The sequence below is a fragment of the Bacillus paralicheniformis genome (assembly GCF_001042485.2).
Taxonomy (GTDB): domain Bacteria; phylum Bacillota; class Bacilli; order Bacillales; family Bacillaceae; genus Bacillus; species Bacillus paralicheniformis.
On record NZ_LBMN02000004.1, the window covers coordinates 1 to 230,686 of the forward strand.

204 protein-coding genes, 4 tRNA genes, 5 pseudogenes and 4 riboswitches are annotated in these 230,686 nt (G+C 45.0%); of the genes and pseudogenes, 137 read left to right on the forward strand and 76 right to left on the reverse strand.

Annotated elements, in window-relative coordinates; all coding sequences use genetic code 11:
• Nucleotides 1-273: 273 nt before the first annotated feature.
• The 7 genes from gyrA to dnaA all read right to left on the reverse strand — a co-directional run bounded on the left by gyrA (nt 274) and on the right by dnaA (nt 9,338).
• On the reverse strand, nt 274-2,748 hold the full coding sequence (gene gyrA, locus ACH97_RS02410) for a DNA gyrase subunit A (protein WP_020449767.1): 2,475 nt from the start codon (nt 2,746-2,748) through the stop codon (nt 274-276).
• Nucleotides 2,749-2,937: 189 nt separating this feature from the next.
• Entirely contained in the window at nt 2,938-4,851 is a 1,914-nt protein-coding gene (gene gyrB / locus ACH97_RS02415) for a DNA topoisomerase (ATP-hydrolyzing) subunit B (protein WP_020449766.1), read from the reverse strand.
• Between the two features lie 60 nt (nt 4,852-4,911).
• Nucleotides 4,912-5,154, reverse strand: a complete 243-nt coding sequence (gene remB, locus ACH97_RS02420; RefSeq protein ID WP_020449765.1) for an extracellular matrix regulator RemB — start codon at nt 5,152-5,154, stop codon at nt 4,912-4,914.
• A gap of 17 nt (nt 5,155-5,171) precedes the next feature.
• Nucleotides 5,172-6,284: a DNA replication/repair protein RecF gene (gene recF / locus ACH97_RS02425; protein WP_003178089.1), complete on the reverse strand. Its 1,113-nt coding sequence runs from the start codon at nt 6,282-6,284 to the stop codon at nt 5,172-5,174.
• 16 nt (nt 6,285-6,300) lie between these two features.
• Nucleotides 6,301-6,516 carry a S4 domain-containing protein YaaA gene (gene yaaA, locus ACH97_RS02430; protein ID WP_003178084.1) on the reverse strand — a complete coding sequence of 72 codons (216 nt, stop codon included), beginning with the start codon at nt 6,514-6,516 and terminating at the stop codon, nt 6,301-6,303.
• 167 nt (nt 6,517-6,683) lie between these two features.
• On the reverse strand, nt 6,684-7,820 hold the full coding sequence (dnaN, locus tag ACH97_RS02435; protein ID WP_020449764.1) for a DNA polymerase III subunit beta: 1,137 nt from the start codon (nt 7,818-7,820) through the stop codon (nt 6,684-6,686).
• Nucleotides 7,821-7,997: 177 nt separating this feature from the next.
• Nucleotides 7,998-9,338 (reverse strand): chromosomal replication initiator protein DnaA, encoded by a 1,341-nt coding sequence (gene dnaA, locus ACH97_RS02440; protein ID WP_009330034.1) that lies wholly within the window; start codon nt 9,336-9,338, stop codon nt 7,998-8,000.
• A 639-nt stretch (nt 9,339-9,977) separates the two neighbouring features.
• Between dnaA and rpmH the strand changes: the two genes are divergently transcribed.
• The 12 genes from rpmH (at nt 9,978) to ACH97_RS02495 (ending at nt 20,710) form a co-directional block, all read left to right on the forward strand.
• Nucleotides 9,978-10,112: a 50S ribosomal protein L34 gene (rpmH, locus tag ACH97_RS22660; RefSeq protein WP_003178075.1), complete on the forward strand. Its 135-nt coding sequence runs from the start codon at nt 9,978-9,980 to the stop codon at nt 10,110-10,112.
• An 84-nt stretch (nt 10,113-10,196) separates the two neighbouring features.
• Entirely contained in the window at nt 10,197-10,556 is a 360-nt protein-coding gene (rnpA, locus tag ACH97_RS02445; protein ID WP_020453656.1) for a ribonuclease P protein component, read from the forward strand.
• 165 nt (nt 10,557-10,721) lie between these two features.
• Nucleotides 10,722-11,522: a YidC family membrane integrase SpoIIIJ gene (gene spoIIIJ / locus ACH97_RS02450; protein WP_095291183.1), complete on the forward strand. Its 801-nt coding sequence runs from the start codon at nt 10,722-10,724 to the stop codon at nt 11,520-11,522.
• On the forward strand, nt 11,519-12,142 hold the full coding sequence (gene jag / locus ACH97_RS02455) for an RNA-binding cell elongation regulator Jag/EloR (protein ID WP_020453654.1): 624 nt from the start codon (nt 11,519-11,521) through the stop codon (nt 12,140-12,142). The genes spoIIIJ and jag overlap by 4 nt, the downstream gene beginning before the upstream one ends.
• Nucleotides 12,143-12,477: 335 nt before the next feature.
• Nucleotides 12,478-13,857 (forward strand): tRNA uridine-5-carboxymethylaminomethyl(34) synthesis GTPase MnmE, encoded by a 1,380-nt coding sequence (gene mnmE / locus ACH97_RS02460; protein WP_020453653.1) that lies wholly within the window; start codon nt 12,478-12,480, stop codon nt 13,855-13,857.
• 16 nt (nt 13,858-13,873) lie between these two features.
• Nucleotides 13,874-15,760, forward strand: a complete 1,887-nt coding sequence (gene mnmG, locus ACH97_RS02465) for a tRNA uridine-5-carboxymethylaminomethyl(34) synthesis enzyme MnmG (RefSeq protein ID WP_020453652.1) — start codon at nt 13,874-13,876, stop codon at nt 15,758-15,760.
• 13 nt (nt 15,761-15,773) lie between these two features.
• Nucleotides 15,774-16,493 carry a 16S rRNA (guanine(527)-N(7))-methyltransferase RsmG gene (rsmG, locus tag ACH97_RS02470; RefSeq protein WP_048350265.1) on the forward strand — a complete coding sequence of 240 codons (720 nt, stop codon included), beginning with the start codon at nt 15,774-15,776 and terminating at the stop codon, nt 16,491-16,493.
• Nucleotides 16,494-16,590: 97 nt separating this feature from the next.
• Complete coding sequence (gene noc / locus ACH97_RS02475) at nt 16,591-17,442, forward strand: nucleoid occlusion protein (protein WP_020453650.1); 852 nt, start codon at nt 16,591-16,593, stop codon at nt 17,440-17,442.
• 55 nt (nt 17,443-17,497) lie between these two features.
• Nucleotides 17,498-18,355 (forward strand): RNA polymerase sigma-70 factor, encoded by an 858-nt coding sequence (locus ACH97_RS02480; protein WP_020453649.1) that lies wholly within the window; start codon nt 17,498-17,500, stop codon nt 18,353-18,355.
• A gap of 66 nt (nt 18,356-18,421) precedes the next feature.
• Entirely contained in the window at nt 18,422-18,865 is a 444-nt protein-coding gene (locus ACH97_RS02485; RefSeq protein ID WP_020453648.1) for a carboxymuconolactone decarboxylase family protein, read from the forward strand.
• A 242-nt stretch (nt 18,866-19,107) separates the two neighbouring features.
• Entirely contained in the window at nt 19,108-19,869 is a 762-nt protein-coding gene (gene soj / locus ACH97_RS02490; protein WP_020453647.1) for a sporulation initiation inhibitor protein Soj, read from the forward strand.
• Nucleotides 19,862-20,710, forward strand: a complete 849-nt coding sequence (locus tag ACH97_RS02495; protein WP_020453646.1) for a ParB/RepB/Spo0J family partition protein — start codon at nt 19,862-19,864, stop codon at nt 20,708-20,710. The genes soj and ACH97_RS02495 overlap by 8 nt, the downstream gene beginning before the upstream one ends.
• A 36-nt stretch (nt 20,711-20,746) precedes the next feature.
• Here ACH97_RS02495 and yyaC read toward each other — a convergent pair whose 3' ends face one another.
• Nucleotides 20,747-21,364, reverse strand: a complete 618-nt coding sequence (gene yyaC, locus ACH97_RS02500) for a spore protease YyaC (protein ID WP_020453645.1) — start codon at nt 21,362-21,364, stop codon at nt 20,747-20,749.
• A gap of 303 nt (nt 21,365-21,667) precedes the next feature.
• Between yyaC and ACH97_RS02505 the strand changes: the two genes are divergently transcribed.
• The 6 genes from ACH97_RS02505 to rpsR all read left to right on the forward strand — a co-directional run bounded on the left by ACH97_RS02505 (nt 21,668) and on the right by rpsR (nt 25,508).
• A complete protein-coding gene (locus ACH97_RS02505; RefSeq protein ID WP_023856802.1) occupies nt 21,668-22,681 on the forward strand; it encodes a YkvI family membrane protein in 1,014 nt (337 codons plus the stop codon).
• An 87-nt stretch (nt 22,682-22,768) separates the two neighbouring features.
• Nucleotides 22,769-22,975 (forward strand): DUF951 domain-containing protein, encoded by a 207-nt coding sequence (locus ACH97_RS02510; protein WP_011201785.1) that lies wholly within the window; start codon nt 22,769-22,771, stop codon nt 22,973-22,975.
• 181 nt (nt 22,976-23,156) lie between these two features.
• On the forward strand, nt 23,157-24,257 hold the full coding sequence (gene ychF / locus ACH97_RS02520; protein WP_020453643.1) for a redox-regulated ATPase YchF: 1,101 nt from the start codon (nt 23,157-23,159) through the stop codon (nt 24,255-24,257).
• 113 nt (nt 24,258-24,370) lie between these two features.
• Nucleotides 24,371-24,658, forward strand: coding sequence for a 30S ribosomal protein S6 (gene rpsF, locus ACH97_RS02525; protein WP_020453642.1), 288 nt, complete (start codon nt 24,371-24,373; stop codon nt 24,656-24,658).
• Nucleotides 24,659-24,704: 46 nt separating this feature from the next.
• A complete protein-coding gene (gene ssbA / locus ACH97_RS02530) occupies nt 24,705-25,217 on the forward strand; it encodes a single-stranded DNA-binding protein SsbA (protein ID WP_003178024.1) in 513 nt (170 codons plus the stop codon).
• Between the two features lie 51 nt (nt 25,218-25,268).
• On the forward strand, nt 25,269-25,508 hold the full coding sequence (gene rpsR, locus ACH97_RS02535; protein WP_003178022.1) for a 30S ribosomal protein S18: 240 nt from the start codon (nt 25,269-25,271) through the stop codon (nt 25,506-25,508).
• Between the two features lie 77 nt (nt 25,509-25,585).
• Here the strand turns inward: rpsR and ACH97_RS02540 are convergent, their stop codons facing one another.
• Entirely contained in the window at nt 25,586-26,887 is a 1,302-nt protein-coding gene (locus ACH97_RS02540; protein WP_023856804.1) for an MFS transporter, read from the reverse strand.
• A 214-nt stretch (nt 26,888-27,101) separates the two neighbouring features.
• Between ACH97_RS02540 and ACH97_RS02545 the strand changes: the two genes are divergently transcribed.
• Together ACH97_RS02545 and ACH97_RS02550 are read left to right on the forward strand one after the other, a co-directional pair.
• Nucleotides 27,102-28,568, forward strand: a complete 1,467-nt coding sequence (locus ACH97_RS02545) for a SulP family inorganic anion transporter (RefSeq protein WP_020453639.1) — start codon at nt 27,102-27,104, stop codon at nt 28,566-28,568.
• Between the two features lie 17 nt (nt 28,569-28,585).
• Nucleotides 28,586-29,005: a universal stress protein gene (locus ACH97_RS02550; RefSeq protein WP_020453638.1), complete on the forward strand. Its 420-nt coding sequence runs from the start codon at nt 28,586-28,588 to the stop codon at nt 29,003-29,005.
• A gap of 42 nt (nt 29,006-29,047) precedes the next feature.
• Here the strand turns inward: ACH97_RS02550 and ACH97_RS02555 are convergent, their stop codons facing one another.
• Nucleotides 29,048-29,524: a spore coat protein gene (locus tag ACH97_RS02555; protein WP_020453637.1), complete on the reverse strand. Its 477-nt coding sequence runs from the start codon at nt 29,522-29,524 to the stop codon at nt 29,048-29,050.
• Between the two features lie 159 nt (nt 29,525-29,683).
• Here ACH97_RS02555 and ACH97_RS23595 point away from each other — a divergent pair, with 159 nt between their 5' ends.
• The 4 genes from ACH97_RS23595 (at nt 29,684) to rplI (ending at nt 33,434) form a co-directional block, all read left to right on the forward strand.
• Complete coding sequence (locus ACH97_RS23595) at nt 29,684-29,824, forward strand: hypothetical protein (protein WP_020453636.1); 141 nt, start codon at nt 29,684-29,686, stop codon at nt 29,822-29,824.
• 216 nt (nt 29,825-30,040) lie between these two features.
• Nucleotides 30,041-30,970 (forward strand): YybS family protein, encoded by a 930-nt coding sequence (locus ACH97_RS02560; protein ID WP_020453635.1) that lies wholly within the window; start codon nt 30,041-30,043, stop codon nt 30,968-30,970.
• A 35-nt stretch (nt 30,971-31,005) separates the two neighbouring features.
• A complete protein-coding gene (locus tag ACH97_RS02565; RefSeq protein WP_020453634.1) occupies nt 31,006-32,988 on the forward strand; it encodes a DHH family phosphoesterase in 1,983 nt (660 codons plus the stop codon).
• Nucleotides 32,985-33,434 (forward strand): 50S ribosomal protein L9, encoded by a 450-nt coding sequence (gene rplI, locus ACH97_RS02570; RefSeq protein ID WP_020453633.1) that lies wholly within the window; start codon nt 32,985-32,987, stop codon nt 33,432-33,434. The genes ACH97_RS02565 and rplI overlap by 4 nt, the downstream gene beginning before the upstream one ends.
• 44 nt (nt 33,435-33,478) lie before the next feature.
• Here the strand turns inward: rplI and nagE are convergent, their stop codons facing one another.
• The 7 genes from nagE to ACH97_RS22665 form a co-directional block, all read right to left on the reverse strand.
• On the reverse strand, nt 33,479-34,852 hold the full coding sequence (gene nagE, locus ACH97_RS02575; RefSeq protein ID WP_020453632.1) for an N-acetylglucosamine-specific PTS transporter subunit IIBC: 1,374 nt from the start codon (nt 34,850-34,852) through the stop codon (nt 33,479-33,481).
• 2 nt (nt 34,853-34,854) lie between these two features.
• The gene (gene murQ, locus ACH97_RS02580) at nt 34,855-35,751 is read right to left on the reverse strand and encodes an N-acetylmuramic acid 6-phosphate etherase (protein ID WP_020453631.1); all 897 of its coding nucleotides are present in this window, start codon (nt 35,749-35,751) and stop codon (nt 34,855-34,857) included.
• Nucleotides 35,748-36,479: a GntR family transcriptional regulator gene (locus ACH97_RS02585; RefSeq protein ID WP_048350725.1), complete on the reverse strand. Its 732-nt coding sequence runs from the start codon at nt 36,477-36,479 to the stop codon at nt 35,748-35,750. Before ACH97_RS02585 ends, murQ begins: the two co-directional genes overlap by 4 nt.
• Nucleotides 36,476-37,222 carry a glucosamine-6-phosphate deaminase gene (nagB, locus tag ACH97_RS02590; protein ID WP_020453629.1) on the reverse strand — a complete coding sequence of 249 codons (747 nt, stop codon included), beginning with the start codon at nt 37,220-37,222 and terminating at the stop codon, nt 36,476-36,478. Before nagB ends, ACH97_RS02585 begins: the two co-directional genes overlap by 4 nt.
• Complete coding sequence (gene nagA, locus ACH97_RS02595) at nt 37,219-38,469, reverse strand: N-acetylglucosamine-6-phosphate deacetylase (protein ID WP_025810496.1); 1,251 nt, start codon at nt 38,467-38,469, stop codon at nt 37,219-37,221. The genes nagB and nagA overlap by 4 nt, the downstream gene beginning before the upstream one ends.
• 131 nt (nt 38,470-38,600) lie before the next feature.
• Nucleotides 38,601-39,806, reverse strand: a complete 1,206-nt coding sequence (locus tag ACH97_RS02600) for a CynX/NimT family MFS transporter (RefSeq protein ID WP_020453627.1) — start codon at nt 39,804-39,806, stop codon at nt 38,601-38,603.
• A 57-nt stretch (nt 39,807-39,863) separates the two neighbouring features.
• The gene (locus tag ACH97_RS22665) at nt 39,864-40,016 is read right to left on the reverse strand and encodes a YycC family protein (RefSeq protein ID WP_020453626.1); all 153 of its coding nucleotides are present in this window, start codon (nt 40,014-40,016) and stop codon (nt 39,864-39,866) included.
• Nucleotides 40,017-40,149: 133 nt separating this feature from the next.
• Here ACH97_RS22665 and ACH97_RS02605 point away from each other — a divergent pair, with 133 nt between their 5' ends.
• A complete protein-coding gene (locus ACH97_RS02605) occupies nt 40,150-40,377 on the forward strand; it encodes a hypothetical protein (protein ID WP_371268723.1) in 228 nt (75 codons plus the stop codon).
• A gap of 33 nt (nt 40,378-40,410) precedes the next feature.
• On the opposite strand, the gene ACH97_RS02610 is transcribed toward ACH97_RS02605, so the two are convergent.
• Entirely contained in the window at nt 40,411-40,608 is a 198-nt protein-coding gene (locus ACH97_RS02610; RefSeq protein ID WP_020453624.1) for a DUF2188 domain-containing protein, read from the reverse strand.
• Between the two features lie 183 nt (nt 40,609-40,791).
• Here ACH97_RS02610 and dnaB point away from each other — a divergent pair, with 183 nt between their 5' ends.
• Complete coding sequence (gene dnaB, locus ACH97_RS02615; protein ID WP_020453623.1) at nt 40,792-42,156, forward strand: replicative DNA helicase; 1,365 nt, start codon at nt 40,792-40,794, stop codon at nt 42,154-42,156.
• Nucleotides 42,157-42,173: 17 nt separating this feature from the next.
• On the opposite strand, the gene ACH97_RS02620 is transcribed toward dnaB, so the two are convergent.
• Nucleotides 42,174-42,440 (reverse strand): holin, encoded by a 267-nt coding sequence (locus ACH97_RS02620; RefSeq protein ID WP_020453622.1) that lies wholly within the window; start codon nt 42,438-42,440, stop codon nt 42,174-42,176.
• Between the two features lie 265 nt (nt 42,441-42,705).
• Between ACH97_RS02620 and ACH97_RS02625 the strand changes: the two genes are divergently transcribed.
• From ACH97_RS02625 to ACH97_RS02715, 20 genes are all read left to right on the forward strand, one after another.
• Nucleotides 42,706-43,998 carry an adenylosuccinate synthase gene (locus ACH97_RS02625; protein ID WP_020453621.1) on the forward strand — a complete coding sequence of 431 codons (1,293 nt, stop codon included), beginning with the start codon at nt 42,706-42,708 and terminating at the stop codon, nt 43,996-43,998.
• 63 nt (nt 43,999-44,061) lie between these two features.
• Nucleotides 44,062-44,475, forward strand: a complete 414-nt coding sequence (locus tag ACH97_RS02630) for an NUDIX hydrolase (protein ID WP_020453620.1) — start codon at nt 44,062-44,064, stop codon at nt 44,473-44,475.
• A gap of 226 nt (nt 44,476-44,701) precedes the next feature.
• Nucleotides 44,702-44,777: transfer RNA gene (locus ACH97_RS02635), tRNA-Lys, on the forward strand.
• Nucleotides 44,778-44,784: 7 nt separating this feature from the next.
• A tRNA-Glu gene (locus tag ACH97_RS02640) sits at nt 44,785-44,856 on the forward strand.
• Between the two features lie 88 nt (nt 44,857-44,944).
• Nucleotides 44,945-45,021, forward strand: a tRNA-Asp gene (locus ACH97_RS02645).
• 21 nt (nt 45,022-45,042) lie between these two features.
• Nucleotides 45,043-45,115: transfer RNA gene (locus tag ACH97_RS02650), tRNA-Phe, on the forward strand.
• 415 nt (nt 45,116-45,530) lie between these two features.
• Nucleotides 45,531-46,238 (forward strand): cell wall metabolism DNA-binding response regulator WalR, encoded by a 708-nt coding sequence (walR, locus tag ACH97_RS02655; protein ID WP_003177967.1) that lies wholly within the window; start codon nt 45,531-45,533, stop codon nt 46,236-46,238.
• A 7-nt stretch (nt 46,239-46,245) separates the two neighbouring features.
• Nucleotides 46,246-48,090, forward strand: coding sequence for a cell wall metabolism sensor histidine kinase WalK (gene walK / locus ACH97_RS02660; protein ID WP_020453619.1), 1,845 nt, complete (start codon nt 46,246-46,248; stop codon nt 48,088-48,090).
• Nucleotides 48,080-49,444 (forward strand): YycH family regulatory protein, encoded by a 1,365-nt coding sequence (locus ACH97_RS02665; RefSeq protein ID WP_020453618.1) that lies wholly within the window; start codon nt 48,080-48,082, stop codon nt 49,442-49,444. The genes walK and ACH97_RS02665 overlap by 11 nt, the downstream gene beginning before the upstream one ends.
• A complete protein-coding gene (locus tag ACH97_RS02670) occupies nt 49,431-50,279 on the forward strand; it encodes a two-component system regulatory protein YycI (protein ID WP_020453617.1) in 849 nt (282 codons plus the stop codon). Before ACH97_RS02665 ends, ACH97_RS02670 begins: the two co-directional genes overlap by 14 nt.
• 14 nt (nt 50,280-50,293) lie before the next feature.
• The gene (locus ACH97_RS02675; protein WP_003177960.1) at nt 50,294-51,088 is read left to right on the forward strand and encodes an MBL fold metallo-hydrolase; all 795 of its coding nucleotides are present in this window, start codon (nt 50,294-50,296) and stop codon (nt 51,086-51,088) included.
• 82 nt (nt 51,089-51,170) lie between these two features.
• Complete coding sequence (locus ACH97_RS02680; RefSeq protein ID WP_026580409.1) at nt 51,171-52,382, forward strand: S1C family serine protease; 1,212 nt, start codon at nt 51,171-51,173, stop codon at nt 52,380-52,382.
• Between the two features lie 285 nt (nt 52,383-52,667).
• On the forward strand, nt 52,668-53,519 hold the full coding sequence (locus tag ACH97_RS02685) for an SAM hydrolase/SAM-dependent halogenase family protein (RefSeq protein WP_020453615.1): 852 nt from the start codon (nt 52,668-52,670) through the stop codon (nt 53,517-53,519).
• A 252-nt stretch (nt 53,520-53,771) separates the two neighbouring features.
• A complete protein-coding gene (locus tag ACH97_RS02690; RefSeq protein ID WP_020453614.1) occupies nt 53,772-54,242 on the forward strand; it encodes a hypothetical protein in 471 nt (156 codons plus the stop codon).
• A 30-nt stretch (nt 54,243-54,272) separates the two neighbouring features.
• On the forward strand, nt 54,273-54,791 hold the full coding sequence (locus tag ACH97_RS02695; RefSeq protein WP_020453613.1) for a GNAT family N-acetyltransferase: 519 nt from the start codon (nt 54,273-54,275) through the stop codon (nt 54,789-54,791).
• Nucleotides 54,792-55,220: 429 nt separating this feature from the next.
• On the forward strand, nt 55,221-55,703 hold the full coding sequence (locus ACH97_RS02700) for a DUF4234 domain-containing protein (protein ID WP_041817394.1): 483 nt from the start codon (nt 55,221-55,223) through the stop codon (nt 55,701-55,703).
• A gap of 198 nt (nt 55,704-55,901) precedes the next feature.
• Nucleotides 55,902-56,060, forward strand: coding sequence for a CxxH/CxxC protein (locus ACH97_RS22670; protein WP_003177948.1), 159 nt, complete (start codon nt 55,902-55,904; stop codon nt 56,058-56,060).
• Nucleotides 56,061-56,140: 80 nt separating this feature from the next.
• Nucleotides 56,141-56,620 carry a 23S rRNA (pseudouridine(1915)-N(3))-methyltransferase RlmH gene (rlmH, locus tag ACH97_RS02705; RefSeq protein WP_020453611.1) on the forward strand — a complete coding sequence of 160 codons (480 nt, stop codon included), beginning with the start codon at nt 56,141-56,143 and terminating at the stop codon, nt 56,618-56,620.
• 305 nt (nt 56,621-56,925) lie between these two features.
• On the forward strand, nt 56,926-58,218 hold the full coding sequence (locus ACH97_RS02710) for an AbiJ-related protein (RefSeq protein WP_048350183.1): 1,293 nt from the start codon (nt 56,926-56,928) through the stop codon (nt 58,216-58,218).
• A gap of 244 nt (nt 58,219-58,462) precedes the next feature.
• Nucleotides 58,463-61,165 carry an ATP-dependent DNA helicase gene (locus ACH97_RS02715; protein WP_020453609.1) on the forward strand — a complete coding sequence of 901 codons (2,703 nt, stop codon included), beginning with the start codon at nt 58,463-58,465 and terminating at the stop codon, nt 61,163-61,165.
• Between the two features lie 447 nt (nt 61,166-61,612).
• On the opposite strand, the gene ACH97_RS02720 is transcribed toward ACH97_RS02715, so the two are convergent.
• The 9 genes from ACH97_RS02720 to ACH97_RS02760 form a co-directional block, all read right to left on the reverse strand.
• On the reverse strand, nt 61,613-62,215 hold the full coding sequence (locus ACH97_RS02720; RefSeq protein WP_020453608.1) for a response regulator transcription factor: 603 nt from the start codon (nt 62,213-62,215) through the stop codon (nt 61,613-61,615).
• Nucleotides 62,212-63,351 carry a sensor histidine kinase gene (locus ACH97_RS02725; protein WP_020453607.1) on the reverse strand — a complete coding sequence of 380 codons (1,140 nt, stop codon included), beginning with the start codon at nt 63,349-63,351 and terminating at the stop codon, nt 62,212-62,214. The genes ACH97_RS02720 and ACH97_RS02725 overlap by 4 nt, the downstream gene beginning before the upstream one ends.
• Before the next feature lie 6 nt (nt 63,352-63,357).
• Nucleotides 63,358-64,095: an ABC transporter permease gene (locus ACH97_RS02730; protein ID WP_020453606.1), complete on the reverse strand. Its 738-nt coding sequence runs from the start codon at nt 64,093-64,095 to the stop codon at nt 63,358-63,360.
• Entirely contained in the window at nt 64,092-64,994 is a 903-nt protein-coding gene (locus ACH97_RS02735) for an ABC transporter ATP-binding protein (RefSeq protein ID WP_048350184.1), read from the reverse strand. Before ACH97_RS02735 ends, ACH97_RS02730 begins: the two co-directional genes overlap by 4 nt.
• A gap of 265 nt (nt 64,995-65,259) precedes the next feature.
• A complete protein-coding gene (locus ACH97_RS02740) occupies nt 65,260-65,571 on the reverse strand; it encodes a nucleotide pyrophosphohydrolase (protein WP_020453604.1) in 312 nt (103 codons plus the stop codon).
• Nucleotides 65,568-67,211 (reverse strand): DUF2075 domain-containing protein, encoded by a 1,644-nt coding sequence (locus ACH97_RS02745; RefSeq protein WP_020453603.1) that lies wholly within the window; start codon nt 67,209-67,211, stop codon nt 65,568-65,570. Before ACH97_RS02745 ends, ACH97_RS02740 begins: the two co-directional genes overlap by 4 nt.
• 504 nt (nt 67,212-67,715) lie before the next feature.
• Nucleotides 67,716-68,720 (reverse strand): FecCD family ABC transporter permease, encoded by a 1,005-nt coding sequence (locus ACH97_RS02750; RefSeq protein WP_020453602.1) that lies wholly within the window; start codon nt 68,718-68,720, stop codon nt 67,716-67,718.
• A complete protein-coding gene (locus ACH97_RS02755) occupies nt 68,717-69,727 on the reverse strand; it encodes a FecCD family ABC transporter permease (protein WP_041817480.1) in 1,011 nt (336 codons plus the stop codon). Before ACH97_RS02755 ends, ACH97_RS02750 begins: the two co-directional genes overlap by 4 nt.
• Nucleotides 69,728-69,811: 84 nt before the next feature.
• Nucleotides 69,812-70,732: an iron-hydroxamate ABC transporter substrate-binding protein gene (locus ACH97_RS02760; RefSeq protein WP_041817479.1), complete on the reverse strand. Its 921-nt coding sequence runs from the start codon at nt 70,730-70,732 to the stop codon at nt 69,812-69,814.
• Between the two features lie 555 nt (nt 70,733-71,287).
• Between ACH97_RS02760 and ACH97_RS24400 the strand changes: the two are divergent.
• From ACH97_RS24400 to ACH97_RS23600, 3 pseudogenes are all read left to right on the forward strand, one after another.
• Nucleotides 71,288-71,494: pseudogene (locus ACH97_RS24400) on the forward strand (thioredoxin reductase); the annotation flags it as partial.
• Nucleotides 71,493-71,636, forward strand: a pseudogene (locus ACH97_RS23910) (NAD(P)H-dependent oxidoreductase); the annotation flags it as partial. The pseudogenes ACH97_RS24400 and ACH97_RS23910, both read left to right, overlap by 2 nt.
• Nucleotides 71,627-71,938: pseudogene (locus tag ACH97_RS23600) on the forward strand (sensor histidine kinase); the annotation flags it as partial. The pseudogenes ACH97_RS23910 and ACH97_RS23600, both read left to right, overlap by 10 nt.
• A gap of 27 nt (nt 71,939-71,965) precedes the next feature.
• Here ACH97_RS23600 and ACH97_RS22685 read toward each other — a convergent pair.
• The 5 genes and pseudogenes from ACH97_RS22685 to ACH97_RS02785 form a co-directional block, all read right to left on the reverse strand.
• A pseudogene (locus tag ACH97_RS22685) lies at nt 71,966-72,411 on the reverse strand (FAD-dependent oxidoreductase); the annotation flags it as partial.
• A gap of 109 nt (nt 72,412-72,520) precedes the next feature.
• A complete protein-coding gene (gene fbp, locus ACH97_RS02775; protein WP_023856838.1) occupies nt 72,521-74,446 on the reverse strand; it encodes a fructose-1,6-bisphosphatase in 1,926 nt (641 codons plus the stop codon).
• Between the two features lie 509 nt (nt 74,447-74,955).
• Nucleotides 74,956-75,045, reverse strand: a pseudogene (locus ACH97_RS24405) (hypothetical protein); the annotation flags it as partial.
• A gap of 213 nt (nt 75,046-75,258) precedes the next feature.
• Entirely contained in the window at nt 75,259-75,723 is a 465-nt protein-coding gene (locus ACH97_RS02780; RefSeq protein ID WP_020453596.1) for a hypothetical protein, read from the reverse strand.
• A gap of 21 nt (nt 75,724-75,744) precedes the next feature.
• Complete coding sequence (locus ACH97_RS02785; protein WP_020453595.1) at nt 75,745-76,230, reverse strand: GyrI-like domain-containing protein; 486 nt, start codon at nt 76,228-76,230, stop codon at nt 75,745-75,747.
• 109 nt (nt 76,231-76,339) lie between these two features.
• Here ACH97_RS02785 and ACH97_RS02790 point away from each other — a divergent pair, with 109 nt between their 5' ends.
• Both ACH97_RS02790 and ACH97_RS02795 read left to right on the forward strand, forming a co-directional pair.
• On the forward strand, nt 76,340-77,302 hold the full coding sequence (locus tag ACH97_RS02790; protein ID WP_020453594.1) for a helix-turn-helix transcriptional regulator: 963 nt from the start codon (nt 76,340-76,342) through the stop codon (nt 77,300-77,302).
• 237 nt (nt 77,303-77,539) lie between these two features.
• A riboswitch (glycine riboswitch) is annotated at nt 77,540-77,619 on the forward strand.
• 147 nt (nt 77,620-77,766) lie between these two features.
• On the forward strand, nt 77,767-79,119 hold the full coding sequence (locus tag ACH97_RS02795) for an amino acid permease (RefSeq protein WP_043054522.1): 1,353 nt from the start codon (nt 77,767-77,769) through the stop codon (nt 79,117-79,119).
• A 298-nt stretch (nt 79,120-79,417) separates the two neighbouring features.
• Here the strand turns inward: ACH97_RS02795 and ahpF are convergent, their stop codons facing one another.
• The 10 genes from ahpF to ACH97_RS02845 all read right to left on the reverse strand — a co-directional run bounded on the left by ahpF (nt 79,418) and on the right by ACH97_RS02845 (nt 91,182).
• On the reverse strand, nt 79,418-80,947 hold the full coding sequence (gene ahpF, locus ACH97_RS02800; protein WP_020453591.1) for an alkyl hydroperoxide reductase subunit F: 1,530 nt from the start codon (nt 80,945-80,947) through the stop codon (nt 79,418-79,420).
• 13 nt (nt 80,948-80,960) lie between these two features.
• The gene (gene ahpC / locus ACH97_RS02805) at nt 80,961-81,524 is read right to left on the reverse strand and encodes an alkyl hydroperoxide reductase subunit C (protein ID WP_020453590.1); all 564 of its coding nucleotides are present in this window, start codon (nt 81,522-81,524) and stop codon (nt 80,961-80,963) included.
• Nucleotides 81,525-81,791: 267 nt separating this feature from the next.
• Complete coding sequence (adhE, locus tag ACH97_RS02810; protein ID WP_020453589.1) at nt 81,792-84,395, reverse strand: bifunctional acetaldehyde-CoA/alcohol dehydrogenase; 2,604 nt, start codon at nt 84,393-84,395, stop codon at nt 81,792-81,794.
• A gap of 274 nt (nt 84,396-84,669) precedes the next feature.
• Nucleotides 84,670-86,073: a decarboxylating NADP(+)-dependent phosphogluconate dehydrogenase gene (gene gnd, locus ACH97_RS02815; protein ID WP_020453588.1), complete on the reverse strand. Its 1,404-nt coding sequence runs from the start codon at nt 86,071-86,073 to the stop codon at nt 84,670-84,672.
• 30 nt (nt 86,074-86,103) lie between these two features.
• Nucleotides 86,104-87,450, reverse strand: a complete 1,347-nt coding sequence (locus tag ACH97_RS02820; RefSeq protein ID WP_023856844.1) for a GntP family permease — start codon at nt 87,448-87,450, stop codon at nt 86,104-86,106.
• A gap of 21 nt (nt 87,451-87,471) precedes the next feature.
• Nucleotides 87,472-89,013 (reverse strand): gluconokinase, encoded by a 1,542-nt coding sequence (gene gntK, locus ACH97_RS02825; protein WP_020453586.1) that lies wholly within the window; start codon nt 89,011-89,013, stop codon nt 87,472-87,474.
• Nucleotides 89,006-89,737, reverse strand: a complete 732-nt coding sequence (locus ACH97_RS02830; RefSeq protein WP_020453585.1) for a GntR family transcriptional regulator — start codon at nt 89,735-89,737, stop codon at nt 89,006-89,008. The genes gntK and ACH97_RS02830 overlap by 8 nt, the downstream gene beginning before the upstream one ends.
• Nucleotides 89,738-89,923: 186 nt before the next feature.
• Nucleotides 89,924-90,358 (reverse strand): EVE domain-containing protein, encoded by a 435-nt coding sequence (locus tag ACH97_RS02835; protein WP_020453584.1) that lies wholly within the window; start codon nt 90,356-90,358, stop codon nt 89,924-89,926.
• Nucleotides 90,352-90,744 carry a rhodanese-like domain-containing protein gene (locus tag ACH97_RS02840; protein WP_020453583.1) on the reverse strand — a complete coding sequence of 131 codons (393 nt, stop codon included), beginning with the start codon at nt 90,742-90,744 and terminating at the stop codon, nt 90,352-90,354. Before ACH97_RS02840 ends, ACH97_RS02835 begins: the two co-directional genes overlap by 7 nt.
• Nucleotides 90,745-90,756: 12 nt before the next feature.
• The gene (locus ACH97_RS02845) at nt 90,757-91,182 is read right to left on the reverse strand and encodes a MarR family winged helix-turn-helix transcriptional regulator (RefSeq protein WP_020453582.1); all 426 of its coding nucleotides are present in this window, start codon (nt 91,180-91,182) and stop codon (nt 90,757-90,759) included.
• A gap of 152 nt (nt 91,183-91,334) precedes the next feature.
• On the opposite strand from ACH97_RS02845, the gene ACH97_RS02850 reads away from it, so the two are divergent.
• The gene (locus tag ACH97_RS02850) at nt 91,335-92,507 is read left to right on the forward strand and encodes an ROK family transcriptional regulator (protein WP_020453581.1); all 1,173 of its coding nucleotides are present in this window, start codon (nt 91,335-91,337) and stop codon (nt 92,505-92,507) included.
• A gap of 35 nt (nt 92,508-92,542) precedes the next feature.
• On the opposite strand, the gene galT is transcribed toward ACH97_RS02850, so the two are convergent.
• From galT to ACH97_RS02865, 3 genes are read right to left on the reverse strand one after another with little or no spacing between them, the layout of a single operon-like run.
• Complete coding sequence (gene galT, locus ACH97_RS02855) at nt 92,543-94,030, reverse strand: UDP-glucose--hexose-1-phosphate uridylyltransferase (protein ID WP_020453580.1); 1,488 nt, start codon at nt 94,028-94,030, stop codon at nt 92,543-92,545.
• The gene (gene galE, locus ACH97_RS02860) at nt 94,027-95,028 is read right to left on the reverse strand and encodes a UDP-glucose 4-epimerase GalE (protein ID WP_020453579.1); all 1,002 of its coding nucleotides are present in this window, start codon (nt 95,026-95,028) and stop codon (nt 94,027-94,029) included. Before galE (ACH97_RS02860) ends, galT begins: the two co-directional genes overlap by 4 nt.
• 14 nt (nt 95,029-95,042) lie before the next feature.
• Complete coding sequence (locus tag ACH97_RS02865; RefSeq protein ID WP_020453578.1) at nt 95,043-96,212, reverse strand: galactokinase; 1,170 nt, start codon at nt 96,210-96,212, stop codon at nt 95,043-95,045.
• A gap of 241 nt (nt 96,213-96,453) precedes the next feature.
• Between ACH97_RS02865 and ACH97_RS02870 the strand changes: the two genes are divergently transcribed.
• The 6 genes from ACH97_RS02870 to ganB all read left to right on the forward strand — a co-directional run bounded on the left by ACH97_RS02870 (nt 96,454) and on the right by ganB (nt 104,504).
• Nucleotides 96,454-97,446, forward strand: coding sequence for a LacI family DNA-binding transcriptional regulator (locus ACH97_RS02870; RefSeq protein WP_020453577.1), 993 nt, complete (start codon nt 96,454-96,456; stop codon nt 97,444-97,446).
• A gap of 143 nt (nt 97,447-97,589) precedes the next feature.
• Nucleotides 97,590-98,858: a galactooligosaccharide ABC transporter substrate-binding protein GanS gene (gene ganS / locus ACH97_RS02875; RefSeq protein ID WP_020453576.1), complete on the forward strand. Its 1,269-nt coding sequence runs from the start codon at nt 97,590-97,592 to the stop codon at nt 98,856-98,858.
• Between the two features lie 81 nt (nt 98,859-98,939).
• A complete protein-coding gene (ganP, locus tag ACH97_RS02880; protein ID WP_020453575.1) occupies nt 98,940-100,196 on the forward strand; it encodes a galactooligosaccharide ABC transporter permease GanP in 1,257 nt (418 codons plus the stop codon).
• Nucleotides 100,197-100,199: 3 nt separating this feature from the next.
• A complete protein-coding gene (ganQ, locus tag ACH97_RS02885) occupies nt 100,200-101,039 on the forward strand; it encodes a galactooligosaccharide ABC transporter permease GanQ (protein WP_020453574.1) in 840 nt (279 codons plus the stop codon).
• 35 nt (nt 101,040-101,074) lie between these two features.
• Complete coding sequence (locus ACH97_RS02890; protein WP_020453573.1) at nt 101,075-103,129, forward strand: beta-galactosidase; 2,055 nt, start codon at nt 101,075-101,077, stop codon at nt 103,127-103,129.
• Between the two features lie 100 nt (nt 103,130-103,229).
• The gene (gene ganB, locus ACH97_RS02895) at nt 103,230-104,504 is read left to right on the forward strand and encodes an arabinogalactan endo-beta-1,4-galactanase (protein ID WP_025810526.1); all 1,275 of its coding nucleotides are present in this window, start codon (nt 103,230-103,232) and stop codon (nt 104,502-104,504) included.
• 162 nt (nt 104,505-104,666) lie between these two features.
• Here the strand turns inward: ganB and ald are convergent, their stop codons facing one another.
• Nucleotides 104,667-105,797: an alanine dehydrogenase gene (gene ald, locus ACH97_RS02900; RefSeq protein WP_020453571.1), complete on the reverse strand. Its 1,131-nt coding sequence runs from the start codon at nt 105,795-105,797 to the stop codon at nt 104,667-104,669.
• Between the two features lie 313 nt (nt 105,798-106,110).
• Here ald and ACH97_RS02905 point away from each other — a divergent pair, with 313 nt between their 5' ends.
• Entirely contained in the window at nt 106,111-107,535 is a 1,425-nt protein-coding gene (locus ACH97_RS02905; RefSeq protein WP_020453570.1) for an alanine/glycine:cation symporter family protein, read from the forward strand.
• Nucleotides 107,536-107,697: 162 nt separating this feature from the next.
• Entirely contained in the window at nt 107,698-109,383 is a 1,686-nt protein-coding gene (locus tag ACH97_RS02910) for a methyl-accepting chemotaxis protein (RefSeq protein WP_020453569.1), read from the forward strand.
• 28 nt (nt 109,384-109,411) lie between these two features.
• Here ACH97_RS02910 and ACH97_RS02915 read toward each other — a convergent pair whose 3' ends face one another.
• Entirely contained in the window at nt 109,412-109,798 is a 387-nt protein-coding gene (locus ACH97_RS02915) for a YxeA family protein (protein WP_020453568.1), read from the reverse strand.
• Nucleotides 109,799-109,979: 181 nt separating this feature from the next.
• On the opposite strand from ACH97_RS02915, the gene ACH97_RS02920 reads away from it, so the two are divergent.
• From ACH97_RS02920 to ACH97_RS02955, 8 genes are all read left to right on the forward strand, one after another.
• Entirely contained in the window at nt 109,980-110,687 is a 708-nt protein-coding gene (locus ACH97_RS02920; RefSeq protein WP_020453567.1) for a response regulator transcription factor, read from the forward strand.
• On the forward strand, nt 110,684-111,691 hold the full coding sequence (locus tag ACH97_RS02925) for a sensor histidine kinase (RefSeq protein ID WP_020453566.1): 1,008 nt from the start codon (nt 110,684-110,686) through the stop codon (nt 111,689-111,691). The genes ACH97_RS02920 and ACH97_RS02925 overlap by 4 nt, the downstream gene beginning before the upstream one ends.
• Nucleotides 111,692-111,782: 91 nt before the next feature.
• A complete protein-coding gene (locus ACH97_RS02930) occupies nt 111,783-112,547 on the forward strand; it encodes an ABC transporter ATP-binding protein (RefSeq protein ID WP_020453565.1) in 765 nt (254 codons plus the stop codon).
• Nucleotides 112,522-114,408 carry an FtsX-like permease family protein gene (locus ACH97_RS02935; RefSeq protein WP_020453564.1) on the forward strand — a complete coding sequence of 629 codons (1,887 nt, stop codon included), beginning with the start codon at nt 112,522-112,524 and terminating at the stop codon, nt 114,406-114,408. Before ACH97_RS02930 ends, ACH97_RS02935 begins: the two co-directional genes overlap by 26 nt.
• A gap of 179 nt (nt 114,409-114,587) precedes the next feature.
• Entirely contained in the window at nt 114,588-115,676 is a 1,089-nt protein-coding gene (locus tag ACH97_RS02940) for an acyltransferase family protein (protein WP_020453563.1), read from the forward strand.
• A 183-nt stretch (nt 115,677-115,859) separates the two neighbouring features.
• Entirely contained in the window at nt 115,860-116,087 is a 228-nt protein-coding gene (locus tag ACH97_RS02945; protein WP_020453562.1) for a FeoA family protein, read from the forward strand.
• Nucleotides 116,084-118,096, forward strand: coding sequence for a ferrous iron transport protein B (gene feoB, locus ACH97_RS02950; RefSeq protein WP_020453561.1), 2,013 nt, complete (start codon nt 116,084-116,086; stop codon nt 118,094-118,096). The genes ACH97_RS02945 and feoB overlap by 4 nt, the downstream gene beginning before the upstream one ends.
• A gap of 15 nt (nt 118,097-118,111) precedes the next feature.
• Nucleotides 118,112-118,264 carry a FeoB-associated Cys-rich membrane protein gene (locus tag ACH97_RS02955; RefSeq protein ID WP_026580385.1) on the forward strand — a complete coding sequence of 51 codons (153 nt, stop codon included), beginning with the start codon at nt 118,112-118,114 and terminating at the stop codon, nt 118,262-118,264.
• A 24-nt stretch (nt 118,265-118,288) separates the two neighbouring features.
• On the opposite strand, the gene ACH97_RS02960 is transcribed toward ACH97_RS02955, so the two are convergent.
• On the reverse strand, nt 118,289-118,657 hold the full coding sequence (locus tag ACH97_RS02960) for a VOC family protein (protein ID WP_023856866.1): 369 nt from the start codon (nt 118,655-118,657) through the stop codon (nt 118,289-118,291).
• 189 nt (nt 118,658-118,846) lie between these two features.
• Here ACH97_RS02960 and ACH97_RS02965 point away from each other — a divergent pair, with 189 nt between their 5' ends.
• Nucleotides 118,847-119,248, forward strand: a complete 402-nt coding sequence (locus tag ACH97_RS02965; RefSeq protein WP_020453559.1) for a hypothetical protein — start codon at nt 118,847-118,849, stop codon at nt 119,246-119,248.
• Between the two features lie 24 nt (nt 119,249-119,272).
• Here the strand turns inward: ACH97_RS02965 and ACH97_RS02970 are convergent, their stop codons facing one another.
• Entirely contained in the window at nt 119,273-120,226 is a 954-nt protein-coding gene (locus ACH97_RS02970; protein WP_048350185.1) for an iron-hydroxamate ABC transporter substrate-binding protein, read from the reverse strand.
• Nucleotides 120,227-120,399: 173 nt separating this feature from the next.
• Here ACH97_RS02970 and ACH97_RS02975 point away from each other — a divergent pair, with 173 nt between their 5' ends.
• The 4 genes from ACH97_RS02975 to yidA all read left to right on the forward strand — a co-directional run bounded on the left by ACH97_RS02975 (nt 120,400) and on the right by yidA (nt 123,676).
• Nucleotides 120,400-120,861: a hypothetical protein gene (locus ACH97_RS02975; protein WP_020453557.1), complete on the forward strand. Its 462-nt coding sequence runs from the start codon at nt 120,400-120,402 to the stop codon at nt 120,859-120,861.
• Nucleotides 120,862-121,008: 147 nt separating this feature from the next.
• Nucleotides 121,009-121,659 carry an MtnX-like HAD-IB family phosphatase gene (locus tag ACH97_RS02980; protein WP_020453556.1) on the forward strand — a complete coding sequence of 217 codons (651 nt, stop codon included), beginning with the start codon at nt 121,009-121,011 and terminating at the stop codon, nt 121,657-121,659.
• A complete protein-coding gene (locus ACH97_RS02985) occupies nt 121,659-122,708 on the forward strand; it encodes an iron-containing alcohol dehydrogenase family protein (protein WP_020453555.1) in 1,050 nt (349 codons plus the stop codon). The genes ACH97_RS02980 and ACH97_RS02985 overlap by 1 nt, the downstream gene beginning before the upstream one ends.
• A 155-nt stretch (nt 122,709-122,863) precedes the next feature.
• Nucleotides 122,864-123,676, forward strand: coding sequence for a sugar-phosphatase (gene yidA, locus ACH97_RS02990; protein WP_020453554.1), 813 nt, complete (start codon nt 122,864-122,866; stop codon nt 123,674-123,676).
• Between the two features lie 32 nt (nt 123,677-123,708).
• On the opposite strand, the gene ACH97_RS02995 is transcribed toward yidA, so the two are convergent.
• Complete coding sequence (locus ACH97_RS02995; protein ID WP_048350186.1) at nt 123,709-125,130, reverse strand: ABC-F family ATP-binding cassette domain-containing protein; 1,422 nt, start codon at nt 125,128-125,130, stop codon at nt 123,709-123,711.
• A gap of 430 nt (nt 125,131-125,560) precedes the next feature.
• Here ACH97_RS02995 and htpG point away from each other — a divergent pair, with 430 nt between their 5' ends.
• On the forward strand, nt 125,561-127,441 hold the full coding sequence (gene htpG / locus ACH97_RS03000; RefSeq protein ID WP_020453552.1) for a molecular chaperone HtpG: 1,881 nt from the start codon (nt 125,561-125,563) through the stop codon (nt 127,439-127,441).
• 51 nt (nt 127,442-127,492) lie between these two features.
• On the opposite strand, the gene glpT is transcribed toward htpG, so the two are convergent.
• From glpT to ACH97_RS03020, 4 genes are all read right to left on the reverse strand, one after another.
• Nucleotides 127,493-128,851, reverse strand: a complete 1,359-nt coding sequence (glpT, locus tag ACH97_RS03005) for a glycerol-3-phosphate transporter (protein ID WP_020453551.1) — start codon at nt 128,849-128,851, stop codon at nt 127,493-127,495.
• A gap of 22 nt (nt 128,852-128,873) precedes the next feature.
• Nucleotides 128,874-129,767: a glycerophosphodiester phosphodiesterase gene (locus ACH97_RS03010; RefSeq protein ID WP_020453550.1), complete on the reverse strand. Its 894-nt coding sequence runs from the start codon at nt 129,765-129,767 to the stop codon at nt 128,874-128,876.
• A 244-nt stretch (nt 129,768-130,011) separates the two neighbouring features.
• On the reverse strand, nt 130,012-130,947 hold the full coding sequence (locus ACH97_RS03015) for an aldo/keto reductase (RefSeq protein ID WP_020453549.1): 936 nt from the start codon (nt 130,945-130,947) through the stop codon (nt 130,012-130,014).
• Between the two features lie 83 nt (nt 130,948-131,030).
• On the reverse strand, nt 131,031-131,795 hold the full coding sequence (locus tag ACH97_RS03020; protein WP_020453548.1) for a DeoR/GlpR family DNA-binding transcription regulator: 765 nt from the start codon (nt 131,793-131,795) through the stop codon (nt 131,031-131,033).
• Between the two features lie 469 nt (nt 131,796-132,264).
• Here ACH97_RS03020 and iolA point away from each other — a divergent pair, with 469 nt between their 5' ends.
• The 15 genes from iolA (at nt 132,265) to ACH97_RS03095 (ending at nt 149,020) form a co-directional block, all read left to right on the forward strand.
• Nucleotides 132,265-133,728: a methylmalonate-semialdehyde dehydrogenase gene (gene iolA, locus ACH97_RS03025; RefSeq protein ID WP_020453547.1), complete on the forward strand. Its 1,464-nt coding sequence runs from the start codon at nt 132,265-132,267 to the stop codon at nt 133,726-133,728.
• Between the two features lie 74 nt (nt 133,729-133,802).
• Nucleotides 133,803-134,618, forward strand: coding sequence for a 5-deoxy-glucuronate isomerase (gene iolB, locus ACH97_RS03030; protein ID WP_020453546.1), 816 nt, complete (start codon nt 133,803-133,805; stop codon nt 134,616-134,618).
• A 27-nt stretch (nt 134,619-134,645) separates the two neighbouring features.
• Nucleotides 134,646-135,623 (forward strand): 5-dehydro-2-deoxygluconokinase, encoded by a 978-nt coding sequence (gene iolC / locus ACH97_RS03035; protein ID WP_020453545.1) that lies wholly within the window; start codon nt 134,646-134,648, stop codon nt 135,621-135,623.
• A gap of 31 nt (nt 135,624-135,654) precedes the next feature.
• Nucleotides 135,655-137,568 (forward strand): 3D-(3,5/4)-trihydroxycyclohexane-1,2-dione acylhydrolase (decyclizing), encoded by a 1,914-nt coding sequence (iolD, locus tag ACH97_RS03040; RefSeq protein ID WP_020453544.1) that lies wholly within the window; start codon nt 135,655-135,657, stop codon nt 137,566-137,568.
• Between the two features lie 13 nt (nt 137,569-137,581).
• Nucleotides 137,582-138,484: a myo-inosose-2 dehydratase gene (gene iolE, locus ACH97_RS03045; RefSeq protein ID WP_020453543.1), complete on the forward strand. Its 903-nt coding sequence runs from the start codon at nt 137,582-137,584 to the stop codon at nt 138,482-138,484.
• 12 nt (nt 138,485-138,496) lie between these two features.
• Complete coding sequence (locus ACH97_RS03050; protein WP_020453542.1) at nt 138,497-139,801, forward strand: MFS transporter; 1,305 nt, start codon at nt 138,497-138,499, stop codon at nt 139,799-139,801.
• 23 nt (nt 139,802-139,824) lie between these two features.
• A complete protein-coding gene (gene iolG, locus ACH97_RS03055) occupies nt 139,825-140,859 on the forward strand; it encodes a bifunctional inositol 2-dehydrogenase/D-chiro-inositol 1-dehydrogenase (protein WP_020453541.1) in 1,035 nt (344 codons plus the stop codon).
• A gap of 23 nt (nt 140,860-140,882) precedes the next feature.
• A complete protein-coding gene (locus ACH97_RS03060; RefSeq protein ID WP_020453540.1) occupies nt 140,883-141,749 on the forward strand; it encodes a sugar phosphate isomerase/epimerase family protein in 867 nt (288 codons plus the stop codon).
• Nucleotides 141,750-141,815: 66 nt separating this feature from the next.
• Nucleotides 141,816-142,652 carry a 2-keto-myo-inositol isomerase gene (gene iolI / locus ACH97_RS03065; RefSeq protein WP_020453539.1) on the forward strand — a complete coding sequence of 279 codons (837 nt, stop codon included), beginning with the start codon at nt 141,816-141,818 and terminating at the stop codon, nt 142,650-142,652.
• Between the two features lie 21 nt (nt 142,653-142,673).
• Nucleotides 142,674-143,552, forward strand: a complete 879-nt coding sequence (gene fba / locus ACH97_RS03070; protein ID WP_023856876.1) for a class II fructose-1,6-bisphosphate aldolase — start codon at nt 142,674-142,676, stop codon at nt 143,550-143,552.
• Nucleotides 143,553-143,758: 206 nt separating this feature from the next.
• Entirely contained in the window at nt 143,759-144,697 is a 939-nt protein-coding gene (locus ACH97_RS03075; protein ID WP_020453537.1) for a DMT family transporter, read from the forward strand.
• On the forward strand, nt 144,654-145,931 hold the full coding sequence (locus ACH97_RS03080; RefSeq protein WP_020453536.1) for an ATP-grasp domain-containing protein: 1,278 nt from the start codon (nt 144,654-144,656) through the stop codon (nt 145,929-145,931). The genes ACH97_RS03075 and ACH97_RS03080 overlap by 44 nt, the downstream gene beginning before the upstream one ends.
• Nucleotide 145,932: 1 nt before the next feature.
• Nucleotides 145,933-146,499, forward strand: coding sequence for a prephenate dehydratase domain-containing protein (locus tag ACH97_RS03085; RefSeq protein WP_020453535.1), 567 nt, complete (start codon nt 145,933-145,935; stop codon nt 146,497-146,499).
• Nucleotides 146,496-147,734, forward strand: coding sequence for a DUF6421 family protein (locus ACH97_RS03090; RefSeq protein ID WP_020453534.1), 1,239 nt, complete (start codon nt 146,496-146,498; stop codon nt 147,732-147,734). Before ACH97_RS03085 ends, ACH97_RS03090 begins: the two co-directional genes overlap by 4 nt.
• Nucleotides 147,731-149,020, forward strand: coding sequence for a valine--pyruvate transaminase (locus ACH97_RS03095; RefSeq protein ID WP_020453533.1), 1,290 nt, complete (start codon nt 147,731-147,733; stop codon nt 149,018-149,020). Before ACH97_RS03090 ends, ACH97_RS03095 begins: the two co-directional genes overlap by 4 nt.
• Nucleotides 149,021-149,050: 30 nt before the next feature.
• Here the strand turns inward: ACH97_RS03095 and ACH97_RS03100 are convergent, their stop codons facing one another.
• From ACH97_RS03100 to ACH97_RS03120, 5 genes are read right to left on the reverse strand one after another with little or no spacing between them, the layout of a single operon-like run.
• The gene (locus tag ACH97_RS03100; protein ID WP_020453532.1) at nt 149,051-151,177 is read right to left on the reverse strand and encodes a cellulose biosynthesis cyclic di-GMP-binding regulatory protein BcsB; all 2,127 of its coding nucleotides are present in this window, start codon (nt 151,175-151,177) and stop codon (nt 149,051-149,053) included.
• 5 nt (nt 151,178-151,182) lie between these two features.
• Entirely contained in the window at nt 151,183-152,445 is a 1,263-nt protein-coding gene (locus ACH97_RS03105) for a glycosyltransferase family 2 protein (RefSeq protein ID WP_020453531.1), read from the reverse strand.
• A complete protein-coding gene (locus ACH97_RS03110) occupies nt 152,438-154,168 on the reverse strand; it encodes a DUF2334 domain-containing protein (protein ID WP_020453530.1) in 1,731 nt (576 codons plus the stop codon). The genes ACH97_RS03105 and ACH97_RS03110 overlap by 8 nt, the downstream gene beginning before the upstream one ends.
• Nucleotides 154,158-154,997 carry a diguanylate cyclase domain-containing protein gene (locus ACH97_RS03115; RefSeq protein WP_020453529.1) on the reverse strand — a complete coding sequence of 280 codons (840 nt, stop codon included), beginning with the start codon at nt 154,995-154,997 and terminating at the stop codon, nt 154,158-154,160. Before ACH97_RS03115 ends, ACH97_RS03110 begins: the two co-directional genes overlap by 11 nt.
• On the reverse strand, nt 154,978-156,039 hold the full coding sequence (locus tag ACH97_RS03120; RefSeq protein WP_206761232.1) for a lipoprotein YdaJ: 1,062 nt from the start codon (nt 156,037-156,039) through the stop codon (nt 154,978-154,980). The genes ACH97_RS03115 and ACH97_RS03120 overlap by 20 nt, the downstream gene beginning before the upstream one ends.
• A 513-nt stretch (nt 156,040-156,552) precedes the next feature.
• On the opposite strand from ACH97_RS03120, the gene ACH97_RS03125 reads away from it, so the two are divergent.
• From ACH97_RS03125 to ACH97_RS03230, 21 genes are all read left to right on the forward strand, one after another.
• Nucleotides 156,553-157,491 carry a sugar-binding transcriptional regulator gene (locus tag ACH97_RS03125; protein ID WP_020453527.1) on the forward strand — a complete coding sequence of 313 codons (939 nt, stop codon included), beginning with the start codon at nt 156,553-156,555 and terminating at the stop codon, nt 157,489-157,491.
• 125 nt (nt 157,492-157,616) lie between these two features.
• Complete coding sequence (gene deoC / locus ACH97_RS03130) at nt 157,617-158,288, forward strand: deoxyribose-phosphate aldolase (protein ID WP_020453526.1); 672 nt, start codon at nt 157,617-157,619, stop codon at nt 158,286-158,288.
• An 81-nt stretch (nt 158,289-158,369) separates the two neighbouring features.
• Nucleotides 158,370-159,551, forward strand: coding sequence for a NupC/NupG family nucleoside CNT transporter (locus tag ACH97_RS03135; RefSeq protein WP_020453525.1), 1,182 nt, complete (start codon nt 158,370-158,372; stop codon nt 159,549-159,551).
• A 30-nt stretch (nt 159,552-159,581) separates the two neighbouring features.
• On the forward strand, nt 159,582-160,883 hold the full coding sequence (locus tag ACH97_RS03140; protein WP_020453524.1) for a pyrimidine-nucleoside phosphorylase: 1,302 nt from the start codon (nt 159,582-159,584) through the stop codon (nt 160,881-160,883).
• Nucleotides 160,884-161,044: 161 nt separating this feature from the next.
• Entirely contained in the window at nt 161,045-161,311 is a 267-nt protein-coding gene (locus tag ACH97_RS23340) for a hypothetical protein (RefSeq protein WP_026580364.1), read from the forward strand.
• Nucleotides 161,312-161,665: 354 nt separating this feature from the next.
• On the forward strand, nt 161,666-162,058 hold the full coding sequence (locus tag ACH97_RS03150; protein ID WP_020453523.1) for a DUF5082 domain-containing protein: 393 nt from the start codon (nt 161,666-161,668) through the stop codon (nt 162,056-162,058).
• Nucleotides 162,059-162,067: 9 nt separating this feature from the next.
• Nucleotides 162,068-162,337 carry a YwqI/YxiC family protein gene (locus ACH97_RS03155; protein ID WP_020453522.1) on the forward strand — a complete coding sequence of 90 codons (270 nt, stop codon included), beginning with the start codon at nt 162,068-162,070 and terminating at the stop codon, nt 162,335-162,337.
• 17 nt (nt 162,338-162,354) lie between these two features.
• Entirely contained in the window at nt 162,355-163,947 is a 1,593-nt protein-coding gene (locus ACH97_RS03160) for a ribonuclease YeeF family protein (RefSeq protein ID WP_020453521.1), read from the forward strand.
• A 14-nt stretch (nt 163,948-163,961) separates the two neighbouring features.
• Nucleotides 163,962-164,741 carry a hypothetical protein gene (locus ACH97_RS03165; protein ID WP_020453520.1) on the forward strand — a complete coding sequence of 260 codons (780 nt, stop codon included), beginning with the start codon at nt 163,962-163,964 and terminating at the stop codon, nt 164,739-164,741.
• Between the two features lie 18 nt (nt 164,742-164,759).
• On the forward strand, nt 164,760-165,365 hold the full coding sequence (locus tag ACH97_RS03170) for a hypothetical protein (protein ID WP_020453519.1): 606 nt from the start codon (nt 164,760-164,762) through the stop codon (nt 165,363-165,365).
• A 70-nt stretch (nt 165,366-165,435) separates the two neighbouring features.
• The gene (locus tag ACH97_RS03175) at nt 165,436-166,041 is read left to right on the forward strand and encodes a hypothetical protein (RefSeq protein WP_020453518.1); all 606 of its coding nucleotides are present in this window, start codon (nt 165,436-165,438) and stop codon (nt 166,039-166,041) included.
• An 816-nt stretch (nt 166,042-166,857) separates the two neighbouring features.
• Complete coding sequence (locus ACH97_RS03185) at nt 166,858-168,303, forward strand: DEAD/DEAH box helicase (protein ID WP_020453516.1); 1,446 nt, start codon at nt 166,858-166,860, stop codon at nt 168,301-168,303.
• A 110-nt stretch (nt 168,304-168,413) separates the two neighbouring features.
• Nucleotides 168,414-169,823, forward strand: a complete 1,410-nt coding sequence (abnB, locus tag ACH97_RS03190; RefSeq protein WP_020453515.1) for an arabinan endo-1,5-alpha-L-arabinosidase AbnB — start codon at nt 168,414-168,416, stop codon at nt 169,821-169,823.
• A gap of 133 nt (nt 169,824-169,956) precedes the next feature.
• Nucleotides 169,957-170,946, forward strand: coding sequence for a choloylglycine hydrolase family protein (locus tag ACH97_RS03195; protein ID WP_020453514.1), 990 nt, complete (start codon nt 169,957-169,959; stop codon nt 170,944-170,946).
• Between the two features lie 81 nt (nt 170,947-171,027).
• The gene (locus ACH97_RS03200; protein ID WP_241494238.1) at nt 171,028-171,507 is read left to right on the forward strand and encodes a hypothetical protein; all 480 of its coding nucleotides are present in this window, start codon (nt 171,028-171,030) and stop codon (nt 171,505-171,507) included.
• Nucleotides 171,508-171,836: 329 nt separating this feature from the next.
• The gene (locus tag ACH97_RS03205; RefSeq protein WP_020453512.1) at nt 171,837-173,681 is read left to right on the forward strand and encodes a beta-glucoside-specific PTS transporter subunit IIABC; all 1,845 of its coding nucleotides are present in this window, start codon (nt 171,837-171,839) and stop codon (nt 173,679-173,681) included.
• Nucleotides 173,682-173,721: 40 nt separating this feature from the next.
• Nucleotides 173,722-175,131: an aryl-phospho-beta-d-glucosidase gene (gene bglH / locus ACH97_RS03210; RefSeq protein WP_020453511.1), complete on the forward strand. Its 1,410-nt coding sequence runs from the start codon at nt 173,722-173,724 to the stop codon at nt 175,129-175,131.
• A gap of 107 nt (nt 175,132-175,238) precedes the next feature.
• Nucleotides 175,239-175,925, forward strand: coding sequence for a response regulator transcription factor (locus ACH97_RS03215; RefSeq protein ID WP_020453510.1), 687 nt, complete (start codon nt 175,239-175,241; stop codon nt 175,923-175,925).
• 5 nt (nt 175,926-175,930) lie between these two features.
• Entirely contained in the window at nt 175,931-176,935 is a 1,005-nt protein-coding gene (locus ACH97_RS03220) for a sensor histidine kinase (protein WP_020453509.1), read from the forward strand.
• A 101-nt stretch (nt 176,936-177,036) separates the two neighbouring features.
• On the forward strand, nt 177,037-177,798 hold the full coding sequence (locus tag ACH97_RS03225; RefSeq protein ID WP_020453508.1) for an ABC transporter ATP-binding protein: 762 nt from the start codon (nt 177,037-177,039) through the stop codon (nt 177,796-177,798).
• The gene (locus ACH97_RS03230; RefSeq protein WP_020453507.1) at nt 177,788-179,728 is read left to right on the forward strand and encodes an ABC transporter permease; all 1,941 of its coding nucleotides are present in this window, start codon (nt 177,788-177,790) and stop codon (nt 179,726-179,728) included. Before ACH97_RS03225 ends, ACH97_RS03230 begins: the two co-directional genes overlap by 11 nt.
• A 154-nt stretch (nt 179,729-179,882) precedes the next feature.
• On the opposite strand, the gene ACH97_RS03235 is transcribed toward ACH97_RS03230, so the two are convergent.
• Nucleotides 179,883-182,063 (reverse strand): ArnT family glycosyltransferase, encoded by a 2,181-nt coding sequence (locus tag ACH97_RS03235; RefSeq protein WP_162264441.1) that lies wholly within the window; start codon nt 182,061-182,063, stop codon nt 179,883-179,885.
• 214 nt (nt 182,064-182,277) lie between these two features.
• Between ACH97_RS03235 and yhfH the strand changes: the two genes are divergently transcribed.
• From yhfH to aceA, 3 genes are read left to right on the forward strand one after another with little or no spacing between them, the layout of a single operon-like run.
• On the forward strand, nt 182,278-182,415 hold the full coding sequence (gene yhfH / locus ACH97_RS22690; RefSeq protein ID WP_023856901.1) for a protein YhfH: 138 nt from the start codon (nt 182,278-182,280) through the stop codon (nt 182,413-182,415).
• 42 nt (nt 182,416-182,457) lie between these two features.
• Nucleotides 182,458-184,047, forward strand: coding sequence for a malate synthase A (aceB, locus tag ACH97_RS03240; protein ID WP_048350093.1), 1,590 nt, complete (start codon nt 182,458-182,460; stop codon nt 184,045-184,047).
• 14 nt (nt 184,048-184,061) lie between these two features.
• The gene (gene aceA, locus ACH97_RS03245) at nt 184,062-185,333 is read left to right on the forward strand and encodes an isocitrate lyase (protein ID WP_048350094.1); all 1,272 of its coding nucleotides are present in this window, start codon (nt 184,062-184,064) and stop codon (nt 185,331-185,333) included.
• 50 nt (nt 185,334-185,383) lie between these two features.
• On the opposite strand, the gene ACH97_RS23690 is transcribed toward aceA, so the two are convergent.
• Nucleotides 185,384-185,542: a hypothetical protein gene (locus tag ACH97_RS23690; protein ID WP_020453503.1), complete on the reverse strand. Its 159-nt coding sequence runs from the start codon at nt 185,540-185,542 to the stop codon at nt 185,384-185,386.
• A 204-nt stretch (nt 185,543-185,746) separates the two neighbouring features.
• Nucleotides 185,747-185,851: riboswitch (TPP riboswitch) on the forward strand.
• Nucleotides 185,852-185,965: 114 nt separating this feature from the next.
• Between ACH97_RS23690 and tenA the strand changes: the two genes are divergently transcribed.
• From tenA to ACH97_RS03290, 9 genes are all read left to right on the forward strand, one after another.
• Nucleotides 185,966-186,652 carry a thiaminase II gene (gene tenA, locus ACH97_RS03250; protein ID WP_020453502.1) on the forward strand — a complete coding sequence of 229 codons (687 nt, stop codon included), beginning with the start codon at nt 185,966-185,968 and terminating at the stop codon, nt 186,650-186,652.
• Nucleotides 186,649-187,248 (forward strand): ECF transporter S component, encoded by a 600-nt coding sequence (locus tag ACH97_RS03255; protein ID WP_020453501.1) that lies wholly within the window; start codon nt 186,649-186,651, stop codon nt 187,246-187,248. Before tenA ends, ACH97_RS03255 begins: the two co-directional genes overlap by 4 nt.
• The gene (locus ACH97_RS03260; RefSeq protein ID WP_020453500.1) at nt 187,223-188,815 is read left to right on the forward strand and encodes an ABC transporter ATP-binding protein; all 1,593 of its coding nucleotides are present in this window, start codon (nt 187,223-187,225) and stop codon (nt 188,813-188,815) included. The genes ACH97_RS03255 and ACH97_RS03260 overlap by 26 nt, the downstream gene beginning before the upstream one ends.
• Complete coding sequence (locus ACH97_RS03265; RefSeq protein ID WP_020453499.1) at nt 188,812-189,546, forward strand: energy-coupling factor transporter transmembrane component T family protein; 735 nt, start codon at nt 188,812-188,814, stop codon at nt 189,544-189,546. The genes ACH97_RS03260 and ACH97_RS03265 overlap by 4 nt, the downstream gene beginning before the upstream one ends.
• Nucleotides 189,547-189,728: 182 nt before the next feature.
• A complete protein-coding gene (gene licT / locus ACH97_RS03270; protein ID WP_020453498.1) occupies nt 189,729-190,562 on the forward strand; it encodes a BglG family transcription antiterminator LicT in 834 nt (277 codons plus the stop codon).
• Between the two features lie 311 nt (nt 190,563-190,873).
• Nucleotides 190,874-192,733, forward strand: coding sequence for a PTS beta-glucoside transporter subunit IIBCA (locus ACH97_RS03275; RefSeq protein WP_020453497.1), 1,860 nt, complete (start codon nt 190,874-190,876; stop codon nt 192,731-192,733).
• Entirely contained in the window at nt 192,723-194,141 is a 1,419-nt protein-coding gene (locus ACH97_RS03280) for a glycoside hydrolase family 1 protein (protein ID WP_020453496.1), read from the forward strand. Before ACH97_RS03275 ends, ACH97_RS03280 begins: the two co-directional genes overlap by 11 nt.
• 166 nt (nt 194,142-194,307) lie before the next feature.
• Nucleotides 194,308-194,760: an AraC family transcriptional regulator gene (locus tag ACH97_RS03285; RefSeq protein WP_020453495.1), complete on the forward strand. Its 453-nt coding sequence runs from the start codon at nt 194,308-194,310 to the stop codon at nt 194,758-194,760.
• A 146-nt stretch (nt 194,761-194,906) separates the two neighbouring features.
• Nucleotides 194,907-196,991, forward strand: coding sequence for a catalase (locus ACH97_RS03290; protein ID WP_020453494.1), 2,085 nt, complete (start codon nt 194,907-194,909; stop codon nt 196,989-196,991).
• A 61-nt stretch (nt 196,992-197,052) separates the two neighbouring features.
• Here the strand turns inward: ACH97_RS03290 and ACH97_RS03295 are convergent, their stop codons facing one another.
• Both ACH97_RS03295 and ACH97_RS03300 read right to left on the reverse strand, forming a co-directional pair.
• Nucleotides 197,053-197,427, reverse strand: a complete 375-nt coding sequence (locus ACH97_RS03295; protein WP_020453493.1) for a DUF2178 domain-containing protein — start codon at nt 197,425-197,427, stop codon at nt 197,053-197,055.
• A gap of 176 nt (nt 197,428-197,603) precedes the next feature.
• Nucleotides 197,604-198,797, reverse strand: coding sequence for a nucleoside transporter C-terminal domain-containing protein (locus ACH97_RS03300; RefSeq protein ID WP_020453492.1), 1,194 nt, complete (start codon nt 198,795-198,797; stop codon nt 197,604-197,606).
• Nucleotides 198,798-198,931: 134 nt separating this feature from the next.
• A riboswitch (purine riboswitch) is annotated at nt 198,932-199,033 on the reverse strand.
• Between the two features lie 528 nt (nt 199,034-199,561).
• Here ACH97_RS03300 and ACH97_RS03310 point away from each other — a divergent pair.
• The 4 genes from ACH97_RS03310 to ACH97_RS03325 are packed head-to-tail and all read left to right on the forward strand — an operon-like array spanning nt 199,562 to nt 203,080.
• A complete protein-coding gene (locus ACH97_RS03310; RefSeq protein ID WP_020453491.1) occupies nt 199,562-199,858 on the forward strand; it encodes a DUF4176 domain-containing protein in 297 nt (98 codons plus the stop codon).
• A 2-nt stretch (nt 199,859-199,860) separates the two neighbouring features.
• Complete coding sequence (locus ACH97_RS03315; RefSeq protein ID WP_048350095.1) at nt 199,861-200,499, forward strand: hypothetical protein; 639 nt, start codon at nt 199,861-199,863, stop codon at nt 200,497-200,499.
• Between the two features lie 18 nt (nt 200,500-200,517).
• Nucleotides 200,518-201,945: an alpha/beta fold hydrolase gene (locus ACH97_RS03320; protein ID WP_020453489.1), complete on the forward strand. Its 1,428-nt coding sequence runs from the start codon at nt 200,518-200,520 to the stop codon at nt 201,943-201,945.
• A gap of 10 nt (nt 201,946-201,955) precedes the next feature.
• The gene (locus tag ACH97_RS03325) at nt 201,956-203,080 is read left to right on the forward strand and encodes a hypothetical protein (RefSeq protein ID WP_020453488.1); all 1,125 of its coding nucleotides are present in this window, start codon (nt 201,956-201,958) and stop codon (nt 203,078-203,080) included.
• Between the two features lie 448 nt (nt 203,081-203,528).
• Here ACH97_RS03325 and galE (ACH97_RS03330) read toward each other — a convergent pair whose 3' ends face one another.
• The 4 genes from galE (ACH97_RS03330) to ACH97_RS03345 form a co-directional block, all read right to left on the reverse strand.
• Nucleotides 203,529-204,524 (reverse strand): UDP-glucose 4-epimerase GalE, encoded by a 996-nt coding sequence (gene galE / locus ACH97_RS03330; RefSeq protein WP_020453487.1) that lies wholly within the window; start codon nt 204,522-204,524, stop codon nt 203,529-203,531.
• A 30-nt stretch (nt 204,525-204,554) separates the two neighbouring features.
• Entirely contained in the window at nt 204,555-205,553 is a 999-nt protein-coding gene (locus ACH97_RS03335; protein ID WP_020453486.1) for a glycosyltransferase family 2 protein, read from the reverse strand.
• Nucleotides 205,553-207,793, reverse strand: a complete 2,241-nt coding sequence (locus ACH97_RS03340) for a glycosyltransferase family 39 protein (RefSeq protein WP_020453485.1) — start codon at nt 207,791-207,793, stop codon at nt 205,553-205,555. The genes ACH97_RS03335 and ACH97_RS03340 overlap by 1 nt, the downstream gene beginning before the upstream one ends.
• Before the next feature lie 139 nt (nt 207,794-207,932).
• Nucleotides 207,933-209,063 carry a 5-methyltetrahydropteroyltriglutamate--homocysteine S-methyltransferase gene (locus ACH97_RS03345; RefSeq protein ID WP_023856917.1) on the reverse strand — a complete coding sequence of 377 codons (1,131 nt, stop codon included), beginning with the start codon at nt 209,061-209,063 and terminating at the stop codon, nt 207,933-207,935.
• 73 nt (nt 209,064-209,136) lie between these two features.
• Nucleotides 209,137-209,246, reverse strand: a riboswitch (SAM riboswitch).
• A 318-nt stretch (nt 209,247-209,564) separates the two neighbouring features.
• Between ACH97_RS03345 and ACH97_RS03350 the strand changes: the two genes are divergently transcribed.
• Nucleotides 209,565-210,248: a DUF3298 and DUF4163 domain-containing protein gene (locus ACH97_RS03350; RefSeq protein WP_023856918.1), complete on the forward strand. Its 684-nt coding sequence runs from the start codon at nt 209,565-209,567 to the stop codon at nt 210,246-210,248.
• 98 nt (nt 210,249-210,346) lie between these two features.
• Here the strand turns inward: ACH97_RS03350 and ACH97_RS03355 are convergent, their stop codons facing one another.
• Nucleotides 210,347-210,877 carry a chorismate--pyruvate lyase family protein gene (locus ACH97_RS03355; protein ID WP_023856919.1) on the reverse strand — a complete coding sequence of 177 codons (531 nt, stop codon included), beginning with the start codon at nt 210,875-210,877 and terminating at the stop codon, nt 210,347-210,349.
• A gap of 196 nt (nt 210,878-211,073) precedes the next feature.
• The gene (locus ACH97_RS03360; RefSeq protein ID WP_023856920.1) at nt 211,074-212,048 is read right to left on the reverse strand and encodes a LacI family DNA-binding transcriptional regulator; all 975 of its coding nucleotides are present in this window, start codon (nt 212,046-212,048) and stop codon (nt 211,074-211,076) included.
• Between the two features lie 233 nt (nt 212,049-212,281).
• On the opposite strand from ACH97_RS03360, the gene ACH97_RS03365 reads away from it, so the two are divergent.
• Genes ACH97_RS03365 through ACH97_RS03385 form a run of 5 tightly spaced genes read left to right on the forward strand, consistent with a single transcriptional unit; the run spans nt 212,282 to nt 218,138 of the window.
• Complete coding sequence (locus tag ACH97_RS03365) at nt 212,282-213,580, forward strand: ABC transporter substrate-binding protein (RefSeq protein ID WP_048350096.1); 1,299 nt, start codon at nt 212,282-212,284, stop codon at nt 213,578-213,580.
• Nucleotides 213,581-213,591: 11 nt separating this feature from the next.
• The gene (locus tag ACH97_RS03370; protein WP_035338025.1) at nt 213,592-214,530 is read left to right on the forward strand and encodes a carbohydrate ABC transporter permease; all 939 of its coding nucleotides are present in this window, start codon (nt 213,592-213,594) and stop codon (nt 214,528-214,530) included.
• Nucleotides 214,527-215,375, forward strand: coding sequence for a carbohydrate ABC transporter permease (locus ACH97_RS03375; protein ID WP_035338023.1), 849 nt, complete (start codon nt 214,527-214,529; stop codon nt 215,373-215,375). Before ACH97_RS03370 ends, ACH97_RS03375 begins: the two co-directional genes overlap by 4 nt.
• Nucleotides 215,376-215,409: 34 nt before the next feature.
• A complete protein-coding gene (locus ACH97_RS03380) occupies nt 215,410-216,645 on the forward strand; it encodes an MFS transporter (protein WP_026580335.1) in 1,236 nt (411 codons plus the stop codon).
• A gap of 14 nt (nt 216,646-216,659) precedes the next feature.
• Nucleotides 216,660-218,138: a glycoside hydrolase family 32 protein gene (locus tag ACH97_RS03385; protein ID WP_020453475.1), complete on the forward strand. Its 1,479-nt coding sequence runs from the start codon at nt 216,660-216,662 to the stop codon at nt 218,136-218,138.
• Between the two features lie 137 nt (nt 218,139-218,275).
• On the opposite strand, the gene pepT is transcribed toward ACH97_RS03385, so the two are convergent.
• The gene (gene pepT / locus ACH97_RS03390; RefSeq protein ID WP_020453474.1) at nt 218,276-219,508 is read right to left on the reverse strand and encodes a peptidase T; all 1,233 of its coding nucleotides are present in this window, start codon (nt 219,506-219,508) and stop codon (nt 218,276-218,278) included.
• Nucleotides 219,509-219,647: 139 nt separating this feature from the next.
• Between pepT and ACH97_RS03395 the strand changes: the two genes are divergently transcribed.
• From ACH97_RS03395 to ACH97_RS03415, 5 genes are all read left to right on the forward strand, one after another.
• Nucleotides 219,648-220,061 (forward strand): hypothetical protein, encoded by a 414-nt coding sequence (locus ACH97_RS03395; RefSeq protein ID WP_020453473.1) that lies wholly within the window; start codon nt 219,648-219,650, stop codon nt 220,059-220,061.
• Nucleotides 220,062-220,156: 95 nt separating this feature from the next.
• Nucleotides 220,157-220,726 (forward strand): sigma-70 family RNA polymerase sigma factor, encoded by a 570-nt coding sequence (locus tag ACH97_RS03400; protein ID WP_041817382.1) that lies wholly within the window; start codon nt 220,157-220,159, stop codon nt 220,724-220,726.
• Complete coding sequence (locus tag ACH97_RS03405; RefSeq protein ID WP_020453471.1) at nt 220,696-222,087, forward strand: DUF4179 domain-containing protein; 1,392 nt, start codon at nt 220,696-220,698, stop codon at nt 222,085-222,087. The genes ACH97_RS03400 and ACH97_RS03405 overlap by 31 nt, the downstream gene beginning before the upstream one ends.
• 157 nt (nt 222,088-222,244) lie before the next feature.
• Nucleotides 222,245-223,564, forward strand: coding sequence for a PTS sugar transporter subunit IIC (locus ACH97_RS03410; RefSeq protein ID WP_048350097.1), 1,320 nt, complete (start codon nt 222,245-222,247; stop codon nt 223,562-223,564).
• 23 nt (nt 223,565-223,587) lie between these two features.
• Nucleotides 223,588-225,024: a glycoside hydrolase family 1 protein gene (locus tag ACH97_RS03415; RefSeq protein ID WP_020453469.1), complete on the forward strand. Its 1,437-nt coding sequence runs from the start codon at nt 223,588-223,590 to the stop codon at nt 225,022-225,024.
• 54 nt (nt 225,025-225,078) lie between these two features.
• On the opposite strand, the gene ACH97_RS03420 is transcribed toward ACH97_RS03415, so the two are convergent.
• The 5 genes from ACH97_RS03420 to arcA all read right to left on the reverse strand — a co-directional run bounded on the left by ACH97_RS03420 (nt 225,079) and on the right by arcA (nt 230,570).
• Nucleotides 225,079-225,756, reverse strand: coding sequence for a Crp/Fnr family transcriptional regulator (locus ACH97_RS03420; RefSeq protein ID WP_020453468.1), 678 nt, complete (start codon nt 225,754-225,756; stop codon nt 225,079-225,081).
• A 109-nt stretch (nt 225,757-225,865) separates the two neighbouring features.
• Nucleotides 225,866-226,816, reverse strand: coding sequence for a carbamate kinase (gene arcC, locus ACH97_RS03425; RefSeq protein ID WP_020453467.1), 951 nt, complete (start codon nt 226,814-226,816; stop codon nt 225,866-225,868).
• 21 nt (nt 226,817-226,837) lie between these two features.
• A complete protein-coding gene (arcD, locus tag ACH97_RS03430; RefSeq protein WP_057957810.1) occupies nt 226,838-228,244 on the reverse strand; it encodes an arginine-ornithine antiporter in 1,407 nt (468 codons plus the stop codon).
• 53 nt (nt 228,245-228,297) lie between these two features.
• On the reverse strand, nt 228,298-229,305 hold the full coding sequence (gene argF / locus ACH97_RS03435; protein WP_020453465.1) for an ornithine carbamoyltransferase: 1,008 nt from the start codon (nt 229,303-229,305) through the stop codon (nt 228,298-228,300).
• 29 nt (nt 229,306-229,334) lie between these two features.
• Nucleotides 229,335-230,570, reverse strand: coding sequence for an arginine deiminase (gene arcA / locus ACH97_RS03440; RefSeq protein ID WP_023856930.1), 1,236 nt, complete (start codon nt 230,568-230,570; stop codon nt 229,335-229,337).
• Between the last annotated feature and the right edge of the window lie 116 nt (nt 230,571-230,686).

Consider the following 230,686-nt stretch of genomic DNA (forward strand, 5'->3'; position numbering starts at 1 on the left):
TTGATAATGACTACGCACAAAATGTGCGATTTATTTAATGAATTAACAGGTACGTTTTGTCTTGTTTAGTTTTCAAAGAACTTCGTTGCCGCTCTCAAAGCGACCACTTAAATATAACATTTATGAGACAAGCGGTCAATACTTTTTTTGAAAAAGTTTTTGTTGTTACTTTTATAAGCGACCAAAAGAAATTATAGCACATGATCTTTCTGATGAAAAGATAATATTTGAAAGTTTGAATAGAAAAACATGCAGCCAAATGGCTGCATGTTTTTATGATTCGTCTGCTTCCTGATCCTGTTCTTCTGCATCGTTCTCTTCATCTTTTTCAACTAAAGCGACAGTCGCGACATGCTCTTGTTCACCTAAGCGGATAAGACGCACACCCTGAGTGACGCGGCCGGTCGTGGAAATATCTTTAATATCCATCCGAATGATCACGCCGCTGGCTGTGATGATCATTAAATCTTCTTCTCCTGTTGTTGCTTTCACAGTCACAAGAGATCCGTTATTTTCTGTGATTTTGCAGGTTTTCAGCCCTTTTCCTCCACGGCTTTGAACCCTGTATTCTGAAGCCGGCGTCAGTTTTCCGTAGCCTTTTTCAGTTACGATTAGCACATGATAATCCTCTTCCAAAATCTCCATGCCGACGACAACATCATCATCTGTCAGAGTGATGCCTTTAACGCCGGCTGCTGTTCTTCCCATTTGCCTTACATCTGTTTCAGGGAAACGGATCAGCAGACCGTTCTTCGTGCCGATAATCATTTGTTTATTTCCGTCCGTCAAGCGGACGGCCATCAATTCATCCTCATCGCGGAGGCTTAAGGCGATCAATCCATTATTGCGGATATTCGCGAATTGGGAAAGCGGCGTGCGTTTTGATATTCCGTGTTTTGTCGTGAAGAACAAATAAGACTCGTCATCAAATTCGCTTACCGGGATAATCGCGTTGATCCATTCTCCTTTTTCCACTTCAAGCAGGTTAATAATCGGAATTCCCTTTGCTGTCCGTCCGTATTCAGGGATCTCATATCCTTTCGCACGGTACACTTTCCCTTTATTTGAGAAGAAGAGAATGGTGTCATGGGTGGATGTTGAAATCAGGTGTTCAACGAAGTCGTCTTCATTTGTCCCCATGCCCTGAATGCCTTTCCCGCCCCGTTTTTGGCTGCGGTAAGTGGAAGAAGGCAGACGTTTGATATATCCGTTATGGGTTAAAGTCACAACGATATTCTCGCGCGTGATGAGATCCTCGTCCTCAATCGTCTCAAGGCCTGATGTCACGATTTCTGTACGGCGCTCATCATTAAAGCGCTCTTTAACTTCCGTAAGCTCTTCCCGAATGATTTCAAGAACCTTTTCTTCGTCTGCTAAGATGGCTTTTAGCTCAGCAATCAACTCAACAAGACCTTGATATTCCTCTTCGATTTTTTCGCGTTCCAGTCCTGTTAAACGCTGAAGACGCATGTCCAAAATCGCTTGGGCCTGTTTTTCGGTCAAAGAAAACTTCTCAATCAATCCGTTTTTTGCGATTTCAGCCGTTTGCGAATTTCTAATTAGGGAAATAACTTCATCAAGATGATCAAGCGCCACTCTCAAGCCCTCAAGAATATGGGCCCGCGCTTCCGCTTTGCGAAGCTCGAATGCCGTGCGCCTTCTGATCACGACTTTTTGATGGTCAAGATAATGCTCCAGACACTGCTTCAGGCTCAATACTTTCGGCTGTCCGTCAACAAGCGCCAAAAGATTAATGCCGAATGATGTTTGAAGAGCGGTCTGCTTGTACAAGTTATTTAACAGTACATTAGCGTTTGCGTCCCTTCTCAGTTCAATGACGATGCGCATTCCGTTTCGGTCTGATTCATCGCGGAGATCCGTAATGCCGTCGATTTTCTTGTCGCGCACTAGATCCGCGATTTTTTCGATCAGCCTAGCTTTATTCACCTGGTACGGTATTTCCGTAATAATGATTACCGGTTTGCCGGAAGATGTTTCTTCGATTTGAGCTTTGGCTCGAAGCGTAATGGATCCCCGGCCTGTTTCATAGGCTTTCCGGATGCCGCTTCTTCCCAAAATCAGCCCTGCTGTAGGGAAATCAGGTCCAGGAATGATTTCCATCAATTCCGGCAGCGTAATATCAGGGTTCTTGCTGACCGCCAAGACTCCGTCAATGACTTCACCAAGCTGATGCGGCGGAATGTTCGTGGCCATACCTACAGCAATACCGGCCGCTCCGTTGACAAGCAGGTTCGGAAATCTCGCGGGCATGACAACAGGCTCTTTTTCCGATCCGTCATAGTTGTCCTGGTAATCGATTGTGTCTTTATTGATGTCGCGCAGAATTTCCATTGATATTTTAGACATTCTCGCTTCTGTGTAACGCATGGCCGCAGCCGAGTCGCCGTCGACAGAACCGAAGTTTCCGTGGCCTTGAACGAGCATGTACCGATAGTTAAAATCCTGCGCCATTCTGACCATAGCTTCGTAAACAGCAGAATCACCATGCGGGTGGTACTTACCGATAACTTCGCCGACAATACGCGCGGATTTTTTATACGGCTTATCACTTGTCATCCCAAGGTCGTTCATCGCATACAATATTCTTCTGTGCACCGGCTTCAGACCGTCTCTTACGTCCGGAAGAGCGCGGGAAACAATAACACTCATTGCGTAATCTAAAAAAGATGTGCGCATTTCCTGACTGATATTGACTTCCTGAACTTGGGGCTTATGTTGTTCACTCATTAAAAAACCTCCCTGGAGAATCTACATGAGTTGTGTGGGAGTAGATTTGTATTTATACTCTTCAACGAATTAGGCTATTCTCCATTATATCAATAATCTTGATTTTATACACATCAAATGATAGAGCGCCAAAGGCTCATTCTAGAAAAGACCTTATTTCAATTAAGCGAAAATAAGGTCTTACAATCATTAAATATCCAAATTCTTCACATATCGGGCATTCTCTTCGATAAAGTTGCGGCGCGGCTCAACCTTGTCGCCCATCAGCATTTCAAAGGTTTCATCCGCATCGATCGCATCTTTGAGCGTTACTTGAAGCAATGTCCGCGTTTCAGGATCCATCGTCGTTTCCCAAAGCTGTGTTGCATTCATCTCACCCAAACCTTTATAGCGTTGCAGGCCTGGCTTCGGATTTTGCGGAAGCTCTTTTAAAATTTCTTCGAGCTGCTGGTCATTGTACGCATACTCAACGCGTTTCCCCTGCTGTATTTTGTAAAGCGGCGGCTGAGCGATGTAGACATATCCTTGTTCGATGATCTGCCTCATGTAGCGGTAGAAAAAGGTCAGCAGCAACGTTCTGATGTGGGCACCGTCGACGTCGGCATCCGTCATAATCACGACTTTGTGGTAGCGGGCTTTTTCAAGGTTGAAATCTTCCCCGATTCCGGTGCCGAGTGCGGTGATCATAGAACGAACCTCATTGTTGGACAAAATTTTGTCCAGGCGTGCTTTTTCGACGTTCAAGATTTTCCCTCTCAAAGGCAAAATGGCTTGGAAATGACGATCGCGGCCCTGTTTTGCCGATCCGCCCGCAGAGTCACCCTCAACGATGTAAAGTTCGGAAATCGTCGGATCTTTAGAAGAACAGTCAGCCAGTTTCCCTGGCAGATTTGACACTTCAAGGGCGCTTTTTCTGCGCGTCAATTCGCGCGCTTTCTTTGCCGCCATTCGTGCTCTGGCAGCCATAACCCCTTTTTCAACGATTTTTTTCGCTGAATCCGGGTTTTCAAGCAGAAACTTTTCGAGCGCTTCTGAAAATAGCGCATCTGTTATCGTACGCGCTTCTGAGTTGCCAAGCTTTGTTTTCGTCTGTCCTTCAAATTGAGGATCCGGGTGCTTGATTGAAATGATCGCTGTCAACCCTTCCCGGACATCTTCCCCGCTTAAGTTTGGATCGCTTTCTTTGAATACGCCGTTCCTTCTCGCGTAATCATTGATAACCCGTGTCAAACCTGTCTTAAAGCCGGCTTCATGCGTTCCGCCTTCATACGTATGAATGTTGTTGGCAAACGAATAAATGTTGCTCGTATAGCTGTCGTTGTATTGGAGCGCCACCTCGACGGTAATGCCGTCTTTGGATCCTTCAATGTAGACCGGCTCTTCATGAACAACTTCCCGCGAACGGTTCAAGTGTTCAACATAGCTTTTAATACCGCCTTCATAGCAGTATTCATTCTTGCGTTCTTTTCCATCTCGCTTGTCTTCAATCGTGATTTTGACGCCTTTTGTCAAGAAAGCGAGCTCCCGGACACGAGTGGCGAGCGTATCATAGTCGTATTCAGTCGTTTCCGTGAATATTTCCGGATCAGGCTTGAAGTGAGTGGTCGTTCCCGTCACTTCCGTCTCTCCGATGACTTTCAAATCAGCTTTCGGAACGCCCCGTTCAAATTCCTGATAATGGACTTTTCCATCTCTGTAAACCGTTACATCGAGCTCGGTTGAAAGGGCGTTAACAACAGAAGCACCGACGCCGTGCAGACCGCCTGAAACTTTATATCCGCTTCCGTCAAACTTTCCTCCGGCGTGCAGGACAGTCATGATGACTTCCACAGCGGGACGGCCCATCTTCTCATGAATACCGACAGGAATCCCCCGTCCGTTGTCTTTTACAGTGATGCTGTTGTCTTTTTCAATTTCGACATTGATTTCAGTGCAGTAACCGGCCAATGCTTCATCGATGCTGTTATCGACAATTTCCCATACTAAATGGTGCAGACCTTTGCCGCTTGTCGACCCGATGTACATTCCGGGTCTTTTCCGCACGGCTTCCAATCCCTCTAGAACCTGTATCTGATTTTCATCGTAATTATTTTGCTGTTCCATTGCCACGCACATTCACCTACACTTTTCTTCAAACATAATAAATTTATAGTTAAGATTCTTTTATGAATCGATTTCCGGCTTGGATTGCGCCCGTTTTTTCAACGTGCCTGAGGCTAAAGGAGAAAAATAAATCGATTGTAATGTGACAACAATTGACTTCGGCGTGCTGTTAGAAGAGACAATCAGCTGTTTTTGCTTGTTTAAAAACTCTTCAACAATCGGCGATGTCTTTGCCTTGTAATCAAAAATAGCCACAATTTCACGCGTTGAGACGACAAAATCGTCACCTAAGTGGATATACAATCCCTCACCCCATTTTCTCAGTCCGATAGCGTGCCATTTTCAACTCGAAAGATTTCCGCTTCGTTTAAGGTTTTATGATCAATTCCATCAACGCTTGTCGTTGTTACGAAAGTTTGAACACGGCCTTGAATGGTGTGGAGCAAGTGAGACTGCCGATAGTCGTCCAGCTCTGATAAAACATCATCCAAAAGCAAAATCGGGTATTCTCCTATCTCTTCCTGAATCAAATCGATTTCAGCCAATTTAAGCGACAATGCAGTCGTTCGCTGCTGACCCTGCGATCCGTAAGTCTGCACATCACGGCCATTGACGTAGAAGAGAACATCATCCCTGTGGGGACCTGACAGAGATACCCCCCGTTCTATTTCTTTATCTCTTAATTTAGAAAACGTTTCTTGATAACTATTGATCATTTTCGACAAATCGGGCGAATCTGATACGTGAAGAGACGTATGATACTTTAGCGTCAGCTCTTCCAGACCTCTTGAAATTCCGGAATGAATGGGCTGAGCCCATTTTTCAAGCTGATCGACAAACTGAAGCCGTTTCATCACAACCTTTGCTGCGAATTCCGTAAGCTGTTCCGTCAGCACGTCAAGCATCGTTTGATCGGTTTGCTTTCTCGTTTGAAGCTGTTTCAGGAAATGATTCCGTTGTGAAAGGATTTTTTGGTAAAGAGAAAGGTCATGAAGATAGACAGGTGATACTTGGCCGATTTCCATATCGAGAAACCTTCTTCTGACCTGAGGACTTCCTTTTACAAGATTTAAATCCTCCGGCGCGAACATAATCGTGTTGACAGCCCCGACATACTGGCTCAGCTTCTGCTGTTCAATATGATTAACTTTACCTTTTTTTCCTTTTTTGGAAATCACGAGCTGAATGGGAACAGAACCGTTTTTTTTAATGACCCTGCCTTCTATTTTAGCATAGTCTTCATCCCATCGTATGAGTTCTTTATCATTTGACGTCCGATGGGATTTGGCCATCGCAAGCACATAGATCGCTTCCATCAAATTCGTTTTTCCTTGAGCGTTCTCTCCGATAATCACGTTCACTTTGTTCTCAAATTGAAGGTCAAGGCGTTCATAATTACGGTAAGACGATAATGTTAGATTTTGGATATACAATCAATACCACCTGCTTTTAGCCGACGACTTGAAATGAACCGAATCCTTCAATCGTCACCACATCTCCGACATACAGTTTTCGTCCGCGGCGGTTATCCGGCTCGTCATTGACGAGTACTTCATATTCCGATAAAAACCATTTTGCCATTCCTCCGGACTGAATGACATCCGCCAATTTCAAAAACTGGCCGAGGGTAATCATCTCTGTATCAATAGCCACCGTCTTTGTCATTATATCGACCTCTTTCAATATCACTAATATCTAATTGTACTAAAAAACAGGGAAAGAAGGAAAGGGGAAACTTGCGGTATGAACAACCAAGGCAGGGCGAGAGCGCTTTTCTCCCGAAAAAATAAGAGAAGCTGCCGGACCAGCCGGCAACTTTCTATTCCAACAAATTAATACGTCCGGACAGGAAGAATTAATTGGACGATCGAATCGTCATTCGGCGTACGGATCAGAAAAGGCCTCATAGCGCCCGTGAAACTCACGTGAATGTCCTCTCCTTCAAGAACTTTAAGGGCATCCAGCATATATTTCGGACTAAAGGATATCTTTAAGTCTTCCCCTTCAATCTGCTCGGCATTCACCGTTTCGACAACCTTTCCGATTTCCGGAGAGTTTGAAGAAATTTCGATCGACTCATTGGCGGCTGCGGAAAGTTTCACCACGTTGTTTCGTCCTTCTCTCGCCAAAAGTGAAGCCCTGTCAATCGCCTGAAGAAATTCCTTTGTATTGACGATCAGGTTCGTTTTGCTTTCCTGAGGAATCAGGCGGTTTGTATCCGGGTAGTTTCCGTCAAGCAGTCTGGAGAAAAACAGCACGTTTTTTGTTTTAAACAACACTTGTGTTTCGGTAATTACAATATCGACAAGCTCCTGGTGGTCATCAAGGATCTTGCTCAGCTCGGTTAAGCTTTTTCCTGGGATGACGACATTGTAAGAACTGTCTTCGTGAATGTCGAGCTTAGCTTTTCTTAGCGCTAGACGGTGACTATCCGTCGCAGTGCATATTAATTCACCGCTCGCGACATTCCAGTTTACACCTGTCAAGATTGGGCGTGTTTCTGAGGTGGACACTGCGAAAACGGTTTGGCGGATCAGGTTTTTTAGCAGATCGGTCGGAATTTGAAAAGCGTGATGCTCTTCAATTTGCGGCAAAAGCGGATATTCGCTCGCATCTAAACCGTTTAAGTTAAACTCTGCTTTGCCGGAGCGGATAATCGTTAAGTATTGATTTTGAACCTCGATTTCCACCGTTGACATCGGCAGCTTTTTGACAATTTCACTGAAAAAACGGGCTTGAAGCACAATGCTGCCGGGCTGTTCAATTGTCACGACCTCTAAATCGCCGTCTTCTTTCGGGATAAACGATTCGATCGAAATATCGGAATCGCTTCCTGTCAGAGAGACACCTTCATCAGAGGCCACAATTTTAATACCGGTTAAGATCGGTATCGTCGTTCTTGAAGAAACAGCTTTTAACACATCTTGGACACCTTCGACTAGGCGGTCTTTTTGAATTGTAAACTTCATAATCATCCTCCTTGCGGGAATCTATTAATTATTATGTTTTATAAAAATAGCAGAAGTACTAGTAGGGGCTGTGGATTTGTGGATAAGTGTAAAAAACGAACGGAAATACAGCCTATCCACATGTGGACAGACTGTGTAAGACTATGTTCAAGTTATTCACACTTTCCCGCTCACCACTTATCTCAGCTGCTCTTTAATTTCTTTAATCTGCTGCTGGAGCTGTTCATCATCGCTCAGCAGTTTTGATATTTTCTCATGGGCATGGATGACAGTCGTGTGGTCGCGTCCGCCAAACTCTTCGCCGATCTTCGGAAGAGAAGAATCTGTCATTTCTCTTGATAGATACATAGCGATCTGCCTCGGAAAAGCTACCGATTTTGTCCGTTTCTTCGCTTTGAAATCTTCCAGCTTGATATTGAACTGCTGGCCGACGATTCTTTGGATGTCTTTGATCGTAATGACTTTCGGCTTTGAAGACGGAATGATATCTTTCAAAGCTTCGGCAGCCAGATCGGCGTTGATGTCTTTATTGATCAGGGAAGAATATGCGACAACCCTGATTAATGCCCCTTCCAGCTCCCTGATATTGCTGTCGATCTGATTGGCAATATAAAGCATGACTTCATTCGGGATATCAAGTCCTTCTGCTTTTGCTTTCTTTCTTAAAATCGCAATTCTTGTTTCCAGATCAGGAGGCGTGATGTCTGTGATCAATCCCCATTCAAAACGGGAGCGCAAACGGTCTTCAAGCGTTGGGATCTCTTTTGGAGGCCGGTCGCTGGAAATGACGATCTGCTTTGTTTCTTCATGCAGCGTATTAAACGTATGGAAAAATTCCTCTTGCGTTTGTTCTTTTCCGGCTAAAAATTGAATATCATCTATCAAAAGAACGTCAACATTTCGATAGCGATTGCGAAAATCGACAGCTTTATTGTCTCGGATCGAGTTAATGAATTCATTTGTAAATTTCTCAGATGACAAATAAACCACTTTTGCAGATGGATTGTGATCGATGACATAGTGCCCGATCGCATGCATTAAGTGAGTCTTTCCAAGTCCGACTCCCCCATAAATAAACAGCGGATTGTAAGCTTTCGCCGGGGCTTCGGCCACTGCCAAAGACGCCGCATGGGCGAATCGGTTTCCTGAACCGATAACGAACGTATCGAATGTATATTTGGGATTCAGCATGTTTTGCGGAAAATCAGCCGGTTCTTCTTTCGACATTTTTTTGATTGGAGACTTAGGCATAAAATCTTCTTCATTTTGATTCTGAGGAATGACAAATTTAATGCTCAATTCTTCTCCTGTCAGATCGTAGATCGTATCGGCGATCAGGTGCAGGTATCTTGATTCAAGCCAGTCTCTGGCGAACTCGTTCGGTGCGGTGATGATCAGCGTATCGCCCTGCAATGAATGAGCCTTTGTCGATTTCATCCATGTTTCAAAGCTGGGCTTGCTCAATTTTTTTTCGATCTGCCCCAAAGCTTGATTCCAAAGATCCGATATGTTTTTCATAATGGCGGTTCGTCCCTCCTTTACCAGCAATATTTGCTTGTCCAACCTGTTATAGAACACAAAAAAAGAGCAAATGGATGAGTCCATTCGTTAATGAAATGTTGAAAACATATAATATAGTAGAAAAACGTCTTTTCGACATTCTTCACAAGATGTGGACAAATTACTGCACACCCTGTGAAAAAACTTTCCACAACTTATCCACAGTTTGTGGATAATGGATTGGCAGCCAATTTGTTATCAAGAGTTAAAACACAAATATAATATCAGAATAAGCGAGTGGTTGCAATGGTTGCGAGGAACTTATCCACACACTATACAAACTGTTGAAGAAATATTGTCCACAGCAGTTAGTTTTGTGAAAATGTTGTCGATAATGATTGTGGATAGAAAAAACGAGGCGAAAGATATCCACATTGGCTTTTTTTCGCTGCGCTCATTCCATTTTCCCGCTTCCAAAAAAATCTTTTAAGCTAAAATTGAGGAAAAATGAAATTAGGCTTTCGAAGAAAATTGATATGTGTTATCCTATTATGGTGCAAAAAAGAAATGTGTGAGCGAAGTTGACAATGAACTGCTCATCCCAATATAATAAATTAGACTGTCTTTAACAGCTATTCCTCGAGGGAGGTGTCATACATGAAAAGAACATTTCAACCAAATAACCGTAAGCGCAGCAAAGTTCATGGCTTTCGCAGCCGTATGAGTTCTAAAAATGGACGTCTTGTATTAGCACGTCGTCGCCGCAAAGGAAGAAAAGTATTATCAGCTTAGGCCACTGAATAATGTCAGTGGTCTTTTTTACATAGAGGAATGACCAGGCCCATTTGCCAGCTTGTTATCGGAGTGAAAGAAGATATGAAAAAGCGAAATCGATTAAAGAAAAATGAAGATTTTCAAAAAGTATTTAAAAAAGGCAAATCGATGGCAAACCGGCAATATGTTTTATATGTGCTTCACCAGCCTGAGGCGAAAGAGTTTCGGGTGGGACTGTCGGTCAGCAAGAAAATCGGAAACGCAGTCGTGCGCAACCGGGTAAAGCGGCTGATTCGCCAGGTCATCCAGGAAGAGCGGGATCTATTAAAACAAGAAAATGACTACATTATCATCGCAAGAAAGCCTGCAGCTGAATTGTCATATGAAGAGACGAAAAAAAGTTTGCAGCACCTTTTCAGAAAGTCGTTTGTCTACCGGAAAAAACCGAATCAGCCATCATAGTCCGGGTTAAAAAGATGTTATGGCCCTCATTTTTAAGCGCTTCCTTTAGCTCCTGAAAAATGTCGTCGCCCATTCGGGGAGAAAGATGATAAAATACGAGAAAGTATGTCTTTTTAATGGTCATAACCGAATAACACCGGTTGAAGAATGAAGATTTAGGAGGAAATATTGTTGAAGAGGCGAATTTTATTATTGTTCAGTATGATCGGCGTTATCGTGCTGTTAGCTGGATGTACGGAAATCAACCAGCCGATCACTGCAGAAAGCGAAGGGTTTTGGAACACGTATATCGTATACCCGCTGTCACAGCTGATCACGTATGTAGCAAATTTAACGAATGAAAACTTCGGACTCGCGATTATCATCGTCACGATCTTAATCAGACTTTTAATTTTGCCGCTGATGATCAAGCAGACGAAGAGTTCGAAAGCGATGCAGGCTCTCCAGCCTGAAATGCAAAAACTTCGCGAAAAATACAGTTCTAAAGATCAAAAAACGCAGCAGAAGCTTCAACAGGAAACGATGGCTCTCATGCAGAAGCACGGGGTTAACCCGCTTGCCGGATGTTTCCCGATCTTAATTCAAATGCCGATTTTAATCGGATTCTATCATGCCATTATGAGAACGCGGGAAATCGCAGAACACAGCTTTTTATGGTTTGACCTTGGGGAGCGTGATCCGTATTTCATTTTGCCGATTCTCGCCGGTGTGTTCACATTCATTCAGCAAAAGCTGATGATGGCGGGAACAGCGCAACAAAATCCGCAGATGGCGATGATGCTTTGGCTGATGCCGATCATGATCGTTGTATTTGCGGTCAGTTTCCCGGCGGCTCTTTCCCTGTACTGGGTAGTCGGTAACTTATTCATGATTGCTCAAACCTTCTTTATCAAAGGGCCTGATTTAAAGGCAGAGAGGCAGGAAGCGGCAGCCGGAGGAAAAAAATCCGGAGGTAAGAAAAAGTGAAGGAACTGACTGCTACTGGACGTACCGTCGATGAAGCAGTGCAATCCGGGCTTGAACAGCTGGGCCTTCATGCAGATGATGTCGAAGTCGACGTAGTTGATGAAGGAAAAAAGGGATTATTCGGCATTTTCGGTCATCGGTCTGCAGTCGTGAACATTCGGGAAAAAATAGACCCGGTTAAAGAAGCAAAACAGTATTTGGAAAATGTGATTTCGAATATGGGAATACAAGCCCAGGTAACGGCAGAAGAGGAGTCAAAACGAGTGATTTTTCAGTTAAAAGGCGATAAAACAGCCCTTTTAATTGGAAAAAGAGGACAAACTTTAAATGCCCTTGAAACGCTGACGCAGCTCGTGCTCAATCGTCATTCCGACAGATATATCCAAGCGGTGGTTGACGCCGAGGGATACCGCGCAAAGCGGAAGGAAACACTCGCTCAGCTTGCATTGAAGCTTGCTGACCAGGCGGCCAGGCAGAAAAAAGACATTCATCTGGAGCCGATGCCTTCCAGTGAGCGCAAAGTCATCCATGATACGCTTGCGGGCTACTCGCAGCATATCGAAACTTATTCTACCGGAGAAGACCATAACCGGCACCTTGTCATCTCATATAAAAAATAACATGAAAACCGAAGTTCCCAAAATTGGGGCTTCGGTTTTTTGCCGTTGCAAAATCGATAAATGCAGACCAAATCGGTTTAAGCTTTAGTTTTTTCGGTGTAAGCTGTTGATGAAAATGAAATTTAATTGTTATTCACATGTGGATAAGTTAAAGTAAGTAATGATGGCTTAGAACGGTTGTGGATAACGGTTCAAGTCACTTCCACTTCAATTGAAACTATGATATCTTTAAATTTTGATTACAATAAAAGTTTTTCATCCATATACGATGTTTGGAAGATGACCCGGACAAATGGGGATAATAGATAGAGGAATGAAAAAGAGAGGTGAAAGCCATGGATACCATCGCTGCGATTTCAACGCCGATGGGAGAAGGGGCGATTGCGATCGTCCGGATGAGCGGCCCTGAGGCTCTTGCGATCGCCGATAAAGTATATAAAGGACCTCGCGGGAAAAGGCTGAGTTCCGTCGATTCACATACGATTAACTACGGTCATATCGTTGATCCTGAAACGGAAAAAGTCGTGGAAGAAGTCATGGTTTCGGTACTGAAAGCGCCGAAAACTTTTACGCGGGAAGATATTGTAGAAATCAACTGCCACGGCGGAATTGTAACCGTCAACCAGGTGCTTCAGCTCGTTTTGAGAGAGGGAGCGCGCCTTGCGGAACCGGGGGAATTTACGAAAAGAGCCTTTTTGAACGGAAGAATCGATCTTTCCCAGGCTGAAGCTGTCATGGATCTCATCAGGGCCAAAACAGACCGCGCTATGAATGTGGCCATGAATCAGATGGAAGGAAGGCTGTCTTCACTGATCAAACGGTTGAGAGCCGAGATTCTTGAAACGTTGGCCCATGTTGAAGTGAATATAGACTATCCGGAATACGATGATGTCGAAGAAATGACCCATAAGATGCTGATTGAAAAGGCGACAAAGGTCAAAAAGGAAATCGAGGCGCTGCTGACGACTTCAGAGCAGGGTAAAATATTAAGAGAAGGCATCTCGACGGTTATCATCGGGCGGCCAAATGTCGGCAAGTCCTCGCTTTTAAACAGTCTCGTCCATGAGACAAAAGCGATTGTAACGGACATTCCGGGTACGACGCGGGATGTCATTGAAGAATATGTGAATGTCAGAGGCGTGCCGCTGCGTCTTGTCGATACAGCCGGGATCCGCGAGACCGAAGACATCGTCGAGCGAATCGGCGTTGAACGTTCAAGACAGGTATTAAAAGAAGCTGACTTGATTTTGCTTGTCCTCAATTACAGTGAGACCCTTTCGGAAGAAGACATCAAGCTCTTTGAAGCAACGAAGGGCATGGACATCATCGTCATCGTCAATAAGACCGATCTTGAGCAAAGACTTGATCTTGATCGCGTTCGGGAATTGGCGGGGAACCAGCCTGTCGTCACGACATCCTTATTGAAAGAGGAAGGGATTGATGAGCTGGAGGAAGCCATTCAATCGCTATTTTTCACAGGAACGATCGAGAGCGGCGACTTGACATATGTCAGCAATACAAGGCACATCTCACTGCTGCATGAGGCGAAGCGCGCCATTACTGACGCATTGGAGGGCATCGAAAACGATGTCCCGATCGATATGGTTCAAATTGATTTAACAAGATGCTGGGAAGTTCTCGGAGAGATCATTGGCGATGCTGTACACGAAAGCCTGATCGACCAGCTCTTCTCTCAATTTTGCTTAGGAAAATAAAGGAGGAACAAAGCATATGGGCTATGAAGCAGGCCAATATGACGTCGTTGTCGTCGGCGCCGGACACGCCGGTGTTGAAGCGGCGCTGGCGTCAGCCAGACAAGGCGCAAAAACGCTTGTCTTAACGATTAACCTTGATATGGTTGCTTTCATGCCATGTAACCCGTCTGTCGGCGGACCTGCAAAAGGAATCGTCGTCCGCGAAATCGATGCGCTCGGCGGGGAAATGGCTAAAAATATCGATAAAACTCATATCCAAATGAGGCTTTTAAATACTGGAAAAGGACCTGCCGTCCGGGCGCTGCGGGCTCAGGCTGACAAATTCCAATATCAGCACGAGATGAAAAAGACACTTGAGAATGAACCGAATTTGACCATGCTGCAAGGAATGGTCGAACGCCTTCTTATTGAAGACGGGGAATGCCGGGGCGTTGTAACCCAAACAGGGGCGGAGTACCGTTCTAAGACTGTGGTTCTGACGACGGGGACATTTTTGAGAGGAAAAATTATTCTTGGCGATCTGTCATACTCCAGCGGGCCGAACAATCAGCAGCCGTCCATCAAGCTGTCTGAGCATCTTGATGAGCTCGGCTTTGATCTCGTCCGTTTTAAAACAGGGACGCCGCCGCGGGTCAACAGCCACTCAATTGACTACAGCAAAACGGAAATTCAGCCCGGCGATGAAGTGCCGCGGGCCTTTTCGTATGAGACAGTGGAATATATTACAGATCAGCTTCCGTGCTGGCTCACATATACAAGCCCGGAAACGCATGAAATCATTGACAACAATCTGCATCGCTCACCGATGTATTCCGGTATGATTAAAGGAACGGGGCCAAGATATTGTCCTTCAATTGAAGACAAGGTTGTCCGCTTTAACGACAAACCGAGACACCAGATCTTTCTTGAACCTGAAGGGCGCAACACCCAGGAAGTCTATGTCCAGGGATTGTCGACAAGCCTTCCTGAAGATGTGCAGCGAAAAATGCTTTCAACTATTCCCGGTCTTGAAAATGTGCAAATGATGCGGGCAGGATACGCGATTGAATATGATGCGATCGTACCGACACAGCTGTGGCCGACACTGGAAACGAAAAAAATTCCGGGACTCTTCACAGCCGGACAGATTAACGGAACATCAGGCTATGAAGAAGCGGCCGGACAGGGAATTATGGCCGGCATCAATGCGGGCCGGAAAGCGCTTGGCAAAGAAGAGGTCATTCTCAGCCGTTCTGACGCTTATATCGGCGTATTGATCGACGACCTTGTAACGAAAGGAACAAACGAACCGTACCGCCTGCTGACTTCACGTGCGGAGTACAGGCTCCTTCTGCGTCACGACAATGCAGACTTGCGCCTGACCGAGATCGGCTATCAGATCGGTTTGATTTCTGAAGAACGATATCAAAAGTTCCAAGAGAAAAAAGCGGCCATTGAAGCAGAGAAAAAACGCCTTCATTCTGTTATTATCAAACCGACAAAGGAAAATCAGGAATATATCCGTTCATTGGGCGGCAGTGAGCTCAAAGACGGCATACGCGCGACCGACCTGATGAAGCGGCCGGAAATGAATTATGAAACCGTTACTGCTCTTGCGCCGCCTGAACAAAAAGTCGCCGGCGACGTTGCTGAACAAGTTGAAATTCAAATTAAATATGAAGGATATATTGAAAAGTCCTTGCAGCAGGTCGAAAAACTAAAGAAAATGGAAAACAAAAAGATTCCTGACAGAATCGACTATGACGCGATCAAAGGCATTGCAACGGAAGCGCGCCAAAAATTGAAAGAGGTCAGACCGCTGTCGGTCGCACAGGCCTCACGGATTTCCGGCGTCAATCCTGCTGATATTTCCATTCTGCTCGTTTACTTAGAGCAGGGACGGATTGCCAAGGTTGCGGAATAGAAAGGGTGACGGCATGAACATTGAGCAATTTACAGCCGGTTTGGAGGAGAAAGGCATCTCCCTCTCTTCCTTCCAGCTGGAGCAATTTGAGACCTATTACGAATGGCTTGTTGAATGGAACGAAAAAATGAATTTAACCTCGATTACCGAGAAAAAAGAAGTGTATTTAAAACATTTTTACGACTCCATTGCCGCTTCTTTTTATGTTGATTTCAAAAAGATGAACAGTCTCTGTGATGTTGGAGCGGGCGCCGGATTTCCAAGCCTTCCGATAAAAATCTGTTTTCCTCACCTTCACGTCACAATCGTTGACTCGCTGAACAAACGGATTCACTTTTTGAATCAGCTGTCAGATGCTTTGAAGCTGGAAAACACAGCTTTTTACCATGATCGCGCGGAAACATTCGGAAGATCGAAAGACCACAGGGAAAGCTATGACGTCGTGACGGCACGCGCTGTCGCCCGCCTTTCGGTTCTCAGCGAGCTCTGCCTTCCGCTTGTGAAAAAAGACGGTTTCTTCGTAGCATTAAAAGCAGCTTCGGCTGATGAAGAAATTGAAACGGGCAAAAAAGCCATCAAAATGCTTGGAGGCAAAATTGAAACCGTACATTCTTTTCAGCTGCCAATTGAAGAAAGCGACAGAAACATCATTGTCATCAAAAAACAATCGCAGACACCGAAGAAATTTCCAAGAAAGCCTGGAACACCTAATAAATCTCCTATAGAAGGTTAAATTATTCGTTTTCTTCAAATTTCGTAATGTCACAGAAGGAAAATTCATGAGAAAATAGAATTATAAAAATGGCAGTGTTTAAAGGTGGTGTAGGTACATGAAGCATTCATTCTCTCGTCTCTTCGGACTTGGCGACAAGGAAGAAGAAGCAGAGATTGCTGAACATGATACGAATAAAGAAGAAATTCAAGAGATTCCAGTAGGCGATATAATTCCTAACCGTTTTCAGCCGCGCACCATTTTCTCAGAAGAAAAAATTAAAGAATTAGCTGCAACCATTCATACACACGGCATTATCCAGCCGATTGTCGTCAGAAAAACAGAGCGGGAAGGCCAATATGAACTCATAGCCGGAGAGCGGCGCTGGCGGGCGGTTCAAACGCTCGATTGGGAGAAGGTTCCCGCTATTATTAAGGATTTTTCAGATACGGAGACCGCTTCCGTCGCTCTTATCGAAAACCTTCAGAGGGAAGAATTATCTTCGATTGAAGAAGCGCATGCTTATGCAAGGCTTTTAGAGCTTCACGATTTGACGCAGGAAGCCCTTGCACAAAGGCTTGGAAAGGGCCAGTCAACAATCGCCAATAAGCTCAGACTGTTGAAGCTTCCGGAAGAGGTGCAGGAAGCGATCTTGAAAAAAGAAATTTCAGAGCGCCACGCAAGAGCGGTCATACCGTTGAAACAGCCCGACCTTCAGGTCAAGCTGTTACATGAAGTCATTGAAAAGAATTTAAATGTAAAGCAAACCGAAGACCGTGTCGTCAAAATGCTTGAGCAGGATAAACGCAAGCCGAAACCAAAGAGAAAAGCGTACAGCAGAGACGCAAGAATCGCGATGAATACGATTCGCCAGTCCTTATCAATGGTGGAAGACAGCGGCGTCAAACTGAATACGGAAGAAGAGGAATTTGAAGAATATATTCAGTTTACGATCAAGATACCGAAATAAAAGCTCCCTATAGAGCTTTTATTTTTTTAGGCAAAATATCTATGGGGGAGCATCTATGGAATATTATCGACAATATCATTCATTGCTTTTTTCAATTGCTTACCGTATGCTCGGTTCTTTGCAAGATGCAGAGGACATCGTCCAGGAATTGTTCGCAGACCTTCAGGAAAAAGATATCAGTCAAATTGACCATATTCAAGCATATTTGACGAAATCTATCACAAACCGCTGCATAAATGAACTGCAGTCTGCCCGCAAGAAGCGAGAGGTATATATCGGGGAATGGCTTCCGGAACCGCAGGTGGCACTTTCAGCTCAAAGTCCGGCGGAATACGTTGAAGAAAAAGAAAAGGTTTCCTACGCTTTTCTGGTAGTTATGAGCCGATTAAATCCTGTGGAAAGAGCCGTTTTGTTGTTTAGAGAAGTATTTGGATATCACTATAAGGAAATATCGTCCATAATCGGGAAGTCTGAAGCGAACTGCCGTAAAATCCACAGCCGGCTGAAACAGAAGCTAAATGGGGATATTTCGGTATTATCACAGCCGGTTGAAGAACAGCAACTGGCCCGGCTTTTTATCGAATCAGCGAAAACCGGTGACTTTGAGGAGTTTTCCAAAACATTGATTGAAGATGCCGTATTGTATACAGATGGCGGCGGAAAAGTACGCAGCGCGTTGAGACCGATCTATGGAAAGAGCCGCATTTATGCTTTTTTTACGGGAGTTGTTTCAAAGGGAAGCTTTTCCGGTCGCTTTATGCCTGTCGATATCAATGGCCAAAAGGGCGTTTTGATCATGAAAAACAACCGCCCGGCTTACGCTGTTTGCTTTGCTTGGAACCCGGAAGGCGATTCCGTCAAAAATGTGTTTATCGTGTCAAACCCCGATAAACTGAAGAACATTAAAATATAACGTTTTCTGTCACAAACGTCGTTCCTCACTTGTTATATAAGTGAAACACTTAAAGGAGGAATAGACATGGAAACGAGATTTCAAATGGAAAAAGTAAACCCTAAGGGCTACAGAGGAATGCTGGAGCTTGAAAAAGCGCAGGCTTCCTCAAACATTGATCCCATTTTAAAGGAACTGATCAAAATCCGGGCTTCACAGCTGAACGGATGTGCTTTCTGCTTAAATATGCATACGAAAGATGCAAGGCAGAACGGTGAGACGGAACAGCGGATATATGCGCTCAATGCATGGCGGGAAGCGCCTTTTTTCACGGAAAAAGAGCGGGCGGTATTGGCGCTGACTGAAGCCGTTACGCGAATCGGCGAGCACGGGCTGCCGGATGAAGTATACAACGAAGTCAGGACCCATTTTACAGAAGCTGAAACAGCCGAACTGATCATGGCAGCCATCACAATAAATGCCTGGAACAGAATTGCCATCGCTACCCGGAAAATGCCCGCAGCAGATTGATTGAAATCCCCCTAAGACAGGGGGATTTTTTTATATTAATATAATAATAAAACTATCTTTCATTTCACTTGAATATCTCTTCTCTTTTTTCTGAGATAAAAAAATGGTTTCTTTATGTCGAAAAATAGAAAAAACGGATCTCTTTGAAAAAACAAAAATTCAAAAAAAGCAAACGGCCGATTCTTTTTTTGTTAAAATAGAGAAATGAGAGAAACTTGTTCAATGTGAAAGTAGGTGACATTGTGGGGAAAATTATTGCGATCACAAACCAAAAAGGTGGCGTTGGTAAAACGACAACCTCTGTTAACCTGGGAGCTTGTTTAGCTTACATCGGGAAAAGGGTTTTGTTAGTCGACATAGACCCGCAAGGAAACGCAACAAGCGGTATCGGCGTTGAAAAGGCTGATGTTGATCAATGTGTGTACGATATATTAGTAGATGATGCAGATGTAAAAGATGTCATCAAAACAACATCCGTAGAAAACTTGGATGTCATTCCTGCAACGATTCAGCTTGCGGGGGCGGAAATTGAACTCGTTCCGACCATTTCCCGTGAAGTCCGGCTGAAAAGGGCTTTGGAATCTGTTAAACAAAACTATGATTTCATGATTATTGACTGTCCGCCGTCATTAGGGCTGCTTACAATCAATGCGCTTACGGCGTCCGATTCCGTCGTGATTCCGGTTCAGTGCGAATATTATGCGCTGGAAGGGCTGAGCCAGCTGCTCAACTCTGTCCGGCTCGTACAAAAACATTTAAATACGGATCTGATGATAGACGGTGTATTGCTGACAATGCTTGATGCAAGAACGAATTTAGGCATACAGGTCATCGAAGAAGTGAAAAAGTACTTCCGCGATAAAGTATACCAAACCGTTATCCCACGGAATGTCCGGCTCAGTGAAGCGCCGAGCCATGGAAAGCCGATCATTTTATATGATCCGCGTTCCAGAGGAGCGGAAGTCTATTTAGAATTAGCAAAGGAAGTGGCTGCGAATGCCTAAAGGTCTCGGAAAAGGGATTAATGCATTGTTTTCAAATGTTGATTTATCCGAAGAAACGGTTGAGGAAATTAAGCTGCAAGACTTGCGGCCCAACCCTTATCAGCCAAGAAAAACGTTTGATGACCAATCGTTAAAAGATTTGAAGGAGTCCATTTTGCAACACGGTGTTTTGCAGCCCATCATCGTCAGAAAGTCAATTAAAGGCTATGATATTGTAGCCGGAGAACGCCGCTACCGGGCTGCTGAAAAAGCCGGATTGGAAACCATTCCTGCGATTGTGCGCGAGCTGTCGGAATCCCTGATGATGGAGATTGCCCTATTGGAAAATCTTCAACGAGAAGACCTGTCTCCGCTTGAAGAAGCAAAAGCCTATGAATCTTTGCTCAAACATCTCGATATGACCCAGGAACAGCTGGCAAAAAGGCTTGGAAAAAGCAGGCCTCACATCGCCAACCACTTACGGCTGCTGACACTACCTGAAGACGTTCAAAAGTTAATCGACAACGGCACGTTATCGATGGGCCATGGCCGAACATTGCTTGGATTGAAAAACAAGAAAAAGCTTGAGCCGCTTGTTCAAAAGGTCGTGTCCGAACAGCTGAACGTTCGCCAGCTTGAAAAGTTAATTCAACAGTTGAATGCTGATGTTCCACGTGAAACAAAGAAGCCGAAACAAGTAAAAGATGCAGTAATCAAAGAACGAGAGTCGTACTTGCGAAACTATTTTGGAACACCGGTGACCATTAAAAAGCAAAAGAAAAAAGGCAGAATCGAAATCGAATTTTACTCAAATGAAGACTTGGAGCGTATTCTCGAATTGCTGGCCCAAGAAGACGCATAAGCTTAAAAACCATCTGATCATGTACAGATGGTTTTTTTATGACATCCTTCCGGTCATTTTTTGAATTGGTGACACATGGCGTCGCTGCCACCCGGCTTTCTCCAGATGCGACAACCCGTCAGCAAGCACATTTGCCATGCTCATGACAAGGTTGAGCCTTGTATTTTGCAGGACAAAATACTCCATAAAGCCGCTGACATTGACAATTCCGTTAATATGCACGTGGCCGACTTCAGGCAAGCTTTTCTGAACGCCTGCTCCCGGCTTCAAAGGTCCTTTGCCGATTTGAAAAGATCCCACGCTTTTGGTTCGTCCAAGACAGGCATCGATCGCGATTATAAATGGATTTTGATGCTGCTGATGAATATGATCAATCTTTTCATTTAAGTTTACGGCGTGAACCGGGTCGGCAAGTGTTCCATAGACATGAAAACGTGTCAGCTGTTTTGCGGAGAGTTTCATTCCTACGAGGGGACCGAGCGAATCTCCGGTGGAGCGGTCTGTACCGATGCAAACGATCACGATGGGCCGGTCTTCGGCTTCCTTTAAATAGACGGAAAGAACTTTCTCTATTTGTTTCACAGCTAGCGGATCCGAATGAGAAATATATTCATTTATTGGTTCTTGAGAAAAAATTCCGCCTTTTCGATTCATAGGCTTCACATCCTTGTCATCATGGTAACAGCAGTGCCTTGGTGTATTTTTCGAGTATGAATGGTTGTTTACAGTATATCCAGCTGTCTCTTTTTTTATGCTTTGGATGAAACGATTTGGTCAGCCGAAAAAAATACTTTACTAAAAGAAGATATGATAATTTACTTTATTATATTGATATAATTTATTCATTTGAATGAGAAAAGTCGAAAGGAGTTTCATGAATTTTTATAGAGGACCGGCAATATAGTGTCATGAGCGGAGAAACAAGCTTAAAAACTATATTGCTGGGGTGAGCAAATCGTGTGGAGAGCCGGGATGAAGTGGATGCTTCTTATTTTAGGAAGCTTAATAGGTGCGGGATATGCGTCCGGCCAGGAAATATGGCAGTTTTTTGGTGATGAAAGCGGACTGGCTATCCTGTTGTTTACGATCATGTTCAGCCTGTCAACCTATATTGTGATGAAGATCAGCTACGAACAAAAATCAGAGCATTTTCTGCCTGTGCTCGAAACATTAATCGGTCCGCTGCTGGCTAAAGTATACGATGTGTTGATTATCCTGTATTTGTTTACGACGACGATTGTGATGATTGCAGGAGGCGGGGTAACGCTGCAAATCTTCCATATCCCGTTTTGGACGGGCGTCATCTTATTTTGTTTATGCACAGGGTTGTTGTTTTTCTGGGGGCTTAATGGCATATTGTCCGTTAACAGCTACTTAATCCCGATTTTGGTGGCTGGGCTGTTGTATGCGCTGATTTCTTTTCAAACCGCTCATCATCAGCCGTGGCTGCTCAATTTGACTCATCAATACAACTGGCCTGCCGGGATCGCATTCACTTCGCTGAACATATTATCTGTTGTCGCTGTATTGTCTGCGGTCGGCAAAGAGATGAAGGGAGTCGGAGAAGCGAAGATTGCCAGCATATTAAGCGGCCTGGTGTTTGGCGCTATTTCATACATGTACAATGAGACCCTTGTAGAGCTTGCCGGTGAACTGGCCCATTATGAAATTCCTTTATTCGCGGTTTTGGAGGGCGCGCCTTTTCCGATTTTTATTTTTATGACGGCTGTTCTTTGCGTCGCGATCTACACAACGACGATCTCAAGCATTCTCGGGCTGTCCAGCCGCTTTCTGTCACTTGTGAACTGGCCGAGATGGGTAATCGTCCTCCTGCTCCTGTCGATCATGGTGCCTTTTACATCAATCGGCTTTTCAAATTTAATCGCTTTTTTATATCCAATTTACGGGTTATTAAATTTGTATTTATTGGTAAATATTTTACTTTATCCAATTTTAAGTAAATGGAAATAAATATATTTATGGTTATGAAGAATTGCTCTTTCGCTGTAGTTTTTTGTACAATAAGATCACAACAAGGAAGCAAAGAGGTGAAAGATGTTGGCCGATAAAGAATTTGGCCTGAATGACGTGGTCGAAATGAAAAAGCCGCATCCTTGCGGGACGAACCGCTGGAAGATCATTCGGATGGGAATGGATATCCGGATTAAGTGCGAAGGCTGTTCACACAGTGTCATGATCCCGCGTAAAGAGTTTCAAAGAAAGCTGAAAAAGATATTAGTTAAGCATGAGGAGTCCGAATCTTAATCTTAGCGGACCCCCCTCATGCTTTTTTTTTCGATCTCAACGAAAAATGAATTTTCACCTAGTTTGTATGAGTGAAAAGCAAGTTTTGTCAGCTTGTCTTTTACTGTAATCATCCTTATAATTGTTGCAGGTTTAACATTTACGACTACACATGGATGTTCATTATAGAGGAGATGAAACAATGGCTTTAACAGCTGGGATTGTTGGTTTGCCTAACGTTGGGAAATCAACCTTATTTAATGCAATTACTCAGGCCGGGGCAGAATCGGCCAACTACCCGTTTTGTACGATTGATCCAAACGTCGGAATCGTAGAGGTTCCTGATGAGCGTCTGCAAAAGCTGACAGAACTCGTCAATCCGAAGAAGACGGTCCCTACCGCATTTGAATTCACCGATATCGCCGGCATTGTAAAAGGAGCATCAAAAGGAGAAGGGCTCGGAAACAAGTTCCTGTCCCACATCCGCCAAGTGGACGCAATCTGCCATGTTGTCCGCTGTTTTGCCGACGACAATATCACGCACGTGTCCGGGAAAGTAGACCCGATTTCGGATATCGAGACGATCAACCTTGAGCTGATACTGGCTGACCTTGAAACCGTTGAGAAGCGGATCGGCCGGGTCGGAAAGATGGCCAAGCAAAAAGACAAAGAAGCCGTGTTTGAATTTGAGATTTTGACAAAGTTAAAAGAGGCATTTGAAGAGGAAAAGCCGGCCCGTTCTGTCGAGTTCTCGGAAGAGCAGCAAAAGGTGTTGAAGCAGCTTCATCTGCTGACGACAAAACCTGTCTTATATGTAGCGAATGTCAGCGAGGATGAAGTGGCTGATCCTTCAGGAAACGAGTACGTCCAGAAGGTCCGGGAATTTGCTGCTGCTGAAAACGCGGAAGTCATCGTCGTCTGCGCCAAAATTGAGTCCGAAATCGCAGAGCTTGAAGGCGAAGAGAAGGCGATGTTCCTTGAAGAACTCGGCATCGAAGAATCCGGTCTGGATCAGCTGATTAAAGCGTCTTACTCCCTCCTTGGACTAGCCACTTATTTTACAGCGGGAGAACAGGAAGTCAGAGCCTGGACATTTAAAAAAGGAATGAAAGCCCCTGAATGTGCGGGCATCATCCATACAGACTTTGAACGCGGATTTATCCGTGCGGAAACGGTTGCTTACGACGATCTGCTGGAGGCGGGAAGCATGGCCTCAGCAAAAGAGGCCGGAAAAGTCCGCCTTGAAGGGAAAGAATACATTGTGAAAGACGGCGATGTCATTCATTTCCGTTTTAATGTATAACGCGGTTGAAATAGGACAAGAGCTTTGATATAATATAAAATTGTGAGTAATAGGATTATTGCTCCTTGCCCAATATAATGGGCCGCTTAGTCCAAAAGGAGGTGCAAATACAAATGAGAAAGTACGAAATCATGTACATCATCCGCCCAGACGTTGATGAAGAGTCTAAAAAGGCTGTTGTTGAGCGTTTTAACAACATTTTAACAACTAACGGTGCGGAGGTCACTGAAACAAAAGATTGGGGAAAACGCCGTCTTGCGTACGAAATCAACGATTTCCGCGACGGATTCTACCAAATCTTAAACGTTCAAGCTGGAGCTGAAGCAGTTCAAGAATTTGACCGTTTAGCTAAAATCAGTGATGACATCATTCGCCACATCGTGGTTAAAGAAGAAGAATAAACAGAATTGAATTATATACTCTAAAGCAAAAGGATGGTCTCTCAATATGCTTAACCGAGTTGTTTTAGTCGGCAGACTGACAAAGGACCCAGAGCTTCGTTATACTCCAAGCGGTGCAGCTGTTGCCACCTTTACGCTTGCTGTCAATCGTACGTTTACGAATCAGCAGGGTGAACGTGAAGCTGATTTCATCAACTGTGTTGTCTGGAGAAGACAAGCCGAAAACGTTGCGAATTTCCTTAAAAAGGGAAGTCTTGCGGGTGTAGATGGACGTTTGCAAACGCGCAGCTATGAAAATCAGCAAGGACAGCGTGTATACGTTACGGAAGTTCAAGCTGAAAGTGTTCAATTTCTGGAGCCTAAAGGCGGCGGTTCTGGTTCAGGCGGTTACAGCGGAGGCCAGGGAGGCCAACACTTTGGCGGCGGACAGAATGAACCGGCTCCATTCGGCGGCAGTCAAAACAATCAGAATCGCAATCAAGGCAACAGCTTCAATGACGATCCATTCGCAAACGATGGAAAGCCGATTGACATCTCTGATGACGACTTGCCATTTTAATGGATGACGGACGAATAAAACAAAACCAGAATAGAAAGGAGGGAAATAACGATGGCAGGAGGACGCAGAGGCGGTCGTGCGAAACGCCGTAAAGTGTGTTATTTCACTTCTAACGGCATTACGCACATCGACTACAAAGATGTAGATCTTCTTAGAAAATTTATCTCTGAGCGCGGTAAAATCTTACCACGCCGTGTAACAGGAACAAGCGCGAAATACCAACGTAAATTGACTGTTGCAATCAAACGCGCTCGTCAAATGGCTTTACTTCCATACGTAGCAGGCGAGTAAGCCGATAAAAGGAACAAGACCCAATACGGTCTTGTTCTTTTTTTATTCATCAAAAACCGGGTCGTTTCCTGCAGCATTCAGGTTTCCTGCTTGTCAATCTGTATCCGTTTGATGTCGCCGAGGACTGCAAGGTAGAACACGAGTCCAAGCAGTAAAACAAACCCGGCTACTAGAAAGCTGAGCGTAAATGAACCGGTCACATCGACCAGATAACCCGTTAAAGAAACCGCGATAATCCCTCCGAATAAGTTATTTGCCAAATTGACCATTGAGCTAAGCAGAGAGATGGAACCAGCCGGTGCAATATCAGCTGATATCGACCAGCCAACGGGCGCAGTCGCAGATATTCCGGCTAAGCCGACGGAAATGCAGATGATCGCGATCGTGATGTTGTGCGTGAAGACAGCTCCCAAAAAGGCAAATCCAAGGCTCATGCCGATTGCGATGATGGTCTGGTATACTTTTGTATTCGAATGCCCCTTTTGAATTAAAAAATCGACGAGCCATCCGCCCACAACGATTCCGGAAATCGTCGATATCAGCCAGGGAACCGCAGTAAACAGCCCCGATGACATAATATCCATTCCGTATGTTTCTTTAAAGAAAGTCGGGAGCCAGGTTAAGAGCAGGTTGAATGTATAGCCATAACCCGTGAATCCGATCATCAGCCCCCATGCTTTGCGGTTTGCAAGCATTGCTTTTAAAGCAATGAGCGTCCGTTCCGAGATGTCTTCCTCTGATACGGCATTATGCTTTTGAATGTAATGGAGCTCCTCTTTTGAGATTCGTTTGTGCCGATCGGGTTGTTCATAGTACATCCAGAAAAATACGGTAAATAGTACATTGATGATTCCAATCGTTAAAAAAGCGGCTCGCCAGTCAAATGTCGTGACTAAAAAGGCAACGAGAGGCGCACCGATGACATTTGCGAACTTGGCCGCTGAGTCGAACAGGGAATTGGCAAGACCGCGCTCATTTTGCGGAAACCATAAGGCCGTGGCTTTGGAAGCGGCAGGAAATGCTGAAGCACTCGTCAGCCCGATTAAAAATCTGACAATATAAAGAAGCAATTTCCCCTGTAAAAAAGCCAATATAATGGTTAGAAAACTCCATACGGTCATTCCGACCCTTGTTACCCAGGCAACGCCGTACTTGTCCAAGAGACTCCCGACCGGAATCTGCATCAGCGTGTATGAATAGGTATAGATAGAAAAGACAATGCCTAATTGGGTTGCCGTCAATTGAAAGGAATCCTGTATCGCAGGAGCCGCGACTGAAATAGCAACACGGTCAAAGTAATTTAAAATGATCATGCTGCTTAATAAAGAAGAAATATACCATCTTGTATGCCCCGGTCGTTTTTCCAGCTCTTGCGCCATATTGAAACCTCCTCTAATGATTAGATTGGACTCTTTTCAAAATTACATTCTTAATTTCTTCGTGTTCATTTCCACGGGATTGCGGGGAGTAAACGGCCGCGGAAAAAAAACCATATAGACATTTTGATACAGGTCTGCTAAAGTGAAACATGTTAAAAACAGATGGCTTCTATGAGAGTTAGAAGCAAATGATTACGAACGAGGTGTTGAATCTTTGAATGTTAAACAATTAAATAGCGAATGGTTTTCTAATGTACGGGGGGATATCCTTTCGGGTATCGTCGTAGCGCTTGCTCTCATTCCTGAAGCCATAGCGTTTTCCATCATTGCGGGTGTAGACCCGATGGTCGGTTTGTACGCATCTTTTTGTATTGCTGTTGTCATTTCCTTTACGGGCGGCCGTCCGGCGATGATATCAGCCGCGACCGGGGCGATGGCTCTTTTGATGGGATCTTTGGTCAGGGATCACGGGCTTGATTATTTATTTGCTGCTACGATTTTAACGGGAATCATCCAATTGATATTTGGGGTGCTGAAGATTGCGCGCTTTATGAAATTTATTCCGCGGTCGGTTATGGTAGGTTTCGTAAATGCGCTCGCCATTTTAATCTTTATGGCGCAGGTTCCTCATTTTGTTGGAGTTTCGAATATGACGTATGTTGTGGTCGGGATTACGTTGTTGATTATCTATGTTCTTCCCCGCTTTACAAAAGCCGTTCCATCTGCACTTGTTGCTATTATTGCGATGACTGCATTTGCTATTTTTGGCCATTTTGATTTGCGCACTGTCGGTGATTTGGGAGAAATAAAGCAATCATTGCCTGCTTTTATGATCCCCAATATTCCTTTCAATTTTGAGACGTTGGCCATTATTTTTCCAACAGCATTTGCGCTTTCCATCGTCGGCTTGCTTGAGTCATTATTAACCTCTTCTATTGTTGATGATATGACGGATACGGAAAGCGATAAAAACAAGGAAAGCCGCGGACAGGGCATCGCCAACATTGTCGCCGGGTTTTTCGGAGGCATGGCGGGATGCGCGATGATCGGCCAGTCTGTGATCAATGTGAAATCAGGAGGAAGAGGCCGCTTGTCCACTTTGGTTGCCGGCGTTTTCTTAATGTTTTTGATCATGGTGCTGGGCGACTGGGTCGTACAGATTCCGATGGCGGCCTTAGCCGGTGTGATGATTATGGTATCGATCGGTACGTTTGACTGGTCTTCGTTCAGCATGTTAAGAAAGGTGCCGCTAACGGATTCCATTGTCATGCTTGTGACCGTTATTACCGTTGTGGCGACCCACGATTTATCAAAAGGGGTTTTCGCCGGTGTTATTTTGAGCGCGATCTTCTTCGTGGCGAAAATTTCTAAATTGAAGATTGAAGAAACGTCAGAAGAACATGCGATCAAGTACATCATCAAAGGACAAGTTTTCTTTGCATCTGTTCAAGATTTCGTAAAGTCTTTTAAAACGGATGAGCAAACGAAAAAGGTCATTCTTGATTTTTCAGAGGCCCATATATGGGATGATTCCGCTGTGGCGGCTATCGATAAAGTCGTTTTGAAAATGAAAGATCAGGGAATAGACGTTGACTTGATTGGTTTAAATGAGTCCAGCTGGAAGCTGGTCGAAAAACTGGCAACTTATGATCAGCCTCATCGTTCAGTGTCAAATCACTAAGAAACGGGTGATGAAGGGTGTATAGAAATATATTGCTGGCTGCTGACGGCTCAAAGCATTCTGAAAGAGCGGCCGATCATGCGATTCATTTGGCTTCCATGTCAAAGCAGGCGGTCGTTGACGTTATTTATGTATTGGATTATGCGAAAGCAAAACATGAAGTTCTGCATAGCGAAAACCGTGCAGAACTCGAACGTGAACGGCGCAGCAGGCTGCTGTCGATAGAAAATAAATTAAAACAATCGGCCGTTCCCTATCAAATGACGATGCAGCACGGGGAGCCGGGCCCGACGATAGTATCGTACGCCAACCATCATGATGTTGATATCGTGATTATCGGAAGCAGGGGGCTGAACACTTTGCAGGAAATGGTGCTGGGAAGTGTCAGCCATAAAGTGGCGAAAAGAGTGAAGTGTCCGGTTTTAATTGTAAAATAGCCTAAAACAGAGCCAGAAAGGATCCTATCCTTGCTGGCTTTTTTATCTCATCGATATCGCTTTTTGCGCGTGCATGGCGTCGCCTTTTAGCAGGTCAACGAGATTATAGGCGGGATATAAGCCTTTTTGGTACATAAAATAAAAAATTTGCTCATGCAATTTAATAGCCGCATTGATTTGTTTAACAAACACTCTCCTGAGTTCAGGCGTCGCCGTTTCCGTGATCGCAATCGCATAGTTTCGAACGGTCGTTTTCGCCAATACCAACAGATCACCCGCATCAAAATACAGGTCGGCCCGTTCTTCCTCCCGATGAAATGCCGGGGCTTTTGGCAAAAAGGGAAGAAGCTCCCTTAAATTTTGCTCCAATGCCTTCGCTGAAACACTGTAAAGCTGTCTTAACTGAGGATCGCTGATTTTTTTTATGCTTTTTTTGATCTTGACCAATCCGACAAACTGGGCCGCGATCAGTTCATGCAACTCCATCGTTTCATGCCAAGCCAATGTTTTTGTTGTCATGCAGATTCTCCTTTATTGCTTTTTCTTAGTCAGCATATGCCCATTGCCGTCAAAAGGTTAATAGAAGAATCGGAGGGACGTTTTAGACCGTTTTGGAAAGGGGAAATCAAATAATACGGGATTTTTGCATCTAAGTGACAACAATGAGAGGTGATCAATGTGTTGGATGTGTTGAAGGACTTTTTTCTATTCTTGAGTGGCGGGCTTCGCGTGACGCTTCTGATCGCAATTTTGATTATATTGTTGTTGATCAGAAAAGCGAGAAAGAAAAATAAAGAGAAGTCGGGGTTTCTCGACTGACAGTGTTTCACATGGAACATTTACTCGTTTTCTCAAGCCTTATGATCGTTTTACTTGCGATTTGACCTTATGTTAGAATAAAGAAACAATGAGAGAAGGCCGAGACCTGCTCATCTCATCGTCTTTATTTGAAAATGAAATTTTCGGCGTTAGAAAAGAGCAGTCGTCTATGCTGCTCTTTTTGATTCATGACATTTAAACATACGAGGTGAACAAGTGAAACAAACAAGAGCTTTAGTAGAAGGCGCTATCATGGTCAGTATTTTTGCCGTTTTGCTGATGATCAGCCTCTATATGCCTTTTATCGGAACCATTCTTTTATTGACGCTGCCGCTGCCTGCCATGGTTCAAACAATCAGGCACGGTCCAAAGCCCGGGATTTCGGTAGGGTTGGTCAGTTTACCCGTTTCGTTGATTGCCGGTTCCTTAGGCGGGCTGATGTTTGCTATTCCAGTAAGTGCTGCGGGTGTGATCATGGGCTTTTTCTACAGAAGAAAAGAGCCAGCCCAAGCGATTGCTGCATCAGCTGTTACATACATGATTTCGATCGTGCTGCTGCTTTTCATCAGCATTCAGTTTCTCGGGTTAAACTTAATAGAGACGGCCAATCAAGCATATAATGAAACAATCAAAACCTTTGAATCAAGTATCAAACAGTTTGGAAATGATAAAGAAGCGGCTAAACAGATCGAATTGCTGAATGAACAATTCAAACAGGCGCAATATTTATATCCGACAGCCATTGTGATATTTTCCGGAATCACCGCGTTTTTGAATCACCTGCTCGCCAAGCCGGTGCTTCGGCGCATCATCCAAATACCGTCTTTGAAACCGTTCAGGGATATGAGGCTTCCGCAAAGCATGATTTGGATCTATTTATTGACGATTCTTCTGTCGCTGGCTCCCGTTGAAGAGGGCAGCATATATTACTCCATTCTGCTAAATGCGAGTCTCATCATGGGCTTTGTCTTGATCATTCAAGGGTTTTCATTTGTGTTTTACTTTTGCCATGCCAAGAAACTGCCAACTGTCCTGCCGGTTCTTTTTTTAATTATCGGGTTGTTTTCGCCCCTGATGTACCTTGTTCGCATCTTAGGTATAATTGACATAGGCTTTAACTTGAGAGAAAGAGTAAAAAAATCGTAGCCACGATGTTCTCCAATGGTGAGGAGTTGATTTGAGTGCCAAGTTTTTATGAAAAACCGTTATTTCGATACCCCATATATTCTTTAATCGTCGTCACAATCATTTCTGTCCTCATCAACATTTATTTTAATTGGGTGGCAGGAGCGGCCGGCGTTCTGATTCTGGGTGTCATATTGTACTTTTTGAGACGGGCGGACTCCCAAATCAGAAAAGAGCTGGACGATTATATATCGACGCTGTCTTACCGTCTGAAAAAAGTCGGGGAAGAGGCGCTGCTCGAAATGCCGATCGGGATCATGCTGTTTAACGATCAGTACTATATCGAGTGGGCCAATCCTTTTATGGCGTCATGCTTTAATGAAAATACGCTCGTCGGCCGGTCGCTTTATGATACTTGTGAATCTGTCGTCCCTTTGATTAAGCAGGAAGTGGACACAGAAACGATTACGCTGAATGAGCGGAAATTTAATGTGGTTATCAAACGGGAAGAAAAGCTGCTTTATTTCTTCGATGTCACAGAGCAGACGCAGATTGAGAGACAATACGAAAATGAAAGAACGGTCCTTGCCTACATCTTTCTCGATAATTACGACGATGTGACACAAGGGCTTGATGACCAGACAAGAAGCTCGATAAACAGTGAAGTGACATCGCTTTTGAACCAGTGGGCCCAAGAGTACGGCATTTTCTTAAAACGTGTTTCCTCTGAGCGGTTTATCGGTGTATTAAACGAACACATATTAAGCGAGCTTGAAGCATCGAAGTTTTCGATCCTTGATGAAGTTCGGGAGAAGACATCCGTTCATACGATCTCCTTGACGTTAAGCATCGGAATCGGTGCATCTGTTGCATCATTGAAAGAGCTTGGCGACTTGGCGCAATCCAGCCTTGACCTGGCGCTGGGACGCGGAGGAGATCAGGTGGCAATCAAGCAGCCGAACGGGAAAGTGAAGTTTTACGGCGGCAAGACGAATCCGATGGAAAAACGGACGCGCGTCAGAGCCCGGGTCATTTCACACGCTCTCAAGGAGATTGTCTCTGAAAGCAGCAATGTGATTATCATGGGTCATAAGTTTCCCGATATGGATTCGATTGGATCAGCCATCGGGATTTTGAAGGTCGCACAAGCAAACGGCAAAGACGGTTTTGTCGTGATCGACTCCAATCAGATCGGTTCAAGCGTTCAAAGACTGATCGGGGAAATTAAAAAATACGAAGAACTGTGGTCCAGGTTTATTACGCCGGAAGAGGCGCTTGAGATTGCGAAAGACGACACGCTGCTCGTGATCGTTGATACACATAAGCCTTCCTTTGTCATTGAAGAAAGGCTGGTCAATAAAATTGAAAATATCGTCGTTATCGATCATCATAGAAGAGGGGAAGAGTTTATTAAAGACCCGCTGCTCGTCTATATGGAGCCGTACGCTTCATCTACAGCGGAGCTTGTGACAGAGCTGCTCGAGTACCAGCCGAAGCGCTTAAAAATTAACATGATCGAAGCAACAGCCCTTTTGGCCGGGATTATTGTCGATACGAAGAGCTTCTCGCTGCGCACCGGTTCCCGTACGTTCGATGCGGCGTCATATTTGCGCGCAAAAGGCGCTGACACCGTATTGGTGCAAAAGTTTTTAAAAGAAACAGCCGATCATTATATTAAAAGGGCGAAGCTGATTCAGCATACCGTTTTCTATCAAAACGGCATCGCCATCGCATCGCTGCCGGACGATGAGGCGGACGAATATTTTGACCAGGTTATCATTGCGCAAGCCGCGGATTCTCTTCTGTCCATGAGTGATGTCGAAGCGTCATTTGCTGTGGCGAGAAGAGACGAGAATACGGTATGCATCAGTGCGAGGTCGCTCGGCGAAGTGAATGTTCAAATCATCATGGAAGCGCTCGAGGGCGGCGGTCATTTAACCAATGCCGCGACACAGCTGACCGATATCACGGTTGAAGAAACGCTCCGCCGACTGAAAGAAGCGATTGACGAGTATTTCGAAGGAGGCATTCAGAAATGAAGGTAATTTTCTTACAGGATGTTAAAGGCAAAGGGAAAAAAGGCGAAGTAAAAAATGTAGCGGATGGATACGCGCACAACTTTTTGATCAAAAAAGGGCTGGCTGTTGAAGCGACATCATCCAATATCAGCGCGCTTGAAGGCCAGAAGAAAAAAGAGAAGAAAGAAGCGGCTGAAGAACTGAAACATGCGAAAGAGCTGAAAAAACAACTTGAGGACATCACGGTGGAACTTTCAGCCAAGTCCGGAGAAGGCGGCCGTCTATTCGGCTCCGTGACAAGCAAACAAATCGCGGACGCGCTGCAAAAAAGCCACCAGTTAAAAATCGACAAACGTAAAATCGAATTAAACGATGCGATTCGCTCATTGGGATATACAAATGTTCCCGTGAAACTCCATCCAGAAGTACAAGCAACACTGAAAGTTCACGTGAAAGAGCAATCATAAAATAACAAAGCCCCTTCATGCAAAGTGCAGAAGGGGCTTATCTTTTATTCAGTGCGTTTTCTCATTTCATTGGCCAAGAATTCAACGTCTGTACCGATGATCACCTGTACATCGTGCTGATTAAGCTTCACGAATCCTTTTGCTCCCATGGCTTTCATCGTGCTTTCATCCAGTTTGGAAGCATCGCGGACCTTGAGACGGAGGCGGGTTACACAATTGTTCAGCGTCTCGATGTTTTCTTTTCCTCCAAGCGCTTCGATGTATTTGTCCGCAAGGGTATCGTATTTGGACGATCCTGTGTCAGGGCTGACAGGTGTGTTTTCCTGGTCATCGTCCTCCTCTCGTCCAGGCGTTTTCAAATTGAGCTTCGTAATCAGGAAATAAAAGATGATGAAATAAATAATGCCGTATACAAGACCGAGCGGCAGCAAAAGCAGCGGCTTTGTGGCGATTCCAAAGTTTAAAAGGTAGTCGATCGTCCCGGCTGAAAAGGTAAAGCCGTGGTGGATACCGAGCATATTGGTCACGGTCATGGCGCTTGCGGTTAACAAGGCGTGAATACCGAAGAGAAGCGGCGATAAAAACATGAATGTGAACTCAATCGGCTCCGTGATACCTGTTAAAAATGATGTGAACGCCAATCCGATCAGCAATCCGGCCGTTGCTTTGCGGCGATGCTTTTTCGCGGCCGCGATCATTGCCAGACATGCCGCAGGAAGACCGAACATCATGATCGGGAAGAACCCTGTCATAAATGCGCCGGCGCTTGGATCTCCGGCAAAGAACCGGTTCATGTCACCCGTTTTGCCTGCAAATTCTCCAAAGACCATCCAAACCATATTGTTTAAAATGTGATGAAGGCCGAGCGGCAGGAGCAGTCTGTTTAAAAGACCGAATATGCCGACTCCCAATGCCCCAGCATGGATAATCCAGCCGCCAATGGCGTCAATGGCCTGCTGTGCGTAAATCCAGACGAAGCCGAAAATCCCTGCAAGAATAATGGAACAGAAGGCAGTCATAATCGGAACGCTTCGTTTTCCGCCGAAAAACCCGAGCCAGTCAGGCAGTTTTGCATCTTTAAAGCGGTTATACATGACGGCGGCGACTACACCTGAAATAATTCCGCCGAGAACGCCCATGTTCAGGTTCTCATTGATGGCTGCTAAGCCGCCTGTCAGGACAAAATAACCGATGGCTCCGGATAGTGCGGCGGCCCCGTGGCCATCCTTTGACAAACCGATTGCAACGCCTATCGCAAAGATGATCGGCAGTTGGTCAAGAATCGATTGTCCTGAAGCGGCGATAAACGGAATGTTTAACAGGTCTTCTCTTCCCAAGGCGAGCAGGAGGCCCGCAGCAGGAAGAACGGCAATCGGCAGCATGAGCGCGCGGCCGATATTTTGAAGAAATCCCAACATAGTTAAAACCCCTTTCGGTAATATTGAATCGCTTTTTTCAAATGTCCATTTTCATGGGATAAACAGCGGCGGGCATCTTCAAGTGTTCCGTTTGTCAACACCATAAAGATCGCTGCCTTGATGTCATTGCCGCTTTCTTTTAAAGCTTGCTGGGCCTCATTCTGTGATAATCCGGTGGTATTCATCAGAATGGTGACAGCTCGCCCGGCCAATTTTTGATTGAGCAGCCTCATATTCACCATCTCGTTTTGGTAGACGCGGCCAAGCCTCGCCATTGCAGCTGTTGACAGCATGTTCAAGATCATCTTCTGAGCGGTTCCTGCTTTCAGCCGCGTTGAACCGCGGATAATTTCCGGTCCTGTTTGCACCTCAATCGCGATATCGCTTAATTTGCCCGCTTCTGTATCCGCGTTGCAGCTGATCGAAACAGACGCGGCTCCGAGCTGTTTGGCATAGGATAATGCGCCAAGGACATAAGGTGTCGAGCCGCTCGCTGTGACGCCGATTAAGACGTCATCTTCCGAGAATGATTGCGCTTTCAGTTCGGCGACGATTTTTTCATGGTCATCTTCATTTTCTTCAAGAGGCGTCCACATCGCGTCATATCCGCCGGCGATCAGGCCGGTCCAACGGCTTTCGTCAATAGAGAATGTCGGCGAGAGTTCTGCGGCATCAAGGACTGCGATTCTGCCGCTTGTGCCGGCGCCAGCTGTAAACACTCTTCCGCCTTGCTTAAAACGGCTGACAATCGTATCCGCCGCCTCAGCGATCAGGGGAAGGCAGGGCGTAATGGCGCGAGGGACTGTATAGTCTTCCTCATTCATCAAGGTGACGATATCTAAAGCATTCATTTCATCAAGTGCTTTGCTTTTGTCGTTCGTGTCCTCTGTCTTCTTCATTGTTCTTCCCTCTTCATATCGATGACGAATTTATAGCGGTCGCCTCTGTAAACGGATTTGACTACTTCAAACGGTCTGCCGTCGTCCAAATAGCTCAAACGTTCGATGAGCAGGACGGGTGCGCCTTCCTCGATGTCGAGGGGCTCGCTCTCTGCCGGAGAGGCAATCGCCGGCTCGAGTGTTTGTGCGGCTCGGTCAATCGTAAGGGAGAGCGTATGTTCGACATAGTCATACAAAGATGCGCTCATAATGTCTTCTGTCAGGCCGTTGATAAGGTCGGCGGGCAAATAGGAGATTTCATAAGCCATCGGGATGTCATCGGCGAGACGGATTCGTTTGACTTCATAGACGGAAGCCCCTTCATGTATCTCCAGTTTGCGCGCTGTGCTCTGGTCACACGGAATGACGCCGAAGCCGAGCATTTTTGTGCCGGGTCTCATGCCTCTTGATTTCATGTCCTCGGAAAAGCTTGTCAATCCTTTGAGAGGCTGCTCAATTTTAGGCTCGGCAATAAATGTTCCTTTTCCCCGCTGTCGGACGAGGATGCCTTCATTGACGAGATTGTTGACTGCCTGCCGGACGGTCATCCTGCTTACCTCATATTTTTCTGCAAACTCTCTTTCAGAAGGAATGAGGTCGCCGGGCTTCAAATCTTTTGTTTCGGCAAGCTTTTTAATCTCGGTCTCAATCTGATAGTAAATCGGAATGTGGGAATCTTTTTTGATCAAAAGGCCATACCCCTTTCTTTCACGATTGATAAAGCATCGCTGTCCGCTATGATAACGACGTTCTGGTGTGTTTTTAAGACAGAAGCGGGCGTGTCTTCATTTGGTTCTTCACTGAGAAGCTTCGCCAGGATGCCCGCTTTTTTCTCTCCTGAAACGAGCAGCAGGATCTGCTTGCTTTTCATGATCGTGGAAATGCCCATCGTTATGGCTTGCGACGGGACGGCGTCATAAGAATCAAAATAACGGGCATTGGCTTCTTTCGTTGATTGTGTCAGTTCGACTGTATGCGTTTTCGATGAAAATGGGGTGCCCGGTTCGTTAAATCCGATGTGGCCGTTCAAGCCGAGGCCGAGCACTTGGAGATCAATGCCTCCAAGCCGCTCGATCAGCGCTTCATAGCGGCTGCATTCAGCGTCCAGGTCACAAGCCATTCCGTCCGGAAGATGGGTATGGCTGAGCGGAATGTCAATGTGATCGAAAAGCTGTTTTTTCATATAGAATGTATAGCTGTTTTCATAATCCGGAGAAACGCCGACATACTCGTCTAAGTTAACGGTATAGACGTGCTTGTAAGTCGTTTTGTTATGCGCATGGTCTTCCCTTAAAACCTGATATGTGCCGAGAGGCGTTCCTCCGGTTGCAAGGCCGAGAACAGGCGCAGATAAGCGGTTTACTTTCTCGATGATGAGTCGGGCGGCCGTTTGGCTCATGTCCTGATAATCTTTAGCTTCAATGATTTTCATGGTGAAACCTCCCTTTTGCTGAAAGCAATCACGCCTTTGCAAAGCGTCATCACAACTTCATTTTTTTCATTTAAAATGATCAAATCGGCATCTTTCCCGCTTCGTATGCTGCCTTTTCGGTCAAACACATGAAGCTGCTTGGCGGGATTGACCGCTGTCATGTACACGATATCTTCGAGTGAACATCCTGTAAAATCCATCATGTTCAGAGCAGCCTGGTTCATCTTCAAGATGCTGCCGGCAAGCGTACCATCCTCTAAGACGGCTTTTTCGCCTTTCACGAACACCTCCTGTCCGCCTAATGTATAGGTTCCATTTTTTAAGCATTTTGCGCGCATGGCATCCGTAATTAAAATGATGCCTTCTTTCTGTTTTTGCTGAAATGCCAGCTTGACGACCGCAGGGTGAACATGAATGCCGTCGGCTATGACTTCGGCCTTCAGTTCATCATGCAGAAGGGCGCTTCCGGCCGTCCCCGGCTCGCGATGGTGCAGCCCCCGCATGCCGTTGAACAAATGGGTGACATGGGAGATGCCGGCCTTAATCCCGTCTGCCATTTCTTTGAGTCCGGCGTCGGAGTGGCCGGCGGAAGCCGTGACACCTGTTTCTTTCAAAAAGGAAATTAGTTCCAAAGACCCTTCCAGCTCTGGCGCAAGTGTGACTAATTTAATGTTATTCCCGGAGATGCGCTGCCATTCTTTAAATAACGAAAGATCCGGCGGGATAATATCATCCGGCGGCTGGGCGCCGCACCGCTTTTCTGAAATAAAAGGGCCTTCTAAGTGAACGCCTAATACTTCGGCGGTCCCGGGCTGGCCGCCTGCTTCCTTATAGCGGTGAACGTTTGCCAGCGCATGCTCGATCGTGGCTTTATCCTGGGTCATCGTCGTCGCCAGGAAGCTTGTCGTTCCTTCTTTCGGCAGGGCTTCGGCCATTGTTTGCAAAGCCTCGGCTGTTCCGTCCATGACATCTGCGCCGTTTGCTCCGTGAATATGAACATCAATCATGCCCGGCAGCACTTTGAAGTTCTCCGGAAATGTCAGTTGTTCTGCTGTTGCGGCGGAAGCGGGAATATCAGTCATTGGTCCGTAAGCCTCGATTTTTTCCCCGTTCGTCAGAAGAAATCCGTCTTCTATCATTCCATTTTCACTGTAAATATGAAGATGTTTAAACATATAGCGTTGGGATGGGTTGGTTTTCACAGTCAAAAGTCCTTTCTTGAAAACGTTATCATCAGTATAGAACATTACAACTCTAGTTGTCTAGACCATTAAGAGAATTATTTTTGTCAAATCTGATCATACAGCATCACACTTCATTTAGCCGCTGTGTTGTCAGGTTATGTTCCAAAAAAAAGCCGGCTTATCTGCCGGCTTCGTTATGCTGCTTTAGCATAAATATATTGATTTCTTCCCGCACCGAGTCCTGCACCGATTAAAGCGACCAGCGCACCGATGAACAGTAAAATCGGTCCGTTCCATGAGTGCATGTGATCGTAAAGAAAACCGACAAAGCTTGGACCAATCGCTGCCAGCAAATATCCGGCTGATTGCGACATTCCTGATAATGCCGCTGCTTGATCGGCATTTTCGCTTCTCAGCCCGATTAAAGTCAAGGCTAAACTGATGCTGGATCCTTGTCCGATTCCGATTAAAATGACCCACAGCGTCAGCATCGCTGTATTGCCTCCGTACAATAGCCCTGACATCCCCGCCAAGTATAGGATGCCAAGGGCCAGCACGATGCTTTTTTGGTTTCGGAACCGTCCGGCAAGAACCGGAGTCAAAAATGTCGACGGGAGGCTGGCAAACTGCATCAGCGACAGCATCCAGCCGGCAAGCGACATGCTCATCCCATGCGAACGGAGAATTTCAGGCAGCCAGGCGATCGTGCAGTAAAACAAGAACGACTGTATGCCCATAAAGAATGTGACCTGCCAGGCGATTTTCGAGCGCCAGACCGTTTGGCCGTCCGTCTTTAAGCTGACCGTACGGTTTCCCGTATCATGATAGCGGAGCTGGGGAACCCAGATCAAAATCGCAACAAACGCGAGACCGGCCCAGACCATAAGCGATGCGCTCCATCCCCACGCTAAACCGTGCGACAGCGGAATGCTGATCCCTGAGGCGAGCGCCGCAAAAATCGACATGGCTGTCGTATAGTAACTTGTCATAATTCCCGCTTTGTCAGGAAATTTATGTTTGATCAGGCTGGGCAAGAGCACATTGGAGATGGCGATGCCGACTCCGATCAATGCGGTTCCCGCAAATAGTGTGAAAGCTTCTCCGTAAGAGCGCAGCAAAATCCCGATCAATAAGATGACCAATCCGACCCAGAGGGTTCTCTCATTGCCCAGCTTCTGTCCGAGCTTAGGGGCGATGGGGGACAGGACGGCGAAAGATAACAGCGGCAGCGTCGTCAAGAAGCCGGCCATGCCGTTCGTCAAATCCATATCCGAGCGGATCGAACTGATCAATGGCCCGACAGATGTAATAGCCGGTCTTAAATTAAAAGCGATAAATATGATTCCTGCAATCAATAAGATATTGTTCAAACGGGGGCGTCGAGCGTCAATGTAATGCATGCTGTATTCTCCTTTGCTTTCAGGTGGAAAAGTGACATGAAAAAGAAACCCGGAACATCATCCAAGGTTACTTTTTTGATCTTGCTTCTGAATTTCGGCAATTTTCGCAAGCAGGATATGCTGCGGCATATGCATGATTTGTTCAAGAGGAAGATTTAAGCTTTCCGAAAGTTTTTGCGCCGTTTCGGCAGATATTTGTAAAGGTTTCATAAAGTCCTCCATTTTATATTGTACCCCAGCGTACAGAGTACGCAACAGTGAATATTGACTCCGATATATATTGTAACATCATATGACAAGTGAGTTGGAAGAAAAAGAAAAAAGCGATATAAATAAAGAGGAGGTGATCGTCTTGAATTCGACATTATCTGTGCTGAAAAAGAAATTGTATGAACAGCAGATCAGAGCGAAAGGGCTTTACACATTTGAAGAATACAAAGATATGCGCAATGTGCTGCAAACGCTGCGGATGAAATTTGCGGCCTATGAAGAATGGGATTTGTACCAACATGCGACCGATTTGATGGTCAGCATGCTTTTGAAAAACAATTGGAACAGCCGGCTGGATTAATAGTGGAATAAAAAAACACCTCGGCCGAGGTGTTTAATAAGACCGTTCGTCTTCTTTGTTGTCCTGCCGGTCATAGATGACAAGCTTCGCAGGACGATTCTCTTTCGCCATCTCTTCTCCTTTTTCTACGGCCTCTGTCCTTGTGTCATAAAGCTCAACAGGCGCCGTATCTTCCAGTTTCAAAAACCATCCGTCCGTCTCGGCATTTGGTGTCACCATATAGACCTTCATGAAAAACAACCTCCCCAAACATGTTATTGATTTGTTTTCCCGGATAAATCAGGGGAGCAAACATCCTCATTGTCGTTCTCCCTTTCTATGAAAATATTTCTACAAAAAGCGAGTCTACTTTTTTTCTGTAAAAATGGTAAAATAGACGTTGGATTATTTTTAAATGGGAGGACGGTGCTTAACATGACAGATCTTCTGAATGACAGGCTGCCGCCGCAAAATATCGAAGCCGAACAGGCCGTGTTAGGTGCTGTTTTTTTAGAACCATCAGCTTTAACTTTGGCGTCAGAAGTCTTGATTCCAGATGATTTTTACAGAATGTCGCACCAAAAAATATATAACGCCATGCTTGTTCTTGGAGACCGCGGCGAGCCTGTAGACCTGGTGACGGTGACATCAGAGCTTGCGAACACGGACCTTTTGGAAGAGGTTGGCGGTATTTCTTATTTGACGGATATTGCAAATTCTGTGCCGACAGCGGCTAATATAGAGTATTATGCGAAAATCGTGGAAGAAAAATCGATTCTCCGCCGCTTGATCCGTACGGCAACGACGATTGCTCAAGACGGATATACAAGGGAGGATGAAGTCGAAGACCTCTTAAGCGAAGCAGAAAAAACGATTATGGAAGTCGCCCAGCGCAAAAACTCCGGGGCCTTTCAAAATATTAAAGATGTGCTCGTTCAAACTTACGATAATATCGAACAGCTCCACAACAGAAAAGGGGACATCACCGGGATCCCGACAGGTTTTACCGAGCTTGACCGAATGACGGCGGGCTTTCAAAGAAACGATTTGATCATCGTAGCCGCCCGTCCGTCAGTCGGTAAAACTGCTTTTGCCTTAAACATCGCCCAAAACGTGGCGACTAAAACCGATGAAAGCGTCGCGATCTTCAGCCTTGAGATGGGCGCCGAACAGCTGGTCATGCGGATGCTCTGTGCGGAAGGCAACATCAACGCCCAGAATCTCCGGACCGGAAACCTGACGGAAGAAGATTGGGGCAAGCTGACAATGGCGATGGGAAGCTTATCAAACAGCGGTATTTTCATCGATGATACACCGGGGATCCGCGTCAGCGAAATCCGTTCCAAGTGCAGACGGTTAAAGCAGGAGAACGGCCTCGGCATGATTTTAATCGACTACCTGCAGCTCATCCAAGGAAGCGGCAGATCAAGTGACAACCGTCAGCAGGAAGTGTCGGAAATATCCCGTGCACTGAAAGCGCTGGCGAGGGAGCTTGAAGTTCCAGTCATCGCCCTTTCACAGCTTTCCCGGGGCGTCGAGCAGCGCCAGGACAAGCGTCCGATGATGTCGGACATCCGGGAATCGGGAAGTATCGAGCAGGACGCCGATATCGTTGCGTTCCTGTACCGCGATGATTACTATGACAAAGAATCTGAGAATAAAAACATCATTGAAATCATTATTGCAAAACAAAGGAACGGCCCGGTCGGGACCGTCTCACTCGCTTTTGTAAAAGAATACAATAAGTTCGTCAACCTGGAACGCCGGTTTGATGACGCGGGTGTTGCGCCTGGTGCTTAAATCCCTGAGACATGCTCTCAGGGATTTTTCTTTTTTCTTGCATTGCGGTTTTTACCGATTTCAAATAACCCCGTTGCGGTTAATCCGGCAAGTCCTCCGGACCATAAACGGAGCACGAGTTCAAGGTCTGTAAAAGGATATGCTGCGGCCCCGATCAGCAAACCTATCAAGAGTGAAACGAGCGGAATCAAGTTTTTCGGCACCTTGAACGTCTTCTTCACCAATTCGACCAGCGCCAAAATAATCGGCGATAAAACAGATGCAAAAATTAATACCGTCTCCATCGGCATCTCCCTCCTTACTTATTGAATATTTGTGTTGCCGGTTTTTTATGTGTCTTTGTCCAAGAAAAACGCTTATTTTTAAGATTTGACTTACAGACTGTCTATTAAAAAGAAAATATATGAAATTTGCTTTATAATAACGAACAAATGTGTTTGGTGTTAAAATTAATGTTCGGATTTCCGATTGACTTTGCGGGATGACACTGATAAACTGAATGTGTTTGATATTGATATCGTTTGAAAAGGTTAACGGAGGTGCACGGATATGTCTTCAGTAGTTGTTGTAGGTACGCAGTGGGGTGACGAAGGAAAAGGCAAAATCACCGATTTTCTTTCCGAAAACGCAGAGGTAATCGCACGGTACCAAGGCGGAAATAACGCAGGACATACAATTAAATTCAACGGGGTAACGTACAAACTGCATTTGATTCCATCCGGTATTTTTTATAAGGATAAAACGTGTGTGATCGGCAACGGAATGGTTGTTGATCCGAAAGCATTGGTGACGGAGCTGGCTTATCTTCATGAGCGGAACGTCAGCACGGACAACTTGAGAATCTCCAACAGGGCCCATGTCATTCTGCCGTATCATTTAAAGCTTGATGCGGTCGAAGAAGAGCGGAAAGGGGCCAATAAAATCGGCACGACGAAAAAAGGAATCGGCCCGGCTTATATGGACAAAGCCGCTCGTGTCGGAATCCGCATCGCCGATCTGCTGGATAGAGAAGTCTTTGAAGAAAAGCTCGCCCGCAATTTAGAAGAAAAAAACCGTCTGCTGGAAAAAATGTACGATGCGGAAGGATTTAAAATAGAAGACATTTTAGACGAATACTATGAGTACGGCCAGCAGATCAAACAATATGTCTGCGACACATCCGTCGTCTTAAACGACGCGCTTGATGACGGCCGCCGCGTCTTATTCGAAGGAGCGCAAGGGGTTATGCTTGATATCGACCAAGGGACATATCCGTTTGTTACATCTTCAAACCCTGTCGCCGGCGGCGTAACGATCGGCTCAGGTGTGGGACCGACAAAAATCCAGCATGTCGTTGGTGTATCGAAAGCTTACACAACGCGTGTCGGAGACGGGCCGTTCCCGACAGAGCTGAACAATGAGATCGGAGACCAAATCCGTGAGGTCGGCCGCGAATACGGAACAACTACAGGGCGCCCGCGCCGCGTCGGCTGGTTTGACAGCGTGGTTGTCCGCCATGCCCGCCGCGTCAGCGGAATTACCGACCTTTCATTAAATTCAATTGACGTATTGACCGGGATTGAAACATTGAAAATCTGTGTCGCTTACAAATACCGCGGCGAGATCCTCGAAGAGTTCCCGGCAAGCTTAAAAGCGCTCGCTGAATGTGAGCCTGTCTATGAAGAAATGCCGGGCTGGACAGAAGATATCACAGGAGCCAAAAGCTTGAGCGATCTGCCTGAAAATGCCCGCCATTATCTAGAGCGAGTTTCTCAGCTGACAGGCATTCCGCTTTCTATTTTCTCAGTCGGTCCTGACCGCTCTCAAACAAATGTGGTGAGAAGCGTTTATCGTCCGAACTAAATTCCAGAAGAGCCTCTGCAGTTCGCAGGGGCTTTGTTTTTCAATGACAAGGAGGGCAAACGGGTGGAACGTGTCGATGTTGTATATTCATTCGTGGAAGAGAACGGAAACATCCTGATGGTGAAAAATAAGAAAAATCAATCGTGGACGCTGCCGGGCGGCAAGGTGGAAGCTGGAGAATCGCTAACAGAAGCCGCGGTGAGAGAAATGAAGGAAGAAACAGGCTATGGAATTCAGCCTCTTGATATATTAGCTATAAATGAAGCGATTATCGGCGGCGAGCATGTATATTTCATCGTCTTTAGAGCCCGGATCACCGATCGTCCGGATGCCATCACGTTTGACGAGAACATTGTTGAAGCCAAGTGGATGCCGCTTCATGAAGCTGACCGGCTGCTGTCTGTATTCCATCCGAACGGAATCATGCACTGGCTGAACCGCGAAGGGGCGGAGTATCATCACGAAGGGAAAAAATAATAGAAAAAAATAAAAAAATATATTGCCACTTCTGTTCGTTCTGTGATAATATAAATCTCGTTGTTGCGAAAACAACGAAACGAGCCATTAGCTCAGTTGGTAGAGCACGTCCGAATAAGTTTCGGAGAATTCGCTTCAGCGTACACATCGAGAGACATCTCGAAAAAGCTTCCTGAGATGTGGGCGTCGTTATTTCAGATTAAATCTAAGGGTGTAATTTAATCTTGAGCCATTAGCTCAGTTGGTAGAGCATCTGACTTTTAATCAGAGGGTCGAAGGTTCGAGTCCTTCATGGCTCACCATTTCCCTGGCCCGTTGGTCAAGCGGTTAAGACACCGCCCTTTCACGGCGGTAACACGGGTTCGAATCCCGTACGGGTCATTGATTTACTTTAGCGTAATTGCTAAATCCCCGCTTGCTCCGGAGGAGACCACGATTCTTCTCCGAAGCAGGTACTGTAAATATGCAAGGTCCGGTAGTTCAGTTGGTTAGAATGCCTGCCTGTCACGCAGGAGGTCGCGGGTTCGAGTCCCGTCCGGACCGCCATTTTAAAAAAGTTACATACCTGGCTCGGTAGCTCAGTTGGTAGAGCAACGGACTGAAAATCCGTGTGTCGGCGGTTCGATTCCGTCCCGAGCCACTCTAAAAAGCGCGTCTGTTTTTAAGCAGATGCGTTTTCTTTTAGCTGAAAACAAGGAAATAAAATGCTGAAGGAATAAAAAGGAGAAAAAAAGGGAGGCCGGTAACCCGGCCGAAGAAGAAGACGTTACTATATAGACGGTCTTGAAGGGGAAGATGTTTCATTTTTCAGTAAAAAAAGTCACAAAAATTTAATTGTTGTGATAAAAGCGGAAAAATAGAAGGTGGATTTAATTTCCAAACGTTTTCCTTTGAACTATTTTTTTAACTTTTGCTTCATAAACGTTATAATGTATAAGAAATCTATTTTCTAGAAAGTGTTTTTTAATGAAGACATGCAGTGTACTTGATATAAAACTTAGGCAGCCATCCGCTGGCTGTATTGTATCCAAACTCTGAACCAGGGGGAACGAATAATGGAAAAAAAGATACTAGTTGTAGATGATGAAAAGCCGATTGCTGATATTTTAGAGTTTAATCTGAAAAAAGAGGGCTATGAAGTCCATTGCGCATACGACGGCAATGAAGCGCTTCAGATGGTTGAGGATCTCAACCCTGATATGATTCTGCTCGACATCATGCTTCCGAACAAGGACGGTGTGGAAGTGTGCCGTGAAGTCCGCAAAAAATATGATATGCCCATCATTATGCTGACAGCAAAGGATTCGGAAATCGATAAAGTCATCGGTCTTGAACTGGGAGCTGACGACTATGTGACAAAACCGTTCAGCACTCGCGAACTGCTCGCGCGTGTCAAAGCGAACTTGAGAAGACAGAACACAGCGGCTCCTGCCGAAGAAGAATCGTCTTCAAACGAAATTCAAATCGGATCGCTCGTCATTTTTCCGGATGCCTACGTCGTTTCAAAACGAGACGAGACAATCGAACTGACGCATCGGGAATTCGAACTGCTGCATTACCTTGCTAAACATATCGGGCAGGTCATGACGCGTGAGCATCTGCTGCAAACCGTGTGGGGATACGACTACTTTGGAGATGTCCGGACAGTTGACGTTACGGTCAGACGCCTTCGCGAAAAAATCGAGGATAATCCGAGTCACCCAAGCTGGATCGTCACAAGGCGCGGTGTCGGCTACTATTTGAGAAATCCGGAACAGGACTAATACCGAAATGAATAAAGTCAGTTTTTTCCGCTCGATTCATTTTAAGTTTACCTTAATATACGTTCTGCTGATTATCGTTGCCATGCAGATTATCGGCGTCTACTTTGTCAATGAGATGGAGAAGTCACTTCTTAAATCATATAATGACTCTCTTGACCAGCGGGTGAACAACCTCTCGTATTATCTGGAACAGGAAATGACGAAGGATAGAAGCACGTCTTCCTCGACTACCTTGAAAGAAGACGCAGAGCGGATTCTAAATGATTTCAGCAAGGAAGGCGAAATTCTCGAAGTCAGTCTGATTGATAAAAGCTATGAAGTCATCGCGACCTCCAATCCTTATAACCGGGAGGTGGCGGGGAAAAAGACAACAGAGGGCATTATTAAAAGGACACTGCTTGTCGGTATTCCGTACGAAAACAAATTTTTCGACCCGGAGCGTGACAGCAAAGTGCGGATTTCAGTCACGCCGATTAAAAAATCGAATCAAGAGACGATCGGGGCCATTTATGTCGTGGCATCGATGGATAATGTCTACAATCAAATCCGGACGATCAACACCATTTTAGCGTCTGGAACTTTTATTGCGCTTGGAATCACTGCATTCCTCGGAATTTTTGTCGCGCGAACGATTACACATCCGCTGTCAGATATGAGAAAGCAGGCCATTGAACTGGCGAAAGGAAATTTCTCAAGAAAAGTCAGGAAGTACGGAAACGACGAAATCGGCCAGCTGGCCACAACGTTTAATTATTTAACGAGAGAGCTGAAAGAAGCTCAATCCATGACAGAAGGCGAACGAAAAAAACTATCTTCTGTTATTGCCTATATGACAGACGGGGTTATCGCGACAAACCGAAATGGCGCGATTATTTTGCTTAATACGCCGGCACTGGAGCTTTTAAATGTTTCACGTGAAACGGCTCTCGAAATGCCGATCACCTCACTGCTCGGCCTTGAAGATGAATACACGTTCGAAGATTTGGTTGAACAGCAGGACTCGCTCCTTCTTGAAATTGAACAGGAAGAACGGACGTCTGTGCTTCGCGTCAATTTCTCGGTCATCCAAAAAGAGCACGGAAAGATTGATGGGTTGATTGCGGTTATTTACGATGTCACAGAACAAGAGCAGATCGATCAAGAACGGAGAGAATTTGTGGCAAATGTCTCCCACGAACTCAGAACGCCGCTCACCACAATGCGCAGCTATTTAGAAGCGCTTGCGGAAGGCGCGTGGCAGGATCCAAACATTGCGCCGCGCTTCTTGAATGTGACACAGAATGAAACAGAGCGCATGATCAGACTTGTCAACGACTTGCTGCAGCTTTCTAAGTTTGACAGCAAGGACTACCAATTCAATAAAGAATGGATTCATTTTATCCGTTTCTTCTCATTGATTATTGAGCGCTTTGAAATGACGAAAGAGCAGCATGTTGAGTTTATCAGCAATCTGCCGGATAGAGAATTGTATGTTGAAATCGATCCGGACAAGATTACGCAAGTGCTGGATAATATCATTTCAAATGCATTGAAATATTCCCCTGAAGGAGGCCATATCACGTTCTCTGTTGATGTAAATGAAGAAGAAGAGCTTCTTTATATCAGTGTCAAAGACGAAGGTGTCGGCATTCCGAGAAAAGACATGGAGAAGATCTTCGAGCGTTTCTACCGTGTCGATAAAGCCAGAACAAGAAGACTCGGCGGTACGGGGCTTGGTCTTGCGATCGCAAAAGAAATGGTACAAGCCCATGGCGGCGACATTTGGGCCGACAGTATCGAAGGAAAAGGAACAACGATCACATTTACCCTGCCATATAAAGAAGAACAAGAGGATGATTGGGATGAAGCGTGAAACAATTAAAACGATAATACTGTCCCTTTTGGTTTTGATCAGTCTTCTTTTTACTTTTAATATTTGGGGATTTCAGGGGAATTACGAAAAAGTGGAAGATTCACAGGCTCAGGTCAGCGATAAACAGCCGATTACAAATCAGACAAAGTTGCTAAATGAAGCCGTTAAACCGCAGCAAATGTTCATTCATGAGAATGGACAGCATTATTTGCTGAATGATACGACGCTCTATTCTCAGCTCTGGGACGACATGAGCCGATGGGAAGTCAAATCGTTAAAGGATATCTCGGACAAATTTGACAGGCAGCAGTTCAAAAACTGGCTGTACGCTAAAAATAAAGACTCCAAATTGGATCTCGTTTTTAGCGACAATATTCCAATCGATGTGCTGCAGCCGCTTTTCAAATGGTCCGCCAACTCTTATGAATACAACTCTTTTGACAGAATCGTTCTTCCTTTCAATGAAGGACGGGGCATGAAAAAAATCTACTTTGTATCCTTCAGCAAAGAGACGGTTGTTGAAGCGGTGATTGAATCGGCAAATTACCGCAACATCCTTGCAGACATTGAAAAAGAAAAATCGCAGATGCCTCTTTACGAGGACTTTGCAATCAATTCCCGCAGAGATGTCTTGCTTCCGGTTAATAGGCTGAAGCTGTCTGAAAAAGAGTATTTTACAGAAACGATCAGCCCGACGCGTTTTAAAAAAGCTTTATTTGATGATCCGCAAACCGTCCGGCAGGAAACCAACTTAAACCGACCGGTATATACGGATGGAACAAGCCTTTTGGAGGTCTACTCGAACAACAGGCAGATTAAGTTCCAGCACCGCAACCTGGAACCGAGTTCTGCTTATCAAAATGGAGAGCTGATCAATAAAAGCTTTAAATATTTAAACGACACGGGAAGCTGGACGGATGATTATCAATTTTTCGGCTTGAATGAAAATCAGCAGATCAACTTTAATCTGTTTATGGATCAGCTGCCGGTCGTTAACAGCCAAAACCAGCCTTTCGGAACGACAGCGATTGAACTTCGCTGGGCAAACAACGACATATTGGATTATAAACACCCAACATATGTCTTGGGCGCAAACGCTAATCCGGTCAGCAAAAAGGATAAAGAAATCATGAGCGGAGAAGAATTGATTCAGTTCCTGCAAGACAATGAAGAGTATGACTTTGATAAGATTGAGCAAATCTTTCCTGCCTATGAAATGGTCTCAGTATCAGAGGAACAAGACCCTCTTGTAAAACTTGTACCGACTTGGTGCATTAAAATAAACGGTACGATAAAGCCGGTATCAAAGAAAGATTCAGCGGTGAAGGAGGGCATTGAGAGTGGAGTGGAATAGAACAAAAACAATCTTCATTATCGTCTTCCTCATCCTTGATATCTTTTTGGCCTTTCAATACTTTGATAAGCGCAGCAACAATCAGTTTCCGATTTTAGAAAAATCAACGCTGCAGGAAGATATGAAAGCAGACCATATTTCATATGGCAACTTGTCTAAAGAGACGTCAAAAGGTTCCTCAATCTCTGCACAAAAGCGAGTCTTTAAGCAAAGCGAGATTAAATCGTTAAAAGGGCAAAAGCCGAAGGCGTTAATGAATACCGCAAAAGAGAACGCTTTGACGGAAATAGAAATGGAATTTGAAACACCCATTGCACTTCCGAAAGCGGATATGGAGACAAAAGCAAGGGAAATCGTGAACGAAGAGATTATCGACGGCAACAAGTACAAGCTTTGGAAAGTCGATAAATCCGGAAAACAGATCGTTTTCTTCCAAACCTATAATGGAAATTACATTTTTCAGGATCGGCAAAACGATGATAACACAGAGATGGGCGAAGTCGTTCTGTACCTGAATAATAAAAACGAAGTTGTTTCATATAAGCAGTCGATGCTGCAGGATATAAAAGAAGTCAAAACGGAAAGTCTGATCTCCGCAGTCGGAGCGGTTGAAGCTTTGTACTATCCGGATTATTTGAAGAAGTACAGCAAAATTAAATCAGCCGAGCTTGGCTATTTCACGCAGTATCCGCTGGCAAGCGCGCAAATTTTCGTGCCCGTTTGGCGGATCGAAGTGGAGCGCAAAACGGACGATAAAACCATTCACGAAGAATTTATCGTGGATGCACGGGATGGAGCGCTTCTTCAATCACAAGAGAAAAAGGAAAAATCATAATGGAGTGAGAAACCATGAGCCTGCAATTTAGCGTACTTGCGAGCGGGAGTACCGGTAATGCTTTATATTTGGAAACCGATGACCACGCTTTTTTAGTTGACGCAGGACTTAGCGGGAAGGCGATGGAAGGGCTGATGGCGCAAATTGACCGAAAGCTTGATCAGCTTGACGGCATTTTTGTTACGCATGAGCACAGTGATCATATAAAAGGACTTGGTGTGCTGGCAAGAAAATATGAGCTGCCCGTTTACGCCAATGAAAAAACGTGGAAGGCGATGGAAGGGCATATCGGCAAAATGGATAACGGCCAAAAATTCGTGTTTCCAATGGAAACCGTCAAATCGTTTGGCTCCCTCGATGTCGAATCGTTTGGCGTATCCCACGACGCCGCAGAGCCGATGTTTTATGTTTTTCATTACAATGGCCGAAAGCTCGCTTTGATTACGGATACGGGCTATGTCAGCGACAGAATGAAAGGCATTATCCGCTCGGCAAACGCTTTTGTTTTTGAAAGCAATCATGATGTCGGCATGCTGCAAATGGGTCGCTATCCGTGGAACATCAAGCGCCGGATCTTAAGCGACGTCGGACATGTATCCAATGAGGACGCAGCACTCGCAATGACTGATGTAATCGGTGATGAGACATCGCGAATTTATTTGGCTCATTTAAGCCAGGACAACAACATGAAAGAGCTGGCGAGAATGTCCGTCCAGCAAACGTTGGCTGCCAAAGGATTTGCAGCGGGAGAAACGTTTGACTTATATGATACCGATCCTAAGAAACCGACACCTCTTGTAGCGGTGTAAATTTTACTGATTGAATGATTAATCTGCGGGCAGATGATCCACACTATATACATATATCGTTCCTTGAAAGGATTTGAATATAGTGGAGTTTAATCATGATGAGGAAAAATTCGTTCGGGAAAAGCCGGTGAGAAATTGGAGAAGCTTTTTGTTTTCAAGCCTGGTCGGCGCCGTTATCGGCGCTCTTTTAACAGTGTTTGCGCTGCCGTATCTCTCGCAGCAGGGATGGCTGCCGTACAATCTGCAAGTCATTGAAGCGCGCGGAGGTCAAGGAGCTCAGCAGGGCGGTGCGGTCCGCAATGTATCCGTCAACGTGAACAATGAAGTCACACAAGTGGTCTCTAAGGTTTCTGATTCTGTTGTCGGCGTTATCAACATCCAAAAAACCGGTGTATGGGATGGAGACAGCGAAGCGGGAACAGGCTCGGGCGTTATTTATAAAAAGGACGGCAAAACATCCCACATTGTGACCAACCACCATGTCATTGAAGGGGCATCCCAAATCGAAGTCAGTCTGAATGACGGAACGCGGATTCCGGCAAAACTGATCGGCAGTGATAAACTGATGGATCTGGCCGTCCTGCAAGTCAGCAGCAATAAAATAAAAGCGGCTGCTGAATTCGGAGATTCTGATAAAGTGAAGACAGGCGAGCCCGTCATCGCGATTGGAAACCCGCTCGGCCTGCAGTTTTCAGGATCTGTTACACAAGGAATCATCTCAGGAACCGAACGCGCTGTTCCGGTCGATTCAAACGGAGACGGACAGCCGGACTGGAATGCCGAAGTATTGCAGACGGATGCTGCCATAAACCCGGGCAACAGCGGAGGTGGACTGTTTAATATTGATGGAAAAGTCATCGGCATTAATTCGATGAAAATCGCTGAATCAGCCGTTGAAGGCATCGGTCTGAGCATCCCTGCCAACCTTGCCATTCCGGTTATCGAAGATTTGGAAACGTACGGAGAAGTAAGACGGCCGTATTTCGGAATTGAGATGAAATCACTTGGCGACATTGCAAGCTACCACTGGCAGGAAACGCTTAAACTGCCGAAAGACGTAACATCAGGGGTTGTTGTAATGGGCGTTCAGCCGGTGTCTCCTGCAGGCAGAGCCGGTTTGAAAGAGCTTGATGTCATCGTCGAATTCAACGGTGACCGCGTTTACGATATCGTTGATCTGCGTAAAAAGCTTTACACCAAAAACGTCGGCGATAAGGTGAAAATCAAATACCTGCGGGGCGGAAAAGAAAGAACAACAGAAGTAAAGCTGTCCCGATCCAAATTGGGAAGCTGATAAAGACAGTCTGGCCGGTACGGCCGGGCTGTTTTTTTATTATGCCAAGTCTGAGGAATGATCGTCAAAAGTCAAAAATGGGATAGTTAGAGAGGAATATAAGACTTTCCGGATGAATAATCGGGTTTTTAGGGTGTGAAATCGAAGTTTTTGCTTCAATAAAAATGAGAGTTTCTAAAAAATGGACAAAACATCATATTGCGTTTCAATTTCGCGTACGATATGATTTAAACATTTTGGCAAAGGCAGATTCACTGCGAAAATCAAGGCGGAAAGGGAGATAGGATGAGTCAGCATGCACTTGTATTACAATCTGATTTTGGCCTTGATGACGGGGCGGTAAATGCGATGTACGGCGTGGCTTATTCAGTTGACAGTTCACTCCGGATTTTTGATTTGACGCACAACATTCCCGTTTTTCACATTTGGGAGGCTTCCTATCGGCTGCTGCAGTCCGTTTCTTATTGGCCTGAAGGCACTGTCTTCGTGTCTGTCGTCGATCCAGGTGTTGGTTCGGAACGCCGCAGCGTCGCAGTCAGAACCTCTTCCGATCAATATATCATCACACCGGACAACGGAACACTCACCCATATCAGCCGGCAGAATGGGATTGTCGAAGTGCGCTATCTTGATGAAGCGCAAAACAGGCTTCCGAGATCAGGCGAATCACATACTTTCCATGGACGCGACATTTACGCTTACACCGGGGCAAGACTGGCAGCCGGGATTCTCAGCTTCGACCGGATCGGTCCTGAAGTTTCAACAGATTCCATCGTCAAACTTCCGGTCATGGAAGCTTATATCGAAAATGATTGGATAACCGGAACGATCGACATTTTAGATATCCGGTTTGGAAACCTTTGGACAAATATCAGCCGTAAACTGTTCAAGTCACTTGACGTTCAATACGGAGATCCTGTGGAAGTGGTCATCAAACACGAGGACACCAAAGTCTATCAGCAAACGATGGCTTTTGGACGGTCGTTTGCCGATATGCCGGTCGGTAAGCCGGTTGTTTATATCAATTCATTAGACCGCCTGGGTATTGCCCTCAATCAAGGATCCTTTGCCAAAACACACCATATTGGCACCGGCATCCACTGGCAGATTTCTCTTCAAAAAAGTATACAGCGGTAAACAAGAGAGCCTGAATTCCAATCAGGCTCTTTGTTTTTTGTTTCATTCTTATGACATAAAAACGGTTGTCACACATTTTTCAGCTAATCGAGAAGGAGGCAATCCTTTTTAAAAAATAGTACATTTGTCATATTGGTACCTAAGTCATATTGTCTAAAAGCAGAGAAAAGAATATATTGAGGGGGTGTGCCGCTGCTATGAAAAAATTCATTCAATTCATTTGTTTGGAAAACGAGTGTCCGGAGGAATGATATGAACGACAATGTGCAGACTGCGTTGAAAACGCTGTCTAATGTAAAGAGCAGAAGTATCGTGTCCGTTTTTGTGCTATGTCTGATCACACTGGGGGTTTACATACCATACTGGTTTCTATCCAGGAAAAAAAGCTTCGATTTGCTGCCTTATCATGATATTCCCTACACCACGTTAAAAGCTATCATATTTTATCATTTATTTTCGATTCCAATTAGAATATCAGCAAAAATCGCTTTTCCTGACATGCATTACAGCCTTTATATGTTGCTCGACCGCGTGATTTTGATTCTGTCCGCAGGTGTTTTAATTTACTGCGCACTGGTGGTGACCGCTTCATTAAACAAGCTCTCAGGCAAAGAACCTGCGAATGGATCCATTTTTGCGTTCCTTTTGAATGTCATTTACATTCAGCACAGAATCAATAAACTTTCCGAGCCGAAAAGCGAATGGCTGAGCAAAGCATCATGATCAATAAACAAGGAAGTGAAGCACAATTTGATGTTGAAATCAAAAATTAAAATTGACTTAAACAAACCGAGAAAAAAACCGGCAATCCGTTTAATGCCAATGACGGAAGAAGACTTTAAGACATACCAGGTCCATTCCATCCAGCATTACGCCATGGAGAAAGTAAAAGCGGGCACATGGACAGTGGCGGAAGCGATGGAGAAAGCAGAAGAGCAATTTGCAGCTCTTTTGCCAAACGGCATTGAAACGAACAACCATCATCTATGGTCAATCATGGACGACAGCGAGGATGCCGCAGGCTGGCTTTGGCTCTACGCTGACCCGCACCATCCTCAAAAGGAAGCATTTATTTACGATTTCGGGCTTTATGAAGCGTATCGAGGGCAGGGAATCGGCCAGCAGGCTTTAGCCGTCTTAGAAGAAGAGGCAAAGCAATTAGGAGTCCAAAAGCTGTCCCTACATGTATTCGCCCATAATAAAAAGGCGAAGCGGCTTTATGAAAAAATGAATTTCGAGACGACGGATTTGCATATGAGCAAGAGACTGTAAGATCAAAGCTGTGAAGCTTTGATCTTTTTTCATGGCCAATGTTCCACATGAAACACAGTATGTCATTATTCCTAGTTGAGAGACGCGGAACATAACGAAAAAAAGACAAAATGATCCGATTGAACCCCTTTATGTTACGCAATGACAGATTACATATTACAAAGGTAAAAATATGACGAATAATGTCCTATTGATTGTCGAATTTCTGCGGGTAAACACGAAGTAAGGATCAGGTAAAAGGATATAGTTTTTTTATTTCGGTCAAAAAAAAGAATCTATATACCTAAGAAAATCCCAATTTGACACTGCAATGGATTTTGATTTATTGCATTCAATATAGTACATTTTGATATGGAAAGTGGAAAAGTATAGATGACAAGGATAAAAAGACCTGGAAGAACAGTTTTAAGGAAAGAAGAGTGTTTCAGCATGAGTAAGGAATTAGAAGAATTTCCGAAAATAAAAGCCATATATGCGATGTTATTAACAATCATAACGTCCGGCATATACATCCCGTATTGGTTTCTTTCAAGAAGAAAGAATTTAGAACGATGCCAAATTAAGCTCCCGTATGTCGCCATTAAAGTGACGCTGCTGTTAAGCGTCTTTTCAATTTTGGAGCCTTTTTGGACTTTTTACTCAATCACATTTCAAAGAGAAGAGTTGCTGCCATACAGCAACAGCATTTTGCTTCTCCCGCTGCGCCCCGGACACAGCTTTCTCCCGCAGCTCTCTTTTCTCCTTTTTTGGACGATAAATCTAGTTAGTGCATTTAAGGTTAGAAAAGCGTTTATGGGGTTGTCTAAAAAGCCGGTTAACGGGTTTTTGACTTTCATTCTTAACGTTTCATATTTGCAGCATGTCACGAATCAGCATTCTTTAATTGTTCAGGAGAAAAGAGAAGCAGTATAAAAACAAGATTAAAGCATCAGCGAGGTTTGCTGGTGCTTTTTATTTAGAGAAACCGGAGTTATCCAGAGGAATATAAAAGCTTGTGGATAACATTATGAAGTCATGCTAAAACCTACTAACATGTGCATAAATAGGGTATATTGAATAAGGAGCTTTTTTATAAAAGAGCCCAATGATACAGATATTGGAGGGACTTTTATGAAGTCTTGTGAAGAGCATATTGAAACCGTCATTGACATGTATGTGGATGAGGAAGAATTGGCCCCTGAAATCAGAAAAATCGAACATACACACAGTTTATCCACAACCTGTGAATTGTGTGATAAGCCTGCAGTATATATAGTGGGGAACGAATGATCGGACACTAAATACACAACCTTTATCCACAATTGTGGATAATGCATCTGAATAACTTGTTCTTAAAGTGGGGATGACCTGTGAATATATCAATCGTAGCAATCGGAAAACTAAAAGAAAAATATTTAAAACAAGGAATCGACGAATACATCAAACGGCTTTCGGCATACGCAAAAGTCGACATCATCGAACTGCCGGACGAAAAAGCACCGGAAAACCTAAGCGACCAGGACATGAAAATCGTCAAAGACAAAGAAGGCGAACGAATTCTCTCCAAAATCAGCCCCGACGCCCATGTCATCGCTTTGGCAATCGAAGGAAAAATGAAAAGTTCGGAAGAATTAGCCGATAATATGGATAGACTCGCCACATATGGAAAGAGCAAGGTAGCCTTCGTCATCGGCGGCTCACTCGGCTTGAGCGACGCCGTCCTGAAGCGCGCAGATGAGAAGCTGTCGTTTTCGAAGATGACGTTCCCGCATCAGCTGATGAGGCTGATTTTGCTTGAGCAGGTTTATCGTGCGTTTCGGATTAATCGGGGGGAGCCTTATCATAAATAGCGGCAAAAAATTTGAAAATAAGGTGAAATTTTATTGATATTGTAGGAACGGTTAATGTAAACAAGTTTTTCATTATCCGTTTCTCGATATAACATGTGGATAAGTGTGAATATTAGGAAATATTCACTTCAGAAAAATCGAACTCTAACTATATTTTATCTAAAGAGTGGGACTTATCAGTTTGTTTAAGTGACATTGAATCTATGTCAATTAGCTGAAATGAACTTTTAAAGGACATGCAAATTTTGTTGAAAATTTATTCAGAATCCTTTTGGATAATTATGATAGGAGAGTGTTTTGGGGTCGTGAACCGAATTAGTGAAATAACAAAGCGTGATATTCTTGATTTTTTTCAGAATGGAATTGATATAGATGAATTATTTGAAACGAAAAAAGTTACTTACCCTTATTTCGGACGAATGGATGAGCTTGATTTTCTCAAGAGATTATATAATTTGAAAAGTATGCCGAGTTTGGATTTTAGGTTTTTAAATGCTGAAGATGAAATATGGCAGCATACAGTAAACAACGATGATTACCAGTATTGTTGGGTATTTGAGGATGAACGGTTTCATTTAAAAAGTGGAAACGATGAAATGTACTTAAGATTTATTTGTGAGGTATTTCATCCAGCAGTTAGGTTTGAGAAAGGGTATTGGAAGGAGTTTCTTACTGAGATAAACAAATTGTTACAAAATGATGGGTACGAACTCTATCCTGCAAAAAAAATATCTAACCGGGACATCTATAGTTGGAGAATTTATCAACCAGAAAATGAGATTTTTATTCCTTTCTCTCAGAGGAATGAAAAAGCGATAAAACATAAAAGAACAGTGTTTAAAATTAATCGAAAAGCTAGAAATCAAATTTATCGAATATTAGAAAGCTATAATTATACCTATAGAAAAACGACTGAAACAGGATGGCAATACGATGTCTTGGTAAGTGAAGAGGTTTTTAATGATATAAGGAAATTTTACACCCCTAAGTGCTTCAATGACAAAAAACAGTATGTTGAAACTGATAGCCTAAAAGAATTTATATACTACACATCGCCTTATTGTGTGGTAGACATGATAGAATTTTTCGAGAAACATTGCAATAATGACTATGTAGCAGAGATTAATGCAATATTAAATTTGAATGACATTTCTTTAAAATTAAATAATGGAAAAATTGAAAGTATTTCAGACATTCATTTAAACAAAAATACATTAGTTTCAATTGGCGAGGCAGGACTCAAAGAACTGCTTCAGGAAGCTAATACATATTATGAAAATGGGAATTTAAAAATTGCTGTTGAAAAACTCTGGGACGCGTTTGAAAGGCTAAAAACGTATTATTCTCCAGCATTAGATAAGAAAAAATCAGTAAATAGAATTATTGATGATATGAGTGGTAAAAAGGGACCATTTAAAAAAATGTTTGATAAAGAATTTTATGATCTAACAACCATTGGAAATAACTTTAGAATTCGTCATCATGAAACTACAAAAATAGATATTGAGGATGATGAGCATTACGAATACTTTTATAAACGTTGCCTTTCATTAATCACGGTTGGAATTCAATATTTAGATAATGGAAGAATAATTTAAATATAATATAAGAATCTTTTTGAATAGTTTCAATGATGTACTACTAACTAATCATTATCTACTGAACCAAATTATTACGGCCCTACTTTTTAACACACACTAAATCTGCATATTTTTGTTAATATTAAGTTTTATTCCAAAAATCTCTGAAATCTTTCTTAAATCATTACATTTAATTTTTGGAAAGTATCTACCGTTTTTTCAGTTAGACCATTAGAAGGGAGTATAAATGGGGTGAAAGTTTTTGAATAGAATTGAAACTGAGATTTTAGATATTGATAAAGTCATTTGCAGAAATATTGATATGTTTGGCTCCTATGATAGGGGGTTATTATCACAAAATATTCTATCACAACTTAGAAATTTTGTTGAACATATTTCATTAAAAGCATATGCCCATGGACAAGATATTGAGAACAGCTATGAAAATATAGGGAAAGCAAATAATTATGTTAAATCTAAAGGTAATTTAAAGTTTTTGAATGAATTCCATAAGCTCTTACAGATTACAGCCTCCCATTATACTCTCAATGAGGAAAATTCTGAAAGACTAATGTTAAAGTACTATGAGTACCTACTTAAAATAAAAAAATTTTTAAAAGTTGAATTCGATCTCGATGTACTAACTAACATAGATAAGTACCCTATTAATATAGATTCAAATCTTAAAGAGTATTATGAAAAAATTTCGGAGAAAATAAATCAACCATCTTTGTCTGGAACCAATAGCATATATAAAGATCGGTACTATATCCAAAGAATAAAGCCATTTTTCGTTGATTATAATGTTTATTATGAAGTGACACTAACTGTTGCTAATGATAGAACAAGTAAGTTTGATAGAATTATTGCATTCACAAAACTAGATCTTTCACATAACTATGCTGTTAAACTTTCAACTAAGAATAATACTATAAATATTTTAGGGAAAAAAATGCCGATTCTAATTATTGAGGGGTGGGAAGTTTCAATTCGTCCTTGTGAACTAAATAATTTTTCAAAAATATTTGGACTTAATCCTAAAATACAAAGTGGAAATACTGAGTATCGCGGATTAATGAGATATCTAACTGAAACCGGATTTAATTTAGTTGAAATCATTGATTTCTCAGAAAGTGAATATATGAGTATCAAAAACCGTGTAGTTCAAAAATTAAAGTCTTCACCTTTTTTTGAAGTTCTAGATAAATGCCGCGAATTTACAAAAAAGAATATTTCAGGAAGTAATGTAATTAGATATTTACTTTACAGACTAAATAACAAGGTTATTAGACAACAATATGAATCAGGAGGTTGCGAAATATTATCAAATCTAAATCTGGCCTATGGGTGTATCCCATTTGATCAAATGCCGTTTAATACATCATTAAAAAATCATAATCCTAAGCTTTCAGATTTACTCGACTGCATAGATACAACTAATCGAGGTCATGAGATTTTTGCAAGATTTATTAAAAATAATACAGAAATAAAAGGCCAATTATATACACCGAAGAGCGATATTATAGGTTTTGAGGCTATCGAAGGTTTTATGGAGATCTATAACAGTAAATTGTATTCTAAGCATCAACATAGAAGGTTAGAGAATTACAAAGATTATATTTATATAAATGGTTATGAAGAGGATACTCAAAGTATAATACAAAAACTTAAAGAGTTTGCTTCATCTGGTATCGATAATTACTCAAACTCTGTTCAATTTTGGTTGCAATCTTCCGCATATGATATTGATTGTGTTGAGAAGAAAGTTTATTTAAATAAAATGTTTGAGAACTCCAAAGTAGCTTTTATATACGGTTCTGCCGGAACTGGAAAATCAACTATGATAAATCACATTTCTAATTTTTTTAACGATAAAAAGAAGCTCTATTTGGCAAACACTAATCCAGCTGTGGATAACTTAAAAAGGAGAGTTAATACTGCTAATTGTACTTTTAAAACTATCGCGAAATTCATAACACAAAGGAATTGTGAAACAGATTTTGATTTGTTAATTATTGACGAGTGCAGTACAGTTAGTAATTCAGATATGCTTAAAGTTTTAAGAAAGGCATCCTTCAAATTATTAGTTTTAGTTGGAGATGTTTATCAAATTGACTCAATTGTCTTTGGAAATTGGTACGAGGTATCTCGTTATTTTGTTACCGAAACATCAGTATTTGAGCTAACAAAGCCTTATCGAACTAGTAATCCTAAGTTGCTTACGTTGTGGAATAAAGTTAGAAACATGGAAGAGGATTTATTAGAACACATTACCAAAAACAATTATTCCATCAGCTTGAATGAGTCGATCTTTGAACATTTTGGAGAAGATGAAATAATACTATGTTTAAATTATGATGGTCTTTATGGAATAAATAATATTAATAGATTTTTGCAAAGTAGTAATGAAAACTATGCTTATAACTGGGGTATTCAGACCTATAAGGTCAATGATCCTATTTTGTTTAATGAGTCAGAAAGATTTGCTCCTTTAATTTATAACAACTTAAAAGGGAAAATAGTTGGTATAGAAATGTTTAATAATAAAATACAATTCGATATTGAACTGGATAAAGCAATAAATCAGTTGGATGCAGCGAGATATGATTTTCAGTTGATAGGTAATTCTGATAATGGTAATTCAATTATTAGCTTTTTTGTTAACAAGTATAGAAGTACCGATGAAGATGATGATTTATCATCTGAGGCTGTGGTTCCATTCCAGGTTGCCTATGCTGTTTCAATCCATAAAGCACAGGGGTTGGAATATAAATCTGTTAAAATCGTTATTACAGATGAGATTGAAGAAATGATTACTCACAATATATTTTATACAGCAATAACTCGGGCGAAGGAGAAATTAAAAATATACTGGTCACCAGAAACGGAGAAGAAAGTTTTAAGCAAACTGGAAAGAAAAAATAACAGAAGGGATGTTTCCCTATTATCATCAAAATTTAGTTAGCTAGTCAGATAATACTCTGGCTTTAAAGATTTTTGAAAATCACATAAGGAATCTATATTCTGAAACATTATACGTTTTGATTAGAAGCATTTTATTATAGGATATATCTTATTTAAACATGGGTTATTCAGTAAAACTGTATGTAAAATTGATATGTATGGGTCCTTTTTATTTATAATGGAGATCTATCAATAGTTGTAGGGGGAAATAATAAAGATTTAAAATAAAAAACATGGATTGAATGGGATGACGAGTATGCATATGAGTATTGGAGTCCAATTAATCAAGGTTTATCACTGATTGATACAGAGGAAAGAGCGATAGAAATTGGTATTGAACAACTAAAAGAATATTCTGGTGAACTAATTGACTAAGGGGATTGTTCAAAAAAAACGAGAGTGTGAATGTTAGATGTCGTACGATAAACTGCTAATCTCCATACCACACTCAAATCCACCCCTCCCCCTCAGCAACCTTCGCCGCCTCCGTCCGGTTCTTCGCATCAAGCTTATGCATAATCTCAGAAATATAATTTCGGACGGTGCCTGCTGACAAAAATAACTCGGCGGCAATTTCTTTCGTCGTCATTCCTAAAGCCGCCAATCGCAGGATTTCCCGCTCCCGTTCGGATAGCGGGTTTACCTTGCGGATGGCATCAAAGCTGAGTTCCGGGCTGAAGATTCGCTTGCCTTCCGTGCATTTTCGAATGGCGTCTGCGAGGTCGTCGATTTCTCCGTCTTTGAGCAGGTAGCCGTGGACATTGCTTTTGACGGCGCGCTCGAAGTAGCCGGGGCGGGCAAATGTTGTTACTATGATAACCTTACTTTTTGAGCCCCGTTTCATCAGCTCTTCTGCCACTTCTAAGCCGCTTTTGACGGGCATTTCGATATCCATGAGGCAGACGTCCGGTTCTAGCTTCAGAATGGTGGTGAGCGCTTCTTCGCCGTTTGTCGCCTGGCCGATCACTTCCATGTCTTCTTCAAGATCAAGCAAGGCCCCCAGCGCGCTTAACAGCATTCTTTGGTCTTCGGCAATAAATAAACGAATCATTGGATTGTTTCCTTTCGTTCAGCTTTCTTTACAATCGGAACGGTAATGTTTAAAACTGTACCGTTATGGGTTGAAACGTCGAGAGCGCCGTCAATTAATGCAAGTCTTTCTTTCATTCCGCGCAAGCCGTTACCAAATGGTGTTTGCTGATCCATCCCCATTCCGTCGTCTTTGATGGTAATGCTTATTTTATCATCTGTTTGAGAAATGGAAATGGTGCAATGGGTGGCGCGGCTGTGTTTGACGATATTTGTGGCGGCTTCGCGAATACACATGCTGACAATGTTTTGTGTGACAGGAGAGATATTTGAAAAATCGGAACCTCCCATGTATTCGAATGTGATGTCTGCAGCCCGCAGGATTTGCTGGATGTGGATGAGCTCTTCTGCGATCGTTGCCGTTTTCATATCAGACACGAGTTCCCGGACTTGTTTTAAAGCTGCTCTTGATGTGGTTTCCATTTCTCTTGCTTCTTTTCGCGCCCGTTCGGGGTCGCTGGCGATGGTACGCTGGACAAGCTGGCTTTTTAATGTCAGCAGTGAGAGAGTATGGCCAAGTGTATCATGCAGATCACGGGCAATTCGTACACGCTCCTCGCGTTTGACCAGTTCCTTAATTTGCTGATTTGCCTCATCAAGCTCTTGTTCCAGTTCCATGCGGCGGTTCATGGAGCGGATGCCGTATGGTGAAATGAGCATAATCACAAGAAAGGGCAGAAAATAAAAGAGCCGATTAAGCAGGGATGGATCTTTCAGCAGATGATAGATAAAAGGGGCGACCAATACAACAACCAGGCTGGCAAGCCCGCGCCGAAATATCTTTTTTTCCCTGTAATAGCCGATGAAGTTCGCTGAAAAAAAGCCTAAAAAGACTAAATTGATATCATAAAATACAGTGTAGATCAAAATGATCGAAAGCTGGATGGCCAGCCAATAAGTAAATAATTTTTTTTGCGGCGAAATAAAAAAAAGCTGGCGGTACGTCACTAAGAAAAGCAGCACGAGTCCAAAACCGATCAGCTGTTTGATCCCCGAGGTCTGATTCGTCAAATAAGAAATAGGCAGCAGTAAATAGATTAAAAAGATATAGGGAAAAAAGCCGTACCGTTTTGGAAACATGCTGAAGTTTTTTTTCATTCTTACTCACACCGCTTCTTGTTTTCTTCTTATATATTTAGATAGTAGCATAACAACGATTGAATAGACTAATAGAAAGAGAATACTTTTCCAGTTTGGCATTTGACCTTGAGCGATTTCCCAGGCACCGCTGCCATAATGATAGGACGGCAACCAATAGCCGATATTCTGCATCATTTTTGGCATAATTTCAAGCGGCATCCACATCCCTCCGCATACAGCGAGCCCCATATACAACACATTGCTGATTCCGGCTGCTGTATCCACCTTTTTCATCATCCCGATCAATGTCCCAGTCGCCAGGAAGGGGAGCGAGCCCAGCAGGGCCCACAATCCGCACAGGAACCATTCCAACGGGGATAAAGAAACGCCGTTAATCAAGGCGCCGGCTAAGAAGATGACTGTAATCGAAAGAATATGAATGACGCTTTGCCCCGCCATTTGAGCGATAAAATAAATATGGTCGGGAAGAGGCGTTACACGTATGAACGTCGACCATCCTTGGGTCCGTTCTTGAACCATGCGGATGCCAAGCGTCATGATCGAAGAGCCCATGATGCTGAATGTTGTCATTGACATTAAATAATGCGCATTCCAAGCCGCAGGGTCCGGAGCATTCGTATTGACGACATTTGTAAAAATATAATAAAAAGCAATCGGCATGGCCAATGACCAAAAGACAAAATATCGGTTTCGAAGCATTCTTTTGATTTCCATTCTGCATTGCATCTGAAATACATTCATTTTACATCGTCTCCTTTGCCTGTCAGCTGGCGAAACGCCTCTTCAAGGTTTCCGCGTTCAATTTGAATATCATAAGCGGCGATCTTTTCTGCGAAAATGAGTTCCAATATTTTGTCAGTATTGGCCGTGTCGATGTAAACCCGGTTGTTTTTACGAAAAATCTGTTTGATTTCCGGGTGCTGATACAGCTTTTCAAGCGACTGTTCGGGATCGACTATAAATGAAACTGAATGCTTCGATATTCTTGATTTTATTTGGAGCGGCGTCCCGTCAGCTACTATGCTGCCGTCTTTAAACAGCAAGATTCGTTGCGCGGCATCATCTGCTTCCTGTAAGTAGTGTGTAGAAAAAATGATTGTTTTTCCTTGCTCTGCGAGCGTTTGAACCGTTTGCCAAAAGCGGTTTCTTGAAGTGATATCCATTCCGACCGTGGGTTCGTCAAAGATCATCAGTTCTGGATCACCGGCAAGCGCCAAGGCAAAGCCGAGACGCCGCTTTTGCCCGCCTGACAACTTTTCCGCCTGTGTTTTTAAATCCTTGTCTGTCAAACCTGTCAACGCTCTAAGCTTTTGAAAGGATAGAGGCTTTGGGTAGTAGCTCCTAACGAGTTCGATGATTTCACCTGCACGCAAACCAGACATGACGCTGACTTCCTGCAGCATCGTGCCGATTTTTTCACGCACCCGTTTTTCATGCGGCATGGAACCGAATAATGTGATATTGCCTGCCGTCGGTTTTAACAGCCCCAATATCATAGAAATCGTTGTTGTTTTCCCGGCGCCGTTTGGCCCTAGAATGGCTATAATTTCTCCTTTTTTAATTGAAAAATCTATCTGATTAACCGCCGTTTTTTGGCGGAATGTCTTTGTCACATTCGTCAAGCTCACAACATCGCTCATGGCTTACAGACCACCTCCTGATTTACTCATTCCATTGTATAAGCTGAGGGAGGCGGATTTTAGTAAGTGATGTCATGAAAATCGGGTGACAAATGTCATTTTTTAAAAAAATAACAGGGAGCTAGCGAACGGTGCTAAAAAGCAAATGAAGTGGGGAGATTACGGTAAGTAAACGAGCAGAGCGCCATCATCATCAACGCATCATGGAGATAGAGAGAGCGGTCTTCAATTGGGAAAGAAGCTCTCTCTACTTAAAAGGAGAGTCTCAACCATTATGATTAACCGGATACTTCCTCCCATTCTTCACAATCTTCTCTTCCACAATCTCTTTTACATCCAGTCCAAGATCGTTACATAACATGAATAAGTAGATTAAAACATCTGCGATTTCTTCACGGATGTTTTCTTTATTGGCTTTGAGTGCTTCTTCACTGCTGATCCATTGGAAGTCTTCGAGCAGCTCGGCTGCTTCGATGGAGATTGAGATGGCGAGGTCTTTTGGGTTATGGTATTGTCTCCAGTTTCGTTCATCTCTGAATTCGTTGATTGCGTTGATTAGGTTTTGGATATCACTCATGATGATTTTCCCCTTTCTAACTCGAGTAGTCTTTTTCTTAATTTAGGGTCTGTCGCATAAATATAGAGGCCGTGAATGCCCCGTTTCATCAGGACATTTATTGAATTTAAGATAATTTGTTCTTTAACTTGTTCATTCTGTTCTGGCGACAAATCTGTACGAGAAATGAATGCCCCTGTATCTTTGTATTTGGAAGTATTAATTACCAGTTCGTCGTTGTCTTCATCATAGCTTACGGAAGGGCCGAGAACGACGCCGACGTAATTTAAATCAAACCCTTGAACAGTATAAATGGAGCCGACTTCTTTAATTGAAGTCGGATTTTCGGCCCATGTCACTTTATCCTGGGTGCTGTTCCAGGGCATGTTAATCCCTTCTTCATCAACGATGTACGTCTTTTTATCTTTTTTATGTAAATAATCAAATGTCGAGACAATCCGAGAGAGCCCGTCTTTGTTGTTTTTACTTTCAATGGCTTTCTTAAACGCAGCAGCATCATCGAATATTTTTAGCTCGAAGGAGGAGTCTTCAGTCGGCAAAGAAAGAATTTTCTTTTCAACAAAGCTGTCAATCCACTTCATCGTTTCTGGATTGGCATTCATTCTCATTTGGTCTGTAAGTTTCACAGTTTTCGCATCATACTGATTGATGATTTCTTCGAGCAATCTATCGTTCCAATAACTTTTAATCTTTAAGACTTGTTTTGGATCAAAGATCACAACAGTGATTTTACTTCGCTTAATGATCTCATCCAGCTGGTTTTGGTAGCGGAAATTGTTATAGGAATCTTCCTTTGTCAGAAGCAGATGAGCTTCGTCTACTAATACGATATCCGCTGTTGCTCCCGTCTTTGTTTTCTCGTTAATAAAAGGTGTTGGCTTCATGAGACTCTTTTTCTTCAAATTCGGTAAGCTGTTGGCGATACTTTTATAAGTCTTCAGCATTTCGCTATGATTTACCAGCAAGTAATTATCTGTTTCTTCCAAAAAAGAGTCTTCGCTCTTCGCCAAATCTTGAATTGTATTAAACAGAGAGCTTAACAGGACACTTTTCCCTGTGCCGGCGTCTCCTTCAATAACAATGACATGATTTCCTTCTTTTTGTATACGTTCTTTACAGAAATTAAGGATCTTATTTTTAATATCAAGCTGCTGAGGGGAGAGCTCCTTATAAGGAGATAACTTATAAATGTCTTTATTCCTAAGGTTTTCAAGAGAATCGCTCACAATTTTCTCTTTTCTCGGCTTCTCCCAAATGACTTGAAAGATATTTTCATTATAAAAGGGTTTCTGATAGTAATTGTGCATTTCCCTAGACCTTGTCTGGCTCACGTTTTGAAGCTGATAGCGGTTATCTGCGATAAAATAGTTAATTAAATTTGATTCAATATTGTATGTCGCAGACTGATGAAATTTCTCATGCCCGATTAATATAAAGCGATTCAATTTCTTTCGCTTTTCATCATCTATATGATTCTTCAAACGCCGTGCAGCTTGAACCGTTTGCCCAATATATGCAGTCGGTTTCTTTTTCTCATTATAAAGGATGTACACAATCGGATAGTTATTTATATGCATTGCTTTTACAACATTCACATGATCTGAAGTAAATTCTCTTTTTTCAAACACAAGTTCATTCATTGTTTCAGCCTCTGAATCTCTTTTTTTAAAATAATAGTACCATATTTATGGCAGCCTATTGATATAAGTATGCAAATATTTTCCGGAGAAAGAGTCAGAAAAAGCGGCGTGCGGTTGTCACGGACTCTATGATGACAAGGAAGCAGCTATAACAAAGCGTTTTTTTGTTGAAATAAAACTTAGTAGCCAAGCCTCGATAGAAGGTGGCTGTTAATCAGATCAGAACGGCATTGGATCAAAGAATTAAACATGACCGTGAGCTGCGGAAGAAGTGTTGCTAGAACAATTTATCATGATATGGAGAATCAGGTGGGGAGCGTATCATAAGTAAATGAGGTTTTTTTAGATTTTCACTCTAATAGATAAAAGAGGTCGTCTGAAAAGAGAAAACTCCTTCCTTTCATACCACCTCTGCAAAATGGACTACCAAAGGGTTTGATTTAATGGGTCTATTTTGAAATGAATTTTTGGAGACTCATTGGAACAGCCTCGTTTTTATGGATTTTACTTTATCAATAGCAAATAAATAAAATAAGGTGCCCCGATTAATGAGACCATGATTCCAGCCGGTATAGTGGTTTCAATGATATTACGTCCGATTGTGTCGGCGAATAATAAGAACCAACCGCCAAGTAGAATAGCAACAGGGATAAATAGTTGATTTCTGGGTCCTACTAAAGTTTTGGCGATATGTGGGGCCATTAATCCGATAAAGGAAATACCTCCTGTGACAGAAACGGCAGCAGCCGCTAATGCGACAGCTGTTAAAAGCAAAACGATCCGCTCCTTTTCAATGGAAACCCCAACCCCAATGGTTACAGGCTCGCTTAATCCTAATAGATTTAGTCGACTTGCTTTGTACAAAGTAAACGGAATCAAGATGACTAACCAAGGCAGGAGAGCCCAAATAAATGGCCAATCTGCCCCCCAAATATTTCCCGCCAGCCATTTGGCGATGAAATCAACTTTTGTCCGTTCAGTAGAAGAAATAATGACAATCATTGCTCCGGAAAGTGCAGTTGAGAATCCGACTCCGATGAGGACTAAGCCTATAGGTTGCATACCACTATTTTTGTTGTAGGCTAACAGATAAATGAAGAAGCCCGTTATAATTGCTCCTATAAAGCCAACAATTGGAATCATATAAACAAATGATCCAGCTTCAGTCGGGACAAATAAAAAGAAAACGGCAATGGCAACCCCAGCACCGGAATTAATCCCAATAATGCCTGGATCAGCTAAATCATTTTTTGTGATTCCTTGCAAAATAGCACCTGATATAGCAAGTGCCATCCCAGCTAATAAAGTAATCAATATTCGAGGCAATCGAATAGAATATAATATAAATTCCTCTTTAAAGGTTCCTTGACCTAATAGAGTGTAGATGAGTCTGTCAAAAGATAAACTAGCAGAGCCTATTCCCATCCCAATAATAGCTGTAGCTATGATGAGTATTAGAGAAATCGATAAAATCATTCGCTGTTTTTTGATTAATGCTGAATGTATCATGAGAGTGTTTTTCCTCCCTTTCGGACAATGATCAGGAAGAACGGTAAACCAAGCATAGCGACAATGGCTATAACAGGTGTTTCATATGGTGCATTTAAGGTACGGCCAAGTGTATCAGCAAATAGCATAAAAGTAGCTCCGCAAGTTGCAGACATTGGTAAAATAAAACGATAATCGGTTCCAACAATTGCCCGAACAATATGAGGAATCATAAGACCGATAAAGGTCATATTGCCAACCAGAGCAACAGATGCTCCCGCGAGAATGATAATGATAATAAATAGAAGGATTTTAATTCTGATGATATTTTGACCTAAGCCAACTGCAACTTCTTCATTTAAGCTGAGAATGGTAAGTTGTCTCGAGAGGAAAAAGGAAACAACAATTCCAATGATAATAAAAGGTACGATGATTCGTAGTTGATTCCAAGTTGTTCCAACCATCCCTCCTGCTGTCCACATCGAGATATCTTTAGAAATTTTAAAATAAAGGCCAATCCCTTCAGCAATGGCGTATAAAAAGGCGGAAACAGCAGAACCCGCTAATACAATACGGAAAGGAGAGAATCCGCCTTTTTTCATCGAACCAATACCAAAAACCAACAAGGCACCGATTGCGGCTCCAATAAAACAGGCAACCATCGTCAAAAAGTAATTGGCTGATGGAATGAAAGCGATCGTAACAGCCAATGCTGCATAAGCCCCGGCAGATAATCCTAGTAAACCTGGATCGGCAAGTGGGTTTCTTGTTATACCTTGCATGATTGCACCAGAGACAGCAAGAGCTGCGCCAACAAAAATCGCAGCTATTTCACGAGGTAACCGAATATCACGGATAATCGAAATATGATCGCCGGTTGCAGAAGACGAAAGAGCCAACCATACATCTTCAACTGAAACGTCTGCAGCTCCAAATACCATTGCCATAAAAAACATACCAATAAACACTAGAATTCCTAAGATGAGTTTGAAGGCAAATGAGGTAAAAGATTGAGTTTTTCTTATCATAAAGCTCATCATTTTCCTTTCTTAGAATGGGAAAGGGGCTGCCCTTTGGCCAACCCCTTTCAATAGACCTCTGCTTTTCTAGTCTTAGTTTCCTAGAAACGCTTTTTTAAAGAATGCTAGTTGCTTTTCAAGTGTGATTGGGTCAGTGAATGATGCGCCTTCACCTTGCATTTCAATGACATGTCCATTTTTGACAGCTGGAATGTTCTTGTATGTGTCTGTTTCTTGGAAAGATGTATTCGCATCAGAGTACTTACTTAAAATGACATAATCTCCCGCATATTTTGGAAGCACTTCTGCTGATAACGTATAATACCCTGCTTTTAATGCGTCTTTCTTTACTTTTTCAGGCATATTTAGTTTCATCGTTTGATATAAGATTTCTGTACCGCGCGCCCAGTTATTACCGTAAACATAAAGATCTTTCCCATATGCTTCAATAACAGATACAGTTGAATCCTTGCCGATTTTTGTGCGAATATCCTCTCCGATTTCTTCTGCCCGCTGTTTAAAGTCGTCAACCCATGCTCGGGCTTCTTTTTCTTTGTTTAGTAGCTTGCCAATTTCCACGTGCTGAGTTAAATAATCTACTTTACCCCATGTATAAGTAACAGTAGGAGCGATCTCATTTAATTTGTCTAAATTTTTTACCGTTGATAACGCGATGATTAAATCTGGCTCTAATTCAATAATTTTTTCTAGGTCATCTTCTGAAACTTCTTGAACATCTTTTAACTTTTCTTTAAAGGTTGGATTGTTTTTAGACCAAGTGTCTACACCGACAACGTTGACTCCTAAATCTAACACATTTCCGGTGTACCCTGAAAGCATAACAACTCTTTGCGGATCGGCTGGAACTTCGATTGGTCCTGTTTCCGCTTGGTATGTAATCGTTTTAGATTCTTTTTTTGCTGAGCCGCTATCCTTTGTTGCTGACTCTTCATTGCCGCATGCACTAATCATAAGCGTCAGCAGTAGCATAAACGGGATTAATAGTTTCTTCATGCTCATTTTCACCTCTTAATAAATTGTAAGTAACACACTTCGGTTTATTTGTTCTCGGGCCAATTTGAAAGACTTCCCGCAGTACTCGCCTCTTCACAAGCCCAGCTTCACGACTTCGCCGTCTTTAATGCAATGATATAATCCGAAAAAAACGAGCAGCTCGATGTAAATCATGTCCGTCTCCCGTACAAGCGCCATAGCAATTCCATTGGCGCTGACCTCAGGATATGGTTGTTCCTTTTTATCTGGAATCGTTACACAGAGACTTTTTACAATTAAACGTCCTCCAGAGCCAGTATTTAATTCTTCAGTAAATAGCTGAATGAACCGCAGAATGAAAATAAACGATAATGATTATCAATATCAACAATAAATATATATTTCATTTTTCAATATGTCAATGTAAAAATTATGTCCTTATCATAGTACCCTCATGAAAGTGAAAACTTTTAGAAAGAAAAAATTAATTATGATGAAAACAAGTTTAATAACTTATCATTGATAATCAATTACGAATGATGTTTGGGAGTGAACGGTGATGAATCAACAGGATGATATTCAACCTTTTATAGCGGGTTAAGAGAGATGAAGCTAATTGAATATTGGCCGAAACTTGGCGGGGAAATCCTTGTTTATTTGTAGAAAATAATTTGGGATGTTAATGGATTGACCGTTGATCCAACAGTGGGGTATTGAATGAAAAAATAGAATTGATACTCATTTTTTCTAAGTGCGACGTCAGGTCAAAATCATTATACAAGGAGGGCTTTTGAAAGGAAAGTCGGTCGTCTGTATTTCGACTATGAAAGGCCCTGAGAAGTACCCTTTATTTCTGTTGAATAACAGTCACAAAGTGTTGATGAAAAGAGCGGTGTTTCACTTTATAGGAATCAAGAAAATGCGGTTAGACATATACCCGGCGCTGGCGAGATTGTTGTTCAGTGTGATAAGGATCGTGACAACGTCATCTTCACGGTTCGAGATACTTGGCAGGGACTCTCCCCGGAGGAGCTTCGCCGTGTATTTGAGCCCTTGTATCGCGGGGAAGCATCAAGAAGCCGGTCGACCGGAGGAGCCGGGTTGGGGTTGACGATTTCACAAAGGATCATGAGACGGCACGGAGGCGATCTGACGGCGGGAAATGATCCTGAAGGAGGCGCGCTGCTGGAAGGATGGCTTCCCTTGGAAAGAGAAAAGCTATGCTGAAAACTCAGCAATAGCTTTTTTGATAGATTAGTTGCGAATCAGGTAATCAAACGCCCCTAATGCGGTATTTGCCCTCGATCCCATCGAAATAATGATTTGGTTGTACGGGCCGTCTGTGCAGTCGCCGGCCGCGAATAAGCCGGGGGTGCTTGTTTGCCGCGTTTATCGACTGCGATTTCGCCGATGCGGTTGCACTCGACTGATCCGTCTAACCACTCTGTGTTTGGCACGAGACCGATTTTGACGAAGACAGCTTGGAGTTCAACGTGTTGTTCTTCGCCTGTTTCACGATCCATGTAAGTGATGCCGTTTACGTTTAGGTCACCTGTAATTTCTTTCATTTGTACATGTTTCACTACAGTCGCGTTTGACAGGCTGTAGAGGCGTTTTTGCAGGACTTCCTCTGCCTTCAGCTCCGGTGCGAACTCAAGAACAGTGACATGGTTGACGATGCCTGCGAGATCAATCGCCGCTTACTTATCTATGAACGAGCAGAAAACCAGACCTTGTTAGCAATTTGCTGTACGAAGTGGAAAACCGTCAAAAAGAGCCCAGAGAATGATCCCTGAACTCCACATTTCCTCACTTCATATACCGATACTCCCGCAATCTCTCCAAAATAGCTACTTCCTTCAAGAGTTCCTCACCAACATTCGTTTCCTTTACTTTCTTCCGCTCAAGCTCTTTATCCACTAATCGCTTCACCGTTAAGACATCAGTTCCGGTGCTCAGCACTTCCGCCTTGGAATTAAAGTGTTTATGGGCGACGAGCTGCATGCCGTAGGAGTTGTATAACAGCGTGTAGCCGGCGATACCTGTTGTCGATTGGTAGGCTTTGGAGAAGCCGCCGTCGATGACGATCATTTTTCCGTTTGCTTTGATCGGATCTTCTCCTTCGATTTCTTTTACCGGTGTATGGCCGTTGATGATATGGCCATGATCCGGGTTGAGGCCGAATTCTTTCAGGATGTTTCGGCAGGTTGCCTCGTCTTCACGCAAATAGTAATACGGGTTTTTCTTCTCTTTATGTGTTTCCTTCTCTTTAATGAAATACCGCTCAAAGGTCGTCATAGCGCGTTTTCCAAAAAGGGAGGAGTGCTCGCCTGTCCATAAATACCAGACCATATCTGTCGCCAGATCATCGGTTTCTTCCGGGTGGGCAAACGCTTCCCGCAAGAATCGTTCAAATACATCAAGCAGCTCACGGCCCGCATACGGTTTATCCTCAATCATCATCGTTTCCATATTGCCGTTTTCATCAACTGGAATACAGCCGTGAATCAACAGGTTGCCGTTATATTTTAAATAAAGGCTGCCTTTTTTCATCATAAAATTCATATGGCGGCCCAACTTTTCGGAATGCTGGACAGAGAATAGCAGCTTGTCTATGACTTCTGCTTCTTCTTCTAATAGCTGATCTGGCTGCTCCGGATTCACTGTCGCAAAGCAGGTGTTTTCCAGCTGATATGTTTTTCCGTGCAGCGTGATTTCGTTTTTGTCGTAATCTATTTTCTCTAATAACAGCCGCTCTTCCATATTAAAGTTCGGCCGTCTCTTGATAATCGGGCTTTCAAGCTTGAATTGGATCATCGCAATCGCTTGATGAATTTTTGTGATTTGCTTAATCTCATCTTCCGGTCTGTTTTCGTCTGCTTTCGGACGGAAAGATGGGTTATCATCGTAATATTTTTCGGCAAGGTTCAAGAGCGGTCTCAGATTGATGCCGTACACGTCTTCAATAATATCCAAGTTGTCATAGCGGGCACAGATGCGGATAATATTTGCCAGGCATACTTTAGAGCCTGAATAAGCGCCTATCCAAAGGACATCGTGATTTCCCCACTGAATATCGACTGAATGATAGTTGATTAGTTCTTCCATAATCTGATCCGGCTGCGGTCCGCGGTCGTAAATATCGCCGACAACATGCAGATGGTCCACAACCAATCGCTGCGTGCTATATGCAAGACCGGTGATCAGCTTATCAGCTTGGCCAAGCGCAATGATCTGATCTACGATTTTGGAGTAATACTGTTCTTTGTTGGCAGCTTCTTCTGTTTTATACAGCAGCTCCTCCGTAATATAAGCAAACTGAGAGGGCAGTGCTTTGCGTAATTTGGAGCGGGTATACTTGGAAGAGCAATAAGATACGAGCTTAATCATTCGATTAATCGTTTCTTTATACCAATCGTTTAACGATGCTTTCGTATCGTAATTATGTTTTATTAACTTCAGTTTGTCTTCCGGATAATACACTAATGCTGCTAATTCATCAATTTCTCTATCATAAATGACACCGCTGAAAATATCGCGTATCTTCTCTTTTACTCTTCCTGAACCATTCCGCAGCACGTGCTGGAATGCCTGGTATTCCCCGTGCAAATCACTGACAAAATGCTCGGTGCCTTTCGGCAGGTTCAGTATCGCTTTCAAATTAATGATTTCCGTTACCACTTTTGCTTCACAATCGTATTTTTGTGCGAGTAAATCTAAATATTTGGTTTCCAAAATCATCCATCCCCTTTTTAGAATAGGAGCTGTCCCCCTATGTACGAGCATTTGCATGATAAGGTGATTTTAAAAGTATGACATTATTTTTAAATAATTGACCTTTATATGATAGTACCGCATAACTCCTTTTTGAGACAATCAAAACGAGGGAAAGAGGCGCTGAGATGAGCGGAAAGAAAGCTTGAGAAGGCTTCTTTAACATTAATCGGACACCGCATTTCAGCTTAGGAAGTAACCCGGCTTTGGCTTGGTCATTTTTCTATCGCAGGATTGTCTCGTTTTCAGAAATGAGAGGAATGAAAACTCAATACGTAGCAGGCCATGATTACTGTAGGGCGTACTTATAGCAGGGGAAGCTTCTGAAGAGACCGCGGAAGGGTTTTACAATCTTAAGCAGTATTTGTCGTGCTGATGATTGTCAGCGGCACAAATATGATTTGTTATTCTTATGACCACGAGATTGGAGGACATCCGGTCTCTTTGTTATGGGGCTTTTTATCATCGCCAAGAACTTGACCACCGAAGCGTTCAGCGACAATCCCTGTGCGGATGCCTTTACGGGCAGGGTGGATAGCTGCATTTGCACCAGCCTTACCATAAGTCGTCAATAAGGTTTACGCTAAAAAAATAACAGCACCTTCAAATTTGATGGAGAGGTGCTGTTTTGTCATTTGAATGCATGAATGGTTGTTGTTTTTGCTTTGTGCTGAATTTGCTTTTTTGCTCAACCAAGTTTTTCTTATCCGAATAAAGAAAAAGAATGATCAAATACGAAAAATGACTGAATTCCGGCACTTACGCTTTTTACTTTAATATTCTCCTTTAATGACAAAGTAGGAGCCCCTAATGGTTCCAGCTAATTTAGACTTCTGCCTAGCAAACTTAAACTTCCCTTCTAACTCCTTTGGTACCTCCATCCCCTCAGAAAGCTTAAACCCAACGGCCCGCTTTTTAGGATCATCAATCGTATACATGACGTTGACTGCAAGACCATCCTCATAAAAAACATAGGCAATTTTGATATTTTCCACTTGAAAACGCGACGTTTCTAAAGGTTTGGCCGCAAACTCAATATCACGTTCTTCTTTCAAAATTCGGTTCACATAATCAAGGGTCTCGCAGGACTCGCTGGCTGGTACAACCGTAAATTCATGCTTGTATTTGTTCATAAAGTAACGGGCTTCATTAGCACGTAAACCAGCAAGTGCTTCTGCTGCAGGTGAAGACTCTAATCCAACCGTAGAGACATTTTTAAAATCAACGATATAGGACAATTCCAGCGCTCCTTTATCTTTTTATTTCTTAACAACAGGAATCCACATTTCACCGAATACTAAGCCGTTTCGCTGCCCCATCTCAACCGTTGCATTCGGCCCGCCAACATAGGCAAAATTCTTTGCTTCCGGCAAGACTTGACCGAAGGCAATGCCAGTAAGCTTATTGCTCAACTCATCAGCCGTCTTCCCTTCCCCTTTAACAACCAGGTATTCCCCCTTAGGAAATTGGATAACTCTGGTTTCTCCTGCCACCGACGCCTCTGCCTCTGTCATCACGCCAGCATAATGCATCATCTTGTTGTTTACCGCTTCGTTCACGGCAAAAATATAGTCATTTGTAGCTATGGCTTTTAAAGTGTCAAGCCTTCCATCTTGTTTGACGGCCGCCCAAAAGTCTGCCTTTTCCTTATTTATGCCAGCAGAATCTGTGTAATCGCTCTCAAGCTCCGTTCCAATACCAAAAACGGTAAAGCTGTCTTTTTCCTCCAGCGTGTAATTTTTCATATTCAAAACCTTCCTTTTTTTAAAATAATCAAATGATTTGTCTTTTCACTTGATGCGTTTATAATAACCTTAAATCATGTCAAAAAATGATACTGTTTAGGAGGCCCCGATGAAAAAAGTTGAACGGATTAATATCATCATGCGGTATATCAACAACCGCGCCCACTTTACAATTTCTGAAATCATGCAGGAATTTCACATCTCTCGTTCGACAGCTATCAGGGATATCAGGGAAATTGAAGCTATGGGGATGCCGCTTGTTGCTGAAGTTGGAAGGAGCGGGGGTTATTTTGTCATGAACCACTCTGTCCTGCCTGCTGTTCGCTTTACCGATCATGAGATTAAAGCTCTTTTTATCGCTTTTATGGCTACAAGAAATCAACAACTCCCTTATCTAAAGAGCCGTCAGTCTTTAGCTGAAAAATTACTGGGCCTTATCTCAGAAAACCAGCAAGAGGCCCTAGTTTTTTTAAATCGAATCTTGCTTTTTGAAGGGACAAACCCCAATAATCCCGACCTGCTTGAGCTTTCAGATCTCCCCCATCCCATGTTAGAAAAACTCATCCAGCTCCTTCTTTTGGATAGCTATTTATTGATTACCATCAAAGAAGAGAAGGTAATAAAGACTTATCCCATTTATCTTCTGCACCTTTATCATGAAAAAGGCCTTTGGCTGATTGAAGGCTTTGACTTAAAGGATGAAAGGAGGAGGATTTTCCCTGTGGACAATCTTACCAATGTCAAACCATACGCTGTGAAAAAAAGAATAAGTAAGAAAAAGATTTTAGAGAAACTAGGTAAGCAGGAAGAAGTAATCAACCTTGTCCTTGAACTTGGTCCACAGGCGATTGCCCAATTCAAAAAATATCATCCTTTAAAAATTTCAATTTCCTATACGAATCCTTATCAAACCGCAGCCATTCTAAAGACTTTTATCAATGTGAATCATCCCGAAGAATTGTCCGAAATAACAAATTGGCTGCTTTTCCTAGGTGAAGATATCAAGGTCAGGGAAGTACCAGAAGAAGTATTAGAAGGTTTACAAGAGAGATTATGCTTATTCTGCCCATGAGCAGTGCCAGTTAAACCCCAATTTTCGAAAGGATTCCGTAATAGAAGCTGATTTATAAACCAGGTGAAAATATTGTCGCTAGTATAGGTGAGTTTAAGAATACTAGCGTTAACTATAAATAGGACCATTGACAAATCACTCAACCTCTATTAAAATTAAAAGTTATCCGATAGTAATTATCTCTATCGAAAAACTCAATACATGCAAGCTATGATTGCTGTGGGTCGAACTACAGCAGGAGCAGCTTCTGGAGAGACCGCGGAATTCTGCGGCGCCGAAGGGTTCACAATCTCAGGCAAAAGGACAGAAGAGTACCGAATATGTATTTGTCGTGCTGATGATTGTCAGCGGCACAAATATATTTTGATATTCTTATGACCGCGAGATTGGAGGACATCCAATCTCTTTTTTTATGGGCTTTTTTACTGCTCGTCGTTCACTAGAGAGGTAAGGAGGAGTTTGATGTGGAACAGCGGGAATTAAAGAGGGACTTATCCAATCGGCACGTACAGCTTATCGCTATTGGCGGGACGATTGGCACCGGGTTGTTTTTAGGCTCCGGTAAGGCGATTCAATTGGCGGGTCCTTCTATCATCTTTGCGTATTTCATTGTAGGTATTGCGCTTTTTTTCGTGATGCGGGCGCTGGGAGAATTGCTGTTATCTAAAGCGGGTTATCAATCGTTAACCGATATTGCCGAGGAGTATCTGGGGCCGCGTGCGGCGTTTGTCACCGGGTGGACCTATTGGTTTTGCTGGATTATGACGGCTATGGCGGATGTGATTGCCGTCGGTGTCTATGTGAAATATTGGTTTGATATTCCGCAGTGGGTCCCTGCACTTATCTGTTTACTCATTTTATTAGGGCTCAATCTGTTGACTGTCAAGCTTTTTGGAGAATTGGAATTTTGGTTCGCTTTAATAAAGGTGATCACGATTCTTGCGTTAATTGTCATCGGTGTTATTTTGCTGGTGATCGGGTTTAAGACGCATACAGGAACGGTTTCGGTTACCAACCTTTGGGAGCATGGCGGTTTGTTTCCAAACGGATTTTCAGGCTTTTTGCTTTCTTTCCAAATGGTGATCTTTGCATATGTCGGTGTGGAATTAGTAGGTGTATCGGCGGCGGAAACGTCGAACCCGAAAAAAAATATTCCATCGGCTATTAATAAAATTCCTTTACGGATTTTATTTTTCTACGTCGGCGCGCTTATCGTCTTATTATGTATTAACCCTTGGATGGAACTGAATGCAGCGGAAAGTCCTTTTGTGAAAACCTTCAGCTTAGTCGGCATCCCGCTTGCCGCGGGAATCATTAATTTTGTTGTATTAACGTCAGCCGCGTCTGCTTGTAACAGCGGGATGTTTTCAACAAGCCGGATTCTGTACAATTTAAGTAAAACGAAACAGGGCCCGGCCAATTTTGCGAAGCTGAATAAAAACCATGTGCCGAGTCACGCGTTATGGGTATCAACCATTGTCCTGTCAGCAGGAGCGCTATTAAGCAAACTGATACCGGAACAAGCCTTTGGGATCGTGACAACCATCAGCGCGATTTGTTTCATATGGGTGTGGGGTGTGATTCTTGTCAGCCATATTAGATACAGGAAAACCCGTCCGCACTTACACGCAGCATCAACATTCAAAGCGCCATTCGCGCCGTTTATCAATTATGTTGTCCTGGCGATGTTTGCGGTCATTCTCATGATTATGCTGTATGCGGATGCGACTCGCCCGGCCTTGCTGCTGACTCCTCTATGGTTTATTGTATTGTTTATTTTATTTTGGATGAAAAAAAACAGGACAAAAAGAACATGATGAGTCAAATTAAATCTCTTGAAAAAGACGGTGTACTGCATGCAGTATGCCGTCTTTATTTTTGATTAACCGTTTCCTTTTATAGGTTTATATTTAATGTAGACATGAGAACGAGAGGAATGGAGTCATGGAATACAATTCATACATGAATGGACAATCGCAATATCCCGCTTGGTCCTATCCGTACAATTTGATCATATGGAAAGCGTTTGTTGGCCATGATGTGAAGTCCTATTTATATGGGTTATAACATAAAAAAGCGCCATACTGCCGTTTAAGCAGCATAGCGCCTTTCATGTTAGTTCCGGATCAAATAATCAAACGCCCCTAATGCGGCATTTGCCCCCGATCCCATTGAAATAATGATTTGGTTATATGGTCCGTCTGTGCAGTCGCCGGCAGCGAATAGGCCAGGGATGGTTGTTTCGCCGCGTTTGTCGACTGCAATTTCGCCGATGCGGTTGCGTTCGACGGTTTCAGGGAGCCATTCCGTGTTCGGCACAAGACCGATTTGGACGAAGACGCCTTGGAGCTCGACGTGTTTTTCTTCTCCTGTTTCACGGTCAACGTAAGTGATGCCGTTTACGTTTTCATCACCCGTGATTTCTTTTGTTTGGGCGTTTTTCACGACAGTCACGTTAGGGAGACTGTAGAGACGTTTTTGCAGAACTTCGTCTGCTTTCAGCTCCGGTGCGAACTCAAGAACAGTCACGTGGTTGACGATACCTGCAAGGTCAATCGCTGCTTCGATACCGGAGTTTCCGCCGCCGATGACGGCGACGTCTTTGCCTTCAAACAACGGTCCGTCACAGTGAGGGCAGTATGCGACACCTTTGTTTTTGAACTCTTGTTCGCCAGGTACGCCGATATTGCGCCAGCGTGCGCCAGTTGACAGAATGACGGTTTTGCTTTTCAGAACAGCTCCGTTTTCGAGTTCAAGATGGAAAAGATCTTTTTTCTCGAGACCTTTTGCGCGTTGCAGGTTCATGACGTCGATCTCGTAATCCTTCACGTGTTCTTCAAGGCTTGCCGCAAGCTTCGGCCCTTCGGTGCGCTTCACGCTGATGAAGTTCTCGATGCTCATCGTGTCAAGGACTTGGCCGCCGAAGCGTTCGGCAACGATTCCTGTGCGGATGCCTTTGCGCGCCGCATAGATTGCTGCGCTTGCACCGGCAGGTCCGCCTCCGACAACGAGTACATCGAACGGATCTTTATCAGAAAGCTCAGATGCATCTGTGCCGCTGCCCATTTTCGCAAGAATTTCTTCAAGCGTCATTCGGCCGCTTCCAAAGGATTCGCCGTTTAAGTATACGGTCGGCACAGCCATAATGTTTTTGCTTTCGACTTCTGACTTGTATGCCGCACCATCGATCATCGTGTGCGTGATGTTCGGGTTGAGCACGCTCATCATGTTCAATGCCTGCACAACGTCCGGGCAGTTGTGGCATGTGAGGCTGATATAAGATTCGAAGCGGTATTCGCCGCTGATGTTCTTGATTTGATCGATGATTTTTTGATCGACTTTCGGCGGTCGGCCGCTTACTTGCAAGAGTGCCAGCACCAAAGATGTGAATTCGTGACCGAGCGGAACTCCGGCGAATGTGACGCCTGTTTCTTCTCCGGCACGATTGACGCTGAAGCTTGGCGTTCTGTCGAGCTGCGCCTTTTCAACAGTGATTTTTGATGACATGGAAGCCAGCTCTTCTACAAGAGCCAGCATATCCTTAGAGACACTGTCATCGCCTGTACTGACTTTAAGGACGATGTCATTTTCAATCATCTGCATGTATTGGTTTAATTGTGCTTTGATATTTGCTTCAAGTACCAATTGAATGCACTCCTTAGATTTTGCCTACTAGGTCAAGGCTTGGTGTCAGTGTTTCAGAACCTTCTTCCCATTTAGCCGGGCAAACTTCGCCTGGGTTTTGGCGGACGTATTGAGCCGCTTTTACTTTGTTGATCAGGGTGCTTGCATCACGGCCGATACCGCCTGCGTTGATTTCAACAGCTTGGATCACACCGTCCGGATCGATGATGAATGTTCCGCGGTCAGCAAGACCTTCTTCTTCGTTCAGCACTTCAAAGTTGCGGGAGATCGTTTGAGACGGGTCGCCGATCATCGCGTAAGTGATTTTGCCGATTTTCTCAGAGCTGTCATGCCATCCTTTATGTACGAAGTGAGTGTCTGTAGAAACAGAGTATACTTCGACACCAAGTTCTTTTAGGGCAGCATATTCGTTTTGAAGGTCTTCAAGCTCAGTCGGGCAAACAAATGAGAAATCTGCTGGATAGAAGCAGAAAATGCTCCATTGGCCTTTTAGATCTTCGTGTGTAACATCGATAAACTCACCGTTTTTGTAAGCTTTCGCTGCGAATGGTTGTACTTCTTTTCCGATTAGAGACATAATATCGTCCTCCTGAATGTAGTTTAAGAGAAATAAAAATTGTAAACTTTATTTCTCTGTAATTATTATAATTATATACAAATTATCAAGTAATAAATATTTTTTGTCAAGGGGAAAGCCCATTAATTTTTTGTTAAGTATTTCAGCTAAAGAAAAGAGTTGGAGTTTCGTAACTTTCATATAGTATGATTGGCACAAATGGTAGAGTAGTGAGAATGAAGAGTCCTAATTGAAAACGAAAAGCCGTCGGAATGACGGCTTCTTTGGCTAAACTCCTTTATATGCGGAACGGTAAATCTCAGCAAGCTCCGAAACGAGCGGCAGCTTCGGATTGGCTGTCGTACACTGATCTTCAAAGGCGCGTTCGGCCATGAGATCCACTTTGCTTTCGAATGCGGCAGCATCCACGCCGTTTTGTTTAATGCTCATCGGAATTTTAAGCTCTTTGGCGAGCGAGATAATCTCCTGGATCAGGCTTTCAACGCCTTCTGCAGTTGTTTTTGCAGGCAGGCCGAGCGTTCTGGCAATCTCCGCGTAGCGCTGATCGGCTATGAAGTGGCTGTATTTAGGAAATGCCGTGAACTTTTTCGGCTTTTCTGCATTATAGCGGATCACGTGCGGCAGAAGGATGGCGTTTGCCCGTCCATGAGCGATGTGAAACTCCGCGCCAAGCTTATGGGCTAAGCTGTGGTTGATGCCAAGGAAGGCATTGGAAAACGCCATTCCGGCAATCGTTGATGCATTATGCACTTTTTCGCGGGCCAGCTCGTCGCTGCCGTTTTTGTATGCTCTAGGCAGGTATTCGAAGATCAGCTGGATGGCCTTCATGGCCAAGCCGTCTGTATAGTCGTTAGCCATGCACGATACGTATGATTCAATTGCGTGAGTTAATACGTCCATTCCTGTGTCAGCCGTAATATGTTTCGGCACGGTCATGACAAATTGCGGGTCAATGATCGCGACGTCCGGCGTTAATTCATAGTCGGCCAGCGGATACTTCGTATTCGTTTCTTTGTCTGTAATGACAGAGAATGAAGTGACTTCAGAGCCTGTGCCTGATGTCGTCGGGATCGCGACGAATTTTGCTTTTTCGCCCAGTTTCGGGTATTTGACAATGCGCTTGCGGATGTCCAGGAATTTTTGCTTTAATCCAAAGAATTCAGCATCCGGGTGCTCATAGAACAACCACATTCCTTTTGCGGCATCCATTGCAGAACCTCCGCCGAGGGCGATGATGACATCCGGCTGGAATTTGGCCATCATGTCGACGCCGTTCATCACCGTTTCGATTGAAGGATCAGGCTCGACATCAGAAAAAATTTCACAATGAACGTAATCCGGGCGCCTTCTTAAGTAGTGTAGGACGCGGTCTACATATCCGAGTTTCACCATCCCCGGATCAGTCACAATCAACGCTTTTGAGATGTCAGGCATTTTCGCTAAATATTGGGTTGCGTGTTTTTCAAAATAGATTTTTGGAGGAACTTTAAACCACTGCATATTGACATTCCTTTTCGCCACTTTTTTCGTGTTGATTAAATGAACAGCTCCAACGTTTGACGAGACGGAGTTTCCGCCATATGTGCCGCATCCGAGTGTTAAAGAAGGCATATAGGCGTTGTAAATGTCGCCGATCGCCCCTTGTGACGACGGTGCATTGACGATGATCCGCCCGGCTTTCATCCGTAATCCGAATTCTTTAACGGCTTCTTGATCGTTCGTATGAATTACCGCCGAGTGGCCGGTTCCACCGAACGCGAGCATGTCTTCGGCGCGTTTTAATCCCTCTTGAATTCCGCTGACTTTGTAGCACGCTAAAACAGGGCTCAGTTTTTCCCTGGAAAGCGGGTAATCCGGACCTACGCCTTCTAATTCGGCGATGAGGATTTTTGTATCTTGAGGCACTTTGACACCGGCCATTTCAGCGATTTTGAATGCCGGCATGCCGACGATATCAGCGTTTACCGCGCAAGTATTTTCATTGATGACCAATTTCTCGACCTTTGATTTTTCGGTTTCATTTAAGAAATAGCAGTTGTTTCTTGTCATTTCGACTTTGACGTCTGAGTAGATGTCTTTGTCTATGATGACGGCCTGCTCTGATGCGCAAATCATGCCGTTGTCAAATGTTTTGGATAAGATCAGATCATTGACGGCTTGCTTCAGGTTGGCAGACTTCTCGATGTAGCACGGAACGTTTCCAGGTCCGACGCCAAGGGCCGGTTTTCCGGAGCTGTACGCTGATTTCACCATGCCGGCGCCCCCTGTTGCGAGAATCAGGGAAACGTTCGGATGGGTCATTAAGGCTTGAGTTGCATTCAGCGAAGGCGTTTCAATCCATTGGATACAGTTGTCGGGTGCTCCTGCTTTGACGGCTGCGTCCCGAAGGATTCTCGCCGCTTCGCGGCTGCATTTTTGGGCCGATGGATGGAAAGCAAACACGATAGGGTTTCTTGTTTTGATCGCTATCAGGGACTTGAACATTGTAGTGGAAGTAGGGTTGGTCACCGGCGTCACGCCGGCGATGACACCGACAGGCTCCGCGATTTCAATGACTCCGTCGTGTTCGTTTTCATTGATGATGCCCACTGTTTTATCGTATTTGATATGATGGTAGACATACTCTGTGGCAAACATGTTTTTAATGATTTTATCTTCATAAACGCCGCGCTTCGTTTCTTCGACGGCAAGTTTGGCGAGAGGCATGTGCTGATCAAGGCCGGCAAGCGCCATCTGTTTGACGATCTCATCAATCTGCTCCTGATCAAAGCTGCGGAATTCTTCCAATGCCTTTAGGCCTTTTTCGACTAGCTGATCAACCATGGTTGAGGCATTTTGCTTTTGTTTCATTTCCTTTTCTTCGATTGCCATTGTAAACCCTCCAGTGAATGAATAGGAATTTGATTACAACAGGATGTTCAGGGATGAATGATGCGGACATTGTTTGTGAAACATTTCACAAGTGGAGTTAAAAAATTTTATCCCTGAAGCGGATATCTGGTTTATTTTGGTATCAGTCCTCCTTTTCTGTGGCTGAATTTATCATATCACGAATTTGAAGTATGAGTTTGTGAAATGTTGAACAAAGTATGAAATTCATTCTTGAGTAAAATAAGAATGCACCCCGAGGTCCGGGGTGCAGCTTTTAATACCAGTCCGTATGAAACACGCCTTCCATATCCGTCCGCTCATACGTGTGAGCGCCGAAATAATCGCGCTGCGCCTGCAGTAGGTTTGCGTTTGAGCGGCCCGTCCGGTAGCCGTCGTAATAGGAGAGGGCGGTGCTCAGGCACGGGAATGAGATGCCTGAGCTGATGCCTTCGCAGACGACCTTTCGCAAGCCGGACTGGTATTCTTTTAGTTTTTCAGCGAAGTCAGGTGCGACCAGCAGGTTGGACAGGTCCGGCTGTTTGTCGAAAGCTTCGCTGATGAGATTTAAAAATTGTGCGCGGATGATGCAGCCGCCGCGGAAGATGAGGGCGATGTCCTTTAACGGCAGGTGCCATCCGTTCAGATCAGACGTCATTTTATATTGAGCGAAGCCTTGGGCATAGGCGCAGACTTTCCCCATGTATAACGCCTGTCTGACGCGGTCGATCCACACGTTCTGATCCAGGGGCCGTTCTTCTGTTTCAGGCCCGGCCAATACGTTTTCGGCAGCTGTCCGTTCGTCTTTTAATGATGACAGGTAACGGGCAAACAGGGATTCCGTGATAATTGATGATGGAATGCCGTTGTCGATGGCCTGCAGGCTCGTCCATTTGCCCGTGCCTTTTTGGCCGGTTTTGTCGAGGATGACGTCGATGAGCGGAGCGCCCGTTCGCTCATCCTTTTTCCTCAGGATCTCTGCCGTGATTTCGATTAAATAGCTTTTCAGCTCTCCTTGATTCCACGTGTCGAAAATGTCAGCGATTTCATCTATCGGCAAAAGAAGCTTTTCTCTTAAAAATGTATACGCTTCAGCGATAAGCTGCATGTCTGCGTATTCGATGCCGTTGTGCACCATTTTGACAAAATGCCCCGCGCCTTTTGGACCGATGTAGACACAGCATGGATCTCCTTCTACTTGGGCGGCGATTTTTGTGAGAATCGGAGCTGCTTTTTCGTAGACGTCCCGATCTCCGCCGGGCATAATGGATGGGCCTTTTAAAGCGCCGACTTCGCCGCCGGAAATGCCGATTCCCAAGTAGCCGATACCTTTCGCTTTCAAACTGTCATATCTTCGTTCCGTATCTTCGTAGTGGGAGTTGCCGCCGTCCATGATGACATCCCCTTCTTCAAGCAGAGGAACGAGCGAGTCGATAACAGAATCAACCGGTTTGCCTGCTGTGACCATAAGAAAGATTTTTCTCGGTTTTTCTAAAGACTGTACGAAATCTTCAAGTTCATAGTACGGCTTGACTGTTTGGCCTCCCGTTTTTTGGACGAGTTGATCGGTTAAATCCCTTGTGTAGTTATAGACGGCGACTTGTTCGCCTTTGCTTGCCATGTTCAGGGCGATATTGCTCCCCATGACTCCCAAACCTATGACACCGATTGTATTGCGCATGTAATACCTGCTCCTTCATTTAAGACTTTTTTATACAAATAGGCTTAACAATAAAGTAAATCCTAATCCGGCCACCGCGATAATGGTTTCAAGCAGTGTCCAGGTGGCAAATGTCTCTTTCATGCTTAGTCCGAAATACTCTTTGAACATCCAGAAGCCTGCGTCATTGACATGGGAAGCGATTACACTTCCGGCCCCTGTTGCAAGCACAACCAGCGCAAGATTGACATCGCTTTGTCCGAGCATCGGAAGAACGAGTCCGGTTGTGCTTAATGCAGCAACTGTCGCGGATCCTAAGGAGATGCGCAGAATTGCGGCGATGACCCAGGCGAGCAAGATCGGCGACATGGCTGTTCCTTTGAATAATTCAGCTACATAGTCGCCTACTCCGCCATTGATCAAGACTTGTTTGAAGGCGCCGCCGCCCCCGATGATCAAGAGCATCATTCCGATTTGTGTAATGGCGGTTGAACAGGAATCCATCACTTGTTTGATCGGGATCTTTCTGGCGATCCCCATCGTATAGATCGCGACCAACAGGGAGATGACCATCGAAGTCGAGGCATTCCCGATTAAACGAACCGCTGCCAGCAGGCTGTTGTCTGCAAGGCCCATCGTTTCTTGAATAAGCGTAATAACAGTCGAAATAGACATGATAATGACCGGAAGCATAGCTGTGAAGACGCTGATGCCGAAGCCGGGCGTCTCTTCAAGCTTGAACGTTTTCTGCTCACCGAGTGAAGCGATGCTGCCCATTTTCTCAAATGATTGCGGGACGATTTTTTTCGCCAGTTTCGTAAATAAAGGTCCGGCCAAAAGAACGGTTGGAATTGCAACAATGATACCGTAGAGCAGCACTTCCCCGATATTGGCGCCGAGCTCTCCCGCGATAGCCGTCGGTCCCGGATGCGGGGGCAGGAAGCCGTGTGTGACGGATAAGGCCGCCGTCATTGGAATTCCAAGGTATAAAATAGATATCTTCAATTCTCTTGAAATGGCGAATACAATTGGAATCAATAATACCAATCCGACTTCGAAGAATAATGCTACCCCGATGATAAAGGAGGCGATGACGACCGCCCATTGGATGTTTTTCTCTCCGAATTTGTTGACGAGGGTCATCGCAATGCGCTGAGCGCCCCCTGAATCCGCGATCAGCCTGCCCAGCATGGCGCCGAGCCCGAAGATCAATGCGATATGGCCGAGCGTTCCGCCAAGGCCTTCTTCAATCGTTTTGACGATGTCGTCAAGCGGCATTCCAAGCGCCAATGCAACCCCGAACGATACGATAATCAAGGAAACAAACGTATTCAGTTTTAACCCCATAATCAAAAGCAATAATGCGACAATCCCGATTGCTACGATCAGTAATGGCATGATAACGCCTCCAATTCTCCCCTATTTTTTGCTGGATAAGCTTCTTTGATAATTTGCAATTTGTGTATATTCGTTTTCAAGTGCTCGAGATAAGTTGATAAAAAGCGGCATTAATTTTCTGTATTCTTTGGCCGATTCTTCTTTCGGCGCGTGTCTGTGCGTGCTTCCGATCATGTCGGAGACGACATCGAATGAATCGATTTTCCCTGTCGCGTACAGCCCCAAAATGCAGGCTCCGAGACAAGAGCTTTCATAGCTTTCCGGCACGACGACTTCCGATTCGAAAATATCGGCCATCATTTGCCGCCATACGTCAGACCTTGCGAAACCTCCGGTCGCCTGAATTCGGGCAACTGGACCGTCCATGCATTCTGTCAACGCCAGGAAGACGGTGTACAGATTGTAAATAACCCCTTCCAATGCCGCGCGAATCATGTGTTCTTTTTTATGCGACATGGTGAGGCCGAAGAATGAACCGCGCACATCCGGATTCCAGAGCGGCGCCCGTTCGCCTGCGAGGTATGGATGGAACAGCAGTCCGTCGGCACCCGGTCTGACGCGTTCGGCAATTTTGGTCAAGACATCGTACGGATCAATGCCGAGACGTTTTGCCGTTTCAATTTCTGATGATGCAAATTCATCTCTGATCCAGCGAAGGACGATCCCGCCGTTGTTGACTGGCCCGCCGATGACCCAATGATTCTCAGTTAAGGCATAGCAAAAAATTCTGCCTTTTTCATCGGTTTGCGGTTTATCGATAATCGTGCGAATCGCACCGCTTGTCCCAATAGTGACGGCGATTTCGCCTTTTTTAATCGCGTTGACGCCGAGGTTGGAAAGCACGCCGTCGCTGGCACCGATGACAAATGGCGTTTGCGGATCAATTCCCATCATCGCCGCCAGTTCCGGATTGCAGTGATGGAAAATGGCTGTTGTCGGAACGAGCTTTGATAGGTGGTCAGGTGTGATGCCTGCAATGGCAAGTGCTTCTTCATCCCAGGCCAATGTTTTGAGATTCATCATTCCCATCGCCGAAGCTAAGGAGTAATCGACGACATATTGATCAAATAACTTTTTAAAAATATATTCCTTGATTCCGATATATTTTTTTGCTTTGACAGCGATTTCAGGATGCTCGTTTACAATCCATGTGATTTTGCTTAGCGGCGCCATCGGATGAATCGGCGTTCCCGTCCGTTTATAGACATTGTGCCCGTTCATTTCTTCTTTGATTTTATGAGCCCAGCCTTCGCTTCTGTTGTCTGCCCAAGTGATGCAGGAGGTGAGCGGCTTGTCGTTTTCGTCCATCGCAATCACGCTGTGCATCGCGCTGCTGAATGAAATGAATGACGGCTGTTTGTCAGGATGCTGCTGCATGATTTTCGCCGTTGACTGGATGACGGCCTGAAAAATCTCATCCGGGTTTTGCTCAGCGGTCGAGATGTCCGGTGTGTAAAGCGCGTAGCCGATGCTTTCCTTTTGGATCACGTCCCCTTTTTCACTGAATAAAACCGCTTTCGTGCTTGTCGTACCGATATCTATGCCTAACATATAACTAGTCATTTTCTTGTTCGGCCCCTTTCGCCAGCATTTGTTGCGACAGCCACAGATCTTCAACTTTACCTTGCACGTCATCGAAATTTTGATGTAGGGATTTAAGCATCAGATCCCTGTCTTTCGTTTTGATCGCTTTGATATAAAGTTCATGGTTATCGAGAATTCGTTCAAAGTCTTCGTATTTTTCTTTTAAGCGGGCCCGCATGGATAAAAGAATAAAGCTTTCCATCACAGGTTTGAGATTGTTCCATATCATCAAAATGTAAGAATGATTGATGGAGCGGACAATCGTTTCGTGAAATAAGACGTCTTGAAATGAGAACTCGTCGGCATCTTTGTATTTGATGGAGACTTTCATCATCTCCAATATTTTGCTGAGGTCTGTTACCAGTTCGTCGACATTGGCCCGTCCAAGCCGTTCGAATACGAATGTTTCCATCACCAGACGCACATCATAAATTTCTCCAATTTCTTTTTCGGTTAAACCGATGACAACGGCGCCCATCCGTTCCAAACGGATGATTTTTTCCGATGCCAGTATTTTTAAAGCCTCGCGGATGGGAGACCGGCTCACCGAGAATTCCGCAGCCAATTTATTTTCAGATAAAATGGTACCGCTTTCAATCAAGCCGGAAATAATGCGCATTCTCAGCTCGCATGCGACGCGAACACCTGTTGAAGCTCTTGAAAGCCACTTCTCCGGATATAAAAGATTTTTAGATTGGCTCATACACTCACCTTCCTAGTTATACGAGTATACTTGTATACAAGTATGATAACGCGATTATTTTGATTATGCAAACACTTTCATTTCAAATTTTCCGAAAAATTTTTTCCATTTATAAAACGATTTGTTTTGCCAATGCGCTCGAAATACTCCACTAAAGCAAAAAAATATAAAGGGAGCAGCTGCCCTTTATATTTTGACCATTTGTTTAACGATGAGTTTGAAGTCATGTTCGCTAATTTCTATGTGCCCAAATCGAAAGGAATAACCCCAGTGCCGTTTGTTTTTGATGAAAGAGAGGTTGGGAATGAATGGGTGGATCGGCGTTTCCCGGCATTTTAAAAAGTTGATCTTCCTTCTGTAAGGTGAGAATCCTTCTCCCGCATGAACCTTGTAAACTCTGTTATCACTCACTTCCCCTACAGCTGTAAACTTTTGATAGGGCGCATCATCTTTGAGATTTTGTTTTGGCGAGTAATAAATGATCCAATCATCGGGATTCATTCTTTTTAAAGGCGCCTCTTTTCCGTGGCAAAGTTGAGCAAAGCCCCCGGATACACCTTTCAAGACGTGATCGCGCGAAGCTACGCCGATCCAATACCTTCTTTTCATTCCATTCAGCATCCGCAAGCATCCTTGTCAGTATCCCCTTCGGTGCATGCTGACACAGGAAAATTCATTTCTCTCCATGCCGCGATCCCTCCGGTCAGCTCTTTCACTTGATAGCCTTTTTCTAATAAAAATTTAGCTGCTTTAGCTGCCGTATTGCACCAGACATCCCAGCAGTACACAATGATTTCTTTATCTTTTGGAATATCCTCTAATCGATGAGGGAGATCGTGTTCAGGTATCGCTTGAGCACCTTTTATCGTCAAACTCCTGACTTCGCTTGGCCCGTTTCTTACATCTATTAAAAAATATTTTTCAGGGTGATTCTTTGAAGATTTAAAATAATCCATTGGACTAATGGTGGCTTCTAAACGTGCATTAAAAAAATCGAGTGAATTCATAGGGTATGCCTCCTAGTTTTTATACTTTTTCCATACTTTTAAAAGCAAATCTTTAAATAATTTTTTTTCATTGTCAGTCAGAGGGGATAAAACCTCATATTCTGTCTGTACTAAAACCTGTTTGCATGATGACAGTACATCGCTGCCTTTTTCAGTAAGGATTAGGCTGTATGCCCTGCGATCACTTGCGTTTTTTGTCCTTTCCACAAAGCCTGAAGCTTCTAAATGGTCAACATGGCTCACCATTGTCGTACGGTCGATCTGCAGTTGTTCAGAAATCAGTTTTTGAGAAGAAAAAGGGTTTTCTTCAATAAATACAAGTACTCCGAATTGCCTGGCATTCAAGCTATACGGAGCGAGAACATCAGCAAATTGATCCTCCATTTGCTGAAGAACCTTTCCTAGCAAAAATCCGTAAAATTGACTTAACTGTTTCAAAAATCATCACCACCTAAAATAATCACCAAACTATATAGTCAGTATAACTGATTATATTTTTGAACGCAAGCCTTCTTGTTTTCGTTTGTTAATTTAATTAATTAACCGTGGTACAATAAAACCTACGATATGGTGTAAATGGAGGATTTCACATGCAACGCGGTACATTTCAATTAATGAAATCGGTGAACAAATCGATCATTCTTAATAAAATCAGAACTTCAGAGCCGATTTCGAGAGCCGAGATCGCCAAGGAAACAAAGATTACCCCTCCCACGGTCTCAAGCATTGTCAAAGAGCTGATCGAACAAGGGCTCGTGAAAGAAAGCACGCTCGGCCATTCGAGCGGCGGAAGGAAGCCGACAATGCTGCACATCAACACAGGTGCCTATTATGTCATTGGCATTGATGCCGGGCCTGAGACGGTGGAGTGCATCTTAACCGATTTAGCCGGAGGGATACTGCAGCGGACATCCAGCCTGCTGAAAAAACCGCTGACAAACGAGACGTTCATTGATGTTTTAAAAGAAAATGTTTATGCGATTTTGGGACGGGCCGATGTCAATCAGGAAAAGATCATCGGGATCGGCATCGCAATGCACGGGGTCGTCGATGCTGAAACGGGAATGTCACGCATCGCCCCGATTTTAAACCTAACCAATATTCCCATTAAAGATGTGCTGGAACAAGAATTCAACTTAACGGTCAGAGTTGAAAACGATGCCAGGGCGATGGCGCTTGGCGAATCGTGGTTCGGCGGCCGCGATGATGCAGGCAGTATGGCGGCCGTAAACGTCGGCCACGGTGTCGGTGCGGGGATTGTCATCAACGGAAAACTGTACCATGGAGCGGAAGGAATCGCAGGGGAACTGGGCCATATGATCATTGATATTAATGGAGAAAAGTGCGAGTGCGGCAACCGGGGCTGCCTGCAGACGATTGTGAGCGGTAAAGCGATTGCCAAGCGGGGAAACAAACGGTTAAAAGAAAGTCCGGATAGCCTGACAGCCAAAGATTTGTTTGAAATGGCCGAGAACGGCTGCCAAACGTGTATCGAACTCTTTCGGGAAACCGGTGTGATGATCGGAATCGGGCTGACCAACTTCATTCATCTTGTCAATCCGGGCAAAATCGTGCTGGGCGGCGGAGTGATGAAAGGCGGGAGGTTCATATTGCCGGCGATACGAGAAACGATACAGCAGAAAGCCTTAACAGCCGAAGCGAGGCAGACAGAGGTGACGATAACGAAGCTCGGCGATGAAGCGACGCTTTACGGAGCCGTTTCATTGCTGTTGGCGGAGCTGTTTGATCCGGTGTTAAAATAAGCCTTTTTTTCGCCTGTTTTAACACCGGTGAAGCCTTACCCCTGACGATTGACCGTGTGGATGAAGCGCATGAAAGCTTCGCGGTTTTTGAATACCCCGGCATCCTCAAGGGCTTTAACAAATTTCCGGCCAAGTTCTTTTCGTACAATTGATTCAGCATGCTTCGGCCCGGACGGCTCTCCGTATTCGGTTTTGAGCTGTTCGGCCCATTCCCGGTGATGCGCTTCAACGGCATCTGACTGACCGAGCAGGAATTCTTGGACACCTGCCAGTTCGGTCTTTAAGCGGGGAGGAAGAACGGCCAGGCCCATCACTTCGATTAAGCCGATATTTTCTTTCTTAATATGGTGAACGTCAGCATGCGGGTGGAATATGCCGTATGGATGCTCGGCAGATGTCCGGTTGTTTCTGAGCACAAGGTCGATTTCAAAAACACCGCTCACGTTTCTTGCAATAGGCGTAATCGTGTTATGAGGCGTTTCATCTGTAAAAGCCGTGATATCCGCTTGTTGATCCGAGTAGTTTTTCCAAGTCTGAAAAATATGATCCGCCGCATCGACAAGGCTGTTGATCGCCGTTCCTTTCAGGCGGATGACAGACATCGGCCATTTTAAAACAGAGGCTTCGATGTCCGGATGCTGTTTGATTTGAAAGGAGAACGCGTCTTCTGCGCGCGTCATCGCAAACTCATATCGTCCGGCTTGATAATGGTCATGGCTTAAAATAGACCCGCCGACGATCGGCAAATCGGCATTCGATCCGATAAAATAATGCGGAAACAGCTCTGTAAAAACAAGCAGCCTGTGAAAGGCAAGCTTATCAATTTTCATCGGCCGATGCTGCTCAGAAAATAAAATGCTGTGCTCGTTATAGTAAGCATATGGAGAATATTGAAAATACCAGTTTTCTCCGGCGAGCGGGACTTTAATAATCCTGTGGTTCGCCCGGGCGGGATACCCGATTCGTCCTGCATACCCTTCGTTTTCTTTGCACAGCAGGCACGTCGGATAGCTGCGTGCTCGTTTTGCAGCGGCGCGCTCCCGTTTGATTTGCTCAGGGTCTTTTTCCGGCTTTGACAAATTGATCGTAATATCCATAGTGCCGTAAGGTGTATCCGCCTGATACGAAATATTTCTTTCAATTCGTCTTGTCTGGATATAGTTGCTGTTTTTGCTGAGCTGATAAAAATAGGCGGTCGCCTCCAGCGGCGATTGCTCGTATTTTTGCTGAAACACGGCATTGATGACAGAAGGTCTTACAACAAAGCAATTCATCACATTTGCCGCCAGCATGTCTTTCGCGTCTGCGTCGTCGGTTATGACGCCGTGTTCAATTGCATAAGCGGCGAGTCTTTCCAAAAGGTCGGGGATGGAGTCGCCGGAAGCCGCAGGGGCTTCTTCGGGAAACGAGTCCAGACCCAGCAGGTTCATCACTTGGTTGCGTGCGTAGTTCACGTCATCCGGTTCGATTAACCCTGTTTCAAGCGCTTTTTGAATGAGTCCGGCTATGTCTTGTTCAATCATGTTGACACTTCCTTCCTGTACCCGTTTGGATGTGATGAATGCCACTTCCAGGCGTCTTCAATGATCTTTGCTACAGAAGTGCGCGAAGGCCTCCAGCCTAGGACCTGCTTTGCTTTGTCAGAGCCGGCAATCAGGATGCTCGGGTCGCCGGCTCTGCGCTTGCCGATCTCGGCGGGAATGTCTTTGCCGGTGACCTTTCTCGCCGCATCAATCATTTCTTTCACCGAAAATCCTTCGCTGCTGCCGAGGTTGAATATATCGCTTTTGCCGCCTTCTCTTAAATAGTCCAAAGCCGACAGATGAGCGTCAATCAGGTCTTCGACATGAACATAGTCGCGGATGCACGTGCCGTCGGGCGTATCATAGTCATCCCCAAAAATCGTAATATGCGGTCTTTGTCCGAGAGCGGTTTGCAGGATGATGGGGACCAGGTGTGTTTCCGGATGATGGTCTTCTCCGATCTCTCCCGTTTCCCTTGCTCCTGCGACATTAAAGTACCTGAGAGACACAAAGCTGACTCCATGGGCTTCTTCAGTCCGCTTCATGAGCTTCTCCATGATCAGTTTCGTTTCCCCGTAGGTGCTTGTCGGCCGCGTCGGCATGACTTCTGTGATCGGCACCGATTCAGGCTCTCCGTAGACGGCCGCCGTCGAGGAGAATACGATTTTTTTCACATCGTGCTCAAGCATCGTCTGAAGCAAAACCTGTGTCCCGGATACATTGTTGTCGTAGTATTTAAGCGGATCTTTCATTGATTCGCCGACAAGTGAACTGGCGGCGAAGTGGATCACTTCTTCAATACGTTCCTTTTTGAAAACAGTGCGGAGGAAGTCGCGATCGCGCACATCCCCTTCATAAAAGACTGCCTCAGGATGTACGGCCTGTCTTTGGCCGGTCTCAAGGTTGTCAACGACAACGACGGTTTCGCCCCTGTCCAATAATTGATACACGGCGTGTGAACCGATATAGCCGGCACCGCCCAAAACCAACACACTCATATCCATTCCCCTTTCTATATTTCTTTGGCGCCGTCGCCTATCGCCGCAGTATAAAATGCGGCATCATAGCCAACCGTTTCGCGGTAGACGGCATTCACGCGTTCTTTAAAGCTGTCTGTCCGGTCTTTTTCTACAATCGCAATCGCACAGCCGCCGAACCCGGCGCCGGTCATGCGTGCACCCAGGACGCCGTCTTGTTCCCAAGCCACCTGGACAATGGTATCAAGCTCCAGCCCTGTCACTTCATAATCATCCCTTAAAGACATATGAGATTCATTCATCAGCTTGCCGAACCCGGCGAGGTCGTCCCCGCGAAGTTTTTCCAGCGCTTTCAGCGTCCGGGCATTTTCGTACACCGCATGTCTGGCACGTTTTCGATTAATTTCATCTCGGATGAGGTGCTGATGAGCTTCAAATGCTTCCGCCGTCATTTCGCCCAGGCTTGCAATCGGTAACTCCTGCTGCAGATCGCGGAGCGCCTCTTCGCATTGGGCACGCCTTTCATTATATTTAGATCCGGCCAGCGTCCGCTGTTTGTTTGTATTGATGATGATCACATCGTGTTCCTTCAATACGAAGGGAGCGTATGTGTAATGAAGTGTTTGGCAGTCTAACAAAATCGCGTGATCCTTTTTCCCCATGCCGATCGCAAATTGGTCCATAATGCCGCTGCCTACGCCGATGTATTCGTTTTCGACTTTTTGTCCAAGCTTAACCATGGAGATCGTGTCTGTCTGCAAACCATAAAGCCCTTTTAAAAGAACGCCTGTCGCAAGTTCAATCGATGCGGAAGAAGAGAGGCCCGCCCCGTGCGGAATATTTCCGTAATACAAAATATCGGCGCCGTGAACGATTTGGTGGCCTGCTGCTTTCATCAAAAGGAACATTCCTTTCGGATAGTTGGCCCAGCCGTCAGACCGGTCAAAGGCTAAATCGCTCAAGCTGCATTCAATTATGCCTTTGTCAGGGAAGTTCTTTGAATAGAAACGGATCATTTGATCATCTCGTTTCACGCCAAGGGCATAGGTGCCAAATGAAATCGAAGCGGGGAAAACATGCCCTCCATTATAATCCGTGTGTTCGCCGATTAAGTTGATTCTTCCCGGAGCAAAAAAGGTTTGCGGTGTCTGTTCTGTCTTAAAAATAGAGCGAAAGTCGTTTGATAAAGCGGCTGCAGTATTCATATATCCTCCCATTCGTTTGACGTGCAGACTTAATAAATTAATTTAATTAAGTTTAACCCCAGTTTACTACGGGTTTTCAATTGGTGCAATAAAAAGTGTTTTTTCAAATGAAACGTTTTCATGTAAAATCCTTATTGGCGGGGATAGGGCAATCAGCACTTGACTTTTACAAAAATCAACGTTAAATTAGTAAAATATTTTACTAAAAAATATGAAAGATGTTCATGGAGGTTTTGCAATCGTGGCGACGATAAAAGATGTTGCAGAAAAGGCGGGGTATTCCATCTCGACGGTTTCCCGCGTATTAAATAACGACGAAAGCCTGTCCGTACCCGATGAGACGCGGGAGAAAATATTTGAAGTGGCGGAAAGCCTGAACTACCGCAAAAAAACGATCAGAACACTGGTAAAAAACATCGCGTTTCTGTACTGGCTGACGGATAAAGAGGAACTCGAAGACGTGTATTTTAAAACGATGAGGCTGGAAATCGAGAAGCTCGCAAAGCAATTCAACGTTGAACTGACGACGTATAAAATTTCGGGGGGTATTGACGCCATCCCCGAAAACATTGAAGGATTCATTGCGGTCGGATCATTTTCAGATGATGAATTAACCCGGTTAAGGCAGATGACGCCTCACGGAGTATTTATCGATTCGACGCCGGATCCGAATCATTTTGATTCAGTCAGGCCGGACTTAAAGCAGATGACGAGGAAAACGGTGGACTTTCTTATCGAAAAAGGGCATGAAAAGATCGGCTTTATCGGAGGCACGTACCACAATCCCAATACCGATGAAGACGAAATGGACGTAAGGGAACGAACGTTTCGCGATTATATGAGGGAAAAAGGGCTCTTGGAGGAAGGCTTTATTTTTTGCCGCAGGGGATTTTCTGTGGAAAACGGCTACCATCTGATGGATAAAGCGGTTGAAACATTGGGCGAAAAGCTGCCGACGGCCTTCTTTACAGCGGCGGATCCGATCGCCGTAGGCTGCCTTCAGGCTTTAAATGAAAAAGGGGTCGCCATCCCGGGCAGGGTGAGCGTCATCAGCATCAACAACATCAGTGTGGCGAAATACGTATCTCCGCCGCTGACGACATTCCATATCGATATTAAAGAACTTTGCAAAAACGCCATTGAATTGCTTCTTGAACAAATACTTGAAAAGAGAAAAGCTGTAAAAACGCTATATATCGGTGCAGAACTGGTGGTCAGGAAAAGCACCAATTAAAAAAAGGCGCGGGCTGTTCATAAGCCGCGCCTTTTTCGTAAAACATTTTACTATAGTCGGTAAAATAATTGTTTACACTTTTTCTTAGACATGCTATATTGTTTTTGTGAAACGCTTTCAATCCAATAAAAGGAATGAGACAAATGATGAATATGAAAAAATATGTTGGAATCAGCAGTGTGATTGCTCTCAGTTTGTCTTTAACTGCCTGCGGACCTAAAGAGAGCAGCAATGAAGCATCAGGCGCGAAGCAAAAGGAACTCGTGGTCTGGGAAGATAAAGAAAAAGGCGAAGGCATTAAAGATGCCGTTGCCCAGTTTGAAAAAGAGCACGGCGTATCTGTCAAAGTCGTGGAAAAGCCTTACGCAAAGCAGATCGAAGATTTGCGGATGGATGGACCGGCAGGAACGGGGCCTGATGTGTTAACGATGCCTGGAGATCAAATCGGAACAGCGGTAACGGAAGGTTTGATCAAGGAATTAAAGGTGGACAAAGAGATCCAATCGATCTATACGGAACCAGCAATGAGATCCCAGGTGACAAACGGTAAGGTCTACGGCCTGCCGAAAGCGGTCGAAACGACGATGCTCTACTATAATAAAGATTTGATTTCTGAAAAAGAACTGCCGAAAACGCTGGATGAATGGTATGAGTATTCGAAAAAAACGGCTGACGGCAAAAAATTCGGCTTCCTGGCGCTGTTTGACCAGATTTATTATGCACAGAGCGTCATGGGAGGATACGGCGGCTACATTTTTAAGAGCCATGCAGACGGCACTTATGATCCGGCTGATCTCGGCTTGAATAACAAAGGTGCAGTTGAAGGAGCCGAGTACATTCAGAAGTTTTATCAAGAAGGGCTGTTCCCTGCCGGAATTATTGGGGAGCAAGGCATCAATGTGCTGGAATCGCTGTTTACGGAAGGAAAAGCAGCAGCGATTATTTCTGGTCCGTGGAATCTGGAACCGTTCAAAAAAGCGGGCATCGACTACGGGGTTGCCAAGCTGCCTAAGCTGTCCAACGGCAAACATATGAGTTCTTTTGTCGGCGTGAAGAGCTACAATGTAAGCGCTTATTCGAAGAATGCCGATCTAGCGGAAGAATTAGCCGTCTTTCTCGCCAATAAAGAAAACTCAAAGAAGAGATATGAGATCACAAAAGAAGTTCCCGCTGTCAAAGAACTGGCGGATGATCCTGCCGTCACAAAAAGCGAAGCGGCTCAAGCTGTTGCCGAGCAATCTCAGTACTCAGAGTTGACGCCGAATATTCCTGAGATGAATGAAGTATGGACGCCGGCGGATGCGGCTCTGCAAACGATCGCAACCGGAAAAGCGGAACCGAAAAAAGCGCTTGATCAAGCCGCGGAAACGATACAAGGACAGATCAAAGCGAAGCACAGCGGCAGCAAATAAGCCGCAGCATTGGTGTCAAACTTGTCTTAAGTTTGGCGCCATTTATGATCAGGACGTCCATATAAAGAGGTGAAAGAGAAGGTGCAGCATCGCAAAAAAGCTTTACTATTATCAATCATTCCCGGTTTGGGGCAATTCTACAATAAACAATGGATAAAGGGTCTGTTATTCCTTCTTTTAGGCGTCTCGTTCTTTGCGGTTTTTGGCGATTTGCTGAATATGGGGCTGTGGGGCCTGTTTACGCTTGGAACCGAAGTGCCGCGCGATAACTCGATTTTTCTATTGGCAGAAGGCATCATCGCCGTGATTGTCACCGGTTTTGGGCTGGCTGTCTATTACGCCAATTTGCGGGATGCCTACCAAAACGGAAAGCGGCGCGATGAACAAAAGGAGCTCAGTTCACTCAAGGAACAATATCATAATTTAATGGCTCAGGGATATCCGTATCTCATCAGCGGACCATCACTGTTCATTTTGATTTTCGCCGTTGTTTTTCCGATTTTGTTCAGCTTTGCATTAGCTTTTACAAATTATAACCTCTACCATTCTCCGCCTGCCCACCTTGTCGATTGGGTAGGGCTTAAAACGTTTTCCGAAATTTTCACCGTTGATATTTGGCGGTCGACCTTTTTGGATGTTTTAGCTTGGACCATTGTCTGGACGCTTGTCGCTTCCACGCTCCAAGTCGGGTTGGGAATTTTGTTGGCGGTTGTCGTCAATCAGAAGGAAGTCCGCTTCAAGAGATTTTTCCGGACGATTCTGGTTTTGCCTTGGGCCGTGCCCGGCTTTGTTACCATTCTTGTGTTTGCCGGCCTCTTTAATGACAGCTTCGGTGCATTCAATCATCAAATCCTCGCCGCATTCGGCATCGATCCGATTCCTTGGATGACGAATGCCAATTGGACGAAGCTGGCGCTTATCCTCATGCAGGGGTGGCTCGGTTTTCCTTATGTGTTTATTGTGACGACCGGTGTTCTGCAGTCGATTCCGGACGACCTGTATGAAGCGGCGACAATTGACGGCGCGTCCGCGTTTTCGAAATTCAGGCATATCACAATGCCGCTGATTTTAATCGCAATGGCGCCGATTATCATCACGCAATTCACTTTTAACTTTAATAACTTCAACATTATCTATCTATTCAATGGAGGCGGTCCGGCTGTTCCCGGGTCAACAGCGGGAGGAACCGACATTCTGGTGTCCTGGATTTACAAATTGACGATGCAGTCGAGCCAGTACTCTTTAGCCGCCGCATTGACGATCCTGCTGTCGGTCTTTGTCATCTCGATCGCGCTGTGGCAGTTCAGACGGACAAATTCTTTCAAAGAGGGGGCTTAACATATGAAGAAAAGAAGATTCTTTCGGCTCCTTCTGACCTATTCTCTGTTGGTTTTTATGACAGCCGTTATCATATATCCTCTGCTTTGGACGGTGGGAGCCAGCTTTAATCCCGGCAACAGTTTGGTCAGTACTTCTATCATTCCGGCAAATCCGACATTGGATCACTATAGAGAATTATTTGCAGGAAAAGAGAGCCTTCAATACGGGCAATGGTATATAAACTCGCTTAAAATCAGCATCTTTACGATGATCGGATCAATCATCAGTGTTTCTTTTACAGCTTATGCTTTTTCACGGTTTCGTTTTAAAGGTAGAAAAAACGCTTTAGTTTTATTCATGCTGCTGCAAATGATTCCTCAATTTTCGGCTTTGGTTGCGCTCTTCGTTTTAGCGCAGATGCTCGGAATGATGAACAGCCATTGGCTGCTGATTTTGCTGTACATCGGCGGGCTTATACCGATGAACACGTATTTGATGAAGGGGTATATGGATTCCATTCCCATCGATTTGGATGAGAGCGCTAAGATTGACGGCGCTAGCAATACAAGGATTTTTCTGCAGATTATTATGCCGCTATCCAAACCGATGATCGCGGTCGTCGCCATGAACGGATTCACCGGACCGCTCGGGGATTTCGTTTTGTCTTCGACCATATTGCGGACGCCGGAGTCGTATACATTGCCGATCGGTTTATACAATTTAGTCAATGAAGTCATGGGAGCCAGCTATACGACGTTTGCCGCCGGCGCCATTTTGATCAGCATTCCGGTAGCCGTCATCTTTATCATGCTGCAAAAGAACTTTGTATCAGGGTTGACGGCAGGCGGAACGAAAGGATAGTCCGAGAAGAATATGGTCTAAAAAAGGAGAGTATTATGCCAAAAATTTACACGACACAAGCAAAATACATGCTTCACGGGGGAGACTACAATCCGGATCAATGGCTTGACCGTCCGGATATTCTTGCAGATGATATCAAGCTGATGAAGCTTGCCCATACGAATACATTTTCAGTGGGGATTTTTTCATGGAGCGCTCTTGAGCCGGAGGAAGGCGTCTATACGTTTGAATGGCTGGATGATATGTTTGAGAACATTCACCGGAACGGCGGACGGATTATAATGGCGACACCGAGCGGCGCCCGTCCTGCTTGGCTGTCGCAAAAATATCCGGAAGTGCTGCGCGTCAATGCGGAACGTGTCAAACAGCTGCATGGCGGAAGGCACAATCATTGCTTCACTTCATACGTATACCGTGAAAAAACGAGAAAGATCAACCGCTTGCTGGCTGAAAGGTACGGCAGCCATCCTGCCCTTTTGATGTGGCATGTCTCCAACGAATACGGAGGAGAATGCCATTGTCATCAATGCCAGCACGCTTTTAGAGACTGGCTGAAAAAGAAGTACAACAATGATCTTAAATCTTTGAATGATGCATGGTGGACGCCTTTTTGGAGCCATACCTTCAACGATTGGTCACAGATTGAATCGCCGTCTCCGATCGGTGAAAATGCGGTGCACGGCTTGAATTTGGACTGGCGCCGCTTCGTCACTGATCAGACGATCTCTTTCTTTCAAAATGAAATCGTTCCGTTGAAGGAAATCACGCCGAATATTCCGATTACGACCAACTTTATGGCTGACACGCATGATCTCATTCCATTTCAAGGGCTGGACTACAGCAAGTTTGCCAAGCATCTGGACGTGATCAGCTGGGACGCGTATCCCGCCTGGCACAATGATTGGGAAAGCACAGCTGATTTGGCCATGAAAGTCGGCTTTATCAATGATTTGTACCGCAGCCTGAAACAGCAGCCGTTTCTTTTAATGGAATCGACGCCAAGCGCTGTCAATTGGCACAATTTTAATAAAGCGAAACGGCCGGGGATGCATCTCTTGTCTTCTATGCAGATGATCGCCCACGGATCTGACAGCATTCTCTATTTTCAATGGCGGAAATCCCGCGGCTCATCGGAAAAATTTCACGGTGCGGTTGTCGGCCATGACAATTGTTCCGAGAACCGCGTATTTAAAGAAGTGGCAAAAGTGGGGCAAACCCTTGATGAACTGTCTGAAGTCGTCGGAACGACCCGGCCCGCGAATGTCGCGATCCTCTATGATTGGGAAACCCATTGGGCGCTCGAAGATGCACAAGGATTCGGGATGAAAACCAAGCGGTATCCCCAAACCTTGCACGAGCACTACCGCGCGTTTTGGGAGCGTGATATTCCAGTCGACGTGATTACGAAGGAACAGGATTTTTCGCCGTACCGGCTGCTGATCGTTCCGATGCTTTACTTAGCAAGTGAAGAAACAATCGCGCGTTTAAAAGCCTTTGCTGCAAACGGGGGCACATTGGTGATGACGTATATTAGCGGAATCGTCAACGAATCTGACCTGACCTATTTAGGCGGATGGCCGCAAGATCTGCAAGAGATGTTTGGCATGGAACCTGTTGAAACCGATACGCTCTATCCGGGCGACAAAAATAGGGTCCGTTATCAAAACCGGTCCTATGAGCTGAAAGATTATGCGACCGTGCTGAAGCTGGATACGGCAGATCCCGTGGGATTCTATGAGGACGATTTTTATGTGGACACGCCGGCTGTTACATGCCATTCATACAAACAGGGGAAGACGTACTATATCGGTGCGCGCTTAAGCAGTCAATTTCATCGGGATTTTTATGAAACATTGATCAAAGAGCTATCGATTCAACCGGCTTTTGATGTGAAACATCAGCCTGGCGTCTCCGTTCAAGTCAGACAGGATGAAGAAAATGATTATATTTTCATCATGAATTTCACAGAAAAACGCCAGCCCGTCGTGTTGGAGTCGGCCGTTAAAGATATGCTGACCGGAGAAACGCTGACCGGCGAAATCACATTGGAAAAATATGAAGCCAGAATAGCGGTAAAAACAAAAAAATAAGCCCGGGGGACATCCGCTTTAATGTGGGTGTTTCTCTTAAAAAAATGAAAGCGTTTTCGTTTTGGCGTGTGTCAATCATGAAAGGGGAGAAGCGAGATTCATGAAAAACGTGGTGGCTGTTTTTGTGGTGCTGATTGTTGTTTTGGGCGCACTTGGAACCGGCGGTCCGGCGGAAGCCGCCAGAGGTTCCAAGGCGGCAGAAAGCGGCCTTTTTGTCGAAAAGGTTTCAGGGCTTCACAAGGATTTTATAAAAGGGGTTGATGTTTCGAGTATCATCGCTTTGGAAGAGAGCGGCGTCGCCTTTTACAATGAATCCGGAAAGAAACAGGATATATTCAAAACGCTGAAAGAAGCAGGCGTCAATTATGTCCGGGTGCGCATCTGGAATGATCCCTATGATGCCAACGGCAATGGCTATGGAGGGGGCAATAATGATCTGAAAAAAGCGATTCAGATCGGAAAACGGGCCACTGCCAACGGAATGAAGCTGCTGGCGGATTTCCACTATTCCGATTTCTGGGCGGACCCGGCGAAACAGAAAGCGCCAAAAGCATGGGCAAACCTAAACTTTGAAGATAAAAAAACGGCGCTTTACCAATATACAAAACAAAGCCTTGAAGCGATGAAAGCAGCGGGCATCAACGTCGGCATGGTGCAGGTCGGAAACGAAACAAACGGGGGTCTTGCCGGTGAAACGGACTGGGCGAAGATGAGCCAATTATTCAATGCGGGGAGCCAAGCGGTCCGGGAGACGGATTCGAATATTTTAGTCGCCTTGCATTTTACCAATCCGGAGACGTCCGGCAGGTACGCTTGGATTGCCGAGACGCTTCACCGGCACCATGTCGACTATGATGTATTTGCAAGCTCGTATTATCCATTTTGGCATGGCACACTGAAGAATCTAACATCCGTCCTGACATCCGTCGCGGATACGTACGGCAAAAAGGTCATGGTAGCCGAGACATCTTATACGTATACGGCTGAAGACGGAGACGGACACGAAAATACAGCCCCTAAAAACGGTCAAACGCTCAATTACCCGGTCACCGTTCAAGGACAGGCGAACGCGGTCCGTGATGTGATTCAAGCGGTCAGCGATGTAGGAGAAGCCGGAATCGGCGTTTTCTATTGGGAACCGGCATGGATTCCAGTAGGACCGGCACGCCAGCTTGAGAAAAATAAAGCGCTTTGGGAGACATACGGATCAGGCTGGGCCACAAGCTATGCCGCTGAATACGACCCGGAAGACGCAGGAAAGTGGTTTGGCGGCAGCGCCGTAGACAATCAGGCATTGTTTGATTTTAAAGGACGTCCATTGCCGTCTCTGAATGTATTTAAGTATGTTGATACGGGAACACCATTCAAAAATTGACTTGCAGCCGATTTCTCGGATGAAGGCGAACGCCGTTTGCCGGAAAGCGGTTTAAAGCAGAATGAAAAAAGGCCGGATGATATCCGGCTTTTTTTCGTGAAAGGACAGTCAGAAAGCGTAATTAAAATGTTTTCATTCAATTGACAGAAAGATAGGGTCCGCTTAACCAGCGGTTACCGTTTGAAATGCATCTTCTACAGATACGTATTCATATCCAAGGTCGCGCGCGACGGCCTTGTAGGTAATGCTTCCGTTTGCAACGTTGACGCCGAGAGCGAGCGCCTGATTTTCGGCGACTGCTTGTTCAACGCCTTTATTTGCGATTTGCAAAGCGTAAGGCATAGTGACGTTTGTTAAGCCGATCGTTGAAGTACGGGGAACGGCTCCCGGCATATTGGCGACTGCATAATGGACAACGCCGTGCTTCGTATAAGTCGGATCGTCATGCGTAGTGATCTTATCAACCGTTTCAATAATGCCGCCCTGGTCAATCGCCACGTCTACAACAACTGAGCCTGGGGACATCGACTGAATCATCTCTTCTGTGACAAGTTTCGGCGCTTTTGCACCAGGGATTAAGACGGCGCCGATGACAAGGTCAGAGTCTTTTACGGCTTCCGCAATGTTGAGCGGGTTGGACATAAGCGTTTGAATGTCTTTGCCGAACTGGTCATCGAGCTGGCGGAGGCGCTCAGCGCTCAAATCGATCAAAGTGACGTCAGCGCCAAGTCCGACTGCGATTTTGGCAGCGTTCGTACCGACTACTCCGCCGCCGATGATCGTAACCTTGCCGCGTTTTACGCCGGGTACGCCTGATAACAGGATGCCTTTGCCGCCTTTTGATTTCTCAAGAAATTGCGCGCCGATCTGTGAAGCCATGCGTCCGGCGACTTCACTCATTGGAGTCAGGAGCGGAAGCGTCCGGTTCACTTCGACCGTTTCGTAGGCGATGGCTGTGACGCCGCTGTCCACAAGCGCTTTCGCAAGCTCAGGCTCAGCTGCTAAGTGCAGATACGTAAATAAAACAAGTCCTTTTCGGAAATAGCCGTATTCAGAGCTGATCGGCTCTTTCACCTTCATGACCATATCCGCTTTTGCCCATACATCCTTCGCTTCAACCAAAATGTCTGCCCCGGCTGCTTTGTAGTCAGCATCCTCAAAGCCGCTTCCAAGTCCGGCTCCCTGTTCGATTAAAACTTGATGACCGCTTTTTTTAAGCGCGACTACTCCGGCCGGCGTAATGGCTACACGGTTCTCATTGTTTTTAATTTCTTTCGGAATTCCAATGATCATGATGTCGTCCCCCTCAAATGAAATATGATTCTACCGCTAGTATAAATCTCTGAACCGGCAAGAGCATCGTGTGTAAAATTAAAAATGTAAGCGCTTTTTTGTGAAATTTAACAAATTGGTGAACGTTGAATGAAGTGAAAGGATTGATATGAGGAGTTATCTATTAAAATTTTTTTCTTTAAAAAATAGTTTTGTTAAAAAAACAAATGTAAGCGATTACATTTTGTGTCGTTTCACAAACATAACCATATTTCGTTGTGATAGAATATCTCTTGCAGCTATGAAAGCGTTATCTTTGTTGGGAGTGAGTCATATGGATATCTTAGAAATACTAGGCAAGATTAATAAGGTATTATGGGGGCCGCCCAGTTTAATTTTATTATTTGGGACAGGCTTATTTTTAACGTTTGTTTTAAAAGGACTGCAATTTCGCCGCCTGATCTATGCGTTTAAGATCGGATTTGGCAAGGAAGACAGCAAAGACGCAGCTGCCGAAGGGGATGTGAGCCATTTTAAAGCTTTAATGACAGCGCTCGCCGCCACGATCGGAAACGGAAATATCGCAGGTGTCGCGACGGCATTGACACTCGGCGGACCGGGTTCGATCTTCTGGATGTGGGTTGTCGGGCTGTTGGGCATGGCAACGAAATACGCGGAAGCCTTGCTTGCTGTTAAATTCCGCGTAAAAAATGAAAAAGGGGAATATTCAAGCGGGCCGATGTATTATATCGAACGCGGACTCGGACGCAGATTTAAAGGACTCGCCATCGCTTTTGCGCTGTTTGGAGCTTTTGCCGCTTTGGGGATAGGCAACAGCGTCCAATCCAATACGATTGCCGATATTACAAAGAACAGCTTCGGTATCGAAAACTGGGTGACAGGGCTGATTCTCGTCATTCTTGTCAGCATCATCATCTTCGGCGGCATCCAGCGGATCAGCACGGTTGCCAGCTTCTTTGTGCCGATCATGGCTTTTCTTTATATGGGCGGGGCGATCTTGATTCTGATTTTGAATTATGACAAGATTATTCCGGCTTTTGAGCTGATTTTCTATTATGCTTTCCACCCTGTGGCAGCAGCCGGCGGTTTCCTTGGAATTGCCGTATCTGAAGCCGTTCGGAACGGGGTGTCCCGCGGCATTTTTTCAAACGAAGCAGGCCTTGGGACGGCTGCGCTAATCGCCGGAAATGCGCGTGCAGATCATCCGGTAAAACAGGCGCTCGTCGCAATGACCGGGACATTTATCGTTACGATCGTGGTGTGTACGATGACCGGTTTAACCCTTATTATTACCGGTTTCTGGGATCCGTCTGGCGGCTTGATATCCGGCGTGGCCCATAATGCCAGCCTTGAAGGCGGGGCATTGACGAGCGCGGCATTTGCCTCAGTACTCGGCGCGGCAGGCGAATATATTGTGTCGCTGTCGGTGATTTTCTTTGGGTTCTCTACAATTGTCGGCTGGTATGTTTACGGAGAAAAATGCTTCGAGTATTTGGCCGGTTCCAAAGGAATTGCGGGCTACAGGCTGGTCTACATCCTCGCCTGCGGCATCGGGACGGTCGCCAACCTCGTCACCGTCTGGGCATTTGCCGATATGGCGAATGCGCTGATGATGATTCCAAACCTGATCGCCATCCTGCTGCTTTGGAAAGTTATCAAAGCAGAGACAAATGATTATTTTCATCACTTCTATGAACATACCAAATCGGCGGGTCCGCCAAGTAAACCAATTCATTAATCAATTGAAAGCTCTGCCTTCCAGGCAGAGCTTTTTCTTTGTTTACAATCATACAAGATCTCAAATTTTGACGAAAAATGTCGATACTATGAAATGAAGAAGATCTTTAATTTGAAAATTGCATTTTATCATTGATGACATAAAGGAGAAAGGATCACCATCATGAAAGTAAAAACAAAACTGCTGGGAATTATATCAATTTTAGTCGTTTCCATTATTGGAATCGGAGGTTCCTCTGTTTTTATGATTTCTTCTACGGTGAAAAAGAATGAAGAACTTAAGGACAAGATGGAATTTCAAAAAGAGATTAAGCATATTCAATATCGTCTGACCGGTTTGTCGAATGACGAAAGAGGCCTTATTATGACCGGAGATAATGAATACAGTGAAGGAATGAAGGACAAGGCCGACGATGTTTTAAAGAGTCTTGACCGCGCAGGAAAACTGATCCGGGAAGACACATACAAAGCGAACGTCGAAGAAATTAAAGAAAATTTTAAGGCTTATTGGGGTTTAAATCAACAAGTTATACAGTCTTACGCTTCAAGCTCTAAAAAAGCTGAATCGATTCATTTCGGAGAGGAAAGAACATTAAGAAAAGAAGTCCTCGATCCGTCTGTCAACCAGCTGGTCGAAAGCCTGGAACAAGAGGTGGAAGATCTGAAAGCAGAGATCAGCGCCAACGGGACGATGAGCGAATGGGTCATCATCACTGTCACAGCAGTATCAGCCATAGTTGGAATTGTCTTGAGTCTGCTGCTCTTGAAGTCTATTCTGGTACCGTTGAGAAGCCTGAATCAGCAGCTTGGGGACATCGCTCACGGTGAGGCGGACTTAACCAAGAAAGTGATCGTCAAAAATAAAGACGAGTTCGGCCAGCTTGCAAATTCTTTCAATGCTTTTGTTCAGTCGCTGACGCAAATTGTGAAGCAGATCAGCAGTTCGTCTGAGCAAGTCGCCGCATCCTCTGAACAGTTGTCGGCAAGCGCGGAGGAATCGAAATCGACCTCCGAACTGATTTCGGAAGAGATGCAGGCGATTGCTGACAGCAATATGACGCAAAGCGAAATGACAGAACAGAGCTCGGAATCGATTCATGAATTGCTGGACCGTTTATCATCCGTTGCCTCCAATACAGGCAGCATAGCGGATCTGTCGTCTTCGATGAGAGACAAAGCCGAAATCGGCTCCGAATCCGTTCATAAAATGCTCGAGCAAATGAACTTCATTGATAAATCCGTCGACTCAGCCGGCAGCGGCCTCGAGGCGCTCGTGTCCAGCACGGCGGAAATCAGCAACATTTCTTCGCTTATCACCGATATTTCGGAGCAGACGAATTTGCTGGCGCTAAACGCGGCAATTGAAGCAGCAAGAGCGGGAGAACAAGGAAAAGGGTTTGCCGTCGTGGCGGAAGAGGTCCGGAAATTGGCGGACGAAACGAATAAATCGGCGAACCATATTCAATCGTTAGTCACAACGATCCAAAATGAATCGGTAGAAACGGTGAATAATATTAAAGTCGTTCAAGAAAATGTCAGCTCCGGAATCGCTCTGTCCCAGGAGACAACCGGCAATTTCAACGAAATTTTGAACTTGGTGGAACAGGTTGCTTCTCAAATCCAAGAAGTCGCAGCTTCTACTCAGCAGCTGACATCAGGTGTCGAAATGGTTCAAAACACCATTCAAACATTAGCTTCCGGATCACAGGAAACGTCGGCTGGCACAAAAGCGGTTGCTTCCTCAACTCAGGAGCAGCTGGCTTCGATGGAAGAAATCTCTTATGCAGCAGAATCGCTGTCTCAATTGGCTGAAGAACTTCAAACCGTCATCAATCGATTTAAATATTAAGCAGAAAACCCCATCAGGCGATGGGGTTTTAATTGGTTTTCATGGCGGCTATAGCGCCCTCGGGGATTTCCTCTTCGTGTACTTCAGTCAAGCTTCCGGCTTTCGTTCCGTACGCCCATACTTTGATGAAAGCGCCGGGACGCAGTTTTTCGTCCGCCTCTGCTTCAATCTGCTGTTTGTGTCCGCTCGCGTCATATCCGGTTAATGTGTAGTTGTACTTTCCGTTATTCAGCTTTTCTGCATGATCTTCGGCTTTGAGATAATAAGCCTCAGGCTTTCCCTGGCCTTGTATGAAATGATCGGCCAGCGGCACAAGGCCCCCTGTCGCTTTCTGCAGGATAAAAACACCGGCAATAAAAACGCCGGCAACGGCGATCAGAACCGCGGCAATCAGGCCGCCTGCCCGTGTCTTCATATACCTTCTCCTCTTTCATTCAGTTTGTGAATGGTATTATTTTATAAAAAAGGCGCAAGGAGAAGAAATTGATTCATATTACAGTACAATTACATGATTGTAAGGTAGGACGAATCGCGGCGGCTTTTGTTTATCAGACAGCTTCGTGTCATAATATATCCAAACAAAAGGAGAGACCGAGATGCAAAAAGTGATGATTGTAGAAGACGACCCGAAGATTGCCGATCTGTTAAAATCGCATATTGTCAAATATGGATACAACGTTCATGTCGTGAAAGACTTTGACCGTGTCATCGATGAGTTCAGAAGCACGGCGCCTGATCTTGTTCTGCTTGATATTAATTTGCCGAGCTTTGACGGCTATTACTGGTGCCGGCAAATCCGCCAGGAATCGATTTGCCCTGTCTTGTTTATTTCGGCGCGGACGGGCGAAATGGATCAGGTCATGGCATTGGAAAACGGCGGGGATGACTTTATCACCAAGCCGTTTCACGCCGAAATCGTGATGGCAAAAATACGCAGCCAGCTTCGCAGAGCTTACGGGGAGTATGCAGCAAAAGCGGAGGAACGGCTTCTCGAAAAAGAAGGACTGCGGCTGTATCCGGAAAGACTTGAACTGACATTCGGCGGTCAAACGGCTGCTTTGACGAAAAAAGAAGCCGATATTATCGAAAGCTTAATGGAACGCCACCCGAGGATTTCCGGCCGGGAAGATTTGCTGGCCAAACTGTGGGATGATCAGGCCTATGTGGATGAAAACACGCTTAATGTCAACATTACACGCGTCAGAAAAAAGTTTCAGGAGCTCGGAATTGAAGATGCGGTGGAAACAGTGCGGGGCGCAGGCTACCGCTTGAATATATCCTGGGTGAAGGCGGGAGAGGAATGAAGCTTTTTTTCAAAGAACACTATTTGTTGATTGCCGTGCAAGTGCTGCAGTTTATCACGATGCTGTCGGTGTACTGGCTTGATGGGTATCAGCACATCAGGCCGGCTTTTTATGCCGTTTTTCTCGGCTTTTTCTTTCTTGTCTGCTATCTTTTCTACCATTACTATACGCGCCGGAAGTTCTACAAACGGATGACGAGCGGGCTGGAATCATTGGATGACACCTTCAGGCAATCGAATCAGCCCCAATCCCCTCTTTCAGAAGCGCTTGAACAGCTGCTGAAAAGCCAGTACAGGCAATACCGTCAAGAATTAAAGAAGCTGGAGCTTGGACAAAAAGAGCATTTGACCTTCATGGATCAATGGGTGCACCAAATGAAGACGCCGCTGTCGGTCATCGAACTGACGGCTCAAAATTTGGATGAACCGGAATCATCAAGCATCCGCGAGGAGACCGAACGGATGAAAACGGGCCTCAATACGATTCTCTATATGGCCAGATTGCGGACGATCGAGCAGGATTTCCGGATAAAACCGGTCGCATTGGCGGATATCGTTCACGAGGTCAATCGTGAAAACAAGCGCTTCTATATTCGCAGTCAAGTTTATCCTAAGTTCAAGGAAGTCAAAAAAGGCATCACAGTCGAAACAGATGAAAAGTGGCTGTTTTTCATCATTTCCCAATTTGTCAACAATGCGGTCAAATACTCAGCGGGAAAAAGCAATACGGTTATTATTTCTATTGGTGAAAACGATTCGGAGGCGGTATTGGAAGTGACAGATTTCGGCGCCGGCATCCCGGATACAGATCAAAAGCGGGTATTCGACCCGTTTTTCACAGGAGAAAACGGACGCCGTTTCAGAGAATCAACCGGAATGGGTCTCTATTTGGCAAAAGCGGCGGCTGACCAGCTTGGACACCGAATCGAACTTGACTCACAAGAAGGGCAAGGCACGACAATCCGGCTGATTTTCACGGCTACACAAAACCTTACATCGATGTAATGAAAGTGAAAGAAGAATCGATAGTTCATCAACAAGAAATTTAGGTAAACTGATCACAGATCAAAAGTTAAAGGTGAAAGGGGATCTTGTGATGCTTCAGGTCAAACAAGCCAGTAAGATTTACGAAGGAAAAATTGCGTATCGCGCGTTAACGGATATTAACCTAACGATTGATAAAGGTGAATTCGTCGGCATCATGGGGCCGTCCGGAAGCGGAAAAACGACCCTATTAAATATGATTGCAACGATCGATGAACCGACGACGGGCGAAATATTGATCAGCGGCCAAAACCCGCATGTTCTCAAAAAAGAAAAATTGGCTAAATTTCGCCGCAGAGAGCTGGGATTTGTGTTTCAGGACTTTAATCTTCTGCCGACATTAACCGTTGAAGAAAATATCGTACTTCCTTTGACGCTTGACGGTGAAAAGGTCAGGGAAATGAAGCGGAGGGCAAACGATTTAGCTGAAAAGCTTGGAATTACCCACATTATGAAAAAGCGCACATATGAGATTTCGGGCGGTCAGGCCCAGCGCGCCGCTGTAGCGAGAGCGATGATTCATTCGCCGAAGCTTCTGCTTGCCGATGAGCCGACAGGCAACCTTGATTCAAAGTCATCCAAAGATGTGATGGAAATGCTTGAATCGATCAACCGCAACGAAAAAGCGACCATGATGCTTGTCACGCATGACCCTCAGGCGGCAAGCTATTGCAACCGGGTCGTCTTTATTAAGGATGGAAAGCTGTATTCGGAGATCAACCGCGGCGATAACCGCCAAGCGTTTTTCCAAAAGATTCTCGATACACTGTCCTTGTTGGGAGGGGATGCAAATGACCTTTCGTCAGTTCGCGTTTAACAACGTCATTCGCAACAAAAGGCTGTATGCCGCTTATTTTCTCAGCAGCATGTTTACAGTGATGGTTTTTTTCGCATTCGCGATCTTTGCTTTCCACCCGGTGATGACAAGTGATTCTTTGACCTCCGGCATCGGGCAGCATGTTTCCATTGGCCTGTTAGTCTCCAGCGGCATTATCTTTGTCTTTTCTTTCTTCTTTGTTCTGTACTCAATGAGTTCGTTTCTTCAATCGAGAAAAAAGGAATTCGGCGTTTTAATGATCCAAGGGATGTCTATGCGCCAAATTCGCATGATGGTATTTCTTGAAAATATGCTGATTGGGCTTTTTGCGACAATCGGCGGGATTGTGCTCGGACTTGTCTTCGCCAAATTGATACTGCTCACAGCGGAAAATGTGCTGATTATTGATAACAAGCTCGATTTTTATTTTCCGTTGATGGCGATCATTGTGACGTTTATTTCTTTTAACGGCCTGTTCTTATTTATTTCTTTTCTTGTGTCATTTGTGCTCAGGAGCGAGAAGCTGATTGTTCTGCTAAAAGGAAACAAAATCTCCAAAGGGGAGCCGAAAGCATCTGCCTTGCTTACAGTGGTTGCAGCTGTTCTGCTTACCGGAGGCTATTACACCGCTTTGATTGTCAAGAAAATAGGCGTTCTTGTGGCGATGGTTCCGGTGACGATTGTTGTCATTATCGGCACATATCTGCTGTTTACGCAGCTGAGTGTTTATGTGATCCGCAGGCTCAAAAAACGGGAAAGCCTGTTTTGGCGGAAAACGAATATGATTTTGTTTTCTGATCTGTCTTACCGGATGAAAGACAATGCGCGGACGTTTTTTATGGTGGCCATTATCTCTACTGTCGCGTTCAGTGCGATTGGGACGCTGTATGGTTTCCAAACTCTGCTGACAAACGGAATTAAAGATATGAACCCGCATACGTTCTCGTATAAACCGCCGAAAACAAACAAAGACACCGAACAAGACGTGGCTTTCATCAACGACACGCTAAAAGAACGAAATATCAAAACAGACAAAGCATCAGCTGTCCTTCAATATTTCGATGTCGATGGCCATGACATGCTGATTGTGAAAGAATCTGACTATAACAAGTTTGCCGATCTGGTCGGGGCCGACCACGTCAAGCTTGAAGAAGGGAAAGCCGCAGCTGCCGAGTATGATGTCAAGGTTGGCCTAGAGGGAGAAGACGACCAGCCGCTCCCTTCATCAATCCCTCTTGCAACTGGACAAAAGCTGCAGGCTGACAAAACGGTCCGTTCAAAAGCGTTATCTGAAAACAGTTATTATATTGTGACAGACAAAGATTTCGCACAGTTGAAAAAACCGAAAAGCGAAAACCGGTTTTATGCCTGGCAGGCAAAAGAATCTGACGGCATGGCTTTAGTGAAAGCCGGGGAGGTTCTGCAAAAGAAACTGGATCGGATTTATTTCGCGGCTGTAGATTATGAGGTATATGATATAAGCAAAGGGTATGGCCCGGTATTATTTGTTGGACTGTTTATCGGAATCGTCTTCTTCGTTTCAGCAGGAAGTTTTCTCTACTTCCGCTTGTACACTGATTTGGACGATGATAAGCAGAAATTCAAATCGATTGCCAAAATGGGCTTAACAGACCGGGAACTGCATAAAGTGCTGAACAGGCAGATCGGCATTCTGTTCTTCGCGCCTATCGCTGTTGCCCTTGTCCATGGAGCTGTGGCGCTGACCGCTTTATCGCATGCCTTTCAGTACAACCTCTTCAAGGAATCTGCAATGGTGCTCGGCGTGTTCTTCGCCATCCAGGTTATATATTACTTCATTGTCCGCTTCTACTATACAAAACAGATAAAAGCGGCGATTTAAAAAAGATTAGACTGCGTCTAACCGAAGCTTGTAGAGAAACCTGTGTTTTTCTACAAGCTTTTTTTATACTTGCAGCCGGAAAATTTGGGATAAACATACCTATGTATTTTGCCTCTTTCTTCATTTGGTTGATTATGTTAATTTGATATTATTTCAAATTTGAAAGAGGAGTGATCGATTTGCAGGTAAAAGAAATATTTGTTATTCGCTTTATTTCCTGCTTAAGCGTTGTTTTGCTTCATGCGATATCGATGGTGCTCATGGTGCGGGCGGACATGCTTGGAGATACGGTTTTCCGGGTTGTTGAATCTTTCAGGACGCTTCTGATGTTCAGTACGCCTGCGTTTATTTTTATTTCCGAATTTTTGCTCGCGCATGCTTACCCTGGCGGCGTTCCGGAAGGGTTTTTAAAAAAGCGGTTTAAAACGATTTTCATCCCTTTTCTATTTATCGCTGTTTTGGATGCTTTTATGACCGCTGGTCTGATGATGCAGCAATTTCATGCATCGGTCATTTTAAAAAAACTGTTGGCGAATATTTTCCTGGGGAATTTCATCGGTTATTTCATCCTCGTCATTTTTCAATTTTACTTGTTGCACATGTGCTTCCATTCATTTTTGCAAAAGGCGTCGCCTAAATGGGTGCTTTCGATTTCTTTTGCGGTCACAGCGGCTTATTTGAGCTATTTCACGTTCATTCAACCTCCGGTTGTACAGGAAGAGGCGCCGTTTCCTTTTTCATGGGTGCCGTTTCCCGGCTGGCTCTTTTATTTTTGTTTGGCCTATTATTGCGGCAAAAATTACGAGCGCTTTTTGGCATTGCTGGAACGATACAGGCATGCGGTATATGCAGCGGCTGCTGTGACCGGATGTTTCATTGTAGCGGTTTCCTACTTCGGACAAGACATCGCAGTGACGTCAAAGCGTCCGGATATCCTGCTTTATTCAACAAGCATCATTTTCTTATGCTTTCACCTGTTTTCAAAACTGAAGTCGGTGCCGAAGCTGATCATGATGATCAGCAACTATTCTTTTTCTATTTATTTATTGCACGCTTTTATCCTGATTTTCGGGTTGGTCATTTTAACGAGCTTTGAAAGCATCGGTACGGTTTCGGCTGTTTTGCTCTTGTTTTCGATCTCTACAGGCGTTGCGGTTTTCATATCTTGGGCCGTCAATAAATTGAAGTATGGCTATATGTTTGTCGGAAAAATTTACGTGCCGAAAAAGAGGAGAATCGAGCAAAAAGTGAGCCATCATGCCGGTTAACGACTTAGATTGATAGAGCGAAAAGCCAGAACGGCAGGTTGCACCGCCGGAGCTTTTCGCTTTTTTATATTCTCGCAAAAATGTTCCGGTTTTGACACATCTTCTTTTAAATGGAAGGTGGCTTATTGCCTATAATCATATTATGATAACGATTATCATTTTCATAATGTGGAGGCCTCAACAATGGTTTTAGCTGAATTAAAACAAAAAGAGAGAGCAAGAATCATAGATTTTTCAGAAGTGAATGAACTTGTTCAGCGCAGGCTCATACAGCTCGGGATGAAAGAAGAAGCTGAAATTTGCGTGCAGCGGAAATTGCCGTTTGGCGGACCGTTCATGTTTGAGTCAGGCGGACAGTGCCTCGGCATACGGCTTGAAGAAGCAAAAAAGATCAGGATTGAAAAGCTATGAACAGCCGGCAGATTGCCCTTTTCGGAAATCCGAATACGGGGAAAACGTCATTGTTTAACGCGCTGACAGGCTCCTATGAGTATGTCGGCAACTGGAGTGGGGTGACCGTTGAGAAAAAGGTGGGACTGCTCCGCCATAAACAAGGAATGATGGTCGATCTCCCCGGCGTTTATACATTGAGCCCGCTGTCCCGCGATGAAGGGGTCGTCACTGACTTCCTGCTCAACGAATCATTTTCAGACATATTGAATATTGTCGATGCATCCCAATTAAAGCGGAATTTGCACTTAACTGTGCAGCTCCTCGAATTTGGTCATCCGCTCACAATCGGTTTAAATATGATCGATGTCGCAGGACAGCGAGGCGTCTTCATTGATCATCAAAAGTTGTCTGCAGCGCTAGATGTTCCGGTGATTCCTGTGATTGCCCGCAGCGGCAAAGGGTGTGATGAACTGAGCCGGCATTTGCTTCTTGAAAAAGAAAAGAGAACAAAGCCGCTCGTCATCAATTACGGAAGCACAGTAGAAGAAGCGATTGGCCGGATCGAGTCGATCATACCGGAACGTCCCGGCGTTTTAAAACGGTGGATGGCTCTTCAATATTTGGAAGGCAACTCGAAAATGAAAGAGCAGCTGGAAGACGCGGCCGACAGCGAACGGTTAAAGGAAATTTACGAGGAGACAGAAAAACGCCTTCTTCAGGAACAATCCGCAAAATCGCTGCATCAGCATATTTACAATGAGAGAGAACGATGGATTGACCGCATCATGTCATCCTCTGTTGAATATCAGTCAGACCGAAAACAGACGCTGACTGAACGCGTGGATCAGATCGTTACGCATCCGGTGCTTGGCATTCCGATTTTTTTGTTGTTCATGTATCTCATGTTCATGCTGACGTTTGACTGGCTTGGTGTTCCATTGTCTGATACACTGGACGGTTTCATCGGCGGACCGCTGACGGAATGGACGGCTTCGGCACTGTCGGCAATGGGAGCCAGCCCGTTTATCGAGGCGCTCATTCTCGATGGGATCATTGCCGGTGTCGGCGGTGTCCTCGTTTTCGTCCCGCAGATTTTTATTCTGTTTTTCTTCATTTCGGTGCTCGAAGATTCCGGGTATATGGCGCGTGTGGCCATGGTGATGGACCGTCTGATGGAGGCGATCGGTTTAAACGGTAAAGCCTTTATACCGCTGATCATCGGCTTCGGCTGCAATGTTCCGGGCGTCATGGCTGCACGAACTGTAGAGCAGCCTAAGGAAAGACTTTTGACGATTATGCTGACGCCATTTATGTCCTGTTCGGCAAGACTTCCGGTTTATGCTTTGTTTGCAGGGGCTTTTTTTGCGGCTCATCAGGCTTTCGTCGTCCTGACCTTGTATGTGCTGGGCATTGCTGCGGCGCTGGTGCTGGCGAAGTTTTTATCCTCATCCAAGCTCAAAGAAGAAAAGTCGTTTTTCGTGATTGAACTGCCGCCTTATCGTTTGCCTCAAGCGCGTACATTGTGGCGGGCAACATGGGAAAAGGGCAAAGGTTTCGTCCGCAAAGCCGGGACTTACATTTTTGGCGGTTCTGTCCTCATTTGGCTTTTATCGTATACAGGGCCCGGTGGAACGGGCGTTGAGATGGATGACAGCTTTTTAGCAATGATTGGCGGAGTGCTCGCACCGTTGTTGATGCCGCTGGGGTTCGGCACATGGCAGGCAGCGGCATCACTATTAACCGGTTTTCTGGCGAAGGAAGTTGTCGTTGCTTCGATGAGCATCATCTATTTCGTACCTGAAGCCCAGCTGCAAGGCATGATGGCTGAGCAATTTACACCGCTGGCCGCTTACGGATTTATGGCTTTCGTTCTTTTATACGTACCATGCCTCGCGACAGTCGCGGTGATTAAAAAAGAAACAAACTCGAAAAAGTGGATGTTCCTGTCCATTGTTTACGGACTGGCCATTGCGTATGCGATCGCGTTCTTGATTTATCAGGGCGGACGATTGCTGGGGTTATCATAGGAAGGATGTGAGGGCATGTTGTTTAATATCACGATCGGAGCGCTCATCTTCGGTTATGCGGCATGGACGCTTATTAAATTTGTCAGACGAAGCCGGAAAGGAAAATGCGCCGCCTGTGAATTAAATCGTACGTGTCAATCGGCTTGTGATGATGTGAAAAACAGCTGAGGTGCTCAGCTGTTTTTTTGTTTTTTAGACTTGCATTTCACTCATCAAAGCGAGGGTATTTCCTTCGGTATCTTTAAAGAAGGCCATCCAGGTTTCCGTTTGCTCGATTTTCGCCGCCACATGCGGCTCTATTGGAAAAGAAACGCCTTTTGTAGCGATTTCATTATATACTGCCGGCAAATCTTCAACTTGAAAATAGATGACGGAGCTTGCATGAGCAAATTCATCTTTTTCCGGGAGACTGAGAAGAAGCCGCAGCCCGCCGCACTCAAAGAAAGCCATACGATCTGTCTGAAATAAAAGGGACAAGCCTAATACATCCTGATAAAATGCCGCAGCCCGTTCCAGGTCTTGAACCGGTACCCCAATTTGTCCCACCTTTTTAATTCCCATCATGATCCCTCCCTTTTTTGTCATTATTTTCATTTTACGCAATTGATTCCAAAATATCTATTTTTCGCTGTGTTTTTTGTTTCACGTGAAACAGCGGGGGGCATGCGTGTTAAATCATTGTTTTCATGGATGTTTATTAACATGGTTTCTGTTGGTTTAAATGGAAATAGTAGAGAGGAGGCGAACGTAATGAGTGAAAATCAAAAGGCTGACCAGGAAAGAAAAGTTGGATATGAAGGGTTTGTGCTTCTTCTTTCACTCATCTTTATTTCCATCTTTATCACGACCTCATACGAGATACCGAGCAATCTGTTACTGATCATTCTTTTTTTCATTGGCAGCGGCTATTATTCTATTAGGCTTGTGAGCAAAGGTCTGTTGAGAAAAAAGAGGGGACTTGGCTTTAAAGCCGGGTTGTTTGCCTTTGTCGTTTGGATGGCATTATCTTTTCTGTTTCATGACATTTCTTATCCATTTACTTTGGAAGGGTTATCATTTCAAATATTGATGTTTTTTCTTTTCTACATTCCTTTCTTTTTTATCTTTCAATTTGCTTTTAAGATTTCAAACATTCAAGAAAGAAAACAATAAAAAAAGCTGGAAATTCCAGCTTTTTTACTTATTCTCTTTCTCACGCTTCACCAGCATTTCCGTAATCAAATCAACCTGTTTGCTGACAGAGATCGGATCGTACGGGTAGAACGTGTCAAAGTCGTTGATAAAGACACGATTGTTTTTGACGGCGTCAAGGTTTTTCCAAATGGAAGACTGCTTGAGTTTGTCCAGCGTCTTGCTGTCGCCGTTCGGGTTATAGTCTGTTACAAACATGTAGTCGGCAGCATATTCAGGTACGACTTCCAAGGATAGTTCTTTGATGTCGCCTTTTTTGAAGATGTCCTTTTGAATCTTTTCAGGCGCTTTTAAGCCGAGCGCGTTGTACACGGCTTGGCCTCCGCGGCCGCCGTTGTCATTGAACACCCAGAATTGTCCTTTTTCTGTGTTTTCATAAATACCGAAAGTAGCCTTTTTATCGACGACTTGAGCGATTTTTTTCCTTGCCGATTTCTGTTCGAAATCGGCAAGGAATTGTTCAGCTTCTTCTTTAGCTCCTGCAATGTCGCCAAACATCTTAACGGTTTCCTGAACATTTTTCGCCGTATTATAAGGAATCACAACGGTCGGTGCGATTTTGGACAGTTTGTCGTAATTTTCATCGTTCATGACAACAATTAAATCAGGCTTCAGTTTCATGACTTTTTCCACATTAATTGGGTCGCCTAAATCTGTCACATCTTTCATACGGTCCTTTAAAAACGGATTGGAGAAAGACCACGAGCCGGAGCCGACGACATTGGCGCCGACCGTGAACAGTTCACCGGCATAAAAGTCTGTCACGATGCGCTTTGGATGTGTTGGAATGTCTACTTTTCCACGCGTTGATTGATATGTTCTTGTCGTTTCTTCAGCCGCTTTTTCTTTGTTGCCGTTTGACGCATTGCCGCTTCCGCAGGCGCTGACCACGATACACAACAGCATAACTAAACCGATTATCAATAAGTTCTTTTTCACTTGACCCTCCTGTTGATATAAAGCATATGAAATTATCTAAGTGATAATGATTCGCATTATCAATGTAAATATAGCAAATGAATCCCTCTTTCGTCTATCACTTTTTTTGCTAAGTATGATTAGTGCTGTTTTGGTTAATTTGTTACTATAAACAGAAAAAGGATTGATGAAGTATGGCAGAAACGAACCCGGTGATCAAAAAACTGCAGTTCAAGGATAATGGACAGCCTGTACTGATCGTGAATCCGCCAGAGGCATACAGCGGCATCATGGCTGAATTTCAAGGCCATGTCGATCATCAGGCCGAAGCTGACCGGTACGATTTTGTTCAGGTATTCGCAGCGACCAACGCAAAGTTGCAGGCTTTAGCTAAAGAGGCTGAGCGTCATCTGGCGGAAGACGGACTGTTTTGGCTTTGCTACCCGAAAAAATCTTCGAAAGTCTACAAAGGATCGGACTGCAGCCGCGACACAGTAGCCGGACTGCTTGCGGACCAAGGCTATGAACCGGTTCGGCAAATTGCAATAGATGAAGATTGGTCTGCGCTCAGATTTCGCAAGGCGGAAAACATTAAAACGATGAAGCGCAAATTTGCCGTGACGGAAAAAGGTAAACAGCGTACAGATCAAGAATGATCATATATGTCTCTTTTCAGAGAGGCAGATGATTCAGCTTGTGAACGAAAGTACACAAAAAAGAAATAATATTATGTTCAATGTTTCACAAACTTTTTGTATAATGAATCTAATCTTTTAAAATACCATAGAAAAGAGGTATGCAGTATGAAGAAATGGGCATTTGTATCAGACTTTGATGGGACGATTTCCAAACAGGATTTTTACTGGATGGTCATTGATAAATATTTTCCGGAAGGCCGTGAATTGTTCAAGAAGTGGAAGGCCGGAGAATTAAAAGATATCGAGTTTTTGGGAACTGTTTTTGCTTCAATTCATCAAAGCGAGCAAAAAATCATTGATGACATTCATTCCATACCAATTGATGAATATGTGCCAGACTTCATTCAGCATGTCCAGAAAAACGGCGGCGATTTCTACATTTTAAGCGCCGGCACGAATTATTACATTCATTATATTTTAAAGAAATACGGGATTACAGACGTTGAGGTCTTTTCAAATAAAGGCTTTTTTAAAGAAGACAATGTTCATTTGGACATTGATGAGAATCATTGGCATTACTCTGAGCGCTATGGGATTGATAAATCAAAGGTCATTCAGAAGCTGAAAGAAGAGTACGAGACGATTTATTTTGCAGGTGACAGTGAACCGGATTCCCACCCGGCTAAATTTGCGGATGTAACATTTGCAAAGGATGCGCTCCAGGATTTGCTTCGTCAGCAGGGGGTGCCATTTGTAGCCGTTGAAACATTTGAAGACATTGAACAGTATCTTAAAGAAAAAGGGCGGATCGTCTAATGCCGCGCCAGGTTACCAGCATAGCCATTCCCGCGGTTTTGGACATTAGTGAAGGCGTGCTTGGCCGGTTGGATGAGATATTGAGAAAGCATCAGTTTGACAAGGCGATCATGTTTTTTGACGATTTTTCCTATCAGCAGTATGAGCACTCATTAAAAGCCGCCTTTCAACATGTCAAAGTAGAAGCTGTTTTGCTGCCGTCCAACCTGGACATACAGGAGCTTTTGAAGCAGGCATTTTCAATCGGGAATTACGATGTCATCATTGCCATGGGCGGCGGGTATGTTGTCGATTGCGGAAAATACATCGCTTTTTCCAAGCGGACCCCGTTCATCAGCATTCCGACGTCGGCATCCAATGACGGGTTTGCGAGCAGCAATTGCTCGCTTCAAGTCGAAGGAAAAAAAACAACCGTGCCGGCAAGGGTTCCGTATGGAATCATAGCTGATTTGAGTATCATTCAAAAAGCGCCGGAGCACTTTATTTTGGCGGGGATCGGCGATTTGATGTCCAATATTACGGCACTTTATGATTGGGAGTTTGAAGAGCGGCACGGGGTCAGCGATGTAAATGCGTTTGCGTCGATGCTCAGCAAGAAAGCGGTCAACAGCTTTGTCCGTACACCGATGCAGGATATTAAACAGCCGATCTTTTTAAAAGAGCTTGTCAGCTCTTTGACAATGGGAGGCATCGCCACGGAAATCAGCGGAAACAGCGCGCCGATCAGCGGTTCTGAGCACCTGATTTCCCATGCGTTGGACAAAATTGCGGAAAAACCGCAGATGCACGGCATTCAAGTCGGGGTAGCCACCTACATCATGGCTCATGTACAGGATCACCGGGCTGAGCGGATTGAAAAGGTGTTTACGAGAACAGGCTTTTTTCAATATGTGAAAACACTGAATCTGAACAAAGATGAGTTTCGCGAAGCGATCAATTTGTCGCACACTGTCAAGCCGAACCGCTATACGTACTTGCATGAAGCCGGCTATCGCGAAAAAGCGCTTCGCATCCTTGATGAAGATCCGATTCTGCAGGAAATATTTTAAGCAGGCCAAGCGGCTCGAAAAACGCCTTATTTGCTGTAAGGCGTTTTTTCCGTGGGCATCAGACGAAAATGACGGGGAAAAGCTGTGATACAATAAAGAAGGTATGGGTCATAAGTACGACGTTAGGGCTCGATTCTGATCAGGGAGAGTGTAAAATGTACAAACTAATCGCGATAGATATGGATGGAACATTGTTGAATGATCTTCATGAAGTAACAGAGGAAGTTCGGAATGCCCTGCATGCTGCAAAAAAGCAAGGCGTCAAAATCGTTCTCTGCACGGGCCGTCCTCTCGGCGGTGTAAGCCGCTATCTGGAAGAACTGAATCTAAATGAAGACGGCGATTATGTCATCGCCTATAACGGAGCGCTCGTTCAAAATACGCACACTCAAGAAGTCGTGTCAGAGCTGACACTGGGCTATGATGATGTGAAATCGTTATATGAGCTTAGCCAAAAGCTTGATACGCCGATGCATTTTTTTGATTCTGCTTATTTATATACGCCAAACCGGGAAATCAGCCCGTATACTGTTCACGAATCATACGTCACCAAAGTGCCGCTCCGGTTCCGGACGATCGAAGAAATCCCGAAAGACCTTCTCGCGCCAAAGGCGATGTACATTGATGAACCGGAAAAGCTGGATCGGACGATCGCAGCAATACCGGAAGACGTCAAGGAACGTTATACAATGGTGAAAAGCTCGCCGTTCTTTTATGAAATTCTTCACCCTGCGGCAAGTAAAGGAAATGCCGTTCAGCAGCTTGCCGACATATTAGGCATCGCGCAAGAAGAAGTGATCTGTATTGGAGACAACGGAAACGACATGTCGATGATCGAATGGGCTGGATGCGGAGTCGCCATGGGGAATGCGATCCCTGAGGTAAAAGCTTCGGCCGATTATGAAACGCGTACGAATAACGAAAACGGCGTTGCTCACGCCATTCATGAGCTTGTATTGTCCAAATGAAAAAGCCGGCCCTTCGAAAGGCCGGCTTTTACCTATTTGCGGCGCCATGCTTCAATCCGCCAAATATGAGTCACCCAGTCTTCATAAAAAGACGGTTCATGGGAAACGAGCAAAATCGTTCCCTTGTAGTCGCAGAGCGCTTGCTTTAACGCACGCTTTGCCGATGTGTCAAGATGGTTTGTCGGTTCATCAAGAACAAGCAGATTGCTGTTTGAAAGCATCAGTTCCGCCAGCCGGACCTTTGCCTGTTCACCGCCGCTTAGCGTAGCAAGGGGCTGGCTGATATGCTTTGGCGTCAAACCGGATATCGCGAGCGTCTGCCTGATGTCTTTTTCCGATAGATCAGGAAAGAACGCCCGCAATTTTTCAAGCGGTGTATGATGAGAAGCCGGACTTTCCTGTCTGAAATAGGCCGCCTGTAAATGCTGTCCTGCTGTGACGGTGCCGCTAAGAGGCTTGAGATCACCGAGCAGCGTTTTAATGAGCGTCGATTTTCCGGCGCCGTTTTCTCCGGTAATGGCGATTTTATCGCCCCGTTTTACGGTCAGAGAAAGAGGCTTAAATAATGGAACGGTGTAGCCCGCCTCAAGATTTTCCGTTTTGAGTACGGTCATCGCCGGATTTCGCCCCGTTTTAAATGAAAAGCTGGGGACATAAGAATCTGTCGGTTTTTCGATTCGCTTGATTTTGCTTAATGCTTTCTCCCTGCTTTTGGCCTGCTTCGCCTTTCGGACCCTGTTCCGGTCGATAAACCCCTCTAGCTTTTTAATTTCCCTGTGTTGTTTGGCGTATGCGGCTTCAGCCTGTGCCCTGCTTTGCACATATTCCTTCAGAAAATATTGATAGCTGCCGGAGTACCGTTTGATCGTTTGATGCTCCAGATGGAATGTCACCGTCGTGATCTCATTTAAGAAGTGTTCGTCATGTGAGATCACGAGAAAGGCGTGCTTATAGTTTTTCAAATACCCCGTCAGCCACTCAATATGGGCCGCATCCAAATAGTTGGTCGGCTCATCCAACAGGAGCACATCAGGTTTCGTTCCGATTTGGTAAAATCCTGAACTCTCCAGTTCGGATTGGAGCTCTCCGTATCTTTTCAAAATGGCCTCCAGATTGTCTTCGGCGTCGGCCATTTTTTCGGCAAGCCGATTCAGTTGCTTTTCGATTTCAAACAGCCGGTCGTACGCTTGCTCCATGTACTGAAGGATGGTTGTGCCTTTCGTCAGCTTGGCATGCTGTTCAAGAAAGCCGGCCCGAATGTTTGGCTGCCATTCAATGTTTCCGTGATCGGGCAGAAGGCTGCCTGTCAAAATCCGCAGCAATGTCGATTTTCCGGCTCCGTTTGCACCGACAAGGCCGGCGTGTTCGCCTTTCAGCAGGCGGAACCCGGCGTCTTGAAAGATAATACGGTCTCCATATATATGGGTCAGATTCGTGACATGAACAATACTCATGGTGATTCTCTCCTTCAGGCTTATTTTTTTTGAAAAAACAAGCCATCAAAAGAGAACAGCGTGAAGCCTCGCTATCCTGTCCGGCAAAAAAAACGGGTAAGGCAAACTACACCTTACCCGCTACATATTTAAAATACAGCAAGAAAGGATGTCAAATCATATCAAACTGTTCCCGAGATGGCTTGTCTAAAAAAGGGCAGACTTCTCCCGTCTTTAAGCCAATTCTCTTTTAAGAACAGTTGATAAGATTTTCATTCCTTTCCACCTCGTTTTGGTCAAATTTACCTTCACCACACATTATATGAAGCGGAGTGCCGGTTGTCAAACCGCTGCCATATGAATTGACATCGTGCAGGCAGTGTGTTATTTAATTTGTGAACAGAATCGAACGATATATGTATATCATATGAGCAAAAGAGGAGAGAGACAGATGGCTAAAAAAGAATTTAAAGCAGAATCCAAGAGATTGCTGGACATCATGATCAACTCGATTTATTCCCAAAAGGAAGTCTTTTTAAGGGAGCTGATATCCAATGCGAGCGATGCCATCGATAAAATCTACTACAAAGCGCTGACAGACGATTCACTGACGTTTAACAAAGATGATTACTACATAAAAATCTCCGCAGACAAAGAAAACAGAACGCTGACGATTGCGGACACCGGGATCGGCATGACGAAAGAAGAGCTTGAAGAACATCTTGGAACCATTGCCAAGAGCGGCTCGCTTGCGTTTAAACAAGAAAACGAATTAAAAGACGGGCACGATATTATCGGCCAGTTCGGCGTCGGTTTCTACGCCGCTTTTATGGTTGCGGACACCGTCACCGTCATGACAAAAGCCCATGGCAGCGATGAAGCGTATCAATGGGAATCAGCGGGGGCCGACGGCTATACGATCGAACCGGCTGCGAAAGAATCAGCGGGAACCGATGTCATTTTGAAGCTGAAAGAAAATACAGACGACGAAAACTATGATGAATACTTGGATGTTCATCGCTTAAAAGCGATCATCAAAACATATTCTGATTTCATCCGCTATCCGATCAAGATGGATGTCACCGTTAACAAGCCGAAAGAAGACGCTGAAAATGAATTTGAAGAAGTTCAGGAAGAACAGACAGTCAACAGCATGGTGCCGATTTGGCGAAAAAACAAAAGCGAACTGAAAGATGAAGAATACGAGGCGTTTTATACGGAAAAGCGTTACGGTTTTGACAAGCCGCTCGCTCACGTCCATACAAGCGTGGACGGCGCAGTGAGATATCATGCGATTTTATTCATCCCTGAAAATATTCCGTTCAACTACTACACGAAGGAATTTGAGAAGGGTCTTGAACTGTATTCGAACGGTGTGCTGATCATGGAAAAGTGTCCGGACCTGCTGCCTGACCACTTCAGCTTTGTCAAAGGAATGGTCGATTCAGAAGACTTATCGCTCAACATTTCGAGGGAGATGCTCCAGCATGACAGGCAGCTGAAGCTGATTGCCAAAAACATCAGCAAAAAAATCAAGAATGAGCTGAAAAGCTTGCTGAAAAATGACAGAGAAAAATACGAGTCTTTTTATCAATCGTTTGGCAGACAGCTTAAATTTGGGGTATACAATGATTTTGGAGCTCATAAAGATATGCTGAAAGACCTGCTGCTTTTCTATTCATCAAAAGAGAAAAAGCTGGTCACCCTTGATGAATATGTATCCAGAATGCCTGAAGATCAAAAATACATTTACTATGCGTCAGGCGACTCGTATGACCGAATTGAAAAGCTTCCTCAAACCGAGCTGGTTTCGGAAAAAGGGTATGAAATCCTTTATTTCACCGAGGACATCGATGAGTTCGCCATCAAAATGCTGGCGAATTATCAAGAAAAAGAATTCAAGTCGGTATCCAGCGGCGACCTCGGAATCGAAAACGATGATGAGCAAAATCAATCAGACGGGGACGACAGCCAATACAAAGACCTTTTTGAAGAGATGAAAAAGACCCTGGATGGAAAAGTGAAAAGCGTAAGGGCGTCAAAACGGCTGAAGACACACTCTGTATGCCTTGCCGCTGACGGAGAAGTCACCATCGAGATGGAAAAAATCTTAAACGCAATGCCTGACAACCAGCACGTAAAGGCTGATAAAGCATTGGAAATCAATACAAATCACGAAGTCTTCAAAACACTGCAGGATGCTTTTGAAAACGACAAAGATAAATTCAAGCTGTACACCGGCATCCTGTACAACCAGGCGCTGCTGATAGAAGGCTTGCCAATCGAAGACCCCGTTGAATTTACGAATGATATATGCAAAGTGATGGCATAAAAATAAAAAAGATACATCTCAGCTTTAGGCGAGATGTATCTTTTTTTGATGTTAATGTTTCACAACTTCCTGTCCCCGCACATTCCATGTCATCGCAAAGATGAGTGCTGCGATTGCACATGAAGCGGTTAAGAGCGTAAAGCCCGCATTCCAGCCGGATGCATCGACGATAACACCCATCAGCGCATTTGCCGTCAAGGTTCCGCCTAGGTATCCGAACAGACCCGTCAATCCTGCAGCCGTACCTGCCGCTTTTTTCGGAACAAAGTCAAGTGCCTGAAGACCAATCAGCATAACTGGACCGTAAATGAGGAATCCGATCGCGATCAATGATGCCATGTCGATCATCGGATTGCCGGCTGGATTGAACCAGTATACAAGCACCGCGATCAAAACACCTACCATAAAGACAAAGCCTGCCGGTCCGCGGCGCCCTTTAAACCATTTGTCAGAGATCCAGCCGCAAAGCAATGTCCCCGGAATCCCCGCCCATTCATACAGAAAATAAGCGACACTTGATTTGCTCATATCAAAGCCTTTTTCTTCGCTTAAATAGGTTGGCGCCCAATCCAGAACGCCGTAGCGGACGAAGTACACGAAAATGTTGGCAAGTGCGATCGCCCACACCCATTTATTATTTAATACATATTTAAAGAGGATTTCTTTCGTTGATAATTCCGTTTCAAATGTTTTCTTCGACTTGCTTGAATAATCGTTGCGGTATTCCTCGATTGGAGGCAGTCCGACAGACTGCGGCGTATCCCGGATCAGCCAGTAAGAAATGACGGCAACGGCGATGGCGACCAAGGCGGGCAAAATAAATACGCCTTCATAGCCTGTAGCAGATCCCGTAATGCCTGAGAAGATGGCGACGCCGGCAACGGCTATAGGCGCCATCAGTCCCCCGCCGACATTGTGGGCGACATTCCATATGGCTGTTTTATTTCCCCTTTCGCTGACGCTGAACCAGTGGACAAGGACGCGTCCTGACGGCGGCCACCCCATGCCTTGGAACCAGCCGTTTAAGAACAGCATGATAAACATAATGGCGATCGATGAGGTGAAGAAAGGAACAAACCCCATCAACAAGCTGATGACAGCGGAAAGGATCAAACCGGCGGGCAGGAACATCCGCGGATTGCTCCGGTCTGATATCGTGGCCATCACGAACTTGCTCAGCCCGTAAGAGATGGATAGAGCGGATAAGGCAAAGCCGAGCGCCGACTTTGAAAATCCCTCTTCGATTAAATAAGGCATGGCAAGCGAGAAATTTTTGCGAATTAAATAGTATGCCGCATAACCGATGAAGATGCCGAGAAAAACTTGCAGTCTGAATTTCTTATATTCCGAATCAATTTGATCGTCCGGCATCCGCTCAATCGGCGGTGCTGGTTTAAACAGTTTTAACATGGTATACCCCTTCTTTATTCATTTACTTCTTTTCACGCAAAACATCGCGCAGCCGGTCCGGAAAGTTGGTGAACATTCCGGTCGCTCCCCAATCGAGCAGCCGCTTCATATCTTCTTTTTCATTCACGGTATAAGGATGGACCAGCATGCCGGTGCTTCGAATTTTTTGCACGTATGCCCGGTCAATGCGGTCAAAGTTCATGCCGAGTCCGACGCTGTAAGATTGATATTGTTTTAATTCGGCGTCAGTAATGGCAGCCGGTTTGTCGTACCATAATAATTGCACAAGCGGAATGTTTGGATTAGCGTTATGAATGATTTGTAAGCTTTCAGGACTAAAAGATTGAATGATGACTTTGCTTGAATGAATGTTTGCCCCGGTCAGTTTGTATTGCTTCAGAATGTCCAGGAGCTTTTCTTCCATATGATCATAGTCTTCCGGTGATTTTGTTTCGATATAGTAGCGCGCGCTTCTCCCGAATGTTTGGATGATTTCTTCCAGGGTAGGCACTTTCAGACCAACGTACTCCGTTTTTGCCCGCTCAGGATATGCTTCGTTAAACCAGGAGCCTGCATCAAGCTGTTTGATTTCTTTCAGCGTATAGTCTTTGACAAAACCCGTACCATTGGTCGTGCGATCCAATGTCTCATCGTGCATGGCGACCAAATGTCCGTCTTTTGTCATTTGAAGATCGATTTCTATGTAATCGCCTTTCATTTTTTGCCCAAGCTTATAAGCCAAAAGCGTATGTTCGGGAGCATGACCCGATGCGCCGCGGTGTGCGACATTTAATAGCTGACTCGGATTGAGCTGCGGCTGGGAATGGCTTGCGGCCTCCGCATGCCCGCTGAGTCCAAAACCGGCGGCAACGATTGCAGCTGTTATAAGGAAGATGCTGCGGACAAGTTTTTTCATCAAATGATTTCCCCTTTCAAGTCGGTATGCAGAATGTTGGTTTCCGGTTTTTATTCGCCTCCTTATGTGACGAATAAAAAGAGAGATCCACAAAAAAACCCCTGGCACAAGAGGGTCTTATTGTGAATCTCCCATTCTCCGTCACTTGTATTAACTTCTTTCCTATCATACCAAAAATGGAAGCGCTGTCAATATGATTTTAAAAATAAAGAAACCTATCTTTTAAGATAGGTTTCCTGATTATTTAGCGGGCGAACAGCCGGTCGATGAAATCAATGTCCTCTTGAGACAGATTGACTTCTGCCGTTTTGAGGTTGTCGATCAGCTGATCTGCGCGTTTGGCGCCCGGGATCAACACATCGATTTCAGGTCTTGCCAAGTACCAGGCCAACACGATATGTGCGATGTCAACATTGTGTTTTTCCGCGATCGGCGCAAGCTGGTTCACTTTTCTAATGTTTTCTTTGAAGCGTTCGCCTTGGAAGTTTTCCATTTCTCTTCTCAGGTCGCCTTCCGGGAACGTTGTATCTTCGCTGTATTTTCCGGCGAGCAATCCGGAGACAAGCGGGAAGTAAGGAACAAATGAGATGTTATGCTCCTGTGTATACGGGAAGAATGTCGCCTCAGCTTCCCTGTTCAGCAAGTTGTATTCGCCTTGGAGCACATCCACCAATCCGTCTTTGTTCGCTTCTTTCAGCTGCTCAAGCGAAAAGTTGGATACCCCGATCGCTCTGATTTTGCCTTCCTGCTTCAGTTCATGGAGCGCTTGAACCGCTTCGTCTTTCGGCGTGTTCTCATCAGGGAAATGGATATAGAAAAGGTCGATGTAGTCAGTTTGCAGACGCTCCAGACTTTCTTCAACGGATTTTTTCAAAAATGCAGGGGAGTTGTCAAAGACAAAATCGTCGCCTTCTTTCTTATGGGCGGCTTTTGTCGCAATCACGACATCCTCGCGGTTGAATTCTTTGAGGACTTCGCCGATTAATTCTTCGGAACGGCCGATGCCGTATATGTAGGCGGTATCTAAAAATGTGACGCCGTTTCTGATCGCTTCCCGCACCAATTCTTTTCCCGTTTCTTCATTGAGATTCGGATAAAGGTTATGTCCTCCGACGGCATTGGTTCCCAAACCAATCGGGAATACGTGCAAATCTGATTTGCCAACTTTAACTTTTTTCATTGGATTCCCCTCCTGAAATGATATGTTGATCAATAAACTTGGCCGGCCGCTTGGATACAGCCGGTCAAGGATGTCCAATTCAACTATACATGTTTTGCCAAATGGATTTCAATGTTGCGCTCTTTACAGTACTCGTGATATTCCTCATCCAGCGCCTGAGATGTGACGATCGCGTGCAATCTGTGAAACGGCGCGTACGTCAGCAAGGTCGACTTCCCGAATTTGGAATGATCGGCCAGCAAGTATACTTGTTTTGCTTTTTCGGATATTTTCTTTTTAATTTCATATTCAAGCAGATCGGAGTTTGTCAGTCCATGGGTAAGTGTTGCTCCTGTTGCCGACATGAAAGCTTTATTAATATTATATTTATCCAATGTTCCCGGATCATCCATGCCGACGAAGGACTGCGTTTTCCGTTTGTAGTTGCTGCCGATGATGATCAAGTTTATATTTTGCATCGCGGCAGCAGCGTTGATAATGTCGAGGCTGTTCGTTAAAACGGTTACATTTTTATTTGGATCAAGAGTTTCCAATATGGATTGGGTCGTTGTGCCGGAATCGATAAAGATCAGGTCATGGTCTTCAATAAAGCGTGAAGCGTAGTGCGCGATTTTCATCTTGGCATCCTTGTTTTGAATGGTTCTGTTTTCAAATGGGATTAAGGCCGTTTTTTCGATCGCCGTTACGCCGCCGTAGACTTTTTTTATGACTCCTTTCTCGGTCAGCTTGTTAATGTCGCGTCTGACCGTGTTTTTGGAAACATTAAAGACCTGGCAAAGCTCATCAAGCGAAACGGTGCCATTGGTCAAAATATATTCTTCCATTTCTTTAATCCGCATTAACTTCATACCAAGTATCTCCTTCTAGTATATTTGGCTAAATATATATAATAAACCCAAAAGTTAACCAATAATTGTTTAAAAAATGATAACATTGGTGATTATTTTTTGCAAGATTTGTCCTGTTCCTTTTTATTATACAATGTTTTTCTAAATCATTTTAAGGTTTTCTATAAATCTTACAAAAGAAAAATTTAATGATTTTGATTGACTTATGGGTAAGAGCGGATTAGAATATAACCAAGAAGTGACCAAAACGTGATAAAGTTGAGAAATTTCTGAGTGTAAACGTTTTATTGCGTTGCGGTTCTTTTGATAAAATCATCGTTCTATTCATTAATTTCTTTTGTAAGCGTTTAATTCCTGTTTTTTGCGAAAATCCGTTATGCAATGAAGAGCCGTTCGGCATTCATACATAATGGTTGGAACCTGCCCCATCTGTACCAGGAGATGTTTAATATTCAAGGAGGTTATAAGAATGGCAGAAATCAGAAAGTTAAGAAACTATATTAATGGAGAATGGGTTGAAAGCAAAACCGACAAATACGAAGATGTAGTCAATCCTGCGACGAAAGAAGTGCTTTGCCAGGTGCCGATTTCGACGCGCGAGGATATCGAATACGCAGCGCAAACAGCGGCTGAAGCGTTTAAGACATGGTCAAAAGTGGCCGTTCCGCGCCGGGCAAGAATTCTATTTAACTTTCAGCAGCTTTTGACTCAGCATAAAGAGGAGCTCGCCCACCTCATCACGATTGAAAACGGAAAAAACACGAAAGAAGCGTTGGGCGAAGTTGGACGCGGCATCGAGAATGTCGAGTTTGCAGCTGGAGCGCCATCCCTGATGATGGGAGATTCACTTGCTTCAATTGCAACCGATGTTGAAGCGGCGAACTACCGTTACCCGATCGGAGTCGTCGGCGGAATTGCCCCATTTAACTTCCCGATGATGGTACCGTGCTGGATGTTCCCGATGGCCATTGCGTTAGGAAACACATTTATTCTGAAACCTTCCGAGCGGACGCCGCTCCTGACGGAAAAGCTTGTTGAACTGTTTGAAAAAGCCGGACTTCCTAAAGGGGTCTTCAATGTCGTATACGGTGCTCATGATGTAGTAAACGGCATTCTCGAACACCCGGAAATTAAAGCGATTTCATTCGTCGGTTCAAAACCGGTCGGAGAATATGTCTATAAAAAAGGAAGCGAAAACCTGAAACGCGTTCAATCGCTGACAGGCGCTAAAAACCACACCATCGTTCTGAACGATGCCAATCTTGAAGACACGGTAACAAATATTATCGGCGCTGCTTTCGGATCTGCCGGCGAACGCTGTATGGCATGTGCAGTAGTGACGGTTGAAGAAGGGATCGCAGATGAATTCATGGAGAAATTGGTTCAGAAAGCATCTGAAGTCAAAATCGGAAACGGACTAGACGACGGTGTATTCCTCGGACCTGTCATTCGCGAAGACAACAAGAAACGCACACTCGGCTATATACAAAAAGGAGTTGAAGAGGGTGCGAGACTTGTCTGCGACGGACGTGAAAATGTGACAGATGAAGGCTATTTCGTCGGCCCGACAATCTTTGACAATGTCACAACTGATATGACGATCTGGAAAGACGAGATTTTTGCTCCCGTATTGTCAGTCATCCGTGTGAAGAACTTGAAAGAAGCGGTTGACATCGCCAACCAATCCGAATTTGCAAACGGCGCATGTTTGTTCACATCGAATTCGAATGCGATCCGCTATTTCCGTGAAAACATTGATGCGGGAATGCTCGGCATCAACTTGGGCGTACCGGCTCCGATGGCATTCTTCCCGTTCTCAGGATGGAAGTCTTCGTTCTTTGGCACATTGCATGCGAACGGAAAAGACAGCGTCGATTTCTATACGCGCAAAAAGGTCGTCACTGCAAGATATCCGGCGCCTGACTTCAATTAATTGTGAAAAAACCGAGCGGCGCGGTTCCCGCGCTGTTCGGATCATGTTTCAAGTTTGAAAAGGAGGCTTTATCCATGAGTCATTTGTTGCGCAAGCCGCAGGCGAATGAGCTGTCACAAGGCGTGAAGCTTGTACACGAAGTGAAAAAATCGAATTCGGATCTCAGTTATGTCGAGTTTAAAGTCCTTGATCTCGCACCGGGATCCAGCTATGAAGAATCGCTGAGCAAACAAGAATGCTGCATCGTCGCGCTTACCGGAAAGATTACCGTAACCGATCATGAACAGACATTTGAAAATATCGGCACGAGAGAAAGCGTTTTCGAAAGAAAGCCGACCGACAGCGTGTATGTGTCAAATGACCGCAAGTTCGGCATTACCGCGGTTACAGAGGCAAGAGTTGCCCTGTGCTATTCCCCTTCTGAAAATCAGCTGCCGACGAAACTGATCAAAGCTGAAGACAACGGTATTGAAAACCGCGGGAAATTCAGCAATAAACGAACCGTTCATAACATACTTCCGGATTCAGATCCTTCAGCGAACAGCCTTTTAGTCGTCGAAGTCTACACTGAAAGCGGAAACTGGTCCAGCTATCCGCCGCACAAGCATGATCAAGACAACCTGCCTGAAGAGTCCTTTTTAGAAGAAACATACTACCATGAACTTGACCCACAGCAAGGCTTTGTATTTCAGCGCGTCTACACAGATGACCGTTCTATCGACGAGACGATGACTGTTGAAAATGGAAACGTTGTCATCGTGCCGGCCGGATACCATCCTGTCGGGGTGCCTGACGGATACACATCCTATTATTTAAACGTGATGGCAGGGCCGACGCGGAAATGGAAGTTTCATAACGACCCTGACCATGAATGGATTTTGGAACGCTAACAATAAGGCAAGGAGAGGCTGTTGAAGATGAGGTATACGTTTAATGAAGAGAAAGAATTTGACATTGTAGCGATCGGCCGCGCATGTATCGATTTAAACGCAGTCGAATACAACAGGCCGATGGAGCAGACGATGACATTTTCAAAATATGTCGGCGGCTCCCCGGCTAATATTGCAATCGGCAGTTCCAAATTAGGATTGAAGACCGGCTTTATCGGGAAGATTCCGGATGACCAGCACGGCAGATTCATCGAAACCTATATGAGAAATACGGGTGTCGATACGTCACAAATGGCGGTTGATAAAGACGGACATAAAGCGGGGCTTGCTTTCACAGAAATTTTAAGCCCTGAAGAATGCAGCATTTTAATGTACAGGGATGATGTTGCAGATCTTTACCTTGCCCCTTCTGAAGTGAACGAAGACTATATTGCAAAATCGAAGATGCTTCTTGTGTCAGGTACGGCGCTGGCTAAAAGCCCTTCCCGCGAAGCGGTGCTGAAAGCCGTGCAGCTGGCGAAAAAGCATCAAGTGAAAGTGGTCTTTGAGCTTGACTATCGTCCATATACGTGGACATCTGCGGAGGAAACGTCCGTTTACTATACGCTTGTTGCCGAACAATCAGACATTGTCATCGGAACGCGTGATGAGTTTGATGTAATGGAAAATAAGAGCGGCGGCAGCAATGAAGAATCTGTTCAGCATTTGTTTGCACATTCCGCAGATCTTGTCGTTATCAAGCACGGTGTCGAAGGTTCATATGCATACAGCAAATCCGGAGGCATCTTCCGGGCGAAAGCATACAAAACGAAGGTCTTAAAAACGTTTGGAGCGGGGGATTCATACGCTTCCGCTTTCCTCTACGGACTCGTTTCAGGCAAAGATATTGAAACTGCGCTGAAATACGGAAGCGCTTCCGCATCCATTGTTGTTTCCAAGCACAGCTCATCTGAAGCGATGCCGACAGTCGCCGAGATTGAAGAGCTTATCGCGGCTCAGTCTTAAATGAAGAATATGAATAAAGGTGGGATCGTTTGTGGGCAAGAAAATACGTTTAACCACAGCACAAGCGTTAATTAAATTCTTAAATCAGCAGTACATCCATGTAGATGGTGAAGAAACACCGTTTGTCGAGGGGATCTTTACGATTTTCGGCCATGGGAACGTCGTTGGCATCGGCCAGGCGCTTGAACAGGATGCGGGTCATTTAAAGGTGTTTCAAGGCAAGAATGAGCAGGGAATGGCACATGCGGCAATGGCTTACAGCAAGCAGATGCTGAGGAGGAAGATCTATGCTGTATCAACATCAGTCGGACCGGGAGCAGCTAACCTTGTGGCAGCTGCAGGTACGGCGCTTGCGAACAATATTCCGGTCCTCTTGATTCCGGCCGATACATTTGCAACAAGACAGCCTGATCCTGTTCTTCAGCAAGTAGAACAGGAATACAGTGCGGCGATTACGACGAACGATGCTTTGAAGCCTGTTTCGAGATATTGGGACCGGATTACGCGCCCTGAACAGTTGATGAGCAGTCTGATTCGCGCTTTTGAAGTGATGACAGATCCTGCAAAGGCGGGTCCTGCAACGATTTGCATTTCTCAAGATGTTGAAGGGGAAGCCTATGATTTCGATGAAAGCTTTTTTGAGAAACGCGTTCACTATATTGATCGCAAAGAGCCGAGCGAGCGTGAACTGAAGGGAGCGGCGGAGCTGATCAAGTCGAGCAAAAAACCGCTCATCTTGGTCGGCGGCGGAGCGAAATATTCCGGAGCGCGCGACGAATTGATCGCCATGTCTGAAGCTTACAATATTCCGCTGGTGGAAACCCAGGCCGGGAAATCCACAGTGGAAGCTGATTTTGCCAACAACTTGGGCGGAATGGGCATCACAGGTACGCTGGCGGCAAACAAAGCGGCTCGCGAGGCTGACTTGATCATCGGAATCGGCACGCGCTACACCGATTTCGCGACATCATCAAAAACCGCTTTTGACTTTGACAACTCAAAGTTTTTAAACATCAATGTCAGCAGAATGCAGGCATATAAACTGGATGCTTTCCAAGTCGTTGCCGATGCAAAAGTAACGCTCGGCAAGCTGCACGGTTTATTGGAAGGCTATAAGAGCGAATTCGGTTCAATCATCAAGGAACTGAAAGACGAGTGGCTTGCTGAGCGTGACCGTTTGAGCAAGGTAACATTTAAGCGTGAAAACTTCACACCTGAAATTAAAGATCATTTTTCTCAAGAAATACTCAACGAATACGCGGATGTGCTGCAAACCGAGCTCCCGCAAACAACGGCATTGCTCGCGATCAATGAAACAGTTGATCCGGACAGCGTCGTCATTTGTTCAGCAGGCTCTTTGCCGGGGGATCTGCAGCGGCTGTGGCATTCAAACGAACCGAATACGTACCACTTGGAATACGGCTATTCCTGCATGGGATATGAAGTATCGGGAACACTCGGCTTGAAATTGGCTCATCCTGATAGAGAGGTTTATTCACTGGTCGGAGACGGAAGCTTCCTGATGCTCCACTCAGAGCTCATTACAGCAATTCAATATAATAAAAAAATCAACGTGCTGCTCTTTGACAACTCAGGATTCGGCTGTATCAACAACCTGCAAATGGACCATGGAAGCGGCAGCTACTTCTGCGAATTCAGAACAGCAGACAATCAGATTCTCAATGTCGACTACGCGAAAGTGGCCGAAGGGTATGGAGCAAAAACCTACAAAGCGAACACGATTGAAGAATTAAAAGCGGCGCTTGAAGATGCCAAAAAACAAGATGTCTCAACATTGATCGAAATGAAGGTGTTGCCGAAGACGATGACGGACGGCTATGACAGCTGGTGGCACGTAGGTGTTGCAGAGGTTTCCGAACAGGAAAGCGTGCAAAAGGCGTATGAAGCAAAAGAAAAAATGCTGAAATCTGCAAAGCAGTATTAAAGGAGGCACCAGGATGGGCAAGACACAAATTCTATGGGGCATCGCCCCCATAGGGTGGCGGAACGATGATATTCCGGAAATCGGCGCGGGAAACACACTTCAGCATTTGTTGAGCGACATTGTTGTTGCAGGCTTTCAAGGCACAGAAGTGGGCGGCTTTTTTCCGGAACCGGCCATTCTCAATAAAGAGCTCGAGCTGCGAAATCTAAGGATTGCCGGCAAGTGGTTCAGCAGCTATATCATTCGGGACGGCATTGAAGAAGCAGCCAAGGAATTTGCGGCTCACTGCCAGTACTTGAAAGACGTCCATGCCGATGTTGCGGTCGTATCAGAACAGACGTACAGCGTGCAGGGCCTGAATAAAAACGTGTTTAAAGAAAAACCTTATTTCACCGATGAAGAATGGCAGCGGCTATTTGAAGGGTTAAATCACCTCGGGGAAATCGCCGGCCGGTACGGCCTGAAGCTTGTCTATCATCATCACCTCGGCACAGGCGTGCAGACAGAGGAAGAGGTTGACCGGCTCATGGCGGGAACTGACCCGGCCCTCGTGCACCTTCTGTATGATACTGGGCATGCCTACATTTCAGATGGAAATTATATGAACATACTAGAGAAGCATATGGACCGTATTGGCCACGTTCATTTTAAAGACGCGCGCCTCAAGATCATAGAGAAATGCAAGCAGGAAGGAAAATCGTTCCAACAGGCGTTTTTGCAAGGGATGTTCACTGTTCCAGGCGATGGCTGCATCGATTTTAGAGAAGTCTATCAAACGCTATTAAAGCACGGCTATTCCGGCTGGATCGTTGTGGAAGCTGAGCAGGATCCCGATGTTGCCAACCCGCTTGAATACGCATTGATCGCCAGAAAGTACATCGATCGTCACTTGTTGAATGTCCCAGCAACCAATTAGGGGGGCTCTAAATTGAGCAATGGAAGTGCAGCAGTCTCACCATTCAATAAACGAACCGTCGCAGCAGCTTTGGCAAATTACATTGATGCAGGCTCCATTGTCGCAGGATCGGCAGGATTATCTTTATGGGTCAGTTACCTAAAGCTTTCTGATACACAGATCGGACTGCTCGGCGCGTTTAGCGCCAACGCCATCTCAGCGGCAATCGGAGCGCTGCTCGGAGGCTTTTTGGCCGACAAGATTGGCCGAAAGGCTGTCTATACGAACAGTATGCTGGTTTATGCACTGGGGATTTGTTTAGTATTGTTCGGCACCAGCTTCCCCTTTTTGTTAAGCGGTTACATTATTATCGGTTTATCGGTAGGAGCTGATATTACGGCTTCCTGGACGATCATCGCGGAGAACGCACCTAAGAAAAACAGGGCCCGTCATTGCGGGGTTGCGCAGGTCGCATGGGCGGCGGGAGCGGTTGTGGTCCTGCTGCTGTCGGTCCTCCTCGGTGATATAGGCTTATTGGGCAATAAAATCGTGTTTGGGCATTTGCTCGTTATCGCATTGATCACATATGTTCTGCGAAAAAGGCTGCCGGAATCCGATGCCTGGCAGGGTCAATCCGAATCGGCTCAAGCCGTCAGGAAGCCGAAGGCGTCTTATCTCGATTTGCTTCAGCCTAAGTATTTGAAAAGCATTTTATTTTTAATGGGCGTGTACTTGGTTTGGAATCTGGCTGCAGGTGTCATGGGGTTTTTTATGCCTTACATTTATCAGCAGGTCGGCGATGTGTCAGCGACCATGGCAAACATTTTGCAGATGGGGCTGTTTATTTTCACCGGGCTTGGCGTCGCTTTTATCTTCATGCCGTTTGCAGACAAATACAGGAAGACAGTGTTTGGGATCTCCGCATTTGCAGCGGTGATCGGCTGGTCATTGTTTCTGCTTCCGGCAGAGGGCATGCCGATCCTCATCCTCTTTATCGTGATGATCGGCCTAAACAATGGGGCCGGGCAACAGGCCAATTATCAATTATGGGCGAGTGAAATTTTCCCGACGGAATATCGCGCATCTGCACAAGGATTGATGTTCTTCCTCGTTCGTATTTCAATCGGGGCTTGGAGCCTTTTCGTTCCAATGATCATCTCGAATTTTGGAATTGCATTTATGGCGGCCATTCTCCTTGGATGTGTAACGGCCAGCATGCTCATCGGGCTCTTTTTTGCACCGAATACATCCGGTAAGTCGCTTGAACAAATTCAGGAAGAGCTGTATGGGACTCCTCCGGCTCAAGCTGGGCAAGTGCAAACAAGAAAAATTATGTAATTATTTTGAAGGAGTGGCTATCAATGAAATTACGCATTGGTGTTATTGGTACAGGAGCAATCGGAAAAGAACACATCAACCGCATCACGAATAAATTAGCCGGCGGCGAAATTGTCGCGGTCACCGATGTAAACCAGGAGGCAGCTCAGCAAGTTGTAACAGACTACAGCCTGAATGCAAAGGTCTATCCGGATGACGACAGTCTCATTGCAGCCGAAAATGTAGACGCAGTCTTAGTCACAAGCTGGGGACCGGCACATGAATCAAGTGTTTTGAAAGCGATTAAAGCGAACAAATTCGTATTTTGCGAAAAGCCTCTGGCGACGACTGCGGAAGGATGCATGCGGATCGTCAATGAAGAAATCAAAGCGGGCAAACGTCTCGTTCAAGTCGGCTTTATGCGCCGTTATGACAGCGGTTACGTACAGCTGAAAGAAGCGATCGACAACCGGGTCATCGGCGAGCCTCTCATGATCCACTGTGCGCACCGCAACCCGGTTGTAGGCGACAACTATACGACAGATATGGCTGTTGTCGATACGCTTGTCCATGAAATAGACGCCCTGCACTGGCTGATCAATGACGATTACGAATCCGTTCAGGTCATTTATCCGAAAAAATCGAAAAACGCGCTCCCTCATTTGCGTGATCCGCAAATCGTCATCATCGAAACGAAAGGCGGAGTCGTGATTAATGCGGAAATCTATGTCAACTGCAAATACGGCTACGATATCCAGTGTGAAATCGTCGGAGAAGACGGAATCGTGAAGCTTCCTGAACCATCAAGCATCTCTCTCAGAAAAGACGGCAAATTCTCGACGGATATTCTCATGGATTGGCAGCGCCGCTTTGTAGACGCTTATGATGTAGAAATCCAAGATTTCATTGACTCGATCCAACAGAAAGGCGAGGTCAGCGGGCCGACTGCATGGGACGGCTATATCGCCGCCGTGACGACGGATGCCTGCGTAAAAGCTCAGGAATCCGGACAGAAAGAACCTGTGGCGCTTCAAGAGAAACCGAAATTCTATCAAACGTTTACAACTGTTCAAAAATAAAAACTTTCCGAGGAGTGAAAAGTATGAAATTAGCATTGGATCCATCGATGTATCGCGATGATTTAACTTTGGAGGAAACGGTCTATAAAACGGCGGAGCTTGGCTACGAATATATCGAACTATCGCCGCGCGAAGATTTTTGTCCATTCTATAAATATCCGAAAGTCGATTCAGCTAAAATCAAACAATTAAAGCGGCTTTTAAAAGATTCCGGTGTTAAGCTTTCATCGCTCCTTCCGCTTTACCACTGGGCCGGTCCTGATGAAGATCGCCGTCAGGCAGCGGTGCGCAATTGGAAAAGGGCGATCGAAATTGCGGTTGAGCTTGAAGTCGATTTGATGAACAGCGAATTCAGCGGTTCAAAATACGATCCTTTAACAAGTGAAGAAAAATTTATCAAATCCATGGATGAGCTTCTGCCAGTCTTTGAAAAAGAAGGCATTAAACTCAATCTTCAAGCCCATCCATACGATTTTATCGAAACACACAAAGGTGCGATGGATATGATCCGAGCGCTTGACAAGGACTGGATCAATCTTGTCTACTCGACTGCGCACACATTCTTCTATGACGACGGAAAAGGCGACATCGAGACAATGTTTGACGAAGCCGGCGACCGCCTCACGCATGTTTTATTTGCAGATACTTATAATCATAAAGCGGCTCATGGCCTTCGCTACATCGTCAATCCGCCTGACGCGAAAGTAACGGTTCACCAGCATTTGGACATTGGCCAAGGCGAGGTTGATTTTGATACGATTTTCAGAAAGCTGAGAGAGATGAAGTTTGACGGAATAGCGACGAATGCCGTGTTTGCCTGGGTTGACGAAAGAGCGGATGAATCAAGCAGATTCATGCTTGAAAAGCTGAAACAGGAATTACTAGGATAAGCCCCTGAGTTCGGCGCCCTGCCGAACTCTCTCTTCACAAGGATATTTAGATAAGGAGAATCTAATATGAAGCTATGCTTTAATGAAGCAACGACGTTGGAAAATTCAAACCTAGCAAAAGACCTCGAATACTGTGAGAAGCACGGATACGATTATATCGAAATCCGGACGATGGATAAGCTGCCCGAATATTTAAAAGACCATTCTCTCTCAGAGTTAGCCGAGTATTTTCAGACGCATCATATTAAGCCGCTGGCCTTGAATGCCCTTGTCTTTTTCAACAACCGCGATGATAAAGGGCACCGTGAAATCATCGAAGAATTTAAAGGCATGATGGAAACATGCAAAACGCTTGGAGTGAAATATGTGGTCGCGGTACCGCTTGTCACCGAACAAAAAATCTTAAAAGAAGATATTAAAGCGAGCTCCGTCGAAGTGCTGACAGAGCTGTCAGTCATCGCGGAGCCGTACGGTGTAAAGATCGCTGTCGAGTTTGTCGGTCATCCGGAGTGCACAGTCAATACGTTCAGCCAGGCCTATGATATCGTCATGACCGTGAACCGCGATAATGTCGGCCTTGTTCTTGACAGCTTCCACTTCCATGCAATGGGTTCGGACATTGAGGATTTGAAAAAGGCGGACGGCAAGAAGATTTTCATTTATCATATCGATGATACGGAAGACTTCCCAATCGGCTTTTTAAGAGATGAAGACCGCGTTTGGCCGGGACAGGGGGCCATCGACTTGGATGCCCACTTATCAACTTTGAAAGACATCGGTTTTTCGGATGTCGTGTCAGTTGAATTGTTCAGACCTGAATACTATAAGCTGAGCGCGGAAGAAACGATTCGAACGGCCAAAGAAACAACAGTTGAAGTTGTTTCAAAATACTTCAAGATTTAATACGGGATAGGAGGGGTGAACGTGGCTTTCGTTTCCATGAAAGAACTTCTTCAAGAAGCAAAGGAACATCATTATGCAATCGGTCAATTTAATATTAACGGCCTTCAATGGACAAAAGCGATTCTACAGGCGGCGGAAGAAGAACGGTCACCTGTCATCGCGGCCGCCTCAGACCGGCTCATCGATTATTTAGGCGGATTTAAGACGGTTTCCGCAATGGTTGCGGCTTTGATTGAGGAAATGTCGATCTCCGTTCCCGTCGTCCTTCACCTTGACCATGGCAAAAATCCGGAGCGCTGCAAGCAAGCGATTGACGCCGGTTTTAGCTCAGTCATGATCGACGGCTCGCATTCACCAATCGATGAAAACATCGCCATGACAAAAGAGGTCGTGTCATACGCCGGAATTCGCAATGTTTCGGTTGAAGCAGAGGTTGGCACCGTAGGGGGCATGGAAGACGGGCTCATCGGCGGGGTGCAGTATGCCGACATCGGTGAATGCGAACGCATTGTCAAAGAAACCGGTATCGATGCTTTAGCAGCCGCGCTCGGCTCTGTTCATGGAAAATATCAAGGCGAGCCTAATTTAGGATTTAAGGAAATGGAAGAAATCTCACGGGTGACGGACATTCCGCTTGTTCTTCATGGAGCTTCGGGCATCCCGGCTGATCAAATCGCTAAAACGATCCGTCTGGGCCATGCGAAAATCAACATTAATACCGAATGCATGGTGGCCTGGACCGAGAAAACGCGCAGCATGTTTAAAGACAATCCCGATTTATATGAACCCCGCGCCTATATGACGCCAGGGATCAGCGCAGTCAAAGAAACGGTCAAACATAAAATGAGAGAATTCGGGTCATCCGGAAAAGCGGTATGCACCCAAAAGATAGAAATATAATCTAGACCCGTATCGCCTCACTCACTTATCGAAGTGAGTGTTTTTTTGTGCGCAGTATTTGTAAAGATATTCTAAAGGTTCAAAAGAATGATTGACTGTAATTGATATAATAGTTATAATTTCCCTCATAATCCATTTTGATCAGAAAAGATTTTATTTTCTGAAAATAAATGACAGCAAGACAATAACAAAATCAGGTGAATGCTATGCGGACAAACGTTTTAAAGTATCGGGTTCATATTTTATTTATCGTATTATGTTTGATCGGCGGGACGACATGGGCTTTTCAAAAAGCCGGGTTGAGTGACAGCCTTCCATTTTGGTCCGCGGGCATGCGGTTTATGATCGCAAGCATTTTGATCGCGGCGTTTCTTTTGATACGAAGGCAGTTTGTGCTGTCAAAGGAACTGCTGGTGCTGTCGTTTTTGAACGGCATCATGTATTTTTCCGTTCCATTTGGATCTGTTTATTGGGCCTCTCTTTATTTGCCGAGCGGGTTGGTGTCTATATTAGCGGCTAGCATTTCAGTCTTTGCCCTGATGATCAACCGCCTTGTCAAAGGGACACCGGCGACGAAATTGCAGAAATGGGGCATTTGCCTTGCGTTGCTCGGCATTACAATCGTGTTTGGCAATCAGCTGTTGATCAAAGTCGATGTTATTGAAATCGTCGCCATGATTGTGATTTTGTGTGCGATGTTTGGCTCGGCTTTTATTCAAATCAAAGTACAGCAGAGAATTCGTTCGCTTCCGATCTTGAGCTTTAACTCCCTTTCGATGCTGAGCGGCGGAGCGGTATTGCTCATCAGCAGCCTCATCTTTGAAAGCGGGACAAGAACGTTTTCCGGCGTGAGCCTTTATGCGCTGCTTTATTTAGCGGTTGTCGGCTCGATATTGGGTTTTTGGATCAACATTTATCTGCTTAAAAAATGGCACATCTCAAAAGCGACTTCCCACTTGTTTATCTCCCCCGTCATTGCGCTTTATATCGGATTTCTGTTTCTGGATGAAAAACTGAATGCGAATATTTATTTAGGAACGCTGTTTGTCATATTCGGTGTGATGTTCATCAACTTAAAAAAAGAAGAGAGGATCGCGAAAATTGACGATACGAAACAAAAACTTGGCCATCATTTGTCAAAATAAGCACTTGCCGTTTATTTTTGAAGAAGCTGAGCATTTAGGATTGAAGGTCACGTTCTTTTACAATTCAGCCGAAGATTTCCCGGGCAATCTTCCGGCTGTGGAACGCTGTGTGCCGCTGCCGTTATTTGAAGATGAAGAAGCGGCGCTGGAAATCGTCAAACAGACATTTGTCGAATTTCCGTTTGACGGCGTTGTGACACTGTTTGAGCCGGCATTGCCTTTCACGGCAAAAGCCGCTGAAGCTTTGAATCTGCCGGGGCTTTCTTTCACAACAATGGAAAACTGCCGCAATAAAAATAATACCCGCAGCATCCTTCAGCAAAACGGCCTGAATACGCCGGTTTTCCACGAGTTCCATACGCTCGCTGATCTCGAAGACAGGAAACTGACTTATCCATTAGTTGTTAAGCCGGTCAACGGCTTTTCAAGCCAGGGCGTCGTCCGTGTTGATGATAGGAAGGAGCTTGAGGAGGCCGTCAGGAAAGTCGAGGCTGTTAACGAGACGGACCTTAATCGATTCGTACACGGCAAAACGGGCATCATAGCCGAGCAATTTATCGATGGGCCGGAATTTGTGATTGAAACGCTGTCGATTCAAGGAAACGTACATGTTCTTTCGATTGGATACAAAGGGAACAGCAAAGGTCCGTTTTTTGAAGAAGGCGTCTATATTGCTCCGGCTCAATTGAAAGAAGAGACGCGCCTTGCGATTGTTAAGGAAGTGACAGGAGCCGTTTCAGCGCTGGGCATTCATCAGGGGCCGGCTCATACGGAGCTGAGGCTGGACAAGGTCGGAACACCTTATGTTATCGAGGTGGGCGCCAGAATCGGCGGTTCAGGGGTTTCGCATTACATCGTCAAAGAGAGCACGGGCATCAATTTTATGCAGCTTGTCTTGCAAAACGCAATAAAGCCGCTGGAGAGCAGCGAGTTTAAAGAAGAGATCCGGCCTGTAAGGACAGCCGGCAATTATATCATTCCTGTACAGGGCTCCGGCACTTTTGAAAAAATCGACGGACTGGAAGAAGTCAAACAGAGGCCGGAGGTAAAGCGGGTGTTTCAATTTATTAGAAAAGGCGCGAAAATTCTGCCGTACCCGCATTTTTCCGGTTATCCCGGATTTATATTCACAAGCCATCATTCATATGAAGAATGCGCAGCTTTCTACCGGGAACTGGATGATGAGCTTCATATCATATATCAAAATAATTTGACGGGTACAATAGGAGGTTAAGATGATCTCGACTAAAGTGCAGGAAGAACAAGCCGTGATGATTGTCCATACGCTCGGTCCCAAAGGCACGAACTGCGAAAAAGCCGGCCTGCTTTGGCTCAAAAACAAAGGGGTCCGCGGGGAAGTCAGGCTTTATGAAACGTTGGAAGAAGCGCTCCCTCATGTTAAATCGACAGAAAATTCAGTTCTTTTAGGCTGTGCCGTTTACCCGTTTTTGCATCAAATTGTATTCGAGAATCTCGCTGACTTAAAGATCATAGACAGTTTTGTGATGCCGACATACAACATGGTTTTTGCCGCAAAACAGCACACGATGGCATCTGACATTCAAACCGTCGCTTCACACCCTGCTCCCGCCCATCTGGCGAAGCTGTTCAGCAGTCAAGTCCAATTTGTCACCAGCAATGCACAAGCGGCCCTGGCCTGCGCTTCAAACGCGGCTGACGGCTGTATCACGACGATTAAAGCAGCTGATGAACACCGTTTGAAAGTCATTCAAGATTTTGGAGAAGTGCCGATGTGTTTTACGATCCACGGGCTTAAATCAATCGAAGGAGGAAGCCGATGACGACATTGACAGGGGACATTGTAAACTTGGTCAACGAGCAGATTGTACCGAACATTCATGAATTACAGACGTACCAAAATGATAAAGGACAGATTACAGAGCGTCACGAAAGGGCGGAACAGCTTCTGCTGCAATTGATAGAAGACGCTGGAACCATTTATGAAGCGGTTCACCTAACGGCTGCAAAAGAGGCGTTTAAACAGGACGTCTTGGATTGGATCGGACGCGGATTGGGGGAGACGCCGTATTTTGACCGGTTATTGACGGCTTACCGGGCTCCGAATGATCAGGAGACGACCTTTTTTGCGGCGCCGATCGTGACGCCGAATGGGCCACATGCGAAAGGCTGTTATTTTGAAGCCTTTTTGGCCGTTCGTGAAGAACCTGCCATGATGAGGCCGATAGAAGAAGAGCTGCCCCATCCTGAAAACGGCTGCCAATCCCTCAAGCTTCTCGCCGGAACAAAGGGGTTCACGGAAGAAAAATGTATCGTATTCTTTCCGGAAAATGTGAAAACAAAAGAGAACATTACATCACAGACATTCGCGATTTTCTATTTTAATAAGTTTTATCACATTTACCATGAGGATACGCTGAAAAGAGCGAGGGCCATTTTTGAACATGCGCCTTTCAAGTCGGCTCAGCTTTCCCCCGACCGCACATATGAAGCAAGGGTGCTATGGGGCTACCTTCATGACTATTTTCATCATTGCGGAAAAAAACCTTTTCACCTGCATATTCAGGCGAAAATGAATTTTTTCGCAGGCATTTTAGAAGAAGTCAAGGTCGATTGCCAAGCGATCCTCACTTTGTGGGAGCGGCAATATGACGGCTGGGAGGAAATAATCGAATTTGTTTTGTATGAACGGCTGCTGCGCTATCCAAGCCAGCATAATGCAACGCGGAATTTTGATTCCGGGACAGGCTATTTTCTGTTCAGCTGGATCATTGAAAACGGCCATTCCATTCAAAGAGGAGAAGAGAAACCCGTGTCGCTTGATCTTTCCCGATGCATGGACGATTTAAAAAAGCTTGTGGCTGAAATCGAACAGCTGGAAGAGATCGAGGATGACTCGGCATACAAAGAGGCGGCGGAACGCTATGTCAGACAATACCTGCCTCCCGGGCGTGAAGGCGAGCGGTTCAGCGTTCCGGAACAATATTTCATTGACGAGATCAATAAGAAAATCGAAACCGCCCGTCTTCGGTTTGAGCGGGAGAGACTGGAAGCGTGAAGCCGGCATTAAGCAAAATCGGAGAGAAAATGAATGAGAAGACAGGGGTCAGGGCTGTGATGAACGATATTCAGGAAGTCCTGGCCGGCGGAGATCGGTCATACATTAATTTAAGTGCGGGCAATCCAATGATATTGCCCGGCGTGTCAGCCATGTGGAAGTCGGCTCTTGCCAATCTGCTCGAAGATGACAGGTTTTCTTCGGTAATCGGCCAATACGGATCGAGCTATGGAACCGATGAACTGATTGAAAGTGTTGTCCGCTTCTTTTCAGAGCGGTATCGCGCCGACATTCGAAAAGAGAATGTGCTGATTACAGCCGGAAGCCAGCAGCTGTTTTTTCTGGCGATTAATTCGTTTTGCGGAATGGGAAGCGGGTCTGTGATGAAAAAAGCCTTGATTCCGATGCTTCCCGACTATTCAGGATACAGCGGAGCGGCGTTGGAGCGGGAGATGATTGAGGGGATACCTCCTCTCATTTCGGTATTGGATGATCATACGTTTCGATATGAGCTCGACCGTGAGGCGTTTTTAGAGAGGATGAGGACCGATCCGTGCATTGGCGCTGTCTTGCTTTCACGGCCGAACAATCCTTGCGGAAACATCCTGCCTGGCGAACATGTAGCATTCATTTCTGACGCCTGCCGAGAAGCGAATGTTCCGCTGTTCATTGATTCCGCATATGCTCCGCCTTTTCCGGCGATTCATTTTATCGACATGGAACCGATTTTCAACGATCAGATTATCCACTGTATGAGCCTTTCAAAAGCAGGCCTGCCTGGCGAAAGGATCGGAATCGCCATCGGGCCGTCCCGGTACATTCAGGCAATGGAAGCATTCCAGTCTAATGCGGCGATCCATTCTTCGAGGCTGGGGCAGTATATGGCGGCATCTGTTTTGAATGACGGGCGCCTCGCCGACATTTCGCTAAATGAAGTCAGGCCGTATTACCGCAATAAATTCAAGCTGCTTAAGGATACGCTTTTAGGCAAGATGCCTGAAGACATCAAATGGTATTTGCATCAAGGGGAAGGGGCGCTTTTCGGATGGCTGTGGTTTGAAGACCTGCCGGTGACTGATGCCGCGCTGTATGAGTACATGAAAGCCGACGGAGTCATCATCGTTCCCGGCTCATCTTTCTTTCACCATCAATCCCGGTACATGGCGCATTCGCACCAGTGTATACGAATCAGCCTAACCGCGGCGGATGAAGATATCATAAAGGGAATCGATGTTTTAGCTAAAATTGTGAAGGAAGTATATGAGAAGCAGGTAGAATACTTATAAAAAAACAGGGGCTAGAAGCAAGCCCCTGTTTTATTCGTCAATCTTTCCGCCGCCATTGGCCTTTCTTTTTCTCCGCCTGGCGGTTGTCAAAATCAGAATAACCGCTGCCGCTATGATCACGATCAGGATGGCAATGTACATCACATGTTGCTGATTGCTTTCTTGTTTATCATCCGTCTTGGTTTCAGCTGATTTTGCTGTCAGCTGCTGATGGTTTGTAAACAGCTGATGGCTGTCCGTTTCATTAACGACGGTTGCTGCGAAGTCATTGCTGTTTAAAAAGTTGATCATTTCTTTTGTGACAGCTGTGCCTTGCCCTTTAAACGGCGCGAAAACAGCCATCGAGTAATTTGAATCCCAAAGCGATGTTTGAGTAAACGCGATTTGTTTCGTCGTTTCATTCAGCATTTGAAAAGATGACACATCAAATGTCCCGTTTTTCGCCGTCGGAACAGCCAATTCGGAGGTTTTTTCCTTCAGCAGAGAGAATTGATCGACACTTCCGATGAAGATGATGTTTCTTCCTTTCATGTCATCCGGTTTGACTTCAGCGGATGTTTTCACTGTGAATGCCTGCCTGGCTTCGCTGCCGAAGGAGCCGACCACAAGTGAAAGTTCATGAAGCTTAGACTGATCCGCCTTGTCGGGCAGGATCATCAGCGTTTTGTTATCCTGATCTCCCGCGTAGGGAAGCGGCCACTCTTGAAAATCGGCTGAAGCTGACGTGTCGCTGACATGGTAAGACAATGCACTCTGTTTATCGATGAAAATCCACTTGTCACCGTTCCCCGCATAGCAGGGGTTGTTCTCTTTCAACCCTGAAGTGGCAAATTGAATATCGATGTAACGGTTTTTTTGCAAAAGTTTCGGATCGACTTTTAAAGAAACATGGTAAAAGCCGTTTTTGTCTTCTTTTCCTAAATCGTCAAGTCCGACGGAATGAGGCTGACCATTGATCATGACCTTCAGCTCCGCCTGTTCCGCAGCTAAGTCGCTTTGACGGGCCTGCTTTTGAATCGTCTCCGATTTTTTCATCGTAAGCGAAAGCTTTGCAGGTTGATTCTTGTCTAATAGCGCCGGTGCGGGGTAATAAAAATGCTCGGAAGATGTCTGTCCGGACCCGATTGTCAAATCCCCCGTCCCGAAATCCTCGAGTGTCAGCTTGCCGCCTTCCCGTTTATTATGCTGCTGAAGTTTGCCGATTGCCAGCGTGTCGCCGCTGAGCTGGGCGGCATACGTTTTGTCGGTAATGACGCTGATCTTTTCAGAAAGAACATCATCAGATGATGCAGCTGCAAACAATACAGGCTGTTGCTTATCCTTTGCTTTGAGCATCCGTTCCGCAAGCAAAAGCTTGTCTTCTTTTGCTTCGAGCTTTGCTTGTTTTAACAGCTTTTTCACTTTGCCGCTCCAGTGATGCTGGACGCCGATCACAATCGTCGGCCTGTCGATTTTCGCCAGGTCAGATTCACCAAAGATCTTCGTGCTGATGCTATTGTCAACCGTTTTAAGGTAGGCTTCTGTTTTAACTGCAGCTTCGATTTCAGCCGAACTTGGATGGTCCGGAATGACGATTGCCGTTTTTTCCACGGAGCTGCCGGACTGGGCGAACGGATAAGGATAATGTTCGAGCGCCATTCCTTTAGATTCGTTCTTTTCTCCGATATTCAGACGGCTGTCCGGGTAAATTTTGATCCAGTTCCCGGAAGAGTCCTGTCTGACGCAGACGCCTTCATGAACCACACCGTAGAACTTCAGTGATAGGCTGTGAAACCCTGGAGACGACTGGCTTTTGTTTAGTGCGAGTTTCAGCGTTTTCTTCCCGGCATTCCCTGCAAGCTTAACCGTTTTGACCGGTTCGCCATCAATCTCGGCTGTTAAAGAAGACGGTGAAATTAAAAGGTCTGAGGCCTCGTATTCAAGTGTGAGCTGCTGATGGGCAGAGGAGGCGCCCGCTGGAATTTGATACGTCAGCTCGGCGTTGTCTTTTGCCCCGTACAAGGTTAAGAGATCGTTTGTAAGAACTTGCTGTTCGGCTTGTTCCCGGCTGTTTTTCCCGAGGATCGAGCCGTCTACTGTAACGTCTTTGGCAGCTGCAGCTTGTCCCGTCGCCGTGATCAGCATAAGGCTTGCCAGACATATGATGATATATTTCAAAAAAGTCACCCGCTTTTCTTTTGATTGTATCGTTCTGTTTTGTACCATTTAACCTCTTGCTTGAACAGGCGGTGCTTGATTTCGACGAATAAAGAATAAATCACGAGCGCAATCCAAGCCTGCGAGTATGTAAAGTACATCAGAAAAACGATGAAAAAGTTCTGCCTGTTCATTTCTGTTTTTTCGATGCTCAGTGTAATCATGACCTCCGTCATAAATAGAAAGAAAGCCAAAACCCATAAGATGATAGACAAAAAACCGAATGAAAGATGCAGATTATAAAATAAATTGATCACAAAAAGCGCATTTGACATGATGACACCAAAGAAAAACAAAAAATAGGTAAAAAAGAAATAAAACAAATCAAAAATAATCCGTTTCCTCTTCAGCTTGAAAAATTGAGCCAAAAATTTCAGGACGACATACTGGTTGCCGCGCGCCCATCTTGTCCGTTGACGCCACCAGACTTTCCACGTTTCCGGCTCCTGCTCCCAAGTGACGGCCGCCGGGAAGAAGCGGATGTGGTAGCCGAGGTTGTAGACCCGGATCGTAAGCTCGGTATCCTCCGCGAGCGCCTGATCGTCCCAGCCGCCCAGCTGTTCGATAATGCTTCTCCTGATGGCGAAATTGGTGCCGGGGATCGTGGCGATTTTGAACCATTTCCATCTCCCGCCCTGTGCCATCCATTGGAAACAAATCGTTTCGATGTTGATAAATTTTGTGAGCAATGTTTTCGCCGCATTGATGACGCGGAATTTTCCCACCACTGCTCCGGCTTTCTGATCATTCATGAGCCCGAGGACAAGGTAATAAACAGCCATTTTTTCGGGCGTGTTGTCGGCGTCATACACACAAATGACATCTCCGCTTGATTCGGCAAAACCGCAATTGAGCGCCGTCGATTTTCCCTTTCCGGCATGCGGAGGTTTGGTCACGACCATTTTAATAAAGTCGTATTGTCTGGAAAACTCACCTACAATGTCGCCCGTCCGGTCAGATGAATTGTCGTTGATGACGATAATCTCCAGCCGGTCCTTCGGATAATAGAGATTCACCATCGCCTTCAGCGTCTGCCGAATCACGACCTCTTCGTTATGCGCAGGAATCAGAACGCTGACCTTCGGAAGATCCTTCACGTTCTCTTTCCACTTCGGCATGTTCCGTTCGAAGGTCATATAGTGGCGGAATCCGCCCTGCATCAGAAACATGTGATACAGAAGCATGACCCATATTAAGCTTAAAGAGACTAGGAACAGAACATTACCCACGGTTTTTTCTCTCCTTAAAGATTCGTTTTTTTAATGTGGCTCTCAAGTAAAGGGTATAGCTCACAAACATGACAACAAACAAGAGCACAATAAGAGAGAGAATCCAAAGCGCCTTTTCCAGCGGGCTTTGCTGGTGATGATCGAAAAACGTCTCAATGGCGCTGACTTTGCTTTTAACTTGAATCGTTCCATCTCCGCTTGTGTGAATTTCCACTTTATCTGTTTTAACGGTTTGCTTTGTCTTTTTAATATCGAGCCATTCGCTGTTCGGAATGCGTTCCATTTGATCAACCAGCTCAGGGAGATATTTCATTCCAAGATAAGGATGATAAAATGCGCCGGCTACTCCGCCTTCAAAATCGATCATTTGAGAGATGCGTTCCTCGACTTTGCCGAGCGGATTTTGATCCGATTGATCAACATAGCCGATGGTCTCAGGATAGAGCGTCATCCCATGGAGTATTGCTGGTTTGGTAACAAAAGGCCCGGCGCCTGACGTTTTCCATGTTGTATCGCTAAGCTGAACCTGGCCTAACAAGCTTGTAAAATACTGTGAGGCGATCTGATAGCCGTGCTCTGACATCGTATAGTGCGGCGCTTCAAACGCGAGCGGATACAGTCCTTCTGCGGTGAGATCTTCAATAGCGTTCGTCAGCTTCTGCCGCGTGTACGTTTCCTCATTTTTTCTGAACGGCTTCAAATAGTTTTGATATGCTTCTTCATTCGGAAAGTTCTGTTCCTTTTGCAAAAGGGTCGCGGGCTCTTTCGCATTTTGCGATGTGATCGGCTGATCGGCTTTAGCATCCCAAAACTCGAATCCTTCACCGGTTTCGCTGTAGCGGTATGTATGGGTATACCCGTGAACAATTACACTGCCGCCCATATCCTGCAGCTTTCTCAGCACGTTGACAAGCTTCGGCTTTTCAGACATATAGACTTTGTCGCCCGTTTCAGGATTGACATATACCGGAATCACAGAAAGGATAAAAGGAATATTTCGTTTATGCAGATAAGCCCCGGCTTGGAGCAGCAGTTTTTCATCCGACATTGGGCTGATATCCTCAAGCCGCAAATATAACAGCGTGCTGTCCGGGGTTTCACCAAATGCCTGTCTGAGCTGCTTAGCGGCGAGGAGGTTGTTGTTGAGCAAATCGGTTAAACCGATGTACACGTTACTTTTGCCGGTTTTCCATGCGAATGGGTGAGCTTTTCCGTCGTCAGCTTTGTATGTGTACAACGCTTTTCCCTTCAAGCCTGATACCTCAAGGACACGAATTCCGCTTTCTAAAGAGGTATCGTGTTCCTCATTTGTGCTGCGAATCTGATACACATTGTCTTCGCTTTTCAGCGAAAGATCTGCAAATTGGCTGAACTGCCCGGCGTTAAAGCCGATCGCTGTCACAGGTTTTTGGAAGGAGCTGATCAGCTGCGCGAGCTTTTTGTTCAGCTTTCTTTTCGTTTGTCCGTAATAGATGACGCGGTCTTTTCCTGCCAGATCCGCAGCTTTGACATCCGCATCATTTACAACGGTCACATGGGATGTAAAATGGCCGGCGATAAGGTCGAGCATTTTCACATCGGCTGATTTTTTGCCGTCCAATGTTGAATAGATGATGAGAATGCCGCGCTCCTGCTGCTTTGCCCCGGCGGTGTCCGGAACATGAAAAACCGCAGCCAGGATAAGGACAGCCGCGCATAGAAGTAATATCCGCTTACAGTTCATTCATCATCATCTCGTTTTCTAGTTCTTCTAAAAATTGCTCAGCAGTCTTTAAATCGTTTTGATATGATAAGTGGCACACGTGGAAGGTCAAGGTGACATACTTGCCGTTTTTCAGCTGGTATGTGTCCAGCTGTTTCTTCAGTTTTTCAAGGACGGCAGGCATATGCTCAGCAGGCGTGTGTGTCAGCAGGATGCCAAACCGCTCTTCGGCAGGCCGGAATTTTTTATCCGTTTCCCGGACACATGATCTGATTTGACTGCTGACAAATTGAAAGAGACGGTCGGTTTCTTTTTCTCCGTACAGGGATTTGAACTCTTTGAAATAATGCATTTGCAGCAGTAAAAAAACAAATGAGTTGCCATACCGCTCTGCCCGCTTGATTTCTTCCGAGAGCTCCAGCTTCATCCTCTGTTTATTATCAAAGCCTGTCACCCTGTCAATTGCAACGAAGCTATTGATCTCGTCTTGAAGGTGTTTGACAGAGCGGTGAAGTCCGATCGCGATGTCATGGATTCTCCCTGACATGAAGGAGAACAGCAAAAGCGCTATTCCCCAGATGACGAGGGTTTGCAATTCCGTTTCAGACGAAGCGTCTGTGTGAAGAAACATCATCAAAGTTCCGAGAACAAACAGGACGATGATCGTCCCAGCCAGTGCGTAAATCGATCCGAGCCATATTCCCGCTGCGATGATGGCAAGTGTGATGCAAATGATGAGAATGGATTCGGACTGCGGGGCTGAGACATAATGGATGAACAACGCAAGAGCTGCTGCTATTCCCGTCATATAAGCGAACATTTTTTGCGAATCATTGAATGATATTTTCATTTAAAAGCTTCCTTTCGGCTAATAGAGGCAGCAGGTTATCAAAAGAATGCGTATCATTTCCGCTCATATATCCCCCATAATACGTCTCAGACGAATCAAGAATTTCAAAATCATTCATTCGATCATACAGCGCTTTGATGACGTCTTGATCTTCGTTTTGGTTGATGAAAAATAATATCGCCAAAGCGTAGACGGATGGAGATTCGTATTGAACCGCCGGCTTTTTTGTATCGATCGAGTACCGGCCATACAGTTTGCCGCCGGTTTGAAACGTCTGTTTGAGCCAATCCGCTAATACAGCGGCTTTTTGATCCTTCGGCGGTAAATGCCAAGCTGTGTAAAGCTGATCAATGAGATTGACTTCATGGTCATAGGTGTATGCTTTCGTTTCTGTACTGTACACTTTCGGGAGAAAACCGTTTTTCAAAGGGGCGCGGTAAAGAATGTTGGCGTTCCGCCTTTCGGTATCCTTATCTATCACTCCGTTTTTTTTCAAGACGGATAGCGCATCTGGCATGATATAGGAAAGCGTGATATCCTTTGATGCGGATTGAGAGGCGGAGTCGTAAAAGTCCGTCAATATCCCGTTGTTCATGTTGTGCGTTTTTAATGCGGAACCGATGTTCAGAGCGGTTTGTTTATACTCGCTGTTTCCCCATAGAGCTGCCGCTTGATCGAGGCTCACCATGATTCTGAGATCATCGATCAAGGCGTTTACCCCGCTTGCCTGGCCGTTTTGGATTTGCCATGAGACCAAGTTGTTTTTCATAAGGAAGGATTCGGTCAGGTGCTGATATTGCTCATGAAAATGCTCGCCGTCTTTTTTACTGATCAAAAATTCCATCCACAAGCCAAGCGATTCCGACAAGTAAACAGGCTGGTCAGAAAAGCTGGTTTTAATCAGCCCCTGATCGCTCATTAAATGATGGTAAACGAAGTGTTCGGCAGGCTGCAGCGCTTCATCATTTTTGTCATCATCTGACTGATCTTCAGCTTTGATACAACCGACGGCCAGACTGGCCGATAAAAAGCACAGGATCATACCAATCCATATATACCTCACGGGTGCTTTCACGATAGATCACCCCGAATGTTTTTTTTGAGAATAATTTTGACTTACTTATTATAAATGAAAAAATGGAGATTGCTAGATTTTTTTGATCTTTTTGGACTATCCAAAAAGAGGACGTAAGTCCAATAATAAAATGTTTTTCCATCAATAGAAGGATTTTCGTATTGATTTTCATAAAAAAATACCAAAAGAAATAAACGGAGGACGTGAATGGATAGCCTGTGTGAGACCAGAGCAACCAGAAAAAATCTTGGTGAGGTATTGATTCAGCTATGAGATGAAACCGTGTTTTACCGGCGGACAAGCGCAGCTGAAGAACTGACAGCAGAAAAAGATGTATATATAAAGGATAAAGATATGATATGAACACATGTAGTGGCGCATGGGCCGGCATACTGGCCGTCTTTTTGCAATTCAGCTGGATGAGAAGGAGCATGAACCTATATAATATGGGTTAAAGCGTTACTAAAGGGGAGGAACGTGATGGACAAGGAAAAACAGCAATTGAGCATTGAAGCTGCGAGGCTCTATTATCAGTCTGACTACAGCCAGCAGCAAATCGCCGAACAGCTGCAGATTTCAAGACCGACGGTATCAAGGCTGCTGCAGTTCGCCAAGGAAAAGGGGTATGTCCAAATCCGCGTCATGGATCCGTTTGAAGATATGGATGCGCTCGGTGCGATGCTTGAGGAAAAATACGGGCTCATGGAAGCACATGTTGTTTTTTCGCCGACCGCGGATTATACGACCATCACGCATTATCTCAGCCGCTTCGGAGCCGAATACATGCACGGCGCAGTCAAGGACGGCGACATTGTCGGCGTCAGCTGGGGAACGACAATGTACCAAATCGCCCAAAATATGCAGCCCAAACAGGTGAAGGGCGCAGAGGTCGTACAACTGAAAGGCGGAATCAGCCACTCAAGTGTCAACACCTATTCGTCTGAAACGATTCAGCTGTTTGCCGAAGCCTTTCAAACGATGCCGAGGTATTTGCCGCTTCCGGTCGTGTTTGACAATCCGGAAGTTAAACAGATGGTAGAGCGGGACAGGCACATTAAGCGGATCATAGAAATGGGCAAACAGGCGAACATTGCGTTATTTACAGTCGGCACAGTCCGTGATGAAGCCCTGCTGTTTAGGCTGGGTTATTTTCATGAAGAGGAAAAAGCCCTTTTGAAAGAACGTGGAGTCGGCGATATTTGTTCGCGCTTTTTTGATGCGGAGGGAAACATTTGCAGCCATGCTATCGACTCGCGGACGATCGGCATTGAATTGGCTGACTTGAGGGAAAAAGAACGGTCGATTCTCGTAGCGGGCGGCAGCCGGAAAAAAGCCGCTATTCATGGTGCACTAAAAGGCAAATATGCCAATGTGCTGATTATTGATCAGCATACGGCGAAAGAACTGCTAGATGATTAAAGTGTCCAGGAAGAACAGCCTGGATTTTACTTTATTTTCTATTGAACAAAATTTCATATGGTAATTTACATTTGTTCAAAAATCGGTTATGCTGAAACTATCTTATACAAAGGAAGTGCTAGTATATGACGATTGCAAATCTCATTGATCATACAGCATTGAAACCGCATACACAAAAATCCGAGATTGAAAAATTAATAGAAGAAGCGAAAACGCACCAATTCGCTTCAGTTTGCGTCAACCCGACATGGGTTGAATTTGCCGCCAAAGAGCTGAAAGGAACGGAAATCGATGTTTGCACAGTCATCGGTTTTCCGCTGGGCGCCAACACGACAGAAACAAAAGCGTTTGAAACGAAAGACGCGATCGCAAAAGGCGCGACAGAGGTGGACATGGTCATCAACATCGCCGCTTTAAAAGACGGAGACGATGACTTTGTCGAGGCGGACATCCGCGGAGTCGTTGAAGCCGCAAAAGGTAAAGCGCTTGTTAAAGTCATCATTGAAACGTGTCTGTTGACAGACGAGGAAAAAGAGCGGGCTTGCCGCTTGGCTGTTGCTGCCGGTGCCGACTTTGTCAAAACTTCAACCGGGTTCTCAACCGGCGGAGCGACAGCGGAAGATATCGCCCTCATGCGGAAAACAGTCGGACCCGACATCGGTGTCAAAGCATCCGGAGGCATTCGAACAAAAGAGGACGTTGAAAGCATGATCTCAGCCGGAGCGACCCGGATCGGTGCAAGCGCAGGCGTTTCCATCGTCAGCGGAGCAGAAGGAAAAAATGAAGATAACTACTAAGATCCAGTGCGGCGGGAAGCGAAAGCTTCCTGCGCACAGATACAAAAATGTAAGCGAATACATCCCCAGGAGGATCAAAACATGAAATATCTTATCGGGCTCATCGGTTTATTTGTCGTCTTAGGGCTTGCATGGCTGGTCAGCAGCGGAAAAAAAAGAGTGAAGTACCGTCCGGTTATCGTCATGATCGTGCTGCAATTTGCATTGGGATATGTTTTGCTGAACACGGGCGTCGGAAACTATCTCGTCGGCGGGTTTGCCAAAGGCTTCGGGTATTTGCTTGAATATGCCGCAGAAGGTGTAAATTTTGTCTTTGGCGGGCTGGTGAATGTGAATGAATCCACATTCTTCATCAGCGTGCTGCTCCCGATTGTTTTTATCTCTGCTTTAATCGGTATTTTGCAATATTGGAGAATCCTTCCGTTTATTATAAAATATATTGGTCTTGCGCTTAGCAAAATCAACGGGATGGGCAAACTTGAGTCATACAATGCCGTGGCCTCGGCGATACTGGGGCAATCTGAAGTATTCATTTCGTTAAAAAAGCAGCTGGGGCTGCTGCCTAAGCACAGACTTTACACGCTGTGCGCTTCAGCGATGTCAACCGTCTCGATGTCTATCGTCGGCGCCTATATGACGATGCTGAAGCCAGAATACGTTGTCACCGCGCTCGTATTGAACTTATTCGGCGGATTTATTATTGCTTCGATTATCAATCCTTATGAAGTCGATCGAGAACATGATATGGTAGAGGTACAGGAAGAGGAAAAACAATCCTTCTTTGAAATGCTGGGCGAATATATTATGGACGGCTTTAAAGTCGCCGTCGTCGTGGCCGCTATGCTGATCGGATTTGTCGCGATCATCGCAATGATTAACGGCATTTTCAGCGCCGCACTAGGCATATCATTCCAGGAACTGCTCGGATTTATTTTTGCGCCGTTTGCCTTCCTGATGGGTATTCCATGGCATGAAGCGGTGAATGCTGGAAGTATCATGGCAACCAAGATGGTCTCAAATGAATTTGTCGCGATGCAGTCTCTCGCACAAGGCAGCTTCCATTTCAGCGGCCGCACCGAAGCGATTGTTTCTGTCTTCCTCGTCTCATTTGCCAATTTCTCATCGATCGGAATTATCGCCGGCGCTGTTAAAGGACTGAATGAGAAACAAGGAAACGTCGTCGCACGCTTTGGCTTGAAATTGCTGTATGGCGCAACGCTCGTCAGTTTCTTGACAGCGACCGTTGTAGGATTGATCTATTGATAAACATTGAAAAAAGGACTGGTGATCACAATGAGAATGGTTGATATCATCACTAAAAAACAAAATGGAGAAGAATTGACAACAGAAGAAATTCAATTTTTCATTAAAGGCTACACAGACGGCAGCATTCCTGACTATCAGGCGAGCGCTCTGGCGATGGCCATCTATTTTCAGGACATGACGGACAGAGAACGGGCCGATCTCACGATGGCGATGGTCAACTCAGGCGAAACGATCGATCTTTCCGCGATTGAAGGCATCAAAGTCGACAAACACTCAACAGGAGGCGTCGGCGACACGACGACGCTCGTACTTGCACCGCTTGTTGCGGCTCTCGACGTCCCGGTCGCCAAAATGTCGGGCCGCGGCCTTGGACACACAGGGGGAACAATTGACAAGCTCGAAGCGATCAAAGGGTTTCACGTGGAACTTTCTAAAGACGAATTCATCGAACTTGTCAACCGCGACAAGGTTGCCGTCATCGGCCAAAGCGGAAACTTGACGCCAGCTGACAAAAAACTGTACGCCCTTCGCGATGTGACAGGCACGGTCAATTCGATCCCGCTGATTGCCAGCTCGATTATGAGCAAGAAAATCGCCGCGGGGGCGGACGCGATTGTCCTTGACGTCAAAACAGGCGCCGGCGCCTTTATGAAAACGGATGAAGACGCCGTCAACCTTGCAAAAGCGATGGTCCGCATCGGAAACAATGTCGGCCGCCAAACGATGGCTGTCATCTCTGACATGTCCCAGCCGCTGGGGTTTGCCATCGGAAATGCCCTTGAGGTGAAAGAGGCGATCGATACATTAAAAGGGGAAGGTCCGGAAGACTTGACTGAGCTTGTCTTAACATTGGGCAGCCAAATGGTCGTTCTTGCCAAAAAGGCAGAGACCCTTGACGAAGCAAGAGAGAAACTGATCGATGTAATGAAAAACGGAAAAGCGCTGCAAAAATTCAAGGATTTCCTTCAGAACCAAGGCGGCGACAGTTCTGTCGCGGATAACCCTGAAAAGCTGCCTCAGGCTGCCTACAAAATCGACATTCCTGCCAAAGAAGCGGGCGTCGTGTCTGAAATCGTCGCCGATCAAATCGGCGTCGCGGCCATGCTGCTGGGCGCCGGCCGCGCAACAAAAGAAGACAAAATCGACCTCGCCGTCGGTATCATGCTTCGCAAAAAAGTCGGCGACGCAGTCGAAAAAGGCGAACCATTGGTTACCCTATACGCAAACCGCGAAAATGTCGATGACGTCATCGCGAAAGTCTACGACAACATTCAAATCGCTGAAAAAGCCGAAGCGCCGAAGCTCGTGCATACGGTGATTACGGAATAGAAGAGCATGCAGAAACAGCACATACCCTTGGGTGTGTGCTGTTTTTATGGGCCTTTTTTCTCATTTACCTATTTTAATCTTTCTTGTAGCATGAATACGTCTTAGGTGTCATCTTTTTACATGGACGGAAAGGTATAGATAAATAGGAGGTTTTTTTAAACGTGGCCAAACGTATTCTGGTATCTTCTGGTATTAGTGTTTTAATCTTTATCCTTATAGGTATATGCTCATTTATCCTATATGCCATACTGTCGCATTTTTACATGCAATCTTTTGTGACGGGCGAACCTTCCCAGGATGAAGCGCTGGGATGGGGGTATTTGGGTTTGTTGTTTATTTCATTCATATTGGCAATTTTGACAGGCATAATTGGCGGAATCATTTCCTTTTGTATATATTTCAAAAAATTCAAGAAATGGAGCAGTTAAAAGAGAACCGCCGGAAAATCCGGCGGTTTTTAAAAACGAATATTTTGAGAAAACCTTGGGTGTGTGCTGTTTGTTTAATGGCAAGATTTGAAGAAGGTCATTTGAACTAAGCACCTGATGCTATTTCAAAGAACATTGTGAGAAGCTTGAATGGATCAATTCAAGAAAATCCAAGAAAACCAAGTCCATTATCCTATTTACCTATTTTGGATGATATTGTAATATGAAAAAGGTCTGGTTTATAAGAACGTTGGATTCAATCGGAAAGCAACAATATACCTAACCGAAATACTGTGGAATAAGCGAATAGTAACGTGCAGACGTTTATTTTCTGAAAAACGAGGTGAACCCGATATGTCAAACCATGCTGCTAAAATCGCTTCTTTGGAAAAAGATATTTCTTCTTTATCTCACAATATAAAGGATACACAAAGCAAAATCGCTGAACTGAAAAAAGCAAAAACAGCTATTACCGGTGAACTTCACACCCTTTCAAACAATGCCAATCTCATCAATCAGCCAGATATTACTTCGCATATATGGAACGGTAGACATACAAATCAATTTATCAATATAAGATCAAATATTGCACACGGCTATCAAAATATACAGAGAGAAACAGATGGTCTGATTTCACATATTGAGCAAGAGATTGAAAATCTTGAAATGCAAATCTCTAATATGGAGATGTTTCTAAGTATACAAAAACAACAGCTTACAGATATAAAAAAACAAGTCAATCATTGAGGTGAAAGAATGGCAGAAATAAAGGTAAAAGCAGAAGAAGTCAAAACGGCGTTTTCAAGCCTTCAGACAAAAATCAGCGCACTTTCGATAGCAGGTTCAAAAGCCGATATCACTAATTCTTCAATGGATGTAGTGAACAAAATAAAAAAAATCGAAAAGGAATACGAGCAGCTATTAAAAAAATACAAGGAGGCGCTATCTTCAGTTGAAAAGGACGCATGGTCAAACATTAAAGTCCTGATTGATACTGATAAAAACATCTCTCAAAAAATGAAATAAGGAGGGCTGGTTTTCTCTTGAAAGTTTTAGATGTCTCTGAAGTCATTGACGCGATAGACCAATTGATTAAGGAAAAAAAGCAAGAGGAAAAAGAAATCAATGCCATAAGGGAAAGTGTACAAAAAATTGCAGAGCTTGATGATGCATTAAAAGGAGAAGGCGGAAATGCGATCAAAGAACACTTTTCGGTTCTTCATCTTCCCGTGCTGCTTTATTTTCAGCACTTTATTGATCAATACATACAGAATTTAAAAGATATTAAAGCAAAAATCAGAACCTATGAATCAACAGAGGGTTTTGTAAAAGAAGAGTTTCTGACGCATGACGTCAAAAAGGGCTTAACAGAACTGAAACGTCAAACGAATGATACGGTTGATTCGATTAATGACGAATTTGATAAAATCAGCCAGTTGATTGGGGGCGGATCTATCTCTTTGGCATCATTTAATGAGCATATTTCCGAAGCAAAAAAACATGTGAACAACACAGTGTCTGATTTAAAAGAGCTTGATCGTGATACTAATTCTATATTAAAACAATCGTCAAATTCGATCGCTCAGCTTTCCAAGCTCACTGAAAAAGTGAACACTTGGTCAAAGGGAGGCGCGATCCTATCTAAAAAAACGATTAAAGAGGTTGAAAACTACTTTTCTGAAACAGATGTCGTTAAACAAATGATTGACGAAGCCGTTGATTTAGCAGAAAAACAAGACGATCCGACAATGATGGGCAGAATCGCTGAATGGCTCGATTTAATCGGTACAGGAAACGGCGCTTTGGCTGTAACAAAAGGCGTCATAGCCGTGAATGTACTGGCGACGAAAATGCTTGAGCTTGAAAAAGACGGAAAAGGAAACTTCCGTGTGAAAGCCTCTCCGAAATGGACGCAGGGAGCTAACGGAAAATACGATTCCAAGGTGGCTCAGTTTGTTTACAATATCCTGAAAAAAGGCGATCCAAACTCAAGCAAACCAATCAAAAAATGGCTCGGCAAATTTCAAAATAAACCAAGCGGCCTTTTGAGAAAGATTGTTGGGTTGGGGCCTAACACAACAAGAATATCATATGAAAAGATTTTAGAAAGCCAAAGTTTCCTAAAGCATAAGCCAGAGGAACTGAAGAGTTATAAGACTAAGCTTGATGTGAAAGGGACTCTTGGGAAGTTTAAGGATGAAGTAGCTCCCGGAAAGTTAGTTAAAAGGGTTCCTGGTTTTGGAACTGCATTTTCATTTCTAACTAATTCGGCTGAATTTTTTAGTGATGATAATCAGGGTAAGTCATTATATGAGAAATCTGGACGTGTGGCAGCAGGGTTGGGAATGGATGCTGGAGTAGCAGGCTTAACTGTAGGAGGTGCAGGGTTAGGTTCGTTGGTATGCCCAGGACCAGGCACTCTTATCGGGGGGGCAATCGGAGCTGGTGTGGGTATAGTTGGATCTGTATTTTCTGGTGATACTGTGAAAGAATGGGGAGAGGAAGCCGGAGGTTGGTTAGAGGATAAAGGAAAAGAAGCAGGTGAATGGATTAGTCAAAAGGCATCTGAGACTGCAGAAACAATTTCAGACGGAATTTCAAGTGCAAAGGAATTTGTCACTAGTTGGTTCAGGTAATAAGGAGGAGTGTAATGTTAAACTCTAAAATTATATTAACAACAAATGAACTCGTTGCCGCATTGCTATTGTGCAGATATGAAAAAGCTGCTGAGGATATAATTAATGAGCAGCAGATAATTCAAGATGAAAAAGACATTGAACCATTTTCAATTCAAGCCGAAAATCTTTTAAAACAAAGAGGATATTGGGATGATGACACAGAATCTAATTTACAAAAAGGGTTAGAAAACCTGATTCACTTACTCATTCAATCAAAGCGAAAAGTTCGCTGTATCCATCGAACAAAGGTGCTGATTGTACACCATGTTCAAAAAGATGAACTCATTGTGCAGGAGATCGAAAATCAAAATCATAGTTTTTCGATTTTAAGAAGCAGAGAGTCGTTTTTAGAAATGTTGAAAACATTTTATCATTCATATACGGATAAAAAACCAGAACATGAAATTTTTGAAATGGATGAAGATTCATTTGACGAGTTTCACGAGGTTGAAGCTGACGTTATTAAAAGAATGGCGGAAGACCCGAAAACGCATCCGACTATAAGTCAATTTTCCTTTGATTTTTTAGCAAACAACCAAGAGCTCGATAATATTTCTTTTGTAGAAAGTGACTATATTCAAAACCAAACAAGATTAGAACAAGTTGCGTTTTTACTAAGAAGTGATAATTTCATTTGGCATTTAGATTATGAGAATATTAAAAAAGACGGTTCACTATATCTTCAACCGGTGGCAGTCAACGAATACTTTAAAAAAATAGTAGATACAATGAATGAATTTTATGATTTTTAATGGAAAGGGTTTCTATGTATGATATTCTCTTTTAAAAAAAGCCGATTCTTTTGGCTAAGAAGCAATTTTATTCTTTTGTTGTTAACTGCTTTATTGTTGATGAATAAACCTTATTGGGAAAAAGACGCCAATGTCATGTTTTTTATGTTTGTTTTCACTGCAGAATTTTTTCTCATTTTGCTTTCTCTGGTATATGGTTTTCAAACTGAAAAAGTAATTCTTAGCCAGAGAAAAAGGGCTTTTAATAAATCAAATTTTGTGCATGGCATTATTGTGTTAATTTTTTTAAGTATCTTTTTTGCCCTTGCCTTGGGAGAGCATATGCCATTTCCAAGCTCATTATTTTATGCCTCTATACTTATTAATGTAATTATGGCAGTGATTTCTTTAATTTTTCCTTCATGGGTAATTAAACAATATGAGTTTAGTATTTATGAGGAATCAAATGGGCATATAAACGACTTATTACGTTATTTTTTATTTTTTGCTTGGACAATAAATTACGAAGTCCAAATCGTTTTAGCCCGCCTCCCTTTTGTATTACAGCGTCTATTGGGCGTCATTTTCGTCGCTGTTTTGCTGTGGGAGCTTACCATGATCGGATTAATTTTTGAAAACAATTGATATTGTAGGGTGTTTCTAGCGGCTGCGTCTATTGCAGCCTCTTTTTCAAAGTACAGAAAGGATACACTTTATGTTTTCAATTAAAAAGAGTTTCTTTTTTTGGTTGAGAAGCAATGTGATGCTTTTACTTTTTTCGTCGCTTCTACTAATTAATAAACCGTATTGGAATAACAATGGAAGTGGAACTTCGTTTTTCTTATTTGTTTTTATTGCAGAATGTTTTTTGATTATACTTGCATTGGTTTATGGTTTTCAAACAAAAAAAGGAAATGCACGTCAAAGCCTTAAAACAACATTATTAAAATCAAATATTATCGTAGGAGTATCTGTTTTTTCTGTTTTTAGTTTGTTTTTCGGTTTTATATTATCAAGTAGTATTCCGTATCCGAGTTCAATTCTTATAGTATATTTAATTGTGAATATGATTTTTGCTTTCGCTTCTTTACTCTTTCCTACAATAGTTATTAAGCTATATGAATCAAATGTTTATGATGAAACAAAGGGTTTAATACCTGATTTTTTTAGATATGTGGCTATCTTGGTATCTTCTTTAAATTATGAAGTTCAAAAAGTTTTGGCACGTCTTCCGTTTTTACTGCAGCGGATATTAGGAATAGTTTTTATTCTAGTGCTAATCTGTTCTATAGCTGGAGCATTATCAGTGTTTGAAAACTAAAGGAAAAATAAATATGTTTTCTATTAAAAAAACTTGTTATTTTTGGATTAGAAGCAATGCAGTTCTTTTGTTGATAGCGGCTCTTCTACTGACCAATTTATCATGTTGGAATAAATATGAGAATGGCATTTCGCTATTCTTGTTTGAATTATTTTCTGAATGCTTTTTAATTTTACTTTCTTTGATGTATGGTACTAAAACAAAAAAGCAATTTACCAGCCCACGAAAAAGAATACTTAAGAAGTCAAATGTTATACAAGGTATTTTAGTATTTCTTTTCATAAGTATCTTTTTTAGTTATGCATTAAATGATATGGTACCTTTTCCAAGTTCATTACTTTATATTTCATTAACTGTCAACTTAATAATGGCTATATACTCTTTAATCGCTCCCTCATGGGTAATAAAAATATATGAATACAATATATATGAAGTGCCGAATGGGTGGATAAGCGATTTGCTTCGGTTTTTTTTGTTTTTCGCATGGTCGGTTAACTATGAGGTTCAAGTTGTTTTATACCGGCTCCCATTTCTGTTGCAACGGTTAATGGGTATTATTTTTATATTTGTTTTGCTCATAAATATATTTTTGATTTCTTCAATGTTTTAAAAGGGAAATTGAATGTTTAAAAAACAGTCGTTTCTTTTATCATTCTTTTGTGTTAACAGCTTTATAAGTTAATTAGGGTGTTTCTTAGGGCTGCGTTTATTGCAGCCTCTTTTTCATGTCTTTTTGAAATCAGTCATGATTCGCGTATAATCACATTCATAACACCATCATTCACTGGAAATCATATGACCAAAAGGAGTTCATACATGAGCAAAGCCAGTTTTACAGACTATGCATTAAGCGGCGATATTACGAAAGCGCTCGATCATTTAGGGTATAAGCAGCCGACTGCGGTGCAAAGCGAAGTGATTCCCGCGGCGCTTAAAAAGCGGGATGTTGTGGTGAAATCGCGAACGGGGAGCGGGAAGACGGCCGCGTTCGGAATTCCGCTTTGTGAGCTGACAGAATGGGAAGAGAACAAACCACAAGCTTTGGTTTTGACACCGACGCGCGAGCTTGCCGCTCAGGTTAAGGAGGATTTGACGAACATCGGCCGCTATAAAAGAATAAAAGCAGCGGCTGTTTACGGGAAATCGTCCTTTGAACGGCAAAAAACAGAGCTCAAGCAAAAATGCCATATCGTTGTCGGGACACCTGGACGCGTATTCGATCACATTGAAAAAGGGACCTTTCCATTAGAAAAACTGAAATACCTTGTCATCGATGAGGCCGATGAAATGCTGAATATGGGATTTATCGATCAAGTAGGAGCGATCATCCGCCATTTGCCTGAAGAACGGCTGACGATGCTGTTTTCAGCAACTTTTCCGGAGGATGTGGAGCATCTATCCCTTCAATATATGAAAGATCCTTTGAAAATCGAGATTCAAGCAGGCGGTACGACAACTGCAGATATCGAGCATCAACTGATCTTTGTAAATGAAAATGATTCATTTCCGCTTTTAGTGGATCTGTTCATTGTTGAGAATCCGGACAGCTGCATCGTCTTTTGCCGCACACAGGAGCAAGTGAATGAGTTGCAGCGGCGCTTAGCCGGTTTGGGTTATCCGTGCGCGAAAATTCACGGCGGCATGCCTCAGGAGGAACGTTTTGCCGTGATGAACCGCTTTAGACGGGGAGCGTTCCGCTATTTAATCGCGACAGATGTGGCGGCAAGGGGCATCGATATTGAGAACATCACACATGTTATCAACTATGAGCTGCCATTAGATCAAGAAAGCTATGTGCATCGTACCGGCAGAACAGGCCGAGCCGGCAGCCGGGGAAAAGCGATTACGCTTGCCAGCCCGCGTGAAAAAAGGATGATCGCTGACATTGAAGACTATATCGGTTTTTCCATTCCTATTATTGAGGCGCCGTCAAAAGGAGAAATTGCACGGGCAAAAGCGGCGTTTCAAAAGAAAATCAATAGGAAGCCTGAGCTTAAACAGGACAAGAGCGAATCGTTAAATAAAGAAATTATGAGGCTCTACTTTAACGGGGGAAAAAAGAAGAAGCTGAGAGCTGTTGATTTCGTTGGGACGATTGCTAAAATTGACGGCGTCTCCGCTGAGGATATTGGGATTATCACGATACAAGAGCAAGGTTCATTCGTTGAAATTTTAAACGGCAAAGGACCGCTCGTCTTAGAAGCGATGAAAAACACAACCGTGAAAGGGAAATTGCTGAAAGTGCATAAAGCGAGGAAATAAACTTAGGCTGCCGACTTTGTCGGGAGCTTTTTTGTTCGTAATAAACCTTGGATAAGCAGCATATGATGAATTGTCAAAAAATGAAAGCGCTTCAAAAGAAAGGAGAACAAATGAATATGAGAAAGTGTTTCATCCAAGTCCTTGCATTGCTTTTCATCATGGCTGCATGTTTCGCGCCAAACCAAGCTTCTGCACAAACTCAAAAACCTGTATTTTCAGAAGTGGCGGTTCACGATCCATCCATTATTAAAGCGAATGGCACGTACTATGTCTTCGGCTCCCATTTAGCTTCGGCCAAATCGACGGACCTCATGAAATGGACGCAAATTTCCTCGAGTGTCCACGACGGCAATCCTCTGATTCCGAACGTATATGAAGAATTAAAAGAGGCCTTTGAATGGGCTGAAACTGATACGTTGTGGGCGCCTGATGTCACCCAGCTTGAGGACGGCAAGTTTTATATGTATTACAACGCCTGCCGCGGGGATTCTCCGAGATCTGCGCTCGGACTTGCTGTCGCGGACGACATTGAAGGCCCATACAAAAATAAAGGCATTTTCCTAAAGTCGGGAATGGACGGGATCAGCAATGACGGCACGCCTTATGACGCGACAAAGCACCCAAATGTCGTCGATCCGCATACATTCTTTGATCAAAAAGGAAAGCTGTGGATGGTGTACGGCTCCTATTCCGGGGGAATTTTTATTTTAGAAATGGATAAGAAAACCGGACTTCCGCTTCCGGGACAGGGGTACGGCAAAAAGCTGATCGGCGGCAATCACAGCCGGATTGAAGGCGCATACATTCTCTACAATCCTGAAACACAGTATTACTACCTGTACATGTCCTTCGGAGGGCTTGCCGCTGACGGCGGGTACAACATTCGCGTCGCCCGCTCAAAAAACCCTGACGGCCCTTATTACGACGCAGAAGGCCATGCGATGATTGACGTCCGCGGCAAAGAAGGAACGTTGTTTGACGATCGTTCAATCGAACCGTACGGTGTCAAACTGATGGGAAATTTCTCATTTAGCAATCAAAACGGCTATGTATCGCCGGGCCATAACTCTGCCTTTTACGATGAAAAAAACGGCAAATCGTATTTAATCTTCCACACCCGCTTCCCGGGACGGGGGGAGGAGCACGAAGTCCGCGTCCACCAACTGTTGATGAACAAACAAGGCTGGCCGGTTGCCGCCCCTCACCGCTATGCCGGAGAGAAGCTCGACAAGGTGAAAAAGTCAGATGTGATTGGCGCCTACGAATTGGTGCGTCATGGAAAAGACATATCCGCAGATATTAAAGAATCGAAAGAAATCCGCTTAAATCAAAACGGCAAAATAACCGGCGCAGCGGCCGGGACGTGGAAGAACACGGGAGACAACAAAATCGAACTCAAGCTCGACGGAAAAACATATGACGGCGTATTTTTGCGCCAGTGGGATGCATCTTCTGAGCGGAAGGTGATGACGTTTAGTGCGTTGTCTCGTGAGGGAGATGCTGTTTGGGGGAGTAAATAGTGTGATTAAAAATGCCCTCTGTTCTGGAGGTCATTTTTATAAATAACCCCTTTCATTTTGACGAATCTTTTCCAATTCGATAACATAAAAATAGTTCACGAAGTGTAATATCAAACAAAAAGGATGGAGCGCCATGTGTACAAGTATCACGTTGACGACTGCGGGTCGGGAGCATTTATTGGCGAGGACGATGGATTTTGATTTTGAGCTTAATGGGGAAGTGCTGTTGCATCCGCGTCGCTACAAATGGAAAAGTGAAGCAGACGGCAGCGAGCATGCCGGCCGGTATGCGTTTATCGGGATGGGCAGAAGGCTCAATAATGCGCTGTTTGCTGATGGTGTGAATGAAAAAGGATTGTCTTGCGCGGCGCTTTATTTCCCGGATTATGCTGTGTATGAAAGCGAGACGAAAGAGCAATGCCGCAATCTTGCGCCGCACGAATTTGTGACATGGGTGCTGTCGGAATGCGACGATTTGGAGGAAGTGAAAAAAGCGGCTGTTTCCGTAAACATTGTTGAGAGAGAGGTCAGCTTGCTCGGTACGGTGACGCCGCTTCATTGGCTATTAACGGACCGCTCCGGTGCGAGCATCGTTGTTGAACCGGCGGCCGGAGGCATTCAAATTCATGATAATCCGGTCGGCGTGCTGACGAACAGTCCGGATTTTCCTTGGCATTTGACCAATTTGCGTAATTATATCGGTCTTCAGCCGGGACAGTTTGCCGCGAAAAAGATGGGAGACCTGACGCTGTCGGCTTTTGGCCAAGGTTCCGGGCTGTCCGGATTGCCGGGAGACTTTACACCGCCATCCCGTTTTGTCAGGGCAGCAGTTTTGAAAGAGCACATGAAGCCCGTGTCCGATGAAACAGAAGGCGTTTCTGCCGCGTTTCATATTCTCTCCCATATGAATATTCCCAAAGGGATTGTCATAACTGACAATGGCGAAGACGATTACACCCAATATACGGCGGTGATGTGCAGCGAGACGTGCAGCTACTATTTTCACCATTATCAAAACAGGCAGATTCAAAAGGTTTGCATATTACAGGAAGACCTGGACAGCAACGAAATAAAGGTGTTTCCGCCAAAGCAGGAAGAGACGTTTCATTCTCTTCAATCATAAACGAAAGAAGGAACAATATTGCAAAACAAAGCAGCAAACAGACTCATTTTATTAGGCATTAGCTTACATAGCATATATTGGTTGTTTATATTATTTTTGTTTTTTCATTTCAAACATCAATTTGACGTTTATGCCGTTTGGAATCCGAATGTCACAGACGGATATATGGAGGCTGGGACTTTCGTGGCCGCGCTGAAGTTGATGATCTACTCAGGCACGTTGTTTAATTTGGCTCTCTTGTTCATTTTGAGCTTGTTGATTGTAATTTTAGTACAGTCGGTCATTTTTATTGCCCTGGAAATCACCGCTTACGTGAAAATCAAAAAAGATCCGTTTTCTCCATGGGGCTCTTTTATTTTAGCGATGGGCATTAAAAACATTTTCACAAACTTATCAGGGATTCCGTTCATGGCCGCCGGATTCATTCTTCATAAGCAGCAGGAACCGAAAGACGCAGTTGCACAGCCGGCAGCGCGAAGGAAAGCAAGGCGAAACCCTGCATTGCTTATGAAAAAGGCGGCGAAAGCTAGAAAACATAGAAATGAAGGTATAAAGTCTTAGTTTCTAGTTTGCGTGTATTCTATTTTTTATGAGACAATTGTAATGAAAGCGTTGACATGAACAAAAACAGGTGCTACAGTATAGTTACAAACTAATATCAGCAAGTTTCTTAAGGATTGTTACTGCTTTTGCAGGCAAAACCTAAGTTGCGTACAGCTTTCTGGGACATCGTCCCATTCAAGCCGGCGTAATTTAGGTTTTTTTTATACCCAAAATGAGGAGGTGATGTGAGATTCCGAGGATTCATTGCGGTTCCAAGCCAATAAAAAAGCCGGGTGAAGGCGGCCACCTTCAGTCCGGCAGATTCCCCCAAAAGAGGAGGTACTCATATGGATTATAATAAAGTATCGAAGGACATTTTACAACTCGTGGGCGGTGAAGAGAACGTACAGAGCGTGATTCACTGCATGACAAGACTGCGTTTCAACCTTTATGACAATGCGAAGGCAGACCGCGCGAAACTGGAAAGTCTTCCGGCTGTAATGGGCACCAACATCAGCGGCCAGCAGTTTCAAATCATCATTGGAAATGATGTCCCTAAGGTGTACAAAGCGATCATTGCCAACAGCGGGCTCAGCGATGAAAAAGCGGGCGAGCAGCAAGCCGGCAAAAAGAAAAACGTGCTGTCCGCCATTTTTGATGTGATATCAGGCGTATTTACGCCGATTCTCCCGGCGATTGCCGGAGCGGGTATGATCAAGGGGATCATTGCTATCGCCGTCACGTTCGGCTGGATGAGTGAAAATAGCCAGGTCCATACCATTTTATCGGCTATCGGCGACGGAGCATTTTACTTCCTGCCGATTTTGCTGGCGGTCAGCGCCGCGAGAAAATTCGGCAGCAATCCTTATGTTGCGGCGGCGATCGGAGCGGCGATTCTGCATCCCGATCTGACAGCGCTCCTCGGTTCAGGGAAAAGCATTTCTTTTGTCGGATTGCCTGTAACCGCTGCCACTTATTCGTCCACAGTCATTCCGATCCTGCTCGCGATTTGGATTGCATCTTACGTTGAGAAATGGATTGACAGAGTCACCCCGACTTCGTTGAAGATGATTTTTGTACCGACACTGACGCTGCTGATTGTGGTGCCTGTCACATTAATTACAGTCGGTCCGCTCGGTGCGATTGCAGGGAACTATCTGTCAATCGGTGTGAACGGTTTATTTGAAAACGCCGGTTTAATCACGATGATCCTTTTAGCCGGAACGTTTTCTTTGATCGTCATGACAGGAATGCACTATGCTTTCATTCCGGTTATGTTCAACAACATTACGCAAAACGGCTACGATTATTTGATACCTGCGATGTTCTTGGCGAATATGGGGCAGGCTGGCGCGTCATTTGCCGTCTTCCTGCGATCCAGAAATAAGAAATTCAAATCATTGTCGCTGACGACAAGCATCACGGCTTTGATGGGGATTACAGAGCCGGCGATGTACGGTGTCAACATGAGGCTGAAAAAGCCGTTTGTTTCTGCGCTTCTCGGCGCCGCTGTCGGAGGTGCATTTTACGGCATCACCGGCGTAGCAGCATATATTATTGGCGGAAACGTCGGTTTGCCGGGAATTACAACGTTTATCGGTCCGACTTTTATACAGGCCATGATCGGGATCGTCATCGCGTTCTTTGCCGCTACAGCGTTTGCTTTTGTATTGGGATTTGAAGACATTCCGTCAGATGAAGCCGATGAACCGGCGGCTGCTTCTTCTACGACTGGCGGTAGTGAAATTATTCAAAGCCCGCTGAAAGGCGAAGTCAAAGCATTGAGTGAAGTGGATGATGCGACATTTTCAGGAGAAGTCATGGGAAAAGGTGTTGCCATTGAGCCAGAAGAAGGCAAAGTGGTGTCGCCTGTATCAGGCACGATCACGACCGTTTTTCAAACGAAGCACGCCCTCGGCATCACTAGCGACAATGGGGCAGAAATTATTATCCATATCGGAATCGATACGGTGAAATTGAACGGTGAGCACTTTACCGTGCATGTCAATAAAGGAGACGCTGTAAAGCCGGGAGACCAGCTTGTCTCATTTGATATGGATGCGATTAAGGATGCAGGCTATCAGTTAATCACGCCGGTTATCATCACAAATACGGACCGGTACCAGTCGATCAAGTCTTTGAAAACAGATGAAAGCGTTGACATTGAGGAAGCGCTGATCGCGCTGGCGTAGAGAGAGGAAAGCTCGACAAATTTGGATGAGGTGAAAGGATATGACTGAACAAACGAAAAAATTCCCTGATGGTTTTTTATGGGGCGGAGCGGTTGCCGCAAACCAAGTAGAAGGCGCCTATAATGTCGGCGGAAAGGGGCTCTCGACAGCTGATGTGTCGCCGAACGGGGTTATGTATCCATTCGATGAGTCGATGGAGTCATTGAACCTGTATCACGAAGGCATCGATTTTTACCACCGCTACAAAGAAGATATCGCTCTTTTCGCCGAAATGGGATTTAAAGCGTTTCGGACATCGATTGCCTGGACGCGGATTTTTCCTAACGGTGATGAAAGTGAACCGAATGAAGAGGGACTCGAATTTTACGATCGCCTCTTTGATGAGCTATTAAAATACAATATTGAGCCAGTCGTGACGATATCCCACTATGAAATGCCGCTCGGTTTAATTAAAAAATACGGAGGCTGGAAAAACCGGAAAGTGATCGAGTGCTATGAACATTATGCGAAAACGGTTTTCACCCGCTATAAAGACAAAGTGAAATATTGGATGACGTTCAACGAAATCAACATGGTCCTGCATGCGCCGTTTACAGGCGGTGGCCTTGTATTTGAAGAAGGCGAAAACCAGTTAAATGCGATGTACCAAGCGGCGCATCATCTATTTGTTGCAAGCGCCCTTGCGGTAAAAGCAGGCAAGGATATTATTCCGGACGCTAAAATCGGCTGTATGATTGCCGCAACGACGACATACCCAATGACGCCAAAACCGGAAGACGTGCTCGCCGCGATGGAAAATGAGAGAAGAACGCTGTTTTTCTCGGACGTACAGGCACGCGGAGCTTATCCGGGCTATATGAAGCGCTTCTTTAAGGAAAATGGAATTGCGATTGAGATGGCTGAAGGTGATGAAGACATTCTGAAGGAAAACACAGTCGACTATATCGGTTTCAGCTACTACATGTCAATGGTTGCGAGCACGAATCCGGAAGATTTGGCAAAAACGGGAGGCAACTTGCTCGGAGGGGTTAAAAACCCGTACCTTGAATCGTCCGAATGGGGCTGGCAGATCGACCCTAAAGGAATCCGCATTACGCTGAATGCATTGTATGACCGCTATCAAAAGCCGCTTTTCATTGTTGAAAATGGGCTCGGCGCCGTCGATGTCGTCGAAGAAGACGGTTCGATACAAGATGACTACAGAATCAACTATTTGCGCGATCACTTAAAAGAAGTAAGAGAAGCGATCGCAGACGGCGTCGACTTAATCGGCTACACATCATGGGGCCCGATCGACTTGGTCAGCGCATCCACCGCCGAAATGAAAAAACGCTACGGCTATATTTATGTCGACCGTGACAATGAAGGAAACGGCACGTTTGCAAGAACGAGAAAGAAAAGCTTTTACTGGTATAAAAAAGTGATCGAAACGAATGGCGAGAGTTTGTGATATTTAAAATGGCTGTCCTTTACAGGACAGCTTTTTTCTCTGTAGCGCATGAAAACGATTTGCTATACACTTGACTTAGAAAAAAGACAAAAAGTGCGGTGAGGCAAATGTTTAAACTGCTGTTGATCGAAGACGATGAATCGCTGTTTCAGGAAATAAAAGAACGGTTAACCGGGTGGTCATACGAGGTGTACGGCATCGACGATTTCAGCGAAGTGATGCAGGAGTTTGCGGCGATTAAGCCCGATTGCGTCATTATCGATATTCAGCTGCCGAAATATGACGGGTTTCATTGGTGCCGGCAGATCCGTTCCCGTTCCAACGTTCCGATTCTCTTTTTATCTTCGCGCGACCATCCGGCTGATATGGTCATGTCCATGCAGTTTGGAGCAGATGATTATATTCAGAAACCGTTTCATTTTGACGTGCTGATTGCCAAAATCCAGGCGATTTTCCGCCGTGTTTACGACTATAATACGGAGCCTGAGATTCTGAAGAAAGCGTGGTGCGGTGCAACCGTTGATCCCGAGCAAAACCGCGTCAGCAATAAGGCGGGGTCGATCGAGTTGACGAGGAATGAAATGTTCATTTTAAAACAATTGATCGACCAAAAAAACAAAATTGTCAGCAGGGAAGAATTGATGAGAAGCTTATGGAACGATGAGCGTTTTGTCAGCGATAACACGCTGACGGTCAACGTAAACCGTTTGAGAAAAAAACTGGATACCTTGAACTTGGGGCAATATATTGAGACAAAGGTCGGCCAGGGCTATATGGCGAAAGAAGAAGGATGATGAGAATGCTGAAAGCGTTTTTGACCGAGAGGCGAAGCTGGATCGCCATATTTGTCTTGCAGCAGATCGTCTTTCTGTTTATCGCTTATGTCGATTCATCCATTCCTTTTGCATCGATTTTATATATGACCTATTTGTCTTCATTTATTTTTATCGTTTTTGTACTTGTCCGCTTTCGGAGGGAAACGAAGTTTTATAAAAGCCTGGAAGAATGGGATCACAATCTCGATGTGACAAACATTCGAGAGGCGGAAACGCCTTTCGAAACGATGATTGAAAAAAGCATAGCCGAACAAACGAAACAGTTAAAGCAAGAGGCGGCGCAGCATCGCCTGGCATTGGAGAATGAAAAAGATGAGCTCATGGCCTGGATACACGAAGTCAAAACGCCGCTTACCGCCATGCATTTGATCATGGAGACGATTGACGATCAATCATTAAAATCGAGACTCGACTATGAATGGCTGCGCGTTCACCTGCTGCTCGATCGCCAGCTTCATCAAAAGCGGATGTCGTTTATCGAAAATGACTTGTCTCTTGAAGCTCTAGAGCTCAAACCTTTAATCTTTAAAGAACTAAAAGATTTGCAATCATGGTGCATTCCAAAAGGGATCGGGTTTGATATACAGCTTGAGGCCGGGGAAGTGCTCAGCGATGCGAAATGGCTGTCTTTTATCATGAGGCAGCTGCTGACAAACGCAGTGAAATACAGCGAAGCATCCGATATTTTGATTAAAAGCTATGAACAAGATGGCCAGGTGCATCTCGCAGTTCAAGATTTTGGACGGGGCATCGATCCAAAAGATATACCGCGTGTGTTTGACAAAGGTTTCACATCAACAACGGAGCATCATGATCAGGCCGCCACGGGAATGGGGCTGTATTTGGCGAAAAAAGCGGCAAAGCCGCTCCTGATTCATATCGAGGTTGATTCTAAACCAGGAACGGGGACAACCTTTACGCTGATTTTTCCGAAGCGGAACGAATTTTCCCGTGTGCTTGGCGTGTGACAAAAGTGTCACACGCTTTTCTTTTTTGTTCGCTGAATCGAAGGAAAACGGCTGTCCTCCTTTCTATAATAAAAATATCCAGTCAAAAGGAGATTTTAAAAATGATGATTTTAGAAGCGAAAAAAATACGAAAAAGCTATGGAAATAAGCACAATAAACACGAAGTGTTAAAGGGAATTGACATTCAGATCCAAAAGGGTGAATTTGTCAGTATTATGGGCCCGTCAGGTTCAGGCAAAACAACATTGCTCAATGTTCTGTCCTCTATTGACCAGGTGAGCGGCGGAACGATTAACATCAACCAAGCTGAGATGACGAATCTGAAGGAAAAACAGCTTGCTGAATTCAGGAAGCAGCATTTAGGATTTATCTTTCAAGAATACAATTTGCTCGATACGCTGACAGTGAAAGAAAATATCCTTCTGCCGCTGTCGATTACGAAAATATCAAAAAAAGAAGCCGGTCAAAAATTTGAGGAAGTCGCGAAAGAATTAGGCATCTTTGAGCTGAAGAATAAATATCCGAATGAAATTTCCGGCGGGCAAAAACAGCGCACATCAGCAGCCAGGGCGTTTATTCATGAACCGAGCATTATTTTCGCTGACGAACCGACCGGTGCGCTTGATTCGAAATCCGCATCAGACTTGTTAAACAAGCTGAGCCAGTTAAATCAAAAGCGCCGGGCCACAATCATTATGGTCACCCATGATCCCGTCGCCGCGAGCTTCTGCAGCAGAGTGGTTTTCATTAAAGACGGACAAATTTATACGCAGCTGAATAAAGGCGGACAAGACAGGCAGATGTTCTTTCAGGACATCATGAAAACGCAAGGCGTGTTAGGCGGGGTTCAGCATGAGTATTAATCAGCTGATCTTCCGCAACCTGAAAAAGAATATACGGAACTATTACCTTTATGTGTTTGCGTTAATCTTCAGCGTGGCGCTTTATTTTGCGTTTGTTACGCTGCAATATGATCCGGCGATCGATGAAGTGAAGGCATCGATAAAAGGCGCAGCGGCTTTGAAAGCAGCTTCCATTCTTCTAGTGGCAGTAGTAGCAGTTTTTATTTTGTATGCCAATACGATTTTTATTAAGCGGCGCAGCAAAGAAATCGGTTTATTCCAGCTAATCGGCATGAGGAAGCAAAAAATCTTCCGCATTTTAAGTTTGGAAAATGTCATGCTGTATTTCGGCTCTTTGGTCATTGGGGTGTTTGCCGGGTTTTCGATCTCAAAGCTCGTGCTTATGACTTTATTTAAAATAGTAGATGTTCAAGCTGAAACCGAATTGAATTTTTCCGGAGAAGCGCTTGTGCAAACTGTCATTGTATTCTGCGGAATCTACCTGCTGGTGATGGTGATGAATTATACGTTTATCAAAAAGCAAAGCATTTTATCATTATTTAAAGCGACATCAGCTACGGAAGATAAGGTAAAGAGAATATCCGTTTTTCAAATGATCATTGGTTTATTGGGCATCTTGTTTATTTTGTCGGGATATTACATTTCTACTGAGTTGTTCAGCGGAAAATTCAAGACCATAGATGAGCTGTTTTATGCGATGAGCTTTATTCTCGGTACCGTTATCATCGGAACGTACTTCTTTTATAAAGGATCGGTCAGCTTTGTCTCCAACATCATCCGCAAAAGCAAAGGAGGCTACTTAAATATTTATGAAGTGCTGTCCCTTTCATCGATCATGTTCCGGCTGAAATCAAACGCTCTATTATTAACGATCATCACCACTGTTACGGCACTGGCGATCGGTTTGTTATCCTTGTGCTATATTTCGTACTACTCTGCAGAGAAAGCCGCCGAACAAAATGTGGCGGCTGATTTCGCTATGACAAATCAAAAGGATGCAAAACGGTTCGAACAACTATTGGATGAAAACAACATTCCATACAGCAAAAAAGAAATTCATGTCATTCAGGCGACTTTCAATCTGGAACAAGTTGTCGAAGGGGATCCTGAAAATATGGCTGGCGACCCGGGGAAATTACCTCTTGCTGTGGTCAGCGATGCACAAATTGACGGGATTGACGTGCATAAAGGAGACGTCATTTTCTCAGGGTATACCGACCTTCTCCAGAAATTTATGGCTTTAAAAGAGACCGGTGCCGTAAAGGTAAAGAGCAGGCATGAGACAATCCCATTAAACTATATAGGCTTGAGAAAAGAGTCGCTCTTATCCTTCAACTTTACCAGCGGCGGATTGCCTGTAGCCGTTGTGGATGATGCGCTGTTTAAACGTCTGAGCCAAGACAAAGATCCAAAATTACAGCAGAAGTCGAGTCTTTTTTACGGGATCAATTTAAAAGATGAAGATCAGATTCAGCAGGCAAATGAATTGTTTGCAACAGTGAATCAAAACGATCAGCATTTATCGCTCCTCGATGCAAGCACAGCTCAAAAATCGCTTTTCGGACTTGCCATGTTTATCGTAGGATTTCTAGGACTTACGTTTCTGATCACATCAGGATGCATCCTTTACTTTAAACAAATGGACGAAAGCGAAGATGAGAAACCGAATTACACGATCTTGAGAAAACTTGGTTTCACGCGCGGGGATCTTCTGAAGGGGATACGAATCAAGCAAATGTATAATTTCGGAATTCCATTGGTTATCGGCCTGTCTCACAGTTACTTTGCTGTCCAATCCGGCTGGTTCTTATTCGGAGCAGAGGTGCGGACGCCGATGATCATCGTGATGGTGCTGTACACCGTTCTGTATTCTATTTTCGGTTTGCTGTCCGTTCTTTACGGTAAGAAAGTGATCAAGTCGGCGCTGTAGCTGAGCCGTGTGGAATCTCGTGCAGGTCGGCGGCAAACGATGACCCTATATGGAGAAAAACTTCTTGACCATATTGAACATCATCCGCCGGTTATTTTTAGAAAAGCATAATCAAAAGCCCATCGGATGAGTCCGATGGGCTTCCTCATATTTCCTACAGCTCAACCTTGTAGAGTGTTTGCTGCTGTCCGCCGCCCGGGCCGCCCCTTGCGCCCTGTTGTGCGGAGCGGTCTGTATTGTTCGTGGTACTGTTGTATTCATCAGACGAAATTTCGGTTCCGTTTTCTTTAATCCAGGAGACGAGCTCACTGTTGCCTGAGTTGTCACTGATTAGAAAGTATTTTATTTTTCCTTCTTTGACGAGGTTTTTCAGCTCACTGACCGACAAGATCGGATCTGTGCCGTTGAAGCCTCCGAGCGCCATGACATTTTCGTCGGCATTAATGATATACGGAGCTGCGGTTACCGTTGTCAATGTCGCGAACAGGTACTCTTCGCCGGTATTATTTTTCCGGAGGTATGTGAGCAATCCTGTGTCCACATCCGAGCTGAACATTCCGCCTCCGTTGGAGCTTTGCAGCTGAGGCCCCGATTCAGGAAGAACGCTGTTTCCTCCGTAAAGGATCGGTGTTGCCGACCAATAGACCGGTGTCAAAAGAAACACGCACAAGCTGATGATGGTGAGCTGCTTTCCGAATGGATGACTTCGCTTCAGCATCAGTAAGGCGATGGTGACACCCAGCCCCAAGAGGCCCATGACATACATCCAGGCGCTGCCGATTTGGCTTGTATATGCGCTTAAAATATACACTTGGAATGCTGCCGTTGTCAGAACGGCCGCCGGCAGCAGATAGCTTGCCCAGTCTTTGTGACTTTTGTAAAGGCCGTACATCGCGTACCATCCGATTCCTGACAGTGCGGCGATCGGCGGTGCCAGCATAATCAAGTAATAGTGGTGAAAGAATCCGGCGATGCTGAAGAACCCGGCAACAGGAACGAGCCATGCAGCCCAAAAGATTGTTTCTTTCATTTCGCCTGCTTTTCCACGGCGGCTGCGGAGCCAGCTGATGATCATGCCGAGCAGTCCGAATAATGCGAATGGAAGCATCCAGCTGATTTGGCCCGATAAAGCAGATTGGAAGAGCCGCAGGGGTCCTGCGTCACCGGTGCCGAACATGTTCATGCTTTGTCCGCTGCCTTGACCTGCACCCGGTCCGCCATTGCCACCGGGCCCGCCGTTGCCTCCACCCGGTCCGCCTCCGGTTGGCGGCTGACTGCCGCCGTTTGCTCCTTGAGAACCGTCATCGGTCGCGTTGCCCGCAGCCGGCGGCTGCATTGCACCGTTTTGTCCATCGGAGCCGTCGGATGAACGGCTTCCGTCTTGAGTTTGCGCATTGCCGTTGGTCGCGCTGCTTGCACCCGGCGGCTGCATCGCGCCATTTTGTCCATTGGAGCTGTCGACTGCATTGTTCCCGTTCTGAGTGTGTGCATTGCCGTTCGGCTGCTGCATGTCTCCTCTAAAACCGTTCATATCGCCGCGGACGTTGCCCGTCGTCTGGCCGAGCAGCCGCTCTGTGCCGTTGTAGCCGAAAGCCAGTTCAAGCACGGAGTTGGTTTGACTGCTTCCGACATACGGGCGGCTGTCGGCCGATGTATAGTCGACAGCAAGCGCCCAAGAAAGCGAAACGCCGGTGAGAACAATAAGCGATAAAACAGCGGACACAATTTTTTTCTTCCAATTCGCATGGGCCGCGATGAGATAAAACAGCAAGAACGCGGGAAGCACCATGAATGCCTGAAGCATCTTCATATTGAACCCGAGGCCGATGAGGCCAAATGCAGCGAGCAGCCAGAGCAGCCTGCCTTGTTTGACCGCCTTCATCAGGCACCATGTACCAAGAAGGAGCGTGAAGACGAGCATGCTGTCGATATTATTCGTCCGGCTTACGGCAACCGCGATCGGCGTCAGCGCCATCACCAGCGCTGAAATGCGGGCGGCTCCTTTTCCGAATTTCGGTTTAATCAGTGCGTATAGCAGATAGACGGAACCCGCACCTGCAAGCGCCTGCGGCAAAATCACACTCCACGTATGCACGCCGAAAATTTTCGCAAATATGGTCTGAATCCATAAAACGAGGGGCGGCTTATCTACTGATACGAATCCGGAAGAGTCGAATGACGCAAAGAAGAAATTGTGGAAGCTTTGCGTCATGCTTTTGACCGCCGCCAAGTAATACTGGTTGGCGGCATTGTCCTGCCAAATGTTATATGTATTCAGAATAAGAGCTGCCAACAAAATCAGAATCAGAGTGACATCAAGTTGTTTGTTTTTTATTTTCATCATCACTTTCACCTCTTTATGTTCCCTATTCTAGAAGAAAAATATGAACAAGTTATGAATAAAAAGAGAACAATCTATTTTTGTTTGAATGGAAAAAAATAAATATTTTTTGGAAAAAGGTGTGTACTTTTTTCTTTTTGCGCTGTATACTGTACTACAACAGAAATTAAAAACATAAAACTGTTCTATAAAAAGGAGAGTGACACAAATGAGCTTGAAAAGTCCGATGGAATTTTTCAGAACGCTTCCAAAAAAAACTTGCCCTGAATGCGGTGAAAAGATGGAGGAGCAGGCTGAATCTTACTTTATGGAATGTGAGCGCTGTCTTTCCAAAAAAGGCGAGTAAGCAAACTGTTTTATAACAATGCATGTAAAGGGGTAGGGAGACATGAAAACAGAGGAGAAGAGAACTCAGATAACCGGATCGATGAATCCGCAGTATGAAGAGATTTTGACAAAAGAAGCGCTGGAGTTTATCGGACGTCTTGAACGACATTTCGGGGGAAGAAGACGGGAATTGCTGCATTTGCGAACGATCAGGCAGGCTGAAATTGATCAAGGGAAGAATCCCGGTTTTTTGGCGGAAACGAAGCACATCCGCGAGGCGGACTGGACGGTCGCGCCGCTCCCCCGGGATTTGGAGGACCGCAGGGTTGAAATCACTGGCCCGGTCGACAGAAAAATGGTCATCAATGCTTTAAATTCAGGAGCCAAAGTCTTTATGGCCGACTTTGAAGATGCGAACTCGCCGACTTGGAAAAACTGCATTGAAGGCCAGGTTAATTTGCGGGACGCGGTTCGCGGGACGATTTCTTTTACGAATGAACAGGGCAAACGCTATGAGCTGAAAGAAAATCCCGCCGTCATCATTGTAAGACCGAGGGGATGGCACTTGGAAGAGAAGCATGTGCTGATCGGCGGCAAGCCCGTGTCAGCAAGCCTGTTCGATTTTGGCCTTTATTTTTTCCATAACGCAAAAGAGCTGATCAAAAAAGGAAGCGGCCCTTATTTCTACCTTCCAAAAATCGAAAACCATCTGGAAGCAAGGCTGTGGAACGACGTATTTGTTTATGCGCAAAACGATTTGCGCATTCCGCAGGGCACGATTAAAGCGACGGTTCTCATTGAAACGATCCTGGCGGCTTTTGAAATGGATGAAATCCTCTATGAATTGAAGGAGCATTCAGCCGGACTTAACTGCGGCAGGTGGGATTATATTTTCAGCTTTATTAAGAAATTCAGGAACAGGGAAGAAGTCATTCTTCCAGACCGCTCAGCCGTGACGATGACGGTTCCAAACATGAGAGCGTACTCCCTCTTGGCGATTCAAACGTGTCATAAACGCAATGTCCATGCGATCGGGGGAATGGCGGCGCAAATTCCCGCTAAAGACAAACCTGAGATCAATGAAGCCGCATTTGCCAAAATCCGCGAAGATAAGGAACGTGAAGTAAAAGACGGACATGACGGAACATGGATCGCGCATCCCGGCATGATTCAAACGGCGCTCGATGTATTCAATCAGCATATGCCGTCGGCGAACCAGATTCATAGAAAGCGGGAAGACGTAAAGGTCGAGGAAAAAGACTTGCTGGAAGTACCGCAAGGCCGGATTACAGAAGCAGGCGTCCGTACCAATATCAGCGCCGGCATCCGCTATTTAGCTTCATGGCTGTCGGGCAGAGGCGCCGCTCCGATCGACCACTTAATGGAGGACGCAGCAACGGCGGAGATTTCCAGAGCCCAGCTTTGGCAATGGATTCGCCATCCGAAAGGGGTTCTTGACGATGGCCGGAAAGTCAACGCCGAAATGGTCAAGATGATGAAAGAGGAAGAAATGCAAAAAATCTTCGAAGAAGCCGGCATAGAACATTTTCGGAGCGGCCGGTTCGAAGAGGCCGGACAGTTATTTGAACAGCTGATTTTGGATGATGAATTCGCGGAATTTCTAACGATACCCGCTTATGAAAAAATATGATGGGGGAATGTGCGATGCTGAAAGAAAAACAACTCGCAGAAAGCTGGGAGCATGAAGAACGCTGGAAAGGGATCACAAGGCCGTATCAGGCGGCTGACGTCATTCGGTTGAGGGGCACGCTTGAGATTGAATACACGATTGCAAGGCGCGGCGCCGAAAAGCTGTGGAAGCTTCTCCACACAGAGGACTTCGTGCCGGCGCTGGGCGCTTTGACCGGAAATCAAGCCATGCAGCAAGTAAAAGCCGGATTGAAAGCGATTTATTTAAGCGGTTGGCAGGTGGCGGCCGATGCCAATTTGTCAGGGAGCATGTATCCTGACCAAAGCCTTTATCCGGCAAACAGCGTGCCGGAAGTCGTCAAAAAAATCAACCGTACGCTGCAGCGCGCCGATCAAATTCACCATATGGAAGGAAAAGAAGACATCGATTGGTTTGCTCCGATTGTGGCCGACGCTGAAGCGGGCTTCGGCGGACAGCTGAATGTGTTCGAGCTGATGAAAAGTATGATTGAAGCCGGCGCCGCGGGGGTTCACTTTGAAGACCAGTTGTCGTCTGAGAAAAAGTGCGGGCATTTGGGCGGGAAAGTGCTGCTTCCGACGCAAACGGCGGTGCGTAATTTGATTGCCGCGCGCCTCGCCGCAGACGTGATGGGAGTCCCGACCATTCTTATTGCCCGTACCGACGCGAATGCGGCCGACCTGATCACAAGCGACGTCGATTCATATGATGCGCCGTTTTTGACGGGAGAGCGAACAGCGGAAGGGTTCTTCAAAACAAAGCCGGGCCTTGATCAGGCGATTGCGAGAGGTTTGGCGTATGCGCCGTATGCCGATTTGATCTGGTGTGAAACGTCTGAGCCGAATATTGAAGAAGCCCACCGGTTTGCACAGGCGATCCATGAAAAATTCCCGGGCAAACTGCTCGCCTACAACTGCTCCCCTTCGTTCAACTGGAAGGCCAAACTGGATGACAACACCATCTTGAACTTCCAGAAACAGCTCAGTGAAATGGGCTATAAATTTCAATTTGTCACACTGGCAGGCTTCCACGCCTTAAACCACGGCATGTTTGAATTGGCCCGTCAATATAAGCACCGCGGAATGGCGGCGTATTCTGATCTGCAGCAGGCCGAGTTTGCCAGCGAAGTCCACGGCTATACGGCGACAAGGCATCAGCGCGAAGTCGGAACGAGCTACTTTGATGAAGTCGCCCAGGTTGTGACAGGCGGGACTTCATCAACCACTGCACTGAAGGGATCGACTGAAGCGGAACAATTTCAATCCTAAAAACGTAAAAAGCCGCCCGTCATTGGGCGGCTTGCTTGTTGTCTATCAAGTTAGCAATTGACATCATTGGAAGGGGCGGTAAAAGGGTTTTCCCTAATAACAGTCAGTGTCTGATGATTCTTGTTGTTTCTTTTGGCCGGCCGGTTGTCTTTGCTGAAAGAATAGAACAAATACACAGCCATTGTCAAAATCAAGATAAACATCATCATAAATATCCCCTCCAAATTTTTTTGTCTTCACTATATTAGACGAACAAGCCCGCAAAAGGTTTCAGAAAATTAACATTTTTCCATAAATATTTTTACCCGCTGCATCTTCTGTATGAAACCCGGCGGTTTTATACAAGAATAAAACTGAAAAACTCAGGTTGACATCATAATCATTGATGTGTAGAGTAAAAGTTAATGTAATAGGAAGTCCACTAGGGGAGCCGTAAGCCGGCTGAGACAAGTAGCGATCTTGGACCCTTTGAACCTGATCTAGTTCATACTAGCGTAGGGAAGTGGAGCCGGTGTCTTTATGATTTCATCATACAAAGGCCGCTCCATTTTGGGGCGGCTTTTTTGCGTATAAAGCGGCTCGCTCCCCCCTGTGCCTTCCTTATAAAACCGATTGCTGAGGAGGCTATCTACATGAGTTTTTCTGCAGAACTTCGCCGCGAGGCAGACCCTATTTTTGAAGCCATTTTTGAGCATCCGTTTGTATTGGGACTGGCGTCCGGCAAGCTGAAAAAGGAGCAGCTTATTCATTATGTGAAGCAAGATTACGAGTATTTGAACGCTTTTATTCAAATCTACGGAATTGCAATTTCCAAGTGTCAAAACCGGAAAGACATGGAGATGTTTCATGAGCAGATTTCATTTGTATTAAACAGCGAAGTGCACCCGCACAACAACCTGTGCCGGGCCGCGGGGGTGGAGTATGAATCTCTGCAGGGCTATCCGCTTGCGCCTTCTGCCCATCATTATATCCGCCATATGCTGACGGCGGCGCACGAAGGCACGCTGGGAGAGATATTAGCCGTCTTGCTGCCTTGTCCGTGGACATATTGGGAGATCGGAAAAAAACTGATGATGGACGTTCAGCCTGACCCGTCGCATCCATTTTATGACTGGATCTGTTTTTACGGAGACCGAACCGATTCAATCACGACGAAGTTTTGCGCCCGCCTGGATGAATGGGCCGAAACAGCGGGCAAGGCTGAAAAAGAAAAAATGAAGGAGCTTTTTTTGCAAAGTTGTCAGCTTGAATACGGCTTTTGGGAGATGGCTTATACAGTTGAAGATTGGCCTGTGGAAATGGAGGCGGTGAGACGATGAATTGGAACATGAAAGAAGTCGTGATGGCAGTGATCTTGTCCGTTGCATGCGGCGTCATTTACTTAGGATGGTCCACCTTGTGGATCCCTGTTTCAGCTATTGTCGGGCCTGTCGGAGCGAACTTTATGTTCGGCATTTGGGTGATCGCCAGCCCGATTGTCGCTTATATCATCCGTAAACCGGGTGCGGCGCTGATTGCCGAGACGGCAGCTGCGGCGGTCGAACTGCTGACCGGAAGCCACTTTGGACTGTCAGCATTATTAATCGGTGTGTTCCAGGGAGCCGGTGCGGAAATCGCTTTTGCGATCTTTCGCTATAAGCGTTACAACTTGTTTACCCTTATGCTTTCCGGTGCGCTTGCCGCGGTCGGAAGCATGACATACAGCCTGATGGCGAACGGTTTTGCCTACTATACGACGCAAACGCTGATCATGACGCTTATCATCCAAATCATCAGCGGCATTGTACTCGGCGGCTGGCTGGCAAAAGCCGTTGTCGAAGCGCTTGCGAAAACGGGCGTCCTGAATCAGTATGAGATCATGAAGGAACAGCGGAAGAAGGATGATGCCGATGCGTTCATTTCTCGGATGCAGTAACCTTTCCGTCCGTTTTTATCATCGTCCTGAAACAGTCCTAGACCGGGTCTCGCTGTCGATTGGGCAGGGAGAGAAAGTGCTGATACTCGGTCCGAGCGGAAGCGGCAAATCGACACTGTTGTCCGTGCTTTCCGGCATCATTCCTGAACATGTCGAAGCTGAGGTCAGCGGAGAGGTCAATCGCAGAAAGAGCGCCGGCGTTATGTTTCAGGATCCGGATTCGCAGTTCTGCATGCTTCATGTTGATGAGGAAATCGCTTTTAGCCTAGAAAACCGGTCTGTCTCCCCAAAAGATATGGACGGCATCATCTCGGAGCTGATGGAGCAAGTCGGATTAAAGATAGATAAGAAAACGCCGATCGAAACCTTGTCAGGCGGTATGAAGCAGAGACTGGCATTAGCGTGCCTGCTCGCTCTGGAGCCTGAAGTGCTGTTTTTTGACGAGCCGACGGCGCAGCTGGACCCGGCCAGCCGGAAAGACATCTTTGCCTTGCTTCGTAACGTTTCACGAAAAAGCGGACAGACGATGGTGTTCGTCGAACACGTGCTGGACGGCTGTATCGAGTGGATGGACCGCGTCATTCTTTTCAATGGAAAGGGACAGATCATCGCTGACGGAAAGCCGGAAGAAATCGTGAAACATTTTCAGCCGGAGATGAAAGCGGCGGGCATCTGGCAGCCGAAACTGTACCCTGCGGTATGGGAAGATGTCATCACACAAGATGATCATCCGCTCGCCGTCAAGCTCTCTTCTACATTGAAAATGAAAGAGGAGGAGGCGAAAAACAGGCCTACAGCTGACAGAGACATATTGATCCGCGCAGACGACGCGGCGATCGGCTATCGGAAAAAGATCGTTGCCGACGGCATCACCCTTGAGATTCCAAGGGGAGAATGGATTTCGGTCATCGGCGAGAACGGGAGCGGAAAGAGTACGTTTTTAAAAAGTCTGATCAGGCTTGAAGCCGTCAAAAAAGGGCGCCTTTATCTTGAGGATCGGGAGCTGAAGAAATGGTCCGACCGTACGCTCTATGAGAAGGCCGGCTTTGTTTTTCAAAATCCCGAGCTTCAATTTATTCGGGACACGGTGTTTGACGAGATCGCGTTCGGGGCGAGGCAGCGGGGATGGCCGGAGGACCGGGTCGAAAAGAAAACGGCTGAATTGCTGCGGGAATTCGGACTTGACGCTCATCAAAAAGCGCACCCCTTTACATTAAGCCTCGGGCAGAAACGGCGTTTAAGCGTTGCGACAATGCTTTTGTTTGACCAGGATCTGCTGCTGCTTGACGAGCCGACATTCGGTCAGGACGAAAGGACGGCGCAAGAATTAATCAAGCGGTTAAAGGAACGGCAGGAACGGGGAACGACGATTGTGATGGTGACGCACGACATGGACATCGTAGATGAGCATTCCGGCCGTGTCATCGTGTTTCATCAAGGGAAAGCGGCATTTCAAGGAACGCCGTATCGATTATTTTCTGATCAAGGCCTCGTCCGCCGCTTTTCATTGATACCGCCGCTTCATTACCGGTTCATGCATGAAAGAAAGGAGAGGGTTCCCGTATGAAAAGCAATGGTTCACTTCTTTCGGCATTGAACCCGAGCGCCAAGCTCTTTTCCCACCTCCTGGTCATGTGCTTGCTCATGTTTGTTTCAAATCCGAAACCGACTCTATTCATTTGGCTGTTTGCGGTTGCCATCGGAATTTTTTTCGGGGGATGGACTTTGTCTTATTTAAGTAAGCGGCTGTTGCCTTATCTCGTCTTTTTTATTCTCGTCTTTTGGATGATGGCCGCTTTTGGAAAAGGCGAGGAAACGATTTGGGAATGGGCCTGGTTCCGCGTCACCGAGGAAAGCGTCGGCAATGGGCTGACAATCGCGCTCCGGATGCTCGGGTTTGTCACATACGGTCTTTTGTTTACATCAACAACCGATTTGACGCAGTTTATTATGAGCCTGGTTCATCAATGCAGGCTGTCGCCTAAATGGGCTTATGGCTTGCTGGCCGGCTTCCGTTTTGTCCCGCTTTTTCAGTCTGAGCTTTCGCAAATGAAGGCGGCGCACAAAATCAGGGGCTATAAGCAAAAAAACAGCTGGAAGGCGTTTATTCGCTATGCGCTGCCTTTGTTTTCGCAAGGCATCCGCAAGTCGGAAAGAATCGCCGTTGCCATGGAAGCGAGAGGGTTTACCGGTGCAAAAGACCGCACCTACTATCAAACAGCGCGGCTTTCCGGAAAAGACTTCGTTTATTTTGCGGGTCTGGCGTCAGTCACAGCGGGAATTTTGCTCATTTTTTAAGAGGGTTTTTTACAGGGCCGCACTGCGGCTCTTTTTTTATAAATCGGGCATTCTGTAAAATGTAAATATTTCGGACGTTGACTGAAACATATTGACCTAGGCCAAAAAGATTGTACAATCAATGTGTACCATATGAAAAAAGAAATATAAAAAATCCCCTTACAAGATGGGAGTGGCGCGATGTGAAAATTGCCAAAGTGATCAACAACAATGTGATCAGTGTTTTAAATGAACAGGGTCAGGAATTAGTGGTCATGGGCAGGGGAATCGCTTTTCAAAAAAAGCCTGGGGAAGCGGTGGATGAATCGAGAATCGAGAAGATTTTCAGGCTTGATAATAAAGATGTATCAGAAAGATTTAAGACGCTGTTGGACGAAATTCCGATCGAATTTATGGAAATGTCTGAAGAAATTATCTCCTATGCGAAATTAAAGCTCGGCAAGAAGCTGAATGACAGCATTTATGTCTCGCTGACCGACCATATTCATTTCGCCGTCGAACGGCATAAAAAGGGTCTGGATATTAAAAACGCCCTGCTTTGGGAGACAAAACGGCTGTATAAAGATGAGTTCGCCATCGGCAAAGAGGCGCTGGCCATCATTGAAAAGAAGACGGGGACAGCTCTTCCGGAGGATGAAGCCGCTTTTATCGCACTCCATATCGTAAACGCCGAGCTGAATGAAGAAATGCCGAACATCGTCAATATTACGAAAGTCATGCAGGAGATTTTAAGCATCGTCAAATATCACTTTCATATCGATTTTGATGAAGAATCGCTTCACTATTACCGCTTCATTACCCATTTGAAATTTTTCGCGCAGCGGCTGTTCAGCGGAGCCTATATGGAAAGCCGGGACGACTTTTTATTTGAAACCGTCAAAAATAAGTACCGCGACGCTTATGTGTGTACAAATAAAATCAGGCAGTACATCGAAAAAGAATACGGTCATCAGCTCACAAACGAAGAGCTTCTGTATTTGACGATTCATATCGAGCGGGTCGTTCATCAAAAATAGAGGATGATGCTAAAATGAAAGCGTTGACAATTGGATAAATGTATGCTACTTTTTACTTACATCAACTTATACAGGTTGTTAGGATTGTTACTGATCATGCAGGCAAAACCTAAATGACTGTGAGCGGGATTCTTATGCCCTTGTTTTTCACAGTGATTTAGGTTTTTTTATTTTCATCATGTCTTAAAACGGGATTGTTACTGTTCGGCAGGCAAAACCTAAACTAAGCCTTCTTTGTACTGGCTTTAGTTTAGGTTTTTTATTTTTTAACAGCTTAATAGGGCTTTAGGAGAGACAGGAGATGATCAACGATGGATGTTCAATCAATGGCAAAAGAAATTCTGGAGCGCGTCGGCGGGGAGAAGAACGTTGTATCGCTAGTCCATTGCGCGACAAGGCTTCGCTTCAAACTGAAAGACCGTTCCAAAGCAGACAGGGAAGCGCTTGAAAATACGGATGGCGTGGTAACCGTAGTGGAGAGCGGCGGACAATTTCAAGTCGTTATCGGCAATAACGTTCCTGAAGTCTATAAAGAAATCGGCCGGATCTCTCAACTGTTGGAAGGTTCTGCGGCCGATCACAGCCAAAAAGAGAAAGGAAGCCTCGCCGGTAGATTAGTAGATATCGTATCTAGCATTTTCACTCCGCTGCTCGGCGTCATGGCAGGAGCGGGGATTTTAAAAGGCATGCTTTTGATTTGCACAAACGCCGGCTGGCTCTCGCCGGAAGAGACGACATATACGATTCTATACGCGGCAGCCGACAGCCTGTTTTATTTCCTGCCTTTGCTGCTCGCCGTTACGGCCGCCAAAAAATTTGGAGCGAACCCGTTCATAGCGCTGACGATTGCCGGGGCGCTGATCTATCCAACGATACTCGAACTGAAAAACAGCGGCGCCCAGACGGAGTTTTTCGGCATTCCGGTCGTCTTGATGAATTATACGTCGACCGTTATCCCGATTATCCTTGCCGTATTTGTAATGAGCTATCTTGAAAGATTATGTATGCGCTTTATTCATGAAAGCGTGAAGAACTTTATCACCCCTTTATTATGCCTGACGGTGATGGTGCCGTTAACTTTGATCGTATTCGGACCGCTCGGTGTTTACACAGGAAACGGGATTGCGGCGGCGATTCTGTCCGTTTTTGATGTCAGCCCGATTCTGGCAGGAGCGATTATCGCGGCCTTATGGCAAATCCTTGTCATCTTCGGCATTCACTGGGGGATCGTCCCTGTCATTTTGAACAACATTGCCGTCCACGGCAAGGACTACATCAAACCGGCGACGGCAGCCGCCGTCTTTGCCCAAACAGGAGCTGCGTTTGGTGTCATGCTGAAGACGAAAAACAAGAAGTTGAAAGCATTGGCAGGATCTGCTGCCGTTACCGGGATATTCGGGATTACAGAGCCGGCCGTCTACGGGGTGACACTCAGGCTGAAAAAGCCGTTTGTATGCGGTGTCATCAGTGCAGCGGCAGGCGGAGCCATTATCGGATACTCCGGCAGTGTCGCCCTCGCTTCCGGCGCTCCGGGCTTGTTGACGATTCCGATTTTTTACGGACCGGGCTTTCTCGGCTTTATCATCGGAATTACAGTTTCGTTTGTTTTATCAATTTTGCTCACTTACATTGTCGGCTTTGACGACCCTGTGGAGGAGACGAAAGAGCAGCCCGTTGAAAAAAGCGCCGGTGAACCAATTTACAGCCCTTTGCAAGGAGAAGTCCTGCCGTTAACAGAAGTATCAGATAAAGTGTTCGCATCGGGGGCGCTTGGAAAAGGAATCGCGGTGCTTCCGTCAAAAGGCGTTGTCACCGCCCCTGCGGACGGCATCGTGACAACGGCATTTCCGACGGGTCACGCATACGGCATAACGTCAGAAAGCGGAGCCGAGATTTTGATTCATATCGGGATGGACACGGTCAGACTCGATGGAAGGCACTTCAATTCCAAGGTCGAGCAGGGGCAAAAAGTGAAACGGGGTGATATACTCGCAGAATTCAATCTGGACGCTTTGAAAGAAGAAGGGTTTGACGTGAAAACACCAATCATCGTTACAAATTCCGGTCAATACACGGATATCATTCCAACGGATCAAAAACAGGTGAAAACTGAAGAACCGATCATCACTTTAATTTCATCACCATGGGAGGAAAATAATCATGAAATATAAAACATTAGCTCAATTTCCGGAAGAATTTTTGTGGGGTGCGTCTACTTCCGCTTATCAAGTGGAGGGCGCTTGGGATGAAGATGGAAAAGGGCCTTCTGTCATCGATGCGCGCGAAAGCTACCCGGAAGGGACAACCGATTTTAAAGTCGCAAGCGACCATTACCACCGCTATAAAGAAGATATCGCCTTGTTTGCGGAAATGGGCTTCAAAGCGTACCGTTTTTCGATTGCCTGGACGCGCATCATTCCGGACGGGGACGGCGATATTAATCCGAAGGGCATCGAATTTTACAGCCGTTTGATCGATGAACTCCTGAAATATGGAATCGAACCGATTGTTACGATGTACCACTTTGATCTGCCGAATGCTTTGCAGAAAAAAGGCGGCTGGTCGGACAGGGCCACGATTGACGCCTTTGAAAAGTATGCGAGAATCCTTTTTGAAAGCTACGGAGACCGCGTCAAATACTGGCTGACCATCAACGAGCAAAATATGATGATTCTCCACGGATCTGCACTCGGCACACTTGATCCAAACTTGGAAAACCCGAAAAAAGAGCTATATCAGCAAAACCATCACATGCTTGTCGCACAGGCAAAAGCGATCAAGCTTTGCCATGAGATGCTGCCGGAAGCGAAAATCGGCCCTGCGCCGAATATCGCGCTCATCTATCCTGCTTCTTCGAAACCGGAGGACGTGCTGGCGGCTTTTAACTATAATGCGATCCGCAACTGGCTTTACTTGGATATGGCCGTATTCGGACGGTACAATACAACGGCATGGGCATATATGAAAGAAAAAGACTGCACACCGGTCATCGCCGAAGGAGATATGGATATTCTGCGGTCAGCCAAGCCGGACTTTATCGCGTTTAACTACTATACGTCGCAAACGGCTGAAGCGAGCAGGGATGACGGCAGCGACACGGCTGCCCGAGGCGGCGACCAGCATTTGCAGACGGGAGAAGAAGGCGTATACAGGGGAAGCAGCAATCCGCACTTAAAGAAAAACGCATTTGGCTGGGAGATCGACCCTGTCGGTTTCCGTTCGACGCTGCGCGAGATCTATGACCGCTATCAGCTGCCGCTGATCATCACTGAGAACGGCCTCGGCGCGTTTGATCAGCTTGAAGACGGAGATGTCGTAAATGACGACTACCGCATCGATTATTTAAAGGAACATATCAAGCAAATTCAGCTGGCGATCACGGATGGAGTCGATGTTTTCGGCTACTCCCCATGGTCTGCCATCGACTTGATTTCAACCCATCAAGGCTGTTCAAAACGCTACGGATTTATTTATGTGAACCGCGACGAATTTGATTTGAAAGACTTGCGCCGCATTCGCAAAAAAAGCTTTTACTGGTATAAAGACTTGATTGCTTCAAACGGCGAAACACTAGATTAAACAAAGAAAGAGGATGTTCAGATGATCTCTGAATATCCTCTTTTTTGTTGTGGAAATGATCATTTTAAAATTTACAGAAAATTTTAAAAATGTAAATGTAATTAGTTTTAAAGCATGTTACATTCGAAACGTAACGAACAACAATCAGGAAAGGAAGAAAAAATCTATGACATTCAAAGTTGAAACACTTCCAAACTATCGTATTGCTTATATGCGACGAGTTGGTCCGTACGGTCCTGCCAATATTGAGGTAATGGAGGCATTAAAAAAATGGGCTAAGGAAAAAGGTCTTCTTGAGTCTGCCATTCTGTTTGCGATTCCACAGGATAACCCGGAAACAACATCTCCTGATCAGTGTAGATTTGATGCTTGTATTGTGATACCACATGATTATCAAGTCGATGATTCAGTTTTTGAAGGGGAAATTTCCGGCGGAAAATACCTGATTTACGATGTTAAACATACAGCAGAAGATATTCAAAAAGCATATTCTGATATTTTTTCATCTCTGCAAAACAATGAATTTCAACTGGACAATAGACCAATAATGGAAAAATACACGGGGGATATGTTGAGCAACCCGTATTGTGAAATATGTGTACCTTTAAAATCGGTTTAATTCATTTTCTTGTGCAAACTTTGAATTTATTAAAATTACATTTCCCTTTAACGAGCGCTGCGTTTAACTCGCTGATAGACAGGGTAAATCATAAAATAGCAATCCAGATCAACTACATAGGGAATAAGAATGGGGAGGGATGACAAGTGAATAACAATGATGGCCGCCGCAACGTCAATGAGCACAGCAAGGATCAACAACTTGAACAGTACCGGTCTGACAACCGGGGCAAAAAAATGACGACGAACCAAGGTTTACGCGTATCTGAAGACGAGCACTCTTTAAAAGCAGGCGTGCGCGGTCCGACGCTGATGGAGGACTTTCATTTCCGTGAAAAAATGACCCATTTTGACCATGAACGGATTCCGGAGCGGGTCGTCCATGCGAGGGGTTTTGGCGCGCATGGCTATTTCCAGGTTTACGAGCCGATGACGAAATATACGAAAGCAAAGTTTCTTCAAGATCCGTCAGTGAAAACACCGGTGTTTGTCAGGTTCTCGACTGTAGCCGGTTCCAGGGGCTCGGGTGATACCGTCCGTGATGTCAGAGGATTCGCGACAAAGTTTTATACAGAAGAAGGGAACTATGATCTCGTCGGCAATAACATCCCCGTTTTCTTCATTCAGGATGCCATCAAGTTCCCTGACCTGGTGCATTCCTTTAAGCCGGAACCGAATAACGAAATGCCGCAGGCTTCTACAGCGCACGATACGTTTTGGGACTTTGTCGCCAACAATGAAGAAACGGCTCACATGATCATGTGGGCGATGTCTGACAGGGCGATTCCGCGAAGCTACAGGATGATGGAAGGCTTCGGCGTTCATACGTTCAGGTTTGTAAATGAAGAAGGCAAGGCGCGCTTTGTTAAATTTCACTGGAAGCCCGTCCTTGGCGTCCATTCGCTCGTCTGGGACGAAGCGCAGACAATCGCCGGGAAAGATCCCGACTATCACCGCCGCGATCTTTGGGAAGCGATCGAAAGAGGCGATGAAGTGGAGTATGAGCTCGGCGTGCAAATGATTGACGAAGAAGACGAGTTCAAGTTTGACTTTGATATCCTTGATCCGACAAAGCTTTGGCCGGAAGAAATGGTTCCTGTTAAGATCATCGGTAAAATGACGCTGAATCGAAACCAGGATAACGTTTTTGCCGAAACGGAACAGGCCGCTTTCCATCCGGGCCACGTTGTTCCGGGAATCGATTTTACAAACGATCCGCTTTTGCAGGGCCGGCTCTTTTCCTATACGGACACACAGCTGATCCGATTGGGAGGTCCGAACTTTCATGAAATTCCGATCAACCGGCCGGTCTGTCCGTTCCATAACAACCAGTATGACGGCTATCACAGAATGACGATTAACAAAGGGCCTGTCGCTTATCATAAAAATTCGCTGCAAAACAACGATCCGGCGCCTGCTTCAGAAGAAGAAGGCGGATATGTGCATTACGAGGAAAAAGTCGAGGGCAAAAAAATCCGCCGGCGCAGCGAAAGCTTTAACGATCACTATTCGCAAGCGAAGCTGTTTTGGAACAGCATGTCTCCCGTTGAAAAAGAACATATCATTTCGGCGTTCCGCTTTGAAGTCGGAAAGGTCAAAAGCAAGGACGTCCGCCGCCAAGTCGTTCATATGTTTAACAGGGTTGACAGGGAGCTTGCCAAGCAAATCGCTGCGGGTGTAGGTGTAGAGCCCCCTGAAAAAGACGAAGGCTCCAATGTGACGTTCAAATCCCCTGCGCTCAGCCAGGAAAACACGGTCAAACTGCCGCAGACGAGGACCGTCGCCATTTTAGCAGAGCAAGGTTTTGATGATGAGGACCTCAGCCGGGTGTTGAAAGAGTTCAAAAAAGCCGACATCATTCCGGACATTGTCAGCTCGGCACTCGGCGTGATCAAAGGGACCGGCGGTACAGAAATAGAAGTCGGTAACACTTTGCAGACGGTCGATTCCGTGCTGTACGATGCCGTTTATATTCCGGGCGGCCAAGAAAGCATTGAACGCCTGCAATTGCATAAAGCCGCATCGGATTTTATCAATGAAGCATTCGGACATTATAAAGCGATCGGAGCCGCAGGCAAAGGGATCGATCTCCTGCTGTCCGCCGCCGGGTCCCACGCGGCAGCACAGCCGGGCATTATCACCTCTCGCGATGATAAGAGCAAAGACGACTTCGGCAAAAAGCTGGTCGAAGCGATCGGCGGGCACCGCCATTGGGATAGACAAGTTTCATAGTGAAGAGATTTCTAAGCACCCTGTTTCAAGGGTGCTTTTTCAAATAATGAATAAAAACAGTTTAAAACTTCCTGGATAAAATAATCCATGATGAAAATACCGTGATAATCTGTAATGAAACCAGTATCCGAATCACATCAATTCCCGCTAATGTGATAAAGCCCATTTGCATTCCGATGATGAGCACCAAAAGGTACACAGATAAAGCGATCATGGAAAACTGCATTCCTTTTTGTCTGATGTGTTGAGATCTTTCATCCTTTTGTTTGAATTGCGGATAAAGGTATCCTCCGGCAAAACTTAAAAAAGCTAATGTGCCAAACATTAAAAGTTCGATTAAAGATATTGAACCAGCAGCTATACCGAAGGCCAGTTTTGCAAGAAATATAAAGACAAACAATCCTCCAATGATGTAATAGGTTTTTCGCAAAGCCATGATATCTCCTCCTTACTAAAGTATTAGAAACTTTCTTTTTAAATGACCAGTGTGTGATTTTACCATTTACCTAATTATATAGTAAAGTGAGCTTTACGTAAAGTCAGCTTTACAAAAAGAACAAAAAAACTTGCCACGTGAATGGCAAGCTAATACATGATGGATTAATAATCAGGTTACCAAACAAACAGCCCGACAATCCCCGCGCTCAACAGCGACACCGCTATTCCACTGACAAGGAGCTTCCACACATTTCTTCCGATAATCGCTGATTTTTCTCCGTTAAATAAGGAATTGTATGTTCCATAGATCATTCCGATCGTACTGAAGTTGGCAAACGACGTCAAAAATGTTGTGGCCACGGCGGCTGTATGGGGCGAAATCGTATCTAGCTGCGTTTTTAAATCCATCATCGCGACGAATTCGTTTGTTGCGAGTTTCATCCCCATCAGCTGTGCGACATACATCGCGTCACCCGGCGCCAGTCCAAGCAGGAATGCGAACGGACTGAAGATGTAAGAAAAGATTTTTTGAATCGTCAAACCGTCCATGATCAACCCCAACATTCCGTTCAAACATGAGGTTAAAGCGACATATCCGATGACCATGGCGAGAATGACGATGACCATGTTCATTCCGACCATCATGCTGTTTGAAATCGTTGAGAAAAAGTCCTTTTTCTCTTCTTTTGGCGGTACGTAAATGATGTCTTCATCCTTAGTGACTTCTACCGGGTTTAAAATGCTGGCCAAGATCAACGCATTTAAGCAATTCAATGGAATCGCTGTAAATACGTATGTTGCAGGAACCATCGTTAAATAAGAACCGAGAATCGATCCGCTGATACTGCTCATGCTCATAATGCCGAACGTCAGCAGGCGGTTGTCCTTTAATACGGCCAATTGCCCGCGAATCACGGCGAGCGCTTCAGTATTCCCCAGAAACATCATTTGAATCGAAAAGAAACTTTCTAATTTAGGAAGGCGCGAGACTTTCGAAATCACCCAGCCGATCTTATCAATCATCCATGTTAAAATTCCGAAATAAGCCAGTATATCAAAAAATGTCACCACAAAGATAATCGGCAGCAAGGCGCTGAAGAAAAAGTCAACGGTTTCATTGCCCATCACTGACGGAAAGGCAAACGCAATACCGTCGCTTGCACAAGCGATCAGCCACGAAAAGAAAGAGGCGATCAGGTTGATGGCCCATCCGCCGATTTTTGTCCCAAGCATAAACCAAGTCACCAAAAGCTCAACGATGAAAAGGGAGAGAATCGGCCTCCATTTTACGCTTTTCTTTCGCGGGGAACAAAAATAAATCACGGACATGACAATGAAAATGCCTAAAATGTTAATGAGAAAATACATGATGCCAACTCCCGAATGTTTTTTGAAAATAAAAAAGCTCTTACTTTTCATGGGTTCCGATAAAGAAAGCATGAAAAATAAGAGCAAATAAAAAATAGATATATTGTTTGCGCAATACACTTTTTACATGATCAAATCTATTCAAACTTCCTTGTAGTCTGGCGATTTACGGTTGCCAGGTAGAAACAATCAGACCCTATTACTGATTATATACAAGAAGTGAGCTTCTATTATTTTGACTGTATTTTATCTCGAGATTGTGTAAAATTCAAGCTAAAAAATATATTTTCACAATAATTTTTTAAATAAAGTCACGTCTAAAGAAGGTTGCATATTGAGAGATGCACAGCAAATCATCTGAGAGAAAGCCGGCTTTTCAAGCGGGAAGTCACCATGCACAGAACAACAGACGAAAAATGGAAGGTGATAAGATTCTTTTTATTAGAGGAGAAGCGTAAGCGATTGCGCTTTATATTTCATGATGCCGCCGCCTACTATGGCGGTTTTTTTGTGAAACTTTATCTGAAAGGTTCCGTAAGTATGATGAATCGTTTCAGTGCTAAGTGCTCACTGTAACATACTAATGACACCGACAAACCTTACATAAAGAGCGAACCTTAAATCAAAAGTCTTTGATTTGAATAGGTAAAATTTCACGGTACTTTAGTTCGTTGAATGAAATGATACCTTTTTGCTATGATTTTCCTATGTTTTTACAACTTGTATATATGTCCAATTTCAGAGAAAAAGAGGGATAATCAATTATGCTATTAAAAAAGAACTATCTTCCTGTCGGCAGTGTTGTCGGCTTACATAATGATTCAAGACGTCTGCTTATCATCGGGCGGCAAATGTTTTCTGAGACAAACCATGTCATCAGAGATTATGCAGCTGTCGACTATCCAAACGGTTTTACCGATCCGAAAGAGCAGCTAGTTTTATTTAATAAACAAGATATAGAAGTTGTGTACCATTACGGATATGTAGATCAAAAAGAATTGCAGCTTGATGAGTTGCTAACAGAAGCTGAAGCAGGAAAAAACGAAAATAAGGAGCAATGACGATGGGACATTTTCGCTTCAACAAAGAACTTTCACATAAGGCAGCGGGGATCATTAGTCAGCTGGAAAACGCCTTTAGCCATGTATTTGAGAACATGGTGTTTTTTCGTGAAGAATTAGACCGGCACAGCGGAAAAGCCGCCGCAGCGCTGCAGAAAAAAATGAGTGACAACATCAACTTTTTCAGTAAAGCGAGCAGCTGTTTATTATATTTTGCAGACAGTGTGCGGTGTTTTGCAAAAGCGGTCGAACTAACGGACGAATCCGACAAACCGGCCAATGTTCAGCCGCAGTCAAGATCGGAAAGAAACCATACATTTTCGGCTGAAAGAGTCCAAAGTGAAATAAAAGTAAACGGCGAATCGTTACACCAGGCAACCGGAAAGTTTGAATCAAATCTATCTACATTAGACGAAGTTTTGCACCATTTTGACACAATGCTCAGAGAAATGATGTATGAAACAGAGTTTCCGTGGGAAAAATTCGATGACGTCTGGTCTGATGCAAAGTCGCACATCAAATCGATCATGACGGAGCTTAAAAAAAGAGTCAAAGAACTTTCAGCAAATGCCAAAAACATCATTAAGGAATTAAAGCGCGTCGATAACGTAATCTCACAACAACTGCAAAGAGTGAAATGATGGAAGGGAACTAGAGTTATGGCATATTATAATAGAGAGCCAGAAATCACAAACATGATCAAAAGCCATGAAAGAAGAGCAAATCGAATGCTGCAGCATGCTCAATCCAGCCGTTTGCTTGAAGCTTTTAATAAAATATGGGTTTCGATAGAAAATAAAGAACTTCCGAACTTTGTATCAAAAAACGTCATGAATTTTAATGTGGCGGATATCAAATCGGAAATCAACGATTGGATAAAGGATTTAAAAGATTGTCAGGAGAATGCCAGACGCAAGTTTGAGTCTATGGAAGACCCCTCACCGGAAGACATACAGAAACGCAACAATATTACGAGTGACGTCGTTCTTTTAATTAGCCAATACGAGAATCTAAAAAATGGCCTTGATCAGGTGGAACAAGATTTCAGCAATGTCGCCCGCACCCACCGCGCCCCAATGCGCGAAGCTTTGACAGATATCTCAATCTTGTATAATTCAGTTAACCATGTGAAAGGCGATTTTTCGGATTATAAGAATGTTTCGGTTTATGTGCATGGGATTGAGGATAGTGGGAATGGATTTAACAATAGTGTAGAAAAAGGAGCGCAGAAAGGTGATGTGATCGTTCGTATCAAAAAAAAGGGTGATAAATATGATTATGAATATACTTATATTGACAAGCGTGGTAATAGAAAAACAGTAGATGAATATAAAAAGTTGTTTAGGATTGATGGATTCAACACAGACGGTCGTCTCCATATTGTTTATGACACAAATGAACCAAATGAGCATCGGCAAGCAACAAGTGACGATTTAGCAGAAAAGTTAAATGAGATGGGGTTGATGAATGAGGAGATAAAGATCGATATGTTCGGCCACAGCTATGGTGGAAGAAGATCACTGCAATTTGCGATGGATTACCCTGACCATGTGCGAAGCATCACAACAATCGGAACGCCATATGATAAAAATCTCTTAGCTACCGGGGCTAATAGAGCACGCTGGCTCGCAGACAATGCTGCTGGAAGAGATACTATGAATACGAGTGATTATTTAGATTTTAATAAAGAAAACAAAAACAATGATAATGGAAAAGACTACAGTAATGCCTATACTGATATGGACAGTGAAGCTATGACTGAAGACATTAATCATTTGAAATCTGCCAATCCTGAGGTGTATCAAAAGCTTCAAAAAATGGACATTACCGCTGCGGCGGGATACAGAACAGAGGATACTGTGAGTTTTTCCCCTTACTATACTGCAAGTGGAAAACATAAAATAAACAGTGATGATATCGTTTCAGTTGAAAGTCAACATGGGGACATATTAGGCGATCTCATTGATGAAAAACCAGAAATTGAAGTAAAAGGTTCCGGTGTCACCAAACCTGGACATATTTATGAAGTTGAAGACTCTGAATTTGTTGACTTGATTCGAGAAGTTAACAAAAAAGAAGCAGAATAGGAGCAGTTCAATGACAAAAAAAAGGTTTATAAGCTTTAGCGTAATAATACTCTTGCTGATGATCACCGGCTGCGGCAAAGATGATATTCAGGCAGTCAACTATGAAAAAGGCTTGCCGAAAGAAGACAGCCCGGCATTTAAAGAATTTATGAGAAATGAATTTGGATTTCCTGATGATATTACTTTGAGAGTTCAAGATTCAATTTATACTATGATGAGTAGTCAAAAAAATGGAATTCGTTATTATACATATACGGATAAACAGCTTAAGAATAGTTATAAACCTATTTTTTCTACCAAAGAAAATGTCTCAGCCAAGTTGTCTGACTTAAAGCAGAAAGATTCATTAATAGATGAGGGAGAAACAGTCCATGATAAAATAGGGCAAGGTCTTCCTGAGATGAAGATAGTCAATAAAAATGTTATAAAAGTAAAAACAACATTTGGTGAGAAGAAAATAAAATTACCGATACCATCAAGTGCTAAAGAAGTTTATCTCAGCCTTTACGCGGTTGATAAAGAAAATATGCTTATAGGAGTATCCGATCATACAGGTGAAGAGACTCCAAGAACATATTACTTATTTTTAAAACAAGATCTTTCGCAACATCTGATTGTGAAAGAAGATAAATTACATGCAACACTTGAGTCTGGAAAGTTAAATAATTATCTATCAGTATTTCCAAAAGTTACAGAAGATGGATCATATCTTAAGTTATTCGACAAATATATATTCGAAAAAAAGACGAACAAAGTTAGGAAAATCAAAGACACTGATATTCTAAGCAAAGACGGTAAATATGTTTATATTAACGGAGCAAAAGAAAAAGAAACAAATGTAATGGCTGATGGTATTCAACAGATACAAACAGTGGATAATTATCTAAAAGGAAATGAAAAATATGAAGCTCAGTTTAAGATTGACTTCAAACAAATTGCGAAAGAGATGGATTTTAACGCGGGCGATGCAAGGATAGCTAATATTCATTATTTTAATAAAGATTATGTAGTTTTGTATATTTCCTATCATGGGAAGCCAATTGGGACAGCAGGTTCTGTTAATGTACTAATTGATTTACAAAAAAACAAACAACAGCCAACGGCTTATTTAGTTGATTTAGGAATCGAATCATAGAGGGACTGAAGAGTTTTTATTCAGTCCTTTTCTTATTTGACAAAGGTAGGCCACAAAAGTGGGATAAGCCTTCTGTCTTTTTTGGAACTCAAATAAAAAGGAACATAAACGATAGAAACACTCAATGAAAAAAAGATGGTTTATATACTTAGGCATTTTCATAATATGCTTGCTGGTGATCACCCACTGCGAAAAAGACGATGACGCATTCACAATTTTTTAATAAAAATTATGTGGCCATCCAATTTTCATATGATTTCATCTGGTATGGCTCGGGATATATTGATATGCTGATTGATCTGCAGGACAAAAAACACCCGACTGCTTACTTGATAGATTATTAGGATGATTGGGTAGTCGATTAGATTTACAGTATCCATTTATCATTAGAAAAAACCGCACCTCCATAGTTAGACACTATCTAACGATAGGAGGTGCAGTTCATTTTTCACCCTTGCTTCACCTTCTCCGCCGCATATCCATTCGGATTCGCAGAGTGCCAGTTCCAGGCGTCGCGGATGATTGCGATCAGGCTGTTGTGCTTTGGAGTCCAGCCTAATTCTTTTTTGGCTCTGGAGGAAGAAGCGGCAAATGTTGCTTGTGAGTCGATGTCCGTTTCTGTCAGCTTTGCGGCGATAAGAGGAATGCCTGTGACATATTGGGCGGCAAGAATGATTTGTTCAGCGGAGTAGCTTTCGCCATAGCTGAGATTGTAGATTCGGCTATCCCTGCCTTTCCGCAAATGGCTGATGGCGAGCACGTGTGCTTCTGCCAAATCCTGCACGTGAACATAATCGCGGAAGCCAGTTGCTTCTTCAGGTTGATCTATGTGAACAAAAGGAAGGTGTCCGAGAGCGGTTCGCAGAACATTGGAAATGAGATGTGTTTCACTTCCCCGGTCTTCGCCGATGATGACAGATGGGTGGGCGCCGCACGCATTGAAGGAGCGGAGGATCACATATTTCAGACCGTACGCTTTTTCCGCTTCCATCAGCATTTTCTCCATCATCCATTTGACCTTCCCGTGCGGGTGAACGGGTTCTGGTTCGGTTTCTTCTGTGACAGGGAGGTTCTGCGGACAGCCGTAGACCGCAACGCTTGATGCAAAAACGATCCGGCCGACATCGTATTCTTTCATCACGTCAAGCAGTGTTTCCATGCCTGTCATGTTTTCGTTGAAAGAAGAAAAAACGCGATTCGACTGTAATGGAATAGGTGATGCTGCGAAATGCATGACGGCTTCAATGTCCTCATTTTCAAATACTTGCTTGAGAAAATGCCGGTCGCGAATATTCCCTTCATAAAACGCAGCTTCGGGGTGAACGGCTTCTGCGTGTCCCGTTGCCAGGGAATCCACAACGACGACTTTTTCTTTTTTCTCAATTAACGTGTAAACGGCGTGGGAACCGATATAACCGGCTCCCCCGACAACAAGTATGCTCATCGGAATCCCTCCTTTTGGATCTCTTATCTTCTACATGATATGGCGCTGCGGAGCTGCCGCCCGCCGCTGTTCTTCAAATCCGTATTTGCCGTCAATGATATATAGCGGCCTGTCTTTCACTTCGTCATAAATGCGGCCGATGTATTCGCCGATCGCTCCGAGGATGATCAGGATAAAGCCGCTGAACAAGCATTGCAGAATGATCATCGAAGACCACCCGGTAATGGTGCTTGTCGTAAACAGCTTCATGCAGACGACGATGAAGGCATATATAAAACCGACCGCTGACAGCGCGATTCCTGAGTAGCTTGCCAGTTTCAGCGGCTGAAAGGAAAATGAAGTGATGCCGTCGAGCGAGAGCTTCAGCATTTTTTTGAGCGGGTACTTCGTTTCCCCTGCAAGCCGTTCGTGGCGCTCGTAATAGACGGCGGTCTGCTTGAACCCGAGCCAGCTGACAAGGCCGCGGACGAACGGATTTTTTTCTTTCAGCTTGTTCATTTCATTGACCACCTTCCGGTCCATGAGCCGGAAGTCTCCCGTATCCACCGGGATATCAACGTCTGTGAGTTTTCTTAAAATACGGTAGAACATGGCGGCCGTTTGCTTTTTGAAAAATGTTTCTCCTTCCCGCTTTGTGCGGACGGCGTATACAACGTCAAAGCCTTGGCGCCACTTTTCCGCCATTTCCAAAATCAATTCGGGAGGATCCTGCAAATCGGCATCGATCACCACGATCGCTTCGCCGGCAGCATAGTCGGTACCGGCCGTAATGGCGATCTGATGACCGAAATTTCTTGAGAAATTGATGCATTTTACTGCCGGGTCTGACTGAGCAAGCGACTTCAGCATGTGAATGCTGTCATCGCTTGAACCGTCGTTTACAAAAATCAGTTCATAAGGGTCGCCTGTCGAGTCCATGACGGTTTTTAATCGGTCATAGGTGCTTTGAAGCACTTCCGCTTCGTTGTAGACAGGGACTACGATTGAAAATGTGACTTGTCTCTGCATATTCATCACCTTTCCTTTCATCAATCAAGCTCCACTTTATAAAGCGTCTGATTTCCGCCAGGTCCGCCTGACTGGGAATCGTTATCTGAAGAAGAGCTGCTGTATTCGTTTTTTGAAATTTCTTTTCCGTTTTCTTTAATCCAGTTAGTGAATTCTGAGTTGTCTTGGCCTCGACCGTCGCTGATCATGAAGTACTTGACTTCGCCGTTTTTGACGAGCTTCTCAAGTTTTTCAACCGTCAAAATCGGGTCGCTTCCAGAGAATCCGCCCATCGCCATGACAGCTTTACCTGTTTTGATGATGTAAGATTGAGCAGACGTTGCGCTGGAGACCGCAAATAAATATTTTTCACCCGTGTTGTTCTTTTCAAGGTAGCTCAACAGTTCTTCATCGACTGATTCGCCGCTTCCAGGGCTGCCGCCGCTTGGTCCGCCTTGTTGACGGCCGCTTGCGCCTTCGCCGTTCTGATTTTGGCTGTTTTGGCCGGAACCGGTATCAGTTGAAGAATCATTGCTGTTTGAACCAGGACCGAAGCCAGGTCCGTTATTGTTGTTTTGATCACTGTCTGTTTGACCGTCTTGGCTGCCGAATCCGGGAGGTCCGCTGCCGTTGTTATTCTGCATCTTCCCTCCGCCACCGCCGCCAAATGATTGTGCGGATTTAGGTCCGGCCTGCGGAATCATGCCGTTTACACCGTCAGCGAGCGTTGCTGTTGTCCAATAGAAAGGTCCGATCAGCATGCCGAGCAGCGCTGCAAGTGATACATAGTAGCTGAATGACTTTCCTTTTTTGAAAAAGATGAGAAGGCAGCTTGTGACAATGCCAAAAGCGCCGATCAATATGCTCCAGACGATGCCGATTTCGCTGAGATAAGGACTCAAAATATACAATTCAAATGCGGTTGTCAGCAAAATTCCGATCGGCAGAAGCTGTTTTTTCCAGCCGCTTTCCTCCTGATAGAGGCGAACGAGCGCTGTCCAGCCTGCACCTGATAAAGCGGCAATCGGTGCTGCCAGCATGATCAGATAGTAATGGTGGAAGAATCCTGCGACGCTGAAGAATGCAGCGACTGGCAGAAGCCACATCATCCAGAAAATCGTTTCAGTCGTTATTTCATTGAATTTGCGTTGACCGCGAAGGCCCGTGATCAGCAAACCGATGATGCCGAAGAGTACAAACGGGATGAGCCAGCTTGCCTGTCCGGAAAGCTCGGATTGGAATAGTCTGAGAGGGCCAGGGTTTCCTGTGCCAAACATGCCGCTCGTGCCGCCGCCGGGACCTCCGCCGCCGCTTTGAACATCACCCTGCTGGCCGTCCGGTCCGCCTGAAGGCATCTCGCCCCCGCTCGGCGGAGCCATTTGTCCATTTGTCGAGTCTGAGTTGTTTTCGGTATCGCCGCTTTGCTGCTGCGGCATTTCCTGCTGCTGGTTCTTTTGATTTTGATCAGATGAGGGGGTTCCGCCCCCGCCAGCACCGTTTTGGCCTGTGAGACGCTGGATGCCGTTGTAGCCAAACGCCAGCTCAAGGACAGAGTTGGTCTGGCTGCTTCCAATATAAGGGCGCGAACTCTCCGGCTGACTATCGACGACTACCGCCCAGGAAACGGAAACGCCTGCCAGAACGATCAAGGCTGTGATAAGAGACACAATTTTTTTGCGAATCGTCGTTTTTGCTGCAATCATGTAAAACAGCAGGAATGCCGGTAATACCATGTATGCTTGCAGCATTTTGACGTTAAAGCCGACGCCGACCATACAGAATGCGCCGAGCAGCCAGCCGATTTTTCCTTTCCGGACTGCTTTAAACAACATCCAGGTTGCAATCATCAAACAAAGGGTGAGAATGCTGTCGACGTTGTTTGTATGGCTGACCGCAACGGCAATCGGCGTACACGCCATAATAAGAGCTGAAATTCTGGCCGCCGTTTTGCCAAAAGTAGGTTTTACAATAAAGTACAACAGTGCTACGGAAATCACTTCGGCAATCGCTTCAGGAAGAACGACGCTCCAGCCGTGCACGCCGAACACAAGTGCAAAAAGTGTCTGAATCCAGAGTGCAACCGGCGGTTTATCAACTGTTACAAAGCCTGCTGGATCAAATGATGCGTAAAAAAAGTTATGAAAACTTTGGGTCATACTTTCAACGGCCGCCGTATAGTAGGCGTTGTCTGTGTCACTATTCCAGATGCCGTACAAGTTTAAAGCTGCAGATAATACAAGAATGAAGACCAGGAATATATCGATTTTCCTTTTCTTAATCATTGTTCGATCACCTCACTAAAGAGCATTATAGAAGCCAAATATGATCAAACTATGAACAAATCAAGAAGGAATTTTAAATTGTATAGAGGGGCAAAAAAAAGAGACATGCCGTCAGGAGGCATGTCTCAAATATGAGGTGTTATTTCCATACGTCTTCTGCGATCTCGACGACATGGCGCAGTTTTTCCCATTGCTGCTCTTCCGTCAGGAGGTTGCCTTCTTCTGTGGAGGCAAAGCCGCACTGCGGGCTTAGGCACAATTGGTTCAGGTCGACGAAGCGAGCTGCTTCGTCGATGCGCCGCTTAATATCATCCGGGTTTTCAAGCTCTCCGAATTTGGACGTGATCAGACCGAGGACGATCTGCAAGTCTTTCCGTTTGACATAGCGAAGCGGTTCGAAGCCGCCGGAGCGCTCGTCATCAAATTCAAGGAAAAGTCCGTCTAAATTGAGTCCGTCGAAAATCGTTTCTGCAGCCGCATCGTAGCCGCCTTCCGCCACCCATGTTGACTGGAAGTTGCCGCGGCAGATGTGCATGGTGACCGTCAAATCGTCCGGGCGTCCTTCAACTGCTTCATTAATCGTGTTGGCGAAGGACTGGCGCAGTTCATCAGGCTGGCGGCCGAAGGCTTTGATCTGCTCATGTCCTTTGTCTGAGAAAAATACCGACCAGGCCGTGTCATCCAGTTGCAAATAGCGGCAGCCGGCATCGTAAAATGCGCGGATCGCTTTTTTGTAAGCCTGCGCGACATCGTGATGGAACTCATCCAGATCCTCGTACGGGCTTTCTCCAAGTTTTCCTCTGAAAAACAGCATATTCGGGCTCGGAATCGTCATTTTCGGCGTATGTGTGCCCGCAATATCATGAAGAAATTTATAATCTTCCAGCATCGGATGGTTTGTAAAATCGACTTTGCTTGTTACTTTGATTCCGCGCGGCTTCGTTTCAACATTATGAAATTGAATGCCCTTATCCGCTGTATATCCTTCTACGCCGTCAAGCCCTTCAAGAAAATCGAAATGCCACCATGACCTGCGGAATTCCCCGTCAGTAACGGCTTTAAGGCCAATTTCTTTTTGCTTTTCGACAATGCGCTTGATCTCTTCGTTTTCGACTTCGCGCAGTTGTTCAGCGCTAATTTCACCGTTCGCTTTTTGAATACGCGCTTTTTTTACGGGCGCAGACCTTAAAAGACTCCCCACCTGATCAGCTCTGTACGGTCCGATTTTTTTCCCAGGCGTTTGCTTCAGTACATCGGTTGATTGTGTCATGCTTCATCCCTCTTTCTTTATAGACATAAAAAAGCTCTTCCCGATAAGGAAGAGCTTGATATATTCAATCTCCTCCTTATCTTCAAGAGCACGTACATGCTCTTAAGGATTTAGCACCATTCTGTCATAGACAGCGGTTGCCGGGTTTCACAGGGCCAGTCCCTCCACCACTCTTGATAAGGAAAACCTTTTTATGCAATTTTTTAATAGTTTTAATATTAATACTTTTTATAAAAATGTCAATGGGTTTAAAAAAACTATTTGGTTTTTCATTTTCTTCTTCTGCGGTTAAACCGGAGGGCGTATCGAATCAGCGTGTGAATTTTTTGTCAAGACAGTCGTTCAAATGGTCAACAAGGTGCTGAACGAACAGGGTGAATTAGAATATTTTTCAATTTTTATCTCCGAAAATAGAAACTTTCTCGCGAGTTCACCGGTCTATCATGTGTACCCGATTTCAAAATGGGTATGATAAACAATGACAGATTAAGGAGGGTTCTTATGAACAAAAAAACAGTGTTTAAAGCGTTAGGTATGCTGATGACAGGGGTATTGTTTTTTGCGCTGTACGGTGCGGCCGCACTTCCTTCTGCACACGCGGCAAATGAAAAAAAGCCGACGGTCACGAGCCATACTTACAAAAACATTAAGGCTTTGAAATACCCGCAGGTTGCAAATGTAAGCAGCAAATCTCTCCAAAATAGGATCAACAAAGATTTTAAACGTTATATTGAGCAGTCCTACAAAGATTATGTAAAAAACAAGAAAGACGGCCAACAGCACGGATACCAAACAGATTATCAAACGTCCTTTGAAGTGAAATACCGGACCGGCCAAAAGCTAAGCATTCTGACAAGTAATTACGTCTACTCCGGCGGAGCGCACGGAAATACGGCAGTCCGCTCTTTCAACTATGACCTTGCCTCTAAAAAGCGGGTGTATTTATCAGATATCTTAAATACAAAATCGAAAATGGATAAGACAAAAACATACATTTACGACTATATTCAAAAACACAGCGACATTTTCTTCCCGGATGTGAAGAAGAAAGACATCGTCCTTGGTAAAAACACGGCTTTTTATTACACAAAAGACGGCATTGCGATCGTCTTCCAGCAATACGATGTCGCTCCTTATGCTGCCGGAAATCCGGTCGTTGCCGTGCCGAAAACGGTGTATCAATAAATAACAGCCCCTGTTTCGCAGGGGTTTTTGTTTTGAGGGAAGAAGGAATGGGGAGGTTATGGAAGCCTTTTCATGAAGTGGCAGCTGACGGGCATGATTCAGCCCGCAGTCCGTTCGCAGATTTTTTCTAAATCGAATAGCTCGCAGACATAGAACATGCACTGCCGGCCGCTGATAATCTGATATTTTTTAAAAGCATATGTCCGGTCTGCTGAAACAGGTACAAGTTGTGTGAAATGTTTTCCCAGGCAGTCGCCCGTACTGAAAATTTCACGCCTTGACTCCAGTTCTGCAATGATTTTCCCGATGGGAAGCCTTTCTGCCTGCAAATCTTGTTTGATGGCGGGCGGCAGTAAGTTTGTTTTAACATAGACATAATTATAAGATAAATAATCATCGCCTGTTTTCAAAGAGGAAGTTCTAAACAAGATGTCATCATCGCGTTGAAACAGCCTCGCTTCTTCAGGTGACAGCTTGTCATAATCAATATTATTTTGCTGAAAAACTTCGATTTCGGCTTTGCCACCGATCAGCGTTTCAATCGCTTTGGTTGTTGAACCATCGGTTTTGGTTAACATGTCTTTTACAATAGCAACTAGAGTTTCAGGAAAAAAGTGGCTTACGCTCAATGAAAGGCACCCCCGTACCAAAATTAGAATTTTTTGAAAACTTGTCTTTAAATTTATCATGTGGAGATGCGTTTGTCTAGAAAAATAAGTTAAATTTTAGGTTAGTAATGTAAATTTTATATTTTTAACAATTGGATAGATCAGGATATGTATGGAAAAAGGAGACGTCAATGTCTCCTTTTTTTGTGCGATTCATTTAAGTCGTCTCTCCTTCTAAAAGCTGTACGGGCAAATAGGTTTCCAGCGGTAAATCATCGAATTCGCCTTCAATGGCTTTGGACAAAATCTCGATGGCCGTCTTGGAAATGAGTTCAATCGGCTGCTGGATGGTTGTCAATTCCGGGAGGATGGACTGAACGGCTTCCGTTCCGTCGTAGCCGATCACCTTTAATAGCCCGGGAATGTCTTTTCCGCGTTTTTTTGCTTCGGTGATGACTGTAGCGGCCATGAGGTCATCGCTGGCAAAAATGCCGTCAGCCGCAGGCTGTTCATCAAACAGTTTTGAGATGATTTCCCGGTAATTTTGATGAAAGGGAACCTCATATGTAATCGGCTGTCTTCCGTGTTGTCGCATCACATCTTCATATGCTTTTCGTCTAAGATTTGCCGGTGTTTTCAGCTCAATTGGTCCGTTGAGATGGATGATGTGCCGGCAGCCTTTTGCAATTAACAGTTCTGTCGCTTTTCTTCCTCCGTCATAGTTATTGGAGCCGATGACGGGAATCGTTTCCGATAAGTAATGATCGATGGCGACAATCGGCAGGTTTTGCCGATGATAGTTTAAGATTCCCCTGTTGTAGGTCACGGCGATGACGCCGTCCACTTGATTTCGCATCAGCATTTCCAAGTATTTTTCTTCTTTGTCTTTGCGGTTCAAGCTGTTGCAAAGCAGCAGTTTGTAGCCCATGGCAGCGCAGATGCTCTCAATATGAAAGGCCAGTTCGCCGAAAAACGGGTTGCTGGAGTTAGGGATGATGAGCCCTATTAAATGAGTTCGTTTACGAAATAAAGAGCGGGCCAAATCGTTTGGAAAGTAATTGATTTCTTCCATCGCTTTATAGACTTTTTCTTTTGTTTTTTCACTAATATAGCCGCGGTTATTTAATACCCGCGATACGGTTGTTGGTGAAACTCCCGCTTTTTTTGCAACGTCGTGAATGCTAGGCTTCATTCCCTTTTCCCCCTGCTAGTTTACTGAAATGGCTTACAATTCTCGTCACGCACTTATTTTAGAGAATCGGACTGATATGTGCAAGAAAATGCCATGATTCTGAGAAATGTACCGGGATGAATAATTAGGGAAAAAATATGTCAACCGGTTGACATGTGAAACCGGTTGACATACAATTCATTTGAAAGCGCTTTTATCTGTTGATTTATGAAAAATGGGGGGAAGTGACAAAGATGAAAAGGTGGCTCTTCGGAATTTTTTCATTGTTACTGATGTTTGCGATGTGGGGCTGCAGCAATAGCAAAAGTGCAAATAGCCAAGATGGGAAAACGCTTACGATGTGGGTGCACGTATCTGATGATAGTGAAGAAGGAAAGGTCTATCAAAAGCGGGTGGACGCTTTTAATAAAAAGTATGCCTCTGAAAATGTCAAGGCCAAAGTTGATTTCATTCCCAGAAGCGGAAACGGTGGCGGATATGAAGACAAAGTGAACGCGGCGCTGACAACGAACACCCTGCCGGATGTGATCACTTTGGACGGACCGAATACGGCGGCTTATGCGAAATCAGGCGTAATTGCGCCATTGGATGAGTATATCAAAGACCAGGATGATTTATTGCCGAGCATTAAGCAACAGGGAACCTACGGGGGGAAACTGTATGCGATCGGCGTCAGTGAATCGTCGGTCGGTATTTACTATAACAAAAAAATGCTGAAGGACGCCGGCGTTGACTTGAAAACGCTGCCAACGGTTGAGAATCCATGGACGTGGGACGAATTTCTTGAGCTTTGCAAAAAGCTGAAAAATAAATATGACAAACCGGCCATCGATATGCAGTTGCAGTCAAAAGACGAAATGCTGACTTATGCGCTTTTGCCATTTGTTTGGTCGGCTGGCGGTGATGTCCTTTCAAAAGACGGCAAGAAGTCGGAGGGTGTTTTTAACGACAAACCGACCGCTGCAGCGATGACATTTATTCAAACAATGCTGAAGGAGGGTTACACGACCCGGACTCCGGTTAAGCAGGCGTTTGAAACGGAAAAATATCCGATGAAAATGAGCGGTGTCTGGACGGTAACCGACATGGAAACAAATTTCCCTAATGTCGATTATGGTGTGATGCCGTATCCTGTTTCGCCAAAAACAAAAAAGCTTGTGTCCCCTTCAGGAAGCTGGCAGTTTGCCATGACACAGACGTCTGAAAACAAGGAATGGTCGGCAAAATTGGTCGATTGGATGACAAACAAGGAATCCAACCTGGAATTGAGCCGTTCGATCGCCGCGCTGCCTGTGCGCTATTCATCAGAGAAAGTGATGGCAAAGGAATTCTCAGATGAAATGAATGTCTTCTTGCAGCAGCTGAAAGAAACGGGGCATGCACGACCGGTGACACCGGCATATCCACAGGTGACACGCGCATTTCAGCAAGCGATCGATGACATCAGCTTCTTTGATCAGCATCAGGATATTCAATCGGTGCTGGATACGCGTGCAAAAGAAATGCAATCAGCCATTGATAAGGCAAACTAGAAGGTGGAGCCATGAATAAAATTCCGTTGAAAGAAGCAAGGACGGCCTTTCTGCTGAAAAAAACCCCTGCCAATAAAATAGGGTGGCGGGACAATGTGCTGGCCTATACATTTTTAGGTCCGTCCTTGCTGATTTTGTCAGTGTTTCTCGTGATTCCTTCGATTATGGCGGTTTACTACGCATTTACAGATTATTATTTGTTAACACCTGACCTGCGCAAGTTTGTCGGTTTTGACAACTTTATCAAATTGTTCAAAGACCCTATTTTCTTGAAAAGTTTGAGCAACACATTGAAATTTGTTGTCCTTGTGATTCCGTTGCAGATCGGGGCCGCTCTCGGGCTGGCCCTTCTGTTGAATAAAAAGCGCAAGGCCAATACGTTTTTCAAAGTCGCATACTTTAGCCCCGTCGTCATGTCGCTTGTTGTCATCTCCGTTTTGTGGCTGTACTTGCTGAATCCGAATGAAGGAATGATCAATAACGTACTGACGCATGTCGGTTTACCGCCACAGCCGTTTTTGACAAGTCCTGATCAGGCGATCTTTACAATTGTTTTCGTTTCAGTCTGGCAGGGAGCGGGATTTCAGATGCTGATTTTTTTAGCGGGCCTGCAAAACATTCCCGGAGATGTCTACGAGGCGGCGCAATTGGATGGTATGAATAAATGGCAGCGGTTTATTTATATTACATTGCCTTTGTTGAAACCGACGTCGATTTTTATCTTTATTACAACGCTGATCAGTGCGTTTAAGCTCCTCGTGCAGCCAATGGTCATGACCCAGGGGGGACCGGTCAATTCAACGATGACAGTTGTCTATTATATTTATCAAACGGGATTTACCGATCGGATGGTCGGCTATGCAAGTTCAATTGCGCTCTTGTTTGGCACGATAATTGGATTGGTGACGCTTGCGCAGCGCAAGCTGGTGAAGGAGGATGAAGGCGGATGAGAAGGAAATTCGGGCCTTTAACGATACTGGAATATATATGCCTTGTTTTGCTGGCGGTTCTGTTTATATTTCCGCTGATATGGATGGTCGCTTCATCGATGAAACCGGAAGCCGATATTTACAACAATATCAGCAGCATTCAAGCGTTTCTCCCGTCTTTTCATCCGTCGGAATGGTTTCAATCCTACAGGGAAGTGCTGTCACGGTTTGATTTACTAATGTATATCGGTAACAGTCTGTTTTACGGTTTGTGTGTGGCAGCGGGAGCTGTCATTATCAACGGAATGGCGGGCTTCGCATTCGCCAAGCTGCAATTCACAGGTAAAAAAGTGCTGTTTACCATATTGCTGGCGCTTTTAATCGTGCCGATGGAAACGATTTTAATCTCGCAGTTTACAATTGTTCATAAGCTCGGACTTGTTGATACGCGCCTTGCCGTGATTTTGCCGGCGCTTGCCGGGGCTTTCAATATTTATTTGTTCCGAAACTTTTTCATGGCGATCCCGGGGGAGATGATTGAGTCGGCCAAGCTTGACGGAGCCAACACATGGCAGATTTTCTGGCGGGTGATGCTGCCGATGTCGAAACCGGCTGTTGCTACTGTGGGGACATTGGCTTTTATCGGCAGCTGGAATGACTATATTTGGCCGCTGATGGTTTTGACGGATAAGTCGAAATTTCCGATCCAGGTGGCGATTACAGCCATCAACAGCACCGAGCCGGTTTATACGAACCAGGTAATGGCTGTCTTGACGATTTCCACGATTCCGCTGATTCTCATCTACATTGTAGCCCAACGCTACATTTTAGATGGCCTCGGCGGTTCAGGGACAGGCATCAAATAGATACATCCAAATCGGGTTAAAGGAGCAAATGAAAATGAAAAGCTCAAACAGTCTGTATTGGAAACTAAGCGCTTATTTTTTCTTTTTCTTTTTTACTTGGTCTTCCAGCTATTCTTTATTTGCGATTTGGTTAGGGCAAGAAATCAATTTGAACGGGTCCGCGACAGGCATTATCTTTTCTGTAAACGCTATCTTTACTTTGTGCATGCAGCCTTTGTACGGTTTTATCTCTGATAAGCTCGGTCTGAAGAAAAACATATTATTTATGATCAGTTTGCTTCTCGTATTTACGGGTCCCTTTTATATTTTCGTCTACGGACCGCTTTTGCAATACAATGTCTTTCTCGGGGCTATCGTCGGCGGAATTTATTTGGGAACTGCTTTTCTCGCCGGAATCGGCGCGATTGAAACCTTTATTGAAAAGGTCAGCCGCAAATATCACTTTGAATATGGAAGAACAAGGATGTGGGGATCCCTCGGCTGGGCTGCGGCGACATTTTTTGCAGGTCAGCTGTTCAATATCGACCCGAATATCAACTTCTGGGTTGCTTCCGTTTCAGCAGTCATATTGGTAGCCATTATTGTTTCCGTAAAAATTGAGATGACAGATTATGAAAAGGAAAGGGCAGACTCGGTCGGATTAAAAGACGTGGGAGGGCTTTTTCTCTTAAAAGATTTCTGGTTTTTGATGTTGTACGTGATCGGCGTAACTTGCGTATACGGCGTCTATGACCAGCAGTTCCCGCTTTACTACGCTTCCTTATTTCCGACTCCGGCTCTGGGGAACCAAATATTTGGATACCTTAACTCATTCCAAGTATTCATTGAAGCGGGCATGATGTTTCTTGCGCCTTTCATCGTCAATAAGCTTGGTCCTAAAAAAAGTTTGATTTTAGCGGGGCTGTTAATGGCTTTCCGCATTATCGGCTCCGGACTTGTCAGCGGACCGGTCGGAATTTCATCGATGAAACTCATTCATGCTGTAGAATTGCCGATTATGCTGATTGCGGTGTTTAAATATTTGGCGACTAATTTTGATAATCGTCTTTCATCCGTACTTTATCTTGTCGGCTTTCAATTCGCATCCCAGGTAGGCACGTCGATTTTTTCGCCGCTTGCGGGAGGCTTATACGACAGCATCGGATTTCGCCAAACTTATCTCATCATGGGAGCAATGGTCCTTTGTTTCACCATTATTTCGATTTTTACCTTGCTAGACTCAAAGAAAGACGTTGAATTTGCTCAAAGTCTACAAAGAAAGCATATATAGAAAGGGTGTCACAGATGAATAGAATTCACCAGGCAGAAGAAGCATTGAAGAAAGCCGGAAAAAAAGTGAATCACCGATACCGAATGGGCTATCACATGATGCCCCGGGCAAACTGGATAAATGATCCAAACGGACTGATTCAATATAAAGGGGAGTATCATGTCTTTTATCAACATCATCCGTATGATGAGAATTGGGGGCCGATGCATTGGGGCCATTTGAAGAGCAGGGATCTTATTCACTGGGAACACTTGCCGATCGCTTTAGCCCCTGGCGATGCATTTGATGGGAGCGGCTGCTTCTCAGGAAGCGCAGTCGAATATAACGGCGACCTTGCTTTAATTTATACAGGGCATAATATGATAGATGAAGAGAAAGACGATTTCTATCAAAATCAGAATATAGCAGTCAGCAAAGATGGTATCACCTTTGAAAAACTGAAAGAAAACCCTGTCATCGCAGAGCCGCCGGAAGACAGCTCCCGCCACTTTCGCGATCCGAAAGTATGGAGGCATGGTGAGACCTGGTATATGGTGATCGGAAACGCCTCAAAAGAAAATGTCGGTCGGGTCATTTTATATCGCTCGCCTAACTTTGTAGATTGGGAATATGCAGGCGTCCTCGCCCAAAGCGACGGAAATCTCGGCTTTATGTGGGAATGTCCGGATTTCTTTGAATTAGACGGCAAACACATTTTGCTGATTTCTCCTCAGGGTATAGAGGCGGATGGTGATTCATATCAGAATCTGTATCAAACAGGCTATTTGATTGGAGATTATGATGAAGACACGAATGAGTTTGTACATGGCTCCTTTAAGGAATTGGACCATGGCCATGACTTTTATGCCGTGCAAACTTTGTTGGATGACAAAGGGCGCAGAATTGCGATTGGCTGGATGGATATGTGGGAGTCAGAGATGCCGACGAAAGCGGACGGATGGTGCGGGGCTTTAACTTTGCCGCGTGAATTGACGTTGAAGGATGATCACAAAATTTTAATGAATCCGGTTGAGGAGACTCAATTACTTCGTGAATCGGAACATCATGAATGTGCCAATCAATCGATTTCCGGCAGCTATTTGATAAAGACAGCCGAAAAGCTTCTTGAAGTGGTGGCCGTTTTTGATTTGACAATTTGCAGTGCCGAAACGGTTGGCTTAAAGATTCGGGGGATTGGTCAGGAAGAGACAATCATCCAGTACAGCTTGGCTGATCAAAAGCTGACGCTCGACTGTTCAAAGTCCGGCAAAGCGCGGGACGGTGTGAGAAACGTACGGCTTGAAGCGGAGGAGAAGCTCACCTTGCATCTGTTTCTTGACAGATCGTCTATTGAAGTATTTGCAAACCATGGTGAAGCGACAATGACCAGCCGCATATATCCCAAAGAAGGAAGAGCCGGGATTGAGCTGTTTTCTGAGAAAGGCAATGTACGGGTCGAAGAGTTCACTTACTGGACGCTGAAAGATATTTGGAAAGGCGATGAAGCTAAATGAGCAGAATATTTTGCATCGGTGAGACGTTAATCGGCTTTATGCCGAAACATGTTCTGATTTCGGCAAAGCGCAGATAAAGATTGATCTGACAAAAAAGCGGCTGTCGTGTCTTGCAGCCGCTTTTCGCTTTTTTCGTATTACGCTCTTTCTTCAAACAGCTTCACAATTTCCACGATGACATTGGCGGCTTTTACCATATTGTCGGCGGAAATATACTCGTATTTTCCGTGAAAGTTTTCCCCGCCTGTAAAAATGTTCGGACAAGGAAGCCCCATGTATGAGAGCTGGGAGCCGTCTGTACCGCCGCGGATCGGTTTCACAACCGGCTCGATGTCCAGATTTTTCATTGCTTCATAGGCAATGTCGACAATCTCTTTGACCGGTTCGATTTTTTCCCTCATGTTGTAATATTGATCATTCATGTCTACTGTGATGCTGTTTTCGCCGTATTTGGCTTTAAGGTCGTTTGCGATTTGTTGGACGTTGGCTTTTCTCTCGTTAAATCGGTCTCTGTCAAAATCCCTGATGATATAGGAGAGAGTGGTTTCAGAGACATCGCCCTTGATCGAAAGCAGATGGTAGAAGCCTTCATAACCTTCAGTAAATTCAGGGGCTTCGTTTGCCGGAAGTCCGGCGTGAAACTGCATCGCGATTTTGGCGGCATTGACCATTTTTCCTTTTGCTGTGCCGGGGTGGACGTTCGTTCCTTTACAAGTGATTTTCGCGGCTGCAGCATTGAAGCTTTCGTACTGCAGTTCGCCGAGCGGTCCGCCGTCAACCGTATACGCGAATGTGGCGTTGAACGCCTCTACGTCAAACTTGTGGGGCCCTCTGCCGATCTCTTCATCAGGCGTAAAAGCGACTCTGATCTTCCCGTGTTTGATTTCGGGGTGCGCAATTAAATATTCGATTGCCGTCATGATTTCAGAGATTCCCGCTTTATTATCGGCGCCGAGCAAAGTCGTTCCGTCGGTAGTGATCAATGTATGTCCCGCATAATCTGCAAGCTCGGGAAATTCCTTGGGCGATAAGACGACATTGAGAGATTCATTCAGCACAATGTCCTTTCCGTCGTATTGTTCGATAACCTGCGGATTGACGTTCTTTCCGGTAAAATCTGTTGCTGTATCCACATGAGCCAGGAAGCCGATCGTCGGCACCTCTTTTTCCGTATTCGAAGGAAGCGTCGCCATCACATAGCCGTTTTCATCGATTGTGACGTCCTTCATGCCGATCTCTTTCAGCTCTTCAACAAGCATATTGGCAAGCGTCAGCTGCCCGGGAGTGGAAGGCGTCGTCTGACTGTTTTCATTTGACTGCGTATCCACTTTCGCATAAGAAATGAGACGTTCAATCAGTTTGTTCTTCATGTTTCCTTCATCTCCAATTGTTGGTTTTATGTTTATCTTATCATTCATGGCGGGCGGATCGAAAACTTTTATTCCTGTATAGGAAAATTTAGTATAATATAGTTCTAAAGGATCATCACAATTGTAAGGGAGTATCACAATGGCTAAAGGTTATACAAATGAAGGAACAAAATGGGAGTTTGCACATTCTTTCTGGCTTGTGTTCACATGGGTTCCTTTTGGATTTTTAAGCTGGTTTGCATTTATTTATATCGCAGCGCGAACGAAACAAAGAAAATGGTTATTTGCCGGGATCGGATATGCAGCGGCTGTTTTATTCGCTGCTTTTACAGCCAGAACGTTCCTTTTCGATTTGGCTATGAAAGCCTTGCTTATCGTTTGGATCATCTCAATCATTCATGCTTTCAAAACAAGGGCCGAATATTTGGTTCGGCTTGAAGCCGTCTATCGAATCAAACGATCAAGTATGAATGAACTGAGGGAAGAGCTTAAATATGAACAGGAACCGCACGGCCAAACCGGAACTTCTAAAGTGACGCTGACAAAGAAATAAATAGAATCCGCTATTTTTGATGAAATAGCGGATTTTTTTAATGCAGAGAAAAAATTCCGTCCTTTTGAAACTTTTCTCATCCATTCTCTTCTCTAATGTTTGAAGGAGGCGCAGCAGTGAAGCAAATCAGATTAGTTAAGAAAGCTGTCGCAGGCAATGCCAAAGCTTTTGAAATGCTGTTTCAAAAGCACAGCGATCAGCTTTACAGAACAGCTTACATATATGTGCGAAATAAGGAGGACGCGTTAGATATCGTACAGGAGACGGCGTACAAGGCATTTTTATCGATTGCCCAGCTGAGGAATCCCGAATACTTTTTGACATGGCTGACGAAAATCCTCATTCATCATGCATATGCCTTATTAGACAAGAAAAAGAAAGTGGTTTTAATGGACAGGCCGCTGCAGGATGAAGGCCAGGAGCAGGAGATGGATGCGGACGACAGAATGGGGATGCTTGAAGCCGTTCAGCGGTTGCGAAAAGAATATCAAACCGCCATCATTCTATTTTATTATCACGACCTGCCGATACATGATATCGCCGAGGTGATGAATGCTCCTGAAGGAACCGTTAAGACCTATTTGAAAAGAGCGAAGTTTGAATTAAAACAACTACTGACTGGGGGAGAAGACGCATGGACAAACAATGGTTCAAAAACGAAGTAAACAAGATCAATGTTCCTACAAAAGAAATCCGCGAATCAATCGATAAAGGCATCAATCGGGCCAAGCGGGAAAAAAGGTTTCGGCCGAAGCACGCCGTGAAACGAACCATTTTTGTTTCAGGCGCGGCCGCTGTGCTCCTTCTCGGCAGCGGCTTCGTTTCCCCAGCGATGCAAAGCGTGTTGGCTGACGTCCCGCTGTTTGGGAAAGCGTATCAACAATTCCATGACTATGTCGGTCAAAACTTGGTGGCGGGCCAGCTTGTCACTGAACTGAACGAGAAAGCGTCCAGCAACAACATAGACGTGACGGCGACAAGCGTTTATTTTGACGGCGGAATCATCGGTATGACGTTTAAGGTGAAAAGTGATACAAGAAAAGATTTGGATGATGGAGCGAGAATGATTCATTTCACATTATTTAATGGCGAGCGCAAATGGGCGATCGCTTCTCAAGGAGACATAAAGAAAACAGAGGATGGCTATACCGGCTACATTCAAATGGGCTATCCAGATAAACATATTCCCGATAAACTGACACTCCCGGTTACGATCACAGATATTAACGGAATCAGAGGGAAATGGAAGTTCGACATTCCGGTTGATAAACTGCCGTATAAAACGCTCCACGTAACCAAAAACAATACACAATCGGCTGATGGCCATAAGCTCGCCGTAAAAACGGTAATTCTCGGAAAAGAATCGACTGTCATCGACTATGAAGTATCCAATTCAGAGGAACATCCAAACGATCGTACATCAATTATAAAAGTGACCGATGATAAAGGAAACGAAATCCCTTATTTGAGTGGCGGGCAGAGGACGACAGACAGTACAAAGAAAGGAAACAAGGTTCGTCACGAAGAAAGGCTGATCCTTGAAAAAGTGAATAAAGGAACAAAATACCTCAAGATTGAGGCGAGCAGCAGTATGGGCGATTCCGAAAAAACGCTGCCACTCACAAAAACGCCCGCCGTGCTGAGCGCTGACCGTCATGATTTCCAAATTGCCGTTGATCAGGTGAAACAAAACGGCAGCAAACTGTCTGTCGACTATCATTTGAAACATGTCGATCAATCTAAGATCGATATGGACAGCATGCAAAATTTTTTAGAAACGATGTCGCTGGTTGATTCGGCTTATAAAGGCTTTGACGAGGCGCCGGAGGGACACAGCGTAAAAGGTAATTTTACAAAAGTGCTAGATCCTGAAAAACTTCGATTCCGTTCAGACTTTACGTTAGATGGTGAATTTGGAGCGAAAAACTTCAGTCTTGGCCAATATTCGCTTGATGTCGAGTTTGGTTATTTAAGTGCATTTTATTCCACGCCGTTCAAGCCGATCAAAGTGCAATTGCCACAGTAAAATATAAGACCCGCTGTTTCAGTGAAACGGCGGGTTGTCTGCTTTGATGGCCTCCCAACCTGAAAAATTTCCTCTCCCAAAGGAAAAAATATGCACCGAAAAGAAAGCGTTTTCATTGTAAAGTAAAAGCAAACCACCAAAAAAAGGGGGAGAGTAAATGAGCAGGATGGCGAAGGTGACCGAGATGTTTGAGCGGGTCGCTTTTAAAATTACAAGCTTCAAATATATCATGGTCATTAAGTCGGCGTTTGTTACACTGATGCCGGTCATCATTGCCGGGGCGTTTGCGGTTCTGATGCAGAATATGGTGATGAGCCCCGAGACGGGACTTGCGGTTTTCGAGCCTTTTCGGTTCTTGTCTGCGCTTGAGCCGATTATGGCCTCGATCAATTATGCGACGCTGAACTTTATTACGATCGGCGCGGTGTTTTTGATCGGGATTGAGCTCGGGAAGCTGAATGGGCATGAATCATTTTTTCCCGGCTTGATGGCGCTGATGTCCTATATCTCTGTCATTCCATCGACGGTGCTGTTGGAAGTGAACGGTTCGATGCAGGAAGTGGTTAATGTGCTGGCCAAGGAATTTACGGATCCGAAGTCACTGTTTTTGGGGATGTTTATTTCGATTGTGTCTGTTGAAATCTTCAGCAAGCTTTCGAGCATGGACCGGCTCAAAATTAAAATGCCGGACAGCGTGCCGGCCAATGTCTCTGTCTCGTTCGGCACTTTATTTCCTTCGATTATTACGGTCACGATCATCGCCAGCTTCGGATTTGCTTTTCATCGGCTGACGGGCGTATACCTTCATGAAGCTGTGTACAATGTCGTGCAAAAACCGCTTGAGGGTGCGATTCAAGGCCTTCCCGGCATTTTGCTGCTAGTGTTTGTCGCACAGTTTTTCTGGGTCATCGGCATACACGGAAACCAGATGGTGAAGCCGATCAGAGAGCCTTTGCTGCTCGCTTCGATTACCGTCAATATGAATGCATACGCTGCCGGCGAATCGATTCCGAATATCATTACGATGCCGTTTTGGGATGTGTACATGAGCATCGGCGGATCCGGCGTCACGATCGGCCTGTTGATCGCGATTTTTATCGCGGGGAAACGGGAGGATTTGCGCAGCATTACAAAAATTTCGTTTGGTCCCGGCATCTTCAATATCAATGAACCGGTGATCTTCGGGGTTCCCGTCATGCTGAATCCGTTAATGGCGATTCCTTTTATTGTGACGCCGCTTGTGACGGGGGCGATCGGTTACATCGCGACAGCGGTGGGCTTTGCCGGAAAAGCCGTTGTCATGGTGCCGTGGACGACACCGCCGATTATCAACGCCTGGCTGTCGACAGGAGGAAGCCTCGGCGCCGTCGTCACACAAATCGTATGCATCATCGTCTCTGCCCTTATTTATCTTCCGTTTGTGATGTTGATGAATCGAAGCCTTACGGTCAATTCTGAAAAAAATGTTTCCATGTAAAGGCGTTGAAAGGAGCGAACGAAATGGCGAGACAAACGTGGAAGATTCCCGCCGATTTTATTCTCGGCGCAGCAGCGTCGGCGTGGCAGACAGAGGGGTGGCCCGGGAAGCGGCCGACACAGGATTCTTATTTGGATATGTGGTACAAGAATGACCCGCATGTATGGCATAACGGATACGGGCCGGCTGTGGCAACCGATTTTTATAACCGCTATAAAGAGGATATTCATCATATGAAAGAGATCGGCTTGACACATTACCGGACATCGATTAACTGGTCCCGCTTTCTGATTGATTATGAAACAACAGAAGTTGATGAAGTGTACGCAGGCTATATCGACGATGTCATCAATGAGCTGATTGCATCAGGTGTGGAACCGATGATTTGCCTTGAGCATTATGAGATTCCCGCAGTTTTAATGGAGAAATACGGAGGGTGGGGGTCTAAACATGTCATAGATTTATTTGCGGCATATGCGAAAAAAGTATTTGAACGATATGGAGACAGGGTGAAATATTGGTTTACTTTTAATGAACCGATTGTCCCGCAAACCCGGATTTTCCTTGATGCAATTCGATATCCATATGAGCAGAACACGAAAAAATGGATGCAATGGAATTTTAATAAGGCATTGGCGACGGCGAAATGTGTCAGGCTTTTTCACGCCCGCAAGTCCGATTGCCTGGAAGGCGCCAAAATCGGCGTTATTTTGAATCCGGAGGTTACTTATGCGAGATCAAGCGCGCCTCATGACCAAAAAGCGGCCCGCATCTATGATTTGTTTTTTAACAGGGTTTTTTTGGATCCGAGCATCAAAGGCGCCTATCCCGATGAATTGATAGAGCTCTTGGTTAAACACGATATTCTGTTTGACCATGATGAGGCGGAGCTTGACATCATCAAACAGCATACAGTAGATTTTGCCGGCATTAACCTTTATTACCCCCGCCGTGTAAAAGCTCCGTCAAGACAGTGGAATGACTCAACGCCATTTCATCCCGCTTATTACTATGAATACTTTGAGCTGCCCGGCAGAAAAATGAACCCATTCAGAGGATGGGAGATCTATCCCCAAATTGTCTATGATATGGCGATGAGACTCAAACATGAGTACGGAAATATCGAATGGCTGATTGCGGAAAACGGGATGGGCGTCGAACATGAGGAGCGTTTTAAAAATGAAGAAGGTGTCATTCAGGATGACTACAGAATCGATTTTATTTCGGCCCATTTGCGAGAGGCAATGAAAGGGATCGCAGACGGCGCAAACTGCAAAGGCTATATGCTTTGGGCGTTCACGGACAACGTCTCTCCGATGAACGCCTTTAAAAACCGCTACGGCCTTGTTGAGATCCGATTGGAGGACAACCGCAGCAGGGCGCTGAAAAAATCGGCTTGCTTTTATCGGGATATCATCAAAAACAGACAGTTTGAAACAGAGGAATTCCGGTATAAATAAAGGCGGCGGGGGGAATCATCCCGCTTGTCGTCGGGATGATTTCTCATATATGATCTACATAAAATACTCCGGCCGGTTGATCATAATCTGCTTGTTCATTTGACTGATCACGCCTTCGCAGCGGAGCTTTTTCAGGACGGCGCTGACGGTTTCGCGGGATGTCCCTGAGATTTTGGCAATTTCAGCAGCGGTGATCGGACAGTTGATGACGGTTGAATTGCTTTCTTTTTGACCGAGGCTTTCGGTTAAATAGTAAATGGCTTGTGTGACCCTGTCGTGTGCATGGGAGAGTGTAATGCGCTTCAGCCTTTCCTCGTGGAGGGCAAGAATGTCTGATAAATGATTGAGAATATCGTAAAGCAGGTTTTTGTTGTCCCGGACGAGATCTTCGAAGATGTTCATGGGTATATAGTAGAGTTCAATATCTGTTAAGGCTTCGGCGGCATAGTGATAATGCTCATCCCGAAACAAGCCTCCAAATGGAAAGAGGGTATGAGGACGTACATAGTCGGTATAAAACATGGATCCAGCTTCGTTTGATTTTTCGAGTTTGATAAAGCCGTCGAGAAGAAGGTACATTCGTTCCCGGGGGTCGTCTTCCATAAATAATATCTGGCCTTTATGGTAAGTGCGCCAATAGATAAACTGTTTCATATCTTCCAGATCTCTTTTATTCAGGGAAGCGAGAAGAGGAAACTTTTTCAGTTGATGTACGATGTCTTTGTTCTTCATATGGACCACCCTTATCGATTTTCTTATGTTGCGGCTATATAGTTTAAATTTTACTTGTTTTTGACGATTGGCAAAAGGAAGAACCCTCCCCGAGCCCTTCCTTTTGCTTTTAGGCTTGTTCGACAATCGTGCCGGCATTTCCTTGGAGAGCGTCTTTGGCTAATTTCAGGGATGTGATGACCGTTTTATTGCCTTTTTTGGCTTCGGCAAATTGGATGGCTGCTTTGACTTTTGGCAGCATGCTTCCTTCTGCAAATTGCTTTTCTTTTATATAACCTTTCAGTTCTTCGGTGGTGACGCGTTTCAGCGCGCGTTCTGTCGGCTTTAAATAATCGACGGCAACATAGTCGACACCTGTTAGAATGACCAGTTCGTCAGCCTGCACAAGTTCCGCCAGTTTGCAGGCGGCAAAGTCTTTGTCGATGACGGCGTCAATACCGGAGACGGCATCGCCGTTTTCAATGACGGGAACGCCTCCGCCGCCGGCCGCAATGACGATATGTCCGTGTTCGACAAGATCATTGATAACATCGTGTTCAAGGATCGATACCGGAGCCGGAGACGGTACGACCCGGCGCCAGCCTCTTCCGGCGTCTTCTTTAAAAACGAGGCCGCCGTTGCGGCTGTTCATCAGTTCTTTCGCTTCTTCTTCGCTGTAAAACGGACCGATCGGTTTTGTCGGGTTGCGGAATGCTTCATCATCGCCTCGGACGGCGACGCGGGTGATGACGGTTGCCGCATGTCCGCCTTTCCCTTTCGCATGCAGCGCCCGGTCAAGAGCATTTTGCAGCCAATAGCCGATCATTCCCTGGGTCATGGAAACACAAGTTTCAAGCGGCATGGCCGGTGTTTTCGGGGAATCCGCCTCTTTTTGCTGAATCATCAGGTTTCCGACCTGCGGGCCGTTTCCGTGCGTGACGATTAATTCGGCGCCGCTGTCGATCATATCCGCCAAATACATGGCGGTTTCTTCAAGCGCGCGCTTTTGCGCTTCTGCACTGGCATCTCCGGTTTGGATGGCATTACCGCCAAGTGCGACGACAATTTTTCTTTTTTTCATTTGATCATCACCTCTGTTTTGTTAAATTGAAATGCTTCCCGCAGCCAGCCTGATCACGGCGATGACAGCCAATACAAGAATCGCGGCGGCAATCAAAAGCTCGGCCTTATTGAAGACGGGGCCTTCTTTTCCTTTGCGGACAGCCCGGAATACGAGAATGCCGGGAGCGTATAAAATCATGGTCAAAAGCAGGTAATCAAGTCCTGCGGCATATACGAGCCAGACGCCGTAAATGCTTGCGATGATCCCGATGATGAGGTTCTTTCCCCGGTTAGGTTCTTTGTGCAGCCAGCTGTATTTAAGCTGATAAAGCCCGGAAAACAGATACGGGATCAAGATGGCCGAGGAAGCCAAGGAGAATGCAAACTGATAGGCCGCATCCGAAATGAGAAACGTCAGCAAAAACAGCTGGATAATGGCGTTTGTCAAAGTCAGCGCATTTGTCGGCGCGCCGTTTTTATTTTCTTTGCCGAACCATTTCGGGAAGACCCCTTCGCGCGCCGCGATCAGCGGGAGTTCGCCCGCGAATAATGTCCAGGCCAGCCAGGCGCCCAATACGGAAATGATTAATCCCAAGTTGATGAGCACAGCTCCCCATTTGCCGACGATATGCTCCATGATCGCGGCCATTGAAGGATTCGGAAGCCCGGCCAAGTTTTGCTGATTCATGACGCCGAGCGACAGCATCGTAATCATGACGTAAATCACAAGTACACTGATCAAGCCGATGACAGTCGCTTTGCCGACATCGCTTGATTTTTTGGCACGGCTTGAGAATAAGACGGCCCCTTCAATTCCGGTAAACACCCAGACGGTCACCAGCATCGTGCTCTTGACCTGTTTCCCGATGGAACCGAGCGACAGCCCTTTTCCCCAGAAATCGTTCGTAAATAAATCAAGATGAAACACAAAGATAATGGCGATAATGAAAGCAAAAATCGGTACCAGTTTTGAAATGGTCGTAATTAAGTTGATCATGGCAGCGGACTGTACCCCGCGCAGGATCAAAAAGTGCACGCACCAGAGGATTACGCTTGCACCGATAATCGATGCGACGTTTTGTCCGTCTCCAAACGCAGGGATGAAATATCCGACTGCGCTGAACAGCAGCGTTCCGTATGCGACATTGCCGAGAAGGGCTGCGAACCAGTACCCCCAGCCGCTGTTAAACCCCATAAAATGGCCGAATCCTTCCCGCGCATAAGTGAAAATACCGCCGTCTAAATCAGGCCTTTTCGTGGTCAAGTTTTGGAAAGAGAAGGCCAGGGCAATCATGCCGACTCCGGTGATGATCCAGCCGATTAAAATGGCTCCCGCCCCCGCTCCTGAAGCCATGTCGCTTGCAAGGTTGAAGGCGCCCCCGCCGATCATCGATCCGATGACAAGCGCGATAAGTGCAAACAGCCCAAGTTTCTTTTCTTCCGCCATTTTTGTCACCTCATTCGGTTTAGAATGGAAAAGGGAATGAGCCCCTTTTCCTGTCAGTCAAGATCGCCGAGTGTCGCTGCCATGACAGCTTTAATTGTGTGCATGCGGTTTTCAGCTTCATCGAACACTTTAGAGTGTTTGCTGCGGAACACTTCGTCCGTCACTTCCATTTCTTTAAGGCCGTGCTGATCGTAAACGTTTTGTCCGTAAGTTGTATGAAGGTCGTGGAAGGCAGGCAGACAGTGCAGGAAGATGACGTTATCGTTTCCTGTTTTCTTGACGAGATCCATATTCACTTGATAAGGCTTGAGCAGTTTGATCCTTTCAGCGAACTTGTCTTCTTCTCCCATGGATACCCAGACGTCCGTATACAGAACGTCGGCTCCGGACACGGCTTCATCTGTATCGCTTGTGACGGTGATTTTTCCGCCGGATTCTTCGGCGAACGCTTCCGCCATTTTAACGATGTCTTGATCAGGGAACAGCTCTTGAGGCGAGCAGATTCTCACGTCCATGCCGACTTTGGCGCCGCCGATGAGCAGGCTGTTTGCGACGTTGTTACGGCCGTCGCCGATATAGGTGAGTTTGATCCCTTTTACGCGTCCCGTATGTTCTTTCACTGTCATAAAGTCCGCAAGCATCTGCGTCGGATGCCATAAATCGGTCAGCCCGTTCCATACCGGCACACCGGAATGCTCTGCCAGGGAAATCACTTTTTCATGTTCAAATCCGCGGAATTCAATTCCGTCGAACATGCGGCCGAGAACTTTGGCTGTGTCTTCGATCGATTCTTTTTTGCCGAGTTGAATGTCGTCTTTTCCCAAATATTCGGGATGCGCACCGAGGTCGATACAGGCTGTCGTGAAAGCGCAGCGCGTTCTTGTAGAAGGCTTTTCAAACAGCAAAGCGATGTTTTTACCTTCCAAATAGCGATGCTTGATGCCTTGCGCTTTTTTTTCTTTTAATTTTTGGGCGAGATCGAGCAAATAGAGGATTTCTTCTTCGGAAAAATCTTTTTCAGCTAAGTAGCTTCTGCCTTTTAAATCAATCGTTTGGTTCATGGATCTCTCTCCTTTTTCTTTAGGTTTGGCTATTTCACATCTTCGCGATAGAGCGGCATGCTCATGCAGCGCGGGCCGCCGCGTCCTCTTGAAAGCTCCCCGCTCGGGATTTCGATAACTTTAATGCCCTGTTCTCTCAAACATTCGTTAGAAATGTAATTCCGGTCATAGGTGACGACGACACCAGGAGCGATCGCGAGTGTATTGGAACCGTCATTCCACTGCTCCCTGGCTGAAGCGATTTCGTCTCCGCCGCCGCAGAAGATCAAGTTGACATCTGAAAGGCCGAGCGTTCTTTTTAGCACTTCCGGCAGATTGTGTTCTTCAGTCGTACGAATGTCGTCTGCCGTTTCCCCTCTCTCAAGAACGAAGATCCGCATGTCTCCTTCAGGCCCCTGGATGGCGGGATGGATCGTGAATTGATCTCGGTCAACCATCGTGAAGACGGTATCTAAATGCATAAAGGCTCTGCTCTTCGGTATTTCGACGGCCAGTACGCGGCGAATCCGGCTCTGCCGCTGAAATAAGTTCCGGACAAGACGCTCGATCGCCTGAGCCGTTGTCCGTTCTGATACCCCGATCGCTACGGTATCTTCATTTAAGACAAGCTCATCTCCGCCTTCGATATTGAATTTGAAATCACGGTCAAGCCAAACCGGAATCTCATGTCCTTTAAAACGCGGGTGGTGATTGATAATGTAGCGCATAAACAGCGACTCTCTCCTGCGAGCAGGCTCTTTCATTTTGTTGATGGTCAGTCCGCTTCCGATGGCGGCCGCCGGATCTCTTGTGAAGTAAAGGTTTGGCATCGGATCTAGATAAAATGGATAATGGTCTTCCATCAGCTCATGAAGATGCGATTTCTTTTCGCGTTCCAGCTCATTTTTTCGAATGCCGCTCATCACATGTTCGACCATCGAATCGGCGTCAAAGGTGAGCAAGAACTCTTTCAGTCTGTCGTAAGCGCCGTTGATATCTGCTTTGCTTTCCGTTAACAGCTCATCGATAAACCGCTCGCGGATGAAAGCGTCATCCAGGGCTTCAGCCGTCAGCTTTTCTAAATAAAGAACTTCAACTCCCTGTTTCTTTAACGTTTCTGCAAATTGGTCATGCTCTTTTTGCACCGCTGGCAAAAAGGGAATATCGTCAAAGAGAAGCCTTTCCAGATATTCGGGTGTGAGGTTTTCCAGTTCCCGACCGGGCCGCTTCAGCATGACGGTTTTCAAAGGGCCGATTTCAGAGTAAACGTGTATCGGTGTTGTCATGATCATCCCGCCTCCTAAGCTCTTTTTGTTACATGTACAGCTTAAAACAGGAAGGAAAAGCGCGATGTGAAAGCGATAACAACGAAAACGTGATATATTTCACATGTTTTTTGATG

Bases quoted from the DNA above. Each gene is read 5' to 3' on its own strand.
- ACH97_RS02785 (WP_020453595.1), bottom strand. From the start codon at position 76,230: ATGAAAAATTACACGCTGGAGGAAAAAGACAGCTTTACCGTTTTTGGT.
- ACH97_RS03340 (WP_020453485.1), bottom strand. From the start codon at position 207,793: ATGATTAAGAAAAGGAAAATCGATATATTCCTGGTCTTCATTCTTGTA.
- ACH97_RS02865 (WP_020453578.1), bottom strand. From the start codon at position 96,212: ATGAATACTGCAGCCGCTTTATCAAACGACTTTCGCTCTATTTTTAAG.
- aceA (WP_048350094.1), top strand. From the start codon at position 184,062: ATGCTGAAAGAAAAACAACTCGCAGAAAGCTGGGAGCATGAAGAACGC.
- ACH97_RS03380 (WP_026580335.1), top strand. From the start codon at position 215,410: ATGAAAAGCTCAAACAGTCTGTATTGGAAACTAAGCGCTTATTTTTTC.
- ganB (WP_025810526.1), top strand. From the start codon at position 103,230: ATGAAAAACGTGGTGGCTGTTTTTGTGGTGCTGATTGTTGTTTTGGGC.
- ACH97_RS03255 (WP_020453501.1), top strand. From the start codon at position 186,649: ATGAATTGGAACATGAAAGAAGTCGTGATGGCAGTGATCTTGTCCGTT.
- ACH97_RS02730 (WP_020453606.1), bottom strand. From the start codon at position 64,095: ATGAATGTATTTCAGATGCAATGCAGAATGGAAATCAAAAGAATGCTT.
- rsmG (WP_048350265.1), top strand. From the start codon at position 15,774: ATGAACATTGAGCAATTTACAGCCGGTTTGGAGGAGAAAGGCATCTCC.
- gnd (WP_020453588.1), bottom strand. From the start codon at position 86,073: ATGCGCAATACAATCGGTGTCATAGGTTTGGGAGTCATGGGGAGCAAT.
- iolI (WP_020453539.1), top strand. From the start codon at position 141,816: ATGAAGCTATGCTTTAATGAAGCAACGACGTTGGAAAATTCAAACCTA.
- arcA (WP_023856930.1), bottom strand. From the start codon at position 230,570: ATGACAACACCGATACACGTTTACTCTGAAATCGGCCCTTTGAAAACC.
- ACH97_RS02905 (WP_020453570.1), top strand. From the start codon at position 106,111: ATGGATATCTTAGAAATACTAGGCAAGATTAATAAGGTATTATGGGGG.
- feoB (WP_020453561.1), top strand. From the start codon at position 116,084: ATGAACAGCCGGCAGATTGCCCTTTTCGGAAATCCGAATACGGGGAAA.
- bglH (WP_020453511.1), top strand. From the start codon at position 173,722: ATGACTGAACAAACGAAAAAATTCCCTGATGGTTTTTTATGGGGCGGA.
- nagB (WP_020453629.1), bottom strand. From the start codon at position 37,222: ATGAAAATCATTGAAGCTAAAGATTATCAGGACATGAGCCAAACGGCC.
- iolC (WP_020453545.1), top strand. From the start codon at position 134,646: ATGAGGTATACGTTTAATGAAGAGAAAGAATTTGACATTGTAGCGATC.
- ACH97_RS03135 (WP_020453525.1), top strand. From the start codon at position 158,370: ATGAAATATCTTATCGGGCTCATCGGTTTATTTGTCGTCTTAGGGCTT.
- nagE (WP_020453632.1), bottom strand. From the start codon at position 34,852: ATGTTGGGATTTCTTCAAAATATCGGCCGCGCGCTCATGCTGCCGATT.
- ACH97_RS03150 (WP_020453523.1), top strand. From the start codon at position 161,666: ATGTCAAACCATGCTGCTAAAATCGCTTCTTTGGAAAAAGATATTTCT.
- ACH97_RS02695 (WP_020453613.1), top strand. From the start codon at position 54,273: ATGTTGAAATCAAAAATTAAAATTGACTTAAACAAACCGAGAAAAAAA.
- ACH97_RS02910 (WP_020453569.1), top strand. From the start codon at position 107,698: ATGAAAGTAAAAACAAAACTGCTGGGAATTATATCAATTTTAGTCGTT.
- gyrA (WP_020449767.1), bottom strand. From the start codon at position 2,748: ATGAGTGAACAACATAAGCCCCAAGTTCAGGAAGTCAATATCAGTCAG.
- ACH97_RS02925 (WP_020453566.1), top strand. From the start codon at position 110,684: ATGAAGCTTTTTTTCAAAGAACACTATTTGTTGATTGCCGTGCAAGTG.
- ACH97_RS02915 (WP_020453568.1), bottom strand. From the start codon at position 109,798: ATGAAGACACGGGCAGGCGGCCTGATTGCCGCGGTTCTGATCGCCGTT.
- ACH97_RS02980 (WP_020453556.1), top strand. From the start codon at position 121,009: ATGAAGAAATGGGCATTTGTATCAGACTTTGATGGGACGATTTCCAAA.
- ACH97_RS02975 (WP_020453557.1), top strand. From the start codon at position 120,400: ATGGCAGAAACGAACCCGGTGATCAAAAAACTGCAGTTCAAGGATAAT.
- ACH97_RS02840 (WP_020453583.1), bottom strand. From the start codon at position 90,744: ATGAATTCACTCGATTTTTTTAATGCACGTTTAGAAGCCACCATTAGT.
- ACH97_RS02485 (WP_020453648.1), top strand. From the start codon at position 18,422: ATGGAAACGAGATTTCAAATGGAAAAAGTAAACCCTAAGGGCTACAGA.
- ACH97_RS02480 (WP_020453649.1), top strand. From the start codon at position 17,498: ATGGAATATTATCGACAATATCATTCATTGCTTTTTTCAATTGCTTAC.
- ACH97_RS02745 (WP_020453603.1), bottom strand. From the start codon at position 67,211: ATGAATGAACTTGTGTTTGAAAAAAGAGAATTTACTTCAGATCATGTG.
- ACH97_RS02955 (WP_026580385.1), top strand. From the start codon at position 118,112: ATGTTGTTTAATATCACGATCGGAGCGCTCATCTTCGGTTATGCGGCA.
- ACH97_RS02790 (WP_020453594.1), top strand. From the start codon at position 76,340: ATGAAAAAAGTTGAACGGATTAATATCATCATGCGGTATATCAACAAC.
- rnpA (WP_020453656.1), top strand. From the start codon at position 10,197: ATGAAAAAGCGAAATCGATTAAAGAAAAATGAAGATTTTCAAAAAGTA.
- ACH97_RS03285 (WP_020453495.1), top strand. From the start codon at position 194,308: ATGACATTCAAAGTTGAAACACTTCCAAACTATCGTATTGCTTATATG.
- ACH97_RS03075 (WP_020453537.1), top strand. From the start codon at position 143,759: ATGCGGACAAACGTTTTAAAGTATCGGGTTCATATTTTATTTATCGTA.
- ACH97_RS02850 (WP_020453581.1), top strand. From the start codon at position 91,335: ATGCAACGCGGTACATTTCAATTAATGAAATCGGTGAACAAATCGATC.
- ACH97_RS03365 (WP_048350096.1), top strand. From the start codon at position 212,282: ATGAAAAGGTGGCTCTTCGGAATTTTTTCATTGTTACTGATGTTTGCG.
- iolG (WP_020453541.1), top strand. From the start codon at position 139,825: ATGAAATTACGCATTGGTGTTATTGGTACAGGAGCAATCGGAAAAGAA.
- ACH97_RS03115 (WP_020453529.1), bottom strand. From the start codon at position 154,997: ATGAAAATATCATTCAATGATTCGCAAAAAATGTTCGCTTATATGACG.
- ACH97_RS03400 (WP_041817382.1), top strand. From the start codon at position 220,157: ATGTTTGAAGGAGGCGCAGCAGTGAAGCAAATCAGATTAGTTAAGAAA.
- ACH97_RS02960 (WP_023856866.1), bottom strand. From the start codon at position 118,657: ATGGGAATTAAAAAGGTGGGACAAATTGGGGTACCGGTTCAAGACCTG.
- ACH97_RS22670 (WP_003177948.1), top strand. From the start codon at position 55,902: ATGAAGTCTTGTGAAGAGCATATTGAAACCGTCATTGACATGTATGTG.
- ald (WP_020453571.1), bottom strand. From the start codon at position 105,797: ATGATCATTGGAATTCCGAAAGAAATTAAAAACAATGAGAACCGTGTA.
- argF (WP_020453465.1), bottom strand. From the start codon at position 229,305: ATGAACCAAACGATTGATTTAAAAGGCAGAAGCTACTTAGCTGAAAAA.
- ACH97_RS02625 (WP_020453621.1), top strand. From the start codon at position 42,706: ATGTCTTCAGTAGTTGTTGTAGGTACGCAGTGGGGTGACGAAGGAAAA.
- tenA (WP_020453502.1), top strand. From the start codon at position 185,966: ATGAGTTTTTCTGCAGAACTTCGCCGCGAGGCAGACCCTATTTTTGAA.
- ACH97_RS03415 (WP_020453469.1), top strand. From the start codon at position 223,588: ATGGCGAGACAAACGTGGAAGATTCCCGCCGATTTTATTCTCGGCGCA.
- ACH97_RS03360 (WP_023856920.1), bottom strand. From the start codon at position 212,048: ATGAAGCCTAGCATTCACGACGTTGCAAAAAAAGCGGGAGTTTCACCA.
- ACH97_RS03385 (WP_020453475.1), top strand. From the start codon at position 216,660: ATGAATAGAATTCACCAGGCAGAAGAAGCATTGAAGAAAGCCGGAAAA.
- ACH97_RS03280 (WP_020453496.1), top strand. From the start codon at position 192,723: ATGAAATATAAAACATTAGCTCAATTTCCGGAAGAATTTTTGTGGGGT.
- gntK (WP_020453586.1), bottom strand. From the start codon at position 89,013: ATGACTAGTTATATGTTAGGCATAGATATCGGTACGACAAGCACGAAA.
- ganQ (WP_020453574.1), top strand. From the start codon at position 100,200: ATGAAGAAAAGAAGATTCTTTCGGCTCCTTCTGACCTATTCTCTGTTG.
- walR (WP_003177967.1), top strand. From the start codon at position 45,531: ATGGAAAAAAAGATACTAGTTGTAGATGATGAAAAGCCGATTGCTGAT.
- ahpC (WP_020453590.1), bottom strand. From the start codon at position 81,524: ATGTCTCTAATCGGAAAAGAAGTACAACCATTCGCAGCGAAAGCTTAC.
- ACH97_RS03060 (WP_020453540.1), top strand. From the start codon at position 140,883: ATGAAATTAGCATTGGATCCATCGATGTATCGCGATGATTTAACTTTG.
- ACH97_RS03310 (WP_020453491.1), top strand. From the start codon at position 199,562: ATGCTATTAAAAAAGAACTATCTTCCTGTCGGCAGTGTTGTCGGCTTA.
- pepT (WP_020453474.1), bottom strand. From the start codon at position 219,508: ATGAAGAACAAACTGATTGAACGTCTCATTTCTTATGCGAAAGTGGAT.
- abnB (WP_020453515.1), top strand. From the start codon at position 168,414: ATGAATATGAGAAAGTGTTTCATCCAAGTCCTTGCATTGCTTTTCATC.
- ACH97_RS02930 (WP_020453565.1), top strand. From the start codon at position 111,783: ATGCTTCAGGTCAAACAAGCCAGTAAGATTTACGAAGGAAAAATTGCG.
- ACH97_RS02985 (WP_020453555.1), top strand. From the start codon at position 121,659: ATGCCGCGCCAGGTTACCAGCATAGCCATTCCCGCGGTTTTGGACATT.
- ACH97_RS02540 (WP_023856804.1), bottom strand. From the start codon at position 26,887: ATGGCGCAAGAGCTGGAAAAACGACCGGGGCATACAAGATGGTATATT.
- mnmG (WP_020453652.1), top strand. From the start codon at position 13,874: ATGGGCTATGAAGCAGGCCAATATGACGTCGTTGTCGTCGGCGCCGGA.
- ACH97_RS03090 (WP_020453534.1), top strand. From the start codon at position 146,496: ATGACGACATTGACAGGGGACATTGTAAACTTGGTCAACGAGCAGATT.
- ACH97_RS02830 (WP_020453585.1), bottom strand. From the start codon at position 89,737: ATGAGCCAATCTAAAAATCTTTTATATCCGGAGAAGTGGCTTTCAAGA.
- ACH97_RS03265 (WP_020453499.1), top strand. From the start codon at position 188,812: ATGAAAAGCAATGGTTCACTTCTTTCGGCATTGAACCCGAGCGCCAAG.
- ACH97_RS03320 (WP_020453489.1), top strand. From the start codon at position 200,518: ATGGCATATTATAATAGAGAGCCAGAAATCACAAACATGATCAAAAGC.
- ACH97_RS03185 (WP_020453516.1), top strand. From the start codon at position 166,858: ATGAGCAAAGCCAGTTTTACAGACTATGCATTAAGCGGCGATATTACG.
- murQ (WP_020453631.1), bottom strand. From the start codon at position 35,751: ATGAAGAAGACAGAGGACACGAACGACAAAAGCAAAGCACTTGATGAA.
- rpsF (WP_020453642.1), top strand. From the start codon at position 24,371: ATGAGAAAGTACGAAATCATGTACATCATCCGCCCAGACGTTGATGAA.
- ACH97_RS03010 (WP_020453550.1), bottom strand. From the start codon at position 129,767: ATGAAAAAACTTGTCCGCAGCATCTTCCTTATAACAGCTGCAATCGTT.
- ACH97_RS03195 (WP_020453514.1), top strand. From the start codon at position 169,957: ATGTGTACAAGTATCACGTTGACGACTGCGGGTCGGGAGCATTTATTG.
- ACH97_RS03205 (WP_020453512.1), top strand. From the start codon at position 171,837: ATGGATTATAATAAAGTATCGAAGGACATTTTACAACTCGTGGGCGGT.
- ACH97_RS03395 (WP_020453473.1), top strand. From the start codon at position 219,648: ATGGCTAAAGGTTATACAAATGAAGGAACAAAATGGGAGTTTGCACAT.
- dnaA (WP_009330034.1), bottom strand. From the start codon at position 9,338: ATGAAAAACATATCGGATCTTTGGAATCAAGCTTTGGGGCAGATCGAA.
- ACH97_RS03175 (WP_020453518.1), top strand. From the start codon at position 165,436: ATGTTTTCAATTAAAAAGAGTTTCTTTTTTTGGTTGAGAAGCAATGTG.
- deoC (WP_020453526.1), top strand. From the start codon at position 157,617: ATGACGATTGCAAATCTCATTGATCATACAGCATTGAAACCGCATACA.
- ACH97_RS03225 (WP_020453508.1), top strand. From the start codon at position 177,037: ATGATGATTTTAGAAGCGAAAAAAATACGAAAAAGCTATGGAAATAAG.
- ACH97_RS02610 (WP_020453624.1), bottom strand. From the start codon at position 40,608: ATGAAGGTCTATATGGTGACACCAAATGCCGAGACGGACGGATGGTTT.
- ACH97_RS02665 (WP_020453618.1), top strand. From the start codon at position 48,080: ATGAAGCGTGAAACAATTAAAACGATAATACTGTCCCTTTTGGTTTTG.
- walK (WP_020453619.1), top strand. From the start codon at position 46,246: ATGAATAAAGTCAGTTTTTTCCGCTCGATTCATTTTAAGTTTACCTTA.
- ACH97_RS03350 (WP_023856918.1), top strand. From the start codon at position 209,565: ATGAACAAAAAAACAGTGTTTAAAGCGTTAGGTATGCTGATGACAGGG.
- ACH97_RS02620 (WP_020453622.1), bottom strand. From the start codon at position 42,440: ATGGAGACGGTATTAATTTTTGCATCTGTTTTATCGCCGATTATTTTG.
- htpG (WP_020453552.1), top strand. From the start codon at position 125,561: ATGGCTAAAAAAGAATTTAAAGCAGAATCCAAGAGATTGCTGGACATC.
- gyrB (WP_020449766.1), bottom strand. From the start codon at position 4,851: ATGGAACAGCAAAATAATTACGATGAAAATCAGATACAGGTTCTAGAG.
- ACH97_RS03120 (WP_206761232.1), bottom strand. From the start codon at position 156,039: ATGATCCTGTGCTTTTTATCGGCCAGTCTGGCCGTCGGTTGTATCAAA.
- ACH97_RS03405 (WP_020453471.1), top strand. From the start codon at position 220,696: ATGGACAAACAATGGTTCAAAAACGAAGTAAACAAGATCAATGTTCCT.
- ACH97_RS03375 (WP_035338023.1), top strand. From the start codon at position 214,527: ATGAGAAGGAAATTCGGGCCTTTAACGATACTGGAATATATATGCCTT.
- ACH97_RS03125 (WP_020453527.1), top strand. From the start codon at position 156,553: ATGGACAAGGAAAAACAGCAATTGAGCATTGAAGCTGCGAGGCTCTAT.
- yyaC (WP_020453645.1), bottom strand. From the start codon at position 21,364: ATGAATCGAAAAGGCGGAATTTTTTCTCAAGAACCAATAAATGAATAT.
- ACH97_RS03020 (WP_020453548.1), bottom strand. From the start codon at position 131,795: ATGAAGTTAATGCGGATTAAAGAAATGGAAGAATATATTTTGACCAAT.
- arcD (WP_057957810.1), bottom strand. From the start codon at position 228,244: ATGGCGGAAGAAAAGAAACTTGGGCTGTTTGCACTTATCGCGCTTGTC.
- ACH97_RS03085 (WP_020453535.1), top strand. From the start codon at position 145,933: ATGATCTCGACTAAAGTGCAGGAAGAACAAGCCGTGATGATTGTCCAT.
- yaaA (WP_003178084.1), bottom strand. From the start codon at position 6,516: ATGACAAAGACGGTGGCTATTGATACAGAGATGATTACCCTCGGCCAG.
- ACH97_RS02555 (WP_020453637.1), bottom strand. From the start codon at position 29,524: ATGACAACAAAAACATTGGCTTGGCATGAAACGATGGAGTTGCATGAA.
- ACH97_RS03015 (WP_020453549.1), bottom strand. From the start codon at position 130,947: ATGAAAAAAGTTAAAGTTGGCAAATCAGATTTGCACGTATTCCCGATT.
- ACH97_RS03295 (WP_020453493.1), bottom strand. From the start codon at position 197,427: ATGGCTTTGCGAAAAACCTATTACATCATTGGAGGATTGTTTGTCTTT.
- ACH97_RS02675 (WP_003177960.1), top strand. From the start codon at position 50,294: ATGAGCCTGCAATTTAGCGTACTTGCGAGCGGGAGTACCGGTAATGCT.
- ACH97_RS03370 (WP_035338025.1), top strand. From the start codon at position 213,592: ATGAATAAAATTCCGTTGAAAGAAGCAAGGACGGCCTTTCTGCTGAAA.
- ACH97_RS22665 (WP_020453626.1), bottom strand. From the start codon at position 40,016: ATGAAACCTTTACAAATATCTGCCGAAACGGCGCAAAAACTTTCGGAA.
- rplI (WP_020453633.1), top strand. From the start codon at position 32,985: ATGAAGGTAATTTTCTTACAGGATGTTAAAGGCAAAGGGAAAAAAGGC.
- ACH97_RS03420 (WP_020453468.1), bottom strand. From the start codon at position 225,756: ATGAAGAACAAAGACATCGTACATCAACTGAAAAAGTTTCCTCTTCTC.
- ACH97_RS02725 (WP_020453607.1), bottom strand. From the start codon at position 63,351: ATGAAAAAAAACTTCAGCATGTTTCCAAAACGGTACGGCTTTTTTCCC.
- dnaB (WP_020453623.1), top strand. From the start codon at position 40,792: ATGACAGATCTTCTGAATGACAGGCTGCCGCCGCAAAATATCGAAGCC.
- galE (WP_020453487.1), bottom strand. From the start codon at position 204,524: ATGAGCATACTTGTTGTCGGGGGAGCCGGTTATATCGGTTCCCACGCC.
- galE (WP_020453579.1), bottom strand. From the start codon at position 95,028: ATGAGTGTGTTGGTTTTGGGCGGTGCCGGCTATATCGGTTCACACGCC.
- ACH97_RS03215 (WP_020453510.1), top strand. From the start codon at position 175,239: ATGTTTAAACTGCTGTTGATCGAAGACGATGAATCGCTGTTTCAGGAA.
- ychF (WP_020453643.1), top strand. From the start codon at position 23,157: ATGGCTTTAACAGCTGGGATTGTTGGTTTGCCTAACGTTGGGAAATCA.
- ACH97_RS03155 (WP_020453522.1), top strand. From the start codon at position 162,068: ATGGCAGAAATAAAGGTAAAAGCAGAAGAAGTCAAAACGGCGTTTTCA.
- ACH97_RS02890 (WP_020453573.1), top strand. From the start codon at position 101,075: ATGCCAAAAATTTACACGACACAAGCAAAATACATGCTTCACGGGGGA.
- aceB (WP_048350093.1), top strand. From the start codon at position 182,458: ATGAAAACAGAGGAGAAGAGAACTCAGATAACCGGATCGATGAATCCG.
- ACH97_RS02945 (WP_020453562.1), top strand. From the start codon at position 115,860: ATGGTTTTAGCTGAATTAAAACAAAAAGAGAGAGCAAGAATCATAGAT.
- ACH97_RS03110 (WP_020453530.1), bottom strand. From the start codon at position 154,168: ATGAACTGTAAGCGGATATTACTTCTATGCGCGGCTGTCCTTATCCTG.
- adhE (WP_020453589.1), bottom strand. From the start codon at position 84,395: ATGGCAATCGAAGAAAAGGAAATGAAACAAAAGCAAAATGCCTCAACC.
- yidA (WP_020453554.1), top strand. From the start codon at position 122,864: ATGTACAAACTAATCGCGATAGATATGGATGGAACATTGTTGAATGAT.
- ACH97_RS03230 (WP_020453507.1), top strand. From the start codon at position 177,788: ATGAGTATTAATCAGCTGATCTTCCGCAACCTGAAAAAGAATATACGG.
- ACH97_RS02690 (WP_020453614.1), top strand. From the start codon at position 53,772: ATGAACGACAATGTGCAGACTGCGTTGAAAACGCTGTCTAATGTAAAG.
- ACH97_RS02820 (WP_023856844.1), bottom strand. From the start codon at position 87,450: ATGCCATTACTGATCGTAGCAATCGGGATTGTCGCATTATTGCTTTTG.
- ACH97_RS02750 (WP_020453602.1), bottom strand. From the start codon at position 68,720: ATGATACATTCAGCATTAATCAAAAAACAGCGAATGATTTTATCGATT.
- ACH97_RS02735 (WP_048350184.1), bottom strand. From the start codon at position 64,994: ATGAGCGATGTTGTGAGCTTGACGAATGTGACAAAGACATTCCGCCAA.
- iolE (WP_020453543.1), top strand. From the start codon at position 137,582: ATGGGCAAGACACAAATTCTATGGGGCATCGCCCCCATAGGGTGGCGG.
- ACH97_RS23690 (WP_020453503.1), bottom strand. From the start codon at position 185,542: ATGATGATGTTTATCTTGATTTTGACAATGGCTGTGTATTTGTTCTAT.
- mnmE (WP_020453653.1), top strand. From the start codon at position 12,478: ATGGATACCATCGCTGCGATTTCAACGCCGATGGGAGAAGGGGCGATT.
- ACH97_RS02720 (WP_020453608.1), bottom strand. From the start codon at position 62,215: ATGATTCGTTTATTTATTGCCGAAGACCAAAGAATGCTGTTAAGCGCG.
- ACH97_RS02920 (WP_020453567.1), top strand. From the start codon at position 109,980: ATGCAAAAAGTGATGATTGTAGAAGACGACCCGAAGATTGCCGATCTG.
- iolB (WP_020453546.1), top strand. From the start codon at position 133,803: ATGAGTCATTTGTTGCGCAAGCCGCAGGCGAATGAGCTGTCACAAGGC.
- galT (WP_020453580.1), bottom strand. From the start codon at position 94,030: ATGATTGAACAAGACATAGCCGGACTCATTCAAAAAGCGCTTGAAACA.
- ssbA (WP_003178024.1), top strand. From the start codon at position 24,705: ATGCTTAACCGAGTTGTTTTAGTCGGCAGACTGACAAAGGACCCAGAG.
- ACH97_RS02995 (WP_048350186.1), bottom strand. From the start codon at position 125,130: ATGAGTATTGTTCATGTCACGAATCTGACCCATATATATGGAGACCGT.
- ACH97_RS03335 (WP_020453486.1), bottom strand. From the start codon at position 205,553: ATGAAAGGAAAGGTGATGAATATGCAGAGACAAGTCACATTTTCAATC.
- ACH97_RS03220 (WP_020453509.1), top strand. From the start codon at position 175,931: ATGCTGAAAGCGTTTTTGACCGAGAGGCGAAGCTGGATCGCCATATTT.
- ACH97_RS03315 (WP_048350095.1), top strand. From the start codon at position 199,861: ATGGGACATTTTCGCTTCAACAAAGAACTTTCACATAAGGCAGCGGGG.
- ACH97_RS03410 (WP_048350097.1), top strand. From the start codon at position 222,245: ATGAGCAGGATGGCGAAGGTGACCGAGATGTTTGAGCGGGTCGCTTTT.
- ACH97_RS03140 (WP_020453524.1), top strand. From the start codon at position 159,582: ATGAGAATGGTTGATATCATCACTAAAAAACAAAATGGAGAAGAATTG.
- ACH97_RS02740 (WP_020453604.1), bottom strand. From the start codon at position 65,571: ATGAGTGATATCCAAAACCTAATCAACGCAATCAACGAATTCAGAGAT.
- ACH97_RS02495 (WP_020453646.1), top strand. From the start codon at position 19,862: ATGCCTAAAGGTCTCGGAAAAGGGATTAATGCATTGTTTTCAAATGTT.
- ACH97_RS03165 (WP_020453520.1), top strand. From the start codon at position 163,962: ATGTTAAACTCTAAAATTATATTAACAACAAATGAACTCGTTGCCGCA.
- arcC (WP_020453467.1), bottom strand. From the start codon at position 226,816: ATGAAAAAAAGAAAAATTGTCGTCGCACTTGGCGGTAATGCCATCCAA.
- glpT (WP_020453551.1), bottom strand. From the start codon at position 128,851: ATGTTAAAACTGTTTAAACCAGCACCGCCGATTGAGCGGATGCCGGAC.
- ACH97_RS02965 (WP_020453559.1), top strand. From the start codon at position 118,847: ATGAGTGAAAATCAAAAGGCTGACCAGGAAAGAAAAGTTGGATATGAA.
- ACH97_RS03325 (WP_020453488.1), top strand. From the start codon at position 201,956: ATGACAAAAAAAAGGTTTATAAGCTTTAGCGTAATAATACTCTTGCTG.
- ACH97_RS03260 (WP_020453500.1), top strand. From the start codon at position 187,223: ATGCGTTCATTTCTCGGATGCAGTAACCTTTCCGTCCGTTTTTATCAT.
- noc (WP_020453650.1), top strand. From the start codon at position 16,591: ATGAAGCATTCATTCTCTCGTCTCTTCGGACTTGGCGACAAGGAAGAA.
- ACH97_RS02755 (WP_041817480.1), bottom strand. From the start codon at position 69,727: ATGATAAGAAAAACTCAATCTTTTACCTCATTTGCCTTCAAACTCATC.
- ACH97_RS02760 (WP_041817479.1), bottom strand. From the start codon at position 70,732: ATGAAGAAACTATTAATCCCGTTTATGCTACTGCTGACGCTTATGATT.
- dnaN (WP_020449764.1), bottom strand. From the start codon at position 7,820: ATGAAGTTTACAATTCAAAAAGACCGCCTAGTCGAAGGTGTCCAAGAT.
- ACH97_RS02935 (WP_020453564.1), top strand. From the start codon at position 112,522: ATGACCTTTCGTCAGTTCGCGTTTAACAACGTCATTCGCAACAAAAGG.
- rpsR (WP_003178022.1), top strand. From the start codon at position 25,269: ATGGCAGGAGGACGCAGAGGCGGTCGTGCGAAACGCCGTAAAGTGTGT.
- ACH97_RS02600 (WP_020453627.1), bottom strand. From the start codon at position 39,806: ATGCATTACATTGACGCTCGACGCCCCCGTTTGAACAATATCTTATTG.
- rpmH (WP_003178075.1), top strand. From the start codon at position 9,978: ATGAAAAGAACATTTCAACCAAATAACCGTAAGCGCAGCAAAGTTCAT.
- ACH97_RS02700 (WP_041817394.1), top strand. From the start codon at position 55,221: ATGAGTAAGGAATTAGAAGAATTTCCGAAAATAAAAGCCATATATGCG.
- ACH97_RS03275 (WP_020453497.1), top strand. From the start codon at position 190,874: ATGGATGTTCAATCAATGGCAAAAGAAATTCTGGAGCGCGTCGGCGGG.
- nagA (WP_025810496.1), bottom strand. From the start codon at position 38,469: ATGTTCTATACTGATGATAACGTTTTCAAGAAAGGACTTTTGACTGTG.
- ACH97_RS02835 (WP_020453584.1), bottom strand. From the start codon at position 90,358: ATGCTGAATGGAATGAAAAGAAGGTATTGGATCGGCGTAGCTTCGCGC.
- yhfH (WP_023856901.1), top strand. From the start codon at position 182,278: ATGAGCTTGAAAAGTCCGATGGAATTTTTCAGAACGCTTCCAAAAAAA.
- ACH97_RS03345 (WP_023856917.1), bottom strand. From the start codon at position 209,063: ATGACACAATCAACCGATGTACTGAAGCAAACGCCTGGGAAAAAAATC.
- ACH97_RS03300 (WP_020453492.1), bottom strand. From the start codon at position 198,797: ATGTATTTTCTCATTAACATTTTAGGCATTTTCATTGTCATGTCCGTG.
- ganS (WP_020453576.1), top strand. From the start codon at position 97,590: ATGATGAATATGAAAAAATATGTTGGAATCAGCAGTGTGATTGCTCTC.
- ACH97_RS03170 (WP_020453519.1), top strand. From the start codon at position 164,760: ATGATATTCTCTTTTAAAAAAAGCCGATTCTTTTGGCTAAGAAGCAAT.
- iolA (WP_020453547.1), top strand. From the start codon at position 132,265: ATGGCAGAAATCAGAAAGTTAAGAAACTATATTAATGGAGAATGGGTT.
- ACH97_RS02685 (WP_020453615.1), top strand. From the start codon at position 52,668: ATGAGTCAGCATGCACTTGTATTACAATCTGATTTTGGCCTTGATGAC.